Raw genomic sequence first — 224131 nt, forward strand, 5'->3', positions numbered from 1 at the left:
CGGCCAGCAGGCGCGTACGCCTGCGCAGCGCCAGCACGCCGACCGCAATCACCAAGCCACACAGCAGCCACGGCCACCAGTGGCGCGCGAATTCCTTCGGTTCGGGGTCGATGCGGTGCGGCAGCAGTTCCTGCTCGGACTGCACCAGCGGGCGGCCGTCGCTGTTGCGGGCCTGCCGCAGGGCATCGGCCAGGCGCATCGGCACGAAGGCTTCCTGCCAGCGCGAGAGCGGCTGGTCGGCAAACGGGCCCAGGCCGATATCGAAGCCCAGCCACATCCACGGGGCCGGGGACGCCAGCCGTACCGACTCGCTGCGATAGGTGTTCCCACGCGAACGGCCCGACAGCTGTGAATGCAGGCCGCCGCCCAGTGCCTTGTCCAGCGTGTCGCGCACCATCGTGGCGCAGTTGGCGGTGTAGTAATCGTAGTGGTAGCGCGCGTTTTCCGGCTTGGCCCGTTCGGCCAGGTCTGCGGCCAGCGAGCGTGCCTGGTCAGGGGTGATATCCAGCCACTGCACGCTGGCACCGCGGCCGGTCTCGTCGTAGTACGACAGGTCCTGCTGCAGTGGCAGCGCCACCAGGTAATACATCATGTCGCCACGCACGAAGCGGCCGATGAAATCCTGTTCGGACGGATCGAAGTAGCCGAAGTTGTACGAGATCGCTTCGCCGCTCACCGGGTTCAGCACGACGATGGCATCGTGGCCGAAGCGCTCGAAGAACACGGTGCCGGGCTGCATGGTGACCACACCAACGCGCGGGGCAGGGGCATCACTGGCCGTCGAAACGACCGGTGGCGCCGCCTGCGCGAACGCGGTCAGTGGCAGGGTCGTGGCCAGCACGCAAAGTGCCAGCCACACCGTCAGGATCAGGCCACGGTGCTTCAAGCGTCGTCCTGCGCGTCCGGTGCCAGCACCGTTACATGGAAGGCCTGGACCCGGCGCGCATCGGCGCGGGCTACGCGGAACATGAAGCGGTCCAGCGCCAGTTCGTCACCGACTTCCGGCAGATGGCCCACCGCTTCGGTCACCAGGCCACCGATGGTGTCGTAGTCCTCATCGGAGAAGGTGGCACCGAAGCGCTCGTTGAAATCGCCGATCGGCGTCAGTGCATCCACCACGTACTGGCCATCGGCCTGGATGGCGATCTGCGCCGAGAAATCCTCGGCTTCGTCGTGCTCGTCGTCGATCTCGCCGACGATCTGCTCCAGCACGTCCTCGATGGTGACCAGGCCGGCGACACCGCCGTACTCGTCCACCACGATCGCCATGTGGTTGCGCGACAGGCGGAATTCCTTCAGCAGCACGTTGAGCTTCTTCGCTTCCGGAATCAGCACCGCCGGGCGCAGCAGTTCACGCACGTTGCCCGGACCGTTGTCGGCAACCACGCCGCGCAGCAGGTCCTTGGCCAGCAACACGCCGAGGATGTCGTCCTTGTTCTCACCATGCACCGGGAAGCGCGAATGGCCGGACTCGACCACCTGCTTCATCAGCTCCAGGAAGGGCGCCTCCACCGGCAGCGAGACCATCTGCGAACGCGAGATCATCACGTCGCCCACGGTCAGCTCGGCCACCGAAATGGCACCTTCCATCATCTTCAGGGTATCTGCGGCGATCAACCCTTCTTCCTGCGCGGTGTGCAGGACAGCGACCAGCTCGTCGCGGGTGTGGGGTTCGCCGGAAAAAGCAGACGTCAGGCGTTCAAGCCAGCCGCGCTTCTTTTCACTGTGCTCCACGGAGGAGCTACTACTGTCGTCTTCTGACATCTCTGGAAAAAAGGCACCCGGCAGGCCGGGCGATGACCCAAGTCTAGCAGGATGTGGGGGCCTGTCAGTGACCGTCGGCCGCCGGGGCGGTGGCGGCCGGGCCCTCGTCCTCGGCCGGCAGGTCCAGGCTGTAGGTGCAGCCGGCCAGGGTCCTGCCCGGGTGACTGGCGACGGTGGATACGCTGAGGATGATCGACTCGATCTGCGCCTCCCCGGTCTTCGGGTCGGTCACATCGCGGCTGACCAGCTCGCGCCCGGCCATGAACTTGCCGTCCTGGTCGTAGCCGATCTCCAGGGCCAGCTGCCTGGCCAGCGGCCGCGGATCGGCCTGGTCGAGCACGGCCATGATGCTGGCGCCGGCCACGGCCACACGCTCGGTCTGCTGGCCGAACACGGTGATCGGGCTGGCCAGGCGGTACTCGCTCATGAACTGGTTGCCCTGCGGCAGCGGCTGCAGGCCATGCGCCACGGCCTTCAGCGGATCGGCCAGCAGCGGTGCCAGCGCGGCGTGCTCGGCCACGCCCTGGCGGCATTCGATCAGCGCAGGCAGGTCCAGCGGCGCGGCGGAAGCGGTGGAGGCAACGAGCAGCAGGGGCAGGGCAGTACGCAGCAGCACAGGCAGAAGGTCCGCGATGGAGAAAGCTGGACCATGGTAACGGCCGCCGCGACGTCCAGCGACCGGGCTGTTCAGGGCGGGAACGAGTGCGTGTCGGGTGGCAGCCATTGGATTCTGACCGGGAACCCCAGCATCAGCTGCAGGTGATCGAGGCTGGCGGCGGCGGTTGCGCGGTGGGTCGCGGTGTCTTTCAGCATCAGGTTCAGCTCGCCGGTACGGACATCCAGGTGGAAGCCCAAGGTGTCCGGAAACTGCTGCATCAGCCAATCGCGATGGCTGCCCAGGCGGCGCTGCATCTCCGCCTCCGTCAGCGCGGCGCCGGTGCGGAAGTGCACGTACTGCGGGCCATCTGCGCCGCCATGTACCTCATCTGCTACCGGTTCATCACCGGTCAGTCGCACCACGACGTGCCAGCCCGGATCGTTGTCCACCCAGATACCCGCCAGCCGCGCCGCGTGCCTGGCTTCCAGGCGCTCGATCAGCGCCCGTTGCTGGGCGGTGGCGACGGTGTTGCGGGTGTCCTGCTCGCTGCTGCCGAAAAAAGCGCGCAGCTCGGCGACCTTGGCACTGATGTCGGCCTCACTGTCGCTGGCGGGAAACGGTGAGGGCCGGTCAGGATCGGGCATCAGGCCTGCCCCGGACTGCAGCAGGGTGGAGAGCAATAGTGCGGACATCAAGATCATTGGTGCTCCCGAGGCAGCATCACCCGTTGCAAAGGGCGGTGTCAGCTCTGCGGTGTCCGGTGCAGCAGCGCCCGCACACGTCGTACCGAACGATTGGCCACAGTGCGCAACGCCATCGCCGGCAGGGTCAGCATCGCCGAGAGCAGTGCCACGTGGACCAGTTGCATCACTGCGCGGACCGCAACCGGCAGTGCACCCGGTTCCAGCAGCCAGTCCGGCAGGTTCGTGCTCGCCAGGTGGATAGTGCTCATGTACACCACAGCGAGCAGGAACAGCGCCCACAGCTGCGCACGCGTTGCGTAAAAGAACGGCAGGCTGCCGCTTGCGCGCCCGAGGCGCTGCTGCAGGACCACGCGCCAGCTCACCGGTGCGGAGAGCGCGCCGATCAGGATCAGCACCATCGTGGTCATCCAGATCGCCGACGTACTGCTCACCGGGCCACTTCCGCTGAGCAGGTGCGGCCCGACCACACCCACGGCTACGCCTGCCAGCAGGCTGGTGGGCGACAACAGGGCCAGTGTGCCCAGCAGCCAGTGCCGGCCGTCGGGGTGGTTGGCGCTGACGCGGCGCACCACGTTGGCGGTCACGACCAGCAGCAGGGAGAAGATTGCACTTCCGGCCAGCAGCGGCCCCATGTCGCCCATCATCATCCATGTCTCCGGGGAGGTTGCAGGCGCAGGATAGCGCTGTCCCCGGCTCAGCGCTCGCCCGCGTACGGGTCGTCGATGCCAAGCTCGGCCAGGATCTCGCGCTCCAGCTGTTCCATCGCCTCGGCTTCCTTGTCGTCCTCGTGGTCCCAGCCAAGCAGGTGCAGCACGCCGTGCACGGTCAGGTGCGCGTAGTGGGCGTTGAGCACTTTGCCCTGCTCCTCGGCTTCACGCGCCACCACCGGTGCGCAGATCACCAGGTCGCCCAGCAGCGGGAACTTGACGCCCTTGGGCAGGCCCTCCGGCACGTCGGCCGGGAAGCTCAGCACGTTGGTGGCGTAGTCCTTGCCCCGGTAGTGCCGGTTCAACGACTGCCCTTCCTTGCTGTCGACCACGCGGATGGCCAGGTCGGCCTCGCGGATGCGGCCCTTCAGCGCAGCCGCCACCCACTTGCGGAAGCTGACGGCCGAGGGCAGCCCGGCACGGGGCAGGGCGTAGTTGACGGCGACATCCAGTCGTACGGGACCACGGGTCATGGAGTCGCTCCAGGTTGGATCTCATGCAGGTCGCGGCGGTCGTAGGCACTGACGATGCGCGCCACCAGCGGGTGGCGGACCACGTCGCGGGCTTCGAAGAAGGTGAAGCTGACGCCCTCCACGTCGCGCAGCACGTCGATCGCATCGCGCAGGCCGGACTTCACGTGCTTGGGCAGGTCGGTCTGGGTCAGGTCGCCGGTGACCACGGCGGTGGAACCGAAGCCCAGGCGGGTCAGGAACATCTTCATCTGTTCGATGGTGGTGTTCTGCGCTTCGTCCAGGATCACGAACGCATCGTTGAGCGTGCGGCCGCGCATGTAGGCCAGCGGCGCGATCTCGATGACGTTCTTTTCCAGCAGCTTGAGCACCTTTTCCACGCCCAGCATTTCATACAGGGCGTCGTACAGTGGGCGCAGGTACGGGTCGACCTTCTGGCTCAGGTCGCCGGGCAGGAAGCCCAGCTTCTCGCCGGCCTCGACCGCCGGACGCACCAGGATCAGGCGCTGCACGCGTGATTCGTTCAGTGCTTCCACCGCGCTGGCCACGGCCAGGAAGGTCTTGCCGGTACCGGCCGGGCCGATGCCGAAGTTGATGTCGTGGCTGACGATCTGGTGCAGGTAGCGGCTCTGGTTGGAACCCCGGCCGCGCACGGTTCCGCGCTTGACCTTGATCGCCACGTCCTGCGCTTCGTAGGAGCGGTCGGCGATCTGTTCGATGTTGGCCGCGTTCAGCCGCAGGTGAATGGCGTGGTTGTCGAAGGTGGTCTCTGCGGCTTCTTCGTACAGCGCCTCGATCAGTTTCTGCGCCTCGGCGCTGGCCTCGGCCGGGCCGCTGATGCGGAACACGAAGCCGCGGTTGGCGATTTCCACGCCAAGCTTCAGTTCGATCTGGCGAAGGTGGCCGTCGAACGGGCCGCACAGGTTGGCCAGCTGCGCGTTGTCTTCCGGCGACAGGGTGAAGTCTCGATGCTCGATGCTTTTCATTGCTTGGGGTGGGGCGGGGTCGCCGTCCACCGCGATGGAGTCAGGGACGACAAGGGTAACGCGCAAGCCGGCATGACGACAGTTCTCCACACCGGGTGTGGACCGGCGCCGAAGAAACCTGTGGATAGACCTTCGCAGGGCTTGTGCCACAAGGAAGATGATGCCGTGGTGAAAATTGTGCCAGTGCCTGCAGGGTTTTCCACATGCGGTGTGGACGGTGTTGCCACGAACCTGTGGATAGGTGGCAGCGAGCCTTGCGGCAGTGGCGTTGGCAGCGGCTGATCAATTATTGGCCAGCGCTGATCTGGATCATTGCGGGTGCACAGGGAGCATGGCACCGTGGCGCCATCGCAGGAGGTGGCGCATGGCCGTGGGCACGTGGGTGCGCAGGATGGGGTTGCTGGGCAGCAGCCTGCTGGCGGGGTGCGGCGAAGCACCACCAGCAGCACTGGGTACGCTTGAATGGGACCGGATCAGCGTGCCCGCACCGGCGGCTGAAGTGATCAGTACCGTTGACGTGCGCGAGGGGCAGGCGGTCAAGGCGGGCGCGCTGCTGATGCGCCTGGACCCTGTCCGTGGCGCAGCCCAGCTCGACGCCGCACAGGCCGAAACGGCCCGCGCGCAGGCACAGCTCGAGGAACTGCAGGTTGGCCCGCGTCCGGAGCAGATCGCCCAGGCGCAGGCACAGCTCACCGCGCTGCGCGCGCAGGCGGCGGAAGCCACCGCTTACTACCGCCGGGTGCAACCGCTGGCCCGTCAGCGGTTGGTGGCTGCCGCTGATCTGGACCGGGCCCGCGCGGCCGCCGACAACGCCGTGGCCAGCGTGCGTGCTGCCGAACAGGCGTGGCTGCAGCTGCAGCGCGGCAACCGTCGTGAGGACATCGCCCAGGGCCAGGCCGCCTCCAGGGCGACACAGGCACAGGAGGTCGTGCAGGCCGTCAACCTGCAGAAGCTGCAGCTGCGCGCGCCGCGCGATGGCGTGGTCGATGCGTTGCCCTACAGGCAAGGCGACCAGGCACCGATCGGTGCACCGTTGGTGGTGATGCTGGTGGGCGAACGGCCGCATGCGCGCGTGTACCTGCCGCAGCCGTTGCGCCTGCAGGTGAAGGTCGGGCAGGCCGCGCAGGTGCAGCTGGACGGCGCCAACACCGTACTGAAAGCGCATGTGCGGTCGATCCGCAGCGAACCTTCCTTTACCCCCTATTACGCGTTGACTGGTGATGACGTCTCGCGGTTGAGCTACCTGGCCGAGATCGAGATCGACGAGAGTGCCGACATGCAGGCGCTGCCCGCCGGGCTGCCGGTGCAGGTGCGCTTCTGAACCCGGTCGATGACATCGCCGTGCGTGCGCGGGGCCTGAGTCGCCGTTTCGGCGACCTGCTGGCGGTGGACAACGTCGATCTGCAGGTGCCGCGTGGGCAGGTATACGGCTTCCTCGGCCCGAACGGCTCGGGCAAATCGACCACCATCCGCATGCTGTGCGGGCTGCTTGAGCCGAGCGCGGGCGAGATCGACGTGCTGGGCCTGGCGATCCCGGCGCAGGCCGAGGCGTTGCGCCGCCGCATCGGCTACATGACCCAGCGTTTTTCGTTGTACGAAGACCTGTCGGTGCGGGAGAACCTGGAATTTCTTGCCGCCATCCAGGATCTGCCACGCGCGCAGGCGCGGCAACGGGTCGATGCGCTGCTGCTGCAGTATCGCCTGCAGGATCGCCAGGTGCAGTTGGCCGGCACCCTCAGTGGTGGGCAGAAGCAGCGGCTGGCGCTGGCCGGTGCGGTGATCCATGCGCCGGAACTGCTGTTCCTGGATGAGCCGACCAGTGCGGTCGATCCCGAGTCGCGTCGCGATTTCTGGGAGGCGCTGTTCGAACTCGCCGATGCCGGCACCACGGTGCTGGTGTCCACCCACTACATGGACGAGGCCGAACGCTGCCACCGGCTGGCGATCCTTGATCGCGGTGCCCTGGTAGCCGATGGCACGCCGGCCGAACTGTGCGCGCAGCTGCAGGGTCGCACCCTGGCCGTCACCACCGCGCAACCCCGGCAGGCCAGCCGCGCGCTGGCGGCGCTGCCTGGCGTGCTCAGCGTGGCGCAGATCGGCACCGAGCTGCGTGTGCTGTGCAGTGAGGGCGCGGCCGATACCGCCGTGCTGGCGCAGGCCCTTGCCACCGCCGATCCGCAGGCCAGCATCGAACCGGTGGCGCCCAACCTGGAAGACGTCTTCGTTTCCGCTACCCGTGGCCGCGGCCGGGAGCCGGCGGCATGAGCCTGCGACGGCTGTGGGCGATCATGCTCAAGGAGCTGCGCCAGCTGCGCCGCGACCGGATCACCCTGGCGATGATCATCGGCATCCCGGTGATGCAGCTGCTGCTGTTCGGCTATGCGATCAACCTCAACCTGCGGCACCTGGATGCCGGCATCGCCGACCAGGCCAACAGTGCGGCTTCTCGCGCGCTGGTGCAGGACATGGTCGCCACCGGTGTGATCGCCCCGCGCGCACAGGCCTATACGCCCGAACAGCTGATGGAGGCGTTGCGACGGGGCCGGATCAGCGTGGGTATCGTGATTCCCGCCGATTTCGAACGACGCCGCTACGAAGGCCGCGAAGCGGTGCAGGTACTGGTCGATGGCAGCGACACGGTGGTGCAAAGTGCGGCGATCCAGTTGGCGCAGGTGCCGCTGGACACGCGGCCGACCAGCAACACGCGGCCGCTACGCGAAGGCAGCATCGCCAGCGGGCCGGTGAGTGTCATCAGCTTCTATAACCCGCAACGACGGTCAGCGGTGAACATCGTGCCCGGCCTGATCGGAGTGATCCTGACCATGACCCTGGTGATGTTCACTGCAGTGGCGGTGGTACGCGAGCGCGAACGCGGCAACATGGAGCTGCTGATCGCCACGCCGGTATCGCGCAGCGAACTGATGGTCGGCAAGGTATTGCCATACGCAGCGATCGGTCTGCTGCAGACCACCCTGGTGCTGCTGCTGGGCACGTGGTTGTTCGAGGTCCCGATCCGCGGCAGCCTGCTGGATGTCTATCTGGCCGCCGTGCTGCTGGTGCTGGCCAACCTGGCGCTGGGCCTGTTGATTTCAACCCGGGCGCGTTCGCAGTTCCAGGCCATGCAGATGACCCTGTTCCTGTTCCTGCCCTCCATCCTGCTGTCGGGCTTCATGTTCCCGTTCGCCGGCATGCCCCGGCCGGTGCAGTGGCTGGCTGAAGTATTGCCGCTGACCCATTTCCTGCGCCTGGTACGCGGCATCATGCTGCGCGGTGCTTCGCTGTGGGAGCTGTGGCCGGACGCGCTGGCGCTGCTGGTGTTCATCGTGGCGATGATGACCCTGGCCATCCTGCGCTTCCGCAAACGCCTGGATTGAAGCATGCCGACCAACGGTCGGCATCCACCCCGGTAGGTGCCGACCGCTGGCCGGCATCAATTGCGGTGGTTGCCGACCGTTGGTCGGCACGCCTCAATTCCTCGGTGGTTGCCGACCGTTGGTCGGCACGCCTCAATCCCTCGGTGGGTGCCGACCGTTGGTCGGCACACCTTATTCCGTCACGACGCGCCCGCGCAGCGAGTTGGTCATCGCTTCGGTGATCACCACGTCCACGAACTGGCCGATCAGGCGCGGGTGCGCCGGGAAGTTCACCGAACGCATGTTCTCGGTCTTGCCAGTCAGTTCGTTCGGGTTCTTGCGCGAAGGGCCTTCCACCAGCACGGTCTGTACGCTGCCGACCATCTTTTCGGAGATCTGCGCGGCATGCGCGTTGATCCGTTCCTGCAGCCGCGACAGGCGCGCATGCTTTTCCGCGTCGCTGATCGTGTCTTCCAGGTCTGCAGCCGGCGTGCCCGGGCGACGCGAATAGATGAAGGAGAAGCTGTGGTCGAAGCCGATATCCTCGATCAGCTTCATGGTCTTCTCGAAATCAGCATCCGTCTCGCCGGGAAAACCGACGATGAAGTCCGAACTGATCGAGATATCGGGGCGCACCGCACGCAGCTTGCGGATCTTCGACTTGAATTCCAGTGCGGTGTAACCGCGCTTCATCGCTGACAGCACGCGGTCGCTGCCTGCCTGCACCGGCAGGTGCAGGAAGTTGGCCAGCTGCGGCACGTCGCGGAACGCGTCGATCAACGAATCGCTGAACTCCAGCGGGTGCGAGGTGGTGAAACGGATGCGACCGATGCCGTCGATCTCGGCGATGGTGCGGATCAGCAGGCCGAGGTCGGCGAGCTCGCCATCACCATAGGGGCCACGGTAGGCGTTGACGTTCTGGCCGAGCAGATTGATTTCGCGCACGCCCTGTGCCGCAAGCTGTGCCACTTCCACCACCACGTCTTCGAACGGACGGCTGACTTCGGTACCACGCGTGTAGGGCACCACGCAGAACGAACAGTACTTGGAGCAGCCTTCCATGATCGATACGAACGCCGACGCGCCATCGGCACGCGGTTCGGGCATGCGATCGAACTTCTCGATTTCCGGGAAGCTGATGTCCACCTGCGGGCGCTGCTGCTCGCGACGGGCGCGGATCAGTTCCGGCAGGCGATGCAGTGTCTGCGGGCCGAACACCAGGTCGACGAACGGCGCACGCTTGATGATCGCCTCGCCTTCCTGCGACGCCACGCAACCGCCTACGCCGATGATGACCTCGCGGCCCTGGTTCTTCAGGCTCTTCCAGATGCCCAGCTGGCTGAACACTTTCTCCTGCGCCTTTTCGCGGATCGAGCAGGTGTTGACCAGGATGACGTCGGCGTCTTCCGGGCGATCGGTCAGTTCCAGGCCATCGCTGGCGGCGAGCACGTCGGCCATCTTGGCCGAGTCGTACTCGTTCATCTGGCAACCGTGGGTCTTGATGTACAGCTTGCCCTTCACCTGGTCGGGCTTGCGCGGACCAGAGGGCAGGGCAACGAGCGGAGTGCCGCCCTGGGCGGCGGGCGGAAAGACGTCTGGCGTCCCGGTCATGGCGCTTAATCCATTCGGGTGGCGGGAAAGGGGGCGATTCTACCCGCATCCCGGGGCGTGCGCCCGGCGCAACGCCAGCGGCGCCGCGCTGCGCGCTCGCGGGGCATGGCCCCGCGCTACCTGCATCCCGTCCCCTTCGGCGGCGCCGGGCCGGGCCGGCTGCCCTCACGCCGCGATCAGCTCCGCATCGATCTGCCGCGAACGATCAAACGCGGTCATCGCGCTCATCCGATCGATGTAGGCGGCCGTCGCCGGTGCTGGCTGCACCAGGCCGAACGCACTGGTCCATGCCAGCGCATTGCCCCACAGCACGTCGGCCGCACTCATCACCTCGCCCAGCAGGTACGGTCCCTGCGCGAGCTGCGCTTCGATCACCTGCAGCACCGTATCGGCATCGTTGTAGGGCGACATCGCATGCGGCGGCGGATCGCGGCGCATCGCCCGGTCGATCATCGCTGGCTCGAAACAGGCGCCATAGAAGGCCATCCAGCGCAGGTAAGGGCCGCGCAGGGCGTCGCCGATCGGCGGTGCCAGCCCGGCTTCCGGGTACAGGTCAGCCAGGTACAGATAGATCGCCACCTGCTCGGTCACCAGGGCGCCGTTGTGGACGATGGCCGGCACCTTGCCCATCGGGTTGATAGCCAGATAGGCCGGGGCCAGGTTGGCACCGGCCTTCAGGTCCAGCACCTGCATGCGGTAGTCGGCGCCCAGCGCTTCGAGCAGGGCGACAGCGCCGCTCGAGCGTGAACGGGCGGCGTGGTAGAGGGTGATCTGGCGTGACGTCATGGCATTGCTCCCTGCAGGTGGTGGTGAAGTGGGGCCCATGCTGGGGCACAATTGCGGACGACTTCTGTCCGCGATCCGTCATGCGCCATACCGCCCATCGCCTGCTTCGCCTGATTTCCCTGCTGCAGGCCCGCCGTCACTGGTCCGGCGCCGAGCTGGCCGAGCGCATGGGCGTGGACCGGCGCAGCATCCGTCGCGATGTCGAGCGCCTGCGTGAGCTGGGGTATCCGGTACAGGCCTCGGCCGGTGTAGGTGGCGGCTACCGGCTGGGCGCCGGTGCGCCGGTGCTGCCGATGCTGCTGGATGAGGAGGAGGCCACCACACTGGCGATTGCCCTGCGCGCGGCGTCGGCCACGGTGTCCGGCATCGACGACACCGCACGCGGCCTGCTGTCCAAGCTCGACCCGCTGGTGCCGGCGCGTCGCCGCCAGCAGGCCGGCGAAGTACATGCCGCCACCGCAACCCTGTCCGACCTGCCGTCCACCGACGCGCGCCTGCTCGGGCGACTGGCCCAGCATTGCCGGCAGGCCGCGCGGCTGGCCTTCGAATACCGCAGCGCGCAGGACGCGGTGACGCAACGCGAAGTCGAGGCCCAGCACCTGGTCAACTACGGACGGCGCTGGTATCTGCTGGCCTGGGACCTGGGGCGGCAGGACTGGCGCACGCTGCGCGTGGACCGGATGGGCGCAGTGCGTTCGCTGCCAGAGCCTGGCCTGCATCGGCGCACTCCGGCGCCGCCGGATGTGATGGTGCGGCAGGCGGTCAGCCAGGCGCCGTTCGCGCTGCAGGCCGTCCTGCGCCTGGCCGGCAGCGAAGCGGAGCTGACCGGGTGCATTCCGCCCTGGTGCGGTGTGCTGGAGGCCGACGGGCCAGAACATTGCCTGTTGCGGATGGGCGCGGAGAGCCGCGGCATGATGCTGGCGCAGATCCTCAGCCTGGATCGCCTGCCGGTGGCGGTGTGGACCACGCCGGCCGAGCTGCGCGAGGAGCTGGCCCAGCGCCTGGCCGGGCTTGGCCAGGTCCTGGCCGTGCCCGCCGTCACGGTCTGAGCCGGCGCCCTTGGCAAGCCGCAGCGAAGCTGGGACACTCGCGGCCATGAAGGGGAGACTGGGGATAACGGCGATCATCATCGCTGCGCTGACCGCTGCGCCGGCCAGCGCCGGTACCCTGTACAAGTGCCTCGGCGCCGACGGTGTCACCAGCTATGTCAGCAAGCGGGTGGCTGGTGCCCAATGCAGCACCATCAGCTATACCCGCAGCGCGGGCAGGGCGGCGCGCGCTCCGGTCGCCACGCCGGCGCCGGCGCCGGCGCCGCTACCAGTACCTGCGGCACCTGCGGCACCTGCTGCAGTGGTGGCCAGCGCCGAGCGTAATCCGGTCGCGGTTGCCGCCGCTGCGGCCAGTCCTGCTGTCGCAGCGACCCCGGCACCCGCAACGACCTCTACGCCGGCCAGTCCACGCGGCGGCAGGATGGTCAGCGGACAGGTCTATTCGTACATGCAGGACGGGGTGCGCCACTACACCAGCGCACGCCCGACCCAGGTCGCCAACCTCGGCCCGGTGCGGACCATCCGCTACAGTTTCATGGAGCGCTGTTACGCCTGCGGGGTCAATCCGCGCGTCGATTTCGGCAGCGTGCGCCTGAACACCACGGCCTTCCAGAGCGAGATCACCGCGGCCGCACGCGAATTCGGGGTGGAAGAGGCCGTGGTACGCGCGATCATCCATGCCGAGTCGGCCTACAACCCGACCGCACTCAGCCGTGCTGGCGCCCAGGGCCTGATGCAGCTGATGCCGCCCACCGCCGCGCGCTTCGGCGTCAGCGATTCCTACGACGCGGGGCAGAACATCCGTGGCGGTGTGCAGTATCTGGCGTGGCTGTTGAAGCGTTTCAATGGAGACCTGACCCTGGCCGCTGCCGGCTACAACGCGGGCGAGGGCGCGGTCGATCGCCATCGCGGCGTGCCGCCCTACAGCGAGACCCAGTATTACGTGCGCCGGGTCGGCCAGCTGGCCGAGCGCTATCGCACGGTGCTGAGCAAGCAGTAGGTGCCGATCGTTGGTCGGCCCACCGTTAACAGGTAGGTGCCGACTGTCAGTCGGCCCACCTTTGAACAGGTAGTGCCGGCCGCTGGCCGGCAACCCCACAAACTATGTTGTTGCAATGCGTTGTGTGGCGCGCAACGGTTCCGCTACACTCGACCGAGATTCAATGCGGCTCTGGCCCCCACCGGAACCGCTGGCAGCCTTAAAGCTACCTAATCAATATCGGAGTGCCGGATGGCCAACGATGGGGTACACGATCCAGTCAACACCGGACGTCGGCGTTTTCTTACTGCCACCACAGCCGTGGTGGGCGCCGTCGGCGTCGGATTCACCGCAGTTCCTTTCATCAAATCCTGGAACCCCAGTGCCCGCGCCAAGCTTGCCGGCGCACCGGTGGTGGCCGACATCAGCGCCCTGCAGGAAGGCCAACGCCTGATCGTGGAATGGCGTGGCCAGCCGATCTGGATCGTCAAACGGTCCAAGGCGATCCTTGATGCGCTGCATGGGCTGGATGGCCGCTTGAAGGACCCCGAGTCCGGCGAGAAGGACCAGCAGCCGGAGTATGTGCTCAAGCAGAACCCGGAGCTGCGCTCGATCAAGCCCGAGATCTCGGTGCTGGTCGGTCTCTGCACGCACCTGGGCTGTTCGCCGGAAATGGTGGGTGAAATCCGCCCCGAGCCCTACGACCCCCAATGGAAGGGCGGCTATTTCTGCCCCTGCCACAAGTCGCGCTTCGACATGTCCGGCCGCGTCTTCAAGGACGTGCCCGCACCCATCAACCTGAAGGTGCCCGCGCACCACTACCAGGACGACAACACCATCATCATCGGTGTCGATCCGCAGGGGGCTGCCTGATGTCCAACATCCTCAGCCGTACCGCCACCGGCGTGGCCGACTGGGTCAATGCCCGCGCGCCGGGGTTGATGCCGATCTACCGCAAGCACGTCAGCGAGTACTACGCGCCGAAGAACTTCAACATCTGGTACTACTTTGGCTCGCTGGCGTTGCTGGTGCTGGTCAACCAGATCGTCACCGGCATCTTCCTGACCATGCACTACAAGACGAATGCCGCCGAAGCATTCGCCTCCATCGAATACATCATGCGTGACGTGGAGTGGGGCTGGCTGATCCGCTACATGCACTCCACCGGTGCCTCGCTGTTCTTCATCGTGGTCTACCTGCACATGTTCCGCGGGCTGCTGTATGGCAGCTACCAGAAGCCACGCGAACTGGTGTGGATCCTGGGCATGCTGATCTACCTGGTGTTGATGGCCGAAGCCTTCATGGGTTACGTGCTGCCGTGGGGCCAGATGTCGTTCTGGGGCGCCAAGGTGATCATCTCGCTGTTCGGCGCCATTCCGGTGATCGGCAACGGCCTGACCGAATGGATCATGGGCGATTACCTGCCCAGCGACGCCACGCTCAACCGGTTCTTCGCACTGCACGTGATCGCGCTGCCGCTGGTCCTGCTGCTGCTGGTGGTGCTGCACCTGGGCGCGCTGCATGAAGTGGGATCGAACAATCCCGATGGCGTGGAGATCAAGAAGGGCCCGAAGGGCAACCGCTGGTCACCGAACGCGCCGACCGACGGCATCCCGTTCCATCCCTACTACACACTCAAGGACGGCGTCGGTGCGGGCTTCCTGCTGATCATCGCGGCCTTCATCATCTTCTTCGCACCGGCCTTCGGTGGCCTGTTCCTGGAACACGACAACTTCACCGAAGCCAATCGCCTGGTCACCCCCGAGCACATCAAGCCGGTCTGGTACTACACGCCGTACTACGCGATGTTGCGGGTGGTGCCCAACAAGCTGGGTGGCGTGATCGTGATGTTCTCGGCCATCGCCATCCTGTTCCTGGTGCCCTGGCTGGACCGGGCCAAGGTCAAGTCCTACCGCTACCGCGGCTGGCTGTCGCGCGGCCTGCTGGGCATGTTCGTGGTGTGCTTTGCGTGGCTGATGGTGATCGGTTCCGGTCCTGGTACCGATGCACACGAGACCTATGTCGGGCGGGTGCTGACCTTCCTGTACTTCGCCTTCTTCATCACCATGCCGATATGGACAAGGCTGGACAAGACCAAGCCGGTACCGGAAAGGGTGACCACGCATGACTGAGCGCTGGATGGTCCGGCTGGCCCTGGCGGCCGCCCTGATGCTGGGCAGTACCCTGGCCATGGCCGCCGAGGGCGGCACCAAGCTCCTGCAGGCCGGTAACGACCTGGGTGACCGGGCGTCGCTGCAGCGCGGAGCCCAGTTGTACATGAACTACTGCAGTGGCTGTCATGCACTGAAGTACCTGCGCTATTCGCGGATGGGCGAGGACCTGGGGCTGAGCGAGGAAGAGGTGATGAACAACCTCAACTTCACCGGCTCGGCGATCGGCGATCCGGTGCCGGTGGCGATGCCCAAGGAGCAGGCCGAAAAGTGGTTCGGCAAGATGCCGCCGGACCTGAGCCTGATTTCCCGGGTGCGCGGCAGCGACTGGATCTACACCTACCTGAAGTCGTTCTACCTGGACAGCAGCCGCCCGCTGGGCTGGAACAATGCGCTGTTCGCCAACGCATCCATGCCCAATCCGTTGTGGGAGATGCAGGGCCTGCAGCATGCGGTACATGGCAAGGCCGAAGCAGCGGGCATGGACCCGCCGGTGACGGGCCTGCGCATCGAAAGCCCGGGTTCGGTCGATGCGGCGCAGTACGACCAGGCCGTGCGCGACATCACCAACTTCCTTGAATACGCCGGCGAGCCGGCCGCGCTGAAGCGGCAGCAGCTCGGTGTCTGGGTGATCCTGTTCCTGGCCCTGCTGACCTTCCTGGTGTACCTGTTGAAGAAGGAATACTGGAAGGACGTGCACTGATCCAGGGCCGGCCATCGCAACGGGCCTATTGGCTTTTGTGATGGTCGGTTGCACACTCGGGGAGGAGTCGACCGTCAGCACGGTGCTGGCGGCGCCGATACGGCAGGCGGTCTCCTGTCGTAGGAGAGCCTTTGATGGCGGCGAGCGTACGCATGCGCAATACACTGACGCTGTTTTCCTCGAACGACGATGTACTGTGCCACCGTGTGCGCCTGGTGCTGGCGGCCAAGGGCGTGAGTTTCGACTTCGTACCGGTGGATCCACAGAACCCGCCGGAAGATCTGATCGATCTCAATCCGTACCACTCGGTGCCGACCCTGGTCGAGCGCGAGCTGGTGCTGTATGCCGCGTCGGTGGTCAGCGAGTATCTGGACGAGCGCTATCCGCATCCGCCGCTGATGCCGGTCGACCCGCTGTCGCGCGCGCGCATCCGCCTGGCCATGCTGCGTATCGAGCACGACTGGGTGCCGCAGGTGCAGGCGATCCAGCTGGGCAACAAGACCCAGGCCGAGGCAGGGCGAAAGCGGCTGAAGGAACTGTTGACGGCCTCGCTGCCGTTGTTCAAGGCCAGCAAGTTCTTCCTCAACCCGGAAATGAGCCTGGCCGACTGCGCGATGGCGCCGATCATCTGGCGCCTGCAGTCGCTGGATGTGCCGTTGCCGAAGGACGGCAAGGCGATCGAGGACTACGGCAACCGGATCTTCCGCCACCCCGGTTTCGTCCGCAGCCTGACCGATCAGGAAAAGAAACTGCGCGATCTGCCGGGCTGATCCGCCATCCGCTTTCCCGTCTGCACGCCGACCGGCGTGCAGGCGATCCGCCCCGGCCGGGGCGTCGGGCGCTACACTTCACGCATGACCGAAGACTTCTTCCACATGACCAGCCACCGACCGTACCTGTTGCGGGCCCTGGTGGAATGGATCAATGACAACCAGCTGACGCCGCACATCCTGGTCGACGCCGGCGTTCCCGGCGTGCAGGTTCCGCCTTCAGCCATCAAGGATGGCCGGGTGGTGCTCAACATCGCCGAACGCGCGGTGGTAAGGCTGGTGATCGACAACGAGTCGGTGAGCTTCTCGGCGCGCTTCTCCGGCACCAGCTATCCGGTGCAGGTGCCGATCAGCGCCGTACTGGCGGTATATGCCCGCGAAACCGGGCAGGGCATGGCCCTGCCGGATGACATTCCCGGTGGCGAGCCGGCGCCGGCCAGTGATGAGCTGCTGCACGACGATGAGCAGACGCCGCCGGACGACACGCCGCCCGCTGGTCCGCCGCCGAAAGGCCGTCCGACGCTGCGCGTGGTCAAGTAATGGTGGGGCCGACCGTTGGTCGGCACACCTTCAGCCCCTACACATCCTCGGCCTCTTCGTTGTCCGCACGGATCTGGCTGATCCGTGCCGCGCCCGGGCCGGTAAATGAAACCAGCTGGTCGCCGCGCAGCACCATGCGGCCGACATGGCGATCGATGCCGTCGTAGGAATACTCGAACTTGAAGGTGCGTTCGAAGCCGAGGCGTCCGTCTTCCCCGCGCGACAAGCGCAGGCCCGTGGCGTGCACCGCCTGGTCCAGCCACTGCACATCGGCGGCACGGCAGGCGTTGCGGCCCAGCTCGATCGCACGTTCGGCGGCCGAACGCGCTGCGTTCCAGAAGAAGTAGACGATACCGCCGGCAATGAGCAGGAACAGCAGGGTGGGCATGGCATCAGCCGTCAGGTGTCGATCCGCCAAAGATGGCGACGAATGGCGACCGGATCAAGCGGCATCTGCTCAGCGATTGTTGCCAGGCTCCGTTGTCGGCTGCAGCGGCACCGGTGTCGGCGCAGCGGGTATCGCCGGCGGAAGCGGTGCGACCCGCGGCGCAGTGGCATTCAACTGCAGCAGCGCGGCCCAATCCTGCCGGTTGAAGCTGCATTCGTCCTCACGGCCTGGTGTGCAGGTCGGGTCGATGCCGGTGGTGTCGCGCTCGCGCGGCGGCGGCAGCTTGATCGTGCCGGTGCGATCCAGTTGCAGCAGGCGCATCGCCACGGTGTTCATGACATTGCCGCCCACCAGGTAAAGCGTCTGGTCGCCACCGAGGTTGGCCGCCACCACCACTTCGCAATGCGACTTCCAATGGCCGACCGAGCCGTTGCCCAGGGCCTGCACCAATCCGCTGTAACTGAGCGTGCTGCTGCGGTCGCGCAGGAAACACAGCAGATCGCCCGGCGCAGGCTTGGCGGTGGCCGGGTCCACCAGGCGGTAGGGCACGCCGGAAGGGCCTGCCTGGTAGGCGGCGCGGATGTAGTCGATATGGCGTGGGGAAGTATTGAAGCCGGGTACGCCGGCACGCACCATCACCCAGGAAATGAAGGCCGCCGACCACGGATTGTCGATCAGGAAGGCGCGGCAATCGCTGTCGGTGTAACGCGTGCCCAGCGGCGCCAGGCAGCTGCTGGCGCCGGGCTGGCTGCCCAGCGCGTTGAGCGTGCCGCTTTCGCGCCAGTAGCTGGTGACCCGTTGCCAGGCGATCAGGCCGTTGTCGGCCAGATGATCGCCTTCGGCCTCGGTGACACTGAGGCTGGCGGCGCGGCCGTCACGGTCGATGAAGGGGCGATACCAGAGCCGATGCTCGTTGCAGGCGGTGTTGCGGATGGCGACCGCCAATGGGCTCAGGCCGAAACGCGGTGGGACATCGCAGGCTTCGACAGCGGCGGCCGAGAAAGGCGTCGCGGTCAGCAGCAGGCAGGCAGGCAAGAGCATCCGGCGCATGCGCGGCTCCTGTGGGGGATGGCCGCAGCGTCGCAGCGCCGTTGTGAACGCCGGGTGTGAGAACGGTAGTGCCGGCCGCTGGCCGGCAACATCACGATCCGCGAATCCACCCTCAACCCGGTGGCGGACCCAGTTTCAACGACAGGTCGATTGCCTGCACGTGCTTGGTCAGGCCGCCGATGGAAATGCAGTCCACGCCATCTTCGGCGATCGAGCGCAGGCCACCGAGGCCGACGCTGCCGGACACCTCCAGTGGAATGCGGCCTTCGGTGATGCGCACCGCTTCGCGCCGCAGTTCCGGGCTGAAGTCGTCCAGGAGGATGCGTTCACAGCCGGCTTCCAGCGCCTGCCGCAGCTGTTCCAGGTCCTCGACCTCGACCACCAGCGGCAGCTGTGGCCATTGCTGGCGGGCGGCCGACACAGCGGCAGCCAGTGAACCGGCCGCGCGGATGTGGTTCTCCTTCAGCATCACCGTGTCGTACAGGCCGAAGCGGTGGTTGTCGCCACCACCGCACCGCACCGCGTATTTCTGCGCCAGGCGCAGGCCGGGCAGGGTCTTGCGGGTATCAAGGATGCGCGTGCCTGTACCTTCCACCGCAGCCACGTAGCGGGCCGTGGTGGTGGCAGTGCCGGACAGGGTCTGCAGGAAATTCAGCGAGGTGCGTTCGGCGCTGACCAGACTGCGGCTGCGCCCATGCAGCAGGGCCAGCACGGTGCCGGCGCTGACGCTGTCGCCTTCGGCCACCCGCCACTCGATCTGCACGTCCGCATCGAGTGCGCGATGGGTGGCATCGAACCACGCACGGCCCGCGATCACCGCATCCTGCTTGCACAGCAGGTAGGCGCTGTCGGGCTGGTCGGGCAGCAGGGCGGCGGTGACGTCACCGCTGCCCAGGTCCTCGGCCAACGCGCGGGCGACATCGGCCGCGACGACGGCTGGATCCGGCGTCGGCAGCGCGCTCATGCGGCCGGGAAGTCGGCGATCTGTGCGGTCGGGATGGCTTCTTCGGCCAGCAGCACCGGGATGCCGTCGTCGACGCGGAACACCTGCTTGCGGTCGCGGGTGACCAGGGCTTCGCGCAGCGGCTGCGCCAGCGGGTTGCCATCGGCGCGGTTGACGGAACCGGCGGCGATCGCCCGGTTGAGGGCTTCCAGGCCCTTGCCATCCAGCAGGGACAGGGGCTGGCGGGTGTCGGGCGATACCAGCAGGTCGAGCAGCTTGCGATCCATGGTTCTTCGTCTTGCGTGGAAGATGGCTAGAATACGTCTTTAAGGCAGGTGACGGCCAATGACCCCCAACCCGATCGCGCCGCTTGTCGGCATCGTCATGGGTTCCCGCTCCGACTGGGAAACCATGCAGCACGCCGCCCAGAAGCTTGAAGCTCTGGGTGTTCCGTTCGAAGTGAAGGTGGTGTCCGCGCATCGGACGCCGGATGTGTTGTTCAGTTATGCCGAGCAGGCCGGTTCGCGCGGGCTGCGCGCGATCATCGCCGGCGCCGGCGGTGCCGCGCATCTGCCGGGCATGATCGCGGCCAAGACCGCGGTGCCGGTGCTGGGCGTGCCGGTGCAGTCCAAGGCCCTCAACGGCATGGATTCGCTGCTGTCGATCGTGCAGATGCCGGCCGGCATCCCGGTCGCCACCTTCGCCATCGGCAATGCCGGCGCGTCCAATGCCGCACTGTTTGCCGCCGCGATGCTGGCCAGCGACCAGCCGGCCATCGGCCAGGCGCTGGACAGCTTCCGCGCGCGCCAGACCGAAGACGTGATGGCCCACGACGATCCGCGCCAATGAGCCTGACCGTCGGCATCCTCGGCGGCGGCCAGCTCGCCCGCATGATGGTCCTGGCCGGTGCGCCGCTGGGACTGCGCTTCGAACTGTATGATCCGGCGGCCGACGCCTGCAGTGGCCCGCTGGCACCGCTCACCGTCGGTGCCTTCGATGATCGCCAGGCACTGGCGGACTTTGCCGCCAAAGTCGATGTGATCACCTTCGATTTCGAGAACGTGCCGGCGGACAGCGCGCAATGGCTGGCCGACCGTGTGCCGGTCTACCCGCCGCCGTCGGCGCTGGCGGTGGCCCAGGACCGGTTGAGCGAGAAGACCCTGTTCCAGCAGCTGGGCATTCCGCTGCCGGCCTTCGCCGATATCCGCAGCCGCGACGAGCTGGCTGCCAGGGCCGCCGAATTCGGCCTGCCGTGCATCCTCAAGACCCGCCGCCTGGGCTACGACGGCAAGGGCCAGTTCCGCCTGCGCAGCGAAGCGGACATCGATGCGGCATGGCAGGCCCTGGGGGCGCAGGTCGAGCGCACCGGGCTGATCCTCGAGGGCTTTGTCGCCTTCCAGCGCGAAGTCAGCGTGGTTGCCGTGCGCGGCCGCGATGGCAGCTTCCAGGCCTGGCCGGTCACCGGCAACTGGCATGTCGACGGCGTGCTGTCGGCCAGCGTCGCACCGGCGGTGCTGTCCGCTGCCGAGCACGAAGCAGCGATCGGCTATGCCCGCCGTGTTGCCGAACACCTGCAGTACGTGGGTGTGTTCGCGCTGGAACTGTTCTGCCGCGACGGTGAACTGCTGGCCAACGAGATGGCGCCGCGCGTACACAATTCCGGGCACTGGACCATCGAAGGCAGCGAAACCTCCCAGTTCGAGAACCACCTGCGTGCGGTGCTCGGCCTGCCGCTGGGCAGTACCCGCATGCTCGGCCATGCCTGCATGCTGAACTGGCTGGGGGCAATGCCCGACCCGACGCCGGTGCTGCAGCAGGCCAGTGGCCATTGGCACGATTACGGCAAGGAATCGCGTGACGGCCGCAAGGTGGGTCACGCCACCCTGCGTGATGATGATGCCGATGCACTGGCCGATGCGCTGGAGCAGGTAGGCCTGGAGCTCGACCGCCAGGCCCAGGTGGCCCCTGCGGTACGCGCGTTGCGTAACGGCTGACCAAGGTGATGCCGGCCGTCGGCCGGCAGGCGCCGTTGAACCCGGTAGTGCCGGCCGCTGGCCGCCAACGCCCACCAAGGTGGGCATCTACCAGAGCAACGCCCACCAAGGTGGGCATCTACCAGAGCAACGCCCACCAAGGTGGGCATCTACCAGAGCGGGGCCGACCAGGATGGGCATCCACCACGACGCGCCGTGTTGCCGGTAGCGCCGGGCCATGCCCGGCGGATACGGATGCCCGTCGGTCTCAGCGCAGCTGGCTCTCGGCGAATTCCCAGTTCACCAGTTGCCAGAATGCTTCCAGATAGCGTGCACGATCATTCTGGTAGTCGGTGTAGTACGCGTGCTCCCAGACATCGCAGCAGAGCAGCGGCGTGCTGTCGCCGGTCAGCGGCGTACCCGCATTGCGGGTGGCCTGCAGGCCGAGCTGCCCGCCGGGGTGCTGCACCAGCCACACCCAGCCGGAGCCGAACAGGCCAAGCGCGGTTCGATTGAACTCTTCGCGCAGACGCTGGCCGTCGCCGAACTGGCGCTTGACCAGTTCGCCCAGGCGGCCCTGCGGCTCGCCACCGCCGCGCGGGCGCAGGCACTGCCAGTAGAAGCCGTGGTTCCACGCCTGGGCGGCGGCATCGAACAGCGCGCCCTGGGCGTGGCGGACGATGTCCTCCAGCGTGGCTTCTTCCCATTCGGTGCCGACAATGGCGGCATTGACCGCCTCGATGTAGGCGCGATGGTGGCGACCGTGATGCAGTTCCACGGTCTGTGCCGACAGGTGCGGCTGCAGGGACGAGGGCAGGTAGGGCAGGGCGGGCAGTTCGACGGGCATGGACAGGTTCGTGGCCAGGGGGCGGCGGCAGCCGGTACCATCGGCTTACAATGGCGGCTACCGTGGGCAGTCTAGCCGACCATCGCGGTTGGTTCGTCCGGCGAAGCAAGGAGTGAGGTGTGGCGGTAATGCAGCAAATCCAGGCCGAGGTGGATCGTTACCCGCTCGTGCTGTTCATGAAGGGCACCCCGCAGTACCCCATGTGCGGCTATTCCAGCCGCGCCGTGCAGGCGCTGATGGCCGCAGGCGCCGTCGCACTGCGCACGGTCAATGTGCTGGAAGAGCCGGAGATCCGCGCCAATCTGCCGCGCTTCTCCAATCTGCCCACCTTCCCGCAGCTGTTCATCAACGGCGAGTTGATCGGCGGCTGTGACATCGTCATGGAACTGTTCGAAGCCGGCGAGCTCAAGCGCATCGTCGAAGAGGCTGCGCAGGGATGAGCGCCTGGCCATCGACGTCACCGGCAGACGGGGCGCTCGATGGCCGCCCGTTGCAGGACCGTGTGGTGCTCATTGCCGGTGCGGGCGGCGGGCTCGGCAGCGCTGCCGCTGTTGCAGCCGCTGAGGCGGGGGCGACCGTGGTCCTGCTGGGGCGCAAGCCACGAAGGCTGGACCGGGTCTACGCCCAGGTGCAGGCGGTTGGGCCGGAGCCCCTGTTGTACCCGTTGGACCTGGAAGGTGCCGGTCCCGACGACTATGCCGAACTGGCCCAGGCGGTGGCGCAGGAGCTGGGGCGCCTTGATGGCCTGCTGGTCTGCGCGGCCCACTTTCCCGGCCTGACCCCGTTCGAGCTGGCCGACCCGGCCAGCTTTGCCCGCGCCGTGCACGTCACCCTGACCGCTCCGGCCTGGCTGGCCCAGGCCTGCCTGCCGTTGCTGCGCCAGCGTGAAGACGCGGCGCTGGTATTCACCGTGGATGCCCCTGAGCGGGTGGGGCAGGCGTACTGGGGCGGCTACGGTGTCGCCCAGCACGGCCTGCGCGGGCTGATCGGCAGCCTGCATGACGAGCTGGCCCGCAGCCCGGTGCGGGTGAGTGGCCTGTATCCCGGCCCCTTGCGTACCGCCCTGCGTGCGCGGGCCTATTCGATCGACCAGGACCCGGCCGCATGCGGCCCCGAGGCTGCCGCGGCAGCGGCCGTGACCCTGTTGTCCGCTGCCGGACTGGCGTGGCGCGGGCAGGTGCTCGATGCGGGCAATCCGCCATTGACGAGTGAAGACGTTCGTAAAGCGGAATGAAGATTCCGTCACGATAGCGTTGCGATCCGGTGCCGTTTGTCGCACAACCGTCACATTGAAAGCGTAGCGTGTTAATCTAGTGTTAACCGTTGCGGCAGCTGCCGTTCACGGTAGGGAACCCCAGATAAATGTCCGAACAGCCGCCCGCAAGGCTGCTTGGATGCGCTTTTTTTCCGCCATCGCCAACTCGCATCGAGGCTACCGAACAATGACTCACCCATTCCGGATGTCCAAGCTCACCCTTGGTCTCGTGGCTGCGCTCGCCGCCGCTCCCGCCTTCGCCCAGAGCACCTCTGCCGGTGTCGGCGGCCAGGTCGTGTCCAATGCGGGCGCGCCTGTTGCTGGTGCTGAAGTCACCATCACCCACACCGAATCGGGCACCGTTTCGCGTGCGACCACCGATGCGTCGGGTCGTTACAACGCGCGCGGCCTGCGCGTGGGTGGTCCGTACACCATCACCATCACCAAGCCGGGTGAAGGCACCAAGACCGAAGAGGGCGTGTACCTCAACCTGAACCAGGTCAACACGGTCAACGCCAACCTGGCCGGCGATGTCGCCGCCACCAATCTGGATGCCGTCCAGGTCGTGGCTGCCGCAGTGGGCAGCGACCTGTTCAGCGCCTACAAGATGGGCACCGGCACCAACGTCAACCGCGAAACGCTGGAGTCGCTGCCGTCGGTGAACCGCAACATCCAGGATTACATCCGCCTCGATCCGCGCATCTCGCAGGTCAGCAAGGCCGACGGTGCGATCTCGGTCGGTGGCCAGAACACCCGTTACAACGCGATCCGCATCGATGGCATCGGTGCCGGCGATCCGTTCGGCCTGGAATCCAACAACCTGCCGACCGAGCGTCAGCCGGTGTCGATGGATGCGATCCAGGAAATCAACATCGACATCGCCAACTACGACACCACCATTGCCGGCGGTACGGGCGCGGTGATCAATGCGGTGACCAAGTCGGGTACCAACAACTTCGGCGGCACCGTGTATTACGCGTACCGCGACAAGGACATGGTCCGCAAGAACCTGGACGATGTCCGCTTCAACGGTTTTGATGACGAAAAGACCTATGGCATGACCTTCGGCGGCCCGATCGTCAAGGACAAGCTGTTCTTCTTCGCCAACTACGAAAAGATGGAGCGTTCGGCCCCGGGCGTCAGCCTGACCGATTCGCCGTACGGCAAGGGCACCATCACCGATGCCGACATCACCCGCGCGCAGCAGATCGCGACCGGTTACGGCTTCGACGCAGGTTCGCTCAACGCCCCGGCCAACAAGACCGAGGTCGAAGAGTACGCGCTGAAGATCGACTGGAACATCAACGAGAACCACCGTGCCGCGGTGCGTTACAACAAGCTCGAGCAGAATGTTGTCCGCTTCCCGCAGATCAGCAACAGCGCGGTTTCGCTGAGCACCTTCTGGTACCAGCAGCCGAAGACCTATGAATCCTGGATGGGCGAGCTGTTCAGCGACTGGTCCGAGAATTTCTCGACCGAGTTCAAGATCTCGCACAAGGAATACACCTCGGTCCGTACCACGCCGTCGAGCCTGCCGCAGATCCAGATCCGTGGTTTTGGCGCCAGCGGCAATGACTCGCTGTACTTCGGTACCGAGCAGAACTCGCACGTCAACGCGGTCGAGAGCAAGGAGCTGAGCGCCTTCGGTGCCGCCACCTGGTACGTCGGCGACCACACCGTCAAGTTCGGCTTCGACTACTCCGACAACGACCTGCTGAACTACTACGGTCGTAACGTCAACGGCGCGTATGTGTTCAACAACCTCAGCGATTTCGCTGCAGGTCGCGTCAACCAGTACGTTGTGCGTGCGCCGCGCGCCGGCGGCAGCTACGACGACATCCCGGCCAAGTACACGCTGAAGAACACCGGTCTGTTCATCCAGGACAGCTGGGCCATCAACAGCAACCTGACCGTGCAGGCCGGCGTCCGCGTCGACATGCCGGACTTCGGCACGCAGAAGCTGTACAACCCGCGCATCATGGAACTGTACGGCTACGACAACACCCAGCTGCCTGACAGCAAGCTGGTGCAGCCGCGCTTCGGCTTCAACTACACCTTCGACAGCGATCGTCCGACCCAGCTGCGCGGCGGCGTGGGCCTGTTCGGTGGCGCGGCCCCGAACGTGTGGCTGGCAGGTGCCTACCAGAACACCGGCCTGAACTACACCGAGTACACCGTTCGTAACCAGACCGGCATTTTCACCCCGAACACCAATCCGCCGTACATCCCGGCTGCGGGTGCCGGTGCTCGTCAGAACGTGGACATCGCTGCGCCTGACCTGAAGCTGCCGTCGGTGTGGAAGTCCAACATCGCCTTCGATCATGAGCTGCCGTGGTATGGCATCGTTGCGTCGGCTGAGTTCCTGTACACCAAGGTCAAGAGCGCGATCTACTTCGAGCGCCTGGACCTGTACAACGCTTCGGGCGTTGCAGCGACCCGCATCGGCCAGGATGGTCGCGAGCTCTACTGGAATCCGGCGGGCTACACGCCGTGCGCCGGCGCCAACTGCTCCATCCGTGAAGGCAGCAACGGTGCGGGCGGCAAGTTCAATCGTCCCTCTGACATGGGCGACGTGCTGCTCATGAAGAACACCGACAAGGGCAGCAGCCGCCAGTTCACCGCCGGTCTGAACAAGCCGCTGACCGAGAACTGGGGCTGGTCGCTGGCCTACACCTACACCGCCGCGAAGGAAGTCAGCCCGCTGACCAGCTCGCAGAACACCTCCAACTGGGGCAGCACCCTGATCGGTACCGCCAACGAGAACGTGGCCTATGATTCGCGCTACGCGATCAAGGACCGCGTGACCGGTTCGATCAACTGGAAGAAGGCGTTCTTCGGCAACTACAACACCACCGTGGGCCTGTTCTACGAAGGTCGTTCGGGTCGTCCGTTCAGCTACATCTACTACAACGACATGAACGGCGATGCCGCCGCCACCACTGGCGCCGGTTACTTCAACGACCTGTTCTACGTGCCGAATGGCCCGGGCGACGTCAAGTTCACCGGCGGTGCGGCGATGGAGAAGGCCTTCTTCGACTGGCTTGCCGCCAACCCGCAGCTGGAGAAGTACCGCGGCGAGATTGCTCCGGCAAACGCCTTCCGTACCAAGTGGGTGAACAGCTTCGACCTGCACATCGCCCAGGAATTCCCGGGCTTCGTGAAGGAGCACAAGGGTGAGCTGGCGCTGGACATCATGAATGTCGGCAACCTGCTCAACAAGAAGTGGGGCCGTATTGAAGATTACGGTTTCAACTCCACCTCCCGCGTGGCCAGCTACGCAGGTATCGATCCGGCAACCGGCAAGTACATCTACAACTTCACCGGCGCCACCGATACCCCGACCATCCAGGAAAACAACAACGACAAGGGCAACACCGGTGTGTCGCGCTGGTCGATGCAGCTGACCCTGAAGTACAAGTTCTGATCCGTCAGAGCCTGATGCAGTAAAGGGAGACGGCCGGGGAAACCCGGCCGTTTTCCGTTCAGGCGAAAGTCCTTGCGGGAGGTTGTGCATCGGCGTAGCATCCAGACACGTGCGCGGCGCAGATGCCGCCGAAGCGGTCCCGGAGCGGCGAACGCGGGACGCACCTATCCAACGGTCGGGCTTCCCGGCCGTTTTGCTTTTTAAGGGGGCGGCAGTACAGTCGGACACCTTAAAGGAAGCAGAAAAGTGGATATGACAACGAATGAAAAGGCAGCGCGGACGCTGCCGGTGCAGGACGCGCGGATCTACCCGCGTGGTGGCCTGGATGTGCTGTCGCGGGCCGAGGTTGCGCGCCTGCGCGACGCCTCCAGTGGTGGCATGCACGAGCTGCTGCGCCGCTGCGCGCTGGCCGTGCTGACCAGTGGCAGTGCCTCCGATGATCCGCGCGCCGCGCGCGATCTTTACCCCGATTTTGACATCCAGGTTGCACAGCAGGATCGCGGCGTGCGCATCGACCTGGCCAATGCGCCGGCGATGGCGTTCGTCGATGGCGAGATCATCCGCGGCGTGGCCGAGCTGCTGTTCGCGGTGGTCCGTGACCTGGCGTACATGGCCATCGAGATGGGCCCGGCCTACGCGGCCGAGCTGGAGTCGTCCGAGGGCATCACCAATGCGGTGTTCGGGCTGCTGCGCAATGCGCGCATCCTCAACCCGGGTGACCCGAACCTGGTGGTCTGCTGGGGTGGTCACTCGATCTCACGCGACGAATACCTGTATACCAAGCAGGTCGGTTACGAGCTGGGCCTGCGTGGCCTGGACATCTGCACCGGCTGTGGCCCGGGCGCGATGAAGGGCCCGATGAAGGGCGCCACCATCGCCCACGCCAAGCAGCGCCGGACCGTGACGCGCTACATAGGCCTGACCGAGCCGGGCATCATCGCCGCCGAGTCGCCGAACCCGATCGTCAACCACCTGGTGATCATGCCGGACATCGAGAAGCGCCTTGAGGCCTTCGTCCGCATCGGCCACGGCATCATCGTGTTCGCCGGTGGCGTGGGTACCGCCGAAGAGATCCTGTACCTGCTCGGCATCCTGCTGCGCGAGGAGAACAAGGACCTGCCGTTCCCGCTGATCCTGACCGGCCCGACCGTCGCTGCGCCGTACTTCGAGCAGATCGACCGTTTCATCCGCCTGACCCTGGGCGACGCCGCGGCCGAGCGCTACGAAATCGTCATCGGCGACCCGGTGGCGGTAGCCAAGAAGATGTCAGCCGGGATCAAGCGCGTGCGTGAGCATCGCCTGGCGCAGAAGGATTCGTTCTTCTTCAACTGGTCCATCGAGATTCCGTGGGAATACCAGCAGCCGTTCGTGCCGACCCACGAGGCGATGGCGGCGCTGGACCTGCACCACGGGCGTGCGCCGCACGCGCTGGCAGCCGATCTGCGCCGGGCCTTCTCGGGCATCGTCGCCGGCAACGTGAAGGAAGACGGCATGCGCCGCATCGAGGAGTTCGGGCCGTTCCAGATCCATGGCGACCCCGACATGATGCAGGCCTTGGACGCGCTGCTGCGTGCCTTCGTCGAGCAGCGCCGGATGAAGATCTCTGGCGAATACCAGCCCTGCTACCAGGTACTGGCATAAGCGAGGCGAGGGTAGCTGGACGGCGCGGCGGGGACCGCGCCGGACCGGTGGGGGAGGGCGGGATGTCAAGGGTTTGACGCCCGTCGCCCGGATCTGACCGTTCATCCTGCCGCCGCTTGCCGGCGGCAGGCCGGTGCGCCATCGTGGCCACCAACACGCTGGGGAGCGTCCAATGTCTTTGCGCCGGCAAAACGGCTTCACGCTGATTGAGTTGATGGTCACCCTGACCGTCTTCGTGATCCTGGCGTCGATCGCCTATCCGAGCTTCCGCAGCATGATTCGTTCGAACCGGCTGGCAACTGCCAACAACGAAGTGATCGCGTTGACCAACCTCGCGCGCAGCGAGGCCATCCGCAACAACCGTGGTGGTGGCCTCTGTGGCAGTACCGATGGCCAGGCGTGTGACGGTGAATGGTCCAAGGGGCTGCTGGCCTGGTCCGATCTCGACGCTGATGGCGTGCTGGGCAGCAATGACAGCGTGCTGCGCTTCTCCCTGGGCAACCCGCAATTGAGCGTGGTTGGTCCCCCGGGAGCGACCATCGCCTTTGATGGCCGTGGCCGTCGCAAGGCCGCGGACGATCAGACGGTGGTGCTGTCCCCGGCGTCCTGCAAGGCCGGCGAACAGCGCAGCACATTGACGATCAACAAGTCCGGCCAGGTCCGGGTGACCAAGGGAACCTGCTCATGAATCGCCGCAACCTTGCCTCTCCGCGTTCGTCCCAGGGTGGCTTCAGCCTGATCGAAGTGATGGTGGCGTTGTTGATCCTTGCGTTCGGGCTGCTCGGCTTTGCCTTGCTGCAGACCACGAGCGTGCGCTTCGTACAGAGTGCCAATTACCGGACCCAGGCGACCAACCTGGCCAACGACCTGATCGAACTGATGCGCGCCCAGCGCACCGATACGCTTGCCGGCGGGGCCTACTCTTCGGCCTCGTTCGCTGCCGGAGCGGTGACGGCCAATGGTGCTTGTGCCTGGCCGACCGGCGCGGCGGTGACGCCGAAGACCAACGTGGCACGCTGGCAATGTGAGGTTGTGAAGACACTGGGTGAAAAGGCCAGCGCAGAGGTCCAGTTTACCCAGAGCACCGGCCGGGTCAGCGTGGCCATTACCTGGGGTGATCAGCGTTGGGATCCGAAGGAGCCCGACAGCCTCACCACCTTCGGCCTGACCACTTTCCTGTGAGCGCGTCCATGAGTCCGTCTTCACGAGCCCGCGGCCTGTCGCTGATCGAACTGATGATCGCCATGGTCATCGGTCTGGTCCTTCTGCTGGGCATCACGCAGATCTTCATCGCGTCCCGCGCGGCTTCACGCCTGTCCGAGGGGGCTGCCCGGACCCAGGAGAATGCACGTTTCGCATTGGACTTCCTGCAGCGTGACCTGCGCATGGCGGGTCACTTTGGCTGCGTGAACGACCAGGCGCATGTGATCAAGAACACCGGCGATGTCCGCTACAACCTTGGTATCGCCGCTGGCAGTGGAGATCCGCTGGATTTCTCGGTGCCGGTGCAGGGGTATGAGGCCGCAGGCACCGCCCCGACCAATACACTGACCCTGGGGCGCACGTGGAGCGCGGCGATATCCGTGCCCAAGAGCATCATCAACCTGAAGCCGGCGCCGCTGCCCGGCAGTGATGTGCTTGTGCTCCGCCTGTTGAGCCCGGAAGGGGCGGTTGTGACAGGCGTCGGTGTGGATGGCACTACAACCACGGTGACGGTGTCCAGTAACGGCATGGCGCGCCTGAAGGCGGGTGCTGCCGGCACTCCGACGGTGTTCGCGCTGGCCGATTGCACCCGCGCCGATGTGTTCCCGGCCACCATCAGTGGATCCACCGTCAAGATCGAGAAGCTGGATCTGACCGGCTATTCGGTCAACAACGCGATGACGATGCTGTATCGCGCCGATGGCCTGGTGTATTACATCGCGAGCAACGGCAACAATGAGCCTGCCCTGTACCGCGCCCGCGCCAACGGAGCCGGTGGCTACGGTGACGGTGAGGAGCTGGTGGAGGGCATCGAGAGCATGCAGCTCCTGTACGGCCTTGACGCAACGCCGGATATTTCGCTTTCCACTCCGCCCAGTGGCCGCATCGTCGACCAGCGTGTTGCCAGTGCCGTCAGCACCGCGACGGATGCGACCGCTGTTGGCGCATGGCGCCGCGTCGGCATGGTGCAGGTGGGGCTGCTTGCGCGCAGCCCGCAGCGGGCGTCGGCGCAGGCTCCGGGTTCGGCAGCCACCTACCTGGGGGTGCTTGGTGTGACCATCGCGCCGGGCGATCCCTATGACCAGCGCCACCGTGGCGCCTATGAAGTTTCCGTTGCGTTGCGCAACCGCCTGTTCGGGAATTGACGACCATGCGCTCCATCAAGATGTCTTCGCGCCGCACCTTCTCTGCCCCTGTCCGGCAGCGTGGTGCCGTGCTCTACGTCGCGCTGATGCTGCTGATCATGCTGGCGCTGCTGGGCGTGATAGGCATGCAGGTAGCCGGCATGCAGGAGCGCATGGCATCGGGCTACCGTGCCGGCAACGTAGCCTTCCAGAGTGCCGAGGGCGCCGCCCGCAGTGCCGAGAATGCCGTGGAGAAGATTGCCAATCGCCAGTCGCCGGGTGACAGCCCGACGGTTACCTCGGCCGACATCGATCAACGCTGCGACGATGGCTTCGATCCATCGGACTGGGTCGCCAAGACCAAGCTGGGCAGCAAGCCGGCAGTGAAGGTCCGGCAGATCCAGGGCTGCATCCAGGGAGAAGGGGCGCTGGACATGGGCAAGCCGTTGGAGGCCGCAACACCGGTCTACCAGATCACGACGTACGCCGGCGACACGGCCACCGACGCGACATCGCGCTCGGCGGTCGACACCGTATTCAAGCTGTGAGGGTGGGGAACCCATGAACACGCGAAATCGCAGGATCCTGGCGGGCGTAGGCCTTGCCGTTGTCGCCGCTGGCGGCTACCTGGTGCATACCCTGATGGCCGCGCAAGCGCAGGGTGTGTTGGCGCAGGAGCCCTTGAACGTGCAGGTGCAGACACCGCCTGCGTTCATCATGGCCGTGGATGACTCGAATTCGATGACCTTCGAGCGCATGTTCCCGGGCGGTGACGGGCGGTTGATCTTCAGCACGTCGACTGGCAGCTTCTTCAACAACAATGGCAGCTTCTACAGCGTTGGGCAGGACTGCAACTCCGGTTCAGTCGATTGCTATCTTTACCTTTACGCGCACAACAACTACAACGAGCGCTATTCGTATGGTCGTGCGATCCCGCCGCTGGATATCTTCGGCTTCGCCCGCTCGCACGTCTACAACGCCAGCTACTACAACCCGTCAGTCAGCTACAAGCCGTGGCTGAGGGCCGATGGAACCCGCTGGAACCCTGCCAGTACCACGGCGGCGCGTGTCGACCCGCGCTCCGGATTTGCGGGGTACGACATCACGTACAACATGACCAGTGTCCGTTCAAGCAGCGGTGAGGGATTCCAGTTCGTCGACGGGATGAAGATTCCCGATCTCACGGGAACCGACAATGCGTATTACCGCAACAACGCCTGGCGCACCGCTTCGCGTGACATCGGCTCTGCGGTGCAATATGGCGTGCAGTACTTCCCGGCGACCTTCTACCTGCCGGAGAATTCCCCGGCGCCGTACGGATACAAGTCGGACGATGCGAATCGACCGGTGATCCAGGGGGCCTGTGGGCCCAAGTGCAATCTGCGCCGCTATCAGATCAAGAAGGACAACTACAGCATCGATGGTGCCTACGATACTGCGGTGCAGAACTTCGCCAATTGGTTCCAGTATCACCGCAGCCGCACGCTGGCCATTGTCGGTGCGTCCACCGAGGCGTTGTACGGCGTCGACAACATGCGAGTGGGTTACTTCACGATCAATGACCTGAAGAACGTGAAGATGCATGATCTGGTGACCAATCGCGCCGATCTCTATCAGCAGATCTACGGATTGAAGCCGATCAGCGGCACGCCCAACCGTCGTGCTGTGGAGTATCTGGCCGAACAGTTCCGCCGTACCGATGACGGCGCGCCCGTCATCCGCGCCTGCCAGCGCAATGGCGGCATGTTGTTCACGGATGGCTACACGAATTCCAAGAACTATCCGAATGGCTCGTTCGCCAACGCGGACGCGGTCAATACCGTGAATCTGCCGACACTGCCCTTCGCCGACAATTACAGCAATACGATGGCCGACATCACTGCGGCCTATTACTCGGGCAGCAAGACGCCGCTTCGTTCCGATACCGGCTTCCCCAAGGGGCAGGTGCCGGTGGACGAGCGCTGCGGCACGTTGTCCCAAGGCAGCGCGGAGTGGAAGCGACTGGACTGCCAGGCCGATCTGCACATGAATTTCTACGGTGTCACGCTTGGTGCTCAGGGGCGGATTTACGGCGTGAATGCTGCCGCCACGGCGGATCCGTACAAGAATCCGCCGAACTGGAACGGCAGCCCTGATCCGTCGACGGTGGACGATGGAACGGTCATCGATGAGATCTGGCACGCCGCGCTCAACAGCCGTGGTGAATTCATCAATGCGCAGACGCCTGCCGATGTAACCGAGGCGATGCGACGTGTGTTGGCCTCGATTTCCGGCGGCAAGTCGTCGTCGGGAACCATTGGCATGACCGGCGCCCGCATTGGCGCAGGTTCGCTGTCGGTGACGCCAAGCTATGACATCCGCAATGGTGCGACCGATTGGTCGAGCAAGCTGAAGGCGTCGACCGTGAAGATCAACAGTGACCAGGTCGCTGTGTTCAGCGAGGCCTGGGAGGCGTCAACGAAACTCGCTTCAACGGGTCGCCGCATCGTGGCCAACAAAGCGGGTACGCTGGTTGACTTCGGTTCGGCCGACATCAGCCTGGCCGATCTGTGCAGCAAGCCGGATGGCAAGTACGCAGAGATGCTGGTGTGCTCGACTGACAAGCTGAAGTCCATTGATGCTGATATCGACACGGCCATCCGCTATCTGAAAGCGGATACGACGATGGAAAAGCGCAGCGGCGGCAAGTACCGCGACCGCACCACGCCGCTGGGCGATATCGTCAATTCGGCGCCGGTGGTCAGTTCGCCTACCGATGACTACGGCTATCGCCAGCTCGGCGAAGATTATGCCGTCAGCTATGCCAGGTACCTGGACACCAAGGCGAAGAGTGGTCGTTACACGGTGTACGTCGGTGCCAATGACGGCATGCTGCATGCCTTCGATGGTGGCATGGGGGCATCGGGTGAGATGGACAGTACGGGAGGGACCGAGCGCTTTGCGTACATTCCCTCAACATCGCTGGGCCATATGGCCAACCTGCTGTTCCCGTACAAACCGGATACCGCTGATCAGACCTTCCGCCATCGCTATTTCGTCGACGGTGCAATCACCATCTCGGACATGCTCGTCGGCAGCACATGGCAGACGGGACTGGTCGGTACGGCTGGCGCTGGTGGTCGTTCGGTATTTGCGCTGGACGTGAGTGACCCGGCAGCGTTTACCACGCGTCAAGCGCTCTGGGAGATCAGCGATCTGAACATGTCGTTGGCCGAGGGGGTGCGCAACAACATCGGCTTCGTGCTGGGCAAGCCGGTGATCGTGCCGGTGAAGGAAGGCAAGACGGTTGCATGGAAGGCGATCTTCGGCAACGGCTATAACAGTGCCAGCCGTAAGGCCGTTCTGTTCGTCGTGGATATGGCGTCTGGCGCCACGCGGATGATCGAGGCGGTAGAGAGCAATGCCTCGGGAGCCAATATCTCCGGAGACAATGGGTTGGGCAACGTGGTGGTGGTGGATCGCTGGCGTGGCGACAGCCAGGACCTGCGCGGTCGCGATGGTCTTGCCGATACCGTCTACGCTGCCGATCAGCGTGGCGCCATCTGGAAATTCGACCTCACTGATAGTTCCAACACGGCGCTGACCGTTCCCGTATTCACCACCCAGGTCAGCCAGGACACCAGCGCGCGGAACTTCCGCCAGCCGATCACGGGCGGCATGACCGCTGCGACCGGTCCATCGGGTGGCGTGATGCTGTATTTCGGTACGGGCAGCTTCTCGTTCTACAGTGACAAGGACGACACCTCGCGACAGGCGTTGTATGCGGTCAATGACATTGGCGGGAAGAGGGTCACATCGACCTTGACCTCGGCCAATCTGGCGCCCTATACCGCGGATGCTCCGGCGACGGGCGCCGAGGCGCGCAGGATTGTGGCTGGGACTGCGCCGGCCAATGCGCGAGGGTGGATGATCAACCTGCCTGCGAGCAACGGTGAACGGTTCGTTGGTAATCCACTGCTGGTCAGCGGCATCATGTTCATGCCGACCTATGTCCCCAATCTGGAAACCGTTGGCTGTTCGACGAGTGGTTCGAACTGGCTGTTTGGTCTTTCCTCGCTGACCGGTGCGCCTGCCCTGGAGAATGTCCGGACCGGTTCACCCACGGGTGTCAAGCCGGCGTCGGGTACAGCGGGCCTGTCGTTGAAGACCGAGGGAACCGCGCCGGTCAAGGACGTATCCCTGTCGGTCATACCGCGTCTGGGTAGTGGCAAGGAAGGTCCGCCCGGGGGCAGCTCTTGCTGGATGGTGGTAGGCGCCGCCGGCAGCCAGTCGCTGTATCTGCCTTATCCCTGCGGTCGCCAGTCCTGGCGGCAGCTCCAGTGACCCCTGTGCGAGGATCCACATCCATGCAGTCTTTCCGTGCGCCTCATCGCTCAGCGGGCTTTACGTTGATCGAATTGATGATCGTGGTGATCGTCATCGGCATCCTGGCGGCCATCGCCATTCCTTCGTACCAGCAGTACGTACTTCGATCACACCGTGCAGTAGCCAAAGCGGACCTGGCCGAGTACGCGCAACGTGCGGAGCGCTATCACTCCAGCAACAATTCCTACTCGGGCTACGCCCTGCCCAGCAAGGTCTCGCCACGCGAGGGCGGGGCCACGCGATACAACCTGAGTTACAAGGGCGATGGTTCCACGTTCACGATCACGGCCTCTCCCTCGGGTACGCAGGTCAAGGACAGCTGCGGCAAGCTGACCCTCGACCAGGCCAACCGGAAGACCTCGGAAGGAGCGGTTTCCGATTGTTGGTAGTGGGTGTTGATCTTCCAGGATTCGACCAGTACAATGCGCCTCCCCGCCCGAATAGCTCAGCCGGTTAGAGCACTTGACTGTTAATCAGGGGGTCGTTGGTTCGAGTCCAACTTCGGGCGCCAGATACTGCAGAAGCCGCGAGAAATCGCGGCTTTTTGCTTTTCTTTGCTCTGTTCAGCACGGCAGATCGCGGTTGCTGCGTTCACTGCGGGTACGCCCACCATTGTTGACCACCAGCTTGCCGTGCAGGTGTCTGCCAGCGCAGATGCGCAGGGTCAGATTGGCGCCGGGGCTTCGCCCATCCGCCTGGAAAAACAGGAGCGGCCGTCCGCTGCTGGCGTGTGCCAGGATCGAGACATCGTCGCGGCCACGGTGATGGGCCAGGATGGCTTCCGGCGTTGCTGGTGGGCCCCGCCGCAGGCCACTGCGATAGATGATCCAGCCGGCACTCCAGTCGTCCGTGCACTGATGCCCGTCTTCGCTGGCGCACACGCCGATCAGTTCACGCCGGATCAGCGCTTGGCTGCGCGCGCTGGAGAGACTGGCATGCAGCGTCAGCTGCAGTGCGTCGGCGCGGTGGCGCAGCAGTGTTGACTGCAACGTCGGCCATCCTGCCGCCAGCAATACCGAAAGGACGGCAATAATCGTCACCAGTTCAATCAGTTGCATGCCAAGGGTGGGGCCGGGGACAGGGGGGCGTTTCAAGGGCGCGGTCATGGAGCGAGCGTCGCCCCTTTCAATGGGGGTCGCCATCGGGCATCCCCCTGCCGGTCTCCCCGGCTTCCCCTCAGCCGACCGTCACCGGACGCCCCCTATACTTACCTTCCCCGAGACCTGGCAACACCATGAGCGACAGTTTTCAACTTGTCTCGCCGTATTCGCCGGCGGGAGACCAGCCCGATGCCATCGCCAAGCTGACCAGCAATTTCGAGGCCGGCGTCGCCAAGCAGACCCTGCTGGGCGTCACCGGCTCGGGCAAGACCTACACCATCGCCAACGTCATCCAGCAGGTGCAGAAGCCGACGCTGATCATGGCGCCGAACAAGACCCTGGCAGCGCAGCTGTACGGTGAGTTCAAGGCGTTCTTCCCGCACAACGCGGTGGAGTACTTCGTCAGCTATTACGATTACTACCAGCCGGAAGCCTACGTGCCGTCGTCGGACACCTTCATCGAGAAGGACAGTTCGATCAACGAGCACATCGAACAGATGCGGCTGGCGGCGACCAAGACCCTGCTGTCACGGCCGGATGCGATCGTGGTGGCGACCGTGTCGGCCATCTACGGCCTGGGTGCGCCGGAAGACTACCTGTCGCTGCGCCTGATCCTGTCCAAGGGCGAGCGCATCGACCAGCGCGATCTGATCAATCACCTGACCCAGCTGCAGTACACGCGCAACGAATACGAGCTGCAGCGCGGTACCTTCCGCGTGCGTGGTGAAGTGATCGACGTGTTCCCGGCGGAGTCGGACAGTGAGGCCCTGCGCATCGAACTGTTCGATGGCGAGGTGGAAAAGATCACGATGTTCGATCCGCTCACCGGCGAGACCATGCGCAACCTCATGCGCTTCACCGTATACCCGAAGACCCACTACGCGACTACGCGTGAACGGGTGCTGGCGGCGGTGGAGACCATCAAGGTCGAGCTGAAGGAGCGGTTGGAGCAGCTGTACGCGCAGAACAAGCTGGTCGAGGCGCAGCGCCTGGCCCAGCGCACCCAGTTCGACCTCGAAATGATGGCCGAAGTCGGTTTCTGCAACGGCATCGAGAACTACTCGCGGCATTTGACCGGCAAGAACGCGGGCGAGCCGCCGCCGACCCTGTTCGATTACCTGCCGGCTGATGCGCTGCTGGTGATCGACGAATCGCACGTGACCATTCCGCAGATCGGTGCCATGTTCAAGGGTGACCGGTCGCGCAAGGAAACCCTGGTCGAGTTCGGCTTCCGCCTGCCGTCGGCGCTGGACAACCGTCCGCTGCGCTTCGAGGAGTGGGAGGCGCGCTGCCCGCGCAGCATCTATGTGTCGGCGACACCGGGTCCGTATGAATTCCGCGAGGCCGGAGAGGACATGGCCGAGCTGGTCGTGCGCCCGACCGGCCTGATCGACCCCGTGGTGGAGATCCGCCCGGTCGGCACCCAGGTCGATGACCTGATGAGCGAGGCCAACGAGCGGATCAAGGCCGGTGACCGCGTGCTGGTCACCACCCTGACCAAGCGCATGGCCGAAAACCTCACCGAGTACCTGACCGAGCACGGCATCCGCGTGCGCTACCTGCACTCGGACATCGATACCGTTGAACGCGTGGAGATCATCCGTGACCTGCGTCTGGGCAAGTTCGATGTGCTGGTCGGCATCAACCTGCTGCGCGAGGGGCTGGACATGCCCGAGGTCTCGCTGGTGGCGATCCTGGATGCGGACAAGGAGGGCTTCCTGCGCTCGACCGGCTCGTTGATCCAGACCATCGGCCGTGCGGCGCGCAACGTGCGCGGCAAGGCGATCCTGTATGCGGACAAGATCACCCGTTCGATGCAGGCAGCGATCGATGAGACCGACCGCCGCCGCACCAAGCAGGTCGAGTACAATCTGGAGCACGGCATCACTCCGCGCTCCGTGGCGCGGCCGATCGTCGACGTGCTGGAGGGGGCACGCTCGGACGCCGCCGAGAAGGAGTCCCGCAAGGGCAAGGGCAAAGGCCGTTCCGGGGTGGCAGAGGACACGATCGACTACCGTTCGCTCAGTCCGGCGCAGCTGGCCGCTCGCCTCAAGGCCCTGGAGCAGCGGATGTATCAGCATGCCAAGGACCTGGAATTCGAGGATGCCGCCCGGGTGCGCGACCAGATCAGGCAGCTGAAGGAAGCCAGCCTGGGCTGAACGCGGTAATGCGGCTTTTCTTCACAAAAGTATTGCGCTTGCCGGTCGTCGTCCGTAATATACGCGGCCTGCACCGACGCAATCGCGGCGCTGCAGAAGCAACAAACGGGCGGTTAGCTCAGCGGTAGAGCACTACCTTGACATGGTAGGGGTCACAGGTTCGAACCCTGTACCGCCCACCACGAAGTCCCCCAGGGGGCTGTCGTGAGCATGAAAAGCCCGGCCCTGGCGCCGGGTTTTTACGTAGAAGCACCAGCCTGCGGGCTGCACGGAATATTTGGGCGGTTAGCTCAGCGGTAGAGCACTACCTTGACATGGTAGGGGTCACAGGTTCGAACCCTGTACCGCCCACCACCGGTTCCCGGCATGGCCGGAGCAGCGGTGGAAACGATGAAAGCCGGCCCTGGGCCGGTTTTTTTGTGCCTGCGATCCGCGCTCGTTCCAGCCTGGCCGGCTGCTGCCAGCGTCAACCGCGTTGCTCGACACTGGCGCTGCGCTGCAGCTGCCAATGACCATTCACACGCTGCCACAGTTGCAGCATTCCCCGGGCGTGCGATTGCCCGCGCTGTTTACCGTCGGCATCACCGTGCACGCGAGCGTGGGCCACCTGCAGTACGCGATCCGCACTCAGGCGCAGGATCTGCACGCTCTGGCTGTCCGTCTGGCCGTAGCTGGCAGGCGCGCGGGCGGCACGTTGGGCGTCGGCCTGCAGGATCTGCATCCGCAGCGAATCGCTTCCGGTACCGCCGTCGCGGTTGCACAGACCGGCCATCAACAGCAGCAGGGCAAGCATCGGCATGGCACGGTGCTCCGGAGAAGGGAGCCCAGCGTTGCACTGTGGCCTGCGCTGTGAAATCGGCATGCGACGAAGACCGGAAAAGCGCGTGCCAAGCGCCGTCTGCAAGGATGAATCCGGGCCGCAGAAAAAAGGGCCGCCCAATCGGACGGCCCGGTGCAACGCCCAGTGCAGACGGGGCGCCTCATCCATGCAGGAACTGTGGCCGGGAAGCCGAAGTCAGGTCCTGCGCTGGATGGGGTGGATCAGGGAACCTGGCAGCAGACGCGTCCGCCGCTCCAGCGGCCGTTGCCGCCGTAAGGACAGCCCGGCGTGTACTCACAGCCCGGTGCGAACCCGGCCTTGGCCGGGGTGGTCGCGAAGGCCTGCGCGGCACCGAATGACATGGCGGCCACCACGACGAGGCCGGCAATGGACGAGAACAGCTTCTTCTTTCCGATCATCTGTATCTCCTTTGCAGAGCTTCGAGGCGGGTTACATGGGGTCGCAGCAGACCAGCAGGCCGTGGGAGCCTGCGTTGCCATAGGGGCAGCTCGGATGTTCCTTGCAGCCCGGCGCGAAGCCGGTCTTCACCGGAGTGGCGAAGGCCTGCGCGGCGCCGATTGACATGGCGGCCACGACGACGATGCCGGCAATGGACGAGAACAGCTTCTTCTTTCCGATCATGTGTATCTCCTTGGAATGGCGATGGAACATGAAGTCACCGCGTGCGGGGCGGTGTCGAAGCGGGATCAGTTGGCGACGCAGCAGATGCGCGTGCCGCCGGCGCGGCCATTGCCGCCGAACATGCATCCGGGGGTATCCACGCAACCCGGTGCAAAGCCGGTCTTCACCGGTGTGGCGAAGGCCTGTGCGGCCCCGAATGACATTGCAGCAACGATGACGATACCGGCGACGGACGAGAACAGCGTTTTCTTCCCGATCATGTGTATCTCCTTCAGTTGGTGTGGCTTCCCGGATTCATTGCGTTGGCGACGGCCTGCACCGTCCCGGTGTCGAGCTGGCCGACATGCTTGTAGGCGATGCTGCCATCTGCGGCCAGCACCATCAGCATCGGTGTCAGCGTGGCGCGGTAGCGCTTGGAGACTTCGCCCTGATCGTCGACGGCGATCGGAAACGCCAGCGCGTGCTTGCCTGCGTAGTCGGCAAGCTGGTCGTACGGTGGCAGGCCCACGCCCACCAGCTCGGCACTGCCTCGCGCAGCCGCGATCTGCTGCAGTTGTGGCACCGAGGCCAGGCAGTAACGGCAGGCGGTAGAGAAGAAGTAGAGGATCTGCGGCACGCCGCGCGCGCCACCGATATCGACATGGGTCTGCTGCGTCGTCCGCAGGGTCAACAGTTCAGGCCGGGTGCCGGTGGCAAGACCATGCGCGTCCAGCTGCGTCTGCTGCAGCTGCGCCGCCATCTGTTCGTTGACCTGCCGCAACTGGCGGTTCTGCCAGGAGAGCATGATGACCAGTGCGGCCAGCAGCAGGGCGACTACGGGAAACAGTGCACGCTTGAGCATCGATCATCCTTGAACGCCGCGTTGCATCGACCATACCGGAAACAGCAACAGGAATGTCAAGCTTTTGTATCATCGGTGACGCAGTTCCCAAACCTCAGGACGCCACCATGAGTGACCATGCTCCCGTTTCCCGGCCTAACCCGATCATCGAACTGCTGTTCGGCGGCAACATGCTGGAAGGCACCTTCAAGGCCGTGATCTGGGTCGCACTGCTGTCTGCGGTGCTGGCCTGGACGACCTTCCGCTGACGGGACGCTCAGGCCGCAGTGAAGGCCTGGCGCAGGCTGCGCAGCGTCGCCTGGCGATATTCGGCCGCACACGGCTCGCCCATTTCCAGCTCCTGCAGGCGCAGGCCGACCAGGGTCATCGACAGTGCGTATCCGCGCGCAGCATCGGCAGCGCGTGACAGGCCAAGTGCACGTCGGGTCAACGCGTCCACATGATCCATGTCCGGCAGCAGGCCCAGGTAGGCGCGCTCGGCGCTATCCAGATCCGGCGCGCGCAGGATCGCGTTGGCATCGGCGGTGGGGGTGACAGCGGCCATGCGGGATCCTTGTTGTCCGTGGGGCGGATGCAGGTTCGGTCAGAACGCGCGCATCAGCGAGATGAAAGCGGAGGTCTGGCTGCTGCGCCGTGCCATCGGGCTGTCTTCGACGGCATCACCGAACCGCTGGTTGGCGACGACGCCAGTTGCGCGCCATTTCGTACCCAGGGGCGTGCTGACCGCGATCTGCAGGCTCGGCGAGGTGGCACTGCCGGGCTTGTAGGCCGCCAGCCCGGAGCGCAGTGCTTCCTCGTCGCTGATGCCGTAGTAGTAGTCGAGCAGGCGGGCGCTGGAGTGCACCACGCCCACGCGCGGCACCCAGGTGAAGCGGCCGGCCTGGATCGGATAGCTGTAATGCAGGCTGGATTCAACACCGCCGCCGTGCCCGCTTACTTCGCGCTTCACGCTGGCCGCCACCGCGCCCCAGTCGGCGCTGTAGTCGGCGTTGATGCCGACCATCGCCGACATCTGCCGGCTGTGCAGGCGGCGCAGCTGCGGATCGTTCACGTCGTCGGTCTTGAAGCGCAACGTGTAGGGCGTCGCCACCGCCGACAGGCGCAGGCCGTCGGCCTTGTAGAGGTTCATGCCAAGCGAACCGGGGCTGGCGAAGAAGCGCTTGCCCTGCCAGGACAGCGCCGGCAGCACCAGCGGCTTGTCGTCATAGTGCGCGTAGGCGCCAGTGGTCGCGCCGAAGGTGATGCCGGCCTGTACCCCCGGAGCCTGTTCCTGCGCGGTGGCCAGCAGCGGCGTGGAGAGAGCGACGGTGCACAGCAGGGGGCGCAGCAGGGTGGGGGACAGTGAGGTCATCGATGTAGTGCGTTGCAGGGATGGCGATGCATGCTGCGCGCGCAACATTGTCGGAACATTGCGCAGGCGCAATCTGCTGGCATCGCCGCCACCTGCACGCCGAAGGCACTATGATCGGCACCGTTTCCGGTTGCCGAGCCCCCGATGCGCATTCTCCTGGTCGAAGATGACCCCGATCTCTCGCGAGCCCTGCAGTCCGGGCTTGAGCGCCAGGGTGTGGTCGCCGACGTGGTCGGCAGCCTGGCCGAGGCTGCGCTCGCCCTGCGTGAGCCGGTGCATCAGCTGATGCTGCTCGATCGGCAGCTGCCCGATGGTGATGGCGTGGGCTTCGTGGCGACTGCCCGTGCGCTGCGGCCGAACCTGGCGGTGATCATGCTCACTGCCAAGGGTGGGCTGTCGGACAAGGTGGAGGGGCTGGATGTCGGTGCCGATGACTACCTGGTCAAGCCGGTGGCGATCGAAGAGCTGATGGCGCGCATCCGCGCCGTCTCGCGTCGACCGTCGGCGATGGTGACCCCCCGGTTGCGGCTGGGCCGGCTGGAGTTCGATTTCGAATCGCTGCAGGCGCAGGTGGACGGCCAGCCGGTTGCGCTGCCGCGGCGGCAGGTGCTGGTGCTGCAGGCGCTGGCGATGCGGCAGGGGCGCACGGTCACCCGCAGCGCGCTGGAATCGGCGGTGTACGGATTCGATGATGAGATCCAGTCCAATGCGCTCGATGCGCATATTTCAAAACTGCGCAAGGCGCTGCAGCAGGCCGGGGCAGGCGTGGAGATCCACGTGATCCGCGGCGTCGGCTATCTGCTGGCGGAGGCCTGAGATGGCACGACCGATCCGTTCGATCACCCTTGGACTGGCGTGGCGGCTGTTCCTGGCGCAGGCCTTCACGGTGTTGTTCGCCGTCGTCGCGCTGATCCTGACCTGGGGCGACAAGGACACCTGGGGCATGGACATGTTCATGGCCGAGAGCGCAGCCAATGCGGTGCACAGCGAAGGCGGCCGTCTGGTGCTGGACGAAGCACGCTGGCAGAAGCTCGATGCGCGTGCCGGTGGCAACCTGTGGTTCGCGGCGGTGGACGATCGCGGTGCATGGCTGCAGCGCGGCACGCTGCCTGCCATCCACGCGCCGCTGCTGGCCCGCCTGCCGACACTGGGTGCCACCGAGCTGGGATCGCTGGTACCGCCGTACCTGGATGTGGCGCGGGTGATGATCCGCAACGAAGACGGCCGCCGCATCACGGTGATGGTGGGCGGGGCGCCGAAGGGCGGCCTGCTGGATGGCGCATTGATGGTGCTGCGGCTGATCGGCCTGTGGTTCTTCCTGCCGTTGATCGTGGTCACGCTGCTGGTGATGCCGACGGTGATCCATCGCGCCATGCGTGGCGTGCGCCGGTCCGCGCAGCAGGCCAAGGAGCTGGATATCGGCCAGCCCGGTGCGCGCCTGGACGCGCAGCTGGTATCGACCGAGGTCGCGCCTCTGGTCGAAGCGTTCAACGATGCGATCGACAAGGTGCAGCAGGGCTACGCAGCACGCGATAAATTCCTGGCCGACGCCGCCCATGAACTGCGGGTACCGATTGCGGTGGTACAGGCGCGCTTGTCGCAGTTGCCGCAGGGGGAGCTCAAATCGCAGCTGTTGACCGATGTCGCCCGTCTCGGCAACGTCGCCGAGCACCTGCTCGACCTGCAGCGCCTGGACCGGAACGTCGCAGCGCTGCAGCGCCTGGACCTTGCGCATGTCGTGCGCGAAGCGGCCGCCGACCTTGCGCCTCTGGTCGTTGGCGCCGGCTACGGCTTTGAAGTGGATGCGCCGGAGACGCCGGTATGGATCCATGGCGATGGCCTCGCCCTGGGGCGGGTGATCGCCAACCTGGTGCACAACGCCATCGTCCATGGCGGCGGGCGCGGCACCATCTGCGTGCGTCTGGACCTGCAGGGCCTGCTGGAAGTCAGCGACCAGGGCGCCGGCGTGCCGGTCGGTGACCGCGAGGCGATCTTCGAGCCGTTCCACCGCCTGCGTGCTGCTGGCAGTGGCAGCGGCCTCGGCCTGCATCTGGTCAAGGAGATCGTGCAGCACCACGGCGGCACGGTGAGCGTGGGCGAGGCCGTTGGGGGTGGGGCGAGCTTCCGGGTCAACTTCCACCGCGGCAGCGTGCGTCGCTAGCCGGGCGCTGACAACGCTGCACGGCGTTGCCTGATGGTTGGGTGAGGCCGCGCCTCGGCACGCTGTGTCGATGGCTGCCGATCGGACCTTGTCGCCCCTGTTTGGCCCCGCGTGCGCTGCCGCTCTGGTTGCCGGCGCGTTGGCCTGCGTGTTGTTGCCAGTGTTGCCACCGCTGTGGGCTTCTGTTGCGGCGACCGTCGTGGCCGCGTTGGGCTGGGTGTTGCGCTGGCGCGGACGCGCGGTGGCTGCGCTGCTGTTCGGGTTGGCCTGGACTTGCTGCCACGGGTATTGGGCAATGCAGGCGCAGCTGCCGGCCGGTTCTGCCGCGCGGGATGTGCTCGTCCGGGGGCAGGTCATCGATCTGCCGAAGGAAACGCCTGCACACACCCGCTTCGAATTCCGGGTGGATGCGTCCGATGCGATGCCGACGCTGCGTGGAAAGCGGCTGCAGGTGCTCTGGCACGCGCCACGCGGTGGGCCGACCGAGGCCGAGGTTGATCAGAGACATCACCTGCACGCCGGAGCTGACTGGCAGCTGTCGCTGCGCGTGCGACCGCCACGTTCACGCATCAACCCGGGGGGCTTCGATGGCGAGCGGCAAGCGCTGCTGCGTGGGCTGGCAGGGAACGCCAGCGTGCGCGATTCGAATTCCACGCGACAGCTGCGTCCTGCGCATGGCCTACCTGCGTGGCGCGAGCGCACCAGTGCCACCATTGCCAGGCAGATCGCATACCCGTCGGCGCGGTTCATCCAGGCCTTGGCACTGGGCGATACGCGCGGCCTGTCCGACGTCGATTGGGCACAGTTGCGCGCGCTGGGCCTGACCCATCTGATCGCCATCTCCGGCTTCCATGTCGGCCTGGTCGCGGGCTTCGCCGCATTGCTGTGCTCTGCGCTCTGGCGATCCTGGCCGGGGCTTGCCCGGTTCTGGCCACGACCGCAGGCGGCGGCCTGTGCGGCGGCGGCGGCAGCAGCCGGCTATGCCGTTGTTGCAGGCAGCGAGCTGCCGACCGTGCGTACTGCGCTGATGATCGCGGTGCTGGCCCTGGCGCGCGTTGCCCGCCGTCCGGTGACGGTAGCGCAGGGGCTGGCGCTGGCCGCGCTGGCGATGCTGCTGCCGGCACCGCTGTCGGTGCTGTCTGCGGGCTTCTGGCTCAGTTTCGGTGGGGTGCTGTGGTTGCTGTGGTGCCTGCCGCAGGGGCGGCCGAAGGGGGTCGCCGCGATGCTGCGCGGCGCTCTGGCAGGGCAGGGGGTGGCCAGCGTCGCTCTGCTGCCGCTGGCGGTGGCACTGTTCGGTGGCAGCGCACGGCTGGGGCCGCTGGTGAACCTGCCGATCATTCCACTGTGGAGCCTGCTGGTGGTGCCTCTGGCTCTGCTGGGAACCGCTCTGGAGGCCCTGCGCACCGGGGCAGGGCAGTGGCCTTGGCGCACGGCTGCCTGGGTGTTCGAGGCCAGTTGGCAGCTGCTGCAACCCTTGGCCGAGCACCCACAGGCGATGTGGTGGCTGGCGCAGGGGCCGGCCTGGGCGTTGCCGGCGGCCTTGCTGGGGGTGTTCTGGTGGCTGTTGCCACGCGGTGCCGGGGCCGGGCTTGCCGGTTCTCTGCTGTGCCTGCCGTTGCTGTGGCCGGCACGGTCGGGGCCGCGGCAGGGTGAGCTGGAACTGGTGGTGCACGATGTCGGCCAGGGCGCGGCGGTGCTGCTGCGGACCGCCCGGCACGCACTCTGGTATGACGTCGGCCCGCCAGCCGGCAGCGGCAGCGGGGCCGAGGAGCGGATGCTGCTGCCGACGTTGCGGGCGTTGGGACAGGAGCCGCCGGCACAGGTGATGATCAGTCACGACCACCTGGACCACAGCGGCAACCTCGCCGCGCTGCGCCGGCAATTGCCGGGTCTGCACGTACTGGCTCCACCGGGCAGTGCGATTGCCACGGCCAGCAGCTGCCAACAGGGCCTGCGCTGGCAATGGGACGGGGTCGATTTCCAGGTGCTGCATCCGCCCGCCGCGTTCCCTGCCGTTGGCGGGAAGGGCGCCGACAACGAAGCCAGTTGCGTGCTGCGGGTTGCTGGCGCGCACGGGGTAGTGCTGCTGCCCGGTGACATCGGCCGGCAAGGCGAACAGGCGCTGCTGGCGGGCGCTGCCGATATGCTGCGTGCGGACGTGGTGCTGGTGCCCCATCACGGCAGCGGAGGCAGTTCCACGCCGGACTGGGTGAAGGCGGTGGCGCCGCGGCTGGCGCTGGTCTCGGCCGGGCACCGGAACCACTTTGGCCACCCGAAACGTGACGTGGTGCGGCGCTGGCAGGCGGCGGGCGCCGAAGTGCTGTCCACCGCCGAGTCCGGCGCGATCCGCGTATGGCTTGGCGCACAAGGCCTGCAGCTGCGTGAACAGCGTATCCACGCCGCCCGGTGGTGGGATGCCGCTGGGCGAGCGCGGTCGGCTGCTATCCTATCGCCGATCGAACAAGCGGCCGCTGGGCCGGAGGGTTGAAACGTGTGGGAACTGGTCAAGGCCGGTGGCTGGCCGATGGTGCCGCTGCTGCTGTTGGGCGTACTGGCTTTGGCGATCGTCCTGGAGCGTTTCTGGTCCTTGCGGCGTAACGAGGTGCTGCCGCCTGGCCTGGGCCAGGAGGTGCGCAACTGGGCCGCGCGCGGCAAGCTGGACCCGGCGCACCTGCAGACCCTGCGTGCCAATTCACCGTTGGGTGCCCTGCTGGCCGCCGCGCTGGAAGCGCGCAACCGCCCGCGCGACCAGATCCGCGAGCGCATCGAGGACACCGGTCGCCATCTGGTGCACCGCATGGAGCGTTTCCTCAACGCGCTGGGCACCATCGCCTCGGCCGGCCCGTTGCTGGGCCTGCTGGGCACCGTGGTCGGCATGATCCAGATGTTCCTGGGCATCCTCGACCACGGCGTGGGTGATGTGAACCAGCTTGCCGGCGGTATCGGCAAGGCACTGGTGTGCACCGCCACCGGCATGATCGTGGCGATCCCGGCGCTGATGTTCCACCGCTTCTTCAAGGGCCGCATCCACGGCTACGTGGTGGAGATGGAGCAGGAAGCCAGCGCGCTGCTGGATACGCTGGACGGTCGCCCCGGGGTGATGACCCCGGCCCCCGCTGCGCGCGCGTCTTCCGCCGCTACGGCAAAGGCCTGATCGATGCGTATCGGCAACGACCGGTCCCAGGATGAGCCGCATATCGACCTGGTGCCGCTGATCGACGTCATCCTGGTGCTGATAATCTTCTTCGTGGTCACCACCACCTTCGACGCGCGATCGACCCTGCAGGTGCAGCTGCCGACCGCCAGCCAGCAGCAGACCAACGAGCCGCCGCGCTCGCTGAGCGTGCTGATCAACGCTGACGGCCGCTACTTCGTCAACGATCAGGAAGTGCTGCGCAGCGACGTCGAGTCGGTCAAGCAGACCATTTCGGCCGTCGCCGGCAGCGACCGCGAACAGACCGTGCTGCTGCGTGCCGACGCGCGCACTCCCTACCAGGCCGTGGTCACCGCGCAGGACGCGCTGGGCCAGCTCGGCTTCCGTCGTATCGCCATTGCAACAGCGCCAGAGGTGCGTCCATGAGTTCCCATCACGCGCCAGTGTGGCCGATCTACAAACGTCTGCTGGGCTATACCCGCACCTACTGGGTGTTCATGATCGGCGCGGTCATCGCGATGGTGGTCGAAGCTCTGGCCGGCTATCACTTCACCAAGCTGATGGAACCGCTGGTCAACCGCGGTTTCGTCAACCCCGAGCCGCGCATGGCGGTGATCCTGCCGCTGACCATTCTCGGCCTGTTCCTGATGCGCAGCGTGGCCACCTGGGTCAGCGACTACACGCTGGCCAAGACCGGCCGCAGCGTGGTCCGCGACCTGCGTGAACAGGTGCTGCAGAAGTACCTGCACCTGCCGTCCTCGCATTTCGATGCCGAGGCGACGCCGGTGATGGTCAGCCGCCTGAACTTCGACACCGAACAGGTCACCCAGGCCAGTGCCGACGCGCTGAAGACCGTGGTGGCCGATACCCTGACCATCATCGCCATGCTGGCGGTGATGCTGCAGATGAGCGTCAAGGTGACCCTGGCGATGCTGGTGGTGGTGCCGCTGATCGGCGTGATCGTGTCCTACGTGGGCAAGCGCTACCGGCGCATCAGCCGCGGCATCCAGGACGGCATGGGCACCATGGCGCAGACCGCCGAGCAGTCGCTGGCCGCGCAGCAGGAAGTGAAGGTACACGGCACCCAGCAGCACGAGATCTCGCGCTACTCGCGCCTGGCCAACCGCATGCTGGCGCTGAACATGAAGGTGGAAGTGACCCGCGCGGCGGCCTCCAGCGTGGTCCAGTTCCTGGCGGCGCTGGCGCTGGCAGTCATCGTCTGGGTGTCCACCCGCGAGGCACTGGCCGGCAAGCTCAATGCGGGCCAGTTCATGGGCCTGATGACGTCGATGATGGCCATCATTCCGTCGCTGCGGCGGCTGACCAGCGTGCAGACTTCGATCTCGCGCGGTGTGGCTGCGGCCGAGCGCCTGTTCGGCATCATCGACATGCCGGTCGAGCGCGACGAGGGCAAGCACGCGGTGCAGCGCGTACGCGGCGAACTGGCCTTCGAGCACGTCATGCTGCGTTACCGTGAAGACAGTGGCATCGCCCTGGACGACATCAGCTTCGTTGCCAGGCCGGGCACGGTCACCGCCATCGTCGGTCGTTCCGGCAGCGGCAAGACCAGCCTGATCCGGCTGGTGCCGCGCTTCTACGAACCCAACGGTGGCCGCATCCTGCTCGACGGCGTTGCCCTGGATGAGTATCCGTTGGCCGATCTGCGCCGGCAGGTGGCCATCGTCGGCCAGAAGGTCATGCTGTTCGACGACACCATCGCGGCCAACATCGCCTATGGCATGGATGCCACCGACGAGCAGATCCGTGCGGCTGCCGAGGCGGCCAATGCCTGGGAGTTCATCGCACGCATGCCGCAGCAGTTGCAGACGCCGGTAGGCGAGAATGGCGCGCTGCTGTCCGGCGGCCAGCGCCAGCGCCTGGCGATCGCCCGCGCCATCCTGCGCGATGCACCGATCCTGATCCTGGACGAGGCCACCGCGGCGCTGGACAACGAATCCGAGCGTCTGGTGCAGGATGCGCTGCAGCGCTTGATGCCCGAGCGCACCACGCTGGTGATCGCGCATCGCCTGTCGACCATCGAGCATGCCGACCAGGTGCTGGTGATGGACCATGGCCGCATCGTTGAACGCGGCACCCACCAGGAGCTGCTGTCGATGGGCGGCCTGTACCAGCACCTGCACAACATGCAGTTCCGCGAAAGGCAGGACTGATGGCGGGCAAAGGTACCCAGACCCCGCCGTACTGGTACGACGGCAGCCCGGCTCCGTGGCCGATGCGACTGCTGGCGCCGCTGTATGCCGGCGTCACCGCGCTGCGCCGGCGCCTGTACCGGCGTGGTTGGCGCAAGCGCCATGCGCTGGCGGTGCCGGTCATCGTGGTTGGCAACATCACCGCCGGCGGCACCGGCAAGACGCCGCTGACCATCGCCCTGGTCGAGCGCCTGCGGGCCGCGGGCTGGAAGCCCGGTGTCGCCAGCCGCGGCTACGGCCGTGAGCAAGCGGACAAGGCACGTTGGGTGGAAGCCGATACGCCGACCGCCCTGGGGGGCGACGAGCCGGTGCTGATCGCCTGGAAAACCGGCGTGCCGGTACGCGTGGACAGTGACCGCGTGGCAGCGGGCAAGGCGTTGATCGCCGCCGGCTGCGACGTGATCGTCTGCGATGACGGCCTGCAGCACTACCGGCTGGCGCGCGACATCGAGATCGAGGTGGTTGATGCCCAGCGCCGCTATGGCAATGGCCGGATGATTCCTGCCGGCCCGCTGCGCGAGCCGGTCAGCCGCGCAGCGGAATGCGATTTCCGGGTGGTCAACCTGGGCCAGGCGGATGGAGCGGCGGCTGCCCAGGCCTGTGGCTTCGGCCAATGGCCGATGGCCCTGCACATCGACAGTGCACAGCCGCTGGCCGGCGGGCGCGCACGTCCCCTTTCGTACTTCGCGGGCCAGCGCGTGCATGCCGTGGCCGGCATCGCCCATCCGCAACGCTTCTTCGACATGCTGCGCGCGCGTGCGATCGGCGTGGTGCCGCACGCCTTCGCCGACCATCATGCCTACCAGCCGCAGGATCTGTCCTTTGGCAGCCAGTTGCCGGTGCTGATGACCGAAAAGGATGCCGTGAAGTGCCGCGCGTTCGCCAATGACTGGCAGTACGCGGTGCCGCTGCGTGCCGAGATGCCTGCTGCTTTCTGGATCGCGTTGACCGATCGCCTGGACAAGCTGCGACCGAACTGAGGGGCCGTGCGGCGCTTGCAAATGGACGCCGCCGGCCGCATTCCTGCTGTATCGCGCCTGCCGAGTACCGCCCGCATGACCGACTTCGTTGTTGCCATCCCGGCCCGCTATGCCGCTTCGCGGCTGCCGGGCAAGCCGCTGCGCCTGCTGGGCGGAGAGCCCATGGTGCTGCATGTGGCCCGCCGCGCGCTGCAGGCCGGCGCAGGTGAGGTATGGGTCGCGACCGACGACCAGCGCATTGCCGACGCATTGTCCGGCCTGGCGGAAGTGAAAGTGGCGATGACCGCTGCTTCGCATGCCTCGGGTACCGATCGCCTGGCCGAGTGCGCGCGCATCGCGGGCTGGTCCGATGACACCGTGGTGGTCAACCTGCAGGGCGATGAACCGTTCGCGCCGGCTGCCGGCATCCGCGCCGTGGCCGAGGCACTGGTGGCGGGCAGCGCACCGATGTCGACCCTGGCCACGCCGGTCGAGGATGCCCACACGTTGTTCGACCCCAACGTGGTCAAGCTGGTGCGCAACGTGCGCAACGAGGCCCTGTACTTCAGCCGTGCGCCCATCGCCTGGCATCGCGATGGCTTCGCCCGCAGCCGCGACACCCTGCCCGAAGGCCATCAGTGGCTGCGCCACATCGGCATCTATGGCTACCGTGCCGGTTTCCTGCAGCAGTTCGCCTCGATGCGGCCGGGCACGCTGGAACAGGTGGAATCGCTGGAGCAGTTGCGCGTGCTGGAAGCGGGCTACCCGATTGCCGTGGCGATCTCGCCCGAACCCTTCCCGCCGGGCATCGACACCCCTGAAGACCTGCAGCGCGCCGAAACGCTGCTGCAGGCGATGGCCGCGCGATGAGGCTGCTGGTCGTCTGCCTCGGCAACATCTGCCGCTCGCCGATGGCCGAAGGCGCGCTGCGTGCCCGCCTGGATGCCTCGGCGCTGGCTGGGCGGGTACAGGTCGATTCGGCCGGTACCGGCGACTGGCACGTGGGCCTGCCACCCGACCGGCGTGCCATTGCATGCGCGGCCGGACACGGGGTGGACCTTGGCGGCCTGCGCGCGCGGCAGTTGCAGCGGCAGGACTTCGACGCTTTCGACTGGATCCTGTGCGCCGACGAGGCCAACCTGCGTGACGCCGCACGCCTCGCCACTGCCACCCAGCGCGAGCGCCTGGCGCTGTACCTGCCGTGGTCGGGCGGGCAGGGCGAACGTGCGATTCCCGATCCCTATACCGGCGGCAGCGATCATTTCGAACAGGTCTGGTCGCTGGTCGACGCTGCTGCCGAACGTACCGTGGCACGCCTGTTGCATCACGCCGACTCCGGCATAATCGGGTCATGAACATCCAGCCCGTCCCGGACCTGCCAGAGTTCGCCGCCTGGCTCAATGCCGCGCCCTGCACCCTGACCGAACTGCGTGGCCGGCCGGTCGCGCTGTTGTTCGTCAACGCGGCTTCCGCATGGAGTGCGCAACGGCTGGCCGAGTTCAGCCAGTGGCTGTCACGCCACCCCGGCAAGCTGCAACCTCTGGTGCTGCAGGTGCCGCGCTTCGACTTCGAGCGTGATGCCACGGCTGCGCTGAAACTGCTGCGCCGCCAGGGCCTGACCATGCCGGTGCTGCTTGACGCCGATTGGGATGGCTGGCGCCGCTTCGGCGTCAGCGCCTGGCCGACCATGGTGCTGCTGGACGCGCAGGGTCGCGAACAGCAGCGCTTGATCGGTCAGGGCGTGCCCGGCGAGCTGGAGCGGGCCCTGAATGCCCTCTGCGAGGGTGCGCCGTCGGCCCCTTCGCGTGGCGGCAGCGAGCTGCACCCCGAACCGCGCCAGGCGCTGCGATTCCCGATGGGTCTGGCGGTGAACCAGGAACGGTTGTACATCGCCGACAGCGGCCACCACCGCATCCTGGAATGCAGTCATGGCGGCCGCGTGCTGCGTCAGTTCGGCTTGGGTACCGCCGACTTCATGGACGGCAACCTCGCCGAAGCCGCTTTCCACCGGCCGCAGGCGCTGGCGCTGGAGCGCGAGTCGCTGTACGTGGCCGACACCGGCAATCACGCCGTGCGCCGGATCAACCTGCTGACCGGCCTGGTCGACACCCTGTGCGGCAACGGCCGTCCGGGCGCCCCCGTGGAAGGGCCGGTGACGCAGCCACGGCAGGTGTCGCTGGATCATCCGGTGGGCCTGGCCATCGCCGAAAACCAGCTGCACATTGCCATGGCCGGCGACAACCGCATCTGGAGCTACCACCTCGGCCAGCGCAGCCTGCAGTGGCGCGCCGGCAGCGGCGCCATCGACGAGCGCGATGGCAGTGGCCATCTGGCCGCGTTCGCCCAGCCCACCGCCGTGGCCGTGGTCCAGCAGGTGCTGTACGTGGCCGATGCGCTGGGCTCTTCGATCCGTTCATTGCAGTTGCGCGGTGACCTGGTGCAGACCCTGGTCGGGCAGGGCACCTGGCGTTTCGGCGAGGACGATGGCCCGCGTGCGCAGGCCAGCCTGCAGTTCCCGCAGGCGATCGCATTGAGCCCGGATGCCCCGTTGTTGTGGATCGCCGATACCGGCAATGGCCGCCTGCGCACGTTGCGCCTGGGCGGCGGCGAACTGACCACCCAGCCCTTGCCGCGGCGCCTGCATGGCCCCGCCGGTCTGGCCGTCGGTGCCGGCGCGGTGTGGATCGCCGAAACCGATTCCCACACCGTACTGCGCCTGGACCCTGACAGCGGCGTGCTCAGCGAAGTGCCGATCAGCGAATGACCGTTGTTCCTGTCCCGACCTTCGATGGCAAGGCATTCGCGGCCCAGCTGAGTACCGCCCCGGGCGTGTACCGCATGTACGCGGCCGACGACACGCTGTTGTACGTCGGCAAGGCCCGCGCGCTGCGCAACCGCGTGGGCAGCTATTTCAACGGCAGTCCGAAGAACGCGCGCATCATGTCGATGCTCTCGCAGATCGTGCGCATGGATGTGACCGTAACGCGCTCGGAAGCCGAAGCGCTGCTGCTGGAAAACCAGCTGATCAAGTCGCTGTCGCCGCGCTACAACGTGTCCCTGCGCGACGACAAGACCTATCCGCATGTGCTGCTGACCCGCGAAGACTGGCCGCGCATCGCCCTGCATCGTGGTCCACGTGCCATTCCCGGGCGCTATTTCGGGCCTTATCCCGGCGTCACCGCGGTGCGCGAGACGCTGAACCTGATGCACAAGCTGTTCAAGCTGCGCAGCTGCGAAGACAGCGTGTTCCGTAACCGCTCGCGGCCCTGCCTGCAGTATCAGATCGGACGCTGCAGCGCGCCGTGCGTGGAACTGGTGCCAGCAGCGGACTACGCCGAGTCGGTGCGCCGCGCGGCGATGTTCCTGGAAGGCAAGAGCGATGAGCTGACCCGGGAGCTCGGCGAGCAGATGCAGGTCGCCAGCGAAGCGCTGGAATTCGAGCAGGCCGCGCGACTGCGCGATCTGATTACTTCATTGCGCAGCATGCAGACCCGCCAGTACGTGGACGGCCGCGCGGCCGACCTCGACGTACTGGCGGTGGCCATGCAGGGCTCGCAGGCCTGCGTGATGCTGCTGGCCTTCCGTGATGGCCGCAACCTGGGCACCCGCCCGTTCTTTCCCCGCACCAATGGCGAGGAAAGCCCGGATGAAGTGCTGGCGGCCTTTGTCTCGCAGTACTACATCGAATTCGAGCCACCGCGCGAGATCCTGCTTGACCGCGAAATTCCCGATGCCGATCTGATCGGTTCTGCGCTGTCGGCCTCGGCCGAGCGCAAGGTGCAGTTGAAATGGAACGTCCGCGGCGAGCGCGCCGGCTACCTGGAACTGGCCAGTCGCAACGCGCAGTTGACCCTGGCCACCGAGATCAACAGCCGCACCGCGCAGCACGCGCGCAGCGAAGCGCTGCGGGTGATGCTGGGGCTGGCCGAACCGGTGAAGCGGGTGGAGTGCTTCGACATCAGCCACACCATGGGCGAAGCCACCGTGGCCTCCTGTGTGGTGTTCGATGCTGCCGGCCCGGTGCGTGCGCAGTACCGCCGCTTCAACATCAGTGGCATCGAGCCGGGCGATGACTACGCCGCGATGCGCCAGGCGATCGATCGCCGCTTCCGCCGCGCGGTGGAAGAGCAGGGCGTGCTGCCGGATGTGCTGCTGATCGACGGTGGCGCCGGCCAGCTGGCACAGGCCCAGGCGGCGCTGGCCGATCTGGGCGTGGAAGACGTGCTGCTGGTGGGCGTGGCCAAAGGCGTGGAACGCCGTGCCGGCCACGAAGCGCTGGTGATGCCCGATGGCCGCGAACTGCGCCCGGGTGCGGCCGATCCCGCCCTGCAGTTCATCCAGCAGGTGCGCGATGAAGCGCACCGCTTCGCCATCACCGGCCATCGCGGGCGCCGGCAGAAGGCCCGGATGACCAGCAAACTGGAAGACATCCCCGGCATCGGGCCGCGACGGCGCGCCAGCCTGCTGAAGCATTTTGGCGGTCTGGTCGGCCTGAAAGCGGCCGGAGAAGCGGAAATTGCCAAGGTGGAAGGCATCAATGACGCCCTCGCAGCGCGCATCTACGCTAACCTGCACGGGTTGGCCGCGCCGGATCCGGCCGAGTAGAGAGAGAATAAAGCCGCATGACGTTGACCCTGCCCACCTGGCTGACCCTGTTGCGGATCGTGATGATCCCGGTGCTGGTGCTGGTGTTCTACCTGCCCTACACCTGGACCAACTTCGCATCGGCGGCGATCTTCGGCCTGGCCGCGATCACCGACTGGCTCGATGGCTGGATCGCGCGTCGCTACGGCCTGGAGTCGGCGTTCGGCGCCTTCCTCGACCCGGTGGCGGACAAGCTGATGGTGGCGGTGGCGCTGTTCCTTATCGTGCAGGGTCATCCGACCCCGTGGATGGCGTTCTGGGCGGCGGTGATCGTCGGCCGCGAGATCGCGGTGTCGGCGCTGCGCGAGTGGATGGCCGAACTCGGCCAGCGTGCCAAGGTGCGGGTGGCGATGATCGGCAAGGTCAAGACCACCGCGCAGATGGTCGCGCTGCTGTGCCTGCTGTATTCGGTGGCGCCGAACGTGCCGGTCGACGACATCTGGATGGGCCCGCCGGTATTCCATATCGGTGACTGGACCCTGGCCATTGCCGCGGTGCTGACCCTGTGGTCGGGCCTGCAGTACCTGCACGCCGCCTGGCCCAGCCTGCGTGACGACGAGCGCGCCGCGCGCGAGCGTTCGCGGCAGAAGAAGCTGGGCAACTGAGCACCGGGGTCGGATCCCTTTCCGCAGGAAAGGGCTCTGACCCCATCGCTGCCATCATCCACGCATGGCGTGGATCTACTGGGCATGCGTGCACTGTGTGGGGCTTCGCGTGATCCCTCATCCACGCATGGCGTGGATCGCCTGGAATGTGTCCTGCGGTAGATCCACGCCATGCGTGGATGACGCATTCCATGACCTCTCGATCTGCCTGAAAAAAAGGCCTTGACGCGTTGCGCAGAACAGGTAGAATTTCGCCTCCCAAGCGGGAATAGCTCAGTTGGTAGAGCGCAACCTTGCCAAGGTTGAGGTCGCGAGTTCGAGTCTCGTTTCCCGCTCCAGATTCAAGAAACGCGCTCCCGAAAGGGGGCGTTTTTCGTTTGGCCGGAGCGGCTTCATCCCCACTTCACCGCCACCCCATCGCCTCAACACGCGCGTTGGCGAAGCTGCATCTCCGTTCCAATCCGGTGATGCCGCGATGCCTCACACTCCCCCTGCCAACGACTACGACGTGGTCATTGTCGGCGCCAGCTTTGGCGGTGCCGCCTGCGCACTTGCCGCCGCTCAGTACGGCCTGCGCGTCTGCGTGCTCGAGCGCAAGGCCGACCCTGGCGAACGCCTGCATACCACCGGCATCGTGGTGAAGGAGGCGATGGAACAGACCTGGCTGGGGCGCATGCCCGATCATCTCGTGCAACGCGTCGCACGCGTGCGCCTGTATGCGCCGAACCTGCACAACGTGCTGCTGACCGCACCGGGTTACTACTTCCTCACCACCGATACGCCGAACCTGATGCGCTGGCTGGCCAGCGAACTGCGCGCCAGTGGCGTGGACCTGCGGCTGCAGCAGTCGTTCACCGACGCCTGCCGCGACGGCGACGCGTGGCAGGTTGAAGGGGTGGGGCGCACGGCCTATCTGGTCGGCGCTGATGGCGCACGATCACGTGTTGCCCAGCGTACCGGCCTGGGCCAGGTGCGCGACAACCTGTATGGCGTCGAGCGCGAGTTTGCCGGCGTGCAGCTGCCGCAAGGCGATGCCTTGCACTGCTTTGTCAGCCTCCGGTTCGCACCCGGCTACATCGGCTGGGCCGCGCAGAACCCCACCGGCGTGCAGGTGGGATTGGCACTGCGGCATGATCCCGCACATGCACGCGCGCCGGATATCGAGGGATTCCTTGAACACGTGCGCGACGTTGTGGGACTTCCGCACTCGGCCCAGGTTGCCGGCACCCGCGCGGGGCTGGTGCCCTGCGGGTTGCCGGATGGCCCGATCACCGCGCCGGGCGTGATCCTGACCGGTGATGCGGCAGGTGTTGTTTCGCCGCTGTCGGCCGGCGGCATCCACTCGTCATGGCGGCATGGCTGGGCGGTCGGTGATGCGATCGGGTTGCACCGGCGCGGCAAGGGGCCGGCCGCAGAGCAGGTGGCGCGTCAGGCCGCCCCCACTTTTCACCGCAAGCGCATGCTGCGCTGGGCAATGGACCACCTGCAGCGGGACTGGCCGGTCAATGCGCTGCTGCGTACCGGCCCGATGCGCCGGTTGGCCGAGCAGATCTACTTCCATCGGCGGGGCGTGCGGATGTGATCCTGAAGCTGAACGCTGCTTCATGAGAGGGCAGCAGAATCCTGTTGACGCCGTGCAGCAATCCCGACACAATAGCGCTCCTTCGACGCAGGTCGAACGGAATCTGCGGGAATAGCTCAGTTGGTAGAGCGCAACCTTGCCAAGGTTGAGGTCGCGAGTTCGAGTCTCGTTTCCCGCTCCAGATTCAGAAAAACGCTCCCGCAAGGGGGCGTTTTTCGTTTGCGCACCGGCAAGGGATTGCGATCGTGCTAGCGCGGGCTGCCTCGACCCGCACCGCACCAGGTTCGCACGTCCGCACGATCGAAGCCGGCGCAGGTGTTCTTCCGCGGGATGTACAGATACGGGGCGTCGGCCTGGTAGGTGAAGTGGTAGTAATAGGTCCGGTCCTGGCCGTACAGCCAGTAGTTCGACGAGCCCTCGTTGATCACGTAGGGCTCGAAGGAAAGTAGCGACGACTGCGCGGGAATGAAGTTGCTGCGGTCCATCAGCAGCATGGCCGCGTTCGACGCCAACGGAGTGGTCAGGCAGATCGCCGTCGTGCCCACGATGAGTACGGTCGCGAAGATGCCGAGCGTGCGGCGAAGGGCGGATTTCAAGCGTATTGCCTGCCGGTGGAAGCGTTCAGGACACTGTGCCGCAGCGCTCGCGGACAGTCCAGCGTTCAGCTTGGCGGCGCCGATGAAAGGCTGTGGAAAGGCCGAGGGTTCGCAATGCATGCACCGCACACGCGCTGTAACGCACCTCCGACCGATTCTCCATGTCCACTCCACAATCGCGGCGTAGCCTCCTCGGCTTCTCTCTCCACGAAGGCGGGCGGGTGGCCAGTCGCATCACTTTCCCGGCAGCGTTCGCGCGCCGGTATGCCGTCGTCCCACGCATCGTCCTGGGTACCGGGGCGCTGCTGACCAGCATGATGCTGGTGGGCTGCATGTCGGTGCCGGTTCCCGATCTGCCTGATCGCGTACCAGCAGTCTGGAGTCAGACCGCGGCGGGGCAGGGCGTAGCGGTCGACGCGCGGCAGTGGTGGAAGGTGCTGGCCGATGCGCGCTTGAACGCGCTGGTGGACGAGGCCGTCGCCGGCAATCTGGACCTGCGCCAGGCCACCCTGCGGTTGCAGGCGGTACGCCTGCTGTCGGGCACCTCCGATGCGCGCTTCCGTCCGGAAATCTCCGCCAGTGCCAAGCAGGTTCAGGACGCCGCCGCGGTCGACACGTACTTCCACGCCGGCGTTGAAGCGATCTGGGATCTTGGCCTGTTTGGCGCAGCGGAGAGTGCCCGTCTAGGCGCGCAGGCGGCCAACGGAAATGCCGAAGCACTGCGCGATGCGGCACAGGTGGCGGTCATCGCTGATGTGGTGCGCAGCTACCTGGATCTTTCCGTCGCGCAGGCGCAGGTGGATCTGCTGGGCAGGCAGCAGGCCGTTGACGCACGTGGCGAGCAACTGGGCCTGGTGCGGCAGCGCCTGCATCTGGACGAGCCCGGTGAACTGGATCGCCTGCGCGCGCGGCGGGCGGCCACGCGCGCGGCCATTGCACAGGCGAATGAGAACGCGGGCAACGCCTCGCGCGCGTTGGCGCTGCTGCTGGGTCGCGATGGTCCGGATCCGGCCTGGAATGCGTACCGCACGCCACCGCAGTTGAACGCCTTCACCCTGCAGCAGGTGCCGGCCGATCTACTGCGCCATCGCCCGCAGATCCTGCTGGCCGAGGCCGATGTGCTGCAGGCTGCCGCCGGAAAGGGCAGTGCACGCGCGTCGATGTTCCCGAAACTGAGCCTGGGCGGTTCCATCCTGTACGCCTACAACCTGACCCAGAATGCTCGCTCCAATTCCGATTCCAGCCCATCGATCGGTCCCTACATCGATATCCCTCTGTGGGATTGGGGCCAACGTCGCGCGCGCTATCAATCCGACGACAAGCAGCTGGATGCAGCCTTGCTGGGGTATCGCAAGGCAGTGCTGCAGGGCGTGGCGGATGTGGAGGGTGCACTCGGCAGCCTGGCCCGCCAGGACAGCAGCATCCAGTCGCTGCAGGTGGCCGACGAAGCAGCCCGGCAGCAGGTCGTACGACAGGCCCGGCAGGTGCAGCTTGGTCTTTCCAGTGAGTTCGACGGGTTGGAAACCCAGCGTGCCGCGCTGTCCGCGCAGGCCGACCTGATCGGCGCGCAGGGTGCTCGCGTACTTGCATTCGCGTCGCTCTATCGCGCAGTGGGCGGTGCTCCCTTGCCAGCCGAGCCTGAAGGCGACGCGCAATGATCGCGCTTGCCCGCAAGACCCTGGTTTACGAGTGGCGCCGTTTCCTGCCGGTAGTGCTCGCCATGTGTTTCGCCGGCGTGTTGCTGATCGTGCAGGCGGCGCTGGTGCTGGGCATCTTCGGCACCGCCGCGATCTACGTGAAGGCATCCAGCGCCGATGTCTGGGCGGGCTTTGCCGGCACGCAGAGCGTGAACTACGGTCATGCGATCAGTGCGGATGTAGAGAATCGCCTGCGGATGGACCCGGATGTCACCCGCGTCGAACCCTACGAGTGGGTCGATGGCGAGTGGCGCTCCAGCGCACAGGGTGCCGGCAACGTGTCGGTGTATCTGTCCGGCATCTCCACGGCAGGCGACGCGATGATGTTCTCGCGCATCCTGTCGCCCGATCTGCGTGCCCGGTTGCGCGAACCCGGTGCGGTGATCGTCGACAGCGCGGACCTGGATACGCTGGGCGTCGATCTGCACCGCAACCGCGCGTGGATCAATGGCAAGGCCGTGCGTGTGGTTGCAGCGCAACCCGGCCTGCGTGGCCTTGGCGGCGTCAACGTGCTGGCGTCTTTGGATACCGCGCGTGCCATCGCCGGAACCGATCCGCATGAAGGCAGCACCTATTTCGTGGCGGGCACGCGCTCACCGGAGCTGGCCGCGCGCGTGCGCGATCGCCTCAGTGCATCGACGGGCCGCGCCACGCCCGTCGAGTTCTGGACAGCGCCGGAGTTCGCCAGTCGTTCGCAGCAATACTGGCTGTTCGATACCGGCGCCGGCATCGCAGTGCTGTTCATGGCGGTCATTGTCTGCTTCGTCGGCGCGGTGATCACCAACCAGTCGTTTGCCGCAGTGGTGGCCGGGTCGGTACGCGAGTACGCCACCCTCAATGCGCTCGGCGCAGGCCGCTACGCGCTGGCTCGTGTGGTGTTCGAACAGGCCGTGCTGATCGGTGGTGTCGGCATGCTGCTGGCCGCAGCCTTCAGCGCGGTGGTGCTGATGGCCGCGCAGACCCAGCGCGTACCGGTACAGCTCACGCCAATGGTGATTCTTGGCTGCGTGGCGCTGGTCGCGGTGATGGCCATGCTGTCGAGCATCATGGCGGTGCGCAGCGTCGTCCGTTCCGATCCATCGCTGCTGTTGCGTTGAGGGGCCACCGATGACGAATGCTCCCATCGCGATCCCGACCCTGCGTGCCGACGCACTCGAAAAGGGCTTCGTGTCCGGCGATGTGCATGTGCCCGTGCTGCGTGGCCTGTCGTTGGACATCTATCCCGGCGAATTGACCCTGGTATCGGGCCCCTCCGGCTGCGGCAAGAGCACGCTGCTGTCGCTGATGTCCGGGCTCTCAACGCCTGATGGCGGTCGCGTGCATGCGCTTGGCCAGGACGTCAGCCACATGACCCGCAGCGAGGTGGAGCGTTTCCGTCTGCACCACGTCGGTTTCGTGTTCCAGGGCTTCAACCTGTTCCCGGCGCTGACGGCGCTGGAGCAGGTGCAGCTGCCGTTGGGCTATCGCGGCATGCGCAACCGCGACAGCGAGCCGTTGGCGCGGCAGGCGCTGGACGAAGTCGGCCTCTCGCACCGCAGCCACATGCGCCCGGCACAGCTGTCCGGCGGCGAGAAGCAGCGCGTAGCCGTCGCCCGTGCGTTCGCCAAGTCACCCACGCTGATCTTCGCCGATGAGCCCACCAGCGCACTGGACGCCGAGAACGGCCAGCGCGTCATCGACATCCTGCACCGTTATGCGCGCGCGCATCAGGCCACGGTGTTGTGTGTAAGCCACGATCCACGCCTGATCCGCCATGCGGATCGGGTGATCGCCATGGAAGACGGCACGGTCCGCGATGACCGCCGCCAGAACGAAACCGTAGAGCACAGCCCATGACCAGAATGCCGCGATTGTTCTCCCTCAGCTTCTCCTTGGGCGCTGCATTGCTGCTTGGTGCCTGCAGCAAGGATGCACCCGTACCCGCGCAGCCGACCGCTGCCACGTCCGCCAGCGCGGACAACGTCGCCGTCGCCCGCGGCATCATCGATGTGGAAGGCGGGCTGATTGCACTGGTACCAGCGATGGATGGTTCGGTCAGCACCGCGCCGGTGAAGGAAGGAGCGGCGGTGCGCAAGGGCGATGTCCTGCTCGCCCTGGATGGCGCACTGCTTGAACAGGAGGTGGGCATGGCCAATGCCGATCTCGCGCTGGCTACCGATCGGCTGAAGGGCAGCCAGGCGCAGCTGCGCGAACTGGAGCGCAACGCCATCCGCCTCGCCACCGGCGCCAGCGAAGGCGTGTCGTCCAGCCAGCAGGCCGACGCAGCCAGGCAGCAGCTGGCCGGCGTCCGCGCCGATGTGGATGTGGCCGGAGCGCAGGTCGACATGGCCCAGCACAAGCTGGAGCACGCCAGGCTCAAGCTGCGACAGATGTCGCTGACCGCACCGGACGCCGGCATCGTGGTCGGCCAGGTGCCGGGCGTGGGTGCGTTCGTGCAGGCCGGCAAGCCGGCGATGTCACTGTTGCCGGCGCGACCGTTGCAGGTGCGTGCCGAGCTGAGTGCGGCCTACGCCGATGCCGTGCAGGTTGGCATGCGTGCGACGGTGGTGATCGATAGCGATGGCGCAGAGGGCAAGCCACTGCCGGTGGCACGTGTGGTCCGCATCAGCCCGGTGTTCGCGCAGGCACGGTTGCCCGAAGACGCAGGGCGCGGCGTGGCCAAGGTGGTGGAGTGCGTGCTGGAATTCGAGAGCGCCGCCAAGGCGCGCGTCGGCCAGCATGTGCGGGTGGAGTTCCACAGGTAGGGGCGTGCTTCGCTAGGAGCGTGCGCGTCGGGTCTGTTTCCCGGTCAGCGCCCGCCACGCACTGGCCAGCGACACCACGCACAGCGCCAGCAGCAATCCCACATCCAGAAGCAGCAGCCACAGCAGGTGCATTCCCTGCACCGGCGCCTGGTGCAGGGCGGCGGCCAGCCACGGGAACGACCAGGCCAGCAGCAGCACCAGGGCGATCAGCAGCCGCAACCACACGCGCCCTGGTTTCCAGGGACGCACGATCAGCACGGTGACCACCAGTTCCGCTCCGGCCAGTACAGCGAACTGGATGACCGCGCCGGTGGGGTAGGGCAGGGTTGCGCCTTCGAAGTGGCGCAGCATCCAATAGTCCGGGGTGAAGCCTGCATTGATCAGTGCAGCAATCACCGCAAGCCAGGCCAGGGCGACAAGGCTCCAGCACAGGCGGGCGAAACGAGGTCTCGTGGGCGGGTTCATCGGTGCTGCGGACTGTTGACGGCGTGAAGGAATTTGGACACAATAGCGCTCCTTCGACGCAGGTCGGAGAATCTGCGGGAATAGCTCAGTTGGTAGAGCGCAACCTTGCCAAGGTTGAGGTCGCGAGTTCGAGTCTCGTTTCCCGCTCCAGATTGCACAGGGCCCCGGTTGGGGCCTTGTTTTTCTCCCGCCACGGCAAGGCGGGGCACGTTGAGCCACAAGGCTCTTCGCGCAGTCAGAAAAGTGAAAACTGTTGTGAAATGGCTGGTGTGTGTCCCGGGCTTCCGGTACCATGACGGCTTATGCGGGAATAGCTCAGTTGGTAGAGCGCAACCTTGCCAAGGTTGAGGTCGCGAGTTCGAGTCTCGTTTCCCGCTCCATGTTTCGACAGGCCCCATCGCGGGGTTTTGTCATGTCAGGGGCGTCGTTCCTGATCGCAGTACGTTGGCCTCATGGCAGAGTGGCTATGCACCGGATTGCAAATCCGTTTACAGCGGTTCGATTCCGCTTGAGGCCTCCAAATAAACCCCTGATTTATCAGGGGTTTTTCTTTGCATGGCGTTCGGCGCCGTTGTGCAGCATCGCCTGATTCGACCGCGAAATCATCGGTCTGCCACCCGTTTCCGGGTGGCAAACTCGCGTTTACATGCGCCGAGTGCGTTTACGTGAGTTGGAGCAGGGATGGCAACGAAGCGACGCCGGTGCGACTCCTGGCAGTACACGATTAAGCGGGCAGGCTCACTGTCCGCCCAGCCTATCCGGCGAGTCCTTGGGACTGGAGGGACACTGCACCCGACCACGTGCTGCAGGAGGACATCGTGCTGACGGAGAGCCTGCAGATGCGTAGCGCCCCGCTGTATGACGCGGTGGTGGTCACGGGAGAACTGTCCAGAAAGGGTGTGACTTGCAAGGTCCGTCGGGAAGGGGGAGCCGGCCAACTGTTTGCCCCGCAAGTCAGCAGTCCGCTAATCAGTATCGCCGCTGCCGGTGCCGAGCGCGGTCGGAACATCCTGTCTGATCGCGGTGAGCAGGCTGGCCGTAGATGTCACCGTGCGGCTTTTCGCCAAGCCGCTGAAGCCAGGCGAGGTGGGAGTGATCATGCCCCTGGATCTGGTCGAGGTCACGGGCTCGGAGGGTATGTGGCACGGTCAGTGCGAGTCGCTACGCATTGAGGTGGCGGTTGAGCAGCAGACCGTTGTGAACGAACTCCGTGCCATCAACCAAAGAGGGCTGACCTGTGTATAGCATTCAGTTATCACATCGCGGACTGCGTCGACCTCATGTTTTTGATGTGGTTATAGATCTTTTGAATGAACTCCCAGTCGGAAGGAGGGGAGGTCTTTTGGATCATCTTCGAGACGCTGAGTCCTTGATCGCACATGTTTGTGCTTCTGCACATGATTTGTGCATAAAGCCCGTTGCTTTCGCATCCGCCCGAGAGGTCGCAGGCGACGAGTTGACTCGCGAGGTACCTGGCCGCCGGTAGCTTGCGCCTTTCATCTTGATTCTGAGCGACTTCCATTCCTAGTTGCCACTCATTACTCTCAGGCTGTTCCGAAAGTGCGGTCACTGCATCCATGAAGGCTGACGGGTTTTCAGAGCCAAGGGCGATTCCTTCTGCCATCTCTCTCGCTTCGCTTGACATCGGCTCCCCAGCTAGGCCTGCCAATGTTTTGGCAAGTACAACGTCAGAATCGCCTTCTTCAAGTATCGATAGCTCGATTTCGTTCAGGTCTACAGACTTGGTGTCGCAGAAAGTTAGGAGGAAATCCCTGCTCTTTTTCTGGGACTCTGACCGGATTGGACGCGGAACTTCGAGATCGCTGCACAGATAAGCTGCGGTATACAAATAGGATAGCTGCTGACCCCTGTCCAAATGAGACCTTGAAAGGGCAGTCCTGAGTTGGGAGTAGGTGCGGGCAGTGTCGAGTGGAGCCGATCGGGTGCTCCATCCAGAGCGTGGAGCATCCATCCCTATGGTCTTGATCTCTGGCGTCGGGTTCAGTTTCGACGCTGGCTGAGAGCCATGAGGTAGGTTGCTTTGCTTATGGGAACTAAGGTAAGCGGCAAGCGCAAGAACTGCGCTTGCCGCGACGAGTGTCAAGCCGATTACCTTTCGACTCACTTTCCGCAGGCGCTAGTGGGGCCAAATTGCACTGAGCCAGACGTGTAGATGCGCTTGAACTTTTGGCGCTCGCCAGAACTTTTGAGCAAAAGTGTAATTTCGGTGCCGACTTGCATGAGCGGGTCTCGTACGAGATAAGCCTGCGCGGCCCGTGCGAGCAGGACCGTTTCATCGGTGCAATTCAGGTCAGAATTCTCGACCTGCTTCCTCACCAGGTTGACTCTGTTGCCGCTCCCGACGTCAAACCACACGCCGCCACCTCCGACGCCGCCAGTTCCTCCGCCACCTCCGCCGCCGCCGCCGCCACCGCCACCGCCGCCCGGGAAGCCGTCCTCATAGCAGACCTGCTGCATCTGATTCATAACCATTCCGATGCCGCAGGAGATGCCTGCTTTTGCAATGGGGGCGTAGGCCATGCCAGCACTCAAAACGACCAACAGACATGCTAGTTCGCTTCTTTTCATGTAAATCGCGTCCGTGTGAAATGCTCTCATGAGCGTTATAGGAATATCATGGAGTTGTTAGTGTCTCGTGAAAATATGGGCTCGGTGGGCGATCCACGTTCTCTGCAGCCATATCGTTATGTACAGATATTGGGCAGACCGATGTTCAGAGATCAGGCCACAGATCCCGGTAGCGACCGGCCTTTTTGCGAGGGTGTTGACCATTCTGCTTATGCGGTAGGCCCCTTATCGCGCGATATCAACGGCTCCTGGGGCGAGATTGCCGCCATGTGCTATTCCGCCCAAATCGAAGCCGCCTACCAGAAGCTGGTTCGCATGACCGGCGCCACGCTGTCTCTGCAGGAGTTTGCCGCCCTCTACGCCCACGACCCAGGCAAAAAGCGTCCGAAGACTCCGAAGGCGATGGATGACGCGTTCCGGGCCGGCACCAGCGCGGCTGAGCGGGCTGTGTGGGCGGAGATCTAGCAGTAGAATCAGGTCGAGGCCGCGATTCTGGAGCAGGTGCTTTTCGCCAACAGGAAGCGCCTGGCCGATGCGGAGCGATCGCTGCAGGCCAAGGAGACGAAGAAGGCCCGGGAAGACGTGCGAATCGCCGGCAACAAGATCGAGCGCGCCATGGGCAAGTTGGCCGACCTCAAGCGCGCCGACCGGCAAGGACCGGGACAGTCGAATCTTCCCCGGCGTGTATGCCCCGGTGATCGTTTCCGAGGGCGGCAAGCTGACAATCAATCCGATGCGCTATCAGTGCCATGTGGCCGGGAATCTGGCCAACTACGATCAGCGCTTCCCCGGCACCTACAACGCCCGCCGCGATAGCCTGGAGAAGTTCTGGGCGTCGGCCCTTGATCACACCCACGGCTTGATAGTGGTCGATACCTTCTACGAGAACGTGGAGGGACAGGACGGCAAGAACCAGGTGGTGCGGTTCACACCGCGCACGCGCGAGCCGATGCTAGTGGCTTGCCTGTGGTCGCACTGGGTGGATCCGGCCGGCAAGGAACCGGATCTGCTGTCCTTTGCCGCTATCACCGACGACCCTGAGCCCGAGGTGGCGGCTGCAGGGCACGATCGGACCATCATCAACATCAAGCCCGAGCACGTCGACGCGTGGCTCAATCCGGACCCGGCCGACCTGGCCGCGCTGTATAGGATCTTTGACGACAAGCGGCACCCGTTCTACGAGCACCAGCTGGCCGCGTAGGGAGAATCCCGAACGTCAGTGGGTGGTTGCCCGATAGTGCCCAGCCGCCGGCGCTGGCATTCTGACTGTGCCGGATCTGGGGCCGCAGGGAGCTCAACCCGGGGGCGCTTGAGCAGCGCCGCGCCGGCACAGAGTCGAGTCAGGCTCGACTCTGCGATTCGGGCAAATTGACGATTTCGTCAAATCGCCGATGCAGCGCCTAACAATTCCTTCCCCGAACGATTCAGGCAGTTCGCTGCCGTGTTCGCAGGATCTGCGACGGCCGGCCGTATCCTTCCGGCCATGCTTCCCTCGCACGGCTACCAAGGCTTTCGCACCGCTCCCGTTCCCTCTGGCTGGGTCCAGATGGGGGAGAGCTGGGTGTTGTGGTGGAGCGGTCGACAGATCGCCAACGTCAGGTGCGGCAAGGCTGGCGTTGTGCGCGTGCGCCTAGATGCCCGGAAGATGTGGCAGACGATGGAGGTTCCGGCGGCCAGCATCGCCCAGGGCAAGCGCTACGCCGAGTGCTGGTGTGCCGCCAGGCTCTACCCGGAGATGCGCCTGCGCACGGCCGTGGCGCGGCTGCTGGACACCACGCCGAGCGAACCGCTCGAACCGCGTGCTGGCCTGCCACCGACCCGCGAGCAGCAGCAACAAGCCCGGCGTCTGGCCGAGGCGACGGCCACCGCCACCTTGCAGGTCAGGGAAGCACTGGAGCCGGGCCGACCGCCGAAGGAGACCAAGCCAAGGGCGAAGGATCCGATGAAGGAATGGGTGAGAGCTGGGCGGGCGCATGCTTGTCGATAGTCATGCTGAATAGCCTGCCACCGCTAGGAGCGCTGAGGATCAGCCGCTGGTGGGCTTAATTGCCAGCTGAACCTATTCACTGAAGCCGCTGCGATCTCATCCTACCTAGGTGGGGTTGGGCTGGCTGCCGATCTGAGCTACAGTCCCGCCGTGTGCAGGGACGCGCCGACTCTAACTGCTGTGCCCTGTCGCGCCTATTGAGATCACAGGGGGATAAAGTGGCACGGAGTTCGCAGAAGAGGATTTACTACGTTCGCGCTGTTTTCAATCAGGGTACGAAAGTTAAGAAAACCCTGGAGCAGATGATACGTACAGTTCTGGCCACCCGGACAATGGTGGAGACGGAGATAAAGATGGGCTCGGGCGAAACGCTGGCCGTTCGCGAGCGCGAGCTTGTTTCTAAGGACTCCGTGTCGCTTGCGATTGGTCTGGGTGTCCGAGGTGAGGCGATGTCCACCATGGGTCTCGGTATCAAGGCTCCGGTCGATACTAATCACCCTGAGCAACCTAGTGCTGGCCGGATTTTTAAGTTGTCCGACAGCTTTTGCGTCATTGATGAGAACGAAGTTCTCTTCTGTAATGACGGTGGTATGAGTAAGTCCACATTGGAAGCATACCTGGTTGGTTTGGTAGGACTAGGGGGATTTGGTGCGGCAGCATCGATGTTCGGTCTTGTTGCCAGATTGAATCAAGATAAGGCAAAGACTCTGGCTGTCGAGGGTGTCAAGGAAATTCGCATTTCTGCAGCCAGTTATGCCGCGAGCCAAGTGGTTGCAAAGAAAAGCAAATCCGCGCATCCGCTGCGCGATGGGTTTGCAAAGATGTGGCAGGGTGTGCGCGAAGAATTTTTGGAAGAGGCTCCCAATAAGGCGGCCCAGCAGGCAATTGCAAGTAGCTTCGACGAGCTGAACATCACCACCGTTATTGGTGTCAAGGGTGGTTCTAGAGGAGAGCCCATGATGTTTCAAGCTCTTCAGCAAGTTGCCCAGCAGGCGATGGACGATGCGCCGCCTGGCGCCGATGTCGGATTCATGACAACCAAGGGTAACCCTATTTCCGCACAGAGCCTTTCGCTCTCTACCGTAAAAAGCATTAAGCGCTTTGATAAGCAGAATGACATCGATTTCACTGACGCATGGAATAAAATGAAGGACTTCCGGGACGAACTGGCTGATTCGAAGAGATGGAAAGTTTAACGGCTCAGAAAATTAGTTGGAGGAAGGCGCTCTTTAGTTTGGGGAGTGTTGTCGTGTCTGCGCTTGTTGCTTATTTCTTTCATGCGAAATATCACAACAACTCCAACGCGCTGACCATTCTCACTACTGTGTTTTCGATCCTGGCTGGTTTCTTGATCGCTGTGTTCGCGATTGTGGCGGATGAGCGTGCCCTTCGAGGAAAAAGTTGGAAGTCAAACGTTGCCGACCTGGAGATGATTCGCAGGGAGCTGCGCTCTCACCGTAGGCTCTTCTCTCTTTATCTGGTGGTCCTTACTCTCGCCTTCGTTGTTGCTCTGGACTTCGGTTGGCCATTGAAGCTTCAGGAGCGAATCGAATATGTTTTGGTCTTCCTTGCGTCTATGGCAATGATCTGGTCATTTCGATTGCCGGGGTACTTGATGGCCAGGCATATGGACGCTCTTGATCGTGTGATTGAAAGTCGCCGGAGTGAGCAGACGCGAGTGGGCGGCAAAGCTCCAAGGGCCGACCAAGAGGGCTGACGTGACGAGTCGAGGTGGCGAGTTGGGTGTCAGTGTCATTGATGTGATTGATTTGAAACATGTAGTTTAGGATTGCAAATCCGTTTACAGCGGTTCGATTCCGCTTGAGGCCTCCAATTGAAAAGCCCTGACTCCGGTCAGGGCTTTTTCTTTGCGCGTCCCCTGGCGCCAGCAGGGGTACCAAACTGCACATGCGACCCGGCGGGACCGGCTGCTAACGTCGCCGCACTTCTCTTCAGCGGTGGTGACTGCAGTGCGGAACCTGGCCATCCAGCAGGCGGTGTACGTTCCCCTCGGCGCCATGCTGGCGCTGATCGCTTTTGCATTCACCGTGCCCGGCTACCACCCGCTCTCCCAGCATCTCAGCGAGCTGGGCCTGATGCCGGGGCTGCCAGCCAAGGCGGTGCAGGTCGGCGCGGTGGTCAGTGGCTCGGCCATCATCGTCTTCAGCCTTGCATTGCTCGCGCAAGGTCGCCGTTTCGCGCTCACTGTGCTCACCTCCATCCTGTTCGGCGTGTCCATGGTCAGCAATGGCGTCTTCACCACGGGCAGCCCGCTGCATGGCCTCTATGGCATCGGCATCTTCTCGATCCTGACCCCGCTGCTGTTCCTGGCCGAGCTGGGCCCTGCTGCGTCGACGCGGATGGCCTGCATTGCGCGTGCCATCTCGCTGCTGGGGATGGCCTATCTGTGGCTGATGCTTTCCGGATTCGATCCGGAGCCCTATCGCGGCCTCACCCAGCGCATCGCGCTGCTGCCGGCGTTCGGCTGGTACACCTTCGCTGCGCTGGAGCTGCGTCGATCCCGCGTCTGAATCAGCGGCTTCTTCAACCCCTGGTTCGCAGTGCGCAGCCAAGGGTTCAGGCAGGTAATGGCAAAGGATCGTCAGCGCGGAAATTGCGCGCCATCGGCGTGGTGGTGCCCACATAGTGGCGGAACAGATAGATCAACGGTGCCCAGCGCTGCACGTCGATGTGCTGGGTACCGGCAACGGTGATCGCCTCGTGCGCATGCACCCGGCAGATCCGTCCTTCGACGATCATGAAGCCCTGATCCTGGGTTCCGCTGGACCGATGCGAGGCAAGCAGCGCGACCTCCACCTGCAGAGGGCATTCGGCAATCGCCGGCGGGGCCACCTGCACCGAGTCGACGCGGCTGAAGCCGCCCAGTGCGAACTTGTCAGGCACATGCACGTACCCCATGGCGCGCTTCGACTCCGGCACGGGGGTACGAGCGGTGGCGCGGGCGATGGCCTCAACCTGCGCCGCCTGCGTGGCATCTGCGAAGTTCAATACGCATTCGCCGCGTGCCAGAAGATTGCTGCAGCCCTGGCCCTGTTCGCCGATACCGAGCACCACGCGGTCGCCCAGCGCCCAGAATGACGAAAGCGGACTGATGTTCGCACTGCCGTCTTCATTCAACGTGGTCATCAGCACCACCGGTGTTCCCGGGTAGAGCACGGAGGGGGTGATGCAGCGGCGTTGGAAGTCTTCCGGTGGCATGCCTGAGCTCGTGGGGTGCGGGCGATGACTGTGCCCTGTGCAGGGGCGCGCATGCTTCGATCCGGGTCGAACGATGCGCGGAAAGCGGCATGCCACAATGCGGCCATGGTCCAGACGTCCCGCTCCTTCATCCATGTCGGCACGCTGGTCGGTGACCACGCACGCGCGGCCATGCTGTTGACGTTGATGGATGGCCGGGCGCACACGGCGTCCGAGCTGGCCGGCGTGGCTGGCATCTCGCCGCAGACGGCAAGCAGTCATCTACGGCGGTTGCTCGACGGCGGCATCCTGGCCGTGGAGGTGCAGGGACGCCACCGCTATCACCGGATTGCCTCGACCGAGGTCGCCGACATGCTGGAAGGCATCCTGCGTTTCAGCGATCAACGGCCACCGCTTTCTCCACGAACCGTACGGGTCGATGCCGGCTTCCGCCGGGCGCGCACCTGCTACCGGCACCTGGCGGGTGAATACGCAGTCGCCATCTGCGACCACCTGCTGACCATCGGGGCGATCTCCACGGCTGCAGACCATTGGCAGATGACGTCCCATGGCGCCGCCATCCTGCGCGCGGTGGGTCAGCCGCTGGAAGCGTTGATCGCGCGATCGCCACAGGTGACGCCCGCGCGATACTGCCGCGGCTGCCTGGACTGCACCGAGCGGCGCCCGCACATGGCCGGCATGGTGGGTGAAGCACTGCTGGAGAGTTTCCTGCAGAATCACTGGCTGCGTCGCCTCGCGGGGCGGCGCGACCTGCAGGTCACACCTGCGGGGCAGGAGGCATTCCGCAGGCTGTTCGACGTACGCGCCTGAAGCCCGCCGCGCGCCGCCGGCAGTCTCAGCCGGCCACGACATTGCGACGGGGTATGGTCGGAGTCCTGGTCTTCGGGAGCAGCAATGGCAGGCAAGGACATGAGGGGCCGCATGCACGATGCGGCTGGTCGGCAATGAGCAGGTCAACCGCAGATGTGCGCTGGCTTACTTTCCGGCTGAAGAACGGGCAGTCCATCGGCCCCGATCAACTGAAGGATGGCTGGGTCGTCGCCTCGGAGAGCCGTCATTGTGATGTGCGCCGGGAGAGTATCGAGGGCGCTGGCGTGGTCTATGCCCTGTATGGCCCGCCGGATCTTCCGTCTCCGCGCCGCGCCGAACTGCGCATGCGCGACTTCCTCATGCGCTCCGGCTATACCTTCACCATGGGTACGCTCGGCCACTGATGCGGTCGGCGACTCAGAAGGGAGCCGCTGCTGCCTTCAACGCCTCGACCACCTGTGAATCCGCAAAGCCGCAGTGGCCTTCGCCCACCGCAGGCAGTACGCGCGGCAATGGCGTGGCGCCAGCGTGCTCGGCCAGTTGCGGATACACCGCCTGCATGCGCGGCACGATGCTCGGGTCGTTGTTGTTGAACTGGATCACCAGCGGTCGCTTGAGCGCGCCGGTCAACGCCAGCTTTTCGCGCACGTATCGCTGTGCCGGCGCAGCAGGTGCCAGCCGCTGCACGCCCGCGTTGAACGCCTTGTCGTCACCGAATCCGCGGTAGACGGTCGTAACGTTGCCGACCGGCATGCCGCCGGCGCGCGTGGCCAGTTCGTGCAGGATCATCGCGTGCAGGCTGATCGTGCCCGGCAATGCCTCCACGCTTACCTGCAGCCGTGCAGCCAGTTGCGCAGCCACGGCCGGCCGGGTCTGAAGCGCTGCGGCGATGCCTTGATAGAGCTCCATCTGCGGCAGTGCCGCAGCTTCCGCCGATGCCAGGCCCTGCCGGGGCAGTCCCTTGGCTTCGGGGAAGAAATAGTCGAACGCCACCAGGGTGGTCAGCAGGTCATTGGCCAGTTGTTCGCCAGGCAGGTTGGCCCCGCAAAGCGACACGCCACCGGCGTAGTGCCGTGGCAGGCGTTCGAGGGTGGCGATGGCCACCGCACCGCCCATCGAAAAGCCGAGAATCCAGGTGCGACGCACGTCCTTCAATTCGGACACGGCGTGGGCGCGCAGGCGTTCCATGTCCACGATCGCATCTGCCACCGCCCAGCCCTGGCTGGCATAGGCGCTCTGCGCCACGGCATAGCCCGCTGCAAGCAGGCTGGCGGTGCTGTCGTTGGCCGGCATCGGTGATGGCTGCGGCACGCCGACCGGTTCATAGCCATGCGCCAGCATCACCAGTTCGCCGTTCCAGCCGGCGGGCACGTCCAGGCGCCAGCGCGCGCCCTGCAGCTCACCGCTGGAGGTGCGTGGCGGGGCGGACGGCGCGGCGGCCTGCGACACGTGCGGAAGCAGCAGGACCAGTGCCAGGACCAGCCGGTGGAAGGTTCGCATCATGGTCTTTGCCCTGGCCGGTGCGGTCTGCGCGGAAGGTGCCGCCTGTATAGCGCTGCCCCTGCACGGTGGCTAGCCCCTGACGCAATGCAATCGAATTCGATACGATCTGCCGTATCTGCTCCCTTCCATTTGATCTGGGGTCCCGCCATGGTCGATCGCCTCGCCATCCTGCTCGAACGCTTCGCGGTCACCGCCTCGGTGTTCCATGCCGGCGCGCTGTGCGGCATCAACAGCCTGGAGGCCGAAGGCGACGCCGGCCAGCTGCACCTGGTGCGGCGCGGTCCGTTGCAGGTCAGTCATGGCACGCAGACGGTGCAGGTCGACGTTCCCAGCCTGCTGCTGTATCCGCGCCCGCTGCCGCATCGCTTCCACACCGATCCCCAGCACGGCGCCGACATGGCCTGCGCCAACCTCCATTTCGAGGGCGGCAGGCTCAACCCGATCAGTGCCGCGCTGCCCGATTTCATCTGCCTGCCGTTGGCCGAACTGTATGGCGGCCATGCCGCCCTGGAGCTGCTGTTCGAGGAGGCATTCGAGCAGCGCTGCGGTCGCACGGTGATGGTCAACCGCCTGTTCGAGGTGGTGATGATCCAGGTGCTGCGGCAGTTGATGGAGGGGGGCGAGATGCGCGGCGGCCTGTTCGCCGGGCTTGGCCATCCACGGCTGCGGTTGGCGCTGGTGGCCATGCACGAGGCGCCCGCCCAGGCCTGGACACTGGAAGATCTGGCCGACGTTGCAGGCATGTCGCGCAGCGTGTTCGCCGCCAGTTTCCGCGAGGCCATGGGAACCACGCCCGGGCAGTATCTGCAGGGCTGGCGGGTAGGCCTGGCGCAGCAGGCGTTGCGGCAGGGGCGACCGTTGAAACGGATCGCCGACGAGGTTGGCTATGGCAGCGAGGCCGCGTTGTCGCGGGCGTTCAAGGCGCACACCGGGCAATCGCCACGGCAGTGGCGCGGACAAGCGCGCGCTGCTGCTGGCTGACTGTTACCCCAGCGCGAGCCGGGTCAGCTTCATGCCGGCGAACAGCCCGGCCAGGCCCAGGGCTACCGAGCCGCCGGCGTACAGTGCGGCCAGGCCATGCTGGCCCCGCTGCAGCAGCAGGCCGGTTTCCAGCGAGAAGGTGGAGAACGTGGTGTAGCCACCAAGAATGCCGGTGGCCAGCAGCAGGCGCAGATGCGGCGACGCGCCGTTGCGCAGCGCAAACGCCTCCACCACCACGCCCATCAGCACGGCGCCGCTGATGTTGACCAGGAACGTCGACCAGGGCCAGGTGCTGCCGGCGGCCACGCGGGCGCCGATCAGATTGCAGGCATGGCGCAGGCAGGCGCCGACACCGCCGCCCAGGAATACCAGCACATAGTTGTTGAACGTCTGCATTGCTTGCCTCGAGTGCGTGTTCGCAGGTTCGACGGCGGACGCAATGGCGGGCACGGCCTGCCATCGACGAACGCCGGGTTCGTCTCAGCAGGAGCCATCAGCCATCTCAGGCGGTTATCGGGGGAGCCCCATCCCCATCGACGGCCATGCTACCAGCCCGCGATGGGTCAGGGCAGGGCAGTCATCACCACGCGTGCGACCTTGCCGCGGCTGACGCCCTCCATCAGCAGGTCATGGGCCATCAACCCCAGCGTGGCCTGGCGACGGTAGCCCACCTCAAGTCCGCGCTCGTCAAGGATGTGGGCGACCAGCTCATAGGCCGCTTGCCAGACATCCAGATGGGCTTCGCTGGGCATGTGCATGTAGGCCGTGCCGCGCTCGCCGACTCCCCGTCCCAGCGGGCCGAACAGCAGCTCCCGTGGGTCCAGCTTCACCGCATCGGCAATGCGGAACAGCTGTTCGGCTTTCACGTGGTTGGCCTTGACGTGGTCGTTGAGCCAGTTGCTGACCGTCGCCGTCGTCGTTTCGGCGGCACGCGCCAGGTCGGCCGGGCGTGCATGCCCGGCGTCCTTCATGGCGACCGCGAGTCGTTGTCCAAGAGTATTCATCTATGCAAGCCAGCTTAACGCGTGGAAGCGAAAGAGGCCTTGGCGCAAGAATAAGTTTGATGATGAAAGGGATCGAAAATGGACGAATTCTGGAGCAAGCGGCAGGTCCGCACGCGGCTGGGCTTTTCCACCGACGCAGAGCTCGCCAGGTTGTTTGGAATCAGCAGATCCGCTGTCTCGCAATGGCCCAGAGGGTTTCCCATCCCGCCGCTCAGGCGCTACATCCTGCAGCAGCGATACCCTGCGTTGTTCCCGATGGATGACGACTCGCACGACGAAACCGCATGAGATGCGTCGATGGTTGTCGCAGACAAGCCGCCAAGATCGATTTGCTAAGTATGCTTAGCAACATAGACAGAATCGATCGACGTGTCCCCAGCGATGGTCCGATCTGTGATGGCTACCCGGGTTCGCCGGCTGTCTTTGTCGACATCGGCACGGACGTTTCTGATCCCGGTCGCTACGGCCTTTCATGAACGATTAATAATTTCAATCGCGAAAGTCGCGGCCTGTAATTGACGTGTCGTGAAATCTATGACTAATTGGCATCAACCGGCTGTGAAGGCCGGGAGTCTTTCAGTAGCTCGCAAGTGAATCGGTCGACCGTCAACGATGCAGAACAAGTCCAACGGAGGTCGTATGGAATACGGCATGCATGGCTTGGCTGAACGGGTACGCCGCGAACTGGAAGCCAGTTATCACAAACACGGATGCGGTCCGGCGTTCTGGGATACCTACCAGCAGGTGCTTGATCGTCTCGTTCCGCAGGGGACCGGGCGAACCGATGTCACCAATGAAATGGCGCTGATCATCGAACAACTGGGCATCGTCCGCCGCGCCCAGCTGGTACCGCCGCGCCCGGGCGACCCGGGCTGATTCAGAGCAGGCGCCAAGCGCCGCACACCAGCAGTGCCAGCAGCAACGAAGCCAGGGCCGTGGTGCGGGGGCGCCACCACCGGCGCGGCTGGCCTGCCATCACCTGCGGGCTGCAGTAGCGCACCAGGCTGGGGCCGAAACCGGCCTGATGCTGCTGCTGCGTGCACGCTTCCAGGCAGGCACCGCAGGCCAGGCAGTCGGCCTGTGGGCCATGGCGGATGTCCAGCTGCATCGGGCACGCGCGCACGCAGGCCATGCAATCGAGGCAGTCGCCCAGCCGATCCGCGCTGAAGGTGGGCATCGGTCCGGCCAGCAGCGGATGCGCGGCACGGAAGACATAGTCCTGCGCGGTGGTGGGGTCGAGCAGGCCGCGACCGCGGCCGAGCACGCCGCCCAATGCCGGCGGGCGGGCGCCGCGCGGCTCGCCGCGGCGTGGGTCATACAACATGCGCGGGGTGTGCGGGTCGGTCAGCAACGGCTGCATGCGCGCGAACGGACAAAGTGATCGGCACACCTGCTCGCGCAGGAACCCGGCATTGCCCCACGTGGCGCCGGCATAGAACAGCACCCAGAAGGTCTCCCAGCCACTCCATGCGCCATCGAACGCGCCGGTGACCAGTTCGCGGATCGGGCTGAACAGCCCGACGAACGTGATCCCGGTCCACAGCGACAGCAGCAACCAGGCCAGCTGGGTGGCCGGCCGCGCCAGCTTCGCCGGCATCACGCGGGCCAATGCCTGCGCGATTCCGTCGAACGCTCGTGTCCATAGCGTCTGCGGGCAGGCATGTCCGCACCACACGCGACCAGCCAAGTGGGTGAGCAGGGCCAGACCCACCGCCATCACCGCCAGCAGCCCCAGCAACACACCGATGTCATCCGGCCACAGGGTCCAGGCGAACAGGTCGAAGCGGCGCGCGTTGAGGTCCAGCAGCAGGGCCTGCCGTCCATCCCACTGCAGCCACGGCAGCGCATGGAACAGGACCAGCAACGCAAGGCCCAGGGTGCGGCGCCAACGCCATGCGCGCAGGGGCGAGGATGCGGTGATGCTCATCCCAGTGGCAGCTCCTCATCCTCTTCGTTCGGCATCGGCCGCAGCAGGTAGCCGGTCACCGCGCTGGAAAGTGCGGTGACCGCCCAGAACATGAAGAAACCTGCGGTGTAGCCCAGCTCACGGCTGATGGCCGTACCCGGGAAGCTGATCGCCTGCAGCCGCAGTGGATCGACGAAGGCGAAGAACACCACGCAGGCCAGGCCGGCGGCGATGAAGCTGGGCCACAGGACTGCACCCCAATGCTGGATACGCCGCTGGCGGCTGGAAGTCGGTGTGTTCATGCGGGTTCGGGTTGAAGAAGAGGGCGGCGCGTATACTTCGCCGTGGTTGGCGCAGCATCCGCAGGGCATGCTTCCTGCAAGCGTGCCAGCCTAGGTGCGCCGCAGTGCGCTGACATTGATCTGGATCAACAGCGGTGGTGGCGGCATGCGGCACACTGCCGATCCGCACTTGGTGCCCTGATGAACGCAACGCCCACGACTGCCCTTCCCATTGCTTCGCCAGAGTTGTGCAGCGAGGAGGAAGTGACCCGGTTGGTCCACGATTTCTATGCGCGCGTGCGTGAAGAGGAGCGTCTGGGGCCGGTATTCGAAGGGCATGTGCGCGACTGGCCGGAACACCTGGCCCAGCTCGTCGATTTCTGGTCGGCGATGCTGCGCGGGACCCGCAGGTTCAAGGGCTCGCCGATGTCCAAGCACATGGCGATCGATCTGGAAAAGGATCTGTTCGACCGCTGGCTGGTGCTGTTCCACATCACCACGGCCGAATGCAACAACCCGCCCATGCAGGCGCTGGCCGACGATGTGGCCGCCCGCATCGCCGACACCTTCTGGCGCCGCTACCAGATGCTGCGCTGGCCGCAGGTCATGCTGCCGGTGCTGGGCGTGCCCACCAAGGATTGATCTGGGTCAAGGCGTACCGCCAGGCGTGGGGCGATGCTGGCGCCATGGACACGTTCTCTCCCGCTGCCGGTGGCCTGGCCTGGACCTTCGATCCCGATCTGCTGCGACGGCATGACCGTCCCGGCCCGCGCTACACCTCCTATCCCACCGCGCCGCACTTCCATGACGGCTTCGATGCACCCGCGCTGCGCCAGGCGATCGCCGACAGCAACCCGTTGGCGCGCGCGTTGTCGTTGTACGTCCACGTGCCATTCTGCTCCAGCCCCTGCTTCTACTGTGGCTGCAACCGGGTGATCACCCGCGACCGCGGGCGTGGCCACAGCTACGTATCACGCGTGCTGGCCGAGGCGGACCTGCTGGCACCGCAGTTCGCCGATGGTCGTGAAGTGATCCAGCTGCACCTCGGCGGTGGTACGCCGAATTTCCTCGATGCCGATGCGATGACCGCACTGGTCGAGGGCCTGCGCCGCCGCTTCGATTTCAGCGGTTCGTCGCAGCGTGATTTTTCCATAGAACTGGACCCGCGTTTCATCGACACCAGCGATGTGGCGATGCTGGCCCGGCTGGGCTTCAACCGCGCCAGCCTGGGCGTGCAGGATTTCGACCCGCAGGTGCAGGAATCGATCAACCGGGTGCAGGGCGTACGGCAGACGCTGGATATCCTGCGTGCGTGCCGCGACAGCGGCATGCGTTCGGTCAACGTCGATCTGATCTACGGCCTGCCAGGGCAGAGTCTGCAGGGCTTCGGCCGCACCCTGGAACTGGTGCTGGCGCTGCGTCCGGATCGACTGGCGGTGTATGGCTATGCGCATCTTCCGCACCTGTTCCGCGCGCAGCGGCAGATCGACGAAAGCCGGATGCCTTCGCCGGAAGACAAGCTGGCGCTGCTGGGCCTGGCGGTGGAGCGCCTGTCCGCAGCCGGCTACCAGTACATCGGCATGGACCACTTCGCATTGCCGGAAGAAGATCTGTCCCGTGCCCAGCGCGCCGGCCAGCTGCATCGCAACTTCATGGGCTACACCACCCACGCAGACACCGATCTGCTCGGCCTTGGCGTAAGTGCGATCAGTCACATCGGTGCCACCTACAGCCAGAATCCGCGTGACCTGCCGTCGTGGGAGAGCGCGGTGGACCAGGGACAGCTGCCGGTCTGGCGCGGCGTCGCACTCAGTGCCGACGACCAGCTGCGCGCCGAGCTGATCCAGCAGTTGATGTGCCAGGGTGAGGTGGATGGAATGTCACTGGCCCAGCGCCACGGCATTGATTTCGAGACCTACTTCGCCGAAGACCTGCAGGCCGTGCAGCGCCTGCAGCAGGATGGCCTGGCCGAGTACCGCGATGGCGTGGTGCGTGCCAGCGAGCCCGGGCGGCCGTTGCTACGACTGCTGGCGATGTGCTTCGATCCCTATCTGCGCGCTGCGCAGGAGCAGCCGCGTTATTCGCGGGCGATCTGAGCGCAGGTCTCAGCGCTTTCCGACGCCGCGTTCGGGGTGGCGAGCGGCCATGCCACCACTGGAGGTGGTGCTCCAGTTGCCGCTCAGATCGCGCACGCTGGTGGAGTAGGAGCCGTCGCTGTACTCGGTGCGCCACCTGCCGCTCAGGTCACGCTTGCTGATCGAGTAGCTGCCGTCACTGTACTGGGTGCGGATGTTGCCGCTCAGGTCAGTGCTGCTGTTGGAGTAGCTGCCATCGCTGTGGGTGGTGCGCTTGCGGCCACTCAGATCGGTGGTGGTGGTCGAACGGCTGCCGTTGCTGTGCTCGGCGGTCACCCGGCCGGACAAGTCGCGCTTGATGCGGCTGGACGATCCGTCACTGTTGCGGATATCCAGGCTTCCGTCGAGGTTGCGATGACTGTCCGAACGACTCTGCGCCGATGCCGGTGCGGTGGCCTGGGCGAGCATCGCGACCAGCGCCAGCGATGACGCGATCCCTATCCACTTCATGGCTGATCTCCTTGTGCGCGGTTCGGCGGCCGGGGCGTTCGATTCTGCCATGCCGGCTTGGAGCCGTCTTGATCGCAGCGACGTCAGCCGAATGGCCGCATCGCTTTCAACGGGCTGCTGTTGAACCAGCGGTGCGTTGGCCCATTGCGGGGGCGTCGATGCTTGATTGGGTGGTGCCCGGAGCCGGAATCGAACCGGCATGACCTTGCGGTCGGCGGATTTTAAGTCCGATGCGTCTACCAGTTTCGCCATCCGGGCCTGCAGCGCGCGCCGATTGTAACGGAATCGCCGCCGCTGCCGCCGGCTAACGCGGCTTTTACGCAACCGGGCGCGGCGCTGGGTACAGTCCGCCAACGTTCCCGGGAATGGCGATATGCGTGCACGTGGCAGGCGATGGATCGGATGCAGTGCCGTGCTGGGGCTGATGCTGGCGATCGGCCCGGTCGCCGCGCAGCAGGGGCCTGCGCCCACCGGGGCGGTGGTGGACATGGCGACGGTGCAGGTGACCGGCGAACAACCCGGCCCCGGCCTCTGGAAGGTCACCGCTCCACAGGGGAATGTGTTGTGGATCCTGGGCACGGTCTCGCCGTTGCCGAGCGGTGTGCAATGGCGCTCCGACGAAGTCGAGCGGACCATTGCCAGCGTCGACCATGTGCTGGGCGATCCGGGTTTCGCCCTCGATGCGAAGATCGGTGTGTTCAAGGGCCTGACCCTGCTGCCACTGGCATTGAAGACCGCGCGCGATCCGCAGGGGCGCACGCTTGACCAGATCCTGCCGCCGGCAACGCACGCGCGCTGGCTCGGCCTGAAACAGACCTACCTGGGCAATGACCGTGGCGTGGAAAAGGACCGTCCGCTGGTGGCCTCCGGCCGCTTGTACCAAGCCTTCCTCAAGCGCAACGGCCTGCGCGATGGCAAGCAGGTCAAGGAAGCACTCGGGCGCGCGTACAAGGCGCACGATCTGAAGCCGGAAGATGTGCAGGTCAAGCTGAAGGTCGACGACATCCGTGGCACGTTGAAGGAGCTGCAGGCCACCGAAGTCGATGACCGCGCGTGTTTCGAACGCACGCTCGACACGGTGGAATTCCAGGCGCCGGTGCTGCGCGAGCGCGCCAACGCCTGGGCGCTGGGGGATGTCGCGGCACTGCGCCGGCTTTCGGGTTCGGCGATGGCCCAGACCTGCCGCGAACTGCTGCAGGATTCGGCCTTCGTGCGCCGGCGCGGCTGGAGCGATATGCCGCAGCAGGTACGCACGCGCTGGCTGCAGGGCGTGGATGCGGCGCTGAGCCGTCATCCAGGCACCTTCGCGACGGTGCCGGTCAGCCTGCTGCTGGGCGAGGGCTATCTGGATGCGCTGGTGCAACGCGGTTATCAGGTCGAGTCGCCACCGGAATAGCCAACGCTTGAAGTCCTCGTGCTTCCTGTCATATTCCTCTGCACTCAGGAGGGGAGTGATGGACATGCCGTTGCATGCGTACGCTTATGTCAGCACGGCCAGGGAGGGACTGGACGTGCCCGAGCTCGATGCATTGCTGGCCGATGCAACCGCGTTCAACCGCATGGCCGGGGTGACCGGGGCGCTGATGTTCGATGGCAGCCGTTTCCTGCAGTACATCGAAGGCCCACGGGATGGGCTGGCTTCGGTGCATGCGCGGATCGGCAACGCGCGTCGCCACGGCAGCATCATCCAACTTGCCGCAGGCCCGATCCCGAGCCGCTGGTTCCCGCGCTGGACGATGGCCAACCGGCACGTGGATGCGGCGACGCTGGGCAGCATCGTGGCGGCCCCGTGGCATGGTTTCAGTCTGGGGCAGGAGCCTCCGGAGCATGGCTTCTGCCTGTTGTTGCGGGCCTGGACGGGGCGGCACGGCGAACTCGAGCCGGCTGCCGTCAGCCTCGGATCCTGATCCGGGCGTGGTCTGGCGCCGCTGCCGCGGTTAACCTTGTCGGCACGTTTGCCTGCACCCGGACCCTCGCATGACCCAGTGGACACCGTCGCCGCCTGTAGGACGCCGCGCATGAGTGCGCCGATCGGCGCAGCACAGAGCCCGTCCCCGGCCATCATCGGCCTGGGATATGTCGGGCTGCCGTTGGCAGTGGCGTTCGGCCGCCAGCTGCCCACCCTGGGGTACGACATCGATGCTGCGCGCATCGCCGAACTGGCCGGCGGGCAGGACCACACGCTGGAAATGGAGCCGGACGAACTGGCCAGCGCGTCGCTGCTGCGTTACAGCAGCGATCCGGCGCAGCTCGACGCCTGCAACGTCTACATCGTCACCGTGCCCACGCCGATCGATGCCTACGAGCAGCCTGATCTTGAGCCTTTGCGCTCGGCGACGCGACTGATCGCCAGCCATCTGCGCGTCGGTGATCTGGTGATCTACGAATCCACCGTCTACCCGGGTACCACCGAAGAAGTCTGCGTGCCGCTGCTGGAACAGGGCTCGGGGCTGCGCTTCAACGAGGATTTCTACTGCGGCTACAGTCCCGAGCGGGTCAGCCCGGGTGACCGCCAGCGGCGCCTGGCCGACATCCGCAAGATCACCTCCGGTTCAACGCCGGACGTGGCTGCGGTGGTCGATGGCCTGTACCAGCGGATCATCACCGCCGGTACGTTCCCGGTGCCGTCGATGCGGGTCGCCGAAGCGGCCAAGGTGGTGGAGAACATCCAGCGCGACGTCAACATCGCGCTGGTCAACGAGTTGGCCCTGATCTTCGATCGCCTCGGCATCGACACCCAGGATGTGCTCGACGCCGCAGGCAGCAAATGGAACTTCCTGCCGTTCCGGCCGGGGCTGGTGGGAGGCCACTGCATCGGCGTGGACCCGTACTACCTGCTGCACAAGTCCGAAAGCATGGGCTACCACCCCGACCTCATCCACACCGCCCGGCAGGTCAACAACCGGGTGGGCGAACATGTGGCCAAACGCGTGCTGGCGATGCTCGCCGAGCGTGGCCGCATGCCAGCGCACTCGCGCATCCTGGTGCTGGGCGTGACCTTCAAGGAGGACTGCCCGGACCTGCGCAACAGCCGCGCGCTGGAACTGGCCCAGCGGCTGGCCGGCAGCGGCGCGCAGGTGGACGTCAGCGATCCGTGGGTGGGGCCAGCTGCCATGGCGGACGAGGGCGTGAACTGGCTGGCCGAGCCGGTGCCCGGCAGCTACGACGCGGTGGTGCTGGCGGTGGCGCATGAGAGCTTCAAGGCGATGGACGATGCCCATATCCGCAGCCTGTTGGCGCCCGGTGGGCTGGTCTATGACGTGAAGTCCGCCTGGCCGCGCAGCGTGGTCGACGATCGCCTGTAGGTGCTTGCGCGGTAGACTCGGGGCAGTTGCAACCGAGGAACGCCATGCACCGGTATATCGTCTACCTGCTCGCCATCCTGATGTTTCCGATCTGCCTGTGGCTGGCCACGATCTGGCCGGCCTGGTACTGGGGCGTCGGCATTACAGCTGCGATGGTGGCGCTGGGGACCTGGGACCTGCTGCAGAAGCGCAGCACCCTGCGCCGCAACTATCCGGTGATGGCGCACTTCCGTTATGGCCTGGAATCGATCGGCCCGGAGATCCGCCAGTACTTCGTGCAGAGCGATCTGGAGGATGTGCCGTTCTCGCGGCAGCAGCGTGCGCTGATCTACCAGCGCGCCAAGAACCAGATGGACACGGTGCCCTTCGGTACCCTGCGCAGCACATATGCGGTGGACTACGAATGGATCAACCATTCGCTGGCGCCGACCACCATCGCCAAGCATGATTTCCGCGTGCTGATCGGTCCGAACTGTGCCAAGCCCTATTCGGCCAGCGTGTTCAACATCTCGGCGATGAGTTTCGGTTCGCTGTCGGCCAATGCGATCCGCGCATTGAACGAAGGCGCACGCCTGGGGGGGTTCTACCACGATACCGGCGAAGGCTCGATTTCGCCGTATCACCGGGAGATGGGCGGTGACCTGGTCTGGGAGATCGGCTCGGGCTACTTCGGGTGTCGTGACGAAAAGGGCGGCTTCAGCGAGGAACGCTTCGTTGCCAATGCCAACCACGATCAGGTGAAGATGATCGAGATCAAGCTGTCGCAGGGCGCCAAGCCCGGCCATGGCGGGGTGCTGCCGGCGCCGAAGGTGACCGCCGAGATCTCGGTGACGCGTGGCGTGCCGATGGGCGTGGACTGCGTGTCGCCATCGCGCCATTCGGCGTTCTCCACGCCGGTTGAACTGCTGCAGTTCGTGGCCCGCCTGCGTGAACTGTCCGGTGGCAAGCCGGTTGGTTTCAAGCTGGCCATCGGCCACCCATGGGAATGGTTCGGCATCGCCAAGGCAATGCACGAGACCGGTCTGCTGCCTGATTTCATCGTCGTCGATGGCGCCGAAGGCGGTACTGGCGCGGCACCGGCCGAATTCGTCGATCACGTGGGGGTGCCGATGCACGAAGCGTTGCTGCTGGTGCACAACACCCTGGTCGGCCTGGACCTGCGCGAGCACATCCGTATCGGCGCTGCCGGCAAGATCACCAGCGCGTTCGATATCGCCCGCACCATCGCGATGGGCGCCGACTGGTGCAATGCCGGGCGCGGTTTCATGTTCGCGCTGGGCTGCATCCAGTCGCTCAGCTGCCATACCGACAAGTGCCCGACCGGCATCGCGACCCAGGATCCGGCACGCTGGAAGCATCTGGATGCACCGGACAAGGCCACGCGCGTGTACAGCTTCCACGAGCACACCCTGCACGCGCTGAAGGAGTTGCTGTGCGCGGCGGGCTTGAACGATCCGGCCGAGCTCGGCCCGGAACACATTCTGCGGCGGGTGTCGCCGGTCGAGATCCGTTCGCTGGCCTCGCTGTATCGCTACCTGGAACCGGGCGAGCTGCTGCACAAGGTGCCCGACCACGCGGTGTTCCATTCGTTCTGGGCGGACGCACGCAGCGATTCGTTCCAGCCGCCACCGAAGATCCAGGCGCTGCGTGCCAGCAAGTCGCGATGACCCCGCGTTGCAGGACCGAGCCCATGCTCGACTGCACGAAAACCATCCATGCAAGGAGGCTGCATGCAGTTCAGGACGGGTACCGACGATGATGTGGGCACGCTGTGGGCCCTGCGAACGCGCTGCGTACGTGAGCTGTGCAGCAGCCACTATCCGCCGGAGGTGATTGCACCCTGGTCGGCATCGCCGCCGCCGGTGCAGTATTCGCGGCTGCTGGGGCAGGGCGGCTGCGTCGTGGCCGAGGATGACCGGGGCAATGTGCTGGGGTTCGGTGTGTTCGATGCCGAGGGCAACGAGATCGATGCGCTGTTCGTTGATCCGGATCGGGGCGGGCAGGGTATCGGCCAGGCGCTGATGCAGCGGTTGCTGGCCCTGGCCGACCCGACGCGGGAGGTGGTGCTGTCGGCCTCGCTCAACGCCGTGCCGTTCTACCAGCGGCAGGGCTTCGTCGCCGAGCGCGAGGAGCTGTATCCGCATCCCAGTGGCGTGGCATTGGCGTCGGTGAAGATGCGCCGGCCGGGGTGAAATTTCCGGCGCTATCGCGCGTTGATCAACGCGTGGCCAACCACGCGGTTACGCCCTCTGCCGCACGCAGTCCGCTGGCATAGCACGCTGTCAACAGGTAGCCACCGGTCGGTGCTTCCCAGTCCAGCATCTCTCCGGCGCAGAACACGCCGGGCAAGGCACGCAGCATCAGGCCCTCGTCCAGCGCGTCCAGGCGCACGCCGCCGGCCGTGCTGATCACCTCGGCCATCGGCCGCGGGCGCAGCAGGCGCAGTGGCAGGCGCTTCAAGGTGGCGATCACCGCGGCCAGATCGTTGCCGGCATCCTTGCCCAGTGTTTCGAACACCAGCGCGGTCTTCACTGCGTCCAGTCCAGCCTGGCGACGCAGGTGCTCGCCGAAGCTTCGCCCCTTGCGCGGCTGCGAAAGGTCGGCCAGCAGCCGTGCCTCGTCGCGGCCCGGAACCAGGTCCAGCCACAGCGTGGCGTGGCCGTCGCGGTTGAGGGTTTCGCGCAGATCGGCCGACAGGGCGTAGATCAGGCTGCCTTCGATACCGTACTCGCTGGCCACGCACTCCCCTTGCAGGGCGCGGGGCTCACCGTCGAGGCCATGCCAATGTGCGACGACCGGCTTCAGTGGTGCGCCCGCATGGCGTTGCGCGAAGAACGGTGTCCACGCAATATCGAATCCACAGTTGGCCGATTGCAGCGGCGCGATGTCCACGGCGCGGGCCTGCAACGCCGGAACCCAGGCACCGTCACTGCCCAGCTGCGGCCAGCTTCCGCCGCCCAGTGCCAGTACGGTCGCATCGGCGCGCACCTCCAGTTCGCCGTTGTCGGTGGCAAAACGCAGTGCGCCGTCGTCGCTCCAGCCCAGCCAGCGATGGTTGACGTGCAGGCGCACGCCCTGTTCCTTCAGCCGGCGGACCCAGCCGCGCAGCAACGGTGCCGCCTTGCGGTCGACCGGGAACACCCGGCCGGAACTGCCGACGTAGGTCTCCACGCCGAAGCCAGCGGCCCAGTCGCGCAGCGCCTGCGCGTCGAAACCATCCAGCCAGCGGCCGACGCGGGTTGCCTGCTCGCGGTAGCGGCTGTCGAACAGTGGACGTGGGTCGGAATGGGTGAGGTTGAGCCCACCCTTGCCGGCGATCAGGAATTTGCGGCCCGGCGAGCCCTTGGCCTCGTACAGATCGACATCCAGGCCTGCCGCGCGCAGCCGCTCGGCGGCAAACAACCCGGCCGGGCCGCCGCCGATGACGGCGATGCGGCGCGGCGGGCGGACGTCACTGTTGGACATTGAGCAGCTCGACGTCGAACACCAGCGACGAACCTGCCGGAATCGGGCCGACCTGGCGGTCGCCATAGCCGAATTCGGGCGGAATCATCAGCGTGCGCTTGCCGCCGACCTTCATGCCGGCGACGCCTTCATCCCAACCGCGGATGACCTGGCCTGCGCCCAGTGTGAAGGTGAACGGCTCGCTGCGCTCGACCGAACTGTCGAAGGTCTTGCCGTGCTTGTTGTCGGCGCGCTCGTCGTAGATCCAGCCGGTGTAATGCACGCTGACCTTCTGGCCCGGCACGGCCTCGGCACCGCTGCCCGGCTGGGTGTCGATGCGCTCGAACGTGGCAATGGTGCCTCCCGGCGGCGGGCCGGACGGCTCCGACGAGCAACCAACGGCGGCGAGGGACAGCAGCAGGGGAAGCAGCAGGCGGCGCATCAGGCGTCTCCAGGGGCGATGAGTCGAGGGCGGCAAGGTTAGCGCATCGGCGCCGGGTATCATGGTGGCATGGCAAAACTCCTGCTCAATCTGCGCAATGTCGGCAACGACGAATATGCCGATGTCTGCACGCTGCTGGACCAGCACGGCATCGCCTGGTACCGCACCGAACCCAGTCCGTGGGGCATCTCCAATGGTGGCCTGTGGCTGCGCGAGGATGCCGACCAGCCGCGTGCCAAGGCGCTGATGGCCGACTACCAGGCGGCCCGTGGCGTGCGGGTCCGTGCCGAGCGCGAACAGGCCCTGCGCGACGGCACTGCCGAGACCTTTGGCAGCCTGTTGCGCCGCCGCCCTGTGTTCGTGGTGCTGGTGCTGCTGGGCATGGCGGTGGCGGCGGCACTGGTGCTGCTGCCGTTCATGCTGCTGCGGGGGTAGAGGGTTCGGCCGGGTTGCACCCGGCACCCGCAGAGGCAACGGCAACAGCAACAGCGGGCGTTCCGTCGTGGGCGGGGCGGTGTGGGCAGGCGGGGGACGGCAAAAGCTGCTCCTGCGTGCCTCGTAGAGCGCCATCCATGGCGCTCTGCGCCCCCGCCTGCCCACACCGCCCCGCCTCTGACAGTTTCCCGTGATCTGCTGGGTCGACCCCTCTGCTGCGCAACGGGCTCCGCCCCGTGAATCTGTCGACGGGGCCGGGAGGCGTTAAAATGGCGGGATGATCGCCAATACCGCTGCCTATCATTTCGCCGTCATCGACGCCCCCCAGGCTCTGTGCGACCAGCTGCAGGCGCGTGCCGAGGCGTCCGGCCTGCAGGGGACGATCCTGGTGGCGGGCGAGGGGCTGAACCTGTTCCTTGCGGGTGCACCGTCCGCGATCGATGGCTTCTACGCGGAACTGCGTGCTGATGCGCGCTTCGCCGATATGCGGGTCAAGACCAGCTTCAGCGAGCACCAGCCGTTCGCGCGGCTGAAGGCCAAGGTCAAGGACGAGATCATCAGCTTCCGTCGTGACGATGGCCAGCCGCTGGACTACCCGCGCGCGCCGGCCATCGATCCTGCCACCGTGCAGCGTTGGCTGCGGCAGGGGCATGATGATGCTGGCAAGCGCGTGGTGATGCTCGATACGCGCAACCTGCAGGAGATCGAGTACGGCACCTTCAAGGATGCGCTGGTACTGCCCATCCACAAGTTCACCGATCTGCCCGAGGCGCTGGCGCCCCATCGTGAAGCGCTGAAGGACAGCACCGTGGTCAGTTTCTGCACCGGTGGCATCCGCTGCGAGAAGGCGGCGCTGTGGATGCTCAACGACGGCATGGACAACGTGCTGCAGCTCGATGGCGGCATCCTCGGTTACTTCGAGGAAGTCGGCGGTGAGGGCTACGAAGGTCGTTGTTTTGTGTTCGACGAACGGGTGGCGCTGGATGCCGAACTGAAGCCGTTGGTGGACGAGCCGTTGCCCGAGCCACGCCCCAGCGCGTTCTGACGCTTCCACATTGGCCTGCGGGCCTGAACCGGCCAGGCAGGAATCAGCGTCCCGCCACCGGCACTGGCCGTGGGGGCAGGGCGACCCCATCAAACGGGGATCTTGTGACGGAAAACCGCCTGATGATCCCGTTGTCGATTCTCGACCTGGCCCCGGTCTGCGAGGGCAGCGATACCACTGCCGCCTTTGCCAACATGCTTGAGCTCGCCCAGCATGCCGATGCGCTGGGCTACCGCCGCTACTGGCTGGCCGAACACCACAACATGCCTGGCATCGCCAGTGCCGCCACGGCGGTGCTGATCGGCCATGTGGCCGGTGGCACCCAACGCATCCGCGTCGGCGCCGGCGGCATCATGCTGCCCAACCATGCGCCGCTGCAGGTGGCAGAGCAGTTCGGCACCCTGGCCTCGCTGTACCCCGATCGCATCGACCTGGGCCTGGGCCGCGCGCCCGGTACCGACCAGCCGACCGCCCGCGCCCTGCGCCGCTATTTCGACAGCGCCGACCAGTTTCCGCAGGACGTACGCGAGCTGCTGCACTACTTCGAACCGGTGCAGCCTGGGCAGGCGGTGCAGGCCGTACCGGGTGGCGGCCTGCGGGTGCCGACCTGGATCCTCGGTTCCAGCCTGTTCGGCGCACGCATGGCCGCCTCGATGGGCCTGCCGTACGCCTTCGCCTCGCACTTCGCCCCCGATTCCATGGATGAAGCGCTTGCGGTGTATCGCCGCGAATTCCGCCCTTCGGCCACGCTCAAGCAGCCGCACGCGATGCTGGCGTTGAACGTGGTGGCCAGTGACAGCGAGGCCGAATCGCGGCGGTTGTTCACCAGCCAGCAGCAGAGCTTCGTCAACCTGCGTCGCGGCCGTCCGGGCAAGATTCCGGCGCCGATCGATGACATCGAAGCGTTCTGGGAACCCCACGAGAAGCTCGGCGTGGAGCGGGCGCTGGCGTGCACCGTGCTGGGTGATCCGCAGCAGGTCGCCGATGGCATTGCGGCGTTCGTCGAACGCCATCAGCCCGACGAACTGATGCTTACCGCCAACCTGTACGACCACCGCGCGCGCCTTCGCTCGTTCGAGCTGGCAATGCACGCCTGGCATGCCCGCCACGCGGGCTGAACAATTGCGTCACGGCAATTTGCGGTGCGGACGCGTCTGATGGGGACTCCCACTTCCGGAGTCCCCCATGGACGAATCGCGTACCGAGCACATTGCCCAGCTGGCTGAACTGATCAAGGACGTGGAGGTGGCGATGTTCACCACCCGTGGTGTCGATGGACGCCTCTACAGCCGTCCGCTCGGCACCCAGCAGGTCGCCTTCGATGGCGACCTGTGGTTCGCCACTGCGGCCGACAGCCCGAAGGTGGCCGAGATCGCGCTCGACCCGCGGGTCAACGTGGCCTATGCCTCGCCATCGAAGAATACGTATGTGTCGGTAGCCGGCGTGGCACGGATCATCGATGACCGCGCGAAGGTCGAAGAGCTGTGGTCGCCGGCGATGAAGCTGTTCTTCCCCGGCGGCCCGGATGACCCGAGCCTGCGCTTGATCCACGTGCGTGCAGAGACCGCCGAGTACTGGGACGGACCGGGCACGCTGCTCGGCTCGGCGTTGAGTTTCGTGTTGTCGGCGGTGCAGGATGAGCCGGCACGGTTGGGCGACAACGGATTCATCGATCTGCGTTGATTGCAGTAATCCGCCGGGCATGGCCCGGCGCTACCGGGCGGGGCTCAGGGTAGCGCCGGGCCATGCCCGGCGAGCGCAGCGGCAGGCGCTCAGAACCAGCGCTGGAACAGGTCGACGGTGTAGCCCACCAGCTGCCCGGAACTGAAGCCGAAGAAAGCGATCGCCACCAGCGCAGCCACCCAGTTGAACAACATCAGCGCGCCGTCGCGTTCAAGCAGGGCCAGCGCGAACAGCAGCAACTGGAAGCCGAACAGATAGTTGGTGAACGGAATCGGCAGCGACAGCAGCAGGCCCAGCAGCACCAGCAGCAGGCCGCTGAAGGCGTGGGCGGGAGCCGGGGTCAGCAGTTGCGGCATGCGCGGCTTGAGCATGCGGTCGAGGCGGCGCAGGGCACCATCGATGCGATCCAGGAACCGGTGCATGGTGCCGCGCTTCGGCCCGCGACGGGCAATGAAGCCGGGCAGCCAGGGCCGGCGCATGCAGAACAGCATCTGCAGGCCGATCAGGATCACCAACGGACCGCTGACTGCGCCGCCCAGCCCCGGGATGGGGATGAAGGCCGGCAGGATGGCGACGAACAGGAATACACCAAAGGCACTCTGCTGCAGATCCTGCAGGATCTGCCCCAGCTTCATGTGCTGGGCCGGGTCACCGAAGGCGAACATCGCCAGCAGGGTCCGGATGCCCTCGTTGCGGTACTCCGGCGATGCAGCGCCGGGGCCGGCGTCAGGCGGTGAGCTCATCGGCCTGCTCGTCGGACAGGGTGCGAAGCAGCAGTTTGTCCACGCGCGCACCGTCCAGATCGACCACCTCGAAGCGCCAGCCGGCCCAGTCGAAGTACTCGCCCGCGTGCGGGATGCGGCCGAAGAAGTGGATGCACATGCCGGCCAGGGTGTAGTAATCGCCATCCTCGGCGTCGGGCAGGTCGTTGCTGCCGATCAGCTCGCGCAGGTCCTCGATCGGCAGCGAGCCGTCCACCAGCAGCGAGCCGTCCTCACGGGTCACCACCAGCGCGTCCTCGTCGGCATTTTCCGTTGCCTGCAGGCGGCCGACCACCGCGCCCATCAAATCGCTGATGGTTACCAGGCCTTGGATCTCGCCGTACTCGTCCACCACCAGCGCCATCGACTGCTGTTCTTCGCGGAAGATCTCCAGCAGCTTCATCGCATGGGTGGATTCGGAGACGTACAGCGGTTCGCGCAACGTCTGGAACAGCGCGTTGTCGCCGCGTGCCATCCGCGTGGCCAGCGATTTCAGCTCAAGCACGCCGACCACGTCCATGTCGTTGTCGCGGTACACCGGGTACCGCGAGAACTCGTGCTCGGCCATGATCTCCAGGTTCTTGTCCAGGCCACCCAGCGTATCCAGCCAGGCGATCCGGTTGCGCGGGGTCATCAGGCTGTCGGCGGTACGGTCGCCCAGGCGCATCACGCGGTTCATCATGTCGCGCTCGTGGCTGTCGATCACGCCGGCCTCGTGGCTCTCGGCCACCAGCATGCGGATCTCCTCTTCGGTCACCGACGCGACCTCGTCCTTGCCCAGGCCGAACAGGCGCAGCACCAGCTGGGTGGTCTTGGACAGCAGCCAGACGAAGGGGAAGGCCAGCTTGGCCAGCCAGCTCATCGGCAGCGCCACCAGGCCGGCGATGTCCTCCGAGCGGGTCAGGGCCAGGCGCTTGGGCACCAGTTCGCCGAAGATCAGCGTGATGAAGGTGATGAAGGTGACTGCAAGGGCCTTGCCGATGCCGCCGGCGTAGGCGAAGCCCGGCATCAGCCCCTGGATCCAGCCGCCGATGGCTTCACCCAGTGCCTCGCCGCCGAGGAAGCCGGTCAGCACGCCGATCACGGTGATGCCGATCTGGACGGTGGACAGGAAGGCTTCCGGCTTCTCCGACAGCTCCAGGGCCTTGGCCGCGCGCTTGGAGGTGCCGGCCAGCTGCTTCAGCCGGCTCTTGCGCGAGGTCATGACCGACATCTCGGACATGGCAAAGAAGCCGTTCAGCAGAACAAGCGCGAAAACAATCAGGATCATTTCAAACACGGGCATCGTCCCCGGTTGGTGACAGGGAGGGCGGGTGCTTGCGATGGCGGCAGGCGCTCAGGAACGGGGTCCGGCGCGGCGCTGGGGGATAAGGGTCGTCGTCCATAAGGTGCGCCCGAAGGCGCGCTGGCATCTTAGCAAAGGGCCGTGGCTGGGTGGCAAATGCCTGTTCAGTTTTGGGCGTCCCGACCCCCGGAAAGGGGCAGGGATACCCGTGATGGTCATCTAGCCGTCATAATTCGCACTGGTGCCGTCCTTCCCGCGACGGCTGACAGGTTTCTCAATGTTCTCTCTGCAGACCATTTTCGGTTCCGGCAAACAGTTCTACACCCTGCTCGATGAGGCTGCCGTCGCGGCTTCCGATGCCGCCAAGGCACTGCATTCGATGCTGCGCGACGCCGATCGCCAGCCCGCCCTGGATGCCTTCAAGCTGGCCCGTCTGCGCGAACGCGCGGCCTCGGACAAGATCAGCCAGGCGCTGGTGGACAGCTTCATGACCCCGATCGAGCGCGAAGACATCGAAGCGCTGGGCTCGGCCCTGTACAAGATTCCCAAGCAGATCGAGAAGTTCGCCGATCGCTATTCGCTGGCCACTACCCACCTGGAACACATCGACTTCGCGCCGCGCGCGGCGATGCTCGAGCAGGCCGCTGGCGTGGTGGTGGAGATGGTCGCCGACCTGCGCCACATGAACCTGGATCGGATGACCGCGCTCAACGAGCGCCTGCGCTCGCTGGAAAACGAGGCCGACCGTCTGATGCTCGAGCTGTACCGCGACATCTACTCCGGTCGCCTGGACAACCTGCAGATGTTCCTGCTCAAGGAATTCTTCGAGATCCTGGAGAAGGCCATCGACCGCTGCCGCGAGGCCGGTGTGGTGGCGTACCAGATCGTGTTGAAGAACAGCTGACGGGCCGGTACCGATGCTCACCCTAGTCCTGGTGGTGATCCTGGCCGCACTCGTCTTCGAGTTCATCAACGGCTTCCACGATACCGCCAACTCCATCGCTACCGTGGTGGCAACCAAAGTACTGTCGCCCGGTTGGGCGGTGATGCTTGCCGCCTTCATGAACCTCATCGGTGCCCTGACCGGCACCGCGGTCGCACTGACCATCGCGTCGGGCCTGCTCAACACCAACGTGGTCGACGTGACCCCGCAGGTGATCCTGTGCGCGCTGCTCGGCGGCATCATCTGGAACCTGATCACCTGGTGGAAGGGCCTGCCGTCCTCGTCCTCGCACGCGTTGATCGGTGGCCTGTGCGGCGCCGGCCTGGCTGCGGCCCACAACAACTGGGACGCGCTGATCTGGTCCGAACGGCTTGGCAGCTGGGCGCAGAACAAGGGCCTGCTGTGGAAGGTGTTCGTGCCGATGATCACCTCGCCGATCGCAGGCTTCCTGCTCGGCATCGCAGTGATGGTGCTGTTGTGGGCGCTGATCGCAGGCCTGGCCAAGATCGGCGGCGCGATCGGCCGGCTGGCACGTCCGCGCATCGTCAATGCGTTCTTCGGCAAGGCACAGATCGCTTCGGCGGCCTACATGGGCTTTGCCCACGGCCACAACGATGCGCAGAAGACCATGGGCATCATCGCGATGACCCTGATCGGTGCCGAGGCGACCGGCGCGTTGAACGACCTGCCGTCGTGGCTGGCCTTCATGCATCCGGACGCGCACGCTGGCGACGGCATTGCCATGTGGATCGTGCTGACCTGTGCGGTGGTGATGGCCGCCGGTACCGCCTCGGGCGGCTGGAAGATCATCAAGACCCTGGGCCACAAGATGGTCAAGCTGCACCCGATCCACGGCTTCGCCGCGGAAACCAGCTCGGCCACCGTGCTGACCCTGGCGGCGCACTTCGGCATGCCGGTATCGACCACCCACAGCATCTCCACCGCGATCATGGGCGTAGGCTTCGCCAAGAACCCGCGTTCGCTGCGCCTGGGCGTGATCGAACGCATCGTCTGGGCCTGGATCCTGACCATCCCGGCGGCAGGCGGCTGCGCCTACCTGATCCTGAAGCTGTTCGAGCTGCTCGGCTGGACCTGATGCCAGGAGCCTTGGGATCAGAGCCCTTTCCCTGCAGGAAAAGGATCTGACCCCGGAAAACAAAAAGCCCGCCGGATTCCGGCGGGCTTTTTCATTTCATGAAGCATCCGTTATCCACGCATGGCGTGGATCTACCGTGTCGACCAAGGTCGACACCTACCAACAGCAGCAGGAAGTCGACACCCACCAACAGCAGCCGGAACCTGTCGAAGGCGGAGTGGGTCCGGTTGCGGGGGTGTCCGCGGCATGGATGCCGCGGACAAGCCCCCAAGGGTGAGGGCGCTTTGCTTGCGAGGCACTGCTTCGCAAGCGCCCGAACGCACAGCCGCCAGCGGCTGGGCCGGTCTGGGGGTTTACGGCGTCCCCCGCAACCGGGCCCACCCCGCCAACCCACGGAAAGCCCGCTTTTGACGTTGCCGTTGCCGTTGCCGTTGCTGTCCGCGGGTGCCGGGCCGCAGGCCCGGCCGACAACCCCTCAATTGCGCTGGAACAACGCCTGCACATCCCTGCGGAACGCCGCCTGGCTGTCAGCCCGGCTGTAGAACATGTGCCCGCCCGGATAGCTGCGCACCTGCACGCGGTCCGGGTTGCTGCCCATCGTCGGCATCTGGTCCACCGTCAGGATCGAGCCCATGAACGGGCAGGACAGGTCATTCCAGCCATGCACGATCAGCACCTGCAGGTGCGGATCGATCGCCACGGCCTGGCGCAGCTGGGTCACCGCACCTTCGCGCAGGTCACCATTGCGATCCCACAGACGGTTCACGTCGTAGTTCAGTGCCTGGTAGCGCGCATCCACCTTCCAGCCGACCTCGCGGGTAACGAAGTCGACCATCGCGGTGGTGGTCGGGGCGATGATGCTGTCCAGCAGCGGATCGTTGGCGCGCTGCTCCGGATCGTTCGGGAACGGATCGAACGCGGTGACGTTGGAATCGTAGCGGCTGCCCAGCGTGCCCTTGTCGCGGAACACCTCACGCAGGTAGGCCTGGGTTTCCAGGCGACCGCCGGCGCGGCGCACGAACTGCGGGTCCAGGCCGGTCAACTCGGCCACCCGGCGCAGCATCGCCTCGGTCGCCTGCGGATCGCTGCGGCCCTTCATCAGCGCGGTGGCGTAGTCGCCGCGGGTGTACTCGACCACCTCGCGCATCGCCGCTTCGGTCAGCTTGCCCTGGCGTTCCAGGTGCGCGGCAGCGATCGACGGCAGGGTCTGCATCCACGCCATCGGCGAGACATCGGCGTTGTCTTCCAGGGTCGGGCTCAGGTAAGGCGACACCAGCACCAGGCCGTTCATCGCCACGCCCAGGCGCGTCTGCAGGAAGTGGGTGATGCGCGGGCCGCGATAGCCGCCATAGCTCTCGCCGGTCAGGTACTTGCGCGAGGCCATGCGCTGGTTGCGCAGCAGCCAGTCGTAGATCGTGCGCGAGAGGTACTCGACATCGGCACTGGGCGTATACAGCTGTTTCTTCGCTTCCTCATCGCCGATGCGGGCGCGGCTGAAGCCGGTACCGACCGGATCGATGAACACCAGGTCGGTGAAGTCCAGCCAGGTGCCGGGATTGTCGTGCAGCTTCGCCGGCGCCGATGCGCTGTCGCCTTCCGAACCGAAGGTCACCACCTTCGGGCCGATGGCGCCCAGGTTGAGGTACACAGAAGATGCGCCGGGGCCGCCATTGAGCGCGAAGGTCACGGGCCGGTCCTTGCCCGGCATCGTGTAGGCGGTGAACACCACATCGGCGATCACCTTGCCCTTCGCATCGCGTACCGGCAGGGTGCCAACGGTGGCGGTGTAGTCGAGAGTGCGGCCCGCCAAGCGCATGCTCTGGCGAGCCGACGCATCGGCCGGCAGGGGAGTGGCTTCGGTCTTTTCTTCTTTCGTTTCGGAGGCGCCGTCAGCAGCAGGCGCGGCCAGCACGCAGGCAGGGGCGATCAGCAGGCCGACGCAGAGCGCGGCAGAGTGCAGCAGGGACTTCATGGCACCGGAACGGCAGCGGAAGGGACCCCGATGCTAGGGCGGGGTGCCGCGCACCGTATGTGTCCAAAGGCATGGGCCAGCGTTGTGGCCTGATCCGGTCAAGCGACGGTGGCTGAGCGCACCGCGTCGTCGGCCAGCAGTCCGTACACGGCCGAGTCGGCCAGTTCACCCTGGATACGCCAACGCTGCCGCAGCAGGCCTTCGCGGTGGAAGCCCAGGCGTTCGAGCACGTGTGCCGAGGCGTGGTTGCGTGGATCGATCTCCGCTTCCACCCGGTGCAGTTGCAGGGTGTTGAACAGATAGGCCAGCACCTGCTGCAGCGCTTCATGCATGTAGCCGTGGCCCTGCCTGCCAGGTGCCAGCAGATAGCCGATTTCCGCGCGCGCCGCGTCCCGATCCAGGGCAAACACCACGCAGATGCCCAGCAGCGGGCCGTCCACCGATTCGCGCAGGGCCAGCTTCAACTGCGTGCCGGTGGCCTGTGCAGCCAGGTCGTCGTCGATCTGCGCGCGTGCTTCGGCCGGACGCGTCCACGCCGGGTGGTTCCACCAGTGCATCACGTCCGGGTCGGACTGCAGGGCGAACAGGGCCGCGGCGTCATCGCGGCGAATGGGGCTCAGCACCAGGCGCGCGCTGTGCAGCGGCAGCCCGGGGAACAGCAGTGAGTTGGCGGGCAATGGGGTCGTCCACGCGGATGAACGCGCATTATGGACCCGCAGGGTTTGCCGATGGCGGCCGATCCAACGGCCCGGTAATGCCGGCCGCTGGCCGGCAGCACGAAGAGGTCCGGTAGTGCCGGCCGCTGGCCGGCAACCCAGGTATCCCGCTGGTTCACGAAAAGCAGCCGGCCAGCGGCCGGCACTACCACGGGTCCGGGAATCAGACTTCCAGCGAAGCCAGATCGCCCTTGCTCTCCAGCCAGCCCTTGCGGTCCGACGCGCGCTTCTTGGCCAGCAGCATGTCCATCAGTGAATGGGTCTGCTCGCCATCGTCAATGGTCAACTGCACCAGGCGACGGGTGTCCGGATGGATGGTGGATTCACGCAGCTGCGGCGGATTCATCTCGCCCAAGCCCTTGAAGCGGGTCACGTTGATCGCGCCCTTGATCTTCTCGCGTTCGATCTTGTCCAGCATCGAGCGCTTTTCTTCCTCATCCAGGGCGTAGAACACCTGCTTGCCCACGTCGATGCGGAACAGCGGCGGCATCGCCACGAACACGTGGCCGGCATCGACCAGCGCCGGGAAGTGCTTCAGGAACAGTGCGGTCAGCAGCGTTGCGATATGCAGGCCGTCGGAGTCGGCGTCGGCCAGGATGATCACCTTGCCGTAGCGCAGGCCGCTGATGTCTTCCTTGCCCGGGTCACAGCCGATGGCCACTGCCAGGTTGTGCACTTCCTCCGAGGCCAGCACGCTGTTGGAGGACACTTCCCAGGTGTTGAGGATCTTGCCGCGCAGCGGCAGGATCGCCTGGAAATCCTTGTCGCGGGCCTGTTTGGCGCTGCCGCCTGCCGAGTCGCCCTCGACCAGGAACAGTTCGGTGCGCGACAGGTCCTGGCTGATGCAGTCGGCCAGCTTGCCGGGCAGGGCAGGGCCCTGGGTGACCTTCTTGCGGACGACCAGCTTCTCGGTCTTCAGGCGCGCACTGGCGCGCTCGATGGCGATCTGCGCGATCTTCTCGCCCAGCTCCACGTTCTGGTTCAGCAGCAGGCTGAACGCATCGTGCGCGGCGCCTTCGACAAAACCGGCGGCTTGGCGCGAGGACAGGCGTTCCTTGGTCTGGCCGCTGAACTGCGGGTCGGTCATCTTCAGTGACAGCACGAACGACACGCGGTCCCACACGTCTTCCGGGGCCAGCTTGACGCCGCGCGGCAGCAGGTTGCGGAAGTCGCAGAACTCGCGCAGCGCTTCGGTCAGGCCGGTGCGCAGGCCGTTGGCGTGGGTGCCATGCTGTGCGGTGGGAATCAGGTTGACGTAGCTTTCCTGCACCAGCTCGCCTTCCGGCAGCCAGGCCACGGCCCAGTCCACGATCTCGGTGTCTTTCTTCAGGTTGCCCACGAACAGATCAGCCGGCAGCGACTCGCGATCGCCCAGCTCCAGCTTCAGGTAATCGCGCAGGCCGTCTTCGTAGTACCAGGTGTCGACCTCGCCGGTGGCTTCGTCGGTCAGCTTGACGGTCAGGCCCGGGCACAGCACGGCCTTGGCGCGCAGCAGGTGCTTGAGCGCACGCACGGCGAACTTGGGCGTATCGAAGTACTTCGGGTCCGGCCAGAAGCGCAGGCGGGTACCGGTGTTCTTCTTGCCGACGGTGCCGACCACTTCCAGCGGCGAGGCGCGGTCGCCGTTGCGGAAGGTGATGCGGTGTTCGGCACCGTCGCGCTTGATGTGGATTTCCACCAGGGTCGACAGCGCGTTGACGACGCTGACGCCGACGCCATGCAGGCCGCCGGAGAAGGTGTAGTTGTTGTTGTTGAACTTGCCGCCGGCATGCAGGCGGGTCAGGATCAGCTCGACGCCCGGGATCTTCTCTTCCGGATGGATGTCCACCGGCATGCCGCGGCCGTCATCGCTGACCTCCACGCTGCCGTCCTTGAACAGGGTGATCTCGATCGAGCGGGCATGGCCGGCGAGGGCCTCGTCCACCGAGTTGTCGATCACTTCCTGCGCCAGGTGGTTCGGGCGCGCGGTGTCGGTATACATGCCGGGGCGGCGCTTGACCGGGTCAAGGCCGGACAGGACTTCAATATCGGCGGCGTTATAGCGGGCGTTCATCTGTCTTCGAAAGCGTGGAGCGACGGGCAAGTGTGCGGTCTGGACCGGGAATTTGCACGCCTGCGGTTCAGCCTCGTTGGCGGGGAGGGGGTAAAATGGCAACCGCTGGAACCGAACACCGGCGCCCCCCACATCCGAGCCATACCGCGAGGAGGAGTCCATGAAGAAGTTGCTGACCATTGCGATCCTGGCTGCCGCCGCTGTTGCAGTGCCGATGGTGCTGGCGCAGAACGCCGGCCAGCCTGCTCCGCAGCAGGGTGACCAGGCCGACAAGGCGCAGTCCGAAGCCGAGGCCAAGGCCAAGCGCCGCGCGCAGGCCAATGCCGAGATGAAGGCCAAGGGCCAGCCGGTGCCGCAGCAGGAAGAAGAGGAAGAGGCACGCAAGAAGAAGTAATTCTTCTGCCCCTCCGAGGCCCTTGCCACAAGGGTTTCCCCCTCGAACGCCCCGCCCAGCGGGGCGTTTCTTTTTGCCGATGGCGCCATCTGCCCCTTGGGTTGGCGGCCATCTATCTGTAAACTATGGCTTTCCGGGAGTAAGTGCGTGTCCACCATTTGCGAATGGGCTGGCACGGCCAAGCGTGGCCTCCAGCAAAGCGGGTCGCAGGTGACGGTCGAAGTGACCGGCACGGCCGCCCCGACCTCGCAGGGTGGTTCCCCGCTGGCGCATTGCGCTGGCCGGGCCCGCACCTCCCTCGCTGCTCCAGCGAACCGGAAAACCCCCTTTCTGCTCCACGCCCGCCCCCCGGGCAGGCGTGGCGCTGCCGTTTTCCATTTCCAGACAGGATGCTTGCAGCCATGACTCCCTTGATTTTCGTAACCGGCGGCGTGGTGTCCTCGCTCGGCAAAGGTATTGCCGCCGCGTCACTGGCCGCCATTCTCGAAGCGCGTGGCCTGAAGGTCACGATGATGAAGCTCGATCCGTACATCAACGTCGACCCGGGCACCATGAGCCCGTTCCAGCACGGTGAGGTGTATGTCACCGACGACGGCGCCGAAACCGATCTCGACCTGGGACACTACGAGCGCTTCGTGCGCACCCGCCTGAGCCGCAAGAACTCGGTCACCACCGGTCGCATCTATGAGGAAGTGATCCGCAAGGAGCGCCGTGGCGACTACCTGGGCGCGACCGTGCAGGTCATTCCGCACATCACCGACGAGATCCGTCGCTGCATGGACGAAGCCACCGAGGGCTTCGACGTGGCCCTGGTGGAGATCGGCGGCACCGTCGGCGACATCGAGTCGCTGCCGTTCCTGGAGGCGATCCGCCAGGTACGCACCGAGCGCGGCCCGGAAAAGGCGCTGTTCATGCACCTCACCCTGGTGCCGTACATCGCCGCCGCGGGTGAACTGAAGACCAAGCCGACCCAGCACTCGGTGAAGGAACTGCGCTCGATCGGCATCCAGCCGGACGTGCTGCTGTGCCGTTCGGAACAGCCGGTACCGGATTCGGAGCGTCGCAAGATCGCCCAGTTCACCAACGTCTCCGAGCGCGCGGTGATCAGCGTGCCCGACGTCGATGTGCTGTACCGCATTCCGATGGGCCTGCACGCACAGGGCCTGGACGAGATCGTCATCAACCAGCTGAAGCTGGCCGACAAGGCCGGCCCGGCCGACCTGTCGATGTGGGAAGACGCCGTCGATGCCACCCTGCATCCGCTGGATGCGGTGACCATCGCGGTGGTCGGCAAGTACATCGACCACCAGGACGCCTACAAGTCGGTCGGCGAAGCGCTCAAGCACGGTGGCCTGCGCCAGCGCACCAAGGTCACCCTGAAGTGGCTGGAAGCGCAGGACCTGGAAGGCAGCGACATGTCCGCGCTGGCCGATGTCGACGGCATCCTGGTGCCGGGTGGTTTCGGCGACCGTGGCTTCGAAGGCAAGGTGCTCACCTCGCAGTACGCCCGTGAGCACAAGGTGCCGTACTTCGGCATCTGCTACGGCATGCAGGCTGCGGTGGTCGACTACGCGCGCCACGTGGTGGGCCTGGAAGACGCCAACAGCACCGAGAACGATCGCCAGTCGCCGAACCCGGTGATCGGCCTGATCACCGAATGGCGCACGGCCACCGGCGACGTGGAAAAGCGTGACGACAAGAGTGACCTGGGCGGCACCATGCGCCTGGGCCTGCAGGAGCAGCGCCTGAAGCCGGGTACGCTGGCCCGCGAACTGTACGGCAAGGACGTGGTCGCCGAGCGCCACCGCCACCGTTACGAGTTCAACAACCGCTACCGCACCCAGCTGGAAGACGCCGGCCTGGTGATCGCCGGCAAGTCGATGGACGACACCCTGGTGGAAGTGGTTGAACTGCCGCGCGACCAGCACCCGTGGTTCCTGGCCTGCCAGGCGCACCCGGAATTCCTGTCCACCCCGCGTGATGGCCACCCGCTGTTCATCGGCTTCATCCGTGCCGCGCGTGAGCGCAAGGCCGGTGGCAAGCTGCTGCAGGAAGTGCGCGCCTGACTTGTCATGGGGGCCGCTGGCCCCCATCTTGCTCGCTTCAACCCCAGCGCACCGGCACTGCCGGTGTAGCGGACAACAAGGAAACGCCATGAAACTGTGTGGATTCGAGGTCGGGCTGGACCAGCCCCTGTTCCTGATCGCCGGCCCCTGCGTGATCGAGTCGATGCAGCTGCAGCTGGATACCGCCGGCAAGCTGAAGGAAGTGACCGACAGGCTCGGTGTGAACTTCATCTTCAAGTCCAGCTTCGACAAGGCCAACCGCACCTCCGGCACGGCCTTCCGTGGCCCGGGCATGGAAGAGGGCCTGAAGGTGCTGGCCGAGGTCAAGAAGCAGATCGGCGTGCCGGTGCTGACCGACGTGCACGAATACACCCCGATGGATGAAGTGGCCTCGGTGGTGGACGTGCTGCAGACCCCGGCGTTCCTGGTCCGTCAGACCGACTTCATCCGCAAGGTGTGCTCGGCCGGCAAGCCGGTCAACATCAAGAAGGGCCAGTTCCTGGCGCCGTGGGACATGAAGCCCGTCGTCGAGAAGGCCAAGGCCACCGGCAACGAGCAGATCATGGTCTGCGAGCGTGGCGCCAGCTTCGGCTACAACAACCTGGTCAGCGACATGCGTTCGCTGGCGGTGATGCGCGATACCGGCTGCCCGGTGGTGTTCGACGCCACCCATTCGGTGCAGTTGCCGGGCGGGCAGGGCACCAGTTCCGGCGGCCAGCGCGAGCATGTGCCGGTGCTGGCGCGTGCCGCGGTTGCCGTGGGCATCTCCGGCCTGTTCGCCGAAACCCATCCGGACCCGTCCAAGGCGCTGTCCGACGGCCCCAACGCGTGGCCGCTGGACCAGATGGAAGCCCTGCTCGAGACCCTGATGGAGCTCGACGCGGTGACCAAGAAGCACGGCTTCTCGCGCTTCGCGTGAGCCAGCACCCGCAGGCGGCGCTGGAGATCCAGCGTCGTCGCCGGCGCTGGCGGCAGTGGCCGTGGGGCCCGATCGCACTCGGCCTGGCATTGCTGGCGGTGTCCGGTGTATTCGCCATCGGCATGCTGTTCGGTGCCGGCATGCGCCCGTCGAGTGCCGGCGGTCCGGTAGTGAACCTGATGCCCTTCGTCATCGCCCTGGCGGTGGCCGAAGTGCTGACCATTTCCGCAGGGTTCTTCGCCGCGGTGCTCGGCTGGCGCCTGAACCGGGGCAGGGTTACCGCTGCACTGGCGATGGTCCTGCTGTCGCTGTGGGCGGGCATCCTGCTGCACGATCTTCTTTGATGAATACGATCCCTGAACCCTCGCGCAGCTGGCCGTGGGGCCTGGTCGCCCTGTTGCTGTCGGTGCTCGCCTGGGGCGGCTTGCTCGTGGGCGTGCTGGCCTTCGCCGCCAGCTTCCGTCCGCCGGGGGATGGCAGCAACGGCGTGCAGGCCATGCAGTACTGGATGCTGGGCGCGCTGGTCACGCTGGTGCTGTCCTTCGTGGGCAGCCTGGTGGCGATGGTGATGGCCTGGCGGCGTCGGCGCGGGCCGGTGTGCGCGACCATTGCCGGTGCCCTGCTGGTGATGCTGGTGTCGCTGCTGCTGATCGTGATCGGGTCCAGCTGGGGCTGATGCCCATCGCGCCATTTGGCAAGTGAGGGGTAGCCGGGGATAATCACGCGGCATTCGTTTTTGTCGCCCCCTCTCCATACAGGTAACCGGCCCGACCATGAGTACGATCCGCAGCATCCATGCCCGTGAAATCCTCGACAGCCGTGGCAACCCCACGCTGGAAGCCGAAGTCACCCTGGAGGACGGTTCGTTCGGTCGCGCCGCGGTTCCCTCCGGCGCATCGACCGGCACCAAGGAAGCGGTGGAGCTGCGTGACGGCGACAAGACCCGTTACCTCGGCAAGGGCGTGCGCAAGGCCGTCGACAACGTCAACGGCGCCATCGCCAACGCACTGAAGGGCTTCGAGGCTACCGACCAGGCCGGCCTGGACCGTCGCCTGATCGATCTGGATGGCACCGAGAACAAGGGCCGCCTGGGTGCCAACGCACTGCTGGGTGTTTCCATGGCCGCCGCGCACGCCGCCGCTGCCTCCAGCAAGCAGGCACTGTGGCAGTACCTGGCCGCCAAGACCGGCGCGACCCCGTCGCTGCCGGTGCCAATGATGAACATCATCAACGGCGGCGCGCACGCCGACAACAACGTCGATTTCCAGGAGTTCATGGTGCTGCCGGTCGGCTTCACCTCGTTCTCCGAAGCGCTGCGTGCCGGTACCGAAATCTTCCATTCGCTGAAGTCGGTGCTGAAGGGCCACGGCCTGAGCACGGCGGTGGGCGACGAAGGCGGCTTCGCGCCGGACTTCCGCAGCAACGTCGAAGCGCTGGACACCATCCTCGAAGCCATCGGCAAGGCCGGCTACACCGCTGGTGAAGACGTGCTGCTGGGCCTGGACGTGGCCTCCAGCGAATTCTTCGAGAACGGCAAGTACAACCTGGTCGGCGAGAACAAGCGACTGACCTCCGAGCAGTTCGTCGACTTCCTGGCTGACTGGGCCGCGCAGTACCCGATCATCACCATCGAAGACGGCCTGGCCGAGAACGACTGGGCGGGCTGGAAGCTGCTGACCGATCGCATCGGCAAGAAGGTGCAGCTGGTCGGCGACGATCTGTTCGTCACCAATCCGAAGATCTTCCAGGAGGGCATTGATTCGGGCACCGCCAACGCGATCCTGATCAAGGTCAACCAGATCGGTACCCTCAGCGAAACGCTGGAAGCGATCGCCATGGCCGACCGTGCCGGTTACGCCGCCGTGGTCTCGCACCGTTCGGGTGAAACCGAGGACACCACCATCGCCGACATTGCGGTGGCGACCACCGCCACCCAGATCAAGACCGGCTCGCTGTGCCGCAGCGATCGCGTGGCCAAGTACAACCAGCTGCTGCGCATCGAGGAAGCCCTCGGTGCCGGCGCGCGTTACGCTGGTCGTGACGCGTTCGTGTCGCTGAAGCGCTGAGCCGATGCGCGACTGGCGCTGGCTGCTGTTGTTGCTGGCCCTGCTGCTGGCATGGCTGCAGTACCGTTTCTGGTTCGGCCCGGGCAATTCGGGTGAAGTGATGATGCTCGAAGCCCAGGTCGCCAACCAGGAGCGGGACAATGACGGTCTGCAGCAGCGCAACGATGCGCTTGCTGCCGAAGTGAAGGACCTCAAGGAAGGCCAGTCCGCCATCGAAGAACGCGCGCGCAGCGAGCTGGGCATGATCAAGCCCGGCGAGAAGTTCTATCGCGTCGTGGAAGATGCACCGACGCGCCCGGCGCAGCCTGCGCCGGTTGCGGCCCCGGCCGGTGACCATCCGGCGGACGTGCCATGAGCGCGGCGATCTGGGTGGTTGTCCCGGCCGCAGGGCGCGGCACGCGTTTTGGTGCGCCGTTGCCCAAGCAGTACCTGCAGGCGGGCGGGCAGACCCTGCTCGCCCACACCCTGGACGCACTGCTGGCACACCCGGCGGTGGCCGGGGCGATGGTGGTGATCGGTGCGGACGATGCCGACTGGCCGGGCTGGAGCGAATGGGCCGGAAAGCCGGTGCTGACCTGCACCGGTGGCGCCACCCGCGCCGCCTCGGTGCTGGCGGGGCTGCAGGCCCTGCCGGACAGCGTGCGTGCCGATGAATTCGTGCTGGTGCATGACGCGGCGCGTCCGAACCTGTCGCAGGCCGATCTTGGCCGCCTGCTGGAAGTGGGCCGCACCGATCCGGTCGGCGCCATCCTGGCCGCGCCGGTACGCGACACGCTCAAGCGTGCTGGTGATGATGGTGGCATCGACGGCACCGAGCCACGTGAGCGCCTGTGGCGCGCACTGACGCCGCAGCTGTTCCGCCGCCACCAGCTGATCCGCGCACTGTCCGAGGCCGCTACCGCCGGTGTCGATGTGACCGACGATGCCATGGCCATGGAGCGCCAGGGCCAGCGCCCGCTGCTGGTGGAAGGCAGCGAGGACAACTTCAAGGTCACCACGCCGGCCGATCTCGATCGTTTCGAATTCGTACTCTCCCGCCGCGCCGGCTGACCGCCCGCGCGGCCCTGCTGCAAGGGCTGCATCCATGAGCACCTCCCCGTTCCCGCCCGTCCGTATCGGCCAGGGCTACGACGTCCATGCCTTCGGTGAAGGCGACCACATCATGCTCGGTGGCATCGCGGTGCCGCACAGCTGCGGCGTGCTTGCGCACAGCGACGGCGACGTCATCCTGCACGCGCTGTGCGACGCCATGCTCGGTGCGATCGCGCTGGGCGACATCGGCCAGCACTTCCCGCCCACTGACGACCGCTGGAAGGGCGCGGACAGCAGCGAGTTCGTGCGCCATTGCGATGGCCTGCTGCGCGAGTGCGGCTGGCGTGTCGGCAACACCGACATCACCGTGATCTGCGAACGGCCCAAGGTCGGCCCGCATGCGCTGGCCATGCGCGAGCGTATCGGTGAACTGTTGCAGCTGCCGTTGGATGCGGTGAGCGTCAAGGCCACCACGTCCGAGAAGCTGGGCTTCACCGGCCGTGGCGAAGGCATCGCTGCGCAGGCGATCGTGCTGCTGGTGGCCGCATGATCCCGTTGCCGCTCGCGTTCGGTGCGCCGCTGCTGCAGGCGCGCATCCGCACCACGCCGGAAGATTTCCAGGTCGATGAGTTGCCCGCTTTCGAGGCGACCGGTGAAGGCGAGCATCTGCTGCTGCATATCCGCAAGCGTGGCGCCAATACGGTGCATGTGGCCAAGGTACTGGCCAAGTGGGCAGGCCTGCCGGAAATGGCGGTCAGCTATGCCGGCATGAAGGACCGCAACGCGGTCACCACCCAGCGTTTCAGCGTACATCTGCCCAAGCGCGTCGCGCCCGATCTGGCCGAGCTGGCCAGTGACGAGATCGAGGTGATCGACTCCACCTGGCACAACCGCAAGCTGCAGCGCGGTGCGCTGGCGGGCAACCGCTTCAGGCTGGTGCTACGCGATGTGCAGGGTGACGCGGCGGCAATCGACGAGCGCCTGCAGCAGATCGCCGCGCGTGGCCTGCCGAACTGGTTCGGCGAGCAGCGCTTCGGTCGTGATGGCGGCAATGTGCCGGCCGCGTTGGCGATGTTCGGTGGCCGGCGCATGCGCAAGGACCAGCGTTCGCTGCTGTTGTCGGCGGCGCGTTCGGCCTTGTTCAACCGCGTGCTCGCTGCACGCGTGGAGCAGGGCAGCTGGGACCAGCCGCTGCAGGGCGAAGTGTGGATGCTTGATGGCAGCCGCAGCGTGTTCGGCCCCGAGCCCTACAGCGACGTGCTGGCCGAGCGCCTGGCACGTTTCGACATCCACCCCAGTGCTCCGTTGTGGGGCGAGGGTGAGCTGCGCAGCAGCGACGCCGCCCGTGAGCTGGAACTGGCAGCGCTGGATGATGACGAATCAAAGGCGCTGCGCGCCGGCCTGGAAGAGGCGCGGCTGAAGCAGGAGCGGCGCGCGCTGCGGCTGCGTCCAGCGCTGCTGCAGCACCAGTGGCTGGCCGCTGACGTACTGGAGTTGTCCTTTGCGCTGCCGCCAGGCTGCTATGCCACCGCGGTCCTGCACGAGCTCGGGCCAGTCGAGGACGCGTCGCAGGCCTGACGGAAATGGTGGCGGAGGCGAAGAGCATCCACGCATGGCGTGGATCCACTTTCCTCCGCCCGCCACAGTAGATCCACGCCATGCGTGGACGGGCCGTCAGTAGATCCACGCCATGCGTGGACGGGCCGTCAGTAGATCCACGCCATGCGTGGATGGGCCGTCAGTAGATCCACGCCATGCGTGGATGGGCCGTCAGTAGATCCACGCCATGCGTGGACGGGCCGTCAGTAGATCCACGCCATGCGTGGATGAATCCCGCCGGCAGAACGTCAGCGCCGCGCCAGCAGCACCAGCATGGCGCCGGTCCCGCCTTGCCCGGTCGGGGCGGAATGGAACGCCAGCACGTCGTTGCGCAGGCGCAGCAGCCGGTCCACCAGGTTCTTCAGCACCGGCGCACTGCCATCGGACTGCAGGCCCTTGCCGTGGATGATGCGCACGCAGCCGTACTCGTGGGCGTGCGCCTCCAGCAGGAACTGGCGCAGCATCATCTCGGCCTGCGCGGCGGTGGCGCCGTGCAGGTCCAGTTCGTCCTGCACCGAGTACTGTCCGCGCTTCAAGCGCTGGAACAGGCGTGGCGGCAGGTTGTCGCGCCGGTAGCTGGCAACGTCGCCCGCTTCCAGCGGGGCGTTGTCGCGCAGCAGCCGGGCGAACTCACCGGCGGCTTCTGCGTCGTCGCGCTCGGCCATGCGCGCACGCGGCCTGGGCCGCGGCGCAGCAGGCGCGGGCTCCACTTCCTTGCGCAGCGGCGTCACTTCGCCGATGGCGGCGCGGAACAATGCAGCCGGATCTTCGTCTTCAGGGTGCGACATGCGCACAGGTTAAACCGCCTGCGCGGGTCTGCCTATGACCGTTGGATGTCGGCCGTGACCGCAGACAGGGTAGGACCCAGCGCCCGCTTGCGGCACAATAGTCGGCGCACTTGCGGAGCTGCCGCCTCCCTGGAGGAGACGGGCCGGCTTCGCCCACGTTGCAAGGTGACGGGATCGAATTCTTGGAAAATCAAGCGGTTAAATCGAAGATGCGCATCCTGGTCAGCAATGATGACGGTGTCGACGCGGCGGGCATCCGGATGCTTGCATCCGTGCTGCGCGAGGCCGGGCACGAAGTCACGGTGGTCGCACCCGACCGCGATCGCTCCGGCGCCAGCAATTCGCTGACCCTGGATCTGCCGATCCGGCTCAAGCGCATCGACCACTACACCGTGTCGGTGGCCGGCACGCCCACCGACTGCGTGCACCTTGCGCTGACCGGCCTGCTCGAATTCGAGCCTGACATTGTCGTGTCCGGTATCAACAATGCCGCCAACCTCGGCGACGACGTGATCTATTCCGGCACCGTCTCGGCGGCGATGGAAGGTCGTTTCCTCGGTCTGCCTGCGGTGGCGGTGTCGCTGGTGACCCGTAACCACGACCCCAGGCATTTCGAGACGGCGGCGCGTGCCGCAGTGGAGATTGTTGCCCGCCTCAAGGCCGATCCGCTGCCGGCCGACACCATCCTCAACGTCAATGTGCCGGACCTGCCGTGGAGCGAGGTCAAGGGCTTCGAAGTCACCCGCCTGGGCAACCGTCATCGCGCCGAAGGCTGCATCGCGCAGAAAGACCCGCGCGGCAACGAGGTGTACTGGATCGGTCCGGCCGGCCGCGAGCAGGACTCCGGCCCGGGCACCGATTTCCATGCGGTGCGCACCGGCCACATTTCGATCACCCCGATCCAGGTTGACCTGACCCGCTACCAGGCACTGGAAAAGGTCGCCAGCTGGGTCGGCGGCCTCAGCGCCGCGCTGGACCGGCCGGCATGAGCCCACGCCTGCGCCTGCAGCCGGAAGCAGTCGGCATCGGCATGACATCGCAGCGCGTGCGCGATCGCCTGGTCGACCGCCTGCGCGAAGCCGGCATCGTCGACGAGTCGACGCTGAACGCGATCCGGGTGGTGCCGCGCCATCTGTTCATCGATGAGGCTCTGGCCTCGCGCGCATATGAAGACACCGCGCTGCCGATCGGCCACGGCCAGACCATTTCCCAGCCGTGGGTGGTGGCGCGGATGACCGAGGCCGTTCTGCAGGTGGCGCCGAAGAAGGTGCTCGAAGTGGGTACCGGCTCCGGCTATCAGGCCGCCGTGCTTGGTGCGCTGGGGCTGGAGGTCTATACCGTCGAGCGCATCGGTGACCTGCTGCGGCAGGCGCGCAAGCGGTTCCGCGCGCTGGGCATGAACATCCGTACCAAGCACGACGACGGCCGCGTGGGCTGGGCCGAGCATGGCCCGTTCGACGCCATCGTGGTTACCGCCGCCGCACCGGCACTGGTCGATGCGCTGGTCGAGCAGCTGGCTGCAGGTGGCCGCCTGGTCGCCCCGGTCGGTGGCGCCGGCGCACAGTCGCTGGTGCAGCTCGACCGCAAGGATGACGGCAGCATCGAACAACGCGTGCTGGCGCCGGTCACCTTCGTGCCGCTGCTGTCTGGCATGCTCGATTGAATCCACGGAGCAGGGTTGCATGAAGATTTTCGGGCCGCTGTACGAGCGGGCAATGAAGTGGGCTGCGCATGAGCGCGCGCCGACTTATCTGATGGTGCTGAGCTTTTTCGAAGCCATCATCTTCCCGGTGATGCCGGAAGTGATGCTGGCGCCGATGTGCGTGGCCCAGCCCAAGCGCGGCTGGTGGTTCGCCACCCTCAGCCTGGCCGGCTCGATGGTCGGCGCGCTGATCGGCTACGCGCTGGGCCACTATGCATTCGAAGCGGTCAAGCCGGTGTTCGAGGCGCTGGGCATGTTGCCGGCGATCGAGCAGGGCATTGCTACCGTGCAGGCCAAGATGGTGGAGTCGCCCTGGGCGGTGTTCACCTTCCTGGTGCTGGGCGGCTTCATGCCGATTCCGATGAAGGTCTTCACGTGGGCATCGGGTATCGTCGGCGTGCCGATGCCGCAGTACCTGTTGAGCATGTTGATCGGTCGTGGCAAGCGCGTGTTCGTGCTGGCTGCGGTCATCCGTATCGGTGGTGCGCGCGCCGAAGCAGCGCTGCGCCGATGGATTGAACCGCTGGGCTGGATCGCCACCGCGTTGGTGGTGGTGCTGATCGCCTGGCTTGTATGGAGGTCGAAGTTCGCATGAGTGCAGATCGTCTGAGCAAGGGAGTGCGCATCGGCGCGCTGGCGTTGCTGGTATCCACCCTGGCCGCCTGTGGCACCGCCACCGTGGTCCGGCCCAGTGGCGGCGGCAGCAGTGGCGTCAGCACGCCGAAGACGTCGGTGCCCAAGCCGGGGCAGACGGTGGTCGTGCGCAAGGGCGACACCATCTATGCGCTGGCCCGCATCCACGACATCACGCCGGCCGACCTGATCGCCTGGAACAACCTGGACAACCCGTCGACCATTTACCCGGGGCAGGTGATCCGCCTGTATCCGGCCGGTTCCGGTGGCGGTCGTGCGCCGACCACCGTGGTCACCGCGCCGCGTCCGGCTGGCAGCACGTCTGGCGGCAGTACCGCGCCGACGCCGGGTCCGGCCGGTCCGGTCAAGAGCAACATCGCCTGGCGCTGGCCGGCCGATGGCGCAGTCGTGGGCCGCTACGTGGCCGGCGATGCAACCAAGCAGGGCGTGGACATCGCCGGCACCAGCGGCGCTCCGGTGAAGGCCACGGCCAATGGCGTGGTGGTGTATTCCGGCGCCGGCCTGGTCGGCTATGGCGAGCTGATCATCATCAAGCACAGCGACCAGTGGCTGTCGGCCTATGGCCACAACCGCAAGCGCCTGGTCAATGAAGGGCAGAGCGTGAAGGCCGGCGAGCAGATCGCCGAGATGGGCCGTACCGGCGCCAACCGGGACATGCTGCACTTCGAGATCCGCTACAACGGCAAGCCGGTCGACCCGCAGCAATATCTGCCGGCGAAGTAACCGGCCGCTCTTTCTCCGGGCGGATCCCCGGCCCGGCGCAGCGCGCCGGGCGTTCGCCAAGGGCGCGTCCCATGGGCCGCAAGCGCCCTCGGCTCACCCGCTACAACGGCAAGCCGGTCGACCCGCAGCAGTATCTGCCCGCGCTAGCGCGGGCAGATACGGGTAGCGCCGAGCCATGCCCGGCGGCTGTACGCCGCAATGGAGCGCTGCCCAAGCATGGGCTCGGACGCTTGCATATGCGCAACGTGTGTTTCAGGTAGCGCCGGGCCATGCCCGGCGATCTCGGGCCTCAGCCTTCCAGGATGAAGGCGGCCGCCACCTTGCGGCCTTCGCCGGCAAGGATGTTGAAGGTGCGTGCGGCAGCCGGATTGTTCATCACTTCCAGTCCGATGCCTCGCGACAGGCAGGCGGCCATGACAACCGCCGGCGGGAACGCCTGGCGCTCTCCGGTGCCGAGCAGTATCAGCGCCGGCTTCAGTGCCAGGATCGGCTCCAGGTCAGCCACCTGCAGCGCCGCGACATCGGTCACCGGCCACTGTTCGACCAGCTGGTCCGGGGTCAGGAAGAAGCTGTTGCCCAGAACGCGATCATTGACCCGTGCCGAGCGACCGTCAGCGGCGCGCAGGCTGTAGGCGTAGTCGGGCAGTTCGTGGTTCAGCTGCATGGCAGGGTCCGATCAGCCGCGCGGCAGCACGATCTGGCGGTGTTCCTTGCTCGGGCGATACAGCACGGCCACATGGCCGATACGCTGCACCAGCGCACTGTCGGTGGCCTGCACGATCTCGCCGATCATCACGTCGCGGGCGTCACGGTCTTCGGCGGCAACCTTCACCTTGACCAGTTCGTGGCGTTCCAGCACTTCGTTCAGCTCGGTCAGGAAGGCCGGAGTGACGCCCTTGCCGCCGGTCTGCAGCAGGGCCTTCAGGTCGTGGGCTTGGCCGCGCAGGAAACGGGTCTGGGAAGGGGTCAAGGCAGTGGGCATGCAGAAAACACGGTTGAATGGGACGATCAGGGTATCATGGCGACCCCATCAGCCCCTATTTCCAATGGCTACCCGCAGCAAAAGCAGCCAGCGCTGGCTCAAGGAACACTTCTCCGATCCCTTCGTGAAGAAGGCCCAGGCCGAAGGCATGCGCTCCCGTGCGGCCTACAAGCTTGAAGAACTGCTCGAACGTGACCGCCTGCTGAAGCCGCACATGGTGGTGGTCGACCTCGGCGCGGCCCCGGGTGGCTGGTCTCAGCAGGTGCGGAGACAGATCGGCGATACCGGCCGCGTGCTGGCCCTGGACATCCTGGACATGCCGCCGCTGGCCGGCGTGGAGTTCCTTCACGGTGACTTCAGGGAAGAAACCGTCCTATCGCAGTTTGAAGCCATGCTCGGGGATCAGCCGGTAGACCTTGTGCTGTCGGACATGGCCCCCAATAAGAGTGGTGTGGACGCGGTCGACCAGCCGCGGATGATGCACCTGGCGGAGCTGGCCATGGATTTTGCCGACAACCACCTCAAGACTGGTGGGGCGTTCCTGATCAAGCTGTTCCAGGGCGAAGGCTTTGACGACTACGTGCGCGACATGCGCCGCCGGTACGACAAGGTCTCCATCCGCAAGCCGGAAGCCTCGCGCAAGCGCTCTCCCGAGGTGTATGCCTTGGGTCAGGGAAAACGCGCCCACATGAAGTAAGCTCGACCCCGTAAGTTCGACCCCAACGCAACGCCAGCACTAAGAGGAACACCGGAGCCAATGAGGATGAACGACTTGACCAAGAACCTCCTGCTATGGGTGGTCGTCGCCGTCGTGCTGATGGTGGTCTTCCAGAGCTTCTCGCCCAAGACCTCGGGGGCCGGGGCGCAGGGCGCTTCGTACTCGCAGTTCCTGGACCAGGTGGACACCGGCAACGTGCAGAAGGTCGCCTTCGGCGGCGATACGCGCGGCGGTACCAGCCAGATCACCTACACCACCCGTGGTGGACAGTCGTCCACCATCACCGCGCCGTTCGATCGCGACCTGATCAACGTGCTGCGCACCAAGAACGTCGAGATCGTGCAGGAAGAGCCGTCCAGCGGCATCTCCCTCGGCGCGATCCTGATGAATTTCCTGCCGGTCATCCTGATCATCGGCTTCTGGCTGTTCATCATGCGGCAGATGCAGGGCGGTGGCGGCGGTGCCAAGGGCGCAATGTCCTTCGGCAAGTCGCGCGCCAAGCTGCAGGGCGAAGACCAGATCAAGGTCACCTTCGCCGATGTTGCCGGTTGCGACGAGGCCAAGGAAGAGGTCGGCGAACTGGTCGATTTCCTGCGTGACCCGTCCAAGTTCACCAAGCTCGGCGGCAAGATCCCGCGCGGCGTGCTGATGGTCGGCCCTCCGGGTACCGGCAAGACGCTGCTGGCCAAGGCCATCGCCGGCGAAGCCAAGGTGCCGTTCTTCTCGATCTCCGGTTCGGACTTCGTGGAAATGTTCGTCGGCGTCGGCGCCAGCCGAGTGCGCGACATGTTCGAGCAGGCCAAGAAGCACGCGCCGTGCATCATCTTCATCGATGAAATCGACGCCGTCGGTCGCCACCGTGGTGCCGGCCTGGGCGGCGGTCATGACGAGCGCGAGCAGACCCTGAACCAGCTGCTGGTCGAGATGGACGGTTTCGAAGGCGGCGAAGGCGTGATCGTGATCGCCGCCACCAACCGTCCTGACGTGCTGGACCCGGCGCTGCTGCGTCCGGGCCGCTTCGACCGCCAGGTGGTGGTCGGTCTGCCGGACGTGAAGGGCCGCGAGCACATCCTCAAGGTGCACATGCGCAAGCTGCCGCTGGCCGACGACGTCGTGCCGATGGTGATCGCGCGTGGTACCCCGGGCTTCTCCGGTGCCGACCTGGCCAACCTCTGCAACGAGGCCGCCCTGTTCGCGGCTCGTGGCAACGAGAAGGAGGTCCGCATGGACCACTTTGATCGTGCCCGCGACAAGATCCTGATGGGTGCCGAGCGCCGCTCGATGGCCATGAGCGAGGAGGAGAAGACCCTCACCGCCTACCATGAAGCCGGCCATGCCATCGTTGGCCGCCTGGTGCCGGAACATGACCCGGTCTACAAGGTCACGATCATTCCGCGCGGCCGTGCGCTGGGCGTGACCATGTACCTGCCGGAAGGCGACAAGTACTCGATGAACCGCGTGGCGATCCAGTCGCAGCTGTGCTCGCTGTACGGTGGCCGCGTGGCGGAAGAACTGATCTTCGGTACCGACAAGGTCACCACCGGTGCGTCCAATGACATCGAGCGTGCCACCAAGATGGCCCGCAACATGGTCACCAAGTGGGGCCTGTCCGAGCAGCTCGGCCCGATCGCCTATGGCGAAGAGGACGATGAGGTGTTCCTGGGTCGTTCGGTGACCCAGCACAAGAGCGTGTCCAACGACACTGCCCGTCGCATCGACGAGGAAGTGCGCAACATCCTCGACAAGGCGTACGCCCGCACCACCGAGCTGCTGACCGAGAACATCGACAAGCTGCATACGATGTCGCAGCTGCTGCTGCAGTACGAAACCATCGATGCGCCGCAGATCGACGCGATCATGGAAGGTCGTGATCCGCCGCCGCCGATGGGCTGGAACAAGTCCAACAAGGATGGCGGCAATAACGACAAGGGCGGCGATGCCCGTCCGTTGCCGCCGATCGCCGGTCCGGCCGAATCGATCTGACGGCCTGCCGTACGCAATGCAAGACGAGGCCGGGGCAACCCGGCCTTGTTGTTTCCGGGCCCCGGCCCATCCGATCCTGACAGTCCGCTGGAGTCCGCATGTCCGCCCCCAAGCCTGAACCGATTTCCCACACCGCCGAGATGGTGATCGCCACCGTAGTCGGCGTCGCTGTCGGCCTGACCGTGGACAATCTGCTGCTGGGCTGTGGCGTGGGTATCGCGGTGGGTATCCTGCTGAGCATCATCAAGACGCTGTACGTGGACCGGAAGCGTCGCCGGCAGCGGTGAGGTTTGCCGGCAGGGCGGCGCCCTGCACCCGCCGAAGCGGTAGTGCCGGCCGCTGGCCGGCAACCTCAACAGCAAAAGCAACTGCGGCATTCTGTGGGATGGCGGGGTGGGTCCGGTTGCGGGGGGCGCTGCAAGTACGTCCATGTAAGCTCGGTCGCCGCATCCATGCGGCTCACGCCCCCGCAATCGGACCCACCCCGCCTTCGACAGTTTCCCGGTGGCCGGTAGATCCACGCCATGCGTGGATGAATCTCCATCGGAATCGAATATCTCGACAATTGAACGAAGAGCATCCACGCACGGCGTGGATCTACGTGTCGACCAAGGTCGACACCTACCAACAGCAGCCCAGCAGCAGCGGGAAATTGTCGGAGGCGGGTCGGTGTCGGATTGCGGGGTGTCCGCGGCATGGATGCCGCGGCCAAGCCTACACGGACGTACTTGCGGCGTCCCCGCAATCCGACACCGTCCCGCCATCCCACGGATAGCCCGCTGTTGCCGCTGTTGCTGTTGTTGAGCTTGCCGGCCAGCGGCCGGCACTACCGCCTCTGCGGGTGCAGGGCGCAGCCCTGCCGCCTTAAACTAACCTTCGTTGCCCGCAGGATTGACCATGTTCGACATCTCGCCCCAGCTCGATTGCGCCGGCCGCATCCTGCGCCTCGACCGTGCCCGGGTCATGGGTATCGTCAACGTCACCCCGGATTCGTTCTCCGATGGTGGTGCCCATGACACCACCGAGGCGGCGGTCGCGCATGGCCTGAAGCTGGTGGAGGAGGGCGCCGACCTGCTCGACATCGGCGGCGAATCGACCCGTCCGGGCGCGGCGCCGGTGTCGATCGACGAGGAACTGCGTCGTGTCGTGCCGGTCATCGAGCAGCTGGCAGCGCGCACGACGGTGCCGATCAGCATCGATACCTTCAAGCCGGAGGTGATGCGTGCCGCGGTTGCTGCAGGCGCCGGGATGATCAACGACATCTTCGGCCTGCGCCAGGACGGTGCGCTGCACGCGGCGGCGGACGCAGGCGTGCCGGTGGTGCTGATGCACATGCAGGGCGAACCGGGTCACATGCAGGCCGACCCGCAGTACGAGGATGTGGTCGCCGAGGTCCATGGCTTCCTGGTGCAGCGGCTGTTCGCCGCGGAGATGGCCGGCATCGCCAAGAAGAATCTGGTGATCGACCTCGGCTTCGGCTTCGGCAAGACCACGGCCCACAACATGACGCTGCTGGCCCGCTCGGAGCGTTTCCTTGAACTGGGCGTGCCGATGCTGGCCGGGCTGTCGCGCAAGCGCAGCCTGGGCGAGCTGACCGGTCGTCAGTCGCCGGCAGAGCGTGTCGCTGCGTCGGTGGCCGCACACCTGATCGCCGTGCAGCGCGGCGCCCGTATCGTGCGCGTGCACGATGTGGCAGCGACGGTCGATGCATTGAAGGTCTGGCAGGCGGTCGAGGCGGTACCTGCCGTGCGGGTGGACGCCAAGCCGACCCTCCGCTGGCCGGACGAAGACTGATGGCAGTGGATCAGCGGCCGCTGGCGATCGCCGTGATGGGGCCGACCGCCAGCGGCAAGACCGCCACCGCGATCGCGCTGGCGCAGCAGCTGGACGGTGAAATCGTCAGCGTTGATTCGGCGCTGGTCTATCGCGGACTGGATATCGGGTCGGCCAAGCCGGATGCGGCCGAGCGCGCGCAGGCACCGCACCACCTGCTGGACCTGCGCGATCCCTGGCAGACCTATTCCGCCGCCGAGTTCGCCGCCGACGCCGCCCGCGTGGTGGCCGACATCGTCGCCCGTGGCAAGACTCCGATCCTGGCCGGCGGCACGGGCCTGTACTTCCGGGCGCTGTTGCAGGGTCTGTCGCCGATGCCGGAGGCCGACCCGGCGATGCGTGCCGTGCTGAGCGCCGAGGCCGCCGAGCGAGGCTGGGCGGCGCTGCACGCCGAACTGGCCGCCGTTGACCCCGCCGCCGCCGCACGCATCCATGCCACCGACCCGCAACGCATCCAGCGAGCGCTGGAGGTCTACCGGCTGACCGGCACGCCGATCAGTGAATGGCAGCGCCGCCCCGGGGTGGCCCCGTTGCCGGTGCGCACGTTGAAGCTGATTCTGGCGCCGCGCGACCGCGCCGTCCTGCACCAGCGCATCGAGGCCCGCTTCGACGCCATGCTCGCGCAGGGCTTCCTCGACGAAGTGCGCGCCCTGCGTGCATTGCCGGAAATGCGGGCGGTGGCCGCACCGCTGGACCTGCCCGCCGTCCGCGCGGTGGGGTATCGCCAGGCCTGGGAGTACCTGGACGGGGACGGGGACGCGGCCCGCTTCCGGGACAAGTCCATTTTCGCCACCCGGCAACTGGCCAAGCGCCAGCTTACCTGGCTGCGCGGCGAGCTTGATGCGCGCTGGTTCGACCCCCATATGGATGGGGAGCGCCTCGCAGGCGCGGTGTCGACCTTCGTTGCACGCTGAACCGACGCTGGCCGTGTACCATCATGGGCCGGCAAGCGGCTCGGGGGCCGCGGCAACCGCCGGCTACCAATAAGAACAATAATCAGGAGTGTGCAATGTCCAAGGGGCAATCGCTGCAGGATCCTTTCTTGAATGCACTGCGGCGCGAGCGCGTGCCGGTTTCGGTGTACCTGGTCAACGGCATCAAGCTGCAGGGCACGATCGAATCGTTCGATCAGTTCGTGGTCCTGCTGCGCAATACCGTCAGCCAGATGGTCTACAAGCACGCCATTTCCACCGTGGTGCCGGCGCGCAACGTCAAGGTCGGCCCGGGTGGTGGGTACGTGCAATCAGGTGAGGATGGTCAGGCGGGTGATGAAGCAGACGAATGATGTTGGAGCGGTGAATGTTTGACCGCTCGAAAAAGGGCGAACACGCCCTGTTGATCCAGCCGCATTTCGGCAAGCTGGAAGACGATGTGCTGGAAGAATTCGGTGATCTGGCGCGCTCGGCCGGGGCCAGCATCGCGGTGACCATCACCGCGCGGCTGGATCGCCCCAACCCGTCGACCCTGATCGGCAGCGGCAAGCTGGATGAGATCAAGGCCGCCGCCGAAGCCACCGGCGCAGACCTGATCCTGGTCAACCACGCGTTGAGCCCGGGCCAGGAGCGCAATCTGGAGCGTTTCCTCGAGCGCCGGGTGATCGACCGTACCGGTCTGATCCTGGACATCTTTGCCCAGCGTGCGCGCAGCCATGAAGGCAAACTGCAGGTCGAGCTGGCCCAGCTGCGGCATATGTCGACACGGCTGGTGCGCGGCTGGACCCATCTGGAGCGCCAGCGTGGTGGTTCGATCGGCCTGCGCGGCCCGGGTGAAACCCAGCTGGAAACCGATCGTCGCCTGCTGCAGAAGCGGGTTGAACAGCTGCAGAAGCGGCTGGAAAAAGTCGAAGTACAGCGCACCCAGATGCGTCGTGCGCGTGTGCGCAGCGAACTGCCGCGCGTGGCCCTGGTGGGCTACACCAATGCCGGCAAATCAACCTTGTTCAATGCGATGACCGGCGCCGAGGCCTATGCGGCCGACCAGTTGTTCGCCACCCTGGATCCGACCGTACGCCGGATCGCCGTGCCCGGTGGCAACGTCGTGCTGGCCGATACGGTTGGTTTCGTACGCGACCTGCCGCATGACCTGGTGGCGGCCTTCCGTTCGACCCTGTCTGAAGCGCGGGAAGCGGATTTCCTGCTGCACCTTGTCGATGCCGCCGATCCGCACCGCGAGGAGCGCATCGCCCAGGTCGACGAAGTGCTGACCGCCGTCGGTGCCGGCGACCTTCCGCAGTTGCTGGTGTTCAACAAGATCGACCGCATCGAGGGTGCCGACGTGCGCCACGACGGCCAGGACGGCGTGCCGGATGAATCGCGGCGTGAGCGGGTGTGGATTTCCGCACGCGACGGGCAGGGCATCGAGCTGTTGCAGGCCGTACTCGGCAAGCGGTTGGGTCTGCAGCACGTCACCGGCGAGTTGCGCCTGCCACCCAGTGCCGGCCGCCTTCGCGCTCGCCTGCACCAATTGGAAGTGGTGCGCAGTGAAGAGGCTGATGAAGAAGGCTGGCTGTTGCAGGTCGATCTTCCCATCGCCGAGGCCGAGAAGCTGGCGGCCAGCGCCGATGGCGAGCCGATCCGGGCCCTGCTGCCGGAGAAGCTGCCCGAATGGTGAGGCAGTGCCGGCCGTTGGCCGGCATGTCCTGCGGCCGCGACACCACCCTGCCATCTGCGGTACAACGTGCAGGTTCTTCACTTTTCAGCTACCCCGATGGCCTTCCCGACCGACGCCGAACTCAATGCCCAGGCCGCTGCGCTGGGCCAGCGCCTGCAACAGGCTTCGCTGCAGCTGGTGACTGCTGAAAGCTGCAGCGGCGGCTGGATCGCCAAGTGCATGACCGACATCGCCGGTTCCTCGGCGTTCTTCGACTGCGGCATGGTGGTCTACAGCTACGAAGCCAAGCAGCGCCTGCTCGGCGTGCGCGCGCAGACGCTGGAGCAGTTCGGTGCGGTCAGCCGCGAAGCCGTGCTGGAGATGGTCTCCGGGGCGCTGGTCAATTCCGGTGCCGGCATCGCGGTGGCGGTGACCGGTATCGCAGGGCCGGGCGGTGGCAGCCCGGACAAGCCGGTCGGCAGTGTCTGGATCGGCTGGAAGCGCCGTGGCGGCTATGCCCGGGCCGAACTGTTCCAGTTCGATGGTGACCGTGAAGCCATCCGCCGGCAGACCGTAGCGGCGGCATTGCACGGCATCGACGCCCAGCTGTGACATGCTGCTCCGGCAATCAACCGGAGTAGGCAACGATGTGGGAGACGCTGGGCACCGTCCGTGACCTTGGCCGGCTGCAGGAAATTGCCGCCGTCCTGATCCGCTACGGCTTCGGCGACGTCGTGCGGCGCATCGGCCTGGCCACGGTACTGGAACGTGCCGGCCGCCTGCTGCACTGGAACGAGGAGCGGCAGGAAATGCTGCGGATGACCGCGCCGGTACGCGTGCGCAGCGCCCTGCAGGATCTCGGGCCGACGTTCGTGAAGCTGGGCCAGGTGCTCGCCACCCGCGTCGACCTGCTGCCGCCGGACTGGATCGCCGAACTCTCCGAGTTGCAGAACGCCGTCCCGGCATTGCCCTACGAGAAGATCCGCGAACAGCTCGAGGCCGACCTCGGTGCGTCTCCGTCGCAGGTGTTTGCCTTCCTTGATGAAACCCCGATGGCCGCAGCTTCGTTGGCCCAGGCCCATCGGGCGCGGTTGCGTGATGGCCGCGAAGTGGTGCTGAAGGTGCGTCGCCCTGGTATCCGTGACGTGGTTGAAGCCGATCTGCGTTTGCTGGCACGGCTGGCCGAAATCGTTGAGGCACGGCTGCCGGATCTGCGCCGCTACCGGCCCGCCGAGGTGGTGCAGCAGTTCACCGTGTCGCTGCGCCGCGAGCTGGATTTTGCCGCGGAGTGCCGCAACGCCGAGCGCATCGCGCGCAACTTCGAGGGCCGTGACGACATCCTGATTCCGGCGGTGCACTGGCAATGGACCTGCGAAAGCCTGAATGTCCAGGATTTCGTCGACGGCATTGCCGGACGTGATCTGGCCGGTGTCGATGCGGCCGGCATCGACCGCCGTGAACTGGCCCGGCGTGGCGCCGACATCGTATTGAAGATGGTGCTGGAGGACGGCAGTTTCCATGCCGATCCGCACCCGGGCAACATCATCTACCTGCGCGACGGCCGCATCGGCGTGATCGATTTCGGCATGGTCGGCGCGTTGTCGGAGGTGCGTCGCTTCCAGGTCGCGCAGCTGCTGCATGGTCTGGTCGAACAGGATCCGCAGGGCGTGGCCGATGTGTTGCTGGACTGGGCCGGTGGCGTGGAAGTGGACGAGAACCGGTTGCAGCACGACATCAGCCTGTTCGTCGACCAGTACCGCGGCGTGCCGCTGAAGGACCTGCGCATCGGCCTGATGCTGGGCGACATCACCCAGCTGCTGCGCAGCTACAACCTGACCCTGCCGGCAGATCTGGCGCTGATGATCAAGGCCTTCCTGACGCTGGAGGGCATGGGCCGCCAGCTCGACCCGGATTTCGACATGGCCAGCGCCGCGCGCCCCTTCCTGGAGCGGGTGGTACTGCAGCGCTATGCGCCGCGGGCGCTGTTCAAGCGTGGCCGTCGCAGCCTGCTCGGCATGATCGACTTCGCCGGTGATTTGCCGCGGGACCTGCGCAAGCTGGTCCAGGCGGCGCGCCGTGGCCGGCTGCAGCTGAAGGTCGAGACCAACGCGCTGCAGGGCTTCGGCGACCAGGTCAACCGCGCCGCGAACCGGCTGGTGATGGGGATCGTCACGGCAGCCTTGATCATCGGCTCCTCGATCGTGATGCACAGCGTAGGAGGCGTTTCCAGCCGTTGGCTGCTGGCGCTGGGCGTGTGCGGTTTCATCGGCGCAGGGCTCTGCGGGGTGTGGATCCTGTTCTCGATCTGGAGAAGCGGCAAGCACACGTAGTGTGCTTGCCGCGGGTCGGCTGCTTCTGCCTTTGCCGCCCCCAACCAGCCACGCCGCATTCCCGGTAGCGCCGGGCCATGCCCGGCGGCTTTCGCTCCTGCCGGAATCGCCCTCGGCACTTGCAGTCCTGGGCGTTAGTAGTAATACTACTAACCATGGACCTGACCGACACCCAGCAGGCGATCCTGCAGTTGATCGCCGAGCGTATCGAGAGCGAAGGCGCACCCCCTTCGCAGACTGAAATCGCGCGTGCCTTCGGCTTCAAGGGCGTACGCGCAGCGCAGTATCACCTGGAGGCGCTGGAGCAGGCCGGGGCGATCCGTCGCGTGCCGGGCCAGGCCCGCGGCATCCGTCTGGTGCAGGCACCGCCGGTGGAGAAGCTGGCCGAGCCGGGCCTGCCCGACAGCGTCCTGCGTCTGCCGATCCTGGGTCGGGTTGCTGCGGGTCTGCCGATCGGCGCCGACATCGGCTCGGATGATTTCGTGGTGCTGGACCGGGTGTTCTTCTCGCCGGCACCGGACTACCTGCTGAAAGTGCAGGGCGATTCGATGATCGACGAAGGCATCTTCGATGGCGACCTGATCGGTGTGCACCGGACCCGCGATGCCCATTCCGGGCAGATCGTGGTGGCCCGCATCGATGACGAGATCACCGTCAAGCTGCTGAAGATCGCCAAGGATCGCATCCGCCTGCTGCCGCGCAATCCCGATTACAAGCCGATTGACGTGCTTCCGGACCAGGATTTCTCGATCGAGGGCCTGTACTGCGGGCTGCTGCGACCGAACCGTTGACGATTCATCCTGCAATTCCCGCGGTCTTTTGTGGCGATTCTCTGGTTCTGCTGAGGTTGGTACGGATGTCCGATAATTTTTTTCCGAACGCCGGGCAGAATCTCAGCCTGTGCGATACGCCAGCCTTAAAGTGAACCCATGGCCAAGAAGACTTCCAAAGACAGCACCTCCAACGACGTGACCTCTGCAAGGACCAATCCGATGGACGAGAACAAGAAGCGCGCCCTCGCTGCAGCTCTGGGCCAGATCGAAAAGCAGTTCGGCAAGGGCTCGGTGATGCGCATGGGCGACCGCGTGGTCGAGCCCGTCGAGGCGATCCCGACCGGTTCTCTGATGCTGGATATCGCATTGGGCATTGGTGGCCTGCCCAAGGGCCGCGTGGTGGAAATCTACGGTCCGGAATCCTCCGGCAAGACCACGTTGACCCTGCAGGCCATCGCCGAGTGCCAGAAGCTGGGTGGCACCGCCGCCTTCATCGATGCCGAGCACGCGCTGGACCCGATCTACGCAGGCAAGCTGGGCGTCAATGTCGACGATCTGCTGCTGTCGCAGCCGGATACCGGTGAGCAGGCGCTTGAAATCGCCGACATGCTGGTGCGCTCCGGTTCGGTGGACATCCTGGTGGTCGACTCGGTCGCCGCGTTGACCCCCAAGGCTGAAATCGAAGGTGAGATGGGCGACCAGTTGCCGGGTCTGCAGGCGCGTCTGATGAGCCAGGCGTTGCGCAAGCTGACCGGCAACATCAAGCGCTCGAACACCCTGGTGGTGTTCATCAACCAGCTGCGCATGAAGATCGGCGTGATGATGCCGGGCCAGAGCCCGGAAGTGACCACCGGCGGCAACGCGCTGAAGTTCTATGCCTCGGTGCGCCTGGACATCCGCCGTATCGGCGCGATCAAGAAGGGCGACGAGATCATCGGCAACCAGACCAAGATCAAGGTCGTCAAGAACAAGCTGGCGCCCCCGTTCAAGCAGGTCATCACCGAGATCCTGTACGGCGAAGGCATCAGCCGCGAAGGCGAGCTGATCGATATGGGTGTCGAAGCCAAGCTGGTGGAGAAGGCCGGTGCCTGGTACAGCTACGGTGAAGAGCGCATCGGCCAGGGCAAGGACAACGCCCGTGGCTATCTGCGCGACAACCCGCAGGTTGCCGCCAAGCTTGAGGCTGAGCTGCGCGAGAAGTTCCAGCCGACCGAAGCCGTCCGTGAGGAAGGCGAAGACGAAGGCGACGACGAGTAAAGGCTTGCTGTGGGGCAGGGCGGCGCCGTCAGTGACGTCGCCCTGTCCTGCAGATTCGGTTTCCCCGACGGGGGACGCGCCAGGGACGGCGCATTTGATTGAAGGCGAGAATGAACGATTCCGACGCCCCGGCACCCGGCCGCAAGCGCCGCGTACGCGAACAGACGCCTGTCCAGCGCGCCTTGGGCCTGCTGGTCCGTCGTGAGCACTCGCGCAAGGAGCTGACCCGCAAGCTGACGTCCCGGGGCATCGAGGACGAGGCTGCGCAGGCGGCGGTCGACAAGCTGACCGAGGCCGGTTGGCAGGACGACACCCGGTTTGCCGAGAATCTGGTGCGCATGCGCGCCAATACGGGTTATGGCCCCATCCATGTACGTGCCGAGCTGGGAACCCACGGGCTGGACAGCGAGCAGATTACTGCTGCGATGGATACCTTCGAGGGCGACTGGACGGAGAATGCCCGGGATCTGGTCCGTCGCCGCTTTGGTGAGGCCGGTCCGCAGGACCTCGCGCAGCGCCGCAAGGCCGCCGATCTGCTGGCCCGCCGGGGCTTCGATGGCGACAGCATCCGCCGCGCGACCCGCTACGATCCGGACGACTGAGACTGATGGCGCCGGGCCTGATACCCTTTGGGGTTTCGGCGGTCCGTTCGACCCTGGCCACTGCGGCCGGCGGCACGGGCCCCGGCCCGCAGACTGCCAGCCCCCATGAACGCATCCGCCAAATTCACGACATCCCAGATCCGCAGCGACTTCCTTGAATTCTTCAAGGGCAAAGGCCACACCATCGTGCCGTCGGCGCCGCTGGTGCCGGGCAACGATCCGACCCTGCTGTTCACCAACTCCGGCATGGTGCAGTTCAAGGACGTGTTCCTGGGCGCGGAAAAGCGCAGCTACGTGCGCGCGGCCGACGTCCAGCGCTGCCTGCGTGCCGGTGGCAAGCACAACGATCTCGACCAGGTGGGCTACACCGCCCGCCATCACACCTTCTTCGAAATGCTGGGCAACTGGTCCTTCGGCGATTACTTCAAGAAGGATGCGATCGCCTGGGCCTGGGAGCTGCTGACCCAGGTCTGGAAGCTGCCCGCCGAGCGCCTGCTGGTGACGGTCTACCAGACCGACGACGAGGCCTACGCACTGTGGCGCGACATGATCGGCATTCCGGAAGACCGGATCGTCCGCATCGGCGACAACAAGGGCGCGCCGTTTGCCTCGGACAACTTCTGGCAGATGGCCGATACCGGTCCCTGCGGTCCGTGCACCGAGATCTTCTACGATCACGGTGACCATATCGCCGGTGGCCCGCCGGGCTCGCCGGACGAGGACGGTGACCGTTTCATCGAGATCTGGAACCTGGTCTTCATGCAGTTCGATCGCCAGCAGGACGGCACGCTGATGCCGCTGCCGGCACCGTGCGTGGACACCGGCATGGGCCTGGAACGCCTGGCCGCGATCCTGCAGCACGTGCATACCAACTACGAGATCGACCTGTTCCAGGCGCTGATCCGCAAGGCATCGGAGCTGACCGGCACCGCTGATCTGGAAAACAAGTCGCTGCGCGTGATCGCCGACCACATCCGCGCCTGTTCGTTCCTGATCGTCGATGGCGTGCTGCCGTCCAACGAAGGCCGCGGCTACGTACTGCGCCGGATCATCCGCCGCGCACTGCGACACGGCTGGATGCTGGGCGTGCGCCAGCCGTTCTTCAGCAAGCTGGTGCCGACCCTGGTCGAGCAGATGGGCGAGGCCTACCCGGAACTGCCGGCACAGGCCGATACCGTGGTGCGTGCCCTGCAGGCAGAAGAAGAGCGTTTCGCCGAGACGCTGGACTCGGGCATGAAGATCTTCGACGACGTTGCGGCCAAGGTCAGCAATGGCGTGATCCCGGGCGTGGACGCGTTCCGCCTGTACGACACCTACGGCTTCCCGCTCGACCTGACCCAGGACATCGCCCGTGAGCGTGACCTGACCGTGGACATTGACGGCTTCAACGCCGCGATGGAGACGCAGCGCGAGACCGCGCGTGCCGCCGGCAAGTTCGGCGGTGGCGTGACGCTGTCGGCCGATCTGGTCGCCACGCTCAAGCCGACTGTCTTCCTGGGCTATGACCGCCTGCAGGCCGACGGCCTCGGCGTGGTCGCGATCCTCAAGGATGGCCGCCCGGTGGAAGCTGCCCAGGCCGGTGACGAGGTCATCGTGCTGACCAACCAGACCCCGTTCTACGCCGAGTCCGGCGGCCAGGTCGGCGACACCGGCACCTTGTCCGCTGCCGGCGTACAGCTGCAGGTGAGCGATACCCAGAAGTTCGCGGGCCAGTTCCATGGCCACGTCGGCAAGATCACCCAGGGCAGCCTGAAGATCGGTGACGTGCTGTCCGGCCAGGTCGATGGCGAGCGCCGTGGCGCCACCATCCTCAACCACTCGGCGACCCACCTGCTGCATGCTGCCCTGCGCGAAGTGCTTGGCACCCACGTGCAGCAGAAGGGCTCGCTGGTGGCGCCGGACCGCCTGCGCTTCGACTTCTCGCATTTCCAGCCGATCAGCGCCGAGGAACTGGCGATCATCGAGCGCAAGGTCAACCAGCAGGTGCGCGCCAACAACGCCGCCGAAGTGCACAACATGGGCATGCAGGAAGCGCTGGACTTCGGCGCGATGGCCCTGTTCGGCGAGAAGTACGGCGAGAACGTGCGCGTGCTGAAGATGGGCGACTACTCCACCGAGCTGTGTGGTGGCACCCACGTCAACCGGACCGGTGACATCGGTCTGTTCAAGATCACCTCCGAAGGCGGTGTCTCGGCCGGTGTGCGTCGTATCGAGGCCGTCACCGGCCAGGGCGCGCTGGACTACGTGGATGCCGAGGAGGCCCGTCTGGCCGAGGCCGCCGAGCTGCTGGGTGGCAGTGCTGCCGACGTGGTCGAAAAGATCCGTGCGCTGGGCCTGCGCCAGAAGCAGCTGGAGCGCGAGCTGGAGGCCGTGAAGGCCAAGGTAGCCGCCGGCGCCACCGCCGACCTGTCCGGCCAGGCCGTCGAGGTCGCCGGTGTGAAGGTTCTGGCTGTCCGCCTGGAAGGCTTCGACGCCAAGGCCCTGCGTGATGCCATGGACCGCCTGAAGCAGCAGCTGGGCGACGCGGTGATCGTGCTGGCCGGTGCCCAGGACGGCAAGGCGGCCCTGGTCGCGGGCGTGAACGGCAGTGCAATGGGCAAGGTCAAGGCCGGGGAACTGTTGTCCCATATCGCCGGTCAGATCGGGGGCAAGGGCGGCGGACGCCCGGACCTCGCCCAGGGTGGTGGCGAGGACGGGCCCGCCCTTGCTACCGCGCTGGCTGCGGTCGTCGAATGGGTCAGCCCCCGCCTGTGATGAATCCCTGCCGTCCCCCTCCTTGTAGGAGCGGGACGGCTGACGGTACCATTGCGAATCTTTTCCCTTTGTCGTGGGCGCGCTTCTTGACGGAGCGTCAAGCCGGTGGGGGATACCCTTCCACACGGTTCCATGGAGACTTAAAAAAATGTTGATCCTGACTCGCCGCGTCGGCGAAACCCTGATGATCGGTGACTCGGTGAGCGTCACCGTGCTTGGCGTCAAGGGTAACCAGGTGCGTATCGGCATCACTGCGCCGAAGGACGTCGCTGTGCATCGCGAAGAGATCTACCAGCGCATCCAGCGTGGTGACGAAGCCGGCAGCACCGGTGGTGAAAATTCTGCGGAATAAGGCTTTACCTTCGCGCGTGATTAACGTTATGATTCACGCCCCGCTGAGGTGCAACGCACCAGACGCGGAGAAAACCCCGGAGCGATGCCCGAGCGGCTGAAGGGGCTCCCCTGCTAAGGGAGTATAGGGTCAAAAGCTCTATCGAGGGTTCGAATCCCTCTCGCTCCGCCAGATGCAAAAGAACGCCCGTAGATCCTGGATCTGCGGGCGTTTTCTTTGTGCGTCGCGTTGACCCGCGGCCCACGATCGCGGTGCCAGGTTCGCAGCATGACCGCCGAGCGGAGCACGTCGATGACCAGTGCGAAGAAGGCCACCTTCCTGCAGCGACGTCTGGCGTTTCGGTGACGGCAGGATGGCTACGCTCCGGGCCTTTGTTGTCGACCCTCGGATCAGCTGCCTGATGCAACCAGCGCCAGCCAAGGCCCGGCCAACGGGCCGCAGCTGGGTATGATCGACGCACCATGACGCCGCCTGATTTCCCGCAGGACCCGCTGCAGCGCTTCCATCCCGCGACGCAGACCTGGTTCCGTGCCGCGTTCGACGCCTCCACGCCGGTGCAGGATCAGGCCTGGTCGTCGATCAGTGCCGGGCAACATACCCTGGTCATCGCGCCAACCGGATCGGGCAAGACACTTGCCGCATTCCTGCATGCCATCGACCAGCTGTTCGCCGAGCGTGATCGGCAAGCGCGCGCAGCGCCGTTGGCCAAGCCGGTGCGGCGAACCCGCGTGCTTTACCTGTCGCCGATCAAGGCGCTGGGCAGCGACGTGCAGCGCAACCTGCAGGTGCCGCTGCAGGGCATCACCGACGAGCGCGCCCGACGCGGCGAGCCGGCGGTGCAGCTGACCGTCGCATTGCGTACCGGCGATAGCTCCAGCAGTGAACGTGCAGGCCTGGTGCGGCGGCCGCCGGACATCCTGATCACTACGCCCGAGTCGCTGTACCTGATGCTGACCTCGCAGGCACGCGAGATCCTGCGCGATGTGCAGACCGTCATCCTCGATGAAATCCATGCAGTGGCCGGTGGCAAACGCGGTTCGCATCTGGCGCTGAGCCTGGAACGGCTGGATGCGCTGCTGCACGAACCGGCGCAGCGCATCGGCCTGTCGGCCACGGTGCGGCCCGTCGACGAGGTGGCGGCGTTCCTGGGCGGCGACCGCGCGGTGAGCGTGGTCCAACCCGGCTCGGCGCGGCAGCTGCAGATGCGCATCGTTGTGCCGGTGGAAGACATGTCCAGCCTGACTACGCAGGGTACGCCCGGGGAGCGCGACGGCGGCGCGCGGATCGGCTCGATCTGGCCGCACGTGGAGGCAAGCATTCTCGACAATGTGCTGCGCCATCGCTCGACGATTGTCTTTGCCAATTCGCGTGGCGTAGCCGAAAAGCTGACCGCGCGCCTGAACGAGCTGCACGCCGGACGCAGTGGCGAAGACGGCGCAATCCGTGGCGATTCGGGTAACGGGTTGGCCTATGGCTCTTTCACCGGCAGTACGGTCAACCGGGTCTCCGCTGCGCCGGCACTGATTGCACGCGCGCATCACGGATCGGTCTCCAAGGAGCAGCGCGGCGAGATCGAGCAGGCGCTGAAATCGGGTGCACTGCGCTGCGTGGTGGCCACGTCCAGCCTGGAGCTGGGGATCGACATGGGGCTGGTTGACCTGGTGATCCAGGTGGCCGCGCCGCCGTCGGTGGCCAGCGCCCTGCAGCGCGTCGGTCGCGCCGGCCACCAGGTGGGCGGCATGTCCCGCGGTCTGGTGTATCCGCGTACGCGGCGTGACCTGATCGATGCCGCCGTGGTGGTGGACAGCATGCTGGCCGGACGCATCGAGGCCATCGCTCCGCCGCGCAACCCGCTTGATGTGCTGGCCCAGCAGACGGTGGCGGCGGTGGCGATGGAGCCGTGGCAGGCCGATGCCTGGTATGCGCGGGTACGCCGTGCCGCACCGTACCGCTCACTCCCGCGCAGTGCCTTCGACGCGGTGCTGGACATGCTTTCCGGCCGCTATCCGTCCGAGGATTTCGCCGGCTTCCGGCCGCGGCTGGTATGGAACCGGCAGAGCGGTGAGCTCAGCGCTCGCCCTGGTGCGAAGCAACTGGCGGTTACCAGCGGCGGCACCATTCCCGACCGTGGCATGTACAGCGTGGTGCTGCCTGAAGGAGAAGAGCGGGCCGGATCGCGCCGCGTCGGTGAGCTGGACGAGGAGATGGTCCACGAGTCGCGGGTGAATGATGTGATCACGCTGGGCGCGACCTCATGGCGGATCGACCAGATCACCCACGATCAGGTGGTGGTGACGCCTGCACCCGGACGTTCGGCGCGCCTGCCGTTCTGGCGTGGCGAAGGTGTGGGCCGCCCTGCCGAACTGGGACAGGCCATCGGTGCGTTTCTCGCCGCGTTGGAGGCGCACATCGATAGCAGTGACACCCCGGCGACGGCGCTGCACGCACGCCTGCAGGCCAGTGGCCTGGACGCCAACGCGATCAGCAACATGCTCGGCCTGGTCGCCGAGCAGCGGCAGGCCACGGGCGTGCTGCCCACCGATCTGCGCCTGGTGGTGGAACGTTGCCGCGACGAGCTGGGCGACTGGCGGGTGATGCTGCATTCGCCGTATGGCCGCCGCGTGCATGATCCGTGGGCATTGGCGGTGGCAGCACGATTGCGCGAACGCTGGGGCATCGACCCGGCCGTGGTCGCCAGCGACGATGGCATCATCGCGCGGATTCCCGACAGTACCGGGCGCGTTCCGGGGGCGGACATGTTCGTGTTCGAACCGGAGCGGTTGCGCCGTACGATCACCGCGGCGGTCGGTCATTCGGCACTGTTCGCGGCGCGCTTCCGCGAGTGTGCCTCGCGCGCACTGCTGTTGCCGCGTCGCACGCCGGGGCGTCGATCGCCGCTGTGGCAGCAGCGCCTGCGCGCCGGCCAGTTGCTGGAAATCGCGCAGGCCCATGCGGAGTTCCCGATCCTGATCGAGACCGCCCGCGAGTGCCTGCAGGATGTCTACGACCTGGATGCGCTGGACGCGCTGATGCAACGCGTTCAACGCGGTCAGGTGCAGTTGCTGGACGTCGCGACCGAGGTGCCTTCGCCGTTCGCGGCCAATCTGCTGTTCGGCTATGTCGCCGAGTTCATGTACGAGGCGGACGTGCCGCTGGCCGAGCGCCGCGCCTCGGTGCTGTCACTGGACAGTGGCCTGCTCGCCGAGCTGCTGGGCCAGGTAGACCTGGGCGAACTGCTGGATGCGGGGGTGGTCGATCAGGTTGAACGTGAACTGCAGCGGCTGGAACCTGCGCGCAGGGCCCATGGCATGGAAGGCGTGTCCGACCTGCTGCGCGAGCTGGGACCGTTGCCTGCATCGGACCTGGCGCTGCGCCTGTCCGATCCGGAATTCGTGGAAGTGCACCTGGCAGCGCTGCAGGCGCAGCAGCGCGCCATCCCGGCTTCAATTGCCGGCCACACGCAGTGGGTCGCCGTGGAGGACGCCGCACGTGTGCGCGATGCGTTGGGTACGGCGCTGCCGGGCGGGCTGCCCGAGGTGTTTCTTGCAGGCATGCCCGATCCCCTCGGCGATCTGCTGGCCCGCCACGCACGTACGCATGCGCCCTTCACCAGCAGCGCGCTGGCCAAGCGGTTCGGGCTGGGTGTGGCGGTGGTCGACGGCGCGCTGGAAAGGCTGCAGGAGCAGGGGCGGGTGCTGCGTGGCAATTTCGGCGCAGCGCGGCGACAGCAGGGAAATGAGCGGGTGCATCCGTCGCCGGACGTAGTGCACGAATGGGTCAGCGAAGATGTGTTGCAGCGTCTGCGCCTGCGTTCGCTGCAGGCCGCACGTGAAGCCACCCGGCCGGTGCCACCGGCAGCCTATGTGCGCCTGCTGCTGGAGGGGCAGGGGGTGTTGCTGGAAGGCGGCGCCGGGCGTACCCGCAATGGTGCCGTTGCGGCCATGCTTGAGGGCAGCGACGGCGTTGCCCGTGTGGTCGAGCAGCTGGCGGGGTTGCCGCTGCCGGTTTCGGTGTGGGAACACCAGGTCCTGCCGGCCCGGGTGCGCGACTACGCATCGGCCCTGCTTGATGAGCTGCTGGCCACCGGCAGGGTGCTGTGGGCCGGGCACGGGCGGCTGGGTGACGACGACGGCCTGGTGTCGCTGCACCTGCAGGAACATGCCGCCGAAACGTTGCCGCTGCTGCCGGAAGCGGATCCGGCGCTGCGTACACCGATGCAGGACGCCATCGTGCAGGTCCTGGCCGATGGAGGCGCCTACTTCGCGCGGCAGCTGGCCACGCAGGTGCAGTCACGCCTGGCCGGCAGTGCGGCGGCGGCCGAGGACTTCCAGCTGGCGCTATGGCAGCTGGCCTGGAGGGGCGAAGTGAGCAGCGACCTGTGGTCGCCGTTGCGGGCCCTGGCCGGTGTGCGCCAGCAGCGGGCGCGCGTTGCGTCGGCCTCGCGGCGCACGCGGGGTTTCCGCTTCATGCCGATGCTGGACGCGCGGGCCACGGCGCTGGACCCGGCCATTGCCAGCGGGCCGACCCTGGCGGGGCGATGGTCGTTGCTGCCCCGCGAGCGCGGCAACGACACCGTGCGGGCGCTGGCGCTGGGCGAAAGCCTGCTTGATCGCTACCGGGTGGTGACCCGGGCGGCGGCAATGACCGAAGCGGTAACCGGTGGGTTCCCTGCACTGCAGCCTGTCTATCGAGGCATGGAAGATGCTGGGCAGGTCCTGCGCGGCCGCTTCGTGGCGGGGCTGGGCGGAGCACAGTTTGCAGAGCGCGGCACCATCGACCATCTGCGCGAGCTGTCCGAGCGTGTGCCGCGTGAGCTGTCGGTCGTCGCGCTGTCAGCGCTGGATCCGGCCAATCCCTTCGGCAGCCTGCTGCCGTGGCCGCAGCCGGTGGCCGGTGCACGTCCGCTGCGGCGTTCCGGTGCGATGGTGGTGATCGGCAACGGCCGGTTGCTGCTGTACCTGGCGCAGGGCGGGCGGCAACTGTCCAGCTGGATCGAGGGCGGGGCAGAGGATGCGGCCAATACTCTGGTTGCCGCTGCACAGGCCCTGGCGGTGGCATTGCGCCGGGGGCGGCGCCTGTCCTTCACCCTGGAACGGATCAATGATGTGCCGGTGCATCGCGGCGCGCTGGTGGACGCGCTGCGGGCCGCAGGCTTCAGCAACGAACCGCGCGGGCTGGGATGGAACGGCTGAGCGCGGCGGAATCACCTCGATGAATGCTCACTCCGTGGGGCCTGGCCCCGGATCGGACTGCCGGACTGTGATGCAGTTCGTTACGCGCCTGCCCCGGTGGCTGCAGAGTCCGGGTAGTGTGGCGATCGTGCACGTTGCGCAGACGGTTCTTCACTCGACAGGAGACTCACATGAAGCTGTTTTCTGCTGTGCTGCTGTCCCTTCTTTCGCTGCAGGCATCGACGGTGCAGGCGGCCGACGCTCTGCCTTCGCCCCTGCTCGGCCGCTGGTCGCTGGAGATCGCCACTTCCGCACTCCCTGAGGCACAGCGGCCGCAACAGGTCGTGCTGGAATTCAAGGATGCCGGTGCGGGCAGGTGGAGCTCGCACGTGGACATCGTCCTGCATGATGGCAAGACCATGAAATCGGACGGTACGTTGGCACTGGATGGCACGCCCGCGGCGTTGACCGGCAGCTACGGCGCCAACCAGGCAACGCTGAAACTGCCAGCGCCGAATACGCTGGTGATGCAGCTGGTCGATCATGGCGCGCCGGCATCCACCCGCGTGTACACGGTGGCCGCCGATCGTTCAACGATGACCGAGACCAAGGCCTTCTTCGGCCATGACGGCACGCCGATCCTGCAGACCAACCTGTTCAAGCGGTTGCCGTAGTGATGTGATGCAGCGGCACCCACAGAAGCGTGCTCTGCGGGTGCCGTTGCTGTTCTGTCATGCTGCGGCGGGATCGCGCTTGCCGGTGTCGATGCCGTACCGGTCGATCGCCTGCTGCAGCAGGCCCCGTTCCACATGCCCGTCATCGGCCAGGGCCTTCAGTGCCGCCAGTACGATGAAGTGACGATCGACTTCGAAGAACGTGCGCAGCGATTCGCGAGTATCCGAGCGGCCAAAGCCATCGGTGCCGAGTGCGATGAAGCGCCGGTCGTTGATGAAGGGGCGGATCTGGTCGCCGACGATCTTCATGTAGTCGGTCGCCACCACCACCGGGCCGGCATGGTCCTGCAGGCACTGCTGCACGTAGGGAACGCGCGGCTCGTCGGCCGGATGCAGCAGGTTCCAGCGCTCGGCAGCCAGGCCATCACGGCGCAGTTCGGTCAGGCTGGTGGCACTCCAGACATCGCTTGCGATGGCGAAATCCTGCTGCAGCAGATCGGCGGCGGCCAGCACCTCGCGCAGGATCGAGCCACTGCCCATCAGCTGCACGCGAGGCTGTGCCGTGCTGTCGGCAGCAGCGGGACGCAGCAGATGGAGCCCCTTCAGGATGCCGGCTTCGGCGCCGCCAGGCAGTGCAGGGTGCGGGTAGTTCTCGTTGAGCAGGGTGATGTAGTAGTAGATGTCTTCCTGGTCCACATACATGCGGCGCAGGCCGTCGTGGATGATCACTGCCAGTTCGAAGTTGTAGGTCGGGTCGTAGGACACGCAGCTTGGAATCACCGAGGACAGCACGTGGCTGTGGCCATCGTCGTGCTGCAGGCCTTCGCCCATCAGGGTAGTGCGGCCGGAGGTGGCGCCAAGCAGGAAGCCACGGGTGCGCGCGTCGGCCGCTGCCCAGGCCAGGTCACCGACGCGCTGCAGGCCGAACATCGAATAGAAGATGTAGAACGGAATCGTGGCCAGGCCGTGGTTGCTGTACGCGGTGCCCGCTGCGATCCACGAACAGATAGCGCCGGATTCGTTGATGCCTTCCTGCAGGATCTGGCCGTCCTTGGACTCCTTGTAATAGCTCAGCTGGCCGGCGTCCTGCGGGGTGTACAGCTGGCCCAGGAAGGAATGGATGCCGATCTGGCGGAACAGCCCTTCCATGCCGAAGGTACGCGATTCATCGGGCACGATCGGGATCACCAGCCTGCCCAGTTCGGGATCCTTGAGCAGGGTGGTGAGGATGCGTACGAAGCCCATGGTGGTGGATTGGCCACGATCACCGCTGCCCTGCAACTGCACGTTGAACGTGGACAGCGGCGGCAGCGGCAACGGATCGACCTGGGTCAGCCGTGCCGGCAGCTGGCCGCCCTGCGCCTGGCGACGCTGTGCGAAGTAGAGCGCCTCGGCGCTGCCCGGTTGCGGGCGCAGGTAGGGCATCTCTTCCAGCTGCCCGTCGCTGACCGGCAGGTCGAATCGGTCACGGAACGCACGCACCGCGTCGGCGCTCATCTTCTTCAGCTGGTGGTTGATGTTCTGGCCTTCGCCGGCCTCGCCCATGCCGAAGCCCTTCACCGTCTTGGCCAGCACCACGCTCGGGCGACCGCTGGTGTTCACTGCCTGCTGGTAGGCGGCGAATACCTTCTGCGGATCGTGGCCGCCGCGTGCCAGTGCCCAGATCTCGTCGTCGCTCATGTGCGCCACCAGCGCCAGCAGTTCCGGGTAGCGCCCGAAGAAGTGTTCGCGCACGTAGGCGCCACTCTGCGACTTGAAGGTCTGGTAGTCGCCATCCACGCACTCCATCATGCGCTGGCGCAGCAGCCCGCTGTGATCGCGTGCCAGCAGCTCGTCCCAGCCGCTGCCCCAGATCACCTTGATCACGTTCCAGCCGGCGGCGCGGAAGGTGCCTTCCAGTTCCTGGATCACCTTGGCGTTGCCACGCACCGGTCCGTCCAGACGTTGCAGGTTGCAGTTGACCACGAACACCAGGTTGTCCAGGCGCTCGCGCCCGGCCAGCGAAATGGCCGCCAGCGATTCGGGCTGGTCCATTTCGCCGTCACCAAGGAAGGCCCAGACCTTGCGGCCCTGGTGCTGCTTCAGCCCCCGGTATTCCAGGTAGCGCATGTAGCGGGCCTGATAGGCCGCCGTCAGCGGGCCCAGGCCCATCGACACAGTGGGAAACTGCCAGAACCCGGGCATCAGCCGCGGGTGCGGATACGAGGACAGGCCCTCGCGTCCGGCTTCGCGGCGGAAGTTGTCCATCTGCTCGGCACTGATGCGGCCTTCCACGTACGCCCGGCCGTAGATGCCCGGGGCCGAATGACCCTGGATGTAGATCATGTCGCCGTCGAAGGTTTCGGTCCGTCCACGGAAGAAGTGATCGAAGCCCACGTCATACATGACTGCTGCGGACTGGTAGGTGGCGATGTGGCCGCCGACATTGGAATGCCTGCCGGCACGCAGCACCATCACCATGGCGTTCCAGCGGATCATCGCGTTCAACCGCCGCTCGATGGCCAGGTCACCCGGGTACGCGGGCTGGCGTTCGGGGGGAATCGTGTTGGTGTAGGCGGTCCACGCGCGGGTGTGCAGGTCGCCATGCTGCTGCACATCGAGTGCATCGAGCTGGTCCAGCAGATAGTGCGCGCGGGGGCGGCCGCCGGCCTCGATCACCGCCTGCAGGGACTCGCGCCATTCGCGGGTTTCCTGCGGATCGGCGTCGAGAGGGAAATGTGCCTGGTTCATGCTGCGTCTCCAGAGAGCGCCGGTTCTGCACCTGCACGGCACCGCCGGCAGGGCGACAGCTCTGGAGCGGAGTCGCGCCGGCAGGTCCGTAGCGCGGGGGCGGCCGTGGTGGCTGCCGAGGAGACAAGCGTAGGCGCCGTATCGGCTGACCGGTAGACGGGCGACGATTGGATCTGCGCGAACCTTCGCTTGGCCATGCGGCGTTGCAATGCGGATGTCATCGTTGGTGTGCACCCTGCTGGGTTTTCCAGCCTCGGGGTGGTTGGTCGGTTGTGAACAGCGTCAGGATCTGGGAGAAGAGCTACGCCTTGCGGCGCCGCCTGCTGCGTGGCTTCTTCCTTCGGCGTGGTTCACAGGCTGCCGATGCCGAGGACCTGGCCCAGGAGGTCTACCTGCGGCTGCTGCGCAGTACCGGCGAAGATGCCCAGGCGATCGAGAACCCCGAAGCCTATCTGTTCGCGGTGGCGGCCAACCTGGCGCGTGAACAGGCACGCTCGCGCTCCGGCCTGCCACAGATCGAGGACGTCGACCTGCTGGCCGAGGTACTGCGCAGCGAGGAGGACATCGAAGCTGATTTCGAGCGGGCACAGCGCTGGAGCGGAATCCGCGGCGCCATCGCGCAACTGCCGCCGACAACGCGGCGGGTGATGGAGCTGCACTATCGCGATGGGCTGGATTGCCGGCAGGTGGGGGCACTGCTGGATGTGTCGGTGCACATGGTGCGCAAGCACATCGGCAAGGGACTGGATGCCTGCAGGAAGGCGCTCGGCGCCGGGAAGGATGGATGAACCGGCAGGAGCCTGCAGCGATGGATGACGAGGTGGCCGAGCAGGCCGCGCACTGGTTCCTGTGCAACCGCGAGGGTGACCTGAGCGCCGCTCAGCGCATCGAGTTCATGGCATGGATGAAGCGCTCTCCCGAACACATACGCGCGTACCTGCATGTCCTGCACGTGCACCGGCAGGTAGGCGCGGTGATGGTGGCGTACGGACAGGAGCAGGGGGACAGGGCCGCGTTGCCGGAGCTGCCGGCAACGGCGAAAGTCGTGCCGTTGTTTGCCGTACCGGTGCCCGTGCCGCGCGCCGTGGTCGCATCGCGATCACGCCGACCACTCTGGAGGCGGGTGGCTGCGGTGGCCTGCTGCCTGTTGCTGGTGGCCGGACTGGTGCCGTGGCTGATGCCTCGCGAACAGATGCTGATCGCCGGCCACGCGCAACTGCGTGAGGTGGTGCTGGCTGACCGGACGCAGGTGCGCCTGAACGCAGACAGCCGTCTGCGGGTGAACATCGGTTGGTTCAGCCGTCGGGTTGAACTGCTGAGCGGCGAGGCCACGTTCGATATCGCAGCGGATCGCCGGCCGTTCGAGGTGCAGGTTGGCGATCTGCAGATCCGCGACATCGGCACCGTGTTCGATGTCTCGCGTCGTTTGCAGAGCACGCGCATCGGTGTGGTGTCCGGCGAAGTGGAGGTCTGGACCGCCGGCAGCGGGCAACGACGGCTGGCGCAGCTGCCTGCCGGGAAGGTGGTCCAGGTCGATCACCGCAGCCATGCGGTGCAGCCATTGGAAATACCGGTGTCCATGCTGCTGGACTGGCAGCAGCGCCGGGTGTCGTTCCGCGATGAGCGGCTGGACGAGGTGGCGGCTGCCTTCAACCGCCACAACCAGGTACAGGTGCGGCTGACCGATGACGCGGCGCGCGCGGCGCGCCTGTCAGGCAGCCTGGAGGCGCACCGGGTCGCAGCGCTGCAGGCATTCCTGCAGCGGGACGCACGCTTCGTCATCCGCCGCGAAGCGGACACGGTGTGGGTGTCCAGCCGTTGATCGCGGTTCGGCGAAGGGCTGTCAGAAAAAATTCATCGAATCGGCGTTCTCCACTTCCGCCGATGCCGGCTCTTACTTGGGAGAAGCCGCTGTCGCATGCCGACGCGGTACCAGCAGTCCTCTCTCCTCCAAGGAACCGTGATGCGCAAGAAGCTCTATCTGTCGGTGGTACTGGCCTTGTCTCCCTGTCTGGGTGCGCATGCACAGGCGGCGTCGGCCAATGGGCTTGAGACCCGGGTCACCGCAGCGATCGCCGCGCAGCCGCTGAGCCAGGCGCTGGAGCAGCTGTCACGCAGTTCGGGCGTGCAGTTCCTGTATGCCGGCGCGGGCGCTGCACCCATGGCGGGCGCGGTACCGCGAGGAGCCACCGTCAAGCAGGCGCTGGACACGCTTCTGGCCGGCACCGGCCTGCGCTACACGGTGGTGGACGGCAACGTGATCGCCATCGACGCGGCACCGGTCTCGCGGGAAAGCCGGCAGGCCGCACCGGCATCGCGCCCACCGGAAGCGGTGGTGGCCCCGACCCTGGGCACGGTCAAGGTGATCGCCGCCCATGAGGTCATCGACCAGAAGAAGACCTCGCCGGTGATCAAGGATTCGGTGATCTACGACGAGATGGACAGCTATGGCGATGAGACGCTGGCCGAGAGCCTGATGGCCGCGCCCGGCCTGAGTGCGGTGGAAGATGCGGGCGAACCGCGTTACGTGACCGTGCGCGGCGTGCAGGCCAATCTCAACTACACGACCATCGACGGCATCGCGATCGCAAGCGTGGGCGGCAGTGGCTCCGGCGAGCGCATGAACAACCTGCAGCTGATTCCCAGCGACATCGGCACCCGCACCGACATCTACAAGAGCTTCAGCGCAGAGCAGGCACCGGATGCCATCGGTGGTGTGATCGACATCATCAGCCGCAGCGCCTTTGACCGCTCCGGCAAGTACGTGTTCGCCGACGTGGCCGGCATCCATTCCACGGCCGAGACCAATGTGGGGCGCAGCGCGGGGGGCGACCACAAGACCCTGGGTCACTTCGGCAAGAGCGCCAAGGCAGTGTTTTCCAACCAGTTCGGCGGCGACGATCAGTTCGGCATCGTCGCGGTCGCGCGCTACGAACAGCGCTCGCGCAACAGCGTCAAGCGCTGGGTGGAATCGAACTACTACTACAACGATGCCGGCAAGTACCTCACCGATGGAACCACCGGCCCCGACGAGGCGAAAGGCTGGAACGGCCTGCGTGCGCCGGGCAACTTCAGCACCGGCACCTACACCAACTACATCACCAACTTCGGTGGCTCGGCCAAGCTGGAATGGAAGCCATCGGACGACCCGTTCTATGCCTCGCTGCTGCTGTACTCGTACCGGTTCTACGAGAACTCGACGATGAACAAGACCGATCTGTATGGCAACGCCAAGTTCCCGATACGCAACCAGAGCGAGGACGGCGGCACCACCCAGATCAACAGCATCTACATCAAGAACCGCCACGACCGCTGGGACCGCAGCAACCGCGGCGCGATCGCCAGTTTCAACTGGGATATCGGGGACCTCTCGCGGCTGACCCTGCGTGCCGGCCACACCGAAGAGACCTTCCACAACAACCAGGTCTACTGGGGCGTGCGCGCCTACCCGAGCAACCTGTTCGTTGACTATGCCAACGACAGCCATGGTTTTCCGAACGCCGTGGGTGTTTCCGATTCCAGCCTGCTGACCAGCTCGGCGTTCAAGCTCAATCCGGCGCAGGCCTATATCTCGCCGCGCGACGCCAAGGAAAGCATCGACAACCTGCGCGCCGACTTCAGCTACAACATCGATGCCGATGCACGCGGTTTCGGTCTGGCTGCCGGTGCCGAGTATCGCCACCTGAAGATCTGGCAGGACATCGATTTCGATTACTACAAGACCAGCGCGACCTTGAATGACTATCTGTACCCGGGTTCGACCCTGCTTGGCAGCGTTCCCGGTTTCCCGTTGATCGACAACCGCAAGTGGCATGACGAGCTTTACCCGAAGCTGGGCAACAACGATGCGGCGTACCCGAATGCCGACTTCACCAGCGATTACAAGTACGTGGAAGACATTGCCAACGCCTACGTGTCGGCGCATTACGCCTGGGATCGGCTGCTGCTGATCGGCGGCCTGCGCTACGACCACACCACCTTCGATGCGCTCAGCCCGTTCAGTGAGGATGGTGGCACCACCTACACATCGGCATTCCGCAAGAGCAGTGGCGGCTACAACAACCTGCTGCCGTCGCTGAACGCCACCTTCAAGCTGAGCGAAGACCAGCGCCTGAGGTTCTCCGCCAGCCGCACGCTGGGCCGGCCGACGCCCAGCAACATCGCCCAGGCCACCAGCACCAGCTGCGGCGACGACGAGCTGGGCGGAGGCTTCTGCACCATCAAGCAGGGCAATGCCTCGCTGCAGCCGCGCCGCTCGACCAACCTCGATCTTGCCTGGGACCTGTACTTCAACGGCAACAACGGCCTGGTCTCGGTGGCGTTGTTCGACAAGGTCATCAAGGACGACATCTACACCCTGACCACGTTCGAGAACGTCGGCGACATCCGCTACCGGATCACCCAGCCGATGAACACAGATGAGTCGACGCTGCGCGGTGTCGAGTTCGCGGTAGCCAACCGCAACCTGCAGTGGGGCCGCCACCGCTTCGACATGTACCTCAATGCCACCCGCCTGGACGGGCAGACCAACTACCGCATCAGCGACGGCAGCGAGCGCCGCCTGGACCGCCTGCTGTACCAGCCGGACTGGTCGGTGAACGGCTCGGTGATCTGGCGCATGCCATGGAAGAGCTCGCAGCTGCGCGTATCCGGCACCTACCGCAGCCGGATGCTGGTCGACTTCGGCGATACCCAGTGGCTGGATTCGTACTACGACCCGTACATGACCTTCAACCTGGCCTTCAGCCACAAGGTCAGCAAGCACGTGACGCTGAAGTACGAGGCCAAGAACCTGTTCAACACCCAGCCGACCTACAGCACCGGTCCGAACGGGCGCTTCCGCACCGAGATCGATGACTACGGCCGCTTCTTCTACTTCCACATCATCTACAACTGAAGGCGACCGTCTTGGATACGATCAATCGCAGGCGTTTCCTTGCCCTGTCCGGACTTTCCGCATTGGGTGCGTGGGCCGGAACGGCCCGCGCGCTGGCCGCGCAGAACGATGTGGCAGCGCTGAATCCGCGCAATCTGCTCGCATCGCCGCGCTTTGCCAGTACACCGTTCACTCTCGGCGTGGCGTCGGGTGATCCGTCGGCCGACGGCGTGGTGCTGTGGACGCGGCTGGCCACCGAGCCACTGGTGTTCGGCGGCGGCATGCCAACCCGGCCGATGGCGGTGGCATGGCAGCTGGCCGCCGACGAGAGCATGCGCACCGTGGTGCGGCAGGGCACCGCCCTGGCCCACCCCGAGCTCGGCCACGCGCTGCACGTGGAACTGGACGGCCTGCTGCCGGGGCGGCCGTACTGGTACCGCTTCACCGTGGGAGGCCATGCCAGTGCGATTGGCCGCACCCGCACCCTGCCTGCGGCCAACGCGCGGGTCGACCGCGTGCGCTTCGCGGTGGCCGGTTGCCAGCACTACGAGGAGGGGCACTACAGTGCATGGCGGCACATTGCCGAGGAGCCGCTCGACTTCGTGTTCCATTACGGCGATTACATCTACGAGGGCGAAAGCCAGCCTGGCGTGCGCAGGATGAACGGCCAGCCGTTCACCAACCTGCGCAACCATGTTGGCCCGCAGACCTACACGCTCGACGACTATCGCCGGCGCTACGCGCAGTACAGGACCGATACGGACCTGCAGGCCGCGCACGCCGCGTCGCCGTGGTTCGTCACGTTCGATGACCACGAAGTGGACAACAACTGGGCCGGCGCCGAGGACCAGGACGGCACGCCCAGTGAAGTGTTCCTGCTGCGCCGCGCACAGGCATTCCAGGCGTACTACGAGAACATGCCGCTGCGTGCTTCGTCGTTCCCGCGCGACGGCCATATGCAGATGTACCGGCGCGCGCGCTATGGCACGCTGCTGGACCTGCACCTGCTCGATACCCGCCAGTACCGCAGCAAGCAGGTGGACATCGCGCAGCGCGGGCAGGTGGAATCTCCCGAACGAAGCATTGTTGGCGCAAAGCAGGAGCAATGGCTGTTCGACGGCCTGGCCGACGCCGCGCCGCGCTGGCACACCATCGCCCACCAGGTTTCGCTGGGCAACTACCTGCGCGAGAAGGACGGCGTGGTGCAGGCCTCCGACGACCAGTGGTCCGGTTATCTATCCAGCCGCCGCCGCCTGCTCGATCACATCCAGAAGGTGGGCTTCGGCAACGTGGTAACCGCCTGTGGCGATGCGCACCGCCACTATGCCAGCGACCTGGTGCAGGACAATGCCGATTCCGGGGTGATTTCCAGTGAGTTCCTGGCCACTTCGATCACGTCGGGCGCGGACGGGCAGGGCGTGGATGCCTATGCAGAGAACCAGCTGCGGCACAGTCCGCACCTGAAGGCGACGACGGACAAGCGTGGTTATGTGCTGTGCGACGTCACCCGTGATGCCTGGATCGGTGACATGAAGACGCTCGATACGGTCATGCAGCCGAACGGCGCGCTGCAGAGCTGGAAGCGCTATGCCGTGGAGCACGGTCGGCCGGGGTTGCAGGAGGCCTGAGCGGGATGTTCCACCCTGTGGAGCCGAGCACGCGCCCGGCTCCACAGAATCACTTTCAGCCGTGATCGAAGCGCAGCGGTTCGCTGCCCATGGCAGGGTCGCTGGTGCCAGGCCGGCCGTCTTCGGCACGTCCGGCGAGGCGTTGCTCGACGCCCTGCGAGCGCACGATCAGGTCGTACCAGCCTGCGGTTGGTGCGGGATCCCAGGCCAGTACGGTTTCCGCGCCGGCCACCAGCTGCAGTTCGCGGGTGGGCATGTGGCCGGCGTAGGCGCCGGCCTGCACTTGGACCTTCCGCGCTGAAGGCGATGGATTGCGCAGTGTCAGGCGCATCTGGCCGTCCGCGCGCTCCACGTGCGCGTGCAGCGGCGCGAGCGTGCCATCGCCGCGATAATGGCGATGGAATCCATTCGGTCCCAGCAGCCAGAGATCGTAACGACCCTGCGCATCCAGCGGCCAGCGATCCTGCAGCGGGGCACCTGGTACCACGGTGTAACGGCGCGGAACGGCGTCCAGGCGCAGGCGGTCGTAGACATGCAGCACGGCCGCGGCGCCATCGCTGGCCAGCTGCAGGGTGAGACCAGCGCCATCCACCGATGTGGCCTGCACGTGCGGCCGATAGGGCAGTGCCCGTGCAGGACGTACGCCGGGCTCCTGGCGGGCCGGATGCAGGCCATCGGGCAGCGCGGGCACGGTACGGCCGGGCAGGGCGGCGGCGCGCGCGGCGACAGCGGTGACATCGGGCAGCGCCTTGGCAAAGGGGCGGGTGTCGCGCTGGGCGAAGTCGAAGGCGTTGCTCAGATCACCGCAGACCGCACGCCGCCACGGCGAGATGTCCGGCGCGGCGACGCCGAAGCGGCGCTCGATCAGACGCAGCACCGACGTGTGGTCGTACACTTGCGAGTCGACCCAGCCGCCGCGGCTCCACGGTGAAATCACATACAACGGTACGCGCGGGCCAAGCCCATAGGGGCGCCCACGCAGCTCGGCGGCATCGTATTTCTCGTCGCCCGGTGCCGGGTGGCGGTGGTACTCGCCCTCGGTACTGACCGCCGACGCACCGGCCCAGCCGGCACCAAGCGGGGAGGGCGGTGCCGGTGGCGGCACATGGTCGAAGAAGCCATCGTTCTCATCGAACATCAGCAGCAGGGCGGTACGGCTCCACACCTCTGGATCGGCGGTCAATGCATCCAGCAGGCGCGCGGTATAGGCGGCGCCCTGCGCGGGGCTGGACGGACCGGGGTGCTCGCTGCCGGCTGCGTCGGCAATGATGAAACTGACCTGCGGCAGGCGCCCGCTGATCGCGTCCTCGCGCAGCTGCGCCAGGCCACGGGTACTGACGCCGCGCGCGCGCAGCTCCGGGTCATGCCCCGGGCCGCCGCGGTACGCCTGGCGGAAGGTCTCGAACCCGGCAAGCGGGTTGTCGGTGAAGTTGTCGGCCATGTCCTGGTAGATCTGCCAGGACACGCCGGCCTGCTGCAGCCGCTCGACATAGCTGGCCCAGCGGTACGAGTCCGGATGGCCGCCCAGCTCGGGGAAATTGTCGTGCGAATTGGCGATCACCGGGCCGCCTGCCTGGCCCTGGGCGTCGTTGTGGCCGGTCCACAGGAACACGCGGTTCGGGTTGGTGCCGGCCTGCATCGCGCAGTGGTAGGCATCGCAGAGCGTGAATGCATCGGCCAGGGCGAACTGGAACGGCATGTCGCTGCGCTGGAAGTAGCCCATCGAATGGTTCTGCTTGGCCTTGGGCCAGTGCGCCATGCGCCCGTGGTCCCACGCCTGCTGTGCATCAGGCCAGGTGTGGGGCGTGCCTTCCACCCGCATGTAGCCGAAGTGCGCAGCGGTATCCAACGGAAAGGGGGCGATGGCGCGTTGTCCGCTGGCGTCGGGCTGCAGCCACAGGCTGCGCGGGCGGTCGCCACCGGGCAGCGGTGATGCCGGGGCAACGAAACGGTCACCGAAGCCACGCACGCCCGGCAACGTGCCGAAGTAGTGGTCGAACGAGCGGTTCTCCTGCATGAACACCACGATGTGCTGCAGGTCCTGCAGGCTGCGCGTGCGCGAAGCAGGGGCGATCGCTGCTGCCCGGGCGATGCTGGGCAGCAGCGGCGAAAGGCCGGCGGCGACGCCGGCCTGCAACAGTCGGCGTCGGCCGGTATCAGTCACAGGGTCACACTCACAAGTCCACGCGGAAGGAGATGCCGACGGTGCGCGGGGCGCCGATGAAGGCGTTGTCGCGGCCGTCCACCCCTGCAAGATAACGCTTGTCGGTCAGGTTGCTCACCACCAGGTTGGCGCCCATGCCCTTCAGGCGCGGCGACAGGCCCTGCAGGTCGAAGCCGATGTTGGCGTTGAACACGGTGGCCGAGGGCAGCTTGTTGACGTTGGCCGCATCCAGGTAGCGTTCGCCCAGGTAGCGGCCGGACAGGCCGAAGTTCCAGTTCTCACCCTGCCAGTCGGCCGACACCACCAGGATCTGCTCCGGCTGGCCGATCACCTTGGCGCCATCGACGATGCCCAGCTGCGTGTCGCGCGCGTCGTTGCCGCTGCCCAGGTACTTGGAACGGTTGTAGGTGTAGGCCGCATTGATGCGCCAGCCATTGTCCCAGCCGTAGCCGAAGGCCGCTTCCAGGCCGTTGCTCTCCACGCCGCCGAAGTTCTCGTAGACGCCATCGGTCTCGCCGAGGTAGTCGATGCCGCTGACCAGGCCGGCTGGCAGATACACGATGCGGTTGTCGAACTTGATGTTGTACAGGGTGACCGAGGCGGTCAGCGGCCAGCGGCTGATGCGCATGCCCAGTTCGATGTTGTCGGCGGTCTCCGGTTCGACGTTGCGGAAGCGCTGGGGATCGGTTTCACCCAGCACGCCGGACGGGATCGCGGCGAAGTTCTGCGAGTAGCCGGCGAACAGTTCCAAGCCCTCCACGCCCGGGGCCCAGGTGAAGCCGGTGGACAGCAGCGGATCGGACTTCGAGTCGGACTTCACATTCTCGGCGGCGCCGATCACGCGGTGGCGGGACTGGTCGACGAAGAACTGCTTTACGCCCAGGCGCGCGCTGAACGGGCCGAAGCGGGCCACGTCCTCGACGTAGTACATCTGCTCGTCGACCTTGTACTTGTCCTCGAACTGCACCCAGTAGGGCTGGTGGTCGAAGGCGATGTCCTGGCCGACGTTGAGCAGGCGGTGCCAATCGCGGCGCACGGAACGGTCCAGCTTCTCCACCCACAGCCCGCCGCGTACGGTGTTGTCGATGGCGCCGAAGGTCTGCCGCCATTCGACGTCGGCGGTCACGCCCACGCGATCGTTGTCGTAGTGGGAATGGCGGTAGGACTGCGCGCCCTGCACGTTGCCGGCGTAGCAGTTGGGGTCGTACTCAGCGCTGAAGCCGAGTCGCGGCGTGCAGCTGGCCAGGCGCTGGGCGGAACTGCCGTCGGGGTTCACGAAGTAGATCTGGCCGCGGTTGCTGCCACCGTACACCGTCCTGCCGCCGAGGTACTCCGACTGCGGGCGACCGGCACCGTCGTCGTTGACGTCGGCCAGGTACGGCGGCAGCCAGTCACCGCGGCCCTGCATGCGGTGCCCGTAGGCGGCCATCGAGGCCTTGAAACCGTTGCCGCCATCGAAGGCTGCGCGCAGGTAGCCGAACGTGTTCTCGCGCAGTGCGCGCGAACCGGAACGGTAGTTCTGGTCCAGGTACGGAATGCCGGTCAGGGTGCCGACCAGGCCGTCGCGGTCGGGGTTGGTGGCGAACCCTTTCGGCGAAACGCTGGTGTACTCCGGCTCGTCGGCATCGTTGTAGGACAGGTAGCCGGTCAGGGTCCAGCGGTCCAGCTCGGTGATGAACTTGCCGGCGATGTTGTCGTTGCTGGTGTGGCCGGTACCGTCGATCCAGTCATGCACGCGCGCCGACGATGCGCTGATCCACGCGCGGGTGTGTCCTGCAAGCAGGCCGGTGTCGTAGCGCACGTAGTACTTGCGCGCTTCATTGTCACCGGCACCCACCACCATGCGCAGTCGCTGCTCCTGCAGTGGGTCGCTGGTGAGGAAGTTCAGGGTGCCACCGAGTGCCTCGTTCGAGCGCGAGGAGATATCGGCCGTGCCCTGGCTCACTTCCACCGTTTCCAGGTCGAGCGTGTCGATGTAGCGGTTGGCCAGCGAGCCGCCGCCATAACCGGAACCACCATTGGGCAGACCATCGACGGTGGTTCCGATCTGCTGGGTGTCGCGGTTGGTGACAAAGCCGCGCATGCTGATCTGCGTGCCCCACACCGAGGAACCGGTGGCATCGGCTTCGCTGACGACCACGCCGGGCACTTCGTTGAGCGCGCCATTGACGCTGCTCAACACGGTCTGCCGGTTCAACGTTTCCTGGCGCACCGAGGTCTTGGCATAGCTGGTGGCCTGGCCGATCACCTGCACCTGGTCCAGGGTCCGCGCGTCGGCGCTTCGCGTATCGGCCACATCGCCCTGCGGTGCTTCAGCCAGGGCATCCAGTGCGGGAGCAATCAGCAGGGCAAGCAGCGAGATACGGGGAAAGCGCGCAATCGTTCGCATCGAAACCGGACCTTCAAGGGAGGAAAGTCCGGGAGTGTCGGCAGCGCCGATGACATGGCGGTGACGCGCAGATGCAGGGAGTGTGTTGTGTGACCGCCGGCAAGGCCGGGGCATTGCTCAGTAGCGCGCGTCCTTCGGTTTCGGATCGCGCGGCCAGTCCTTGGCCTTGCCGGCGAAGTCCGGGCGCGGCTGGTTGATGAAGTAGCTGGCGATATCCACCGCGTCCTGGTCGGGCATCACCTGCTGGCCAAGTGGCGGTTCACGGGTCGTTGCCGGCGGCATGTTGTGCTTGACGAAGCCTGCGGCCTTGTACAGCCGCGCCATGCCGGCACCGATGTTGAAGCTGCGCTCGCCCCACAACGGCGGGAACGCGATATCGCCGCTGGCGTCGCGCCGGCCTTCGCCGTTGTCGCCGTGGCAGGCGGCGCACTGCGCGGCATACAGCGCCTGTCCACGTATCGGGTCCGGTGTCAGCGTGCTGTCGATCGGCCCTTCGCTGGGCGCGGCCACGCGCGCACCCTCCGGTACCGGGCGGCTCAGCCACGCCATGTATTCCAGCATCGCACGCATCTCCGGCGCGTCCTTGGCCAGCGGTTTGCCGTTCATCGAACGCTGCAGGCAACCGTTGATGCGCTCGGCCAGGCCGATTTCCCTGCCCGGTCGCGGCATGTAGCGCGGGTAGCCGCCGCCTCCGGTGTTCAAGTAGTGGTTGCCGAACGGTCGCTTGCCCTCGGCCATGTGGCACGAATTGCAGTTCAGATCGTTGCCGACGTTGTCCGGCAGCAGGCGTGCGGTCTCGTTGAGCAGGCGACGGCCGAACATCACCGCGTCGGCGTTGCCGAGGCTGGCGATCTCCTCGGCACTGGGCACGTGGTACTGGCCCACCACCTGGCCGTGGCTGTCGAGGATGTCCAGGGTCCTCGCGACTTCCGCGTCCAGGTCCGGGTACAGGCGCTGGTACAGCAGCGTGCCAGCACCGGCCAGCAGCACCGCAACGACCGCGCTGGCGATCAACGCTGTCGAACGCTTCTTCGAACGCCTCATTGCGCCGTCTCCTGCGGGACCACATGCGCCGGCTTGTCACGCACCACCCGGCGCATGCGCGCTACGTCCAGTTCAGTGACCGCGCTGGCCTGGTTGCCCCAGCTGTTGCGGATGAAGGTGAGGATGTCGGCGAGCTGCGCATTGGGCAGCTGCTCGAAGCCCGGCATGGTGAATGCCATGCGGTCGTGCGCGGTATGTGGCGTGCGCCCGCCGGTCAGGGTTACCTGCACCAGCGAGCTGGGATCATCGGCGAACACGATGGAGTTGCCCGCCAGGGCTGGGTAGACCCGTGGCATGCCGCGGCCATCTGCGCGATGGCAGGCCTGGCAGTGTTCGGCGTAGGCCAGCGAACCGACCACCCGGTAGTCGCCGCCGCGCAGTGCGGCGGTAGTGGTGTCGGTGCCCGGCGTCCACTGCGCGCTGCGCCCTTCGCGGGCCGGCAGCTGCTTCAGGTACCGCGCCATCGCCAGCAGATCGGCGTCGGACAGGTACTGCGTGCTGTGCTCGACCACATCGGCCATGCCGCCAAAAGCCGCGGAGCGATCGGTGCGGCCGGTGCGCAGGAACTCGACGATTTCGGCTTCGCTCCAGCTGGCCAGGCCGGTCTGTTCATTGCGCAGGTTCTTCGCGTACCAGCCTTCCAGCACCGAGCCGGACAGGAACTGGCGGCTGCCATCGTCGGCCATCGCCTTTTCCTGGAAGGCCAGCCCACGCGGGGTATGGCACGCGCCGCAATGGGCCAGGCCTTCAACCAGTTCGGCGCCGCGCTGCTGGCCGGCATCCAGGGTGGGATCAGGGCTGAAGCTGCGCGGGCGTGCGAACAACAGCTGCCACCAGGCAAGCGGCCAGCGCATGTTTGCCGGCCACGGAATCGTGCTGTCGGCGTTGTCCTGCCGGACCGGCTGCACCGCACCCATGAAGTAGGCATACAGCGCCTTGATCTCGGCATCGCTGGCGATCACGTACGAGGCGTAGGGCATGGCCGGATACAGCGGCTGGCCGTCATGGCGGATGCCACGCCGCACCGCGCGCTCGAAATCGGCGTAGTCGTATGCGCCGATGCCGGTCTCCGTGTCCGGTGTGATGTTGGTCGAGTACAGCGTGCCCATCGGGGTCTGCATGCCAAGGCCACCGGCGAACGGCCTGCCGCCCGGTGCGGTATGGCAGGCGGCGCAGTCGGCAGCACGCGACAGGTACCGGCCCTGTTCGATCAGGGCCGGGTCGTGGATGTCGACCTCGGCGTGTTGCGGTGGGGCGAACCAGTACGGTGTACTGCGGGCGATGCCGTAAGCGGCGGCCAAGGTGGCGGCCAGGGCAATGGCGAGCTTGAACGGGGTGCGCATGCCGGCACTGTGGCCATTCGTGCGATGGCGTTCATTGATCCGGATCAATGCTTTGGCCGGTCGCGACATTGTGACAAGCTGAATCGATCCTGCGCTGTCATCAACCCGTCATCCAGCTGCGATAGATGGCGCCGGGCGTGGCCGCTAACCTGCCACGCTGTCGCACTTTTCCCCTGACTGCCCATGAAGCGCCTGCTGCTGCTTTTGCTGGCGTGCGCCGGCCTGTGGCTGGCTGCATGCTCTTCCTCGATGACGGCCTCGTCCACCTCGCTCAGCGACCGCCTGATCGCGCCCGGTGGCGTCTCGACCCTGCTTGATCAACCGCGTATCGCCGCAGCTGTGGCCGCGCTGCCGAACCGGCATGGCTTTGCCCCGGGCCGTGATGGCGTGCCGATCTTCTGGCGTGCTTTCGATCCGGGCGACTACGGTGCGCGCTACCACTACCTGCCGCAGCAGCACCAGAACGGCCTGCCGCTGGATACCGGGTTGAGCCTGTCCGTACCGCAGCCGTTCCGCGCGCAGGCGCCGCGCGGCACTGTGGTGCTGCTGCACGGCTGGATGATGAACGGTGATTCGATGCTGCCATGGTCGCTGCAGCTGGCCGAGTCGGGCTACCGCGTGATCACCCTGGACCTGCGCAACCATGGCCAGTCCGGCGCCGGTCCCTCCGGCTACGGCACCTACGAGTCGGACGATGTTGTGGATGTCATCGCCGAACTGCGCGCGCGCGGCGAAGTGACCGGCCCGCTGTACCTGTTCGGTGTTTCCTACGGCGCTGCCACCGCATTGTTCACCGCCGACAAGCTGGGCGACCAGGTCGCCGGCGTGGTGGCGATGGAATCGTTCGCCAATGCCGGGGTTGCGATCCGCACCATGATTCCGCATCTGATGGCCCTGCAGCCGGAAGGGTTGAAGGCACAGGCCATCGCTTCGTATGCACGCTGGCGCTACGGCAGCCAGGACATCAACCAGGTGGTGGCCGCCGCCAGCCGCCGCATCGAAGTGGATCTGGACAAGGTGGATGTTGCCCGCGCGCTGGCCGATACCCGCGCCTGCGTGCTGCTGCTGCACGGGCAGGGCGACCAGCACATTCCGGTCAGCCAAGGCCGCGCGTTGGCGCAGGCCAATCCGCGTGCGCACTACATCGAGATGCGCGGCGAAGATCACATCACCCTGCCGCTGCGGCTGGACCTGCTGGCCGGAGTGGTCGATGACTGGATGGCGCGCGACGAGCACCATCCGAAAGCCGCGTGTCCAGCACCGCAGTTGCCGGCCCAGGCCGAATGGCTGGTGCATGGCGTCGACACACCCGCAAAAACCCCAGCACGCAGCTGAGCTTCAGGGCAGGCGGCGGGCCAGCGAACGTGCAGATGCCGCTACACCCAGCAGCATCGCTGCCACGCACAGGAAGGCAAAGCCCAGGCTGGTGGCATGGGCGAGCGCGCCGATCGCTGCGGGGCCTGCAAGAATGCCGGCATAGCCCAGCGTGGTGACTGCGGTGATCGCAATGCTCTCCGGCATCGCGCGCTGCTGGCCGGCCATCGAGAACAGGGCGGGCACGATGTTGGCGCAGCCCAGGCCCACCAGCACGTAGCCGACCAGCGCCATGGCGAAGGAGGGCACCAGCGTGGCCAGCGCGAAACCGGCCGCAGCGGTGATGCCGCCAATGACGATGGTACGGGTGCGGCCAAGGCGCTCGACGATGCCATCGCCGAACAGGCGCATCGCCGTCATCGCCAGCGTGAACACGGCAAAACCGGCGCCGGCCTGGTCGCGCGGCACGTGGCGTATTTCGGCCAGGAACACCGCGCTCCAGTCCAGCATCGAACCCTCGGCCAGGAACACCACGAAGGCGAGCACGCTGATGAACAGCACCACGCCGTGCGGCAGGGCCAGCATCGGGCCGTCATGCAGAATGCGCTGCGGGCGCCAGTGCGGTGCCGACAACAGGGCCACCAGCAGCATCGCCGCCACGGCAACCAATGACGCCAGCCACAGGGGCGTGGCGAGAACCAGCAGGCCGGTCATGCAGCCGGCGCCGATGAAGCCGCCGATGCTGTAGAACGCGTGGAAGCCGGACATCATCGGCCGCCCTGCATCGCGCTCGACGGCCACCGCCTGCATGTTCATCGTGCAGTCCATCGCCCCCACACCCGCACCGAAGACGAACAGCGTTGCTCCCAGTGCCAGCGGCGTGGGGGCGAGCGTCAACAGTGGCAGGGCGAGCAGGATCAAGGCCGTGGTCGCGATCATCAACCGGCGCGAGCCCAGGCGCGCGGTCAACGCACCGGCCAGTGGCATCGCCAGCAGCGAGCCGAGGCCAAGGCACAGCAGCAGCCCGCCCAGGCTGGCGTCGGACAACCCGGCCTTGGCCTTGGCGAAGGGCACCATCGGTGCCCAGGCAGCGGTGGCAAAGCCGGGAATGAAGAACGCAGCGCGGGTCGCGTGCTGCTGGGCGCGGGGAGAAGAGGGCGTCATGCGCGGGGAAGGCTCCAGAAGATCCTCTTCATGAAAACGTTTTCAGAAGCCATCGGCAAGTGCCATGGATGACATCGGGCGACGCATACGAATGCAGTGGTCCGGATGCGTCACCGTTGATTAACGCCATCAGTGGAGAGTAGCCCGACGGTCGGCATTCCGCCCGGCCGCCGCCGGAGATCAGCGCATGAGCACCACACCGACCATCCTCCTCGTCCATGGGTTCTGGGGCGGGGCCGCACACTGGGGCAAGGTCATCCTGGAGCTGCACCGCAAGGGCCACGACCAGGTGAAGGCGGTCGAACTGCCGCTGACCTCGCTGGTCAACGACGCCGAGCGGACACGCAGGATGATCCGCCAGATCGATGGCCCGGTCGTACTGGTCGGGCACTCCTACGGAGGCGCGGTGATCACCGAAGCCGGCAACCAGCCGAATGTGCAGGCGCTGGTCTACATCGCCGCATTCGCGCCGGACAGTGGTGAGAGCCCCGGTGGCATCACCCAGCAACACCTGCCCGAAGCAGCACCGAACCTCGCCCCGGACAGCGATGGCTATCTGTGGCTGCGTGCCGACAAGTTCCATGAGAGCTTCTGCCAGGACCTCAGCGCCGACGAAGGCTGGGTGATGGCGGTGACCCAGAAGGCGCCGCTGGCCAGCACCTTCGGCGATGCGATCAGCGATCCGGCGTGGAAGCACAAGCCGAGCTGGTACCAGCTTTCCAGCCAGGACCGGATGATCGCGCCACAGAACCAGAAGGCCATGGCCGAACGCATGCAGCCCAAGCGCCTGCTGCAGCTGGAGGCAAGCCATGCCTCGCTGGCCTCGCATCCCTCCGAAGTGGCAGCACTGATCCTGGAGGGCGTGGCTGCCGTCGACGGCTGACTAGCGCCAGGCAGAAGTCCCTGGTCAGGCACTGGCGCCACCCCACGACAGCGGGGGCGCAGGAGAGTAAACTCCTGCGCCGGCGGCCCTTGGCCGCATTCCCCCCTTCCCCTCGAGCCGCCGCCAGAGGATCCCACCCCTTCGTGGAGGTCCCGTCGTGTCGTCTGTGCCTGTTCGTTTTTCCGTGCTGTCCCTGCGTCGCCGCCCATTGGCGAAGGCCCTTGCCAATGGTCTTCTGCTGACCACACTGGCCACTGCCGGCGCCGCCTCGGCGCAATCGGCGCCGGCTGAAGAAGAGGGCAAGACGCCCTCGCAGACGCTGCAGACCGTACAGGTCACCGCCAACCAGCTGGGCACCATCACCGAGGGCAGCGGCGCGTACACGCCGGGTACCATCGCCACCGCCACCCGCCTGGTGCTGACCCCTCGGCAGACCCCGCAGACCATCAGCGTGATCACCCGCGCGCAGATGGACGACTTCGGTCTGGATGGCATCGATGACGTGATGCGGGTGACCCCGGGCATCAGCATCGTCACGTACGACAGTGAGCGCACCGAGTACTACGCACGTGGTTTTGCCGTGCAGAACTTCCAGTACGACGGCATTCCGATGTCACGCGACTCGGCGTACTCGGCCGGCAATACGCTCAGCGATACCGCGATCTACGACCGCATCGAAGTGCTCAAGGGCGCCACCGGCCTGCTGACCGGCATGGGCGACCCCGGCGCGACCATCAACCTGGTGCGCAAGAAGCCGGGCAAGGAATTTGCTGGCAGTGCGACGCTGGGCGTCGGCCGCTGGGACGACTACCGTGCCGAAGTCGATGTCGGCGGACCGTTGACCGCCGATGGCCGCGTGCGCGGGCGCGCGGTAGGTGCCTGGCAGGACAAGCATTCCAATCTGGATTTCTACCAGCGCACCAGCAAGGTCGGCTATGCCGTGCTGGAAGCCGATCTGGGCGAACGCACGCTGCTGACAGTCGGTGGCGACGTGCTGGAGAGCGATCCCAAGGGCTCGACCTGGGGCGGTATTCCGCTGCTGGACAGCCAGGGCAATTTCAACGACATGCCGCGCTCGTTCAACAACGGCACCCGCTGGAGCGGTTGGCGCCAATACGTGCGCACCGGCTTTGCCACGCTGGAACATACCTTCGACAACGACTGGGTAGCCAAGCTGCAGCTCAACCATCAGGTCAACGGCTACGATGCGGCACTGGCCGGTGCGGCCGGTGGCAATCCCGATCCGGTCACCGGCGAAGGCGTCTCGTTGTGGCTGGGCAAGTACGTCGGCAAGACGGTCAGCAACGCGGCCGACTTCTATCTGAGCGGCAATTTCGGCCTGTTCGGTCGCCAGCATGAACTGGTGGTCGGCGGCAGTGCCTCGCGCAAGCGCTGGACCAACACCGGCTATTCGCCGCAGCCCGGGTACCCGACCGCCGTTGCCGACTACAACAGCTGGAAGGGCGACATCCCGGAGCCGGAATGGCAGCGCGGTTATGGCAACAATGAGGTGACCCGCGAGAACGGCCTGTACGTGGTCGGTCGCTTCGACGTAGCCGACCCGTTGAAGGTGATCGTCGGCAGCCGCCTGGCCAGCTACCGTTCGCCGCAGACGCGCGAGACCGGCGTGTTCGTGCCTTATGCCGGCGTGGTCTACGACCTTGGCCAGCACTATTCGGTGTATGCCAGCTACAGCACCATCTTCAAGCCGCACAGCGAACGCGATGAACAGGGCAAGGCACTGGATCCGCTGGAAGGCCGCAGCTATGAAATGGGCCTGAAGGCGGAGTTCCTCGACGGCCGCTTCAATGCCAGCGCGGCACTGTTCCAGCTCGACCAGGACAATTTCGCCCAGCCTACAGGCGGCAAAACGCCCAACGGAGAAGACGCCTATCGCGCACTGATGGGCGTACGCACCAAGGGCTACGAACTGGAGATGTCCGGGCAGTTGGCCGAGGGCTGGCAGGTGCAGGGTGGCTTTGCGCACAAGATCGCCCGCCAGGCCGGCAGCAAGGTGACCACGCTGGAGCCGGAAAACCAGTTCAGCCTGCACACCAGCTACCGCCTGCGCGGTGACTGGCAGGGCCTGACCGTCGGTGGCGGTGCGCGCTGGCAGGACTCCACGTTCGGCGACATCACCAACCCGGCCAGTGGCACGTCGGTGGTTCATCGCACCCAGCCGTACTGGCTGCTGGATGCCATGGCCCGGTACCAGTTCAACGATCGCCTGTCGGCCACGGTCAACGTCAACAACCTGCTGGACAAGCGCTATTACACGATCTTCAGCTGGTACAGCACCTACACCTGGGGCGAGCCGCGCAACGTGCGGCTGGCAGTGACGTACAAGTTCTGATCGCGTTGCAACAGGACATGCCCGCGATGCCGGATGGCATCGCGGGCATGCTGGTTACAGCTTCAGGTCGAACACCAGCACTTCGGCGTCGTTGCCGTTTTCCAGGGTCAGCTGTGCCTCGTCGCTGACCTGCAGTGCGTCACCCGCTTCCAGGGTGATGCCGTTGACCTGCAGCTGGCCACGCGCCACCTGCACATACGCGCCGCGGCCGGCAGCCAGGGCATGGTGCAGCTTCTGCTCGCCATCGAGGATGGTGGCGAAGATGCGCGCATCCTGATGGATGTGCAGCGAACCATCGGCGCCATCCGGCGAGGCGATCAGGCGCAGCTGGCCGCGCTTGCTCTCCGGCGTGAAGTGGGTCTCCTCATACGACGGCGCGATGTTCTCGGCCTCCGGGAAGATCCAGATCTGCAGGAAATGCACCGGATCGCTGGCCGAATGATTGAACTCGCTGTGGCTGACGCCGCTGCCTGCGCTCATGCGCTGCACGTCGCCGTAGCGCAGCACCGAACCGGTGCCCATCGAGTCCTTGTGTTCCAGCGCGCCGCCCAGCACGTAGGAGACGATCTCCATGTTGCTGTGGCTGTGGGTGCCGAAACCCTGGCCGCCGATCACCTTGTCTTCGTTGATGACCCGCAGCGGGCCGAAGCTCACATAGCGGGGGTCGTAGTAGCTGGCGAACGAGAAGGTATGGCGCGAGGACAGCCAGCCATGCTCGGCCAGGCCACGGGTAGCGCTCTTGCGGATCTGCAGCATGATGGAATCTCCTTGTTCGATCGTTTCGATGGGGCGGGGTGTGCGGGTAGCCGCTGTGTTTCCCCGTTGAAGAGAAGTATCCGCTTGCACCTTGGGTTTGAAAAACGGATAGTTTTGACAGCCATCATCGAAAATTTCGAATGCTCAAGCTCAGCCTCGATGCCCTGCAGATCCTGGACGCGATCGACCGTCGAGGCTCCTTTGCCGGCGCCGGCAAGGCCCTGCACAAGGTGCCTTCGACCATTTCCTACACCGTGGCCAAGCTGGAAGAGGATCTGGGGGTGCAGCTGTTCGACCGGATCGGCCCGCGGGCGGAGCCGACCGAGGCCGGGCGCGCGCTGCTGGAGGAGGGCAGGCACCTGCTGCGTGCGGCCCGGGAGCTCGAGCTGCGGGTGCGGCGGGTGGCCTCGGGCTGGGAGGCGGAATTGACCCTGGCGGTGGATTCGGTATTTCCGACCTGGCTGCTGGGGCCGGATATCGCCGCGTTCCGCGAGGTGGCGGCGCCCACCCGGCTGCGCCTGTTTGGCGAAGCACTGTCCGGTACCTGGGAAGCGCTGCTGGACCGGCGCGCCGACCTGTTGGTCGCGGCTCCCGGTGAGGGTCCCAGTGGCGGGGGCTACGTGGTCGAGCCGCTGGGCAGCGTTGATTTTGTGTTTGCGGTGGCACCCGGGCATCCGCTGGCGTCCGTACCGGGTGTGCTGGGCCGCGAGCAGTTGGCGCCGTATTGCGCGATCGCCGTGTCCGACTCGGCGCGGCGGCTGCTGCCACGAACGGTGGGGCTGTTGATGGGCCAGGAGACGTTGACCGTGCCGGACATGGCCAGCAAGTTGAAGCTGCAGTGTCAGGGGCTGGGATTCGGCTTCCTGCCCGAGCCCTGCGCGCGCGCGGCGGTGGCGCGCGGCCAGCTGGTGATCCGCGAGGTCGAGGAGCACAAGCCGGAAGAGACCTTCTGGTTGGCCTGGCGCACCGGCGAAGATGGCGCGGCCCTGCGCTGGTGGCGCGAGCGCCTGCGGCGGCCGGAGCTGCTGGCGCAATGGTGGCAGGCGATGGCAGAGGGGTAGGGTTCGGCAGGGCTGCGCCCTGCACCTGCAGTAGTGCCGGCCGCTGGCCGGCAACCTCAACAGCAACAGCAACAGCAACAGCAGAAGCTGGTTTCCTGTGGGGAGGCGGGGTGGGTCCGGTTGCAGGAGACGCCGTAAACCCGTCCATGGGGGCTTGGCCGCGGCATCCATGCCGCGGACACTCCCGCAACCGGACCCACCCCGCCTTCGACAGGTTTCCGGCGATCTGTCGGTGCTGGTGCGGTTGGTGGGTGTCGACCCTGGTCGACACGGTAGATCCACGCCATGCGTGGATGCTCTTCGATCAATTGTTGAAATATTCGAACTCCAACTCGAACTCGATGGAGATTCATCCACGCACGGCGTGGATCTACCGCAGATCGCGGTGATCTGTCAGGGGCGGGGTGGTGTCGGAGTGCGGGGTGTCCGCGGCATGGATGCCGCGGCCAAGCCCCCATGGACGGGTTTACGGCGTCCCCGCACTCCGACACCGCCCCGCCATCCCACGGAATGCCAGCTGTTGCTGTTGCTTGTGCAGTGGCCTCTGCAGGTGCAGGGCGCAGCCCTGCCGAAAAACACACATAAAAAAACAGCGGGCCGGGGCCTGCTGTTTCGGTGTAATGGTGCGCCCGGAGAGATTCGAACTCCCGACCGCCTGGTTCGTAGCCAGGTACTCTATCCAACTGAGCTACGGGCGCCAATTACATAAACTTGTTGTGTTGATCGTGTGTGGTGCGCCCGGAGAGATTCGAACTCCCGACCGCCTGGTTCGTAGCCAGGTACTCTATCCAACTGAGCTACGGGCGCGCGGTACACAATCAAATTTTACTGCACTTCCAGCGGCGGATGCTGAAGGTCTGTCGAGTGGTGCGCCCGGAGAGATTCGAACTCCCGACCGCCTGGTTCGTAGCCAGGTACTCTATCCAACTGAGCTACGGGCGCCCTGCGACAGGAGCGGAATTATGCGGATGTCGGCGCGAGTCGTCAACGCTTTTGTGAAAATTTTCACCCAACTGAATGAAAAACGCCTCTGCGACAGCCTCCGGGTGTTTCATCCACGCGAAGTGATCGGCCTGCGTACCCAGCTCCTGCGCAGAAAGCACGCGTAATTCCGAGGCGACATTCGGCAGTTTCGCCAGCAGCGCCTGCATTGATCCGCTTGGCGCCAGCCAATCGTCTTCCATCAGCACCGCCTGCGCACTGCCGTGCACGCGCGCCATCTGCGCATCCAGGTCCTCGTCCATGCCTGCGGCGGCGTAGTGATTGCTCAGCCCTACGCGTGCCCAGTCGGCGATCAGTCCGCGTGCTTCGGTGCCGCCGAAACCGAGCCGGCGCCCGTGCAGCACGCCCTGGCGCCGCGCGATCCACGGCAGGAAGCGATAGATCAGTGGCAGCAGCCAACCGCGTGGTGGCGGGAACGTGCGCCAGAACGGTGTGCCGCTGGCGGCCAGCCACAATCGATCGAACGCCTGTGGTTGGCGTCCGGCGTGCACGCAGGCCAGCTGCCCGCCCAGGCTGTGGCCACCGATGATCCATGGCAGTACCTCCTGCGCGTCATCGGCATCGGCGAGCAGGGCCTGGCTGGCCGGCAGATCGTGGTCGAGAATCTGCCGGTAGCCCCAATCCTGGCTGCGCGACGGGCGCAGCGAACTGCTGCCATTGCCACGCCATTCGTGCAGGTAGACCGCCACGCCTTTGGCTGCAAGTGCCTGCGCCAGTGGTACGTAGTGGCGCGCGGCCACGCCCAGCGCCGGCAGCCACAACAGCCGTGCCAGCGGCTGTGCGGGCACGCAGGCGATCACGTCGAAACGGTGGCCATCGCCGCTGTTCACAGTGAGCGCGCGTGGCGAATCGCTCATGCGTGGGGCGCCGCGCCGAAGTGGTCCAGTACCAGCACCTCGCTGCGGCCGGGCGCATAGCCCTGCTGCAATCCGCGCGCTACGTAGTCGATGCCGGCTTCGCAGGCATTGGCCAGGCTCAGCCCGTTGCAGAGCTGCGCGGCGATGGCCGAGGCCAGCGTGCAGCCGGTGCCATGCGCATCCAGTGGCAGGCGGGCATGGATGAATTCTTCGCTGCTGACGCCGTCGAAGTAGCGGTCGACCACGCGGTTGCCTTCGTGCAGGTGCCCCCCCTTCAACAGCACTGCACCGGCGCCCAGATCAAGGAGCGAGGCGGCGGCCCGCTCTGCGTCGTTGCCATCGGCGATGCTGCGGCCGACCAGCAGCTCCGCTTCGGGTGCATTGGGGGTGACCAGGGTGGCCAGTGGCAGCAGCCGTTGACGCATTGCCTGCAGCGCGCTGTCCTCCAGCAGGCGCGCACCGCTGGTGGCCACCATCACCGGGTCGAGCACCACGTGCGGTGGTCGATGGCGTTCCAGTGCATCGGCCACCGCGTGGATCACCTCGGCGTTGGCCAGCATGCCCAGCTTCACCGCGTGGATGTCGAAGTCGTCGAAGCAGGCTTCGATCTGCGCGCGCAGGAAGTCGATCGGTGGCACGTGCACGGCGCGGACGCCGCGGGTGTTCTGCGCGGTCAGTGCGGCAATCACCGACAGCCCATGCACGCGATGCGCGGCGAAGGCCTTCAGGTCGGCCTGGATGCCGGCGCCGCCGCCGGAATCGGAACCGGCAATGGTCAGGGCGGAAACAGGGGTGGTCGGGCTCATGCAGCGATTGTGCCGTGCTGCCTTGCCAGGGGGTAGTGCCGGCCGGGCTGCGCCCGGCACCGGCAGAAGCCGGGGCAACAGCAACAGCGGCTCTGGATTTCTGCGGGGGAGGCGGGGCGGTGTCGGATTGCGGGGACGCCGCAAGTACGTCCTTGTAGGCTTGGCCGCGCCATCCATGGCGCGGACACCCCGCAATCCGACACCGCCCCGCCTTCGATAGCTTCCTGGTGACGGTCAGTAGATCCACGCCATGCGTGGATATCGCGGAAAAGATCGGATGGACAACGTAGATCCACGCCATGCGTGGATGACGCCATGCTCAACGCCGCCAGCGCGCCCACTGCTGGTAGGACACATAGCCCAGCCCGGTCAGGCCGGTCAGCAGGGCAGGGGCCAGCAGGGCGTCGTATTGCCAGCGTACGAACAGCCAGGCGCCGATCACGCCGCCAGCAAGGAAGCCGCTGATGATCAGGCCGCTCAGGGTCAGGCGTCGTATCTGCAGCGGCAGCCCGCGCAGCAGGTGGCCGAGACCGATGCCGAGATCGGTGAACATGCCGCTGAGATGAGTGGTGCGTACGACGGCACCACTGAAGGTGGTGGCCATCGCATTCTGCAGTCCGCAGGCCATCGCGGCCGCCAATGCGCCCCATATCTGATGCTGCTTGAACAGCGGAATGGCCGCCAGCAGCAACAGCGATTCCAATGCCAGCGCCACGCCGTAGCGCCGGCCGAGCTGCAGTGCGCTGTCCTGGATCAGCAGTCCGCTGACCATCGCGCCCAGCGAAAATGCGATCAGCAGACCCCACAAATGGGCGACCGCGCGCCAGTCACCTTGCGCCAGTGCCATGCCGAGCTGGCTGGTGCTGCCGGTCATGTGGCTGACCGCCTGGTGTTCAAAACCGAGGAAGCCAACCACATTGACCATGCCGGCCACGCACGACAGGGCGACCGCGCCGATCCAGACCCAGGTGGGCAGGCGGATTCCCATGGCAGGCCCCTCAGGGCCCGCCGAAGCCGCCGTTGAACTGCAGCTCGCTGAAGGTCCCGCTGGCCGGGTCGAAGACCGCGCCCCAGAACTGCGCGCCGCCATCGCAGACCCGCACCGCCTCGCGGGCGGGCCGCAGGCTGTTGTCTTCAGGCAGATGGAACGCGTTGATGTAGATCACCTGCTTTCCGTCCAGCTCGATGCCGACGTACTGGCGATCGAAATCCAGCACGTGTGGCACCTGCGCTTCCAGCGATGCCAGCTTCGCTTCCAGCTGGTCCACCTGCTGCCGGCTCGGTGCCCAGTAGCCGCTGACCCGCCCGGCCTCGCGGCCGGGGCTGGGGCGCGAGCAGGTGTCGAGCACCTGCGCGGCGATGATCGGGCGGGTGACCACCCAGGACTGGCCACTGCGTTCTGTGGTCGGCACGCTGGCCGGTCCCTGCGTGGTCGCGCAGGCACCGAGCAGCGTGGCAATGGCGACCGCCAGCGATGGCAGCAGCAGACGGGTGCAGCGGTTCACAACACCTCCGAGGCGTAATCGGCCAGCCGCGAGCGTTCACCGCGACGCAGCGTGATGTGCGCGCTGTGTGGCCAGTTCTTGAAGCGGTCCACGGCGTAGGTCAGGCCCGACGTGGTTTCGGTCAGGTACGGGGTGTCGATCTGTTCGACGTTGCCCAGGCAGACGATCTTGGTGCCGGGGCCGGCACGGGTGATCAGCGTCTTCATCTGCTTGGGGGTCAGGTTCTGTGCCTCGTCCAGGATCAGGTAACGCGACAGGAACGTACGGCCGCGCATGAAGTTCATCGAGCGGATCTTGATGCGGCTGGCGAGCAGGTCGTTGGTGGCCTGGCGGCCCCAGGTGCCGCCTTCCTGGTTGTGCGTCAGCACTTCCAGGTTGTCGGTCAGTGCGCCCATCCACGGCGTCATCTTCTCTTCCTCGGTACCGGGCAGGAAGCCGATGTCCTCGCCGACGCTGACCGTGGCGCGGGTCATGATGATCTCGCGGTAGCGCTGCTGGTCCATCGTCTGCGCCAGGCCGGCGGCCAGTGCCAGCAGGGTCTTGCCGGTGCCGGCGGTACCGAGCAGGGTGACGAAGTCGATCTCCGGATCCATCAGTGCGTTGAGTGCGAAGTTCTGCTCGCGGTTGCGCGCGCTGATGCCCCACACGGCATGGCTGCCGTGGCGGAAGTCATCGACCAGCGACAACACCACCTTGCCATCGCCGACGATCCTGCTGACGCGCAGCTCGACTTCGTCTTCGCCCGGCAGGTACACGTACTGGTTCGGGTACCACTCTTCGCCGTCCTGGGCGAGGATTTCGTAGTGCGTGCGGCCCTTGTCGCTCCAGCTGCGCAGATCCTCGCCGTGGCGCTTCCAGAAGTCTTCCGGCAGCTCGGTGGCGCCGGTGTAGAGCAGGCTGAAATCGTCCAGCGCGCGGTCGTTCTCGTAGTCTTCCGAGACGATGCCGGCGATGGCCGCCTTGATGCGCAGGTTGATGTCCTTGGAGACGAACACCACCGGGATCTCCGGCGTTTCTTCCTTCAGCGCCAGGATCGCGCCGAGGATGGCGTTGTCCGGGATGACCTTGCCAAAGCTCTTGCCCGCGTCGAAATGGCTGGTCTGGAAGCGCAGCAGGCCCACGCTCTGCTTGCCGCGCAGCTGCAGGCCCTGCGGCCGCTGCAGCGGAATGCCCTCGGCCAGGTTGTCCAGGCCCGAAGCCTGCACCAGTTCGTTGAGGAAGCGGCTGACCTGGCGGGCATTGCGGCTCGCTTCGGTCGTGCCCTTCTTGCCGTTGTCCAGCTCCTCGATCACCTGCATGGGCAGGTAGACATCGTGCTCCTCGAATTTGAACAGCGCGGTGGGATCGTGCATCAGCACGTTGGTATCCAGCACGTAGATGCGCTTGCCTCGGGTCATCATCGGTTCCTGGTTACGGACAGGGAAAAACCACCACGGCCTGCTGCAGGGCAGGGTGGTGGCGGACAAAGTGGGCGATGGGACTCACTTGGACTGATTGGCCTTCAGTTCGGCGAGGACGGCGTCGGCATGGCCGGCGACCTTGACCTTGCGCCATGACTGCACGATGCGGCTGTCGGGGGAAATCAGAAAGGTGCTGCGCTCGATGCCACGTACCTGCTTGCCGTACATGTTCTTCATCTTGATCACGTCGAAGGCGCTGCACAGCGCTTCGTCGGCATCACTGACCAGCGGGAACGCGAAGCCCTGCTTGGCACAGAAGTTGTCGTGGGACTTCACCGAGTCGCGGGAGACGCCAAGCACGACCGCGCCCGCTTTCCTGAAGTCGGGCAGCAGTGCGTTGAAGTCGATGCCCTCGGTGGTGCAGCCCGGGGTGCTGTCCTTGGGGTAGAAGTACAGCACCAGCCACTGGCCGGCGTAATCGCCGAGGGTGGCCTGGGCGCCGCCGGACAGCGCCAGCGGCAGGGAAAGGGTGGTGCTGTCCAGGGTATCGCCGTTGTTCATGAGGTCCTTCTGTCGAGCCTGGGTTCTTTCTACGACAATTGCATGAAACGCCACGCGCCCGTGAGGAGCGCGCGAAGAATCAGGGTTTCAATCAGAACTTCATCGGGTCCATGATCGCGTCCAGGTTCAAGTGGTCGCAGAACTCGAGGAAATCATCGCGCAGGGCGGCGATATGCATGTTGGCCGGCACGCCGATGGTGACCTGTGCGCTGAACATTTCCGCACCGGTCTGCATGGCGCGGTAGCGCGTGCTCTGCAGGGTCTCGATGGTGATGCCCTGGCGGTCGAAGAAATCGGCCAGCTGGAACAGGATGCCCGGCTTGTCGGCGGCGATCACCTCGACGATGTACGGCAGCAGGTTGGACTGCGCCTGCTTGGCTTCGGTGCGATACCACACCAGCTTCAGGCCTTCCTCGCGCTCGAGCCGGGTCAGCATCGCTTCCAGCTTGGCGACCGAATCCCAGGAGCCGGTGGCCAGCGCGGTCACCGAGACATCGCGGCCCACGGTGGCCAGGCGTGCATCCACCAGATTGCACCCGCTGTCGGCGATGCGGCGGGTGACGGACAACAGGGGGGACTCCGGATGCGTCGTATAGGCGTTGATCAGGAGGTGGTTTTCGCTCGGCGCTGGGCGCGGGGTGGTGTCGGTCAAGGCGATTCCGGGTAATGCATGCGTTAGTCTGAATGCCCGCCAGAGGCGGGGATCCACCGGTGTCCAGCATACTTGCCCGTGCTTTCGCGCCGCAAGTAACATTCAGAACGCCCGCGCCCTTCCGTGGCGGACGTTTTCCCTCCCCAGCCAAGAGCAGCACGTCCTTGTCCCTTTCCGGCCTCATCACCGCGCTGGCGACCCCCTTCCGGGCCGACGGCGCACTCGACCCCGACGGTTGGCAGCGCCTGCTGCACCTGCAGCTGGAGGGCGGCGTCCAAGGCGTTGTCGTTGCCGGCTCCACCGGCGAGGCAGCCACCCTGTCCGATGCGGAGTACGACCAGCTGCTGGCCAGCGCGGTCGAACGCATTGCCGGCCGCGTTCCGGTCCTGGCCGGTACCGGCCTGTCCGGCACCGCCAAAACCATCGAACAGACCCGCCGTGCTGCCGCGCTTGGCGCCACCCACGCGCTGGTGGTCACCCCGCCGTACGTGCGGCCGACCCAGGCTGGCCTGATCGCGCATTACCGCGCGGTCGCCGACCAGGCCGGAGTGCCGGTGGTGCTGTACAACGTGCCCGGCCGCACCGGCTGCGACATGCTGCCGGAGACCGTGGCCGAGCTCGCCAGCCATCCGAACATCGTCGGCATCAAGGAAGCGGTGGGCGATACCGGCCGCGTGCGGGCACTGCTTGACCTGCGCAGCCCGACCTTTGCCGTGCTCACCGGCGATGACGGCACGGCCGCACGTTCGATCCAGGCCGGCATGGACGGTCTGATCTCGGTCGGTTCCAACGTGCTGCCCGGCGCCTATCGCCGGATGTGCGATCTGGCCGCTGCCCGCGACCACGAAGCCGTTGAATCCTGGGACGCTCGCCTGCAGCCGTTCCATGACTTCTGCGGTGTCGAATCCAACCCGATTCCGGTCAAGGCGCTGTTGCGTCGGATCGGCATCGGTCACGATCTGCGCCTGCCGCTGCTGCCGCTTTCGGCCGCACACGCGCCTGCCGCCGACCATCTCGCCGGCGATATCGCCGCCCTCGAAGCCCTTTCCAGCCACTGACCTTCCGTCTTGGTCTGATCCAGGAGATTCACATGCGCCAATCCGTTTCCGCCGTCCGCGTGCTGTCCTTCGCGCTCCTTGCCGTGGCCACCGCAGCCGGCACCACCGGTTGCTTCAAGCGTGGCGTCAAGGGCGACTACGCTCTGGCCCCGGAAGTGCGTCCGCTGGAAGTGCCGCCGGACCTGAACCTGCCGGCAGGCGCCGGCAACAACCAGGTGCCGACCCTGAGCTCGGCGACCAAGCCGGCCACCCCGGCCGCCGCTGCCCCCGCCGTCAGCGCCACCGGTTTCACCATTGCCGGCAGCAAGGATGAAGCCTTCGCCAAGGTCGGTACCGCGCTGGAAGGCGTGGAAGGCCTGACCATCGCTACCCGCGCGCAGCTGCTGGGTTCGTACGACGTGGCCTATGAAGGCAGCAACTTCCTGGTCCGCGTGGTCGCCGTCGACGCCGGTGCCTACATCTCCGCGGTCGACCCGCGTGGCCTGCCGGCCACCGCCGAAGCCCCGGTGAAGCTGATTGCCGCGCTGAAGGCCAAGCTGGCCCCGTGATGGCCGGTTGGGCGGGTGCGGACCCTGCTGGTTCGCACCTGCCGTGGTAGAGGCCGACCCTGGTCGGCGCCTTTGTCCCAACCAAGGTTGGCAGCTACCAGGGCCAGAACAGAAAAGGGCGCCTTGGGCGCCCTTTTCATTGCCCGCTGGTTCGCACCTGCCGTGGTGGAGGCCGACCTTGGTCGGCGCTTTTGTGCCAACCAAGGTTGGCAGCTACCAGGGCCGGAACAGAAAAGGGCGCCCTGGGCGCCCTTTTCATTGCCTGCTGGTTCGTACCTGCCGTGGTAGAGGCCGACCTTGGCCGGCGCCTTTGTGCCAACCAAGGTTGGCAGCTACCAGAGCCAGGGCCAGAACGGAAAAGGGCGCCCTGAGCGCCCTTTTCATTGCCTGCTGGTTGGCACCCGTCGTGGTAGGGGCCGACCTTGGTCGGCGCTTTTGTGCCAACCAAGGTTGGCAGCTACCAGGGCCATGGTGCCTGCGCCTCAGCGCTCCAGCAGCTTCAGCTTGTCCGGCTTGCCATCCCACTCACCGGCGTCGGCCGGCGGGTCCTTGCGCACGGTCAGCACCGGCCATTCCTTCGCCAGTTCTGCATTGAGGGCGACGAAACCTTCCTGGCCGGCGGGAACATCGTCTTCCGGGAAGATCGCGTTGACCGGGCACTCGGGTTCGCAGAGGGTGCAGTCAATGCACTCGTCCGGGTCGATCACCAGGAAGTTCGGGCCTTCGTGGAAGCAATCCACGGGACACACTTCCACGCAATCGGTGTGTTTGCACTTGATGCAGTTTTCGGTGACGACAAATGGCATGGGTAGAGGGCGAATCGCTTTCTGAACCTGCCAATTCTAGAACAGGTTGGCCCCCGGTGTCGGTTGCCGTGTGAAAGTGGGGCGGATGGGCGGCCCGGAGGCCCATTTGGCGGCGTGCCCGCCCTGTGCGACGCTGCCAGGGCCGCCGGCCCGCTTCGGTCGGCCCCCTTCCCTGCAGGATCCTTCATGTCGCCAGTCCAGCCCGGTGCCGCCTCCAATGGCGGTGAGAACACTGCCTTCATCGTCCTGATCAGTTGCGCCGCCACCCTGGGCGGGTTCCTGTTCGGCTTCGATAGTGGCGTCATCAATGGCACCGTCGATGGCCTGCGCCAGGCCTTCAACTCCAGCGAGGCCGCGCTCGGCTTCGAGGTCGCCTCGATGCTGCTGGGGTGCGCGATCGGGGCGTTCGTGGCCGGTTGGCTTGGCGATCGGCTGGGACGTCGCGGCGTGCTGATCGTGGCGGCCGTGATGTTCCTGGTGTCGGCGCTGGGCGCCGGCGCTGCACATGCCTCCTGGTTGTTCGTCTGCGCACGCGTGCTCGGCGGGTTCGCTGTCGGTGCGGCCAGCGTGATGTCGCCGGCCTACATCGCCGAAGTCGCCTCTGCGCGCTATCGCGGCCGGCTGGCGACCGTGCAGCAGATGGCGATCATCTGCGGCCTGTTCGCAGCGTTCCTCAGCAACTATCTGCTGGCCCGGGCGGCGGGTGCGTCGACCGAGCCGCTCTGGCTGGGGCAGGAAGCCTGGCGCTGGATGTTCTGGATGCAGGCACTGCCGTCGCTGCTGTTCCTGCTGTTGTTGCTGGTGATCCCGGAAAGCCCGCGCTTCCTGGTGATGAAGGGCCGGCAGGCGCAGGCGAGGGCGGTGCTTGGCCGGTTGTACGGCGAACGTGCCGCGGTGAACAAGCAGGCCGAGATCGAAGCCAGCCTGGCCCAGGACCAGCACAAGCCGCGATTCGGCGACCTGGTCAACAAGGCCACCGGCAAGCTGCGCCCCATCGTCTGGGTCGGCATCGGCCTGGCGATGTTCCAGCAGCTGGTCGGCATCAATGTGGTGTTCTATTACGGCGCGGTGCTGTGGCAGGCGGTGGGTTTCTCGGAAAGCGATGCGCTGCTGATCAACGTCCTGTCCGGTGCGCTGAGCATCGGCGCCTGCCTGCTGACGGTGGTGCTGATCGATCGCATCGGCCGCAAGCCGCTGCTGTGGGTCGGTTCGGTCGGCATGTCGGTGGCCCTGGTGCTGATGGTGGTGGCCTTCGCCAGCGGCAGCCTGGCCGAGGGGCGCCTGCAGCTGTCCGACGGCATGGGCCGGTTGGCGCTGGTAGCGGCCAACGTCTATGTGGTGTTCTTCAACATGTCGTGGGGGCCGGTGATGTGGGTGATGCTGGGCGAGATGTTCCCGAACCAGATCCGCGGCCCGGCGTTGGCCGTGGCCGGTGCGGCGCAGTGGACCTCGAATTTCGCGATCACCGTGACCTTCCCGATGCTGCTGGCCGGCATCGGCCTGGCCGGTGCGTACGGCATCTACACCGTCGCCGCGATCCTCTCGATCATCTTCGTCATCCGCTACGTGCGCGAGACCAAGGGCAAGGAGCTGGAGCAGATGGAAGGCTGATGGCTTGGCCTGAGTTTCAGCGCCTCCCTGTTCCGAGGGGAGGCGGCAGGCCAGCCGCTCCAGGACACGCCGTATACCCATCCATGGGGGCTCGATGGCGCCATCCATGGCGCCAACGGTCCTGGATCGGCTGGCCTGCCGCCTCTCGACAGATCGCGGGTGGCGGACACACGCAAGCGCGTCCGGGCTGATCTGCTTCGGAGGAGCGAGGCTGTTCTTGATCTTGCCGCCGGCGCGGGAATTGTCAGGAGGGGGCGGGCCACCCTGTCCTGGACCGTTGGCGCCATGGATGGCGCCATCGAGCACCATGGATGGGCTTTTGCGTGTCCAGGACAGGGTGGCCCGCCCCCTCCCTCGCAGGAACAAGGAGGCGCTCAAGCGACCAGCCCAGTCGGCGACACGAATCCGGAAAACAGAAAAGCCCGCACAAGGCGGGCTTTTTCGGTTCCTGCTGCGGCGACTGGTGCTCCCTAGGGGACTCGAACCCCTGTTTTAGCCTTGAGAGGGCCACGTCCTAACCACTAGACGAAGGGAGCAGTGTGTCGCTGCCGGTGCAGGAGCGCTAGTATATGCACCTCGATGCCATTGGGCAATCCCGAAACTTCAACCGGAAGCGCCAACATCATTTCCTCTGCTACATCACCGTTCAGCCTGCGCGTCATCCCGCGCGACCAGCACACGATCTCCCGCAAGGACATCAGCCCGAACGCTTTGCGCGTGCTTTATCGACTGCGCGATGCCGGCTTCGGCGCCTACCTTGTCGGCGGCGCGGTGCGCGATCTGCTGGTCAATGGCCAACCCAAGGATTTCGACGTGGCCACCGATGCCACGCCCGAACAGGTCAAGCAGTTGTTCCGCAACTGCCGCCTGATCGGCCGCCGTTTCCGCCTGGCCCATGTTGTGTTCGGCCGCGAGATCATCGAAGTCGCCACCTTCCGTGCCAACATCGATGACGGCAGCGGCGACCGCGAGATGGAAAACGGCATGCTCGTGCGCGACAACGTGTACGGCAGCATCGAAGACGACGCCATCCGCCGCGACTTCACCTGCAATGCCCTGTATTACGCCATCGAGGACTTCTCGGTGCGTGACTACACCGGCGGCTTCGAAGACGTGCAGGCACGCCTGATGAAGCTCATCGGCGACCCGGTGCAGCGTTACCAGGAAGACCCGGTGCGCATGTTGCGTGCGGTCCGCCTGGCGGCCAAGCTCGGCTTCCAGATCGAAGAGGGCACTGCCGCGCCGATCCCGCAGCTGGCCGGCCTGCTCAACGAAGCCGCACCGGCGCGCCTGTTCGAGGAAGTCCTGAAGCTGTTCCTGTCCGGGCATGGCGTTGCCAGCTTCGAAGGACTGGAACGCTACGGCCTGTTCGACGTGCTGTTCCCGGAAAGCGCCAAGGCGCTGAAGTCGAACCGCACCGGCGCGCTGCGCCGCATGCTGGTCGAGGGCCTGGCCAACACCGATGCACGCGTGGCCAATGACGAGCCCGTGTCGCCGGCGTTCCTGTTCGCGCTGCTCCTGTGGCCGGCTTACTGCCGCGCGCAGGCAACGCTGCTCAAGCAGGGCGTCGCACCGGAAGAGGCACAGCGTCGTGCCGCCGACCGTGTCACCGTGCAGCAGCTGAGCACCATTGCATTGCCGCGCCGTTTCTCGCTGCCGATGCAGGAGATCTGGCTGCTGCAGGCGCGCTTCAGTTCGCGCCAGCGCAAGCGCGTGATGCGCACGCTCAGCCACCCCCGTTTCCGTGCCGCCTTCGATTTCCTGGCCCTGCGCCAGGTGGCATCGGCAGAGCACGAAGCCGACGTCGCGTTCTGGCGCGAAGCGCAGGCGCAGTCCGGGCATGAGCTGGATTCGTCGCTGGATTCCCTGCACAGCGATGCCGGCGATGAGGAGGGTGGAGCGCCGCGCAAGCGTCGTCGTCGCCGTCGTCGTCCCGATGGCGCAGCTGTCGGTGCTGCCGAGTAATCCATGACCGGTGCCTGGATCGGGCTGGGCGCCAATCTTGGCGACGCAGCCAACACCGTCCGCGCGGCCATTGCCGCGCTGGACGAGCTGCCCGGAACCCGGCTGACGCAGGCCTCGCGGTTGTACGCGACGCCGGCATGGGGCAACGAGGACCAGCCACCGTTCGTCAACGCAGTGGCCTCGGTCGACACCGATCTGCCCGCCGTCGAGCTGCTGCAGGCCATGCTCGCGCTGGAGCAGCGCTTCGGCCGCGTACGCGACCCCGCCGTGCACTGGGGGCCGCGTGCGCTGGATCTGGACCTGCTGCTGTTCGGCGAGCAGGTGCTGGACCTGCCCGAGCTGAAGGTGCCGCATCCCTACCTGCACGAGCGTGCGTTCGTGTTGGTGCCATTGGCCGAAATCGCCGCCGATCTGGCCATTCCCGGCCACGGTCGCGTACGGGATGCAGTGATGCGGGTGGATGCCTGCGGGATCGCGCCGTTAGGGTGATAATGCCCGGGTTATCTCCCCCGGTTATCAGCACATGAGCACCCACGCAGACAGCAAGCCCTGGACCGTTCCCGCCCTGGCCGAGGCCAAGCGCAATGGCCAGAAGCTGGTCATGTTGACCGCCTACGACGCAGGCTTCGCCCGCACCTTCGATGCCAATGGCGTCGACCTGATCCTGATCGGCGATTCGCTGGGCATGGTCGTGCAGGGGCACGATTCGACCCTGCCGGTGACCGTCGCCGACATGGTCTATCACACCCGCGCAGTCGCCCGCGTGCTGCAGCGTGCGCTGCTGATCGCCGACCTGCCGTTCGGCGCCGATGCCACCCCGGAACGCGCGCTGGATGCTTCGCTGCAGCTGCTGCAGGCGGGTGCGGAGATGGTCAAGATCGAAGGCGCCGGCTTCAAGGTCGACATCATCCGCTACCTGGTCGAGCGCGAGATCCCGGTCTGTTCGCACCTGGGCCTGACCCCGCAGTCGGTGCTGCGCCTGGGTGGCTTCAAGATCCAGGGCCGTGGTGATGCCGCGCGCCAGCTGGTGGACGATGCCAAGGCCGTGGCTGAAGCCGGTGCCAGCATCATGGTGCTCGAATGCGTGCCGACCCCGGTTGCTGCTGCCGTCACCGCCGCGGTGCCGGTGCCGACCATCGGTATCGGTGCCGGTCCGCAGTGCGACGGCCAGGTGCTGGTGCTGCACGATTTCCTCGGCCTGGACAGCGGCCACCGTCGCCCGAAGTTCGTCAAGGACTTCCTGGCTGAAGGCGGTTCGGTGGCCGGCGCCACCCGTGCCTACGCCGATGCCGTGCGCGATGGCAGCTTCCCCGACGAAGAACACGCGTACGCCCAATGATCCAGACCTTCAACGAACTCGGTGCGCTGCGCGCGCAGATCGCGCAGTGGAAGGGCGAGGGCCTGCGCGTGGCGCTGGTGCCGACCATGGGCAACCTGCACGGCGGACACCACGCGCTGGTCACCCTGGCAAAGCAGTACGCCGACAAGGTGGTGGCCAGCATCTTCGTCAACCCGACACAGTTCGGGCCGAACGAGGATTTCAGCCGCTATCCGCGCACCCCCGAAGCCGATGTGGCCGGGCTGGAGCAGGTGGGCTGCGATGCGGTGTGGCTGCCCAGCGTCGAAGCGATGTACCCGCTGGGCGTGGACAAGACCACGCAGATGCATGCGCCTGGCGTCAGCGAGGTGCTGGAAGGCGCCAGCCGCCCGGGCCATTTCGATGGCGTGTGCACGGTGGTGGCGCGGCTGTTCCTGCAGGTACAGCCGGATGTGGCCGTGTTCGGCCGCAAGGACTACCAGCAGCTGGCGGTCATCAAGCAGATGGTGGCCGAGCTGTCGTTCCCGATCCAGATCGTCGGTGCCGAGATCGTGCGTGATGAGGATGGCCTGGCCAAGAGCTCGCGCAACCAGTACCTCAGCGCCGAGCAGCGCCCCTTGGCGACCACCCTTCACCGCACCCTGCTGGGCATGCGCGAAGGCTATGTGGCCGGGCACGCGCGTGAACGCATCGAGGCCGACGCCGTCGCTGCGCTGCAGGCAGCGGGCTTCCAGGTGGATTACGCGGTACTGCGCACTCCGGAGCTGGCCGAGCCGAGTTTCGATGGCGGCGGCCGCGTGGCCCTGATCGCCGCGCGCCTGGGCACCACCCGGTTGATCGACAACCTGGAGTTCTGAACCGCCCCGCGCGGTTGTGCAGGGCGCCCGCAGTGGGCGCCCGTGTTCGCCGGACAAGGATGACCTGCCGATATGACCTCGTTTCCAGCCAGCCCCGGCCGCCGCGCCGTGGCGGCGATCCTGGCGGTGTTCGCCGCCGCGCTGCTGCCTTCGCTGGTGATCGGTGGCCTGATTGCCGGTCTCAGTCTCGGCCAGGAAGTGGCCACGGCCGCGCTGGCGGCCGCATTGATGTTCGTGCTGGCCTTCGCCCACGCCGTGGCGGTGCTGCTGCCGATGGGCCTGATCCTGCTGTCTTCCGGCCGCCTGCGCTGGGTGTGGTTCGCGCTGGTCGGGGCAGGGCTGGGCGCGCTGGCCATGGCCACCTGTGCCTGGCCCGACGGCTCCGGCGGTGCTCTTATGAGCCAGCTGTCCTCTGCGGGCAACTTCGACTGGGCCAGCTATGCCTTCTCGGTACTGGTGGCGGCCGGATTCGGCATGATGGCCGGACTGGCGTTCCATGCCGTGTTCCGGGCCGTGCTGGCCGGCGCCGCGGCGCCATCGCCGGGCGCGCAGCAGCGCACCGGCTGAACGGTCTTCAGCATCCTGCGGCCGCTACCTGACGGTTGCCGCGTGGGTGCTAGAATCCGCTCTTTCCTTTGCCGTTGCAGCGCCCCCATGCACCTGTCCCTGCTCAAGACCAAGATCCACCGCGCCACCGTCACCCATTCCGAGCTGAACTACGAAGGCTCCATCGCCATCGATGACAACCTGCTGGCTGCCACCGGCATCCGTGAGTTCGAGCAGGTGCACATCTGGGACGTGACCAACGGTGCGCGCTTCTCGACCTATGCGATCCGCGCCGAAGCCGGCAGCGGCGTCGTCTCGCTCAATGGTGGCGCCGCGCGCCACGTGCAGGTCGGTGACATCATCATCATTGCCGCCTTCGCCAGCATGACCGAGCAGGAAGCCGACAGCTTCAAGCCGAAGCTGGTGTACGTGGATGGCAACAACCAGATTTCCCACACCAACGACACGATCCCGACCCAGGCCGCATGACAACGAACAACGGATTCGACTCGCTGCATTCCCACGCCCAGCGCCTGAAGGGCGCAAGCATTCCCGGCCTGCTCGCCGCCGAACCCGGCCGTGTACAGGACCTGGCGCTGCGGGTCGGTCCGTTGTATGTCAACTTCGCCCGGCAGAAATACGATGCCGCAGCGTTGCAGGCGCTGTTGGCGCTGGCTGCCGAACGTGATGTCGGCGGCGCCATCACGCGCCTGTTCCGTGGCGAGCAGGTCAACCTGACCGAAGGCCGCGCTGCGCTGCATACCGCGTTGCGCGGTGATGTAGTCGATGCGCCGGTAGCGGCCGAGGCCTATGCCACCGCGCGCGGCATCCGCCAGCGCATGGGCGTGCTGGTGCGCGCGCTGGAAGACAGCGGCGTGACCGATGTGGTCAGCGTCGGCATTGGCGGTTCCGATCTCGGCCCGCGACTGGTCGCCGATGCGCTGCGCCCGGTCACAGGCGCACGCCTGCGCGTGCATTTCGTGTCGAACGTGGACGGCGCCGCCATGCAGCGCACGCTGGCCACGCTGGATCCGGCGAAGACCGCCGGCATCCTCATTTCCAAGACCTTTGGTACCCAGGAAACCCTGCTCAACGGCCAGATCCTGCATGACTGGCTGGGCGGCAGCGACCGTCTGTACGCGGTCAGCGCCAATCCGGAACGCGCCGCCAAGGCCTTCGCCATTGCCGCCGAGCGCGTGCTGCCGATGTGGGACTGGGTGGGCGGCCGCTATTCGCTGTGGTCGGCCGTCGGTTTCCCGATCGCACTGGCCATCGGCTTCGAGCGCTTCGAGCAGCTGCTGGAAGGTGCCGCGCAGATGGATGCGCATGCACTGGACGCGCCTTTGGAGCGCAACCTGCCGGTGCTGCACGGCCTGACCGACATCTGGAACCGCAATCTGCTGGGCCACGCCACGCATGCGGTGATGACCTACGACCAGCGCCTGGCGCTGCTGCCGGCCTACCTGCAGCAGCTGGTGATGGAAAGCCTGGGCAAGCGCGTGCAGCGCGATGGCCAGCCGGTCACCACCGACACCGTGCCGGTGTGGTGGGGCGGTGCGGGCACCGATGTGCAGCACAGCTTCTTCCAGGCGCTGCACCAGGGCACCAGCATCATCCCGGCCGATTTCATCGGCTGCGTGCACAACGATGATCCGTATACGGTCAACCACCAGGCGCTGATGGCCAACCTGCTGGCGCAGACCGAAGCACTGGCCAACGGCCAGGGCAGCGACGATCCGCACCGCGATTACCCGGGCGGCCGCCCGAGCACGATGATCCTGCTCGACGCGCTCACCCCGCAGGCGCTGGGCGCCTTGATCGCGATGTACGAGCACGCGGTGTACGTGCAGTCGGTGATCTGGAACATCAACGCTTTCGACCAGTTCGGTGTCGAACTGGGCAAGCAGCTGGCCAGTGGCCTGCTGCCGGCCCTGCAGGGCGAGGATGTCCAGATCAATGATCCGCTGACCCGTGAGCTGCTGGCGCAGCTGAAGGGCTGAGCGCGGCGCGCCGGATGCGTGCGTCGATGCACTGGCGCGACCTCGTTCGACGAAGGCAGCCCGAGGCGTGGGCGGGTCTGCACCTGATCGTGCAGGCCCCCGTGCGCCCTGCGCTTGTGGTTTCGGTCTGCCCGCCGGACCGGATACGGGTGGGTACCGAGGAACGCCCCATGTTGTGGGCGAGGGTGGAGCCCGACTACTTCGGTGTGGACCTGCTTCGCAGCGCCTCCCCGGCCTCGCCGGCGATCATTCCACCGATCACGGCTGCCGAGGTGCGGGCGTTGCATTCGGATGATCCGGTGCGGACTGCCGCAGCGTGGGCACGTCATTTCGCACGGGCCCTTACCCGTTCGGATCGATCTCCGCTGGCCCAGGGCGAATGGCTGCTGCAGCCGACGCTGCATGGCCTGGAGCGTGCGCGGATGCCGCTCACGCTCGCGTCAGATGCGCTGGCCCGACCGGCGGTGGATACCTTGGACTGGTCGAGCGTGACGCACGGCGAATGCCTGCCTCCCGTCCTGCTGCGGGCACCGTCTATGGGCACGGCTGGGCGGGTCAAGGCCTGGGCCAGGCAGGCCCGGGCAGGATCACTGCCACCGGTGCTGCTGATGTGGGTCAGTGGCCTGCAGGCACACGTGGTGCTGGACGGACACGACCGGCTGCAGGCAGCCGTGCAGGAGGGCGCCGATGTGCCGGTGCTGGTTCTGCTGCGTCATGGCGAGCGGTGCGTGGATGAGCAGGGCCTGGCGCGGGCTGACATCATCGTCGAGCGGTCTGGCGGCGCGGACATGACAGTCGAGGCCCGCAACCGACTGCTGCTCGATCTGTATAGCCCTGCGCGCGACGTCCTGCCCAGTCGGGCAGATCTGATGCGTGGTGGGGTGGATCAATGGATTGCAGAAGTGGACGCCGAGGCCAGGCAGGGCGAGGATGTCCAGATCAATGATCCGCTGACCCGTGAGCTGCTGGCGCAGCTGAAGGGCTGACGCGGGCGGGGAATGCCGCCGGGCATGGCCCGGCGCTACCCTTCGTCATGCCGGTAGCGCCGGGCCATGCCCGGCGAATACGACGACGCATCACCGGCTCGGATCGCGTTCCGGGCTCGGCCGCTTGGCCAGCTTGCGCTGCAGCGAACGCCGGTGCATGCCGAGTAGCCGCGCGGCCGCCGACACATTGCCGCCGGTTTCATGCATCGCCTGCTGGATGTGTTCCCACTGCAGGCGGCTGATCGGGGTCATCGCATCGGGCACTTCCATCTCGCCGTCATCGGCGGGGCCATCGTCTTCCTCGCCCAGCGCACGCAGGATCATCGGCACCGTCGATGGCTTCGGCAGGTAGTCGTCGGCGCCCAGCTTGATCGCCTCCACTGCGGTGGCGATGCTGGCATAGCCGGTCACCAGCAGGATCCGCATATCCGCGCGCAGCGCGCGCAACGGCTGTATCAGGGCCAGGCCGGAATCGCTGCCCAGCTTCAGATCGATCAGCGCGAACGCCGGCGGATGCTGGCGGGCCAGTGCCAGCGCGCTGGCGGCATCCTGTGCGGTCTGCGTCTCCAGCCCTTTGCGGGCCAGGCTGCGCTGCAGGGTGCGCAGGTAGAGTTCGTCGTCGTCGACCAGCAGGCCAAGGGTGGAAGCAGTCATGGTCATTCCTCGCGGGGGGCCAACGGCAGGCGGAAGCCGACGCGGCTACCGGCCCCTTGGGCCGGGCGCATCCACATCTCGCCGTCCAGGCGTTCGATGGTGGCATGGGACAGGGCAAGACCGACGCCCATGCCTTCACTCTTGCTGCTGCCGAACAGCTTGCCCGGCAGCACGGCGGCGCGGGCGTTGAAGCCATGGCCGTAGTCGCGCACTTCGCCGATCAGGTCGTCGCCTTCGATGCGCAGGCTGAGATCGACGCGCGGTCGGCCGGCCTGCTCGCCGGCATCGGCCGCGTTGTTCAGCAGCACCATCAGCAGGTGGCCGACGCCCGGGTCCAGCGGCAGGCGCAGCGGTGCGTCGTCGTTGCGATGCAGGTCGATGGTCGGGCGCACCAGCCGCCATTGCTCCAGCACCTGCTGGGCCGTGGAGTGGGCGCGCCCGGGGCCGTCATTGGAGGCCGGGGCGGCCAGGGCCAGCACGCGCTCCCGGCACTGCACCAGCAGTTCGCGCAGGGTTTCCATGTCCTCGCGCACTTCCGGTTCTTCGCTGCGTTCGGCCACGTCGTCGGCGAGCAGGGTCATCGTCGCCAGCGGCGTGTTCAGTTCGTGCGCCACCGAGGCTGCATGCGTGGCCAGGGCGACGATGCCCTCGTTGCGCGCGAAGCGTTCGCGCAGTGCCGACAGTTCCAGCTCGCGCTCGCGCAGCGCGATCGCCAGCCGGGTAGAGAAGATCAGTACGACCGCAGCGGACAGCAGGAAGGTGGCGATCACGCCCCAGCGATTGAGGTCCAGTGCGTTGAAATAGCCCGCCGGCAGCGGTTGCCCGAACAGTCCGCTGGCGGCGTAGCCCAGCAGGCAGGCGCTGGCCACGGCCAGTGCCCAGCGCAGGGGCAGGGCGAAGGCCGCCAGGGCGATCAGGATCAGGAACAGCGAGCCGAACGGATTGGCGATGCCGCCGCTCCAGCTGACCATCCAGGTGAGGATGATCACGTCCACCAGGATGTGGCCGAAGGCGGTCAGCGGCGCGGTATCGGCCGGCTCCGGGCGCAGCTGCGTATACAGGTTGAATACGGCGAGCACGGCCACGCCCGACCACAGCGGCAGTTGCGGCAAGGGCAGTCCCAGCACCCAGGTCGCAACCAGGATGGTGGCCGCCTGGCCAGCCACGGCCAACCAGCGCAGGCTGCACAGGGTTCGGAGAAACGGGGCGTCGGGACCGGTCATTCGCGCCCATCGTATGCGTTCGCGGGGACGGCTGCCTGCGACAATCGGCCGCAGCCGGACTGTCGCCTGAATGCGACACACCCGGAAGGTCGGGGCGGGCGTTAGAATGCCCGCATGCATGACGCCGTCACCCGCCCTACAGCCCCCTCCGATGCCACTTCCTGGCCCCGTCGCCTGACCCAAGCGGTCCAGATCGGTGGAGTCACCGTGGGCGGTGGCAAGCCGGTCGTGGTGCAGTCGATGACCAATACCGACACGTCCGATGTGGCGTCCAGCGTCAAGCAGGTCGCTGAGCTCTGGCGTGCCGGCTCGGAAATGGTGCGCCTGACCGTCAACACGGTCGAAGCGGCCGCGGCGATCCCGCGCATCGTCGACAAGCTGGCGATGATGGGCATCGACGTACCGCTGATCGGCGACTTCCACTACAACGGCCACCAGCTGCTGACGGCCGAGCCGGCCTGCGCCGAAGCACTGGCCAAGTACCGCATCAACCCGGGCAACGTGGGCTTCGGCAAGAAGAAGGACCTGCAGTTCGCGCAGCTGATCGAGTTCGCCATCCGCTACAACAAGCCGGTGCGCATCGGCGCCAACTGGGGCTCGCTGGACCAGGCCCTGGCGGCCAAGCTGATGGACGAGAACAACCACCGCGAACAGCCCTGGGACGCCGGCCGCGTGCTGCGCGAGGCGCTGATCCGTTCGGCGCTGGATTCGGCCGAGCAGGCGGTGGACATAGGCCTGCCGCGCGATCGGATCATCCTGTCGGCCAAGGTCAGCGGCGTGCAGGAGCTGATCGCGGTCTACCGCGACCTGGCCCAGCGTTCGGACTTCGCCCTGCATCTGGGCCTGACCGAAGCCGGTATCGGCAGCAAGGGCATCGTTGCCTCGGCGGCGGCGCTCAGCGTGCTGCTGCAGGAAGGCATCGGCGACACCATCCGCATTTCGCTGACGCCCGAACCGGGCCAGTCGCGCACGCAGGAAGTGATCGTCGCCCAGGAACTGCTGCAGACCACCGGCCAGCGCGCCTTCACTCCGCTGGTCACGGCGTGCCCGGGCTGCGGCCGTACCACCTCGGAATTCTTCCAGGAGCTGGCCAAGGTGGTGCAGAACCACGTGCGCGAAAAGATGCCGCTGTGGAAGATCCAGCACCCGGGTGCGGAGAACATGACCCTGGCGGTGATGGGCTGCGTGGTCAACGGGCCGGGGGAGTCGCGGCATGCCAACATCGGCATCTCGCTGCCGGGCACCGGTGAAGCACCGTCGGCACCGGTGTTCGTCGATGGCGAGAAGAAGGTGACCCTGCGTGGCGAGAACATCGCCCAGGAATTCGTCGCCCTGATCGATGATTACGTTGAACGCACCTATGTCCGAAGCGCCGGGTAAGCCGACGATCCTCGCTGCACCGGAGCCCGCCTCCGGCTTCCGCCACTGGATGGCGCGCAATGCCTGGCGGCTGCTGCTGCTGTTTGCCGGCGTGCTGCTGCCGCTGGCCGGATTCGTCGCCCTGGCCGACGAGGTGCACGAGTTCGAATCCTTCCATTTCGATGCGCCGCTGCTGTGGCAGATGCACGGCCTGCATTCGCCGTGGCTGGACCATGTGTTCGTGCTGCTGTCGAAGCTGGGCTACGAGTGGTTCCTGATCCCGGCCGATGTGCTGATTGTCGGTGCACTGGCCTGGCACCGGCGTTGGCGTGAAGCGACCTTCGTGGCCGTGAGCTTCGTAGGGTCGGCGCTGCTCAACATGGGCAGCAAGCACTTCTTCCAGCGCGACCGGCCCAGCCTGTGGGAATCGATCGCGCCGGAATCCACGTTCAGTTTCCCCAGTGGCCACGCGATGGGCTCGATGACCCTGGCGGTCACCCTGGTGCTGCTGGCCTGGAATACCCGCTGGCGCTGGCCGGTACTGCTGCTGGCGCCGTCGTTCAGCCTGCTGGTAAGCGTTTCCCGGGTCTATCTGGGGGTGCATTACCCCTCCGACATCCTCGCCGGGTGGTGTGCCGCGCTGGTTTGGGTGGTAGGGTGCTATCTGGTCATGTTCAGCCGCCGTCATCCATGGCGACGGCACGGTTCGCCGCCAGCGACGGCCAGCGAAGCGATCACGCAAGGGGAGTGACGTGGATGCCCTCCCAAGGGCGTCTACCTGAGGGACGGGTTGTTTCGTTGTAACGGGTTCTGCAGGGCAAGGGGCACGATCAGTGCGTGAAGAATGTGATGCGCAAGGCAGAACGCCGGAATTGCGCAACATCCGCGCTTGCAGTGGTCAGGTGCTCCTGCCTAGGTTGACCCGTATTGGCCGCATCCGAAGAGGTACGTGAATGACGATTCGAGTCTACCTGGTGGATGACCATGCGTTGGTCCGCACCGGGATGAAAATGATACTGTCGAGTGAAACCGACATTGAAGTGGTGGGCGAGGCCGAAACGGGCGAAGACGCGCTGCCCGCGATCCGCCAGCTGCAACCGGACGTGGTGCTGTGTGATCTGCACCTGCCCGGCGTGAGCGGGATGGAAGTAACCGAGCGCATCGTTCGTGGCCACCGCAGCACGCGGGTGGTGATCGTGTCGGTGCTGGAAGACGGTCCGCTGCCCAAGCGCCTGCTCGAAGCCGGCGCCGCCGGTTACATCGGCAAGGGCTGCGATGCGCAGGAACTGCTGCGTGCGGTGCGCGACGTGGCCGCCGGACGACGTTACCTGGGCACGAGCATCGCGCAGAACCTGGCGTTGTCCACCGTGGAAGGCAACGGCTCGCCGTTCGACAACCTGTCGCCGCGTGAGCTGGAAGTGGCATTGCTGCTGACCCAGGGCCTGCGCCAGGAAGATATCGCCCGTCGTCTGAGCCTGAGCGCGAAGACGGTCAACACGCACAAGGCGCGGTTGTTCGAGAAGATGGGAATCCACGACAACATCGCGTTGGCGCGGATGGCCAGCCAGTACGGGCTGGTGGATCCGGCACGGCCGCTGTAAGGATTTCAGCCAACGGCTGAGCCCCTCGCGGTGGTGCGACGGAGTTCGTGGGGTTGGCCCTGCGGAGGGATCGCGCAGGGGACGCCGTGAATCCATCCCTGGAGGCTCGGGCGCGCCATCCATGGCGCTTACGCCCCTGCGCGATCCCTCCGCAGGGCCACGGACAGGTTCCGTACGCTGCCACCGCGGAATGAAGAAGGGAACGGAAGGAGCGGGTCGCGCGCTTTGCGCGCTTGGGGGCGGATCCCTTTCCAGGCGGGAAAGGGCTCTCACCCGCAGTGCGTCAGTGACCGCGTACGCGCTTGACGATCTTCGCGGCCTGCGCGGCGCTTTCGCGCACCTTGTCCCATTGGCCGGCGTCGATCCAGCTGCCCGGCACCATCCACGAGCCACCGATGCAGACCACATTCTTCTGCTCCAGGTAGTCGGCGGCTGTGTTCTCGGTGATGCCACCGGTCGGGCACAGCTTGAGGTCGGCGATCGGGCCGGCTACGCCCTTGATCATCGCCAGGCCGCCCACGGCCGTGGCCGGGAACAGCTTGCACACGCGGAACCCGCGCGCGTAGAGCGCCAGCAGTTCGGTCGGCGTCGCCGCACCCGGTACCACCGGCAGCGCTGCCGCAGCCAACGCATCGGCCAGCACCGGCGGCGTGCCCGGGGTCACCAGGAAATCGGCGCCCGCATCGATGGACTGCTGCATCTGCTCAACCGTCAGCACCGTACCGGCGCCGACCACCACATCCGGCAGCTCACGCTTGAGCATCGCAAGTGCTTCCATCGCCACCGGCGTACGCAGCGTCAGCTCGATCGCCGGCAATCCGCCTTCCAGCAGCGCCGCGCTGACCGCACGTGCCTGGTCCAGCGTATGAATCGTCACCACTGGCAGGATGCCGGCCGCATGCAACAACTCCGCCGCCCGCACCTGATGTTGTTCGATACCCATAGCTCTGCTTCTGCCTTTGCTTTCGCTCTAGTTGTGCTTTCAATGATCACTTCGCGGCGTATCGGCGCCGGAAACTGTGATGCGGCGGAGGGCAGGGCGTCGCCAGGACCGTTCGCGCCATGGATGGCGCGATCGAGCCTACAGGGATGTATTTACGGCGTGTCCTGGCGACGGCCTGCCCTTCGCCGCCCCCTGGAAACCAACCGCCGCCACATACCCGCAACGCGCTTCAATCCCTCAGGCGTCCTTCGCCTCATGCGGCGCCGCCGCCGCAGCAGCATCGTGCCCCAGCTCATACTCCGCGTCGTAGTCCCACGGCCCACCGTCAGCCGCCGCCGGACCGCACGAAATCGAAATCGCGCCCTGATCGGCCGGACCCACCACACGCCGGTTGATCGCGAACAGGTTGCGGCCCAGGTCATTGGCGGCCGGCGCCGTATTCGGCGCATGAGTACGCGCGGCCCATTCGGCTGCGTCCACCAGCACTTCAAGCGTGCCGGCCTCACCATCCAGGCGGATGATGTCGCCCTCGCGCACCTTGCCCAGCGGACCACCGCGTGCAGCTTCCGGCGTCACGTGGATGGCGGCGGGAATCTTGCCCGACGCACCGGACAGGCGACCATCGGTGACCAGCGCCACGCGCCGACCCTGGTTCTGCAGCAGGCCCAGCAGCGGCGCCAGCGAATGCAGTTCCGGCATGCCGTTCGCGCGCGGACCCTGGTAACGCACCACCGCCACGAAATGCTCGGGCAGCAGGCCGCCGGCGTGCAGCTTGTTCAGCACCTGCGGCGCATCAACCACCACGGCCGGCGCTTCGATGGTGCGGTACTGCGGCTTCACTGCCGACAGTTTGATCAGCGACTTGCCAAGGTTGCCGCGCAGCAGGCGCAGGCCGCCCTGGCTCTCGAACGGGTTGTCGACACCGCGCACCACTTCTTCATCGGCGCTGCGTTCCAGGCCCGGCAGGTACACCAGCTTGCCATCACGCAGCTGCGGCTCGCGCGCGTAGTCGGCCATGCCGCCACGGGCCACGCTGACCAGGTCACCATGCATCAGGCCGGCCTTGATCAGTTCACCGAACACGAACGCCGGGCCACCCGCTGCAGCGAAGCGGTTCACGTCGGCCTCGCCGTTCGGATAGACGCGCGCCAGCAGCGGGATCAGCTGCGACAGCTCGTCGAAGTCGTCCCAGGTCAGCACGATGCCGGCCGCACGTGCCACCGCGATCCAGTGGATGGTGTGGTTGGTCGAGCCGCCGGTGGCCATCAGCGCGATGATCGCGTTGATGATCGCGCGCTCGTCGATGATCCGGCCCAGCGGACGGAAGTCGTCGCCCAGCGCGGTGATGTCCAGTGCGCGCTCGGTGGCTTCGCGGGTCAGTGCATCGCGCAGCGCCGTGTCCGGATTGACGAACGATGCGCCCGGCAGCTGCACGCCCATCGCTTCCAGCAGCACCTGGTTGGAATTGGCGGTGCCGTAGAAGGTGCAGGTGCCTGCGCCGTGGTAGGACGCCGATTCGGCTTCCAGCAGTTCTTCGCGGGTGGCTTCGCCGGCGGCGTAGCGCTCGCGCACTTCGGCCTTCTGCTTGTTGGGAATGCCCGGCGTCATCGGGCCGGCCGGCACGAACACCGCCGGCAGATGGCCGAAGGCGAGGGCGCCGATCAGCAGGCCCGGCACGATCTTGTCGCACACACCGAGGTACACGGTGGTATCGAACATGTCGTGGCTGAGCCCGATCGCGGTGGCCTGGGCAATGACATCGCGCGAGAACAGCGACAGCTCCATGCCGCCGCGGCCCTGGGTGACGCCGTCGCACATCGCCGGCACAGCGCCGGCCACCTGTGCCGTCGCGCCCAGTTCGCGGGCCACCGCACGGATCTGTTCGGGATAGGTCTCGAACGGCTGGTGCGCCGACAGCATGTCGTTGTAGGCGGTGATGATGCCCAGGTTGGCCGTCACGCCGCCGCGCAGGCGGCTCTTGTCGGTGCCACCACAGGCGGCGAAACCGTGGGCGAGGTTGCCGCAGCTGAGGCGGCTGCGGAACGGGCCATCGCGCAGGGAGGCGTCGATCGCTGCCAGATAGGCGGCGCGCGAAGCGGCGCTGCGGCGGATGACGCGCTCAGTGATGGCTTGCAGTTGCGGATGGAGGCTCATTGGCTACCGGCGTTCGAGGTGGCGAGAGGCAAGCGGCAGCAGGGCGCCGCCGCCGACATCAATCAGCCCAGTGGACGCGCAGGCGCGCGCCTTCCAGGTTGATCGCGTTGAGGATCGGATACTGCTGCGGGTCGTTGCTGTCCAATGCCTGGCGCAGCACCTGCAGCTTCTGCTTGCCGCGCAGCAGCAGCAGACGCTGGCGGCACTGGGCCAGGCCGCGCGGAGTCAGGGTGATGCGCAGCGGCCACTGGTTGGCACCGGGACAGCCGGTGGCATCCAGCGCGGCGTACGGCAGGGTGCTTTCCAGCGCGCGGGTCAGGTCCTTCGAGCCCGGGAACAGCGAGGCGGTATGGCCGTCGTTGCCCATGCCCAGTGCGACCAGGCTTGGGGCCTGGCTGTGCTGGGCCTGCAGGTTGGCGGTGTACACGCACTCGGGCAGCGGCTTGCCGATCCGCACCAGCGGATCGAAGTGCGCACCTTCGGCACGTGTAAGCAGGTTCTCGCGCACCAGCCACGCATTGCTGTCGCGATCCTGCGGCGACAACCAGCGCTCGTCGGCCAGGCTCACTTCAACGCGGTCCCAATGCACGTCCAGCTCGGCCAGCGCCTGGTACACCGGTGCCGGCGTAGTACCGCCGGACAGCAGGATGCGTGCGCGGCCCAGTTCGGTGATGTCGTGGTTGATCGCCTGCGCCATTTCGGCTGCAACCGCTTCGATCCAGCCATCGGCATCGCCATGGTTGATGAAGTCGATACGGTCGTCCTGGAAGATGGGGGTCATGCGGCAACTCCTGGTGCGTCACGTTCGGCGTCGGCAGCATAGGCAGCGGCGCCCAGCAGTCCGGCGTGGGGATGCATCACGGCCAGCGACGGCACCCGCGCCATGATCGAAGAGAACCGGCCCTTGTGTTCGAAGCGCTGGCGGAAACCGGAGTGCTGCAATGAATCGAGCATCTTCGGAGTCAGCCCACCGGTCAGGAACACACCATCCCAGGCGCCCTGGGTCAGCACCAGATCACCGGCAATGGCGCCGAACACCGCGCAGAACACATCCACGGTACGCATCGCCTGTGGATCGCCGTGCAGGGCGCGGGCGGTCACGTCCACCGGTTGCAGTTGGCCCGGGTCGATACCCGCCATCTCGCAGATTGCGCGATGGATGTTGACCAGGCCGGGGCCGCAGATCAGCCGCTCGTTGGAGACGCGCCCGAACTGCTCGGACAGGATCTCCAGGATGCGGATCTCTTCCGGCGTTCCCGGCGGGAAGCTGACATGGCCGCCCTCGGTTTCCAGCGGGTAACAGCGGCCGTGGCGAAGGATCAGGCCGCCGACGCCGAGGCCGGTACCTGGGCCGATCACTGCGTAGTTGCGCGGCTGACCCGGCTTGCCCGGAACCCAGGCGGCACCGCCGACCTGGACGACGTCATCGGGTTGCAGCAGCGAAATCGCCATCGCCTGCGCGGCGAAGTCGTTGATCAGGTGCAGCTCGTTGAAACCAAGCATCGCGGCCGTGCGGCTGCGCGAGATCACCCACGGATGGTTGGTGATGCGGGCTTCGTCACCATCGACACGACCGGCGACTGCGAACACGCCACGGCTTGCGGTGGCGCCGATCTGCTCCAGATGGTGGCGCGCGGCATCACCCAGCGACGGGAACTCCGCCACGGCGTACTCGCGGATGCTCTCTTTCAGCAGCGGGGCGTCCTGCGAGGTGTCGGCAAGGGCGAAGCGGGCATTGGTACCACCGATGTCGGCGACCAGCACGGGCTGCGAGCTGGCACTCATTCCGACGCTCCGCTATCTGGCGCATCCACGCCCTGCGGCAGGAAGTCGACCGCGTTGGCCGGGCCCCACTGGCCGGCAGGGTAGGGTTCCAGCGGCAGGTTGGCCGCCTTCCAGGCATCGGCAACGCTGTCGATCCAGGCCCAGGCGGCACGCACTTCGTCATCGCGCACGAACAGGGTGTGGTTGCCGTTGAAGGCGTCCAGGAACAGGCGCTCGTAGGCGATACGGCGATGCAGGCCGGTCGGCACCGACAGCTCCAGCTCCAGCGGCTGCAGTTCCAGCGCGCCCCATTCCGGCCCGGCCAGGCTGCTCATCAGGCCCAGTTCGATGTTCTCCTGCGGCTGCAGCTGGAACACCAGGCGGTTCGGTGCGGCCTGCGCACGCTGCGGACGCTCGAACAACCAATGCGTGACCGGCTTGAGTGTCACCACCACGCGGGTGGTGCGCTCGGGCAGGCGCTTGCCGGTGACCAGGTGGAACGGCACGCCGCTCCAGCGCCAGTTGTCGATGTGCGCGGTGACACCGGCGAAGGTCTCCACGTCGCTGCCTTCCGGCGGCTGGTAGGCCTGTGCGGGCTGGCCGTTGATGCTGCCGGCGGTATAGCGGCCGCGCACGCTGTCACGCGCGGCGTGCTTGGCATCCAGCGGGCGCAGTGCGCGCAGCACCTTGACCTTCTCATCGCGGATGCGGTCGGCTTCCAGCGACGCCGGCGGCTCCATCGCCACCATGCACAGCAGCTGCAGGATGTGGCTCTGCACCATGTCGCGCAGGGCGCCGGAGCGCGCGTAGTAGGCATCGCGGCCATCCACGCCTTCGCTTTCGGCGACCAGGATGTGCACCGATTCGATGTAATTGCGGTTCCACACCGCTTCCAGCAGCGTGTTGCCGAAGCGCAGCGCGATCAGGTTCTGTACCGCTGCCTTGCCCAGGTAGTGATCGAGGCGGAACACGCGGTCTTCGTCGATCCACTGGCCGATGGTGGTGATGATCTCCTCGGCGCTTTCGCTGTCGCTGCCGATCGGCTTCTCCAGCATCAGGCGCGCGGGTGCGGCCAGCGCGCCGCCCTTGGCCAGGCCCTCGCAGGTGGAGATGTACAGGCCCGGCGGGATCGCCAGGTAGCTCACGCAGCGGCGGTCGACCAGGTCGGACACGGCAGCGGCGACCGAGTCGACGTCGCGCAGGTCCACCGAGCGGTAGTCGATGCGGCGCAGCAGGGAGGCGATGTCCTCCTGGCTGGCCATCGGCATGGCCTGCTGCAGGCGCGGGCGCAGGATGTCATGGAAGGCTTCGGTGTCGTGGCCCGACAGGGCCAGCGCACGAATGCGGAAATCCTCCGGCAGCAGGCCGTCGCCGAGCAGGCGCAGCAGCGAAGGGAACAGGTAGCGCTGGGCCAGATCACCTGTGGCACCAAACAGGAAGAGTGTGTCGTGCATCGCTCGAGTTTCAGATCCGGGTGACATCGTTGTCAATCGCTTCATGGCTGGGTTCGGGGGACATCCGCGCAACTGCCTGTCCGAGGCTCATCTGGATCGGTTTTCCGGCTTGCCGGAGCACCGTTCCAATCGAAACCACTACAGCGGCAACCCTTCGTTCGGTCGACGATGCAGGTCGGCGCGCACCGACTGTCGGATAGTGCCACGTGAAAACGTTTACATGGCAGAATGGGCAACTGTATTCGATTGCAGTGGTCGCCGTCATGCGGCAACCGCGCAATCATCACTGCCATCGGGAGGGCCGAGGCAGTCCCAAAAGACAGCCCGGCGTCGGGCGGACTGGATGAGTGAAATGGCAAAAGTGCAGTTGCAGGGTGTGCGCAAGGTCTACGACAACGGCCAGGTTGCAGTGAAGGACGCCACCTTCGAGGTCGCCGACGGCGAGTTGATGGTGCTGGTCGGTCCGTCGGGGTGTGGCAAGTCGACCCTGTTGCGGATGGTGGCCGGGCTGGAAGAGATCAGCGGCGGCACGTTGACCATCGGTGATCGCGTGGTCAACGACGTGGCGCCGAAGGATCGCGACATCGCGATGGTGTTCCAGAGTTACGCGCTGTATCCGCACATGACCGTGGCCGAGAACCTGGCCTTTGGCCTGAAGCTGCGCGGGCACGACAAGGCGACCATCGACAAGCGCATCAGCGAAGCCGCGCAGACGCTGGGGCTGACCGACATGATGGACAAGTTGCCCAAGGCGATGTCCGGTGGCCAGCGCCAGCGCGTTGCATTGGGCCGTGCGCTGGTGCGTGAGCCGGCGGTGTTCCTGCTCGACGAGCCGCTGTCCAACCTGGATGCCAAGCTGCGCCACAGCGTGCGCACCGAGATCGCGCAGCTGCACCGCAAGCTGGGCACCACCATGATCTACGTGACCCACGATCAGGTCGAGGCGATGACCCTGGGCCAGCGCATCGTGGTGCTGAAGGACGGCATCATCCAGCAGATCGATACGCCGATGGCGCTGTACGACCGCCCGGCCAACCTGTTCGTGGCCGGCTTCCTCGGCAGCCCGGCGATGAACGTGCTGCGCGGCACGCTGCAGGGCGACGCCGGTGGCGTGACCGTGGTCGATGGCCAGTGGCGTGCCCCGTTGGGGCAGGCGACGATCGATCCGGCGTGGCTGCAGAAGCCGATCGCCGTGGGCGTGCGTCCCGAGCACCTGCAGCCGGCAGGCAGTGAAGACACGCATGCGTTCACCGCGCGCATCGAAGGCATCGAGCCGGTCGGCAACGAGATCTTCGTCAACATGAGCAGCGGCCAGCACGCGCTGACCATGCGCGTGGCGCCGCAGTCGCTGCCGGGCGTGGGCGAGGACATCCGGGTGGCGATCCACCCGCAGGGCCTGCATTTCTTCAACCCGGAAACCGGCGAGCGCCTGTAACCGGTAGTGCCGGCCGCTGGCCGGCAACCTCAACCCGGCGTGGTTGCCGGCCAGTGGCCGGCACTACCCTCCTTCGCCGAAGGCGTGCGGACCAACGGTCCGCACCCACCGTGATCCCCAGTAGATCCACGCCATGCGTGGATGACATGCGTGGATGAAATGCCGGATCGGCGCCTCAGCGCGCCAGGCCGTCCAGCAGCGGCATCCGCTGCGCGACCGCGTTGCCCACCTGCAGTTCGCTGTCGCCGGTCTCCAGCGGCAGCACAGCCAGTGCCAGATCGCCGGCCACGCTGGCCAGGGTGCCGAGCGCGCCCCCGTCCTGCTGCACGCCATCGCCTGCCTGCGCAGGTGCAGCGGTATGCAGCAGCTGCACCGCGCGCTTGGCCTTGCCGAGGAAATGGGTGCGCGCGACGATTTCCTGGCCGGGGTAGCAGCCCTTCTTCACGCTGTAGCCGTTGAGGCGGTCCAGACCCAGCTGCTGCGGGGTCCACACCTCGCGCTGGCTCTCTGCCAAGCGTGGCAGGCCAAAGCGCAGGTCGGCCTGGCGCCAGGCCAGGGCGAAGGCGGCATCTTCGGCTTCGTCGCTGGCCGGGAAGGCCTCGACCGGGCCGATGCGCAAAGTACGGGGAAGTGCGTCGCTGCCCAGATCCAGCTCCCAACCCTGACTGCCGACCAGCGCGATGGCGGCGCCAGCGGCGGCTTCCGGCGCAGTAAAGGCACCGGCCACGGCCAGGTCTGCATGCACCTGCAGTTTCACTTTGCGGCGGAACACGAAGCGCTGCAGTTGCGACGCAATCGCATCGGCATCACCGTCGGCGAGCACCAGCAGCACATGGTCGTCGGCCAGCCGCAGCAGCTGGAACACCGCCAGGGTGCGGCCCTTGGCGCTCAGCCACGCGCTCCACTGCCAGTGCAGCAGGGGCAGGGCGGTCACGTCGCTGCTGAACTGGGCATGGGCAAAAGCCACTGCATCCACGCCCTGCAGGCTCAGCAATTGATGGCCGGGCAGGCGCGGATATGCGACGAAAGCAGGGGGAAGGTTGTCAGGCACGTGAACGAGGTCTAAAATTTGTGCGTTGCGAGACCCATCATGATAGGCCAAACAACCCCCACTCCCGACGCCGAAGCTGAAGCCCCGCTGGTTCCCCCGGTCCCTGTGCCCGTGGAACAACCAGAGGTGGAAGAAGAATTCGGTGGCCGCGGCGGACTTGATCCGGTGCGGTATGGCGATTGGGAAAAAAACGGACGCTGCATCGATTTTTGATCAGCATTGAGCCAACGCGGCCTTATGCCGCCCAGCCGAGACAACGAGCCCAGCGAATGGCGACCAGACAACGTCCCCTTTCTCCGCACCTTCAGGTGTATCGCTGGCAGATTCAGATGGCCACCTCGATCCTGCATCGAGCCACTGGCGTCTTTCTGTCTGTTGGTGCCCTCATCATCGCCGGAGGCCTGTTGGCTCTGATGATGGGGCCCGAATCCTGGAACTGCTTCACCGGCCATGCCGGGGCCTGGTATGGCCGCGTGTTCCTGTTCGCGTGGACATGGTCGTTCGCCTATCACCTGTGCAATGGCATCCGCCATATCGTGCAGGACTTCGCGATCGGATTCCGCATTGCCACCTTCATCCGCAGCAGCTGGATGTCGGTGATCGGCAGCCTGCTGATCACCCTGGCGGTGTGGGCCTATGTGCTGTTCGGAGGTGCCGCATGAGCAAGTTCCGTACCCCGTTGAAGGGCGTGCGCGGTCTGGGTTCGGCCAAGACCGGCACCGAGCACTTCGTGCATCAGCGCCTGACCGCCGCCGCGCTGGTCGTGCTGGGCATCTGGTTCCTGGTGTTCGTGCTGGGCCTGCTGGGCTCGGATTACGTGACCGCCACCGCCGCGATCGCCAAGCCGTGGAACGCCGTTCCGCTGATCGGCCTGCTGATCGCCATGTTCTGGCATGCCCAGCTCGGCCTGCAGGTCGTGCTGGAGGACTACATCCACGAATCGCTGCTGGCCCTGGTGCTGCAGACCGCGGTGAAGTTCGTTGCCGTGCTCGGCATGATCGTCAGTGTGTTTGCGGTGGGCCGCATCGCCCTCGGCGTTGCCTGAGCCCAGGCGCCAAGACAGGAATCCAGACTAGATGTCCGCTTACAAGATTACCGAACACAAGTACGACATGGTCGTGGTGGGCGCCGGCGGCGCCGGCCTGCGTGCCACGTTCGGCCTGGCCGCCAAGGGCCTGCAGACCGTGTGCCTGACCAAGGTCTTCCCGACCCGTTCGCACACCGTTGCCGCCCAGGGCGGTATCTCCGCCGCGCTCGGCAACATGGGCGAGGACGACTGGCGTTACCACTTCTTCGACACCATCAAGGGTTCGGACTGGCTGGGCGACCAGGACGCCATCGAGTACATGTGCCGTGAAGCGATTCCGGCGATCATCGAGCTCGAGCACTACGGCGTGCCGTTCAGCCGCACCGCCGAAGGCAAGATCTACCAGCGTCCGTTCGGTGGCATGACCACCCAGTACGGCGAAGGCCCGGCGGCGCAGCGTACCTGCGCGGCGGCCGACCGTACCGGCCACGCGATGCTGCACACGCTGTACCAGCAGTCGCTGAAGCACGATGCACGCTTCATGATCGAGTACTTCGCACTCGACCTGATCTTCGATGACGAAGGTGCCTGCCGTGGTGTGCTGGCGCTGGACATGTCCGACGGCACGCTGCACCTGTTCCGCGCCCAGGGCGTGGTGCTGGCCACCGGCGGCTACGGCCGCGCCTACTTCAGCGCCACCTCGGCGCACACCTGCACCGGCGACGGTGGCGGCCTGGCCATGCGCGCAGGCATCGCCATGCAGGACATGGAGTTCGTGCAGTTCCATCCGACCGGCATCTACGGCGCCGGCTGCCTGATCACCGAGGGTGTCCGCGGTGAAGGCGGCATCCTGCGCAACAGCAGCGGCGAGCGCTTCATGGAGCGTTACGCACCGCACTACAAGGACCTGGCTTCGCGCGACGTGGTCAGCCGTTCGATGACCATCGAGATCCGCGAAGGCCGTGGCGTGGGCGAGCACAAGGACCACATCCTGCTCGACCTGACCCACCTCGGCCCGGGCGTGATCGACGACAAGCTGCCGGGCATCGCCGAGAGCGCGCGCATCTTCGCCGGCGTCGACGTGCACAAGCAGCCGATCCCGGTGATTCCGACCGTGCACTACAACATGGGCGGCATCCCGACCAACTACCACGGTGAAGTGGTGCGCAAGGACGGCGAGAACCCCGATGCGGTCGTGCCGGGCCTGTACGCCATCGGCGAAGCGGCCTGCGTTTCGGTGCACGGTGCCAACCGCCTGGGTTCGAACTCGCTGCTGGACCTGGTGGTGTTCGGGCGTGCGGTGGCCAACCGTTGCGCGGCGACGATCACCCCGGGTGCGGCGCACAAGACCCTGCCGGCCGACGCCTGCGACAAGGCGCTGGGCCTGCTGGACAAGCTGCGTCACGCCAACGGCGATACCCCGACTTCGGTCATCCGCGATCGCATGCAGCGCACCATGCAGGCCGACGCGGCGGTCTTCCGTACCAGCCAGACGCTGAAGGAAGGCTGCGAGAAGATGGACAAGATCTTCGATTCGTTCCAGGACGTGAAGGTCTCCGACCGTTCGCTGGTCTGGAACTCGGACCTGATCGAGACCTACGAGCTGAACAACCTGCTGCTGAATGCAGTGGCGACGATCAACTCGGCCGAGCAGCGCAAGGAAAGCCGCGGCGCACACGCGCACGAGGACTTCCCGGACCGCGACGACGTCAATTGGCAGAAGCACACCCTGGTCAGCGTGGACGAGAAGGGCAAGTGCAGCTTCGACTACCGTCCGGTGCACATGTACACGTTGACTGATGACGTGTCCGTGGTGCCGCCGAAGCCGCGCGTGTACTGATCCGACCCCGCCTAACATGCAATCCGCGCCCTCGGGCGCGGGCCGCCTGAGCCAACGAGAGCAGCCATGGCCGAGTTTTCACTCCCCAAGAATTCCAAGATCACGAAGGGCAAGCACTTCCCCGCCAAGACCGGCGGCAAGAACGTGCGCACCTTCAAGATCTACCGCTGGAGTCCGGACGACGACAGCAATCCGCGCACCGACACCTATGACGTCGATCTGGACGCCTGCGGCCCGATGGTCCTGGACGCGCTGATCAAGATCAAGAACGAGATCGACCCGACCCTGACCTTCCGGCGCTCGTGCCGCGAAGGCATCTGCGGTTCGTGCGCGATGAACATCGACGGCACCAACACCCTGGCCTGCACCCGAGCCATCTCGGACTGCGGCAAGAAGGAAGTGCCGATCTACCCGCTGCCGCACATGAACGTGGTCAAGGATCTGGTTCCGGACCTGACCCACTTCTACGCGCAGTACGCCTCGATCAAGCCGTGGATCCGCACCCAGACCCCGGCACCGCCGGACCGTGAGCGCCTGCAGTCGCCGGAAGACCGCAAGAAGCTCGATGGTCTGTACGAGTGCATCCTGTGCGCGTGCTGCTCGACCAGCTGCCCGAGCTACTGGTGGAACGGCGAGCGTTACCTGGGCCCGGCGATCCTGCTGCAGGCCTACCGCTGGATCATCGATTCGCGCGACGAGGACACCGGTGCGCGCTTGGACGATCTGGAAGATCCGTTCAAGCTGTACCGCTGCCACACCATCATGAACTGCGCCCGGACCTGCCCGAAGGGCCTGAACCCGGCGCTGGCGATCGCCGAGATCAAGAAGCTGATGATGGAACGCCGCGCCTGATACGGTGCCGGGTAGTTGCATGCCCCCAGCAGAGCCACGCCATGCGTGGCTTTGCTGTATCTGGAGAAACACAATGGATGAAGAAATCCTGCTGAAGAAGCTGCGCTGGCGCTGCCGGCGCGGCATGCGCGAACTGGACCAGTTGTTCGGTCGCTACCTGGACCGCGAATGGAGCAGTGCGCCGACCGAAGACCGCGAGGTTTTCCTGTTCCTGCTCGATTGCGAGGACGATAAGTTGTGGCGCTGGTTCATGGGCTACGAGGCCTGCCCGCATGCACACGCCGTCCCCCTCATGCACAGGATCCTCGCCCTCAAGCCTTGAGTGGCGCCCGTCGCGGCTGCAGGCCGGCGCCCAGCTGGCGGTACTGCTGGCCGCACCGTGGCTGCTGCATGCTTCGGATCTGCCATCCGCGCATCTGCTTCCGGCGTTGATCGGGGTCTGGGCGCTTGGCCTGGCTGAGCTGGCCTGGCGCCTGCGGCGGCGCCCTGTCGTGCTGCAGCTGCCGCCCCTGCCAGCGCTGCTGCGGCTGGACGGCGGCGATATTGCCGAGCCGCGGCTGGTGGTGCGCGGGCCCTGGCTGCTGCTGCACTGGCGCGAGGGCTGGCGTCGCAGGCGCCTGTTGTTCTGGCCGGACGTGCTTGATCGCGCACAACGACGTGAACTGCGACTGGCCGTGGCCGCAAGAAGCGTTTCCCGTCGGCCCCGGTCGGTGGCACCATAGGCTGAATCGACTGGCGTGCCTGCATGTTCAAACCCATTCCCGTGGCCATTGGCCTGCGCTACCTGCGCGCCAAGCGCCGCAACGGCTTCATCTCCTTCATTTCGATGGCATCGATCCTGGGCATCGCGCTCGGGGTGACGGTGCTGATCACCACATTGGCGGTCATGAGCGGTTTCCAGAAGGAAATCCGCAGCCGCCTGCTGCAGATGACCGCGCACACCACCATCAGCCGCGACGGCGAACCGATGCCGGACTGGATGCGCGTGGTCGATGTGGCCAACAAGGATCCGCGCGTGGCCGGTGCTGCGCCGTATATCGAGATCCAGTCGATGATCAGCGGCCCGCGCGTGCAGGGTGCGATCATCCAGGGCATCGACCCGGCACTGGAACCGAAGGTGTCGGTGATCGACAAGAAGGTCACCAAGGGCAGCTACGGCAGCCTGACCCCGGGCAGCTTCAACCTGTTGCTGGGCAAGGAACTGGCCGTCTGGCTGGGCGTGGACGTCGGTGACCAGGTGCTGGTGACCTTCGCGGAAGTGCAGGGCACGCCAGCGGGCGCGGTGCCGCGGATGAAGCGCTTCACCGTCAGCGGCATCTTCGAGGCCGGTTACAACGAGGTCGATCGCGGTGTGGGTTTTGCCAACATGAAAGACCTGGAGCGCGTACTGCGTTCCGATGGCGCCACCGGCGTGCGCCTGAAACTGCATGACATGGACCGCTCGCTGGAGGTGGGCGTGGACCTGGCGCAGAACCTCGGCGGTGCCTATCGGGTCAGCGACTGGACCCAGCAGAACGCCAACCTGTACCACTCGCTGCGCATGGAAAAAGTGGTGATGGGCATCCTGCTCTCGCTGATCATCGCCATGGGCGCGTTCAACCTGGTGTCCTCGCAGGTGATGCTGGTGACCGACAAGCAGGCCGACATCGCGATCCTGCGCACCCTCGGCCTGACCCCGGGCGGGGTGATGCAGGTGTTCATGGTGCAGGGCTCGCTGATCGGCATCTTCGGCACCCTTGCCGGCCTGATCGGCGGCATCACCCTGACCTTGAACCTGGAACGCATCCTCGGCGCCATCGAGTCGGTGTTCAACGTCAAGCTGCTGCCGGAGGATGTGTACTACATCACCGGCCTGCCGACCGACATGCAGACCAGTGACATCGTGGTGATCACCCTGGTCGCGCTGCTGATGAGCTTCCTGGCCACTCTGTATCCCGCCTGGCGGGCAGCACGCACCCAGCCGGCGGAGGCCCTGCGCTATGAATAAGGTCTTCAACCGCGGCGATGAAGTGATCCGTGCCGAAGGGCTGGGCAAGACCTACGCCGAAGGGCGCATGCAGACACCGGTGTTCGACGGGCTGGACCTGACGGTGACTGCAGGTGAGACGGTTGCGATCATCGGTGCCTCCGGTGCCGGCAAGAGCACGCTGCTGCACCTGCTGGGCGGGCTGGACACGCCGACTGCGGGCGAGGTCTATGTCACCGGTCAGCGCATGTCGGCGCTGTCGGACACCTCGCGCGGCCTGCTGCGCAACCAGGCGCTGGGTTTCGTCTATCAGTTCCACCACCTGCTGCCGGAATTCACCGCGCTGGAAAACGTGATGATGCCGGTGATGCTGGCCGGTACCGCGGTGGCCGAGGCCAGTACGCGTGCGACTGCGCTGCTGGAATCGGTCGGCCTGGGCCATCGCCTGGACCACAAGCCCGGCGAACTGTCCGGCGGTGAACGCCAGCGTGCCGCGGTGGCGCGCGCGTTGGTCAATCACCCGGCCTGCGTGCTGGGCGACGAGCCGACCGGAAACCTGGATGACCGCACGGCTGCGACTGTGTTCGAGCTGATGCTGGAGCTCAACCGTGCGCGGCATACCAGCCTGGTGCTGGTGACCCATGACCGCTCGCTGGCACGGCGTCTGGACCGGGTGCTGGAGCTGCGCGAAGGGCGCCTGCACGCGCTGGCCCACGCCGACGTCTGAGCGGCCGGCCAAGCGCCAACCAAGGTTGGCGACTACCGGATTCGATGCAGGGCCTGGTCGGCTGGGGGCCGCCGACCAACGGCTGAACCAGGCTGCCGGCCGTTGCGCCGGCACCACCCCGGCGGGTGCATGATCGGCACAGTTCCCCCGTGGAGATGGCCATGAAGACCCCACTGTTGATCGCCGGGCTGTGCCTGGCTCTGGCTGGCTGTGCCACCACCGGCCGCCTGGGCAGTGCCGAGAAGCTGGAGCTGTATCGTGCCCACGCCGGCGCACCGCAGAAGGACATGCAGTTCTTCGGCAGCCTCAATGGCTGGACCGAGCTGGGCGACAGTGCGCTGGCGGTCTGGACGCGTCCGAGCGAGGCCTACCTGCTGGAATTGAATGGTCCCTGCCAGGATCTGTCGTATGCGACCGCCATCGGCCTGACCAGCCGGATGAACCGCGTCTCGGCGCCGTTCGACAAGGTGCTGGTACGTGACCCGACCGCTGGCCCGCGCATGCCGTGCTTCATCAAGACCATACGCAAGCTCGACGTGAAGGCGCTACGCGCCTCCGAGCAGGAGCTGCGCCAGGCGCAGGTGCAGGAGCGCGAGGAATCCGCGAAGTAGGGCGGTAGCTCCGGGCCATGCCCGGCGGATGGCTGGACGCCGGGCATGGCCCGGCGCTACCGGCAGGTCAGGCTTCCGGGGTGAACCCGGCGGGCTTCTCCGCGTCCTTCTCGAACAGGAACTTCACCAGTTCCGTCTCCAGGAAGGCGCGATGCTCCGGCTTTCGCGGGGAAAGGCGGTTCTCGTTGATCAGCATGGTCTGGTGTGCCAGCCATGCGGTCCACGCCGGCTTGCCGATGTGGTTGAACACACGCTGGCCCAGTTCCCCCGGGTAAGGCACGAAGTCCAGGCCCTCGGCATCGCGTTGTTCGTACTGGCAGAAGACGGTTCGGGGCATGGCACTCACTCGTGGTTGCGGGATTTTGCGGAAGTTCGCTTCGGGCTCTTGATGGGCGCGCCCTCAAGCAGTTTGCGGATGGGCGCAGGCAAGCCCAGTGCAGGCAGTTCGGCGGCGCCAACCCAGCGCAGCGTGGGTTCTTCCACGCGCAGGCCGCGCACCTGCCGTGACAATACCTGCAGGTGCAGTTTGTAGTGGCTGAAGGTGTGCTGCAGCACTGGCAGTTCCTCGGCATCTTCCAGCGAACCATCGACGTGGACGTCGAACCAGTCCTGCAGCTCGCTGCCCGCTTCGGCCTGCGGAAGCGTCCACAACTGTGCCCAGATGCCGGTGTCCGGCCGCTTCTGCAGCAGTACGCGCTGCTGCTTGTCGCGCAGCAGCAAAGCCACCGCCTCGCGTTCGGGCAGCGTCTTGCTTGGCTTTGCGGTTGGCAGCTCGGCGGTGCGGCCTTCGCGACGTGCCACGCAATTGGCCTGCAGCGGACAGATCACGCAGGCCGGTCTGGACCGGCTGCAGACCGTGGCACCGAGGTCCATCTGCGCCTGGGTGTAGTCGGCCATGCGTCCAGCCGGCACCTGGGCGACCTGCGCTTCGGCGATGGCCCACAGCTGCTTCTCGATGGCGGGCAGGCCAGGGAAGCCCTCGACGCCGTGATAGCGGCTGAGCACGCGCTTTACGTTGCCATCGAGGATCGCGAACGGGTCGTTCCAGGCCTGGCTGAGGATCGCGCCGGCGGTGCTGCGGCCGATGCCGGGCAGGTCGTGCAGGGCATCGAAATCACGCGGCAGGTCGCCGCCGTGCTCGACGACGCAGCGCTTGGCGGCCGCGTGCAGATTGCGTGCACGTGCGTAGTAGCCCAGGCCGGCCCACTGCGCCATCACCGCGTCGTTGCTGGCGGCGGCAAGGTCGGGCAGGGTGGGGAAGTGCTGCAGGAAACGGTGGAAGTACGGAATGACCGTGGCCACCTGGGTCTGCTGCAGCATGATCTCCGACAACCACACCCGGTACGGGCTGCGCGGATGCTGCCAGGGCAGGTCGTGGCGGCCGTGGTCGTCGAACCAGTGCAGCAGGCGGGCAACGAAGCCGTGCTCAGGGTCGGACGTGGCGCTGGCGTTCGGCTGGCGGGGCATCGGTACTCCAGGGGGCAGCCACCCATGGGGTGGCTCTACTACGGCAGCGGCCGGTCACCCATGGGGTGGCTCTACCGGGCTGCAGTAGAGCCACGCCATGCGTGGATGCGGGCGCGTCAGGCAGTGCCCAATGCTTCGGGCAACAGGGCGTCGACGAAGGCTTCCGGATCGAACACGCGCAGGTCCTCCGGGCGCTCGCCGATGCCAGCGAAACGGATCGGAATGCCGAACTCGCGGGCCAGCGCGAACACCACGCCGCCCTTGGCGGTACCGTCCAGCTTGGTCACCACCAGGCCGGTCACCTTGACCGCGGCATTGAACTGGCGCAGCTGCGAAAGCGCGTTCTGGCCGGTGGTGCCGTCGATCACCATCAGCACTTCGTGCGGCGCGTTCTCGTCGATCTTGCCGAGCACGCGGCGGATCTTGCCCAGCTCGTTCATCAGCCCGGACTGGGTGTGCAGGCGGCCTGCGGTATCGGCAATCAGCACCGAGGTGCCGCGGGCCTTGCCGGCCTGCAGCGCATCGTAGGCCACCGAGGCGGCATCAGCGTTCTGCCCCTGCGCGACCACGGCCACGCCGTTGCGCTCGCCCCAGATCTGCAGCTGGGCGACGGCGGCGGCGCGGAAGGTATCGCCAGCGGCCAGCATCAGGCTGTGGCCCTCGTCCTTGAAACGCTTGGCCAGCTTGCCGATGGTGGTGGTCTTGCCGACGCCGTTGACGCCCACGGTCAGCACCACGAAGGGCTTGGCGTTGCGGTCGATGATCAGCGGCTTGGATACCGGCTGCAGGATCGCGATCAGGTCCGCGCGCAGTGCCGCCAGCAGGGCATTGGCATCGATGAACTCGCGCGCCTTCATGCGCTTGCGCAGGTCGGCGATCAGGTCGGTGGTGGCGGCAACGCCAACGTCGGCGGTCAGCAGCGCGGTCTCGATCTCGTCCAGCAGGTCGTCATCGAGCTTGGGGTTGCGCGAGAACAGGCCGCCGAAACTGCGGGCAAACGCACTGTTGCGCAGGCGCTCGCGCCAGCCAGGCTTGCCCGCCGCAGCAGCCGGGGCATCGACCAGTACCGGCAGGTCGGCGGCGGGGGCGGCTGGTTCCTGCGCCGGGATGACCGGGGCCAGCGGGGCGAGCACCGCGGCGGCGGCGGCCGCTTCGGCTTCGAAGTTCTCCGGCGCCAGCACGCGGGCGGGCGCGGCTTCGGGGATGGTTTCCTGCGCCGTCTGCAGTGTTGCTTGCGGGGCCGGCGCGGTTGACGTTGCGGGCGCAACGACCTCGGGCGTGGCAGCTGGCACAGGCGCTTCCACCATCGGCGGGGCTACCGGTGCGGCCGGGGCCTGCTCGGGTGGCGCGGCCGACGGGAATGCCGCCGCCAGCTCTTCAGCCGAGTAGTGCTGGGTCTTGGGCGCGTCCGGTGTGGCGGCGTCCTGGGGCTTCTTGCGGCGGAAAAAACTGAGCATTGGCAAAAGGCGCTGAAATCAGAGGGATATGCTACCACCCGGGCCTGTATGGCCGGCGTGGACTCAAGGTCGCAGCTACGCGGCCGTTAACCGGTCCGGAGGGCTGCGTTGGGTGGCCTGGAAGACCGCCGATGAACGATGTGACAGGTGTTGCGCTCAGCGGGATGCGTGCGGCCCAGCAGGGCGTGCAGGTGGCCGCGCACAATGTGGCCAACCTGGCGACCCCGGATGCGCCACGACTGCAACTGCAGCGCGATGCCGCAGCGCAGGGTGGGGTGGACACCCGCGTGACGTCCCATGGCGACACCGATCCGACCGCACCGCTGGGCGACCTGTTGGCTGCCAAGGCCGAGGTGGTGGCCTTCGCTGCCAATGCCGCGCTGATCCGCCGCGAGGACCAGATGCTGGGCTCGCTGCTGGATCGGCAGGCCTGATCCGACCGCATCTGGGATGGGTCTGATCCGACCGGCTCTGGTGCGTGCCTGATCCGACCGGCTCTGGTAGGTGCCAACCTTGGTTGGCACGCTTTTGCAGTCAAGCCCTGCTCGGCAGCTTTTCAAGCGCCAACCAAGGTTGGCATCTACCAGGCCAACAGCAGCGCCAACCAAGGTTGGCATCTACCGGGGCAATGGCGGTGCCAACCGAGGTTGGCACCACCAGGCCGGGCGATCCCGGCATCGGTCAGGCCGACAGCTCCAGCAGCAGCTTGTTCAGACGGGCCACATAGGCACCCGGGTCCTTCAGGCTGTCGCCGGCGGCCAGTGCGGCCTGGTCGAACAGCACCCGGCCCAGGTCGTCGAAACGTGCGCCATCGGCTTCGGCATCCAGCTTGGCGATCAGCGGATGACCCGGGTTGATCTCCAGCACCGGCTTGCTGTCGGGTACCTTCTGGCCGCTGGCTTCCAGGATCTGGCGCATCTGCAGGCCCAGGTCCTGTTCGCCGATGGCCAGCACCGCCGGCGAATCGGTCAGGCGGTGCGACACGCGCACTTCGGCCACGTCATCGCCGAGCACGTTCTTCAGGCGTTCGACCAGGCCCTGCTTGTCCTTGGCTGCGGCTTCCTGCTCCTGCTTGTCCGCTTCGCTCTCCAGCGCGCCCAGGTCGAGGTCGCCGCGGGCGATGTCGACGAAGCCCTTGCCGTCGAAATCGGTCAGGTAGCCCATCAGCCACTCGTCGATGCGATCGGTCAGCAGCAGGACTTCGATGCCCTTCTTGCGGAACACTTCCAGGTGCGGGCTGTTGCGCACCTGGCTGTAGCTCTCGCCGGTCAGGTAATAGATCTTGTCCTGGCCTTCGGCCATGCGGCCGATGTAGTCGGCCAACGAGACGGTCTGCGCATCGGCCTCGCCACGGGTGGAAGCGAAGCGCAGCAGGCCGGCGACCTTCTCACGGTTGTTGTAGTCCTCGGCCGGGCCCTCCTTCAGCACCTGGCCGAATTCCTTCCAGAACGTGGCGTACTGCTCGGGCTTGTCGCTGGACAGCTTCTCCAGCATGTCCAGCGAACGCTTGGTCAGCGCGGCCTTCATCGAATCGATGACCGGGCCGGACTGCAGGATCTCGCGCGAGACATTCAGCGACAGGTCGTTGGAATCGACCACGCCCTTGATGAAACGCAGGTACAGCGGCAGGAACTGCTCGGCCTGGTCCATCACGAACACGCGCTGCACGTACAGCTTCAGGCCCTTGGGCGCATCGCGATGGTACAGGTCGAACGGCGCGCGGCCCGGCACGTACAGCAGCGAGGTGTACTCCAGCTTGCCTTCGACCTTGTTGTGGCTCCACGCCAGCGGGTCGCTGTGGTCGTGGGCGACGTGCTTGTAGAACTCGGTGTACTCCGCATCGCTGATCTCGGTGCGCGGGCGGGTCCACAGCGCGCTGGCGCGGTTGACGGTTTCCCACTCGAGCGCGGCGCCTTCGTCGCCGCCTTCCTTGGGCATCTGGATCGGCAGGCCGATGTGGTCGGAGTACTTCTTGAGGATGCTGCGCAGGCGCCAGCCGTCGGCGAAGTCGTGCTCGCCGTCCTTCAGGTGCAGGACGATGCGGGTGCCGCGCTCGGCCTTGTCGATGGTAGCGACATCGAAATCGCCTTCGCCACGCGAGGTCCAGCGCACGCCTTCATTGGCGGCCAGGCCTGCGCGGCGCGAAGTGACTTCCACTTCGTCGGCGACGATGAAGGCGCTGTAGAAGCCGACGCCGAACTGGCCGATCAGCTGCGAGTCCTTCTTCTGGTCGCCGGACAGCTGGCGCAGGAAGTCGCCGGTGCCGGACTTGGCGATGGTGCCGAGGTGGGTGATGGCATCGGCGCGGCTCATGCCGATGCCGTTGTCTTCGATGGTGATGGTGTGGGCGGCCGGATCGAAGCTGACGCGCACGCGCAGCTCGCTGTCGCCTTCCAGCAGCTCAGGCTGGGTCAGGGCTTCGAAGCGCAGCTTGTCGGCGGCGTCGGCGGCATTGGAGACCAGCTCGCGGAGGAAGATCTCCTTGTTGGAGTACAGCGAGTGGATCATCAGCTGCAGCAGCTGCTTGACTTCGGTCTGGAAGCCAAGGGTTTCGGTCTGGGTCGTCTCGGTCATCGGGTAGGGCTCCATGTGCGGTGCCGCGCAAGCGCGTGCGGCCTCGCCAAGGGGTAGGGGTGATTGTCCCGAAATCAAGGGGTTGGTCGGCCGGGCTGCGCCCGGCACCCGCCGAGGCCAAAGCAACAGCAACAGCAACAGCAACAGCTGGCTCTGGGTTGTCTGTTTGCTTGGCGGGGCGATGTGGGTTGGCAGGACACGCCGTAAACCCTTCCATGGGGGCTCGTAGGCGCCATCCATGGCGCCTGCGGTCCTGCCAACCCACACCGCCCCGCCTCTGACAGTTTCCGGTGGCGGAGCCGACGGCTGGCTTCCGATCTCATCAAACCCTTCGATATCTGACAGATGTTCATCCACGCATGGCGTGGATCTACTGCAGATCGCAGGAAACTGTCGAAGGCGGGGTGGGTCCGGTTGCGGGGGCGTGAGCGCCATGGATGGCGCGACCGAGCCTCCATGGACGGATTTACGGCGGCCCCCGCAACCGGACCCACCCCGCCAATCCGCAGGAAGCCAGCCTTTGACGTTGCTTCGGCCGTTGCTTCGGCCTCTGCGGGTGCCGGGCGCAGCCCGGCCGAACTACAATCCCGCTCATGCTGAAATTCTCGAATGAATCTCGCCAGGGGCGCCTGTGAGCGGCCGCGGTGGCAACGAAGGCCAGGTGCGCATCATCGGTGGGCGCTGGCGCAATACCCGACTGCCGGTTCCGACCCTGCCGGGCCTGCGGCCCAGCAGCGACCGCGTGCGTGAGACCCTGTTCAACTGGTTGATGCCCAAGCTGGGCGGGGCGCGCGTGCTGGACCTGTTCGCCGGCAGCGGCGCGCTGGGGCTGGAGGCGGTCTCGCGGGGGGCCGCGCATGCCACCCTGGTCGAGCGCGACCCGCAGCTCGCGCGCAACCTGTCGGCGGCCGTGGCCAGACTGCAGGCGGGTGACGTCGTGACGGTCGCCCAGGCCGATGCGCTGCGCTGGCTGCAGGCCGCGCCGGCACAGCAGGCGGATCTGGTGTTCATCGACCCGCCGTTCGCCGATGGCCTGTGGCAGGACGTGCTGGCCCAGCTGCCGCGGCACCTGGCCGCCGATGCCTGGCTGTACCTGGAATCGCCGGCCAGCCACGTGCCGGTGCTGCCCCCGGAATGGCTGCTGCACCGCGATGGCGGCACCCGCGAGGTGCGCTTTGCCCTGTACCGCCGCGCCGCTGCTACACTTTGACCTCATCTGAACATCTGCTACCGCCCATGACCGTGGCCAACCGCCGCATCGCCGTCTATCCCGGCACGTTCGACCCCATCACCAATGGTCATATCGACCTGGTGAGCCGGGCCGCGCCGCTGTTTGAAAAGGTCGTGGTGGGCGTGGCGCAGAGCCCCTCGAAGGGACCGGCCCTGCCGCTGGAACAGCGCGTGCAGCTGGCGCGTGGCGCCCTGGGCCACCACAGCAACGTCGAGGTCATCGGCTTCGATACGCTGCTGGCCCATTTTGTGCGTTCGGTGCAGGGCGGTGTGCTGCTGCGCGGGCTGCGCGCGGTGTCCGACTTCGAGTACGAATTCCAGATGGCGAGCATGAACCGCCACCTGATTCCGGAGGTCGAGACCCTGTTCCTGACCCCCGCCGAGCAGCACAGCTTCATCTCGTCCTCGCTGGTCCGCGAGATCGCTCGCCTGGGTGGCGATGTGTCCGGCTTCGTGCCGGCCGCCGTGCTCGAGGCGCTGCGCAAGGTCCGCGAAGCGAAGTCGGCGCAGTCGTAAGCCCTGGCCAGCAGTAGATCCTGTAGCACCACGCATTCCATTACGCACACCAACACGCAACATTCCGGGAGGAAACCCATGAACAACACCATGCGCGCGATGCTGATCGCTTCGTTTGCCCTGGCTTTCACCGCCTGCAAGAAGGAAGAAGCCGCTCCGGTCGACGAAGCCAAGCAGGCGCTGGTCGCGCCGGCCAAGGAAGACGACGCAGGCTGGAAGAAGTACCTGCAGGAAGTGGCCATCCAGAACATGGGCAACATCACCAACAGCCCGTTCCTGTACTACCTGTCGCCGGAATCGGATCCGGACTTCCAGGCCAAGTACGAGCGCCAGACCGAAAGCGCGACCCAGGCCGTGGCCCGTGGCGTGCAGCCGGGCAACATGCTGGCCTTCGGTTCGTCGGCCTCGGGCAAGATGGCTGACATGATCCAGACCGTGTTCAAGGATGTCTCGCCGGATTCGATGAAGGGCGTGCGCGTCGTCTTCATCGGCCAGTCCGCCGACAACGCCCGCGTGCAGGCCGTGGTCCAGCCGACCGGTGCCGAGTACATTTTCGTCGAAGCCAAGTAAGACCGAGCCGAGGCGGTCGTGCTTCGGCACGGCCCGGGCGGCGCCCTGCGATGGGCGCCGCTGATGACCTGACCGGCCCGCGCGCCCGCGCAGGCCGGTCCTTGTCCCAAGGCGCGGGCGTGGAGTATCGCCATGTCGCTGAAAATCAATGAGCTCTGCGTCAACTGCGACGTATGCGAGCCCGCCTGCCCGAACCAGGCCATCACGATGGGTGAAACCATCTACGTGATCGACCCCGCCCGCTGTACCGAGTGCGTGGGCCATTTCGACGAACCGCAGTGCGTGGTCGTCTGCCCGGTCGAATGCATCGACCCCGATCCGGACATCGTCGAAACCGAAATCGAGCTGCTGGCCAAGTTGCGCCAACTGCAGCACGATCATCCCGAACTCTATGCGGAGCCCCCATCCGAATGAAGTCGTTCGCCCGCCCCCTGTTGCTGCTCGGCCTGCTGCTGAGTTCCGTCGCCTGGGCTGATGCCCCGGTCCGTGCCGAGCGCCCCGATGGCGCGGCCATCGCCAGCGGTCACGCCCTGGCCACCCAGGCCGGTGTCGACATACTGGCCCAGGGTGGCAACGCCTTCGACGCGGCGGTGGCAGTGTCCTCGACCCTGGCGGTGGTCGAGCCGATCAGCTCCGGCCTCGGTGGCGGCGGCTTTTTCCTGCTGCATGATGCGGCCACCGGCAAGGACGTGATGCTGGACGCGCGCGAGACCGCGCCGGCCGCGGCCACGCCGCAGGCCTTCCTCGACAAGAAGGGTGACCTGGACCGCGACCGCTCGGTCAACGGCCCGTGGTCGGCCGGCATTCCGGGCCTGCCGGCGGCGCTGGTCGAACTGTCGGCCAAGCACGGCAAGCTGCCGCTGTCAGCGTCGTTGCAGCCGGCGATCCGCATCGCGCGTGAAGGCTTCCCGGTGTACGACCGCATGGCCAAGGGCTATGCCTCGCGCCGTGAAGTGATGGAGCGTTATCCCGGTACGCGCGAGGTCTACCTGCGCAATGGCAAGCCGATCGCCACCGGTGACCTGTTCAAGCAGCCGGAACTGGCGCAGACCCTGGAGCGCCTGGCGGCCGGTGGCTTCGACGGCTTCTACAAGGGCCAGACCGGCAAGCTGCTGCTGGCCGGCGTGAAGCAGGCGGGCGGCAAGTGGACCGCCGAAGAGCTGGCCGGCTACCGCGTCAAGCAGCGCGCGCCGATCGTCTTCAACTACAACGGCTGGAAGATCACCACCGCACCGCCGCCGTCCTCCGGTGGCATCGCCCTGGCCAGCATGCTGCAGATCCTGGAAGGCTGGGACATCAAGCAGATGGATGCCGCGCACCGCACCCATCTGGTGGTCGAGTCGATGCGTCGTGCCTACCGTGACCGCACCTTCTTCCTCGGCGATCCGGATTTCGTGCAGATCCCGCAGAAGGTGCTGGCCAGCAAGGATTACGCGCAGGGCCTGCGCGCAACCATCCACCCGGAAAAGGCGACCCCCAGCGACCTGCTGTCGGGCAACCCGACGCCGCTGGAGGATGACGAGACCACCCATTTCTCGATCATCGACCGTGATGGCAACCGTGTCGGTGCCACCCAGACCGTCAACCTGCTGTACGGCTCCGGCCTGATTCCGAAGGGCACCGGCGTGCTGCTGAACAACGAGATGGACGACTTCGCGCTGAAGCCGGGAACGCCCAATGCCTTTGGCGTGATGGGCTACGCGGCCAACGCGCCGAAGCCGGGCAAGCGCATGCTCAGCTCGATGACGCCCACCTTCATGGAAAACGACGACAAGGTGATCGTGCTGGGCACGCCCGGCGGCAGCCGCATCATCACCATGGTGCTGCTGGGTATCCTGGGCTACGACGCTGGCCTGGATGCGCAGCAGGTCGCCGCGCTGCCGCGCTACCACCACCAGTGGCTGCCGGACCTGATCGAGGCGGAAAGCAATGCTTTCGACGCTGGCACCATCAAGCAGCTGCAGGCGATGGGCCACAAGATCGACCTGCCGGGCGAGGTCGCTGCCGGCGGCCGCGGCTCCAGCCACGTGTGGGGCAACCTGCAGACGGTGGAGTGGGACCGCAAGGCCAACAAACTGTTTGGCGGCAGTGACCCGCGCAACCCGGTCGGCAGTGCCCAGATTGTGCCGGCTCCCTGATCCGGCGGCAGCGCCGGGCCATGCCCGGCGGACGCAAACCTGAGAACCCCGCCCGCAACGGCGGGGTTTTTCATTTTCCCACTAGCGATTATTTAACGAGCGGCCACCGATAATTGCGTCATGAAACTATGGTCGATCCGCGGTAATACCCAACGCCTGGATGGCGGTGCAATGTTCGGCAACGCGCCGCGCGCGTTGTGGGAAAAGTGGGCAGCACCGGATGAGCTCAACCGCATCGAGCTGGCCTGTCGTGCGTTGTTGGCGAGCCCGCTGGAAGGCAAGACGGTGCTGTTCGAAACCGGCATCGGTGCGTTCTTCGAGCCGCGCATGCGCGAGCGCTATGGCGTGCAGGAAAGCCAGCATGTGCTGATCGATTCGCTGCGCGAAGCCGGCTTCGAGCACGAAGACATCGACGTGGTGGTGCTCAGCCATCTGCACTTCGACCACGCCGGCGGCCTGTTGGCCGCGTGGCACGAAGGCCGTGAACCGGAACTGCTGTTCCCCAATGCGACGTACGTGGTCGGTGCGCAGCATTGGCAGCGCGCGCTGCAGCCGCACCCGCGCGATCGCGCCAGCTTCATTCCAGAACTGCCGGGCCTGCTGCAGGCCAGTGGCCGCCTGGAAGTGGTGGACGGCGAGTATTCGAAGGTGCTCGGCCACAGCGTGCGTTTCAGTTACAGCGACGGGCACACGCCGGGGCTGATGCTGGCCGAGATCGTCGGGCAGGCACGCGCAGGCGAGGGGGCGCACGGCGGCGTGGTGTTCTGCGCCGATCTGATTCCGGGTCGCTCGTGGGTGCACGTGCCGATCACCATGGGGTACGACCGCAACGCCGAGCTGCTGATCGACGAGAAGCGACAGTTCCTGGAAGACAAGCTGGCGCGCAACGTGCATCTGTTCTTCACCCATGATCCGCAGGTGGCGCTGGCGCAGGTCGGGCGGGATGAGAAGGGACGTTTCGTGACGCTGCATGAGCAGGGCGAACTGAAGGCGCGCGCGCTGGGGTGAGGTTTGCCGGCAGGGCTGCGCCCTGCACCTGCCGAATCAACGGCAACAGCAACAGCGGGCTATCCGTGGGTGGCGGGGCGGTGTCGGATGGCGGGGACGCCGCAAGTACGTCCTTGTAGGCTTGGCAGCCGCATCCATGCGGCTGACACCCCGCAATCCGACACCGCCCCGCCTTCGACAGTTTTCCGGTGACGGATGGGACACCCGGTGGATCTTTCGGGGTCCGATCCCGTTGCTGCGCAATGGGCTCTGACCCCATTCGACGGACAGGTTCCAAGTGACGGTCAGTAGATCCACGCCATGCGTGGATGGGGCCTTTCTTCGCTGTTTTTACGAAGCCTTGAGGCAGCTGCTCATGAAGGTCTTGCGGGCGTCGCCGGCGAGCTTTTGGGTGGCGGCGTCTGCGTTGCACTTCTTCATGCGCTCCTGCGGCGTGGCAGGGGTTGCCGGTGCGGCTGCGTGCGAGCTCAGGCATGCGCTCTGCGCGGACTTGTAGGCGTCGCCTTTCAGCCCTTTGTTCTTTGCCGAACAGTCGGCCATGCGCTGCTGCTGTGGGGTGGCTGCGTTGGCGGAAATCGGGAGGCCGACCAGCAGGGCGGCGGCGAGCAGCAAAGAGGCTTTCATGGTGGCTCCAGGGCAGGGCGGGTGCGCGGAGCATTCGCCCGTTGCCGCAAAGCCGGCGTGAAGGTGCCTGGAGCAGGTGGAGCACTTCCTTTCGAAAGCGCTCCGACCCGGTCGATCTCAGCCCACGCGGGTACCGAAGATGCGGTCGCCGGCATCACCCAGACCCGGCAGGATGTAGCCCTTGTCGTTGAGCTGCGCATCGATCGCGGCGGTGTAGATCTCCACGTCCGGGTGCACGGCTTTCACCGCTTCGATGCCCTCAGGTGCGGCAACCAGGAAGATGCCCTTGATCCGGCGAGCGCCGGCGCGCTTGAGCATGTCGATGGTGGCGATCAGGGTGCCGCCGGTGGCCAGCATCGGGTCGAGGATCAGCGCGTCGCGCTCTTCCAGGCGGCCGGTCAGGCGCTCGAAGTAAGGCACCGGCTGCAGGGTTTCCTCATCGCGCTGCAGGCCGACTACGCTGACACGGGCGGCCGGGATCAGCGACAGCACGCCGCTGAGCATGCCCAGGCCGGCGCGCAGGATCGGCACCACGGTGATCTTGGCGCCGGCGATGCGCTGCACGGTGACCGGGCCGGACCAGCCCGGCAGGGTGTGCGGCTCGGTTTCCAGGTCGGCGGTGGCCTCGTAGGCCAGCAGCGTGCCCAGTTCGTTGGCCAGTTCGCGGAAATCCTTGGTGCTGAGCGCGGCGTTGCGCATCAGGCCGATCTTGTGCTGCACCAGCGGGTGGCGCACTTCGACGATCTTCATGGGAGGGTCTGGCAGAAGGGGAGGCCCCCATTTTAAGCGGAATGCGCGGTGGTGCCGAGCCGGGTCCGGCAGGCCAGGCTCCACCGGTGTCATGCCCATGCAACCTGCCGGACATACCGTGCTGACCCAATCTTTACACCGTTGGGGATAGCTGTGCAGAAGAAGAACACGTTGGGCCTGGCAATCAGCCTCTCGCTGCTGGTGACGGCCAGCCCGTCGGTGCTGGCGGCCGAAAACGCTGCCGCTGCCGTGGCAGGGGGTGCCGCCGCAGCGACCGATCTGGACCGCATCGAAGTGCGTGCACAGCTGGAATCGCAGGTACGCGCAGTCGACCTGAAGCGCAGCAGCGATGCCATCGAAGACGCCGTGTCCTCCGACGCGCTGGGCCAGTACCCGGACAAGAACGTGGCCGAGTCGCTGCAGCGCCTGCCGGGCATCAGCGTGACCCGCGACCAGGGGGAAGGCCGGTTCGTGGTGGTGCGTGGCCTGGATGCCAACCTCAACAGCGTCAGCGTCGACGGCATCGCCATCGGCACCCCGGAAGATTCCAGCCGCGCGGCGCCGCTGGATGTGATTCCGTCCGATTCGACCGAGCGCCTGCGCGTGGTCAAGTCGCCCACCCCGGACATGCCGGGCGACGCCATCGGTGGCGCGATCCTGGTTGAATCGGCCTCGGCCTTCGATCGTGACGGCCGCAGCCTGCGTGGCAAGATCGAAGCCAGCCACCAGCAGCTGTCCGGCGAAACCAGCCCGAAGGCGGCCTTCAACTACAGCGAAGTGTTCAACGACACCTTCGGCGTCGCGCTGGGCGTGAACTACCAGAAGCGCACGTTCGAATCGGACAACACCGAAGTGGAGTACGACGGCGAAGACGATGCCGCACCGGGCGACGTCACCGCGATCAACCTGCAGCACCGCAAATACGAAATCGAGCGCAAGCGCATCGGCGCCAACCTCAACCTGGACTGGCGCCCGAACGAGGACAGCAAGTACTACCTGCGTGCGCTGTACAGCCAGTTCGATGATGCCGAAACCCGCCAGCGGGTGATCTTCAACTTCGATGACGCCAAGATGGTGAAGACCGGTACCGACCAGTACCGGTTGGACGGCATGCCGAAGGATTCCATCGACAAGCGCATGCGCTACCGCACCAAGGAAGAGAACACCTTCGCGGCCAGCCTGGGCGGCGAGAACACGCTGACCAACGCCGTGGTCGATTACAAGGTTGGTTTCACCCGCACCGAAGAGCGGGTGAACGATGAAATGGAGGCGCGCTTCAAGCTCAACGGCAAGGCCTTCAACGGTACGCTGGACCAGAGCAGTCGAATGCCCAGCTACAGCTTCGACAATCCGCAGTGGCTGGACAACGCGAACTACGCGTTCGACCGCTTCGTGATTTCACCCAAGCAGGTGAACGACAAGGAGCACAGCGCACAGGTCAACGTCCGCTTCGACGGCGACAGCAGCAGCATCAAGTTCGGCCTGCTGGGGCGCTGGCGCGACCGCGACGTCAACGTCGACGAAAGCGAACTGCGCGTCGGCCCGAAGGTTGCCCTGTCCAGCTGGACCACCGGCTCCCCGGATCACCGCCACGGCACCCTGGGTGACGGCATGGATTCGGACGCGATGCGCGCGTACTGGGCGGCCAATCGCGGCCAGTTCAGTGCCCGCCCGCAGGATGCCGGCGCCAACGCGATGACCTCGCTGGAAGAGGACTACACCGCCAGTGAAGACATCTTCGCCAGCTACGCCATGGGGACCTGGGATGTCGGTGCGCTGCGCATCATCGGTGGCGTGCGTGTGGAGAACACGCGCTTCAGGGCCGAAGGCAACCAGGTCGATGTGGCGGCCAACGGCCGAAGCTACACCGTAACCCCGCGCGTGGCCAACAGCAGCTATACCAACGTACTGCCGGGCCTGCACCTGCGCTATGACGCGGCCGATGACTGGGTGCTGCGCGCCTCGGCCAACAAGACCGTTTCGCGCCCGTCCTTCGGCGATATCTCGCCGCGCGTCGGCTACAGCCGCGGCGACGAGGAAGTGCGCCTGGGCAATCCTGAGCTGGACCCGTACGAGTCGAAGAACATCGACCTGTCGGTGGAGAAGTACCTCGGCAGCACCGGCATCGTTTCGCTCGGTCTGTTCCACAAGTCCATCGACGGCTATATCGTCGAGACGGTGCGCACCAATGATCCGGCCTATGGTGGTTTCGACGTGACCCAGCCGATCAATGGCCGCAAAGCCACCGTGCGTGGTGCGGAGCTGAACTGGCAGCAGCAGCTGGCCTTCCTGCCCGCCGGCCTGGACGGCCTGCTGGTGGGCGCCAGCGGCACCTGGCTGGATACCGGATTCGACGCTGGCATCGAGGATCGCGCCGGTGAGGATTTCACCCTGCCGCGTGCCTCCAAGCACGTGTACAGCGCCCACATCGGCTATGAAAAGTACGGCCTGAGCACCCGTCTGGCGGCGGTGTACCGCAGCGAGTACCTGGACAGCATCGGCAAGGGCCGTGCGTTCGACATCTACGTCGCGCCCAACACCCAGCTGGACTTCTCGCTGGACTACAAGTTCAACGCGAACGTAAGCGTGTACTTTGAAGCGCAGAACCTGCTGGACAAGCCCCTGGAGCTCTACCAGGGCACGCGCTCGCGCACCCTGCAGATGGAGGAATATGGCCGCACCTACGCCGTGGGCCTGAAGGTGGCGCTGTGATGGCGCGTTGCATGACCCTGATGGCGGCCTCGCTGGCAGCCGTTCTTGCCGCCGGCTGCACGCCGGCCGCGGACAAGGCGCCGGCAGCGGCTGCAGCGACCGGCGCTGTGGCACCGGTCGAGCGCAACGTGGCGACCATCGCCGAGGCCTTCCTGACCCCGATGACCCCGGCCGACAACATCGATTCGCCCGCGTCCTGGCAGGCGCCGGATGGCAAGACCTGGCTGATCGCCACGGCCAAGACCACCGACAAGCTGGTGGTCTACGACGGCAGCAACGGCCAGCACCTGCGCGACGTCGGCAGCACCGGCACCGGCCTGGGCCAGTTCGATCGTCCCAACGGCATCGCGGTGATCGATGACCTGCTGTGGATCGTCGAGCGCGACAACCACCGTGTGCAGGTGCTTTCGCTGCCGGACTTCACTCCGTTGGCCACCTTCGGTGCCGACGACCTGCGCAAGCCCTACGGCCTGTGGGTGGACCGCCGTGCCGATGGCTACAGCGTCTACGTCACCGACTCCTGGGACAACGGCGAGGACGCACAGGGCAAGGACATCCTGCCGCCGCTGGCTGAGCTGGACAAGCGCGTGCGCCAGTACCACGTGTCCCGCGATGGCACGAAGGTGCAGGCAACACTGTCGGCCAGCATCGGTGATACCAGCGAAGCCGGCGCGTTGCGTGTGGTCGAATCGATCTGGGGAGATCCGGCCAATGATCGCCTGCTGATCGCCGAAGAGGACGAAAGCTACGCCAGCGAATTCAAGGTCTACACCCTGGCGGGGCGCTTCACCGGCACCACCTTCGGTCGCGACGTGTTCAAGGCGCAGGCCGAAGGCGTGATGCTGCGCACCTGCGGCAAGGACGGCTGGTGGATCACCACCGAGCAGGGCAAGCAGCGCAGCGTGTTCCATCTGTTCGACCGCCATACGCTGAAGCCGGTGGGTGCGTTCCAGGGCAATACCGTGGCCAACACCGATGGCATCTGGATGATGCAGCAGCCGACGCCACGCTTCCCGCACGGTGCCCTGTATGCGGTGCACGATGACCAGGGTGTGGTGGCCTTCGACTGGGAGAGCATCGCCAAGCAGTTGGCCCTGCCGCTGGAGTGTGGCTCGTGAGCGCGCGTTTGGTGCGCTTGCTTGCGATCGGGCTGCTGCTGGCATTGCCATCGATGGCGACGGCTGCGGCCGAGCCCAATACGCAGGTGCCGTCGGGCAGCCGCTACTACGCGGCCACACCGGTGCCGGACCGCATCGTTGCCTCTCCATCGGTCGACCCCAGCCACGGCTTTGCAGTGGCCTGGCGCACCGATGGCAGCGTGCAGTCGCCGCTGCTGGAAATCGCACGGGCCGACGATTCGCCGGCCATCGAGGGCATCGTCCAGGTGCGCGCGAAGACCCAGGTGCTGCAGACCGAGAACGGCCTGTCGCATCATCATCGCGCCGACATCGATGGTTTGCAGCCGGACACCCTGTATGTCTACCGCGTACAGGGCAATGGCAGCTGGAGCGCGTGGAACCAGCTGCGTACGCTGGCCGCTGCCGACCAGCCGCTGACCCTGCTGTATTTCGGCGATACCCAGAACAAGAACGTCAGCCATGTAAGCCGCGTGGTGCGGGCTGCACAGAAGGCCGCGCCGGATGCACGGATCAGTCTGTTTGCCGGCGACCTGGTCAGCGGTGGCGACAACATGGACGACAGCGAATGGGGCGAATGGTTCGCCGCCACCAGCTGGCTGGCACAGGAGACGCTGGTGGCGCCGGCGATCGGCAACCACGAGTACTTCGAGGAATTCGAGGACACGCCACAGGAGCGCCGTGTGCTGGGCCGCCATTGGCCGGTGACCTTCGCCCTGCCGGGCAACGGTGCCAGCGCGGCGGCGGGTACCAGCTACTGGTTCGACGCACAGGGCGTGCGCGTGGCCGTGGTCGATGGCACGTCGGCGCTGGATCTCGGTACCGCCAAGGCGCAGGCACAGTGGTTGGACAAGGTGCTGTCCGGCAACCGGCAGCCGTGGACGATCGTGCTGCTGCACCAGCCGTTCTATTCGCCGCGCGAGGGCCGCGAGAATGCTGCCCTGCGCAAGGTGCTGCTGCCGGTGGTGCGCCGTCACAAGGTGGATCTGGTACTGCAGGGGCATGACCATACCTACGGCCGTCGCGGCGAAGGGCAGGCGGCAACACCGCAGTACGTTGTGACAGTGGCTGGACCGAAGCAGTACCGCCTGTCGGACGAGGCACGCAGGACGATGGACCCCGTGGGCGAAGACACCCAGCTGTTCCAGGTGTTGCGCATCGATCCGCAGCGCCTTCGCTACGAGGCCCGCACGGTGACCGGGCGCCTGTACGACGCCTTCGAGCTGAAGCGCGATGACAATGGCGGCAAGCAACGGGTGGAGCAGCGAGAGGGACGGATCACGCCGCGTGACTGCGCGCGTGCCCAGACCGCCAAGGGCCGCACCGACCGGTGCTGGGAGTGAGGAACGACCGATGAGCACGCGCCCGCGCCTCGTTCCGATGGCCGCCATTGCCGTTGCCCTGCTGCTGGTGGTGGGCGCGGTGGCTGCTGCCGATACCGTACTGCACCCGTTCCTGGCCGCTCAGCCGGAGCAGGTGCCGCAGGAAAGAACGACGGACGGGTGATCAGCGAAGCGATGCAGCAGTCCAGAAGTGGATCCATGCCACGCGTGGATTGAACCTTTCCGTGCACCATCCGCGCATGGCGTGGCTCTACTGCATCGCGTCCAGGAACAGTTCTGCTTCATCCGTGCTGCCCAGCACCACAGCGACAGCGCGCAGCGCCGCTTCGCGATGAACCGGACGGATCCCGCCATCATCGTCATCGCTGTACAGATCCTCATCGGCATCGAGGTAAACGCTGCCGGCCGCAGCCAACGCGGCCATCAGGGTCGGCACGTCGGCGGCGAACCCGCCGGCGTCCCAGTGGCCCGCACCATGACGGGCGAACAGTACGCGGCCGTCGTCGATGTCGAGGATGAGGGGATCGGCGCCACGGTCGGCGATCACCAGCCACTGCGCCGGCCAATCGCTGATCGGTTCGCCATCGTTGCCGTTCCAGCGATAGCCTGCCTGGTAGGCCCACAGGCGCTGCAAGGGCGGTATCCACACCTCAAGGCCTGGAATGGTGATGCCGCAGGGGCCTTTTGCAGGATTGAATACCTCGCCGAACGGGCCGACGTGTGCGTAGAATCCGGCCAGCACGTCCGGCAGCGGGAACGGCCCCTGCCACGCGTCGGCGGATTGCGGTTGCAAGGGGCCGAAGCGGGCAAACGTGGCGCGAAGATCATCCATGACGAGGGCCGGGCGGAAGCGGAAGAGCGCGCAGCCTAGCAGCCGGTCGCACGCATCGCCTTCACCGTCACTGGCTATCATGGCCGCCCAGCAACTGAGAGGCAGTGCACGTGTCGGTAGCGTTGGTATGGTTCCGTCGGGACCTGCGGTTGCAGGACAATCCGGCGCTGCAGGCGGCGCTGGAAGCGGGTCACGATGTGGTGCCGGTGTACATCCACGCGCCGCACGAAGAGGGCGAGTGGGCGCCGGGCGCGGCCTCCAATGCATGGCGCCATCGTTCGCTGGCAGCGCTGGACGCCGACCTGCGTGCACGGGGTTCATCGCTGGTGCTGCGTGCCGGTGACAGCCTGCCTGCCCTGCAGGCGTTGATCGAGCAGACCGGCGCTGAAGCGGTGTACTGGAACCGCAAGTACGAACCGGCCACGCAACCGCGCGATGCCGCCATCAAACGCACGCTGCGCGAGCAGGGCATCGATGCGCAGAGCTGCAACGGCAGCCTGCTGTTCGAGCCCTGGGACATCGCCACCCAGCAGGGGCAGCCCTACAAGGTATTCACTCCGTACTGGCGCAACGTACTCAGCCACTGGCGTTTGCCCGCCTTGCAGGCTGCACCGGAGACGCTGCCGGCGCACACGGTCGACAGCCTTGCGCTGGATACGCTGCAACTGGCGCCCACGCTTCACTGGGATACCGGGTTCTGGGAACTCTGGCAGCCGGGCGAGAGTGGTGCGCTCGAGGCGTTGTCCGTGTTCGAGGATGGTGCGCTGCGCGGCTATCGCGAGCAGCGCGACCTGCCGGACCGGGTCGGTACCTCGCGGCTGTCGCCGCACCTGCATTTCGGCGAAATCGCGCCGTGGCGCATCGCCCACGCGCTGGAAGGCCTGCGCAGTGCCGGTACCGATGCTGACATCGATGGCTACCTGCGCCAGCTTGGCTGGCGTGACTTCGCCCATCACCTGCTGCACCACTTCCCGAAGACGCCGACCGACAACCTCAATCCACGCTTCGATCGCTTCCCGTGGGCCAGCCCCAGTGCCGCCCAGCTGCACGACTGGCAGCGCGGCAATACCGGCGTCCCCATCGTCGATGCTGGTCTGCGCGAGCTCTGGCATACCGGCTACATGCACAACCGGGTGCGGATGATCGTCGCCAGCTACCTGTGCAAACACCTGCGTGCGCATTGGCTGCACGGTGCGCACTGGTTCTGGGACACACTGGTGGATGCCGACCTGGCCAACAACACGATGGGCTGGCAGTGGGTGGCCGGCACCGGTGCCGACGCGGCTCCGTATTTCCGCGTGTTCAATCCCGTCACACAGGCCGAGAAGTTCGATCCGCAGGCGCGCTACATCAGCCGCTGGGTGCCTGAGCTGGCGGCGCTGCCGGTGAAAGCGCGGTTCGCTCCATGGCAGCATCCGCACCTGCTGGCCGAACGCGCGCCGGGCTACCCACGCACGCCGCTGGTGGACCTCGCCGCTGGCCGGGATGCCGCTCTGGCCGCCTACCGTCAGTCGGCGGCGGGGTAAAGCGCTGGCTGAGCGGTCCAGACAGCTAGCTGAACACGCCCCTGTCGACCGGCGTGATCATCATCCCGACATCGCGTCCGGCTGTTTATCCTCGTTGCCGCCCGCAAGCCGCCGGCCCGACCGGAAACCAAGGAGAACACCATGATCCGCAACACCACCCGCAACGTCGCACTGGCCCTGATGAGTGCGGCCGTCCTGTCGGCCTGCGCCACCGGCGGCTCCTATGTGCAGAGTGATCCGTACGGCAACCCGACCGAGCAGCAGAACCGCACCGGCCGCAATGCCCTGATCGGTACCGCCATCGGCGTGGCCGCGGGCCTGCTGTCCGGCGACAGCGCGACCGAGCGTCGCCAGCATGCGCTGATCGGCGCGGGCATTGGCGCACTCAGTGGCGCCGCGGTGGGCCAGTACCAGGATCGCCAGGAGCGCGCGCTGCGCGAGCGCACCGCCAACACCGGCATCGACGTCGAGCGACAGGGCGACAACATCATGCTGAACCTGCCCGACGGCATCACCTTCGACTTCGGCAAGTCGGCACTGAAGCCGCAGTTCTACGGCTCGCTCAATGGCGTTGCCGGCACCCTGCGTGACTACAACCAGACCATGATCGAAGTGGTCGGCCACACCGACAGCATCGGCAGCGACGCGGTCAACAACCGCCTGTCCAAGGAGCGTGCTGATTCGGTGGCGCAGTACCTGATCGGCCAGGGCGTGCAGAGCGTGCGCATCGAAACCCTGGGCGCGGGCAAGGCCTACCCGATCGCTGACAACAGCACCGATGCCGGCCGTGCCAAGAACCGCCGCGTCGAGATCCGCGTGATTCCTCTCAAGCAATAACGCGCAGCGTTATCGCTGTTCCGGCGCAGCCGGAACGAAAATGCCGCCCTAGCAGGCGGCATTTTCTGTAGGTGCCGAGTGTGCTCGGCACGCCGATAGCCCATGTGGAGAGCCGTGCCGACCAAGGTCGGCATCTACCGGAGGCCATCCAGGAGAGCAGGGTACAGGCGGCATCGCTGCAGCTTACGCCGCCGAAGCAGCCACCTTTTCCAGGATCCGCTTGCCGCTGCTCGCCAGCGCCGCTTCTTCCTGTTCCTGCTGCTGCCGCGCCAGCTTCGCACCGGGGCACTGCGCCAGCATGTAGTTGGCATCGAAGTTGAGCTTCTCCACCAGGAAATCGACGAACGCGCGCACCTTCGGCGACACCAGGCGGCCACCGGCGAACACCGCATTGAAATCCACTTCGGGCCCGGTCCAGCCGGCCAGCACGCGGCGCACCATGCCCGACTCGACGAATGGCTTGGCCATCACGTCGCCGGTCAGCAGCAGACCTTCGCCGCACACCAGCGCGCCATTCAGCGCAGACATGTCGTTGGCCGTCATCAGCGGCGTCACCGGGAAGTCGCGCAGCTCGCCACCGTTCTCGCCCAGCTGCCAGGTAAAGCGCGGCGAATTGCCGGTGTGGTACGGCTTGCGCATGGCCAGGATGCGGTGGAACTGCAGCTCTTCCGGATGCAGCGGCTCGCCGTAGCGCTCGATGTAGGCCGGGCTGGCGAACACCTGCGTGCGCAGGCTGCCGAGCTTGCGCGCCACCAGGTTGGAATCGGGCAGGGCACCCACGCGCAGGGCAAGATCGGCCTCACCGGCGATCAGGTCCAGCTTCTCGTTGCCCATGTGCATGTCCAGGCGGATTTCCGGGTACTGCGCATGGAACTGGCCCAGCAGCGGTGCGATCCAGGTGATGCCGATCGAATAGGGCACGGTGAAGCGCAACCATCCGCGTGGACCAGACTGCAGCTGGCTGACCGCGCTTTCGGCTTCTTCAAGTTCGCGCGCGATGCGCTGGCAATGCTCGTGATAGATCGAGCCGGCTTCGGTGAGGCCGAGGCGGCGCGTGGTCCGGTGCAGCAGGCGCGCACCCAGGCGCGTCTCAAGTTCCTGCACTTTGCGGCTGACCGTGGTCTTGGGCAGGCCGAGCGATTTGGCAGCCGCGATGAAGCTGCCTTGCTCGACCACTTTGACGAAGATCAGCGTCTCGTTGAGATCGTGGGACATGGTCAGGGATCCTGGACGTCGGGGATGGGGCAATCGTGACAGAACGATTGGACCGGGGACGGGATGATTATTCCCCTTAATCAGGACTAATCAAGTAGGGGTTTGAGGTCTATCGTGGCGCCATTCGCTAATTGGAGCCCGTCCGCCATGAGCCTGCGCAACATTCTTGCCCGCTTCCGGATTGCCGGCCAGAACGCCCTGGACCTGGCAATGACCGTTGAATCCCGTCCCAGCTCCTTGGTTAACAAGGATTTTCGGGAGTTTACCGCGCCCATGCGTCAGCAGCGTGGCGGTGCCTTGCACCTTGCTTCACACAAGGGTGACCGACTGCGCCGAATCGGGACTATCCCGGATTTGGGAGGAAATGTCCCGTGAATGGGATTCTGACGCCCGAGGTCCTGGTTCTCGGCGGCACCGGTGCCGTGGGCCAGGGTGTGGTCGGCGCATTGCTGGAGGCCGGCAGCCCCGTGCTGGTGGTCGGCCGCGATCCCGGCCGCCTGGCGGCGTTGCACGAGCAGTTCGCCGATGAGCCGGGCCTGCAGACGATGCTGGGCTCGCTCAGCGACGACAGTTCGGCACGTGCGCTGGCCGAACGCGTGGCGCAGCGCCCGCGCCCGCTGGCAGCGGTGGTTGCCGCGATGGGCGGCCCGTACAACCGTGGCCGCGTGGTCGAGCGTGGCGGTGACGCCCTGTCGGCGGCATTGCAGGCGGACCTGATGCCGCATGTGCACGCAGTGCACCACCTGCTGCCGCTGCTGCAGGACAACGTGCATGCTCGCCGCTACGTGATGATCGGCAGCCCGGCCGGGCTCAAGCCCTGGGCAGGCTATGGCGAGACCTCGATCACCACCGCCGCGCTGCGCATGTACGCGCAGGTGGTGCACCAGGAAGCGCAGGCCGTAGGCGTACGCGCGCAGATGCTGGAAGTGTGCAGTCCGGTCTGCACGCCGGCCAACGCTGCCAACGCCTGTATTGAATGGCCGAGTTCACTGCTGGTCGGTCGCCGCGTGGTGTCCCTGCTCGACGGGTGCCGCGACAACCGCGCAATCGTCCGTTGCGACAGCAGTGATGCCGAACTGCCACGCGGCCTGCTGCACCTGGAAATACCGCCGCTGTGGCGCGACACCGCAGGCGTTGCTTGACCTCGACTTTGGTTGAGGTCGCAGGATACGCCGCCGAAAGTTGATAGCAATTCTCAAATAGCTGTACCACCCCTCCGTACGGATGCATGCCATGACTTCCCCCAATACCACTCCACATCGTTTCGGTCATCGCATCGCGATGGCTGGCGTGTCGATCCTCGCTGCCGCCGTCCTGGCGGCCTGCAGCGGTGGCCATGCCGAAGAAGCCGGCGCGCCGCCCCCGCCGCAGGTCTCAGCTGCCCCCGTGCTGCTCAAGCAGGTCAGCCAGTGGGATGAATTCAGCGGTCGCGTCGAGGCCGTGCAGAGCGTCGAGCTGCGCCCGCGCGTGTCCGGCTACATCGACAAGGTCAACTACGTTGAAGGCGAAGAAGTGAAGAAGGGCGCCGTCCTGTTCACCATCGATGCCCGCAGCTACCAGGCCGAGTACGACCGCGCCAACGCCGAACTGGCCCGTGCGCGCACCCAGGCGGTGCTGGCCCGCAGCGAGTCCGAGCGTGCCAAGCGCCTGGCCGAACAGCAGGCGATTTCCACCGAGACCGCCGAACAGCGTCGTGCGGCCGCCGACCAGTCCGGTGCGGCAGTGCAGGCTGCGCAGGCCGCGGTGGATGCCGCCCGCCTCAACCTGGAGTTCACCAAGGTGCGTGCGCCGATCGACGGCCGTGCCGGCCGGGCGATGGTCACCGCCGGCAACCTGGTCACCGCTGGCGACAGCGCCAGCGTGCTGACCACGCTGGTCTCGCTGGATACGGTGTTCGTGTACTTCGATGCCGACGAAAGCACCTTCCTGCGCTACGCGCAGATGGCACGCAAGGGCGAGCGCCCGAGCGAGCGCGACAGCGAGCTGCCGGTGAAGATCGGCCTGTCCGGTGAAGAAGGCTACCCGCACTCGGGCAAGGTCGACTTCCTCGACAACCAGGTGACCCGCAGCACCGGCACCATCCGCGTCCGCGCACTGCTGGACAACGCCGATCGCCAGTTCACCCCGGGCCTGTTCGCCCGCGTGCAGCTGCTCGGCAGCGGCCAGTTCCAGGCCATGCTGATCGACGACAAGGCCGTGCTGACCGACCAGGACCGCAAGTACGTCTATGTGGTCGACAAGGATGGCAAGGCCCAGCGCCGTGACATCCGCCTCGGCCGCACCGCCGAAGGCCTGCGCATCGTCGAGCAGGGCCTGGCCGCCGGTGACAAGGTGATCATCGATGGCGTGCAGAAGGTCTTCATGCCCGGTATGCCGGTGCAGGCGAAGGCGGTGGCGATGCAGCCCACCGCTGCGCCGGCGCCGGGTCGCGATGCAACTGCCGCACTGAACCACTGATCCGCCGGCTCCTGATCCGCGTCCCCGCTTAGCTGCCGGTGCCAGCGGCAGCCGTCACTGCCTTCGCCAGATTGGCGAGGGGCAGGGCGGCTGTTGCCCGCCGACGGCCTTTTCCAGGAATTCTTCCATGGACTTTTCCCGTTTCTTCATCGACAGGCCGATCTTCGCGGCGGTGCTGTCGATCGTGATCTTCGCCGCAGGCCTGATCTCGATTCCGATGCTGCCCATCGGTGAGTACCCCGAAGTGGTGCCGCCGTCGGTGGTCGTACGCACGGTCTACCCGGGCGCCAACCCGAAGGTGATCGCCGAAACCGTGGCCACCCCGCTGGAGGAGGCCATCAACGGCGTTGAGGGCATGATCTACCTCAAGTCGGTGGCCGGTTCCGACGGCGTGCTGCAGATGACCATCACCTTCCGCCCGGGCACCGACCCGGACGAAGCGGCGGTGAAGGTGCAGAACCGCGTTGCCCAGGCCCAGGCGCGACTGCCCGAGGACGTGCGCCGGCAAGGCGTGACCACCCAGAAGCAGTCGCCCACCTTCCTGATGGTGGTGCACCTGACCTCGCCCAACGGCAAGTACGACACCCTGTACCTGCGCAACTACGCCCGCCTGCACGTCAAGGACGCGCTGGCACGTATCCAGGGCGTCGGCGACGCGCAGATCTTCGGCGGTGGTGACTATGCCATGCGCGCCTGGCTGGACCCGGACAAGGTGGCCGCGCGCGGCCTGACCGCCAGCGATGTGGTGCGCGCCATGCGCGAGCAGAACGTGCAGGTCTCGGCCGGCCAGCTCGGCGCCGAGCCGATGCCCAACAGCCAGTTCCTGACCCTGATCAATGCCCAGGGCCGCCTGCGCAGCGAGCAGGAGTTCGGCGACATCGTGCTCAAGAGCGGCACCGACGGTGAAGTGGTGCGGCTGGCGGACGTGGCCCGGGTCGAACTGGGTGCCGGTGACTACACGCTGCGCTCGCAGCTGGACGGCAAGAACGCGGTGGGTATCGGTATCTTCCAGGCCCCCGGCGCCAATGCGCTGGAGATCCGCGATGCGGTGATGGCCAGCATGGACGAGATGCAGAAGACCATGCCGGCCGACGTGAAGTACGAAGCGGTGTATGACACCACCATCTTCGTGCGCGACTCGATCAAGGCCGTGGTCTCCACCCTGCTGGAAGCCATCGCGCTGGTGGTGCTGGTGGTGATCCTGTTCCTGCAGACCTGGCGTGCTTCGATCATCCCGCTCATCGCGGTGCCGGTGTCGATCGTCGGTACGTTCGGCGCGCTGTACCTGCTGGGCTTCTCGATCAACACGCTGAGCCTGTTCGGCCTGGTGCTGGCGATCGGCATCGTGGTCGATGACGCGATCGTGGTGGTGGAAAACGTTGAGCGCAACATCGAAGAAGGCTTGACCCCGCTGGCCGCTGCGCATCAGGCGATGCGCGAAGTGTCCGGGCCGATCATCGCCATCGCGCTGGTGCTGTGTGCGGTGTTCGTGCCGATGGCGTTCCTGTCGGGCGTCACCGGTCAGTTCTACAAGCAGTTCGCGGTCACCATCGCCATCTCCACGGTGATCTCGGCGATCAACTCGCTGACCCTGTCGCCGGCCCTGGCGGCCCGCCTGCTCAAGCCGCATGGCGCGCCGAAGGATGCCCCGACCCGCATCATCGACCGTCTGTTCGGCTGGGTGTTCCGTCCGTTCAACCGCTTCTTCAAGTCCAGCTCTGAAAAGTACGAGCGTGGCGTGTCGAAGATCCTCGGTCGTCGTGGTGCGGTGTTCGTGGTGTATGCGGTGCTGCTGGTCGGTACCGGCTTCATCTTCAAGCTGGTGCCGCCGGGCTTCATTCCGACCCAGGACAAGCTGTACCTGATCGCCGGCGTGAAGCTGCCGGAGGGTTCGTCGATCGCGCGTACCGATGAAATGCTGCGCAAGGTCGCCAAGATCGCCCAGGAAACCGACGGTGTGGCTCACACCATTTCGTTCCCGGGCCTGAATGCCCTGCAGTTCACCAACACGCCCAACACCGGTGTTGCGTTCATTCCGCTCAAGCCGTTCAGTGAGCGCCATGGCCGCACCGCGGCGCAGATCAATGCGGAGATCAACCAGAAGATCGCAGGCCTGCAGGAAGGGTTCGCCTTCGCCATGATGCCGCCGCCGATCCTCGGCCTCGGTAACGGCAACGGCTACCAGATGTTCATCCAGGACCGTGGCAACCTCGGCTATGGCGCATTGCAGAACGCGGTGCAGTCGATGCAGGGTGCGGTTGCACAGACCCCGGGCATGGCCTTCCCGATCACCAGCTACCAGGCCAACGTGCCGCAGCTGGATGCCGAGGTGGACCGTGTCAAGGCGAAGGCCCAGGGCGTACAGCTGACCGAGTTGTTCGATACGCTGCAGACCTACCTGGGTTCGGCCTACGTCAACGACTTCAACCAGTTCGGACGTACCTGGCAGGTGATCGCGCAGGCCGATGGCCAGTTCCGTGACAGCGTCGAAGACATCGGCAAGCTGCGGACCCGCAACGACCGTGGCGAGATGGTGCCGATCGGCTCGATGGTCACCGTCAAGGAAACCTACGGTCCGGACCCGGTACTGCGCTTCAACGGCTACCCCGCCGCTGACCTGGCCGGTGAAGCCGACCCGCGTGTGCTGTCCTCGGCCGAAGCGATGAACAACCTCACCGCCATCGCCGCCAAGGTGCTGCCGGTGGGCATGGCTACCGAATGGACCGACCTGAGCTACCAGCAGGCGACCCAGGGCAAGGCGGCCTTCATCGTGTTCCCGGTGGCGATCATGCTCGCCTTCCTGGTGCTGGCCGCGCTGTACGAAAGCTGGTCGCTGCCGCTGGCGGTGATCCTGATCGTGCCGATGACCCTGCTGTCCGCGCTGTTCGGCGTGTGGATGACCGGCGGCGACAACAACGTGTTCGTGCAGGTCGGCCTGGTGGTGCTGATGGGCCTGGCGTGCAAGAACGCGATCCTGATCGTCGAGTTCGCCAGAGAGCTGGAAATGGGCGGCAAGGGCATCGTCGAAGCGGCACTGGAAGCCTGCCGCCTGCGTCTGCGCCCGATCGTGATGACCTCCATCGCCTTCATCGCCGGCACCGTGCCGCTGGTGCTGTCGCATGGCGCTGGCGCCGAAGTGCGCTCGGTGACCGGCATCACGGTGTTCGCCGGCATGCTGGGCGTGACCCTGTTCGGCCTGTTCCTGACCCCGGTGTTCTACGTGGCACTGCGCAAGTTCGTCACCCGCAACGGTGGTGGCCAGCTGGTGCAGCACGGCGAGCCGACCATCCACCACTGACATGGAAAACAGCGGCGCCGGCAATCACCGGCGCCCGCTTCCCCCTACCAAGGCAACGAATCCATGAACACCCATCAGAACAAGATCGCGCTGGTCACCGGCGCAACCCGCGGCATCGGCCTGGAAACCGTGCGCCAGTTGGCACAGGCCGGCGTGCACACGCTGCTGGCCGGGCGCAAGCGCGAAACCGCAGTGGAACTGGCGTTGAAGCTGCAGGCCGAGGGCCTGCCGGTGGAAGCGCTGCAGCTGGACGTCAATGATGGCGCCAGCATCGCCGAGGCGGTCGAGCAGGTGCGTCAGCGCCATGGTCGTCTGGACATCCTCGTCAACAACGCCGGCATCATGATCGAGAACCCAGCGCAACTGCCGTCGGAGCAGTCGCTGGACACCTGGCGTCGCACGTTCGAGACCAACGTGTATGCGCTGGTGGCGGTGACCCAGGCGTTCCTGCCGCTGA

At 66.1% G+C, this 224131-nt stretch carries 217 protein-coding genes, 14 tRNA genes, 2 pseudogenes and 1 riboswitch (2 of these 234 only partly in view); of the genes and pseudogenes, 154 read left to right on the forward strand and 79 right to left on the reverse strand.

Annotated elements, in window-relative coordinates; translation table 11 throughout:
- From LC407_RS03430 to LC407_RS03460, 7 genes are all read right to left on the reverse strand, one after another.
- On the reverse strand, positions 1–886 hold the 5' portion of the coding sequence (locus LC407_RS03430) for a DUF4105 domain-containing protein (RefSeq protein WP_223482200.1). The gene continues 356 nt to the left of window position 1, outside the view; only the first 886 of its 1242 coding nucleotides appear in the window; its start codon is at positions 884–886; its stop codon lies off the left edge, out of view.
- Positions 883–1764, reverse strand: a complete 882-nt coding sequence (locus tag LC407_RS03435) for a transporter associated domain-containing protein (RefSeq protein ID WP_033830752.1) — start codon at positions 1762–1764, stop codon at positions 883–885. Before LC407_RS03435 ends, LC407_RS03430 begins: the two co-directional genes overlap by 4 nt.
- 64 nt (positions 1765–1828) lie before the next feature.
- Positions 1829–2380: a hypothetical protein gene (locus LC407_RS03440; protein ID WP_223482201.1), complete on the reverse strand. Its 552-nt coding sequence runs from the start codon at positions 2378–2380 to the stop codon at positions 1829–1831.
- A gap of 71 nt (positions 2381–2451) precedes the next feature.
- A complete protein-coding gene (locus tag LC407_RS03445; RefSeq protein WP_223482202.1) occupies positions 2452–3054 on the reverse strand; it encodes a hypothetical protein in 603 nt (200 codons plus the stop codon).
- Positions 3055–3104: 50 nt separating this feature from the next.
- Positions 3105–3713, reverse strand: a complete 609-nt coding sequence (locus tag LC407_RS03450; protein WP_223482203.1) for a hypothetical protein — start codon at positions 3711–3713, stop codon at positions 3105–3107.
- A 47-nt stretch (positions 3714–3760) separates the two neighbouring features.
- Complete coding sequence (gene ybeY, locus LC407_RS03455; RefSeq protein WP_033830754.1) at positions 3761–4246, reverse strand: rRNA maturation RNase YbeY; 486 nt, start codon at positions 4244–4246, stop codon at positions 3761–3763.
- Positions 4243–5229, reverse strand: a complete 987-nt coding sequence (locus tag LC407_RS03460; protein WP_025875300.1) for a PhoH family protein — start codon at positions 5227–5229, stop codon at positions 4243–4245. Before LC407_RS03460 ends, ybeY begins: the two co-directional genes overlap by 4 nt.
- A 364-nt stretch (positions 5230–5593) precedes the next feature.
- Here LC407_RS03460 and LC407_RS03465 point away from each other — a divergent pair, with 364 nt between their 5' ends.
- Genes LC407_RS03465 through LC407_RS03475 form a run of 3 tightly spaced genes read left to right on the forward strand, consistent with a single transcriptional unit; the run spans position 5594 to position 8603 of the window.
- Positions 5594–6550 (forward strand): HlyD family secretion protein, encoded by a 957-nt coding sequence (locus LC407_RS03465; RefSeq protein WP_223482204.1) that lies wholly within the window; start codon positions 5594–5596, stop codon positions 6548–6550.
- Between the two features lie 20 nt (positions 6551–6570).
- Complete coding sequence (locus LC407_RS03470; protein WP_025875296.1) at positions 6571–7494, forward strand: ABC transporter ATP-binding protein; 924 nt, start codon at positions 6571–6573, stop codon at positions 7492–7494.
- A complete protein-coding gene (locus tag LC407_RS03475) occupies positions 7491–8603 on the forward strand; it encodes an ABC transporter permease (protein WP_223482205.1) in 1113 nt (370 codons plus the stop codon). Before LC407_RS03470 ends, LC407_RS03475 begins: the two co-directional genes overlap by 4 nt.
- Positions 8604–8774: 171 nt before the next feature.
- Here LC407_RS03475 and miaB read toward each other — a convergent pair whose 3' ends face one another.
- Positions 8775–10193, reverse strand: coding sequence for a tRNA (N6-isopentenyl adenosine(37)-C2)-methylthiotransferase MiaB (gene miaB / locus LC407_RS03480; RefSeq protein ID WP_033830758.1), 1419 nt, complete (start codon positions 10191–10193; stop codon positions 8775–8777).
- A 165-nt stretch (positions 10194–10358) separates the two neighbouring features.
- The gene (locus LC407_RS03485; RefSeq protein ID WP_025875290.1) at positions 10359–10979 is read right to left on the reverse strand and encodes a glutathione S-transferase family protein; all 621 of its coding nucleotides are present in this window, start codon (positions 10977–10979) and stop codon (positions 10359–10361) included.
- A gap of 80 nt (positions 10980–11059) precedes the next feature.
- Here LC407_RS03485 and LC407_RS03490 point away from each other — a divergent pair, with 80 nt between their 5' ends.
- The 7 genes from LC407_RS03490 (at position 11060) to LC407_RS03520 (ending at position 17191) form a co-directional block, all read left to right on the forward strand.
- Positions 11060–12028, forward strand: coding sequence for a WYL domain-containing protein (locus LC407_RS03490; RefSeq protein ID WP_223482206.1), 969 nt, complete (start codon positions 11060–11062; stop codon positions 12026–12028).
- 46 nt (positions 12029–12074) lie between these two features.
- Entirely contained in the window at positions 12075–13028 is a 954-nt protein-coding gene (locus LC407_RS03495; RefSeq protein ID WP_223482207.1) for a lytic transglycosylase domain-containing protein, read from the forward strand.
- A gap of 231 nt (positions 13029–13259) precedes the next feature.
- Positions 13260–13880 (forward strand): ubiquinol-cytochrome c reductase iron-sulfur subunit, encoded by a 621-nt coding sequence (petA, locus tag LC407_RS03500; RefSeq protein WP_025875286.1) that lies wholly within the window; start codon positions 13260–13262, stop codon positions 13878–13880.
- Positions 13880–15139, forward strand: a complete 1260-nt coding sequence (locus tag LC407_RS03505) for a cytochrome bc complex cytochrome b subunit (protein ID WP_025875284.1) — start codon at positions 13880–13882, stop codon at positions 15137–15139. The genes petA and LC407_RS03505 overlap by 1 nt, the downstream gene beginning before the upstream one ends.
- On the forward strand, positions 15132–15881 hold the full coding sequence (locus LC407_RS03510) for a cytochrome c1 (RefSeq protein ID WP_025875282.1): 750 nt from the start codon (positions 15132–15134) through the stop codon (positions 15879–15881). The genes LC407_RS03505 and LC407_RS03510 overlap by 8 nt, the downstream gene beginning before the upstream one ends.
- A gap of 134 nt (positions 15882–16015) precedes the next feature.
- Positions 16016–16651 (forward strand): glutathione S-transferase N-terminal domain-containing protein, encoded by a 636-nt coding sequence (locus tag LC407_RS03515; RefSeq protein ID WP_025875280.1) that lies wholly within the window; start codon positions 16016–16018, stop codon positions 16649–16651.
- Positions 16652–16735: 84 nt separating this feature from the next.
- The gene (locus LC407_RS03520) at positions 16736–17191 is read left to right on the forward strand and encodes a ClpXP protease specificity-enhancing factor (protein ID WP_025875278.1); all 456 of its coding nucleotides are present in this window, start codon (positions 16736–16738) and stop codon (positions 17189–17191) included.
- Between the two features lie 37 nt (positions 17192–17228).
- Here LC407_RS03520 and LC407_RS03525 read toward each other — a convergent pair whose 3' ends face one another.
- The 4 genes from LC407_RS03525 to LC407_RS03540 form a co-directional block, all read right to left on the reverse strand.
- Entirely contained in the window at positions 17229–17579 is a 351-nt protein-coding gene (locus LC407_RS03525; protein ID WP_025875275.1) for a DUF3301 domain-containing protein, read from the reverse strand.
- Positions 17580–17648: 69 nt separating this feature from the next.
- Positions 17649–18629 (reverse strand): DUF2272 domain-containing protein, encoded by a 981-nt coding sequence (locus LC407_RS03530; protein WP_223482208.1) that lies wholly within the window; start codon positions 18627–18629, stop codon positions 17649–17651.
- Between the two features lie 112 nt (positions 18630–18741).
- A complete protein-coding gene (nadC, locus tag LC407_RS03535) occupies positions 18742–19593 on the reverse strand; it encodes a carboxylating nicotinate-nucleotide diphosphorylase (protein WP_032975701.1) in 852 nt (283 codons plus the stop codon).
- Complete coding sequence (locus LC407_RS03540) at positions 19590–19859, reverse strand: Trm112 family protein (protein WP_025875269.1); 270 nt, start codon at positions 19857–19859, stop codon at positions 19590–19592. Before LC407_RS03540 ends, nadC begins: the two co-directional genes overlap by 4 nt.
- A 58-nt stretch (positions 19860–19917) precedes the next feature.
- On the opposite strand from LC407_RS03540, the gene purE reads away from it, so the two are divergent.
- Together purE and LC407_RS03550 are read left to right on the forward strand one after the other, a co-directional pair.
- Positions 19918–20421, forward strand: coding sequence for a 5-(carboxyamino)imidazole ribonucleotide mutase (gene purE, locus LC407_RS03545; RefSeq protein WP_025875268.1), 504 nt, complete (start codon positions 19918–19920; stop codon positions 20419–20421).
- Positions 20418–21566: a 5-(carboxyamino)imidazole ribonucleotide synthase gene (locus tag LC407_RS03550; RefSeq protein WP_059063695.1), complete on the forward strand. Its 1149-nt coding sequence runs from the start codon at positions 20418–20420 to the stop codon at positions 21564–21566. Before purE ends, LC407_RS03550 begins: the two co-directional genes overlap by 4 nt.
- Positions 21567–21813: 247 nt before the next feature.
- On the opposite strand, the gene LC407_RS03555 is transcribed toward LC407_RS03550, so the two are convergent.
- Complete coding sequence (locus LC407_RS03555; RefSeq protein ID WP_032975704.1) at positions 21814–22392, reverse strand: superoxide dismutase; 579 nt, start codon at positions 22390–22392, stop codon at positions 21814–21816.
- 119 nt (positions 22393–22511) lie between these two features.
- Between LC407_RS03555 and grxD the strand changes: the two genes are divergently transcribed.
- From grxD to LC407_RS03610, 11 genes are all read left to right on the forward strand, one after another.
- Positions 22512–22832, forward strand: a complete 321-nt coding sequence (gene grxD, locus LC407_RS03560) for a Grx4 family monothiol glutaredoxin (RefSeq protein ID WP_025875264.1) — start codon at positions 22512–22514, stop codon at positions 22830–22832.
- Positions 22829–23626 carry an SDR family NAD(P)-dependent oxidoreductase gene (locus tag LC407_RS03565; RefSeq protein ID WP_223482209.1) on the forward strand — a complete coding sequence of 266 codons (798 nt, stop codon included), beginning with the start codon at positions 22829–22831 and terminating at the stop codon, positions 23624–23626. Before grxD ends, LC407_RS03565 begins: the two co-directional genes overlap by 4 nt.
- Before the next feature lie 208 nt (positions 23627–23834).
- Positions 23835–27071, forward strand: coding sequence for a TonB-dependent receptor (locus LC407_RS03570; RefSeq protein ID WP_033830765.1), 3237 nt, complete (start codon positions 23835–23837; stop codon positions 27069–27071).
- 252 nt (positions 27072–27323) lie between these two features.
- Positions 27324–28712: a nucleotide 5'-monophosphate nucleosidase PpnN gene (ppnN, locus tag LC407_RS03575; RefSeq protein WP_025875258.1), complete on the forward strand. Its 1389-nt coding sequence runs from the start codon at positions 27324–27326 to the stop codon at positions 28710–28712.
- A gap of 172 nt (positions 28713–28884) precedes the next feature.
- Entirely contained in the window at positions 28885–29400 is a 516-nt protein-coding gene (locus tag LC407_RS03580; protein ID WP_025875256.1) for a GspH/FimT family pseudopilin, read from the forward strand.
- The gene (gene pilV, locus LC407_RS03585; RefSeq protein ID WP_025875254.1) at positions 29397–29894 is read left to right on the forward strand and encodes a type IV pilus modification protein PilV; all 498 of its coding nucleotides are present in this window, start codon (positions 29397–29399) and stop codon (positions 29892–29894) included. The genes LC407_RS03580 and pilV overlap by 4 nt, the downstream gene beginning before the upstream one ends.
- A gap of 8 nt (positions 29895–29902) precedes the next feature.
- Entirely contained in the window at positions 29903–31060 is a 1158-nt protein-coding gene (locus LC407_RS03590) for a PilW family protein (protein WP_154879811.1), read from the forward strand.
- 5 nt (positions 31061–31065) lie between these two features.
- Positions 31066–31587 (forward strand): PilX N-terminal domain-containing pilus assembly protein, encoded by a 522-nt coding sequence (locus LC407_RS03595; protein ID WP_032951805.1) that lies wholly within the window; start codon positions 31066–31068, stop codon positions 31585–31587.
- Between the two features lie 13 nt (positions 31588–31600).
- Positions 31601–35362 carry a PilC/PilY family type IV pilus protein gene (locus LC407_RS03600; RefSeq protein ID WP_223482210.1) on the forward strand — a complete coding sequence of 1254 codons (3762 nt, stop codon included), beginning with the start codon at positions 31601–31603 and terminating at the stop codon, positions 35360–35362.
- Between the two features lie 23 nt (positions 35363–35385).
- Complete coding sequence (locus tag LC407_RS03605; protein ID WP_134832264.1) at positions 35386–35793, forward strand: type IV pilin protein; 408 nt, start codon at positions 35386–35388, stop codon at positions 35791–35793.
- Positions 35794–35838: 45 nt separating this feature from the next.
- A tRNA-Asn gene (locus tag LC407_RS03610) sits at positions 35839–35915 on the forward strand.
- A 52-nt stretch (positions 35916–35967) separates the two neighbouring features.
- Here the strand turns inward: LC407_RS03610 and LC407_RS03615 are convergent.
- On the reverse strand, positions 35968–36462 hold the full coding sequence (locus tag LC407_RS03615) for a GspH/FimT family protein (protein WP_059063703.1): 495 nt from the start codon (positions 36460–36462) through the stop codon (positions 35968–35970).
- Positions 36463–36638: 176 nt separating this feature from the next.
- Here LC407_RS03615 and uvrB point away from each other — a divergent pair, with 176 nt between their 5' ends.
- The 3 genes from uvrB (at position 36639) to LC407_RS03630 (ending at position 39017) form a co-directional block, all read left to right on the forward strand.
- Positions 36639–38663, forward strand: a complete 2025-nt coding sequence (gene uvrB, locus LC407_RS03620; RefSeq protein ID WP_025875241.1) for an excinuclease ABC subunit UvrB — start codon at positions 36639–36641, stop codon at positions 38661–38663.
- Positions 38664–38770: 107 nt separating this feature from the next.
- Positions 38771–38845 (forward strand) — tRNA-Val (locus LC407_RS03625).
- A 97-nt stretch (positions 38846–38942) separates the two neighbouring features.
- Positions 38943–39017 (forward strand) — tRNA-Val (locus LC407_RS03630).
- Positions 39018–39129: 112 nt separating this feature from the next.
- Here LC407_RS03630 and LC407_RS03635 read toward each other — a convergent pair.
- The 5 genes from LC407_RS03635 to LC407_RS03655 all read right to left on the reverse strand — a co-directional run bounded on the left by LC407_RS03635 (position 39130) and on the right by LC407_RS03655 (position 40966).
- Positions 39130–39462, reverse strand: coding sequence for a hypothetical protein (locus tag LC407_RS03635; protein ID WP_033830769.1), 333 nt, complete (start codon positions 39460–39462; stop codon positions 39130–39132).
- A 242-nt stretch (positions 39463–39704) separates the two neighbouring features.
- Positions 39705–39902: a hypothetical protein gene (locus tag LC407_RS03640; protein ID WP_025875237.1), complete on the reverse strand. Its 198-nt coding sequence runs from the start codon at positions 39900–39902 to the stop codon at positions 39705–39707.
- A 31-nt stretch (positions 39903–39933) separates the two neighbouring features.
- Complete coding sequence (locus LC407_RS03645; protein ID WP_223482211.1) at positions 39934–40125, reverse strand: hypothetical protein; 192 nt, start codon at positions 40123–40125, stop codon at positions 39934–39936.
- A 65-nt stretch (positions 40126–40190) separates the two neighbouring features.
- Complete coding sequence (locus LC407_RS03650) at positions 40191–40385, reverse strand: hypothetical protein (RefSeq protein WP_025875233.1); 195 nt, start codon at positions 40383–40385, stop codon at positions 40191–40193.
- An 11-nt stretch (positions 40386–40396) separates the two neighbouring features.
- On the reverse strand, positions 40397–40966 hold the full coding sequence (locus LC407_RS03655; RefSeq protein ID WP_025875231.1) for a TlpA disulfide reductase family protein: 570 nt from the start codon (positions 40964–40966) through the stop codon (positions 40397–40399).
- Positions 40967–41073: 107 nt separating this feature from the next.
- On the opposite strand from LC407_RS03655, the gene LC407_RS03660 reads away from it, so the two are divergent.
- Positions 41074–41214, forward strand: coding sequence for a hypothetical protein (locus LC407_RS03660; RefSeq protein WP_162887621.1), 141 nt, complete (start codon positions 41074–41076; stop codon positions 41212–41214).
- Positions 41215–41222: 8 nt separating this feature from the next.
- Here LC407_RS03660 and LC407_RS03665 read toward each other — a convergent pair whose 3' ends face one another.
- Positions 41223–41510, reverse strand: a complete 288-nt coding sequence (locus LC407_RS03665) for a hypothetical protein (RefSeq protein WP_025875229.1) — start codon at positions 41508–41510, stop codon at positions 41223–41225.
- A gap of 39 nt (positions 41511–41549) precedes the next feature.
- Positions 41550–42317, reverse strand: coding sequence for a MipA/OmpV family protein (locus LC407_RS03670; protein WP_223482212.1), 768 nt, complete (start codon positions 42315–42317; stop codon positions 41550–41552).
- Between the two features lie 144 nt (positions 42318–42461).
- On the opposite strand from LC407_RS03670, the gene LC407_RS03675 reads away from it, so the two are divergent.
- The 15 genes from LC407_RS03675 (at position 42462) to LC407_RS03745 (ending at position 57813) form a co-directional block, all read left to right on the forward strand.
- Positions 42462–43133, forward strand: a complete 672-nt coding sequence (locus tag LC407_RS03675; RefSeq protein ID WP_032975718.1) for a response regulator transcription factor — start codon at positions 42462–42464, stop codon at positions 43131–43133.
- A gap of 1 nt (position 43134) precedes the next feature.
- Positions 43135–44478 (forward strand): HAMP domain-containing sensor histidine kinase, encoded by a 1344-nt coding sequence (locus LC407_RS03680; RefSeq protein ID WP_025875223.1) that lies wholly within the window; start codon positions 43135–43137, stop codon positions 44476–44478.
- 70 nt (positions 44479–44548) lie between these two features.
- A complete protein-coding gene (locus tag LC407_RS03685; RefSeq protein ID WP_223482213.1) occupies positions 44549–46966 on the forward strand; it encodes a DNA internalization-related competence protein ComEC/Rec2 in 2418 nt (805 codons plus the stop codon).
- A 3-nt stretch (positions 46967–46969) separates the two neighbouring features.
- Positions 46970–47632: a MotA/TolQ/ExbB proton channel family protein gene (locus LC407_RS03690; protein WP_025875219.1), complete on the forward strand. Its 663-nt coding sequence runs from the start codon at positions 46970–46972 to the stop codon at positions 47630–47632.
- Between the two features lie 3 nt (positions 47633–47635).
- The gene (locus tag LC407_RS03695) at positions 47636–48058 is read left to right on the forward strand and encodes a biopolymer transporter ExbD (RefSeq protein WP_223482214.1); all 423 of its coding nucleotides are present in this window, start codon (positions 47636–47638) and stop codon (positions 48056–48058) included.
- A complete protein-coding gene (gene msbA, locus LC407_RS03700) occupies positions 48055–49803 on the forward strand; it encodes a lipid A export permease/ATP-binding protein MsbA (protein ID WP_025875215.1) in 1749 nt (582 codons plus the stop codon). Before LC407_RS03695 ends, msbA begins: the two co-directional genes overlap by 4 nt.
- On the forward strand, positions 49803–50822 hold the full coding sequence (gene lpxK / locus LC407_RS03705; protein ID WP_025875213.1) for a tetraacyldisaccharide 4'-kinase: 1020 nt from the start codon (positions 49803–49805) through the stop codon (positions 50820–50822). The genes msbA and lpxK overlap by 1 nt, the downstream gene beginning before the upstream one ends.
- Positions 50823–50897: 75 nt before the next feature.
- Complete coding sequence (kdsB, locus tag LC407_RS03710) at positions 50898–51671, forward strand: 3-deoxy-manno-octulosonate cytidylyltransferase (RefSeq protein WP_025875212.1); 774 nt, start codon at positions 50898–50900, stop codon at positions 51669–51671.
- Positions 51668–52156, forward strand: coding sequence for a low molecular weight protein-tyrosine-phosphatase (locus tag LC407_RS03715; RefSeq protein ID WP_223482215.1), 489 nt, complete (start codon positions 51668–51670; stop codon positions 52154–52156). The genes kdsB and LC407_RS03715 overlap by 4 nt, the downstream gene beginning before the upstream one ends.
- Positions 52153–53565 (forward strand): nhl repeat protein, encoded by a 1413-nt coding sequence (locus LC407_RS03720; protein ID WP_032975725.1) that lies wholly within the window; start codon positions 52153–52155, stop codon positions 53563–53565. The genes LC407_RS03715 and LC407_RS03720 overlap by 4 nt, the downstream gene beginning before the upstream one ends.
- Positions 53562–55406 (forward strand): excinuclease ABC subunit UvrC, encoded by a 1845-nt coding sequence (gene uvrC / locus LC407_RS03725; protein ID WP_099783504.1) that lies wholly within the window; start codon positions 53562–53564, stop codon positions 55404–55406. The genes LC407_RS03720 and uvrC overlap by 4 nt, the downstream gene beginning before the upstream one ends.
- 17 nt (positions 55407–55423) lie before the next feature.
- On the forward strand, positions 55424–56050 hold the full coding sequence (gene pgsA, locus LC407_RS03730; RefSeq protein ID WP_025875200.1) for a CDP-diacylglycerol--glycerol-3-phosphate 3-phosphatidyltransferase: 627 nt from the start codon (positions 55424–55426) through the stop codon (positions 56048–56050).
- A 262-nt stretch (positions 56051–56312) separates the two neighbouring features.
- Positions 56313–56388 (forward strand) — tRNA-Gly (locus LC407_RS03735).
- A gap of 137 nt (positions 56389–56525) precedes the next feature.
- Entirely contained in the window at positions 56526–57632 is a 1107-nt protein-coding gene (locus LC407_RS03740) for an NAD(P)/FAD-dependent oxidoreductase (protein WP_223482216.1), read from the forward strand.
- 105 nt (positions 57633–57737) lie between these two features.
- Positions 57738–57813: transfer RNA gene (locus LC407_RS03745), tRNA-Gly, on the forward strand.
- Positions 57814–57880: 67 nt separating this feature from the next.
- On the opposite strand, the gene LC407_RS03750 is transcribed toward LC407_RS03745, so the two are convergent.
- On the reverse strand, positions 57881–58228 hold the full coding sequence (locus tag LC407_RS03750; RefSeq protein WP_223482217.1) for a hypothetical protein: 348 nt from the start codon (positions 58226–58228) through the stop codon (positions 57881–57883).
- Positions 58229–58542: 314 nt separating this feature from the next.
- On the opposite strand from LC407_RS03750, the gene LC407_RS03755 reads away from it, so the two are divergent.
- The 4 genes from LC407_RS03755 to LC407_RS03770 are packed head-to-tail and all read left to right on the forward strand — an operon-like array spanning position 58543 to position 62669.
- Positions 58543–59886, forward strand: a complete 1344-nt coding sequence (locus LC407_RS03755; RefSeq protein ID WP_317850710.1) for a TolC family protein — start codon at positions 58543–58545, stop codon at positions 59884–59886.
- Positions 59883–61022, forward strand: coding sequence for an ABC transporter permease (locus LC407_RS03760; RefSeq protein ID WP_223482218.1), 1140 nt, complete (start codon positions 59883–59885; stop codon positions 61020–61022). Before LC407_RS03755 ends, LC407_RS03760 begins: the two co-directional genes overlap by 4 nt.
- Before the next feature lie 10 nt (positions 61023–61032).
- Positions 61033–61761 (forward strand): ABC transporter ATP-binding protein, encoded by a 729-nt coding sequence (locus tag LC407_RS03765; protein WP_223482219.1) that lies wholly within the window; start codon positions 61033–61035, stop codon positions 61759–61761.
- A complete protein-coding gene (locus LC407_RS03770; RefSeq protein WP_223482220.1) occupies positions 61758–62669 on the forward strand; it encodes an HlyD family efflux transporter periplasmic adaptor subunit in 912 nt (303 codons plus the stop codon). The genes LC407_RS03765 and LC407_RS03770 overlap by 4 nt, the downstream gene beginning before the upstream one ends.
- 12 nt (positions 62670–62681) lie before the next feature.
- Here LC407_RS03770 and LC407_RS03775 read toward each other — a convergent pair whose 3' ends face one another.
- The gene (locus LC407_RS03775) at positions 62682–63134 is read right to left on the reverse strand and encodes a hypothetical protein (RefSeq protein ID WP_223482221.1); all 453 of its coding nucleotides are present in this window, start codon (positions 63132–63134) and stop codon (positions 62682–62684) included.
- Positions 63135–63208: 74 nt separating this feature from the next.
- Here LC407_RS03775 and LC407_RS03780 point away from each other — a divergent pair.
- From LC407_RS03780 to LC407_RS03790, 3 genes are all read left to right on the forward strand, one after another.
- Positions 63209–63284: transfer RNA gene (locus LC407_RS03780), tRNA-Gly, on the forward strand.
- A gap of 154 nt (positions 63285–63438) precedes the next feature.
- Positions 63439–63514, forward strand: a tRNA-Gly gene (locus tag LC407_RS03785).
- A gap of 66 nt (positions 63515–63580) precedes the next feature.
- Positions 63581–63654: transfer RNA gene (locus LC407_RS03790), tRNA-Cys, on the forward strand.
- Positions 63655–64389: 735 nt separating this feature from the next.
- On the opposite strand, the gene LC407_RS03795 is transcribed toward LC407_RS03790, so the two are convergent.
- Positions 64390–64983, reverse strand: coding sequence for a hypothetical protein (locus LC407_RS03795; protein ID WP_223482222.1), 594 nt, complete (start codon positions 64981–64983; stop codon positions 64390–64392).
- A gap of 272 nt (positions 64984–65255) precedes the next feature.
- The gene (locus LC407_RS03800) at positions 65256–65723 is read right to left on the reverse strand and encodes a hypothetical protein (protein WP_223482223.1); all 468 of its coding nucleotides are present in this window, start codon (positions 65721–65723) and stop codon (positions 65256–65258) included.
- Between the two features lie 267 nt (positions 65724–65990).
- Between LC407_RS03800 and LC407_RS03805 the strand changes: the two are divergent.
- The 5 genes and pseudogenes from LC407_RS03805 to LC407_RS03825 all read left to right on the forward strand — a co-directional run bounded on the left by LC407_RS03805 (position 65991) and on the right by LC407_RS03825 (position 70241).
- Positions 65991–66924 (forward strand): annotated as a pseudogene (locus LC407_RS03805) (SOS response-associated peptidase family protein).
- Positions 66925–67206: 282 nt separating this feature from the next.
- A complete protein-coding gene (locus LC407_RS03810) occupies positions 67207–67710 on the forward strand; it encodes a hypothetical protein (protein WP_223482224.1) in 504 nt (167 codons plus the stop codon).
- Positions 67711–67928: 218 nt separating this feature from the next.
- Positions 67929–68906: a hypothetical protein gene (locus tag LC407_RS03815; protein WP_223482225.1), complete on the forward strand. Its 978-nt coding sequence runs from the start codon at positions 67929–67931 to the stop codon at positions 68904–68906.
- A 53-nt stretch (positions 68907–68959) separates the two neighbouring features.
- Positions 68960–69427 (forward strand): hypothetical protein, encoded by a 468-nt coding sequence (locus LC407_RS03820; protein WP_223482226.1) that lies wholly within the window; start codon positions 68960–68962, stop codon positions 69425–69427.
- Positions 69428–69728: 301 nt separating this feature from the next.
- The gene (locus tag LC407_RS03825; RefSeq protein WP_223482227.1) at positions 69729–70241 is read left to right on the forward strand and encodes a DUF998 domain-containing protein; all 513 of its coding nucleotides are present in this window, start codon (positions 69729–69731) and stop codon (positions 70239–70241) included.
- A 46-nt stretch (positions 70242–70287) separates the two neighbouring features.
- On the opposite strand, the gene LC407_RS03830 is transcribed toward LC407_RS03825, so the two are convergent.
- Positions 70288–70929, reverse strand: coding sequence for a flavin reductase (locus LC407_RS03830; protein WP_223482228.1), 642 nt, complete (start codon positions 70927–70929; stop codon positions 70288–70290).
- Positions 70930–71034: 105 nt separating this feature from the next.
- Between LC407_RS03830 and LC407_RS03835 the strand changes: the two genes are divergently transcribed.
- Together LC407_RS03835 and LC407_RS03840 are read left to right on the forward strand one after the other, a co-directional pair.
- Positions 71035–71739 (forward strand): winged helix-turn-helix domain-containing protein, encoded by a 705-nt coding sequence (locus LC407_RS03835; RefSeq protein ID WP_223482229.1) that lies wholly within the window; start codon positions 71035–71037, stop codon positions 71737–71739.
- 134 nt (positions 71740–71873) lie between these two features.
- Positions 71874–72143, forward strand: a complete 270-nt coding sequence (locus tag LC407_RS03840; protein WP_025875177.1) for a hypothetical protein — start codon at positions 71874–71876, stop codon at positions 72141–72143.
- Positions 72144–72156: 13 nt separating this feature from the next.
- Here LC407_RS03840 and LC407_RS03845 read toward each other — a convergent pair whose 3' ends face one another.
- Positions 72157–73239: a hypothetical protein gene (locus LC407_RS03845; protein ID WP_134833336.1), complete on the reverse strand. Its 1083-nt coding sequence runs from the start codon at positions 73237–73239 to the stop codon at positions 72157–72159.
- 150 nt (positions 73240–73389) lie between these two features.
- On the opposite strand from LC407_RS03845, the gene LC407_RS03850 reads away from it, so the two are divergent.
- The gene (locus LC407_RS03850) at positions 73390–74223 is read left to right on the forward strand and encodes an AraC family transcriptional regulator (RefSeq protein ID WP_032976490.1); all 834 of its coding nucleotides are present in this window, start codon (positions 73390–73392) and stop codon (positions 74221–74223) included.
- Between the two features lie 3 nt (positions 74224–74226).
- On the opposite strand, the gene crcB is transcribed toward LC407_RS03850, so the two are convergent.
- Complete coding sequence (gene crcB, locus LC407_RS03855) at positions 74227–74619, reverse strand: fluoride efflux transporter CrcB (protein WP_223482230.1); 393 nt, start codon at positions 74617–74619, stop codon at positions 74227–74229.
- Between the two features lie 81 nt (positions 74620–74700).
- Positions 74701–74764, reverse strand: a riboswitch (Fluoride riboswitch).
- Between the two features lie 22 nt (positions 74765–74786).
- Complete coding sequence (locus LC407_RS03860) at positions 74787–75227, reverse strand: helix-turn-helix domain-containing protein (RefSeq protein ID WP_223482231.1); 441 nt, start codon at positions 75225–75227, stop codon at positions 74787–74789.
- Positions 75228–75305: 78 nt separating this feature from the next.
- Here LC407_RS03860 and LC407_RS03865 point away from each other — a divergent pair, with 78 nt between their 5' ends.
- Both LC407_RS03865 and LC407_RS03870 read left to right on the forward strand, forming a co-directional pair.
- Entirely contained in the window at positions 75306–75515 is a 210-nt protein-coding gene (locus LC407_RS03865; RefSeq protein WP_025875167.1) for a transcriptional regulator, read from the forward strand.
- A 351-nt stretch (positions 75516–75866) separates the two neighbouring features.
- The gene (locus LC407_RS03870) at positions 75867–76103 is read left to right on the forward strand and encodes a hypothetical protein (protein ID WP_025875165.1); all 237 of its coding nucleotides are present in this window, start codon (positions 75867–75869) and stop codon (positions 76101–76103) included.
- A gap of 1 nt (position 76104) precedes the next feature.
- Here LC407_RS03870 and LC407_RS03875 read toward each other — a convergent pair whose 3' ends face one another.
- Positions 76105–77154, reverse strand: a complete 1050-nt coding sequence (locus tag LC407_RS03875; protein WP_059063731.1) for a 4Fe-4S dicluster domain-containing protein — start codon at positions 77152–77154, stop codon at positions 76105–76107.
- Positions 77151–77435 carry a hypothetical protein gene (locus LC407_RS03880; protein ID WP_032976492.1) on the reverse strand — a complete coding sequence of 95 codons (285 nt, stop codon included), beginning with the start codon at positions 77433–77435 and terminating at the stop codon, positions 77151–77153. The genes LC407_RS03875 and LC407_RS03880 overlap by 4 nt, the downstream gene beginning before the upstream one ends.
- 180 nt (positions 77436–77615) lie before the next feature.
- Between LC407_RS03880 and LC407_RS03885 the strand changes: the two genes are divergently transcribed.
- A complete protein-coding gene (locus tag LC407_RS03885) occupies positions 77616–78056 on the forward strand; it encodes a group III truncated hemoglobin (RefSeq protein ID WP_032976493.1) in 441 nt (146 codons plus the stop codon).
- A gap of 44 nt (positions 78057–78100) precedes the next feature.
- Positions 78101–79510: an oxygen-independent coproporphyrinogen III oxidase gene (gene hemN, locus LC407_RS03890; RefSeq protein WP_025875156.1), complete on the forward strand. Its 1410-nt coding sequence runs from the start codon at positions 78101–78103 to the stop codon at positions 79508–79510.
- Positions 79511–79519: 9 nt separating this feature from the next.
- On the opposite strand, the gene LC407_RS03895 is transcribed toward hemN, so the two are convergent.
- Together LC407_RS03895 and LC407_RS03900 are read right to left on the reverse strand one after the other, a co-directional pair.
- Positions 79520–79999, reverse strand: coding sequence for a hypothetical protein (locus LC407_RS03895; protein ID WP_099783529.1), 480 nt, complete (start codon positions 79997–79999; stop codon positions 79520–79522).
- 171 nt (positions 80000–80170) lie between these two features.
- A tRNA-Leu gene (locus tag LC407_RS03900) sits at positions 80171–80257 on the reverse strand.
- Positions 80258–80411: 154 nt separating this feature from the next.
- On the opposite strand from LC407_RS03900, the gene LC407_RS03905 reads away from it, so the two are divergent.
- From LC407_RS03905 to LC407_RS03925, 5 genes are all read left to right on the forward strand, one after another.
- The gene (locus LC407_RS03905; RefSeq protein ID WP_025878877.1) at positions 80412–81395 is read left to right on the forward strand and encodes a TraB/GumN family protein; all 984 of its coding nucleotides are present in this window, start codon (positions 80412–80414) and stop codon (positions 81393–81395) included.
- 58 nt (positions 81396–81453) lie between these two features.
- Positions 81454–81906 carry a BLUF domain-containing protein gene (locus tag LC407_RS03910; RefSeq protein WP_223482232.1) on the forward strand — a complete coding sequence of 151 codons (453 nt, stop codon included), beginning with the start codon at positions 81454–81456 and terminating at the stop codon, positions 81904–81906.
- A 111-nt stretch (positions 81907–82017) separates the two neighbouring features.
- Entirely contained in the window at positions 82018–83304 is a 1287-nt protein-coding gene (locus tag LC407_RS03915; RefSeq protein ID WP_032976496.1) for a nucleotide sugar dehydrogenase, read from the forward strand.
- Positions 83305–83348: 44 nt separating this feature from the next.
- A complete protein-coding gene (locus tag LC407_RS03920) occupies positions 83349–84971 on the forward strand; it encodes an FMN-binding glutamate synthase family protein (RefSeq protein WP_025878880.1) in 1623 nt (540 codons plus the stop codon).
- A gap of 63 nt (positions 84972–85034) precedes the next feature.
- Positions 85035–85496, forward strand: a complete 462-nt coding sequence (locus LC407_RS03925) for a GNAT family N-acetyltransferase (RefSeq protein WP_033830792.1) — start codon at positions 85035–85037, stop codon at positions 85494–85496.
- A gap of 25 nt (positions 85497–85521) precedes the next feature.
- Here LC407_RS03925 and LC407_RS03930 read toward each other — a convergent pair whose 3' ends face one another.
- Together LC407_RS03930 and LC407_RS03935 are read right to left on the reverse strand one after the other, a co-directional pair.
- Positions 85522–86769: a TIGR03862 family flavoprotein gene (locus LC407_RS03930; protein WP_223482233.1), complete on the reverse strand. Its 1248-nt coding sequence runs from the start codon at positions 86767–86769 to the stop codon at positions 85522–85524.
- Positions 86756–87190, reverse strand: a complete 435-nt coding sequence (locus LC407_RS03935) for an FKBP-type peptidyl-prolyl cis-trans isomerase (protein WP_140227189.1) — start codon at positions 87188–87190, stop codon at positions 86756–86758. Before LC407_RS03935 ends, LC407_RS03930 begins: the two co-directional genes overlap by 14 nt.
- Before the next feature lie 69 nt (positions 87191–87259).
- On the opposite strand from LC407_RS03935, the gene LC407_RS03940 reads away from it, so the two are divergent.
- The 4 genes from LC407_RS03940 (at position 87260) to LC407_RS03955 (ending at position 90353) form a co-directional block, all read left to right on the forward strand.
- Positions 87260–87625, forward strand: a complete 366-nt coding sequence (locus tag LC407_RS03940; protein ID WP_032976499.1) for a DUF6164 family protein — start codon at positions 87260–87262, stop codon at positions 87623–87625.
- A 277-nt stretch (positions 87626–87902) separates the two neighbouring features.
- Positions 87903–88670, forward strand: a complete 768-nt coding sequence (locus LC407_RS03945) for a sulfurtransferase (protein WP_032976500.1) — start codon at positions 87903–87905, stop codon at positions 88668–88670.
- Between the two features lie 122 nt (positions 88671–88792).
- Positions 88793–89788, forward strand: coding sequence for an LLM class flavin-dependent oxidoreductase (locus LC407_RS03950; protein WP_032976501.1), 996 nt, complete (start codon positions 88793–88795; stop codon positions 89786–89788).
- Between the two features lie 67 nt (positions 89789–89855).
- The gene (locus tag LC407_RS03955) at positions 89856–90353 is read left to right on the forward strand and encodes a pyridoxamine 5'-phosphate oxidase family protein (protein WP_025878887.1); all 498 of its coding nucleotides are present in this window, start codon (positions 89856–89858) and stop codon (positions 90351–90353) included.
- A gap of 89 nt (positions 90354–90442) precedes the next feature.
- On the opposite strand, the gene LC407_RS03960 is transcribed toward LC407_RS03955, so the two are convergent.
- Positions 90443–91096, reverse strand: coding sequence for an exopolysaccharide biosynthesis protein (locus tag LC407_RS03960; RefSeq protein ID WP_025878888.1), 654 nt, complete (start codon positions 91094–91096; stop codon positions 90443–90445).
- Positions 91080–92384, reverse strand: a complete 1305-nt coding sequence (locus tag LC407_RS03965; protein ID WP_032952108.1) for a hemolysin family protein — start codon at positions 92382–92384, stop codon at positions 91080–91082. The genes LC407_RS03960 and LC407_RS03965 overlap by 17 nt, the downstream gene beginning before the upstream one ends.
- A 292-nt stretch (positions 92385–92676) precedes the next feature.
- Between LC407_RS03965 and LC407_RS03970 the strand changes: the two genes are divergently transcribed.
- Both LC407_RS03970 and LC407_RS03975 read left to right on the forward strand, forming a co-directional pair.
- Positions 92677–93303: a DUF47 family protein gene (locus tag LC407_RS03970; protein ID WP_025878890.1), complete on the forward strand. Its 627-nt coding sequence runs from the start codon at positions 92677–92679 to the stop codon at positions 93301–93303.
- Between the two features lie 13 nt (positions 93304–93316).
- Positions 93317–94438 carry an inorganic phosphate transporter gene (locus LC407_RS03975; RefSeq protein WP_025878891.1) on the forward strand — a complete coding sequence of 374 codons (1122 nt, stop codon included), beginning with the start codon at positions 93317–93319 and terminating at the stop codon, positions 94436–94438.
- A gap of 475 nt (positions 94439–94913) precedes the next feature.
- On the opposite strand, the gene LC407_RS03980 is transcribed toward LC407_RS03975, so the two are convergent.
- The 3 genes from LC407_RS03980 to parE all read right to left on the reverse strand — a co-directional run bounded on the left by LC407_RS03980 (position 94914) and on the right by parE (position 99179).
- A complete protein-coding gene (locus tag LC407_RS03980) occupies positions 94914–96410 on the reverse strand; it encodes a S10 family peptidase (RefSeq protein WP_223482234.1) in 1497 nt (498 codons plus the stop codon).
- Positions 96411–96508: 98 nt separating this feature from the next.
- Positions 96509–97087: a GNAT family protein gene (locus LC407_RS03985; protein WP_059063745.1), complete on the reverse strand. Its 579-nt coding sequence runs from the start codon at positions 97085–97087 to the stop codon at positions 96509–96511.
- A 202-nt stretch (positions 97088–97289) separates the two neighbouring features.
- On the reverse strand, positions 97290–99179 hold the full coding sequence (parE, locus tag LC407_RS03990) for a DNA topoisomerase IV subunit B (RefSeq protein ID WP_025878894.1): 1890 nt from the start codon (positions 99177–99179) through the stop codon (positions 97290–97292).
- A 160-nt stretch (positions 99180–99339) separates the two neighbouring features.
- Between parE and LC407_RS03995 the strand changes: the two genes are divergently transcribed.
- From LC407_RS03995 to truD, 10 genes are all read left to right on the forward strand, one after another.
- Positions 99340–99573, forward strand: coding sequence for a hypothetical protein (locus LC407_RS03995; protein ID WP_025878895.1), 234 nt, complete (start codon positions 99340–99342; stop codon positions 99571–99573).
- Positions 99574–99974: 401 nt separating this feature from the next.
- Positions 99975–101639, forward strand: a complete 1665-nt coding sequence (locus LC407_RS04000) for a CTP synthase (RefSeq protein WP_025878896.1) — start codon at positions 99975–99977, stop codon at positions 101637–101639.
- A gap of 88 nt (positions 101640–101727) precedes the next feature.
- The gene (kdsA, locus tag LC407_RS04005) at positions 101728–102558 is read left to right on the forward strand and encodes a 3-deoxy-8-phosphooctulonate synthase (protein WP_012510652.1); all 831 of its coding nucleotides are present in this window, start codon (positions 101728–101730) and stop codon (positions 102556–102558) included.
- Positions 102555–102902 carry a hypothetical protein gene (locus LC407_RS04010; RefSeq protein ID WP_223482235.1) on the forward strand — a complete coding sequence of 116 codons (348 nt, stop codon included), beginning with the start codon at positions 102555–102557 and terminating at the stop codon, positions 102900–102902. The genes kdsA and LC407_RS04010 overlap by 4 nt, the downstream gene beginning before the upstream one ends.
- Complete coding sequence (locus tag LC407_RS04015) at positions 102902–103234, forward strand: hypothetical protein (RefSeq protein WP_025878898.1); 333 nt, start codon at positions 102902–102904, stop codon at positions 103232–103234. Before LC407_RS04010 ends, LC407_RS04015 begins: the two co-directional genes overlap by 1 nt.
- A 97-nt stretch (positions 103235–103331) precedes the next feature.
- Positions 103332–104624, forward strand: coding sequence for a phosphopyruvate hydratase (gene eno, locus LC407_RS04020; protein WP_080149197.1), 1293 nt, complete (start codon positions 103332–103334; stop codon positions 104622–104624).
- A 4-nt stretch (positions 104625–104628) separates the two neighbouring features.
- A complete protein-coding gene (gene ftsB, locus LC407_RS04025) occupies positions 104629–104979 on the forward strand; it encodes a cell division protein FtsB (protein WP_025878900.1) in 351 nt (116 codons plus the stop codon).
- Positions 104976–105674: a 2-C-methyl-D-erythritol 4-phosphate cytidylyltransferase gene (ispD, locus tag LC407_RS04030; protein WP_025878901.1), complete on the forward strand. Its 699-nt coding sequence runs from the start codon at positions 104976–104978 to the stop codon at positions 105672–105674. The genes ftsB and ispD overlap by 4 nt, the downstream gene beginning before the upstream one ends.
- A 34-nt stretch (positions 105675–105708) precedes the next feature.
- Positions 105709–106206, forward strand: coding sequence for a 2-C-methyl-D-erythritol 2,4-cyclodiphosphate synthase (gene ispF / locus LC407_RS04035; protein WP_223482236.1), 498 nt, complete (start codon positions 105709–105711; stop codon positions 106204–106206).
- Positions 106203–107234, forward strand: a complete 1032-nt coding sequence (gene truD, locus LC407_RS04040; protein WP_032976508.1) for a tRNA pseudouridine(13) synthase TruD — start codon at positions 106203–106205, stop codon at positions 107232–107234. Before ispF ends, truD begins: the two co-directional genes overlap by 4 nt.
- Positions 107235–107503: 269 nt before the next feature.
- On the opposite strand, the gene LC407_RS04045 is transcribed toward truD, so the two are convergent.
- Positions 107504–108043 carry a Smr/MutS family protein gene (locus tag LC407_RS04045; RefSeq protein ID WP_032976509.1) on the reverse strand — a complete coding sequence of 180 codons (540 nt, stop codon included), beginning with the start codon at positions 108041–108043 and terminating at the stop codon, positions 107504–107506.
- A 209-nt stretch (positions 108044–108252) separates the two neighbouring features.
- On the opposite strand from LC407_RS04045, the gene surE reads away from it, so the two are divergent.
- Genes surE through LC407_RS04065 form a run of 4 tightly spaced genes read left to right on the forward strand, consistent with a single transcriptional unit; the run spans position 108253 to position 111122 of the window.
- A complete protein-coding gene (gene surE / locus LC407_RS04050; RefSeq protein ID WP_033830802.1) occupies positions 108253–109032 on the forward strand; it encodes a 5'/3'-nucleotidase SurE in 780 nt (259 codons plus the stop codon).
- The gene (locus LC407_RS04055) at positions 109029–109706 is read left to right on the forward strand and encodes a protein-L-isoaspartate(D-aspartate) O-methyltransferase (protein ID WP_025878906.1); all 678 of its coding nucleotides are present in this window, start codon (positions 109029–109031) and stop codon (positions 109704–109706) included. The genes surE and LC407_RS04055 overlap by 4 nt, the downstream gene beginning before the upstream one ends.
- A gap of 19 nt (positions 109707–109725) precedes the next feature.
- Positions 109726–110340: a DedA family protein gene (locus LC407_RS04060; RefSeq protein WP_025878907.1), complete on the forward strand. Its 615-nt coding sequence runs from the start codon at positions 109726–109728 to the stop codon at positions 110338–110340.
- Positions 110337–111122 carry a peptidoglycan DD-metalloendopeptidase family protein gene (locus LC407_RS04065; protein ID WP_032976511.1) on the forward strand — a complete coding sequence of 262 codons (786 nt, stop codon included), beginning with the start codon at positions 110337–110339 and terminating at the stop codon, positions 111120–111122. The genes LC407_RS04060 and LC407_RS04065 overlap by 4 nt, the downstream gene beginning before the upstream one ends.
- 289 nt (positions 111123–111411) lie before the next feature.
- On the opposite strand, the gene LC407_RS04070 is transcribed toward LC407_RS04065, so the two are convergent.
- Both LC407_RS04070 and yhbY read right to left on the reverse strand, forming a co-directional pair.
- Positions 111412–111786 carry an Mth938-like domain-containing protein gene (locus tag LC407_RS04070; RefSeq protein WP_032976512.1) on the reverse strand — a complete coding sequence of 125 codons (375 nt, stop codon included), beginning with the start codon at positions 111784–111786 and terminating at the stop codon, positions 111412–111414.
- A 12-nt stretch (positions 111787–111798) separates the two neighbouring features.
- A complete protein-coding gene (gene yhbY / locus LC407_RS04075) occupies positions 111799–112104 on the reverse strand; it encodes a ribosome assembly RNA-binding protein YhbY (RefSeq protein ID WP_025878910.1) in 306 nt (101 codons plus the stop codon).
- A 64-nt stretch (positions 112105–112168) separates the two neighbouring features.
- Here yhbY and rlmE point away from each other — a divergent pair, with 64 nt between their 5' ends.
- The 17 genes from rlmE to LC407_RS04160 all read left to right on the forward strand — a co-directional run bounded on the left by rlmE (position 112169) and on the right by LC407_RS04160 (position 133140).
- Positions 112169–112801, forward strand: coding sequence for a 23S rRNA (uridine(2552)-2'-O)-methyltransferase RlmE (gene rlmE / locus LC407_RS04080; protein WP_025878911.1), 633 nt, complete (start codon positions 112169–112171; stop codon positions 112799–112801).
- Positions 112802–112867: 66 nt separating this feature from the next.
- On the forward strand, positions 112868–114805 hold the full coding sequence (gene ftsH / locus LC407_RS04085) for an ATP-dependent zinc metalloprotease FtsH (RefSeq protein WP_025878912.1): 1938 nt from the start codon (positions 112868–112870) through the stop codon (positions 114803–114805).
- A gap of 98 nt (positions 114806–114903) precedes the next feature.
- Complete coding sequence (locus tag LC407_RS04090) at positions 114904–115092, forward strand: hypothetical protein (RefSeq protein WP_025878913.1); 189 nt, start codon at positions 114904–114906, stop codon at positions 115090–115092.
- Between the two features lie 610 nt (positions 115093–115702).
- A complete protein-coding gene (folP, locus tag LC407_RS04095) occupies positions 115703–116599 on the forward strand; it encodes a dihydropteroate synthase (RefSeq protein ID WP_223482237.1) in 897 nt (298 codons plus the stop codon).
- Positions 116599–117552, forward strand: coding sequence for a tRNA (adenosine(37)-N6)-dimethylallyltransferase MiaA (gene miaA / locus LC407_RS04100; protein ID WP_032976514.1), 954 nt, complete (start codon positions 116599–116601; stop codon positions 117550–117552). Before folP ends, miaA begins: the two co-directional genes overlap by 1 nt.
- Before the next feature lie 95 nt (positions 117553–117647).
- Positions 117648–117923 carry an RNA chaperone Hfq gene (gene hfq / locus LC407_RS04105; protein WP_025878916.1) on the forward strand — a complete coding sequence of 92 codons (276 nt, stop codon included), beginning with the start codon at positions 117648–117650 and terminating at the stop codon, positions 117921–117923.
- Between the two features lie 14 nt (positions 117924–117937).
- Positions 117938–119248: a ribosome rescue GTPase HflX gene (hflX, locus tag LC407_RS04110; protein WP_025878917.1), complete on the forward strand. Its 1311-nt coding sequence runs from the start codon at positions 117938–117940 to the stop codon at positions 119246–119248.
- A 96-nt stretch (positions 119249–119344) separates the two neighbouring features.
- Entirely contained in the window at positions 119345–119839 is a 495-nt protein-coding gene (locus tag LC407_RS04115) for a nicotinamide-nucleotide amidohydrolase family protein (protein WP_025878918.1), read from the forward strand.
- A 35-nt stretch (positions 119840–119874) separates the two neighbouring features.
- Positions 119875–121557, forward strand: coding sequence for a 2-polyprenylphenol 6-hydroxylase (gene ubiB / locus LC407_RS04120; RefSeq protein ID WP_223482238.1), 1683 nt, complete (start codon positions 119875–119877; stop codon positions 121555–121557).
- Positions 121558–121712: 155 nt separating this feature from the next.
- The gene (gene lexA, locus LC407_RS04125; RefSeq protein WP_025878920.1) at positions 121713–122348 is read left to right on the forward strand and encodes a transcriptional repressor LexA; all 636 of its coding nucleotides are present in this window, start codon (positions 121713–121715) and stop codon (positions 122346–122348) included.
- Between the two features lie 201 nt (positions 122349–122549).
- Entirely contained in the window at positions 122550–123587 is a 1038-nt protein-coding gene (gene recA, locus LC407_RS04130) for a recombinase RecA (protein WP_025878921.1), read from the forward strand.
- Between the two features lie 110 nt (positions 123588–123697).
- Positions 123698–124189 (forward strand): recombination regulator RecX, encoded by a 492-nt coding sequence (recX, locus tag LC407_RS04135; protein ID WP_025878922.1) that lies wholly within the window; start codon positions 123698–123700, stop codon positions 124187–124189.
- Between the two features lie 105 nt (positions 124190–124294).
- Positions 124295–126943, forward strand: a complete 2649-nt coding sequence (alaS, locus tag LC407_RS04140; RefSeq protein ID WP_025878923.1) for an alanine--tRNA ligase — start codon at positions 124295–124297, stop codon at positions 126941–126943.
- A gap of 148 nt (positions 126944–127091) precedes the next feature.
- Positions 127092–127295 carry a carbon storage regulator CsrA gene (gene csrA / locus LC407_RS04145; RefSeq protein ID WP_025878924.1) on the forward strand — a complete coding sequence of 68 codons (204 nt, stop codon included), beginning with the start codon at positions 127092–127094 and terminating at the stop codon, positions 127293–127295.
- A gap of 78 nt (positions 127296–127373) precedes the next feature.
- Positions 127374–127466 (forward strand) — tRNA-Ser (locus LC407_RS04150).
- A gap of 290 nt (positions 127467–127756) precedes the next feature.
- Entirely contained in the window at positions 127757–132487 is a 4731-nt protein-coding gene (locus tag LC407_RS04155) for an ATP-dependent helicase (RefSeq protein WP_223482239.1), read from the forward strand.
- A gap of 170 nt (positions 132488–132657) precedes the next feature.
- The gene (locus LC407_RS04160) at positions 132658–133140 is read left to right on the forward strand and encodes a LuxR family transcriptional regulator (protein WP_223482240.1); all 483 of its coding nucleotides are present in this window, start codon (positions 132658–132660) and stop codon (positions 133138–133140) included.
- A 57-nt stretch (positions 133141–133197) separates the two neighbouring features.
- Here the strand turns inward: LC407_RS04160 and aceE are convergent, their stop codons facing one another.
- On the reverse strand, positions 133198–135870 hold the full coding sequence (gene aceE, locus LC407_RS04165) for a pyruvate dehydrogenase (acetyl-transferring), homodimeric type (protein ID WP_223482241.1): 2673 nt from the start codon (positions 135868–135870) through the stop codon (positions 133198–133200).
- Positions 135871–136142: 272 nt separating this feature from the next.
- Here aceE and LC407_RS04170 point away from each other — a divergent pair, with 272 nt between their 5' ends.
- The 4 genes from LC407_RS04170 (at position 136143) to LC407_RS04185 (ending at position 142374) form a co-directional block, all read left to right on the forward strand.
- On the forward strand, positions 136143–136658 hold the full coding sequence (locus tag LC407_RS04170) for a sigma-70 family RNA polymerase sigma factor (protein WP_223482242.1): 516 nt from the start codon (positions 136143–136145) through the stop codon (positions 136656–136658).
- Entirely contained in the window at positions 136655–137692 is a 1038-nt protein-coding gene (locus tag LC407_RS04175) for a FecR domain-containing protein (protein WP_223482243.1), read from the forward strand. The genes LC407_RS04170 and LC407_RS04175 overlap by 4 nt, the downstream gene beginning before the upstream one ends.
- Before the next feature lie 141 nt (positions 137693–137833).
- Positions 137834–140767 (forward strand): TonB-dependent receptor, encoded by a 2934-nt coding sequence (locus tag LC407_RS04180; RefSeq protein WP_223482244.1) that lies wholly within the window; start codon positions 137834–137836, stop codon positions 140765–140767.
- An 11-nt stretch (positions 140768–140778) separates the two neighbouring features.
- Positions 140779–142374 (forward strand): alkaline phosphatase D family protein, encoded by a 1596-nt coding sequence (locus LC407_RS04185; protein WP_099842260.1) that lies wholly within the window; start codon positions 140779–140781, stop codon positions 142372–142374.
- A 55-nt stretch (positions 142375–142429) separates the two neighbouring features.
- Here the strand turns inward: LC407_RS04185 and LC407_RS04190 are convergent, their stop codons facing one another.
- The 4 genes from LC407_RS04190 to LC407_RS04205 form a co-directional block, all read right to left on the reverse strand.
- Positions 142430–144538, reverse strand: coding sequence for a phospholipase C, phosphocholine-specific (locus tag LC407_RS04190; protein WP_223482245.1), 2109 nt, complete (start codon positions 144536–144538; stop codon positions 142430–142432).
- Positions 144539–144548: 10 nt separating this feature from the next.
- Positions 144549–146927: a TonB-dependent receptor gene (locus LC407_RS04195; protein ID WP_223482246.1), complete on the reverse strand. Its 2379-nt coding sequence runs from the start codon at positions 146925–146927 to the stop codon at positions 144549–144551.
- 117 nt (positions 146928–147044) lie between these two features.
- Positions 147045–147971, reverse strand: a complete 927-nt coding sequence (locus LC407_RS04200) for a c-type cytochrome (RefSeq protein ID WP_223482247.1) — start codon at positions 147969–147971, stop codon at positions 147045–147047.
- Complete coding sequence (locus LC407_RS04205) at positions 147968–149314, reverse strand: cytochrome c (RefSeq protein WP_223482248.1); 1347 nt, start codon at positions 149312–149314, stop codon at positions 147968–147970. The genes LC407_RS04200 and LC407_RS04205 overlap by 4 nt, the downstream gene beginning before the upstream one ends.
- 183 nt (positions 149315–149497) lie before the next feature.
- Here LC407_RS04205 and LC407_RS04210 point away from each other — a divergent pair, with 183 nt between their 5' ends.
- Positions 149498–150649, forward strand: a complete 1152-nt coding sequence (locus LC407_RS04210) for an alpha/beta fold hydrolase (protein WP_223482249.1) — start codon at positions 149498–149500, stop codon at positions 150647–150649.
- Positions 150650–150652: 3 nt separating this feature from the next.
- Here the strand turns inward: LC407_RS04210 and LC407_RS04215 are convergent, their stop codons facing one another.
- Positions 150653–151792: an MFS transporter gene (locus LC407_RS04215; RefSeq protein WP_099783579.1), complete on the reverse strand. Its 1140-nt coding sequence runs from the start codon at positions 151790–151792 to the stop codon at positions 150653–150655.
- Positions 151793–151979: 187 nt separating this feature from the next.
- On the opposite strand from LC407_RS04215, the gene LC407_RS04220 reads away from it, so the two are divergent.
- Both LC407_RS04220 and LC407_RS04225 read left to right on the forward strand, forming a co-directional pair.
- Entirely contained in the window at positions 151980–152675 is a 696-nt protein-coding gene (locus LC407_RS04220; protein ID WP_223482250.1) for an alpha/beta hydrolase, read from the forward strand.
- Between the two features lie 157 nt (positions 152676–152832).
- On the forward strand, positions 152833–155028 hold the full coding sequence (locus LC407_RS04225; RefSeq protein ID WP_134832300.1) for a TonB-dependent siderophore receptor: 2196 nt from the start codon (positions 152833–152835) through the stop codon (positions 155026–155028).
- A gap of 54 nt (positions 155029–155082) precedes the next feature.
- Here the strand turns inward: LC407_RS04225 and LC407_RS04230 are convergent, their stop codons facing one another.
- Entirely contained in the window at positions 155083–155784 is a 702-nt protein-coding gene (locus tag LC407_RS04230; protein WP_025878940.1) for a pirin family protein, read from the reverse strand.
- A gap of 140 nt (positions 155785–155924) precedes the next feature.
- On the opposite strand from LC407_RS04230, the gene LC407_RS04235 reads away from it, so the two are divergent.
- The gene (locus LC407_RS04235) at positions 155925–156845 is read left to right on the forward strand and encodes a LysR family transcriptional regulator (RefSeq protein ID WP_025878941.1); all 921 of its coding nucleotides are present in this window, start codon (positions 155925–155927) and stop codon (positions 156843–156845) included.
- Positions 156846–157466: 621 nt separating this feature from the next.
- Here the strand turns inward: LC407_RS04235 and LC407_RS04240 are convergent.
- The 10 genes from LC407_RS04240 to LC407_RS04285 form a co-directional block, all read right to left on the reverse strand.
- Positions 157467–157543 (reverse strand) — tRNA-Arg (locus tag LC407_RS04240).
- Between the two features lie 32 nt (positions 157544–157575).
- Positions 157576–157652: transfer RNA gene (locus LC407_RS04245), tRNA-Arg, on the reverse strand.
- Positions 157653–157710: 58 nt separating this feature from the next.
- Positions 157711–157787: transfer RNA gene (locus LC407_RS04250), tRNA-Arg, on the reverse strand.
- Positions 157778–158704 carry an alpha/beta fold hydrolase gene (locus LC407_RS04255; RefSeq protein WP_223482251.1) on the reverse strand — a complete coding sequence of 309 codons (927 nt, stop codon included), beginning with the start codon at positions 158702–158704 and terminating at the stop codon, positions 157778–157780. The genes LC407_RS04250 and LC407_RS04255 overlap by 10 nt, the downstream gene beginning before the upstream one ends.
- Entirely contained in the window at positions 158701–159510 is an 810-nt protein-coding gene (gene thiD, locus LC407_RS04260) for a bifunctional hydroxymethylpyrimidine kinase/phosphomethylpyrimidine kinase (RefSeq protein ID WP_032977907.1), read from the reverse strand. Before thiD ends, LC407_RS04255 begins: the two co-directional genes overlap by 4 nt.
- Positions 159511–159829: 319 nt before the next feature.
- Positions 159830–160498, reverse strand: coding sequence for a YoaK family protein (locus LC407_RS04265; RefSeq protein ID WP_223482252.1), 669 nt, complete (start codon positions 160496–160498; stop codon positions 159830–159832).
- A 10-nt stretch (positions 160499–160508) separates the two neighbouring features.
- The gene (locus tag LC407_RS04270; RefSeq protein ID WP_025879447.1) at positions 160509–161015 is read right to left on the reverse strand and encodes a hypothetical protein; all 507 of its coding nucleotides are present in this window, start codon (positions 161013–161015) and stop codon (positions 160509–160511) included.
- Positions 161012–162412 carry a PhoH family protein gene (locus LC407_RS04275; RefSeq protein ID WP_025879446.1) on the reverse strand — a complete coding sequence of 467 codons (1401 nt, stop codon included), beginning with the start codon at positions 162410–162412 and terminating at the stop codon, positions 161012–161014. The genes LC407_RS04270 and LC407_RS04275 overlap by 4 nt, the downstream gene beginning before the upstream one ends.
- An 84-nt stretch (positions 162413–162496) precedes the next feature.
- The gene (locus LC407_RS04280; protein WP_032977901.1) at positions 162497–162976 is read right to left on the reverse strand and encodes a peroxiredoxin; all 480 of its coding nucleotides are present in this window, start codon (positions 162974–162976) and stop codon (positions 162497–162499) included.
- Between the two features lie 91 nt (positions 162977–163067).
- A complete protein-coding gene (locus tag LC407_RS04285; RefSeq protein ID WP_025879444.1) occupies positions 163068–163628 on the reverse strand; it encodes a glycine cleavage system protein R in 561 nt (186 codons plus the stop codon).
- 164 nt (positions 163629–163792) lie between these two features.
- On the opposite strand from LC407_RS04285, the gene dapA reads away from it, so the two are divergent.
- Both dapA and LC407_RS04295 read left to right on the forward strand, forming a co-directional pair.
- A complete protein-coding gene (dapA, locus tag LC407_RS04290; protein ID WP_025879443.1) occupies positions 163793–164686 on the forward strand; it encodes a 4-hydroxy-tetrahydrodipicolinate synthase in 894 nt (297 codons plus the stop codon).
- A 32-nt stretch (positions 164687–164718) separates the two neighbouring features.
- Positions 164719–165234 carry a hypothetical protein gene (locus LC407_RS04295; RefSeq protein ID WP_025879442.1) on the forward strand — a complete coding sequence of 172 codons (516 nt, stop codon included), beginning with the start codon at positions 164719–164721 and terminating at the stop codon, positions 165232–165234.
- A 482-nt stretch (positions 165235–165716) separates the two neighbouring features.
- Here LC407_RS04295 and fdxA read toward each other — a convergent pair whose 3' ends face one another.
- Positions 165717–166040, reverse strand: a complete 324-nt coding sequence (fdxA, locus tag LC407_RS04300) for a ferredoxin FdxA (protein ID WP_005409054.1) — start codon at positions 166038–166040, stop codon at positions 165717–165719.
- Positions 166041–166226: 186 nt separating this feature from the next.
- On the opposite strand from fdxA, the gene LC407_RS04305 reads away from it, so the two are divergent.
- Complete coding sequence (locus LC407_RS04305; RefSeq protein ID WP_025879441.1) at positions 166227–167651, forward strand: sugar porter family MFS transporter; 1425 nt, start codon at positions 166227–166229, stop codon at positions 167649–167651.
- 461 nt (positions 167652–168112) lie between these two features.
- Here LC407_RS04305 and LC407_RS04310 read toward each other — a convergent pair.
- Positions 168113–168187, reverse strand: a tRNA-Glu gene (locus LC407_RS04310).
- Positions 168188–168236: 49 nt separating this feature from the next.
- Between LC407_RS04310 and pcnB the strand changes: the two genes are divergently transcribed.
- The 8 genes from pcnB (at position 168237) to LC407_RS04350 (ending at position 175323) form a co-directional block, all read left to right on the forward strand.
- Entirely contained in the window at positions 168237–169616 is a 1380-nt protein-coding gene (gene pcnB / locus LC407_RS04315; protein WP_223482253.1) for a polynucleotide adenylyltransferase PcnB, read from the forward strand.
- Between the two features lie 3 nt (positions 169617–169619).
- Positions 169620–170105, forward strand: a complete 486-nt coding sequence (folK, locus tag LC407_RS04320; RefSeq protein ID WP_025878795.1) for a 2-amino-4-hydroxy-6-hydroxymethyldihydropteridine diphosphokinase — start codon at positions 169620–169622, stop codon at positions 170103–170105.
- A 34-nt stretch (positions 170106–170139) separates the two neighbouring features.
- Entirely contained in the window at positions 170140–170955 is an 816-nt protein-coding gene (gene panB / locus LC407_RS04325) for a 3-methyl-2-oxobutanoate hydroxymethyltransferase (RefSeq protein WP_025878796.1), read from the forward strand.
- Positions 170952–171791 (forward strand): pantoate--beta-alanine ligase, encoded by an 840-nt coding sequence (gene panC, locus LC407_RS04330; RefSeq protein WP_032977891.1) that lies wholly within the window; start codon positions 170952–170954, stop codon positions 171789–171791. The genes panB and panC overlap by 4 nt, the downstream gene beginning before the upstream one ends.
- Positions 171792–171863: 72 nt before the next feature.
- Entirely contained in the window at positions 171864–172358 is a 495-nt protein-coding gene (locus LC407_RS04335) for a hypothetical protein (protein WP_223482254.1), read from the forward strand.
- Positions 172359–172445: 87 nt separating this feature from the next.
- Entirely contained in the window at positions 172446–172826 is a 381-nt protein-coding gene (gene panD, locus LC407_RS04340) for an aspartate 1-decarboxylase (RefSeq protein WP_004153087.1), read from the forward strand.
- Positions 172823–174337 carry a glucose-6-phosphate isomerase gene (gene pgi / locus LC407_RS04345; RefSeq protein WP_059063792.1) on the forward strand — a complete coding sequence of 505 codons (1515 nt, stop codon included), beginning with the start codon at positions 172823–172825 and terminating at the stop codon, positions 174335–174337. The genes panD and pgi overlap by 4 nt, the downstream gene beginning before the upstream one ends.
- Before the next feature lie 26 nt (positions 174338–174363).
- Positions 174364–175323, forward strand: coding sequence for a hypothetical protein (locus LC407_RS04350; protein WP_223482255.1), 960 nt, complete (start codon positions 174364–174366; stop codon positions 175321–175323).
- Positions 175324–175413: 90 nt separating this feature from the next.
- Here the strand turns inward: LC407_RS04350 and LC407_RS04355 are convergent, their stop codons facing one another.
- Positions 175414–175983 (reverse strand): response regulator transcription factor, encoded by a 570-nt coding sequence (locus LC407_RS04355; RefSeq protein WP_032952096.1) that lies wholly within the window; start codon positions 175981–175983, stop codon positions 175414–175416.
- Positions 175980–177200, reverse strand: a complete 1221-nt coding sequence (locus LC407_RS04360; RefSeq protein WP_032952097.1) for an ATP-binding protein — start codon at positions 177198–177200, stop codon at positions 175980–175982. Before LC407_RS04360 ends, LC407_RS04355 begins: the two co-directional genes overlap by 4 nt.
- Positions 177201–177314: 114 nt before the next feature.
- Here LC407_RS04360 and ispG point away from each other — a divergent pair, with 114 nt between their 5' ends.
- The 3 genes from ispG (at position 177315) to LC407_RS04375 (ending at position 180160) form a co-directional block, all read left to right on the forward strand.
- Positions 177315–178580 (forward strand): flavodoxin-dependent (E)-4-hydroxy-3-methylbut-2-enyl-diphosphate synthase, encoded by a 1266-nt coding sequence (gene ispG / locus LC407_RS04365; protein WP_088101382.1) that lies wholly within the window; start codon positions 177315–177317, stop codon positions 178578–178580.
- Entirely contained in the window at positions 178561–179310 is a 750-nt protein-coding gene (locus LC407_RS04370) for a phosphatase PAP2 family protein (RefSeq protein ID WP_025878803.1), read from the forward strand. Before ispG ends, LC407_RS04370 begins: the two co-directional genes overlap by 20 nt.
- Before the next feature lie 202 nt (positions 179311–179512).
- Positions 179513–180160, forward strand: a complete 648-nt coding sequence (locus tag LC407_RS04375; protein WP_025878804.1) for a response regulator — start codon at positions 179513–179515, stop codon at positions 180158–180160.
- Between the two features lie 283 nt (positions 180161–180443).
- Here LC407_RS04375 and eda read toward each other — a convergent pair whose 3' ends face one another.
- The 5 genes from eda to zwf all read right to left on the reverse strand — a co-directional run bounded on the left by eda (position 180444) and on the right by zwf (position 186475).
- Positions 180444–181103, reverse strand: coding sequence for a bifunctional 4-hydroxy-2-oxoglutarate aldolase/2-dehydro-3-deoxy-phosphogluconate aldolase (gene eda / locus LC407_RS04380; RefSeq protein ID WP_223482256.1), 660 nt, complete (start codon positions 181101–181103; stop codon positions 180444–180446).
- 237 nt (positions 181104–181340) lie between these two features.
- Positions 181341–183257 (reverse strand): phosphogluconate dehydratase, encoded by a 1917-nt coding sequence (gene edd / locus LC407_RS04385; protein WP_025878806.1) that lies wholly within the window; start codon positions 183255–183257, stop codon positions 181341–181343.
- 58 nt (positions 183258–183315) lie between these two features.
- Complete coding sequence (pgl, locus tag LC407_RS04390) at positions 183316–184038, reverse strand: 6-phosphogluconolactonase (RefSeq protein WP_025878807.1); 723 nt, start codon at positions 184036–184038, stop codon at positions 183316–183318.
- Positions 184035–185042: a glucokinase gene (gene glk, locus LC407_RS04395; protein WP_025878808.1), complete on the reverse strand. Its 1008-nt coding sequence runs from the start codon at positions 185040–185042 to the stop codon at positions 184035–184037. The genes pgl and glk overlap by 4 nt, the downstream gene beginning before the upstream one ends.
- A complete protein-coding gene (zwf, locus tag LC407_RS04400) occupies positions 185039–186475 on the reverse strand; it encodes a glucose-6-phosphate dehydrogenase (protein WP_025878809.1) in 1437 nt (478 codons plus the stop codon). The genes glk and zwf overlap by 4 nt, the downstream gene beginning before the upstream one ends.
- A 352-nt stretch (positions 186476–186827) precedes the next feature.
- Here zwf and ugpC point away from each other — a divergent pair, with 352 nt between their 5' ends.
- Positions 186828–187910 (forward strand): sn-glycerol-3-phosphate ABC transporter ATP-binding protein UgpC, encoded by a 1083-nt coding sequence (ugpC, locus tag LC407_RS04405; protein ID WP_025878810.1) that lies wholly within the window; start codon positions 186828–186830, stop codon positions 187908–187910.
- A 175-nt stretch (positions 187911–188085) separates the two neighbouring features.
- Here ugpC and LC407_RS04410 read toward each other — a convergent pair whose 3' ends face one another.
- Entirely contained in the window at positions 188086–188961 is an 876-nt protein-coding gene (locus tag LC407_RS04410) for a folate-binding protein YgfZ (RefSeq protein ID WP_099783605.1), read from the reverse strand.
- A gap of 39 nt (positions 188962–189000) precedes the next feature.
- Between LC407_RS04410 and LC407_RS04415 the strand changes: the two genes are divergently transcribed.
- From LC407_RS04415 to LC407_RS04460, 10 genes are all read left to right on the forward strand, one after another.
- Positions 189001–189174, forward strand: a complete 174-nt coding sequence (locus tag LC407_RS04415) for a DUF1674 domain-containing protein (protein ID WP_080149151.1) — start codon at positions 189001–189003, stop codon at positions 189172–189174.
- A gap of 56 nt (positions 189175–189230) precedes the next feature.
- The gene (sdhC, locus tag LC407_RS04420) at positions 189231–189623 is read left to right on the forward strand and encodes a succinate dehydrogenase, cytochrome b556 subunit (RefSeq protein WP_025878812.1); all 393 of its coding nucleotides are present in this window, start codon (positions 189231–189233) and stop codon (positions 189621–189623) included.
- Entirely contained in the window at positions 189620–190006 is a 387-nt protein-coding gene (sdhD, locus tag LC407_RS04425) for a succinate dehydrogenase, hydrophobic membrane anchor protein (protein WP_025878813.1), read from the forward strand. The genes sdhC and sdhD overlap by 4 nt, the downstream gene beginning before the upstream one ends.
- 31 nt (positions 190007–190037) lie before the next feature.
- The gene (sdhA, locus tag LC407_RS04430; RefSeq protein ID WP_025878814.1) at positions 190038–191828 is read left to right on the forward strand and encodes a succinate dehydrogenase flavoprotein subunit; all 1791 of its coding nucleotides are present in this window, start codon (positions 190038–190040) and stop codon (positions 191826–191828) included.
- Between the two features lie 66 nt (positions 191829–191894).
- Positions 191895–192680, forward strand: coding sequence for a succinate dehydrogenase iron-sulfur subunit (locus tag LC407_RS04435; RefSeq protein WP_025878815.1), 786 nt, complete (start codon positions 191895–191897; stop codon positions 192678–192680).
- A 73-nt stretch (positions 192681–192753) separates the two neighbouring features.
- Positions 192754–193002 carry a succinate dehydrogenase assembly factor 2 gene (locus LC407_RS04440; RefSeq protein ID WP_025878816.1) on the forward strand — a complete coding sequence of 83 codons (249 nt, stop codon included), beginning with the start codon at positions 192754–192756 and terminating at the stop codon, positions 193000–193002.
- Positions 192953–193402 carry a hypothetical protein gene (locus tag LC407_RS04445; protein ID WP_033830836.1) on the forward strand — a complete coding sequence of 150 codons (450 nt, stop codon included), beginning with the start codon at positions 192953–192955 and terminating at the stop codon, positions 193400–193402. The genes LC407_RS04440 and LC407_RS04445 overlap by 50 nt, the downstream gene beginning before the upstream one ends.
- A gap of 23 nt (positions 193403–193425) precedes the next feature.
- The gene (locus LC407_RS04450) at positions 193426–194667 is read left to right on the forward strand and encodes a lipoprotein-releasing ABC transporter permease subunit (protein ID WP_025878818.1); all 1242 of its coding nucleotides are present in this window, start codon (positions 193426–193428) and stop codon (positions 194665–194667) included.
- A complete protein-coding gene (gene lolD / locus LC407_RS04455; RefSeq protein ID WP_032977862.1) occupies positions 194660–195373 on the forward strand; it encodes a lipoprotein-releasing ABC transporter ATP-binding protein LolD in 714 nt (237 codons plus the stop codon). The genes LC407_RS04450 and lolD overlap by 8 nt, the downstream gene beginning before the upstream one ends.
- Before the next feature lie 161 nt (positions 195374–195534).
- Positions 195535–195984, forward strand: coding sequence for a DUF6491 family protein (locus LC407_RS04460; protein ID WP_025878820.1), 450 nt, complete (start codon positions 195535–195537; stop codon positions 195982–195984).
- Between the two features lie 67 nt (positions 195985–196051).
- Here the strand turns inward: LC407_RS04460 and LC407_RS04465 are convergent, their stop codons facing one another.
- From LC407_RS04465 to ftsY, 3 genes are all read right to left on the reverse strand, one after another.
- On the reverse strand, positions 196052–196321 hold the full coding sequence (locus tag LC407_RS04465; protein WP_025878821.1) for an oxidative damage protection protein: 270 nt from the start codon (positions 196319–196321) through the stop codon (positions 196052–196054).
- 5 nt (positions 196322–196326) lie between these two features.
- Positions 196327–197451 carry an A/G-specific adenine glycosylase gene (gene mutY, locus LC407_RS04470; protein WP_059063804.1) on the reverse strand — a complete coding sequence of 375 codons (1125 nt, stop codon included), beginning with the start codon at positions 197449–197451 and terminating at the stop codon, positions 196327–196329.
- 116 nt (positions 197452–197567) lie between these two features.
- Positions 197568–198908: a signal recognition particle-docking protein FtsY gene (gene ftsY / locus LC407_RS04475; protein ID WP_059063805.1), complete on the reverse strand. Its 1341-nt coding sequence runs from the start codon at positions 198906–198908 to the stop codon at positions 197568–197570.
- 131 nt (positions 198909–199039) lie between these two features.
- On the opposite strand from ftsY, the gene LC407_RS04480 reads away from it, so the two are divergent.
- Positions 199040–199342 (forward strand): hypothetical protein, encoded by a 303-nt coding sequence (locus LC407_RS04480; RefSeq protein WP_025878824.1) that lies wholly within the window; start codon positions 199040–199042, stop codon positions 199340–199342.
- A 247-nt stretch (positions 199343–199589) separates the two neighbouring features.
- On the opposite strand, the gene htpG is transcribed toward LC407_RS04480, so the two are convergent.
- Entirely contained in the window at positions 199590–201482 is a 1893-nt protein-coding gene (gene htpG, locus LC407_RS04485; RefSeq protein ID WP_059063809.1) for a molecular chaperone HtpG, read from the reverse strand.
- Between the two features lie 613 nt (positions 201483–202095).
- On the opposite strand from htpG, the gene rsmD reads away from it, so the two are divergent.
- From rsmD to LC407_RS04515, 6 genes are all read left to right on the forward strand, one after another.
- Positions 202096–202692 carry a 16S rRNA (guanine(966)-N(2))-methyltransferase RsmD gene (gene rsmD / locus LC407_RS04490; RefSeq protein WP_312963498.1) on the forward strand — a complete coding sequence of 199 codons (597 nt, stop codon included), beginning with the start codon at positions 202096–202098 and terminating at the stop codon, positions 202690–202692.
- 26 nt (positions 202693–202718) lie between these two features.
- The gene (gene coaD / locus LC407_RS04495; RefSeq protein WP_008267036.1) at positions 202719–203228 is read left to right on the forward strand and encodes a pantetheine-phosphate adenylyltransferase; all 510 of its coding nucleotides are present in this window, start codon (positions 202719–202721) and stop codon (positions 203226–203228) included.
- A 78-nt stretch (positions 203229–203306) separates the two neighbouring features.
- Positions 203307–203798, forward strand: a complete 492-nt coding sequence (locus LC407_RS04500) for a hypothetical protein (RefSeq protein ID WP_025878827.1) — start codon at positions 203307–203309, stop codon at positions 203796–203798.
- A 132-nt stretch (positions 203799–203930) separates the two neighbouring features.
- Complete coding sequence (locus LC407_RS04505) at positions 203931–204212, forward strand: YfhL family 4Fe-4S dicluster ferredoxin (RefSeq protein ID WP_025878828.1); 282 nt, start codon at positions 203931–203933, stop codon at positions 204210–204212.
- Positions 204209–205936 carry a gamma-glutamyltransferase gene (gene ggt / locus LC407_RS04510; protein WP_059063811.1) on the forward strand — a complete coding sequence of 576 codons (1728 nt, stop codon included), beginning with the start codon at positions 204209–204211 and terminating at the stop codon, positions 205934–205936. Before LC407_RS04505 ends, ggt begins: the two co-directional genes overlap by 4 nt.
- 120 nt (positions 205937–206056) lie before the next feature.
- Positions 206057–206944, forward strand: a complete 888-nt coding sequence (locus LC407_RS04515) for an MBL fold metallo-hydrolase (protein ID WP_025878830.1) — start codon at positions 206057–206059, stop codon at positions 206942–206944.
- A gap of 330 nt (positions 206945–207274) precedes the next feature.
- Here LC407_RS04515 and LC407_RS04520 read toward each other — a convergent pair whose 3' ends face one another.
- Complete coding sequence (locus tag LC407_RS04520) at positions 207275–207568, reverse strand: PsiF family protein (protein WP_059063813.1); 294 nt, start codon at positions 207566–207568, stop codon at positions 207275–207277.
- Between the two features lie 117 nt (positions 207569–207685).
- On the reverse strand, positions 207686–208318 hold the full coding sequence (upp, locus tag LC407_RS04525; RefSeq protein WP_025878832.1) for a uracil phosphoribosyltransferase: 633 nt from the start codon (positions 208316–208318) through the stop codon (positions 207686–207688).
- A gap of 153 nt (positions 208319–208471) precedes the next feature.
- Between upp and LC407_RS04530 the strand changes: the two genes are divergently transcribed.
- From LC407_RS04530 to LC407_RS04545, 4 genes and pseudogenes are all read left to right on the forward strand, one after another.
- Positions 208472–211030, forward strand: a complete 2559-nt coding sequence (locus LC407_RS04530; protein ID WP_059063815.1) for a TonB-dependent receptor — start codon at positions 208472–208474, stop codon at positions 211028–211030.
- Entirely contained in the window at positions 211030–212148 is a 1119-nt protein-coding gene (locus LC407_RS04535) for a phytase (protein ID WP_059063817.1), read from the forward strand. The genes LC407_RS04530 and LC407_RS04535 overlap by 1 nt, the downstream gene beginning before the upstream one ends.
- Positions 212149–212201: 53 nt before the next feature.
- Positions 212202–213509: a metallophosphoesterase family protein gene (locus LC407_RS04540; RefSeq protein ID WP_081323693.1), complete on the forward strand. Its 1308-nt coding sequence runs from the start codon at positions 212202–212204 to the stop codon at positions 213507–213509.
- Positions 213510–213519: 10 nt separating this feature from the next.
- A pseudogene (locus LC407_RS04545) lies at positions 213520–213654 on the forward strand (inorganic diphosphatase); the annotation flags it as partial.
- Positions 213655–213759: 105 nt separating this feature from the next.
- Here the strand turns inward: LC407_RS04545 and LC407_RS04550 are convergent.
- Positions 213760–214341, reverse strand: coding sequence for a hypothetical protein (locus LC407_RS04550; RefSeq protein WP_059063821.1), 582 nt, complete (start codon positions 214339–214341; stop codon positions 213760–213762).
- A 110-nt stretch (positions 214342–214451) separates the two neighbouring features.
- Between LC407_RS04550 and LC407_RS04555 the strand changes: the two genes are divergently transcribed.
- Positions 214452–215867, forward strand: a complete 1416-nt coding sequence (locus LC407_RS04555) for a deoxyribodipyrimidine photo-lyase (RefSeq protein WP_223482258.1) — start codon at positions 214452–214454, stop codon at positions 215865–215867.
- Positions 215868–216008: 141 nt separating this feature from the next.
- The gene (locus LC407_RS04560; RefSeq protein WP_025878838.1) at positions 216009–216704 is read left to right on the forward strand and encodes an OmpA family protein; all 696 of its coding nucleotides are present in this window, start codon (positions 216009–216011) and stop codon (positions 216702–216704) included.
- Positions 216705–216887: 183 nt separating this feature from the next.
- Here the strand turns inward: LC407_RS04560 and LC407_RS04565 are convergent, their stop codons facing one another.
- Positions 216888–217919 carry a LysR family transcriptional regulator gene (locus tag LC407_RS04565; protein WP_025878839.1) on the reverse strand — a complete coding sequence of 344 codons (1032 nt, stop codon included), beginning with the start codon at positions 217917–217919 and terminating at the stop codon, positions 216888–216890.
- Between the two features lie 147 nt (positions 217920–218066).
- Here LC407_RS04565 and LC407_RS04570 point away from each other — a divergent pair, with 147 nt between their 5' ends.
- The 5 genes from LC407_RS04570 to LC407_RS04590 form a co-directional block, all read left to right on the forward strand.
- Positions 218067–218294 (forward strand): hypothetical protein, encoded by a 228-nt coding sequence (locus LC407_RS04570; protein ID WP_025878840.1) that lies wholly within the window; start codon positions 218067–218069, stop codon positions 218292–218294.
- Complete coding sequence (locus tag LC407_RS04575) at positions 218291–219061, forward strand: SDR family NAD(P)-dependent oxidoreductase (RefSeq protein ID WP_025878841.1); 771 nt, start codon at positions 218291–218293, stop codon at positions 219059–219061. The genes LC407_RS04570 and LC407_RS04575 overlap by 4 nt, the downstream gene beginning before the upstream one ends.
- A 91-nt stretch (positions 219062–219152) precedes the next feature.
- Positions 219153–220376, forward strand: a complete 1224-nt coding sequence (locus LC407_RS04580; protein WP_025878842.1) for an efflux RND transporter periplasmic adaptor subunit — start codon at positions 219153–219155, stop codon at positions 220374–220376.
- A 127-nt stretch (positions 220377–220503) separates the two neighbouring features.
- Complete coding sequence (locus LC407_RS04585) at positions 220504–223674, forward strand: multidrug efflux RND transporter permease subunit (RefSeq protein ID WP_025878843.1); 3171 nt, start codon at positions 220504–220506, stop codon at positions 223672–223674.
- A gap of 63 nt (positions 223675–223737) precedes the next feature.
- Positions 223738–224131: the 5' portion of an SDR family oxidoreductase gene (locus LC407_RS04590; RefSeq protein ID WP_025878844.1), read on the forward strand. It continues 344 nt past the right edge of the window; the window shows 394 of its 738 coding nt (coding positions 1–394); the start codon lies at positions 223738–223740; its stop codon lies beyond the right edge, outside the window.

The organism is Stenotrophomonas sp. OVS01A (genome assembly GCF_019969775.1).
GTDB lineage: Bacteria > Pseudomonadota > Gammaproteobacteria > Xanthomonadales > Xanthomonadaceae > Stenotrophomonas > Stenotrophomonas indicatrix.

Coding starts and splice junctions, on each gene's coding strand:
- ugpC (WP_025878810.1), top strand. CDS start 186,828: ATGGCAAAAGTGCAGTTGCAGGGTGTGCGCAAGGTCTACGACAACGGC.
- LC407_RS03570 (WP_033830765.1), top strand. CDS start 23,835: ATGACTCACCCATTCCGGATGTCCAAGCTCACCCTTGGTCTCGTGGCT.
- LC407_RS03605 (WP_134832264.1), top strand. CDS start 35,386: ATGCAGTCTTTCCGTGCGCCTCATCGCTCAGCGGGCTTTACGTTGATC.
- LC407_RS03490 (WP_223482206.1), top strand. CDS start 11,060: ATGCGCCATACCGCCCATCGCCTGCTTCGCCTGATTTCCCTGCTGCAG.
- rlmE (WP_025878911.1), top strand. CDS start 112,169: ATGGCTACCCGCAGCAAAAGCAGCCAGCGCTGGCTCAAGGAACACTTC.
- LC407_RS04210 (WP_223482249.1), top strand. CDS start 149,498: ATGAAGCGCCTGCTGCTGCTTTTGCTGGCGTGCGCCGGCCTGTGGCTG.
- uvrC (WP_099783504.1), top strand. CDS start 53,562: ATGACCGTTGTTCCTGTCCCGACCTTCGATGGCAAGGCATTCGCGGCC.
- LC407_RS03830 (WP_223482228.1), bottom strand. CDS start 70,929: ATGCCACCGGAAGACTTCCAACGCCGCTGCATCACCCCCTCCGTGCTC.
- LC407_RS03880 (WP_032976492.1), bottom strand. CDS start 77,435: ATGAACACACCGACTTCCAGCCGCCAGCGGCGTATCCAGCATTGGGGT.
- pgi (WP_059063792.1), top strand. CDS start 172,823: ATGACAACGAACAACGGATTCGACTCGCTGCATTCCCACGCCCAGCGC.
- LC407_RS03850 (WP_032976490.1), top strand. CDS start 73,390: ATGGTCGATCGCCTCGCCATCCTGCTCGAACGCTTCGCGGTCACCGCC.
- LC407_RS03590 (WP_154879811.1), top strand. CDS start 29,903: ATGAGTCCGTCTTCACGAGCCCGCGGCCTGTCGCTGATCGAACTGATG.
- sdhA (WP_025878814.1), top strand. CDS start 190,038: ATGTCCGCTTACAAGATTACCGAACACAAGTACGACATGGTCGTGGTG.
- mutY (WP_059063804.1), bottom strand. CDS start 197,451: ATGCCCCGCCAGCCGAACGCCAGCGCCACGTCCGACCCTGAGCACGGC.
- LC407_RS04440 (WP_025878816.1), top strand. CDS start 192,754: ATGGATGAAGAAATCCTGCTGAAGAAGCTGCGCTGGCGCTGCCGGCGC.
- hemN (WP_025875156.1), top strand. CDS start 78,101: ATGGACACGTTCTCTCCCGCTGCCGGTGGCCTGGCCTGGACCTTCGAT.
- LC407_RS03555 (WP_032975704.1), bottom strand. CDS start 22,392: ATGCCCGTCGAACTGCCCGCCCTGCCCTACCTGCCCTCGTCCCTGCAG.
- lolD (WP_032977862.1), top strand. CDS start 194,660: ATGAATAAGGTCTTCAACCGCGGCGATGAAGTGATCCGTGCCGAAGGG.
- purE (WP_025875268.1), top strand. CDS start 19,918: ATGACCCCCAACCCGATCGCGCCGCTTGTCGGCATCGTCATGGGTTCC.
- LC407_RS04180 (WP_223482244.1), top strand. CDS start 137,834: ATGCGCAAGAAGCTCTATCTGTCGGTGGTACTGGCCTTGTCTCCCTGT.
- LC407_RS03595 (WP_032951805.1), top strand. CDS start 31,066: ATGCGCTCCATCAAGATGTCTTCGCGCCGCACCTTCTCTGCCCCTGTC.
- LC407_RS03660 (WP_162887621.1), top strand. CDS start 41,074: ATGAGTGACCATGCTCCCGTTTCCCGGCCTAACCCGATCATCGAACTG.
- sdhD (WP_025878813.1), top strand. CDS start 189,620: ATGAGCAAGTTCCGTACCCCGTTGAAGGGCGTGCGCGGTCTGGGTTCG.
- LC407_RS03565 (WP_223482209.1), top strand. CDS start 22,829: ATGAGCGCCTGGCCATCGACGTCACCGGCAGACGGGGCGCTCGATGGC.
- recA (WP_025878921.1), top strand. CDS start 122,550: ATGGACGAGAACAAGAAGCGCGCCCTCGCTGCAGCTCTGGGCCAGATC.
- LC407_RS04580 (WP_025878842.1), top strand. CDS start 219,153: ATGACTTCCCCCAATACCACTCCACATCGTTTCGGTCATCGCATCGCG.
- fdxA (WP_005409054.1), bottom strand. CDS start 166,040: ATGCCATTTGTCGTCACCGAAAACTGCATCAAGTGCAAACACACCGAT.
- LC407_RS04350 (WP_223482255.1), top strand. CDS start 174,364: ATGCACTGGCGCGACCTCGTTCGACGAAGGCAGCCCGAGGCGTGGGCG.
- LC407_RS04585 (WP_025878843.1), top strand. CDS start 220,504: ATGGACTTTTCCCGTTTCTTCATCGACAGGCCGATCTTCGCGGCGGTG.
- sdhC (WP_025878812.1), top strand. CDS start 189,231: ATGGCGACCAGACAACGTCCCCTTTCTCCGCACCTTCAGGTGTATCGC.
- LC407_RS03640 (WP_025875237.1), bottom strand. CDS start 39,902: ATGATCGGAAAGAAGAAGCTGTTCTCGTCCATTGCCGGCCTCGTCGTG.
- ftsB (WP_025878900.1), top strand. CDS start 104,629: ATGCGCGACTGGCGCTGGCTGCTGTTGTTGCTGGCCCTGCTGCTGGCA.
- LC407_RS03505 (WP_025875284.1), top strand. CDS start 13,880: ATGTCCAACATCCTCAGCCGTACCGCCACCGGCGTGGCCGACTGGGTC.
- LC407_RS03770 (WP_223482220.1), top strand. CDS start 61,758: ATGACCAGAATGCCGCGATTGTTCTCCCTCAGCTTCTCCTTGGGCGCT.
- LC407_RS03995 (WP_025878895.1), top strand. CDS start 99,340: ATGAAGAAGTTGCTGACCATTGCGATCCTGGCTGCCGCCGCTGTTGCA.
- LC407_RS03775 (WP_223482221.1), bottom strand. CDS start 63,134: ATGAACCCGCCCACGAGACCTCGTTTCGCCCGCCTGTGCTGGAGCCTT.
- LC407_RS03970 (WP_025878890.1), top strand. CDS start 92,677: ATGTTCTCTCTGCAGACCATTTTCGGTTCCGGCAAACAGTTCTACACC.
- LC407_RS03515 (WP_025875280.1), top strand. CDS start 16,016: ATGGCGGCGAGCGTACGCATGCGCAATACACTGACGCTGTTTTCCTCG.
- LC407_RS03885 (WP_032976493.1), top strand. CDS start 77,616: ATGAACGCAACGCCCACGACTGCCCTTCCCATTGCTTCGCCAGAGTTG.
- recX (WP_025878922.1), top strand. CDS start 123,698: ATGAACGATTCCGACGCCCCGGCACCCGGCCGCAAGCGCCGCGTACGC.
- ispD (WP_025878901.1), top strand. CDS start 104,976: ATGAGCGCGGCGATCTGGGTGGTTGTCCCGGCCGCAGGGCGCGGCACG.
- LC407_RS04235 (WP_025878941.1), top strand. CDS start 155,925: ATGCTCAAGCTCAGCCTCGATGCCCTGCAGATCCTGGACGCGATCGAC.
- LC407_RS03765 (WP_223482219.1), top strand. CDS start 61,033: ATGACGAATGCTCCCATCGCGATCCCGACCCTGCGTGCCGACGCACTC.
- LC407_RS03665 (WP_025875229.1), bottom strand. CDS start 41,510: ATGGCCGCTGTCACCCCCACCGCCGATGCCAACGCGATCCTGCGCGCG.
- LC407_RS04305 (WP_025879441.1), top strand. CDS start 166,227: ATGTCGCCAGTCCAGCCCGGTGCCGCCTCCAATGGCGGTGAGAACACT.
- LC407_RS04115 (WP_025878918.1), top strand. CDS start 119,345: ATGGCCTTCCCGACCGACGCCGAACTCAATGCCCAGGCCGCTGCGCTG.
- LC407_RS04435 (WP_025878815.1), top strand. CDS start 191,895: ATGGCCGAGTTTTCACTCCCCAAGAATTCCAAGATCACGAAGGGCAAG.
- LC407_RS03915 (WP_032976496.1), top strand. CDS start 82,018: ATGAGTGCGCCGATCGGCGCAGCACAGAGCCCGTCCCCGGCCATCATC.
- lpxK (WP_025875213.1), top strand. CDS start 49,803: ATGGCGGGCAAAGGTACCCAGACCCCGCCGTACTGGTACGACGGCAGC.
- LC407_RS03720 (WP_032975725.1), top strand. CDS start 52,153: ATGAACATCCAGCCCGTCCCGGACCTGCCAGAGTTCGCCGCCTGGCTC.
- kdsB (WP_025875212.1), top strand. CDS start 50,898: ATGACCGACTTCGTTGTTGCCATCCCGGCCCGCTATGCCGCTTCGCGG.
- hflX (WP_025878917.1), top strand. CDS start 117,938: ATGTTTGACCGCTCGAAAAAGGGCGAACACGCCCTGTTGATCCAGCCG.
- LC407_RS04415 (WP_080149151.1), top strand. CDS start 189,001: ATGATAGGCCAAACAACCCCCACTCCCGACGCCGAAGCTGAAGCCCCG.
- eda (WP_223482256.1), bottom strand. CDS start 181,103: ATGGGTATCGAACAACATCAGGTGCGGGCGGCGGAGTTGTTGCATGCG.
- LC407_RS04045 (WP_032976509.1), bottom strand. CDS start 108,043: ATGTCGCACCCTGAAGACGAAGATCCGGCTGCATTGTTCCGCGCCGCC.
- ubiB (WP_223482238.1), top strand. CDS start 119,875: ATGTGGGAGACGCTGGGCACCGTCCGTGACCTTGGCCGGCTGCAGGAA.
- miaB (WP_033830758.1), bottom strand. CDS start 10,193: ATGACCGGGACGCCAGACGTCTTTCCGCCCGCCGCCCAGGGCGGCACT.
- LC407_RS04215 (WP_099783579.1), bottom strand. CDS start 151,792: ATGACGCCCTCTTCTCCCCGCGCCCAGCAGCACGCGACCCGCGCTGCG.
- LC407_RS04450 (WP_025878818.1), top strand. CDS start 193,426: ATGTTCAAACCCATTCCCGTGGCCATTGGCCTGCGCTACCTGCGCGCC.
- LC407_RS04370 (WP_025878803.1), top strand. CDS start 178,561: ATGTCCGAAGCGCCGGGTAAGCCGACGATCCTCGCTGCACCGGAGCCC.
- LC407_RS03650 (WP_025875233.1), bottom strand. CDS start 40,385: ATGATCGGGAAGAAAACGCTGTTCTCGTCCGTCGCCGGTATCGTCATC.
- LC407_RS04565 (WP_025878839.1), bottom strand. CDS start 217,919: ATGTCCCACGATCTCAACGAGACGCTGATCTTCGTCAAAGTGGTCGAG.
- LC407_RS04560 (WP_025878838.1), top strand. CDS start 216,009: ATGATCCGCAACACCACCCGCAACGTCGCACTGGCCCTGATGAGTGCG.
- glk (WP_025878808.1), bottom strand. CDS start 185,042: ATGAGTGCCAGCTCGCAGCCCGTGCTGGTCGCCGACATCGGTGGTACC.
- kdsA (WP_012510652.1), top strand. CDS start 101,728: ATGAAACTGTGTGGATTCGAGGTCGGGCTGGACCAGCCCCTGTTCCTG.
- LC407_RS04220 (WP_223482250.1), top strand. CDS start 151,980: ATGAGCACCACACCGACCATCCTCCTCGTCCATGGGTTCTGGGGCGGG.
- LC407_RS03675 (WP_032975718.1), top strand. CDS start 42,462: ATGCGCATTCTCCTGGTCGAAGATGACCCCGATCTCTCGCGAGCCCTG.
- coaD (WP_008267036.1), top strand. CDS start 202,719: ATGACCGTGGCCAACCGCCGCATCGCCGTCTATCCCGGCACGTTCGAC.
- htpG (WP_059063809.1), bottom strand. CDS start 201,482: ATGACCGAGACGACCCAGACCGAAACCCTTGGCTTCCAGACCGAAGTC.
- LC407_RS04205 (WP_223482248.1), bottom strand. CDS start 149,314: ATGCGCACCCCGTTCAAGCTCGCCATTGCCCTGGCCGCCACCTTGGCC.
- LC407_RS04195 (WP_223482246.1), bottom strand. CDS start 146,927: ATGCGAACGATTGCGCGCTTTCCCCGTATCTCGCTGCTTGCCCTGCTG.
- miaA (WP_032976514.1), top strand. CDS start 116,599: ATGGCAGTGGATCAGCGGCCGCTGGCGATCGCCGTGATGGGGCCGACC.
- LC407_RS03680 (WP_025875223.1), top strand. CDS start 43,135: ATGGCACGACCGATCCGTTCGATCACCCTTGGACTGGCGTGGCGGCTG.
- LC407_RS03435 (WP_033830752.1), bottom strand. CDS start 1,764: ATGTCAGAAGACGACAGTAGTAGCTCCTCCGTGGAGCACAGTGAAAAG.
- LC407_RS03920 (WP_025878880.1), top strand. CDS start 83,349: ATGCACCGGTATATCGTCTACCTGCTCGCCATCCTGATGTTTCCGATC.
- thiD (WP_032977907.1), bottom strand. CDS start 159,510: ATGAGCCCGACCACCCCTGTTTCCGCCCTGACCATTGCCGGTTCCGAT.
- parE (WP_025878894.1), bottom strand. CDS start 99,179: ATGAACGCCCGCTATAACGCCGCCGATATTGAAGTCCTGTCCGGCCTT.
- LC407_RS03865 (WP_025875167.1), top strand. CDS start 75,306: ATGGACGAATTCTGGAGCAAGCGGCAGGTCCGCACGCGGCTGGGCTTT.
- LC407_RS04255 (WP_223482251.1), bottom strand. CDS start 158,704: ATGAGCGATTCGCCACGCGCGCTCACTGTGAACAGCGGCGATGGCCAC.
- LC407_RS03835 (WP_223482229.1), top strand. CDS start 71,035: ATGGTCCAGACGTCCCGCTCCTTCATCCATGTCGGCACGCTGGTCGGT.
- LC407_RS04535 (WP_059063817.1), top strand. CDS start 211,030: ATGGCGCGTTGCATGACCCTGATGGCGGCCTCGCTGGCAGCCGTTCTT.
- LC407_RS03485 (WP_025875290.1), bottom strand. CDS start 10,979: ATGACGTCACGCCAGATCACCCTCTACCACGCCGCCCGTTCACGCTCG.
- LC407_RS04275 (WP_025879446.1), bottom strand. CDS start 162,412: ATGACCCGAGGCAAGCGCATCTACGTGCTGGATACCAACGTGCTGATG.
- LC407_RS04550 (WP_059063821.1), bottom strand. CDS start 214,341: ATGGATGATCTTCGCGCCACGTTTGCCCGCTTCGGCCCCTTGCAACCG.
- edd (WP_025878806.1), bottom strand. CDS start 183,257: ATGAGCCTCCATCCGCAACTGCAAGCCATCACTGAGCGCGTCATCCGC.
- pilV (WP_025875254.1), top strand. CDS start 29,397: ATGAATCGCCGCAACCTTGCCTCTCCGCGTTCGTCCCAGGGTGGCTTC.
- yhbY (WP_025878910.1), bottom strand. CDS start 112,104: ATGCCCACTGCCTTGACCCCTTCCCAGACCCGTTTCCTGCGCGGCCAA.
- LC407_RS04230 (WP_025878940.1), bottom strand. CDS start 155,784: ATGCTGCAGATCCGCAAGAGCGCTACCCGTGGCCTGGCCGAGCATGGC.
- LC407_RS03715 (WP_223482215.1), top strand. CDS start 51,668: ATGAGGCTGCTGGTCGTCTGCCTCGGCAACATCTGCCGCTCGCCGATG.
- LC407_RS03645 (WP_223482211.1), bottom strand. CDS start 40,125: ATGATCGGAAAGAAGAAGCTGTTCTCGTCCATTGCCGGCATCGTCGTC.
- panB (WP_025878796.1), top strand. CDS start 170,140: ATGAGCACCCACGCAGACAGCAAGCCCTGGACCGTTCCCGCCCTGGCC.
- ftsY (WP_059063805.1), bottom strand. CDS start 198,908: ATGCTCAGTTTTTTCCGCCGCAAGAAGCCCCAGGACGCCGCCACACCG.
- LC407_RS04055 (WP_025878906.1), top strand. CDS start 109,029: ATGAGCCCACGCCTGCGCCTGCAGCCGGAAGCAGTCGGCATCGGCATG.
- LC407_RS04015 (WP_025878898.1), top strand. CDS start 102,902: ATGAATACGATCCCTGAACCCTCGCGCAGCTGGCCGTGGGGCCTGGTC.
- LC407_RS03520 (WP_025875278.1), top strand. CDS start 16,736: ATGACCGAAGACTTCTTCCACATGACCAGCCACCGACCGTACCTGTTG.
- LC407_RS04335 (WP_223482254.1), top strand. CDS start 171,864: ATGACCTCGTTTCCAGCCAGCCCCGGCCGCCGCGCCGTGGCGGCGATC.
- LC407_RS03460 (WP_025875300.1), bottom strand. CDS start 5,229: ATGAAAAGCATCGAGCATCGAGACTTCACCCTGTCGCCGGAAGACAAC.
- LC407_RS03980 (WP_223482234.1), bottom strand. CDS start 96,410: ATGAAGTCCCTGCTGCACTCTGCCGCGCTCTGCGTCGGCCTGCTGATC.
- hfq (WP_025878916.1), top strand. CDS start 117,648: ATGTCCAAGGGGCAATCGCTGCAGGATCCTTTCTTGAATGCACTGCGG.
- LC407_RS04480 (WP_025878824.1), top strand. CDS start 199,040: ATGAACGATGTGACAGGTGTTGCGCTCAGCGGGATGCGTGCGGCCCAG.
- LC407_RS03930 (WP_223482233.1), bottom strand. CDS start 86,769: ATGTCCAACAGTGACGTCCGCCCGCCGCGCCGCATCGCCGTCATCGGC.
- LC407_RS04445 (WP_033830836.1), top strand. CDS start 192,953: ATGCACACGCCGTCCCCCTCATGCACAGGATCCTCGCCCTCAAGCCTT.
- LC407_RS04090 (WP_025878913.1), top strand. CDS start 114,904: ATGTCCGCCCCCAAGCCTGAACCGATTTCCCACACCGCCGAGATGGTG.
- LC407_RS03800 (WP_223482223.1), bottom strand. CDS start 65,723: ATGAAAAGAAGCGAACTAGCATGTCTGTTGGTCGTTTTGAGTGCTGGC.
- LC407_RS03655 (WP_025875231.1), bottom strand. CDS start 40,966: ATGCTCAAGCGTGCACTGTTTCCCGTAGTCGCCCTGCTGCTGGCCGCA.
- LC407_RS04360 (WP_032952097.1), bottom strand. CDS start 177,200: ATGACCGGTCCCGACGCCCCGTTTCTCCGAACCCTGTGCAGCCTGCGC.
- surE (WP_033830802.1), top strand. CDS start 108,253: ATGCGCATCCTGGTCAGCAATGATGACGGTGTCGACGCGGCGGGCATC.
- lexA (WP_025878920.1), top strand. CDS start 121,713: ATGGACCTGACCGACACCCAGCAGGCGATCCTGCAGTTGATCGCCGAG.
- LC407_RS04375 (WP_025878804.1), top strand. CDS start 179,513: ATGACGATTCGAGTCTACCTGGTGGATGACCATGCGTTGGTCCGCACC.
- LC407_RS03975 (WP_025878891.1), top strand. CDS start 93,317: ATGCTCACCCTAGTCCTGGTGGTGATCCTGGCCGCACTCGTCTTCGAG.
- LC407_RS04070 (WP_032976512.1), bottom strand. CDS start 111,786: ATGCAGCTGAACCACGAACTGCCCGACTACGCCTACAGCCTGCGCGCC.
- uvrB (WP_025875241.1), top strand. CDS start 36,639: ATGAGCGACAGTTTTCAACTTGTCTCGCCGTATTCGCCGGCGGGAGAC.
- alaS (WP_025878923.1), top strand. CDS start 124,295: ATGAACGCATCCGCCAAATTCACGACATCCCAGATCCGCAGCGACTTC.
- nadC (WP_032975701.1), bottom strand. CDS start 19,593: ATGAGCGCGCTGCCGACGCCGGATCCAGCCGTCGTCGCGGCCGATGTC.
- LC407_RS04505 (WP_025878828.1), top strand. CDS start 203,931: ATGTCGCTGAAAATCAATGAGCTCTGCGTCAACTGCGACGTATGCGAG.
- aceE (WP_223482241.1), bottom strand. CDS start 135,870: ATGAACCAGGCACATTTCCCTCTCGACGCCGATCCGCAGGAAACCCGC.
- LC407_RS03760 (WP_223482218.1), top strand. CDS start 59,883: ATGATCGCGCTTGCCCGCAAGACCCTGGTTTACGAGTGGCGCCGTTTC.
- folK (WP_025878795.1), top strand. CDS start 169,620: ATGACCGGTGCCTGGATCGGGCTGGGCGCCAATCTTGGCGACGCAGCC.
- LC407_RS03465 (WP_223482204.1), top strand. CDS start 5,594: ATGGCCGTGGGCACGTGGGTGCGCAGGATGGGGTTGCTGGGCAGCAGC.
- pgl (WP_025878807.1), bottom strand. CDS start 184,038: ATGACCCCCATCTTCCAGGACGACCGTATCGACTTCATCAACCATGGC.
- pgsA (WP_025875200.1), top strand. CDS start 55,424: ATGACGTTGACCCTGCCCACCTGGCTGACCCTGTTGCGGATCGTGATG.
- LC407_RS04570 (WP_025878840.1), top strand. CDS start 218,067: ATGAGCCTGCGCAACATTCTTGCCCGCTTCCGGATTGCCGGCCAGAAC.
- LC407_RS03740 (WP_223482216.1), top strand. CDS start 56,526: ATGCCTCACACTCCCCCTGCCAACGACTACGACGTGGTCATTGTCGGC.
- LC407_RS03635 (WP_033830769.1), bottom strand. CDS start 39,462: ATGCCGATGCTTGCCCTGCTGCTGTTGATGGCCGGTCTGTGCAACCGC.
- LC407_RS03445 (WP_223482202.1), bottom strand. CDS start 3,054: ATGTCCGCACTATTGCTCTCCACCCTGCTGCAGTCCGGGGCAGGCCTG.
- LC407_RS03840 (WP_025875177.1), top strand. CDS start 71,874: ATGAGCAGGTCAACCGCAGATGTGCGCTGGCTTACTTTCCGGCTGAAG.
- LC407_RS04460 (WP_025878820.1), top strand. CDS start 195,535: ATGAAGACCCCACTGTTGATCGCCGGGCTGTGCCTGGCTCTGGCTGGC.
- LC407_RS03755 (WP_317850710.1), top strand. CDS start 58,543: ATGATGCTGGTGGGCTGCATGTCGGTGCCGGTTCCCGATCTGCCTGAT.
- upp (WP_025878832.1), bottom strand. CDS start 208,318: ATGAAGATCGTCGAAGTGCGCCACCCGCTGGTGCAGCACAAGATCGGC.
- LC407_RS03875 (WP_059063731.1), bottom strand. CDS start 77,154: ATGAGCATCACCGCATCCTCGCCCCTGCGCGCATGGCGTTGGCGCCGC.
- LC407_RS03600 (WP_223482210.1), top strand. CDS start 31,601: ATGAACACGCGAAATCGCAGGATCCTGGCGGGCGTAGGCCTTGCCGTT.
- LC407_RS04465 (WP_025878821.1), bottom strand. CDS start 196,321: ATGCCCCGAACCGTCTTCTGCCAGTACGAACAACGCGATGCCGAGGGC.
- LC407_RS03950 (WP_032976501.1), top strand. CDS start 88,793: ATGATCCCGTTGTCGATTCTCGACCTGGCCCCGGTCTGCGAGGGCAGC.
- LC407_RS03525 (WP_025875275.1), bottom strand. CDS start 17,579: ATGCCCACCCTGCTGTTCCTGCTCATTGCCGGCGGTATCGTCTACTTC.
- LC407_RS03910 (WP_223482232.1), top strand. CDS start 81,454: ATGGACATGCCGTTGCATGCGTACGCTTATGTCAGCACGGCCAGGGAG.
- LC407_RS03550 (WP_059063695.1), top strand. CDS start 20,418: ATGAGCCTGACCGTCGGCATCCTCGGCGGCGGCCAGCTCGCCCGCATG.
- LC407_RS03960 (WP_025878888.1), bottom strand. CDS start 91,096: ATGAGCTCACCGCCTGACGCCGGCCCCGGCGCTGCATCGCCGGAGTAC.
- truD (WP_032976508.1), top strand. CDS start 106,203: ATGATCCCGTTGCCGCTCGCGTTCGGTGCGCCGCTGCTGCAGGCGCGC.
- zwf (WP_025878809.1), bottom strand. CDS start 186,475: ATGCACGACACACTCTTCCTGTTTGGTGCCACAGGTGATCTGGCCCAG.
- LC407_RS03940 (WP_032976499.1), top strand. CDS start 87,260: ATGGCAAAACTCCTGCTCAATCTGCGCAATGTCGGCAACGACGAATAT.
- LC407_RS03580 (WP_025875256.1), top strand. CDS start 28,885: ATGTCTTTGCGCCGGCAAAACGGCTTCACGCTGATTGAGTTGATGGTC.
- LC407_RS04065 (WP_032976511.1), top strand. CDS start 110,337: ATGAGTGCAGATCGTCTGAGCAAGGGAGTGCGCATCGGCGCGCTGGCG.
- LC407_RS04295 (WP_025879442.1), top strand. CDS start 164,719: ATGCGCCAATCCGTTTCCGCCGTCCGCGTGCTGTCCTTCGCGCTCCTT.
- folP (WP_223482237.1), top strand. CDS start 115,703: ATGTTCGACATCTCGCCCCAGCTCGATTGCGCCGGCCGCATCCTGCGC.
- LC407_RS03685 (WP_223482213.1), top strand. CDS start 44,549: ATGGCTGCCGATCGGACCTTGTCGCCCCTGTTTGGCCCCGCGTGCGCT.
- msbA (WP_025875215.1), top strand. CDS start 48,055: ATGAGTTCCCATCACGCGCCAGTGTGGCCGATCTACAAACGTCTGCTG.
- LC407_RS03530 (WP_223482208.1), bottom strand. CDS start 18,629: ATGCGCCGGATGCTCTTGCCTGCCTGCCTGCTGCTGACCGCGACGCCT.
- petA (WP_025875286.1), top strand. CDS start 13,260: ATGGCCAACGATGGGGTACACGATCCAGTCAACACCGGACGTCGGCGT.
- LC407_RS03845 (WP_134833336.1), bottom strand. CDS start 73,239: ATGCGAACCTTCCACCGGCTGGTCCTGGCACTGGTCCTGCTGCTTCCG.
- ggt (WP_059063811.1), top strand. CDS start 204,209: ATGAAGTCGTTCGCCCGCCCCCTGTTGCTGCTCGGCCTGCTGCTGAGT.
- LC407_RS03475 (WP_223482205.1), top strand. CDS start 7,491: ATGAGCCTGCGACGGCTGTGGGCGATCATGCTCAAGGAGCTGCGCCAG.
- LC407_RS04175 (WP_223482243.1), top strand. CDS start 136,655: ATGAACCGGCAGGAGCCTGCAGCGATGGATGACGAGGTGGCCGAGCAG.
- LC407_RS03510 (WP_025875282.1), top strand. CDS start 15,132: ATGACTGAGCGCTGGATGGTCCGGCTGGCCCTGGCGGCCGCCCTGATG.
- LC407_RS03695 (WP_223482214.1), top strand. CDS start 47,636: ATGCGTATCGGCAACGACCGGTCCCAGGATGAGCCGCATATCGACCTG.
- ftsH (WP_025878912.1), top strand. CDS start 112,868: ATGAACGACTTGACCAAGAACCTCCTGCTATGGGTGGTCGTCGCCGTC.
- ybeY (WP_033830754.1), bottom strand. CDS start 4,246: ATGACCCGTGGTCCCGTACGACTGGATGTCGCCGTCAACTACGCCCTG.
- LC407_RS03540 (WP_025875269.1), bottom strand. CDS start 19,859: ATGGATCGCAAGCTGCTCGACCTGCTGGTATCGCCCGACACCCGCCAG.
- LC407_RS04160 (WP_223482240.1), top strand. CDS start 132,658: ATGAAGCTGTTTTCTGCTGTGCTGCTGTCCCTTCTTTCGCTGCAGGCA.
- LC407_RS03450 (WP_223482203.1), bottom strand. CDS start 3,713: ATGATGATGGGCGACATGGGGCCGCTGCTGGCCGGAAGTGCAATCTTC.
- ispG (WP_088101382.1), top strand. CDS start 177,315: ATGCATGACGCCGTCACCCGCCCTACAGCCCCCTCCGATGCCACTTCC.
- LC407_RS04200 (WP_223482247.1), bottom strand. CDS start 147,971: ATGAGGCGTTCGAAGAAGCGTTCGACAGCGTTGATCGCCAGCGCGGTC.
- LC407_RS03965 (WP_032952108.1), bottom strand. CDS start 92,384: ATGATCCTGATTGTTTTCGCGCTTGTTCTGCTGAACGGCTTCTTTGCC.
- panC (WP_032977891.1), top strand. CDS start 170,952: ATGATCCAGACCTTCAACGAACTCGGTGCGCTGCGCGCGCAGATCGCG.
- LC407_RS03870 (WP_025875165.1), top strand. CDS start 75,867: ATGGAATACGGCATGCATGGCTTGGCTGAACGGGTACGCCGCGAACTG.
- LC407_RS03615 (WP_059063703.1), bottom strand. CDS start 36,462: ATGCAACTGATTGAACTGGTGACGATTATTGCCGTCCTTTCGGTATTG.
- LC407_RS04355 (WP_032952096.1), bottom strand. CDS start 175,983: ATGACCATGACTGCTTCCACCCTTGGCCTGCTGGTCGACGACGACGAA.
- ispF (WP_223482236.1), top strand. CDS start 105,709: ATGAGCACCTCCCCGTTCCCGCCCGTCCGTATCGGCCAGGGCTACGAC.
- csrA (WP_025878924.1), top strand. CDS start 127,092: ATGTTGATCCTGACTCGCCGCGTCGGCGAAACCCTGATGATCGGTGAC.
- LC407_RS03810 (WP_223482224.1), top strand. CDS start 67,207: ATGCTTCCCTCGCACGGCTACCAAGGCTTTCGCACCGCTCCCGTTCCC.
- panD (WP_004153087.1), top strand. CDS start 172,446: ATGCACCTGTCCCTGCTCAAGACCAAGATCCACCGCGCCACCGTCACC.
- LC407_RS04060 (WP_025878907.1), top strand. CDS start 109,726: ATGAAGATTTTCGGGCCGCTGTACGAGCGGGCAATGAAGTGGGCTGCG.
- ppnN (WP_025875258.1), top strand. CDS start 27,324: ATGACAACGAATGAAAAGGCAGCGCGGACGCTGCCGGTGCAGGACGCG.
- LC407_RS03670 (WP_223482212.1), bottom strand. CDS start 42,317: ATGACCTCACTGTCCCCCACCCTGCTGCGCCCCCTGCTGTGCACCGTC.
- LC407_RS03925 (WP_033830792.1), top strand. CDS start 85,035: ATGCAGTTCAGGACGGGTACCGACGATGATGTGGGCACGCTGTGGGCC.
- LC407_RS03825 (WP_223482227.1), top strand. CDS start 69,729: ATGCTGGCGCTGATCGCTTTTGCATTCACCGTGCCCGGCTACCACCCG.
- LC407_RS03860 (WP_223482231.1), bottom strand. CDS start 75,227: ATGAATACTCTTGGACAACGACTCGCGGTCGCCATGAAGGACGCCGGG.
- LC407_RS04540 (WP_081323693.1), top strand. CDS start 212,202: ATGGCGACGGCTGCGGCCGAGCCCAATACGCAGGTGCCGTCGGGCAGC.
- eno (WP_080149197.1), top strand. CDS start 103,332: ATGAGTACGATCCGCAGCATCCATGCCCGTGAAATCCTCGACAGCCGT.
- LC407_RS03945 (WP_032976500.1), top strand. CDS start 87,903: ATGATCGCCAATACCGCTGCCTATCATTTCGCCGTCATCGACGCCCCC.
- LC407_RS03955 (WP_025878887.1), top strand. CDS start 89,856: ATGGACGAATCGCGTACCGAGCACATTGCCCAGCTGGCTGAACTGATC.
- LC407_RS04280 (WP_032977901.1), bottom strand. CDS start 162,976: ATGAACAACGGCGATACCCTGGACAGCACCACCCTTTCCCTGCCGCTG.
- LC407_RS04520 (WP_059063813.1), bottom strand. CDS start 207,568: ATGAAAGCCTCTTTGCTGCTCGCCGCCGCCCTGCTGGTCGGCCTCCCG.
- LC407_RS03895 (WP_099783529.1), bottom strand. CDS start 79,999: ATGAAGTGGATAGGGATCGCGTCATCGCTGGCGCTGGTCGCGATGCTC.
- LC407_RS03495 (WP_223482207.1), top strand. CDS start 12,075: ATGAAGGGGAGACTGGGGATAACGGCGATCATCATCGCTGCGCTGACC.
- LC407_RS04500 (WP_025878827.1), top strand. CDS start 203,307: ATGAACAACACCATGCGCGCGATGCTGATCGCTTCGTTTGCCCTGGCT.
- LC407_RS03935 (WP_140227189.1), bottom strand. CDS start 87,190: ATGCGCCGCCTGCTGCTTCCCCTGCTGCTGTCCCTCGCCGCCGTTGGT.
- crcB (WP_223482230.1), bottom strand. CDS start 74,619: ATGCAGACGTTCAACAACTATGTGCTGGTATTCCTGGGCGGCGGTGTC.
- LC407_RS04515 (WP_025878830.1), top strand. CDS start 206,057: ATGAAACTATGGTCGATCCGCGGTAATACCCAACGCCTGGATGGCGGT.
- LC407_RS04265 (WP_223482252.1), bottom strand. CDS start 160,498: ATGGGAATCCGCCTGCCCACCTGGGTCTGGATCGGCGCGGTCGCCCTG.
- LC407_RS04000 (WP_025878896.1), top strand. CDS start 99,975: ATGACTCCCTTGATTTTCGTAACCGGCGGCGTGGTGTCCTCGCTCGGC.
- LC407_RS04155 (WP_223482239.1), top strand. CDS start 127,757: ATGACGCCGCCTGATTTCCCGCAGGACCCGCTGCAGCGCTTCCATCCC.